The sequence below is a fragment of the Halobaculum roseum genome (assembly GCF_019880245.1).
Lineage (GTDB): Archaea > Halobacteriota > Halobacteria > Halobacteriales > Haloferacaceae > Halobaculum > Halobaculum roseum.
In genome coordinates this window covers 2,117,222-2,342,218 of record NZ_CP082286.1, presented here as the reverse complement: position 1 = coordinate 2,342,218, position 224,997 = coordinate 2,117,222, and the positions used below count along the sequence as shown (strand labels likewise).

The following is a 224,997-nucleotide window of genomic DNA, read 5'->3' as shown; positions in this document are numbered from 1 at the left end:
GCGTACGCGAGGACTGGGTCGAAAACGACTGGGGCTACGAGGAGATCGCGTACAACATCAACATGCCCACCTTCGAGGTCGTCCTCGGCAACACGGCGCCCGAGGACGCCGGCTACGACGGGTGGAACGACGAGTGGAGGAACTTCGAATGAGCCGCGCCGACGCGACGGCCGAGTCCACGACCGCCGCCGACCCCGCGGACAACGGGGCTGCCCGGCCGACTGACGACGACGTGATCTCCCTGTCGGACGTGACGTTCGGCTACACCGCGACGCCGGTCGTCGAGGACGTGAGCCTCGACATCGCCGCGGGCGAGTACGTCGCCGTCGTCGGCCCGAACGGCTCGGGCAAGTCGACGCTGATGAAGCTCATGCTCGGCCTGCTGCGTCCCGACGTGGGCGAGACGCGCCTGTTCGGCGAGCCGGCCCACCGCTTCGACGACGGCGAGCGCGTCGGCTACGTCTCCCAGCACGCCAGCGCGGCCAAGGAGATGCCGATCACCGTCCGCGAGGTGGTGAAGATGGGTCGGTTCCCGCACGTCGGCTTCGGCCTGCTGTCGGCCAAGGACTGGCGGATCGTCGACGAGGCGCTCGCGACCGTCGGGATGAGCGACTTCGCCGACCGCCGGATCACGAAGCTCTCCGGGGGACAGCGCCAGCGCGCCTTCATCGCCCGCGCGCTCGCGAGCGAGGCGGATCTGCTCGTGCTCGACGAGCCGACCGTCGGCGTCGACGCCGAGTCGGTCGAGGCGTTCTACGACCTCCTGGAGGCGCTCAACGACGACGGGATCACCGTGCTCCTCATCGAGCACGACCTCGGCGCCGTCGTCGACCACGCCGAGCGCGTGGTCTGCTTGAACCGCGAGGTGTACTTCGACGGCCCGACCGACGAGTTCGTCGAGAGCGACGCGCTCGCGCGGGCGTTCGGCACCGCCGTCGGCCTCGGCGGGGACGACCGATGACGGTGGTCGCCGGACTCTCGACCGGCGCCGTCTCCGCGCTCGCGGCGCCGATCCTCCAGTCCGAGGGGAGCCCGCTCGACCCGGTGCTCGCGCCCATCTACACCCTCCTCGACCTGTGGTCGCTCCTGTTGGGCGCGCTCGGCGACGCGACGGGGGTGGAGCTGCTCCAGTACGGATTCATGCACCGCGCGATCCTCGTCGGGCTGTGTATCGGCGTGATGGCGCCGCTCATCGGCACCTTCCTCGTCCACCGTCAGCTCGCGCTCATCGGCGACGCGCTCGCCCACACCGCCTTCGCGGGCGTCGCCGTCGGGCTGTTCCTCAACGGCGTGTTCAGCGTCGGCGTCTCCCCGTACCTCACCGCCGTGGTCGTCGCGGTGATCGCCGCGCTGCTGATCGAGGTGATCTCGGAGGTGACCGACGCGTACAACGACGTGTCGATGGCGATCATCCTCTCGACCGGGTTCGCGCTCGGGACGGTGCTGATCAGCCTCAACGCCGGCGGGCTGGCCGTCGGCATCAACCAGTACCTGTTCGGGAACCTCTCGACGGTCTCCGCGGAGAACGCCGCGATCCTGCTGGTGCTGTTCGGCATCATCGTCGCCACGGTCGCGCTCACGCGCAACCAACTGCTGTACGTCACCTTCGACGAGACGGCCGCCGAGGTGTCGGGCATCCCCGTCGCCTGGTACAACCGCGTGATGGTGATGCTCACCGCGCTGGTCGTCGTCGGCGCGATGCAGATCATGGGGGTCATCCTCGTCGCGGCGATGCTCGTCGTCCCCGTCGCGGGCGCCTCGCAGGTGTCGCGCAGCTTCACCGGGTCGCTGCTGATCTCCGTCGTGCTCGCCGAACTGGCGGTCCTGCTCGGTATCGGCCTCTCCTACTACGGCGAGGCGACCGCCGGCGGCGTCATCGTCCTCGTCGCCGTCGCGATCTACGCCGCGGCCGTCGTCGTCGGGAAGCTGCTGGAGGCCCGCGGCGACGACGACGCGCCCGAGGTCGGCGGCATCGAGGCCGACGGCCCCGAACCGGGCGGGGCCTCCGACTGACTGCCGGTCGGGGGTCGATTACGACCGACGGACCACGTACACGATTCAGGCGTTCTCAGCCACCCACCACAGTCGGGACCCGTCCACGATCGAGAGCCAATCGCGTTCGAGGATCGCCCACGATGGGGAACTCACGTCGGCATCCAAAGGGCGTACAGTATCGCTACCAACCCCGAAACCTGACTCAGTTGGGACGTGACAATGACCGCTGTGACGGGCAATCCCGGGAGGATCCCGTACAGAAGGAAGATGCAGAACGGCACGGCGAGAGCGAGCGTGAACCCGAGCGCGATATAGAACATCGGCCGACTGTCGTTGCGCCGGTAGCCGCGGTACGCCTGGTATGCGATGAGCACACCGATGACGACGCTCAGAACCTGCGTCGCTTGCTGGAACACGACGGCCCACCCCGGCGGCATCGCGGGTTCCCAGAGCTGGAGGATGGCGACCTCCATCTCAGATCCCCTCGATTAGCCGTGTGAACCGGTCGGCCGGGTCTTCCCGGCGTTCGACCTGCAGATCGAATTCCCCGTCACGCAGTTCGACACTGATCCGTTCGAGATTCGTCGTGTACATGGTTCGGTGATGTCCCCCCTCCGGATCCAGTTGCGTCCGCTCGACGAGTAAGTTACACTCTCGAAGGTCGTCCAGACGCCGGTAGATCGTCGGTTCGGAGACGTCGCAGTGATCGCTGAGTGTCGTCGCTGACATCGGCTCTCGGCTCGCTTCAGTGAGGATCGTACGTGCTGTTGCGTCCTCCAGCACGCCCGCGAGACGTTCGATGTCGTCGTCCTCACTTCCCATACCAGCTTTCGATGGTGTGGTCTCAAAGAGATTAGCGAAACTACAGAGTCTGAAGTCGTGCTGGACGGATTATACGGACCCGACCCGTCCGGGTCTCGTATGGTCGCACAAAACGCCTCCTCGCCGACACAACGGGCACGGTCGTCGACGCTCGGCGGGCTCGTGATCGTTCTTGCAAGCATCGCGCTGAGTATCGCCTCGTACGGACCGCTCGCGAACACAGTTCGGATCCGATGGATGGTCGGCACCTACTATCAGTACGGACCAGAGCACGCCTCGACGGTGTTCGTCCTCGTGGCGTTCCCCGTTGTCGTCGCAGGAGCGTCCATCGGAGCTCACTGGCTCGGGGATCACCTCGAACGTGCCGTCGGGAGCGAGGGATCCGATGGGTTCCGAACCCTCTACGACGTCTGCGTGCTGGTGACCCTCGGTATCGTTGTTGCCGTGCAAGCGCTCGTCATCGTGCTCAACCTCTGAAACCATGCCACGAGATCCCCGGTCCACGGACGCCGTCAACACGCGGAACGTGACGGAGTTCCTCGCCGTCCTCACAGCGTTGGTCCTCGGATTCGTAGCTGTCGCGCGTGCGATCGACGTGGAGATCGAGGCGTTCGGACCGCTGTACATGTTCACGCCGGCAGCCGCCGGGGTATTCGTGTGCGTACGCAACCGGATCGCACTCCGGGAGGTCGGCGTGCGCATCGGTCGCCGCCGGTGGCTCGCCTTGGCCGCGGTCCTCCCGCTCCCGGTTCTCGGAACGATAACGGCGCTTTCGATAGGTGTGCCGGGCGTGTCGTTCGACCCCTCGCTCGACGTGGCGGCCCGGATCGGCCTGCCGTCAGGGCCGTTCTGGACGCTCGTCGCACTGGGCGCCATGGTGGCGGTCGGAGCGACAGTGAACGCGGTCGCCGGGTTCGGTGAGGAGTTCGGATGGCGGGGATACCTCCTGTGGGAGCTCGCCCCCTTGGGGTTCTGGAGAGCGTCACTGGCGATCGGAACCGTTTGGGGAGTCTGGCACGCGCCCCTCGTCGTCGCCGGGTACAACTACCCGTCGTTCCCGGTCGTCGGCGTGTTCGCGCTCACGGTGGCATGCATCGCGATGACCCCACTGTTCGTCTACGTCGTCGTTCGATCGCGGTCCGTCGTTCCCGCGGCCGTCTTCCACGGCGTCTTCAACGCGGTCGGTATCGTCGGGTACGCGGCGACCGACGACGCCGTGCTCAGACAACTCGTCGCCAGCGAGGGCGGGCTCGTTGGCGTGACGGTGTTCGGGGTCGTCGCCGTCGGTATCGCCTCCACCGGGACGCCCCGCCTCTCCCGCGACGTGTTCTCCGATGAGAGCCCGAACACAGCAGGTTCGGATACTGCTGGAAACTGATCAACCGAGATCTGCGGCGTCCGTCCCCGTTCGGGCGGACCGCTTCCGGGATATCGAGCGCCGGTCGGGGCTGTCGGTTGCAGATTTCATATCGCGGTACGTGATTTATCGGTGAGGGTCGCTCGACTTCGTTGACTCCAACGCCGCTTCCCGGACGCTTATCCCGCGAGCGGCGAATTCGGCTGCCATGGCGACGAAACTCCCCGAATCGGAGTTCGACGCGCGGCTCGCGGAGGTGCGCGGGCGGCTCGCGGACACCGCTGCCGACGCGGCGACGTTCTTCGACGCGACGAGCATCGAGTACCTCTCGGGCTTTCATCACATCCAGACCGAGCGCCCGGTCGTCCTCGCGGTCACGCGGGACGGCATGGAGATCACCGTCCCACGGCTTGAGGTCGAGCGCGTGGAGCCGAACCCCCGGATCGACGCGGTCCACCACTACTTCGACTACCCGCAGGGGAAGCCGATCGAGACCGCGGCGGCGATGCTGGAGGGGATGGGCGCCGAGTCGGTCGTCTCCGACGCCGACGGCGCGCCCGGGGTGATGGGCTACGAGGGCCCCTCGCTCTCGGAGTTCGTCGAGGTCGAGAGCCAGTCGTGGGTCGACCGCATGCGCTGGGAGAAGACCGACGCCGAGGTGGATCTGGTGCGCGAGTCCGCGAAGTGGGCAAACCTCGCCCACCGCTATCTCGCCGACTACACCGAGGTCGGCGCCCACCCCGTGACGGTGAGCCAGAAGGCCACGACCGACGCCTCCCGGGCGATGCTCGACACCCTCGGGGATCGATACGCCATGCGCACGCGAGGGTCCGGACCCGTCCACGCCGGCTACATCTCCGGCAGCGAGACCGCCCTTCCGCACGGCCACACCCCCAACGAACGGCTCTCGGAAGGGGACGTGCTGATCACGGGCGCGTCCGCGAACGTCGACGGCTACCACTCCGAACTGGAGCGCACGATGTTCGTCGGGGAGCCCTCCGACGAGCAGGTCCACTACTTCGAGCTGATGCTCGAGGCTCAAACTATCGCCATCGACGCGCTCGGTCCCGGGCAGTCGATCGCCGGCGTCGACGAGGTCGTCCGCGACTACTTCCTCGAACAGGGGATCGAGGACACCGCCCAGCACCACGTCGGCCACAACATCGGCCTCGGGGGCCACGAGCCGCCGTACATCGACCGCGGCTGGGACGACTACGAGTACGTCGACGGGGCTGACGGGTCACACCCGTCAGCTAGCGGGACTTCGTCCCGCACAGGCGACGACGTGATGGCGCCCGGACAGATCTACACCATCGAACCCGGGATCTACACCGACGAGTACGGCTACCGACACTCCGACACCATCGCCATCACCGAGAACGGCACCGAATGGCTGACGTACTTCCCGCGGGACCTGGAGTCGAACGTCATCCGGTAACCCCGCGGATCGACCTTTTCCGGGGCGCTTTCAGCGTCGAAAGCGCGCCCCACGCTTTTCCGTCGGCCGGCACACAGCGCCGTCCGGACGTGCCACTGCCATCGACTGACGAGGCACGGTCGACCCTCGGGGATCGACTCCCGAGCGCCGTGACCGTGGTGGTCGAGGTCGTGATAGCTAGCACAGTACTCGCGTGGACCGCGGCGTGGCTCGCCATCGCGTCGGTGAACCTCCGGTACGGCGATTACGTCGCCGTCGCCGGGACGGTCGGACTGATGGTCGTGCCCGCGCTCGTGTACGAGTACCGGAGACTGGGATCGTCCCTCCCGCTGCCGGAACCGGACGCCCCCGACGTGTCCGTCTCGGATCTGGTGATGCCGAGTTCCGGGTGACGCGTCCGCGGGTCGAACGGTTCGACCCGGTTTTTTCGCCGTTCGTCGCTTGCGGCGCCAACAGCGCACACCATCCCTGCAGCCTCTGAGGCCCCTCGGAGCCCGCGCGTACCGATGGCCGCGATTCAGCCGTGTATCGTATATCGCGATATGAAACCCGCAGATCGCCGCGATCTGGACCCCCGACCGGAGCCGTGGAATCGGCGGACTCCGTCGGAGCGTTCTTGGCGGCTCGGGGTCGAGAGGAGGTCGTGACCGCCGTCTCGTTCGCGCTGTTCGACACGCTCGTCGAGGCCGACCTCCCGTCGGACCCGGCGGCGGCCGTCGGCGACGAATTGCGAGCCCGCGGCGTCGATGTCCCCGACGACTGGGCCGACGCCTACGGCGAGACCCACGTCGACGCCCCCGCGGGCGCGGAGGTTCCGCTCCCGGCGCACGTGAGCCGGGCGCTCGCGTCCCGCGGCGTCGACGCGCCCGGCAACGCCGCCCGACGGGCCGTCGTCGCCGCCTTCGACCCGGCGGTCCGAACCCGAACGGGGGCGGTCGACGCGGTCGAACGCGCACGCGAGGACGGACCGGTCGGGCTGCTCGCGAACTGCGCGGTGCCCGAGCTGGTCGGCCGCGTGCTCGTGCGGTCGGACCTCGCGCGCGACGACTTCGACGCCGTCGTGACGAGCGTCGCCTGCGGGTGGCGCAAGCCGGACCGGCGGGCGTTCGAGCGCGTCGCCGGCGCGCTGGGGGGCGAAGTCTCGGAGCTTACGCACGTCGGCTGCGACGGGGCGGTCGACGGCGCCGTCGCCGACATCGGCGGGCGCTATCGCGACGCCGCCGACTGGTTCCCGGCCGATCGTGACCCGTGATCGGGCCGGGTCGTAGCGGCTGTAGCCACGGGTCAGGGATCATTGGTTGTGATAATTCCGTGTCGTGATAATTTGATGCGGGATATTATCCGTTTTTGAGACGCCTCAGGGGTATGGCAACCACCGAGTCCGACGACGTGGGCGACATCGAGGTCGACATCGACGACGCGATCGACGCGGACGCCGAGGACATGAACGAGGACGCCGCCGACGCCCTGACCGGGCTGCAGGCCGCCTCCCAGCAGGTCGCGGTGTCGACGACGGAGATCGCCGGGCTGGCCGACGAGCAGTCCGAGGACATGCGAACCGTGAGCGACGAGATGACGAACCTCTCGGCGGCGATCGAGGAGGTCGCCTCCTCGGCCGAGCAGGTCGCCGCGGCGGCCGACGACGCGGAGGCGGCCGCCGAACGGGGCGAGGAGTCCGCCGAGGAGGCGATGAACGCGATCCGCGCGGTCGCCGACGCGGCCGAGTCGATGACCGAGGGCATCGAGCGGATCGGCAGGCGGATCGAGGACATCGACGAGTTCGTCGACGTGATCGACGACATCGCCGAGCAGACGAACCTGCTGGCGCTCAACGCCAACATCGAGGCCGCCCGCGCGGGCGCCGAGGGTGACGGCTTCGCGGTCGTCGCCAACGAGGTGAAGAACCTCGCCGAGGACTCTCAGGAGGAGGCCGAGGCCGTCGAGGAGACCGTCGACGAGATCAAAGCCGAGATGAACGAGGTCGTCGACGAGATCGAGGGGAGCAACGAGCGCATCGACGAGGGCGTGTCCCAGACCGCCGAGGCGATGGACCACCTCGGGGAGATCGCCGACACCGTCTCGGAGGCCTCCGCGGGGGTCAGCGAGGTCGCCCGCGCCACCGACGAGCAGGCGGCCTCCGCCGAGGAGGTGTCCGCGATGGTCGAGGACGCCGCCGGGGACGCCGACGAGATCGCCGCCGAGGCCGACGAGATCGCCGCCGCCGTCGAGGAACAGACCAACGAGATCGGCTCGGTCGTCGAGACGCTGCGCGACTGACGGGCGACACGATTCTGGCGTGGGAACAGTCGAGAGCGAGCGCCCTCCGGTTACGCGCCCGTCACGAAGAACAGCAGCACCGAGATCGCCAGCGACGCGAGGATGACCGCCGCCGCGAGCGCGCCGCCCATCGAGACGGCGGCGTTGGCGTGGCTCGCGAGCGACTCGGTTCGGTCGTTGCCGAACACCGTCACCTCGGCGTGTTCGGTCGCCATGCCGGACTCGACGGGTTCGGCGTCGGCGGCCGCCCGTTCGGCCACGTCGACGACCACGTCCGTGAGCGCGTCCCGATCGACGGCCGCGCCGACCTGGTTGTCCGCCTCTACGGTGTTGACGATGTGCGTGTCGGTCGTCATCACCTCCGCCTCGTCGGCGTCGACGGCGTCAGCGACGGCGTCGACGAGATGCCCGCGCAGCCCGGGTTCCATGTTGTTGCCGTCGACGAGCACGTACGCGGTCGTCTGTGGGCCGGCATTCGGATCATCGTCGCCCGTGGCGTCGTCGCCGGCGGCGGTCCCGGCGTCGGTATCGCCGTCGTCGTCAGCCCCGGCGGCGCCGTCGACTTCCGTCACCATCGCGCGGACGCCGAGCGGGCCGATCCCCTCCTCGGGGACCCAGTCCGTGCGCTCCCAGGCGACGCCCGCCGAGAGGTCGCCACGGGGCGCGACCGCGAGGCGCTCGCCGACGCGGCGGGCCGCCTGCATCATGTCGAACGACCGCGTCGACCCGGGAGTCACGTGGCCCAGATCCGGGCCGTCGAGGCCGTTGTTGGAGTTGTGGGCGTCGACGAGCAGCACGTCGTCCAGTCCCTCGGTGCGCGCCTCGGCGGCCGTCGATAGCCCGACCGCGTACTCCACGTCGTCGGCGAACCCTGGCGCGAACGTCGACACGAGCAGGGCGTCGTCGTCGAACCCCTGCCCCAGGATCGACGCCTCGCCGGCGGTCGTTCGGACGCTCTCGGTCGCCTCCGAGGAGTAGGTGAGCCGGTCGTACGCCCGGTCGGCCGCCTCGACGACGGTGTCGACCTCGCGTTCGGTGACGAGGTTGAAGTCGTGTCCGGCGGTCGCGTGCGGCGGGAACGCGACGCCGTCGGTCGCGGCGGCGATGCGGACCGGGAGGTTGCCGCCGCCGATCTCACCCATGGGACCGGGATGGATCATCGGGAGCACCCAACGAGCCTTCTCCTCGCCGTCGGGCGTCCGCAGCGAGAGGACCGTCACGGGAACGACCGCCTCCTCGCCCAGCTGCTCGAAGAAGTCCTCCAACTCGCGGGTCCCCTCGGCGACGTGGCCGATGAACCCCTGCAGGAAATCGAGCACCGAGACGCCGAGCGTGTTGCGCCACGGACGGTCGACGACGTAGAGGAACGTCCACACCGCGCCCGCATACAGCGCGCAGGTGAGCCCGAGCACGAGGAAGTGGTCCGGGCTGATCGCCGACAGTTCCGGCGGCGCCTCCTGGGGCCGCGAGAGATACGGCATGAGGAACGTGTCGAGCAGCGGCCCGCCGACCTCGAGGACGCGGAGCGTACCGCTGTAGACGAACAACAGGACCGCGGCGGTCAGCGTCTGGATGCTCGCGGGCACCGCCGCGACCGGGAGCGACGACCGCGAGACCGCCATGATCACGAGCAGGCGGATGGCGAACACCGACGCCAGCGCGACGACGAGCACGTCGAAGACGAACCGCTGGCCCAGCGGGGTCAGATACGCCAGCAGCCCGCCCACCGCGAGGAAGGCGACGATGACGACCTCACACACCAGCGCGAGCAGCGACGAGCGGTTCGGCGTGAGCTTCCCGCCGACCAGGCGGTCGACCCACGCGGTGCCGAGCCCGGCGACGACCGTCGGGATGCCGATGAAGAACACGCCCTCCCAGGCGTCGCGGCCGACGAACAGGACGCCGCGCCACGCGACCGAGGTTTCCGGGCGCTCGAAGGCGCCGACGCCGGCGACTGCCGCCAGCAGGAGGGCGAACGCGACCGACGTGTACCACGACGGCGCACGAAAGATGAACCGCGAGAGGCCGGCGAGGTTGCTCTGGGTCGCAGTCATACGCGTTGACGGTGGGGGACGCATGCGGGACGTAAAAATGAGGCGTACTCGTCGTGCGGATCGGTAGCGAGCGTCGAACGGAATGGCCGGACGCCGACGGGCACGTGTTCGACCTGAACTGCTCGGACAGGCTCACCCCGGTGACTTCTCGGAGGGGAATCGAGCCAGCTCAAAACCACAAGACGGAACCGCCGATCGGAGAACTCGAGGGCGACTACCGACAGATCTCGACGAAGTTCTCGAAGACCTCCTGCCCGCGCTCGGTGTGGCTCACCTCGGGGTGCCACTGGACGCCGTACAGGTCGCGGTCGGTGTCGGACATCGCCTCGACGCCGCAGACGTCGCTGTCGGCGGTGACGGCGAACCCGTCGGGCGCCTCGACGACCTCGTCGGCGTGGCTGGCCCACGTGCGCGTCTCGGGCGCGAGCGACCCGACCAGGGGATCCTCGTCGTCGCGGATCCGTACGTCGACATCGGCGTAGCCGCCGTAGTCGCCGGACTCGACGCGGCCGTCCAGTTCCTCGGCGATGAACTGCAGGCCCAGGCAGATGCCCAGCACGGGCACGCCCAGGTCGAGGTAGTCGGAACAGCGGCCGACGCGGTCCATGCTCGGGCCGCCCGAGAGGACGATCCCGTCGGCGTCGATGTCGTCGGGCTCGGTGTCGTTGTCGAGGATCTCCGAGTCGACGCCCACGTCGCGAAGCGCCCGGCCCTCGAGGTGTGTGAACTGTCCGTGGTTGTCGATGACCACGATGCGCGGCTCGCTCATGGAGTGAATTGCGCGGACGTGGTGAAAAGCAGCCCGCTTCTCACCGAGCGATGCACGGATATGCGTACATCACCCGTCGCCGTCGCGACCGGTCCGCTCGTCCCCGACTCGACCGGCCCGCTCGTCGCCGGCGCGTCCGCGTCACTCGTCGCCCCGGCGGTCGTCGCCGTACCGTTCGTTGGCGGAGGAGAACCCCAGTTCGCCGAGTTCCTCGCCGCGGCGGCTCTCGCGCTCGGCGACCGCCTCCGGATCGGGGCTCGCGTCGTCGTCGACGCGCGCGAACGACTTGTGCACCTTCGTGTGACACCACCGGCACAACCCCACCGTGATCTCGTGGGATGGGCTCCGATTCGACTCGCTGTCCGGCGATCTCTCCGGTTCACCTTGGCGTCCTCCCTCCGTCGACCCTTCCCCGTACGAGAGGTGGTGCTCCTCGACGAGTGGTCGGCGGTCGTCGTGGGCGATCCGGACCTCCTCCAGCCCACACCGCGCGCACGCCTTCGCGTCGGTCGTCGACCGGTAGTGGGGGCAATCGCGCCAGTCGGCGTCCTCGTCGGCGGCGACGCAGGCGTAGTCGGCACGGCGCCGCTCGGCCGCGAACTCGCGGTCGTCGCCGGCGCGTTCGAGCGCGAAGCGACAGCGACCGTCGCCCGTCAAATGGTCACAGCGGCCGGCGAACTCGTACGGGTCGTCGACGCCGACCGGCGTCCCGTCTGGCGTCCGCTCCATACGGGGACTCGCGTCGCGCTCGGGTAAAAACGCTCACTCCCTCGGGATCACTCCCGTGGGACGCTGATATCCTGTAGGTCGCCGCCGCACTCTGGACAGGCGCTCGGGCTGTGCTCCGCCTCGATGCGCGCCGAGCACGTCCGGCACTCGAAGACGCGCACCGTCCCGGTGTGGTATGGGTCCGGACGCATGTATCATGGTAACGATGCACACGATAATAAGCCCCGCGGTCGTTCGACATCTGTGTTCTCCGTTTCGCCTCTTCGTCATTCGATTTTGGCGAATATCTGTTGTTCATGGAAACCACCTTCATTCGGTCGATTGCAGAGGCAGAGTGAGCGAGAGTGTGACAGGGTGAGAGGATGAGAGAGTGAGTCGAGGAGAGTTCACACGAACGGCGTGCCGAGACGACGAGAGCGGCGTGCGGGTTGCCCGCGTCGCGAGCGCGGTCGCGCGAACGGATACGTTCATACCCCCTGCCCGTCCACCACGCCCCGTGCGAGTGATCCACCGGTCCGCGGCCATCGACCCGGAGGACGAGGAGCCGTCGGCGCCGCGCGAGCACGTCCTCGCGACGGACGTCGACGTGGCCGACTCGTTCCGGTCGCAGGCCCGCGGGCTGATGTTCCGTCGGTCGGTGCCCGACGACTACGCGCTCGTGTTCCCGTTCGAGGAGGCAGACTCGCGGAGCCTCCACATGTTGTTCGTCCCGTTCGCCATCGACGCGCTCTGGCTCGTCGACGGCGAGGTGACGAAGGCGAAGCGCCTCCGGCCGTGGGTCGGGCTCGGCTGGGGCACCGCGGACACGATCATCGAGCTGCCGGCCGGCGCCGCGGAGGACGTGGAGCCCGGGGACATCGTCGAGGTCGTCGAATAGCCGACACCCGTCGTCGACGCGGATACCGTATACCGTTATGACAGATCACGCCCAAGCGTCGGCCATGCGCCGAGCGACGCTGGCGGGTGCGCTGCTCGTCGGGAAGGGTCTGGACGCCGTCTCGACGGTGGTGGTGCTCCACCTTTCGGACTCCGTGCGCGAGTCGGTGCCGCTCTCGCGGGCGCTGATGGCGTGGCTCGGTCCCGTCGGGGGGATGGCGCTGCTCACCGTGATCACGATGGTGATCGTCGGCCTCCTCGCGGAGTCGGGCGTCCTTATCGACCGCCTGGTCGGCGGCGAGACCCCCGACTGGTACGTGCCCGGGCTCCGCGCGGCGGTGTATCTCGGCTGTGCGACGTGGTTCGGGCTGATCGGGCTGTGGAACTTCTCGCACCTGCTGTGACGCACGGGGGGCGTGAGCGACGGGACGTCGAAACCGCGGCCGCGACGCCGTCGGAACTCCGGACGTATTTATCGGATGCCGTACTATGCGGGGGCGTGAGCTACCTGGTCGAGGTGAAGCCGTCCGCGCGCAAGGCGAACGCGGCGGTCGGTCACGCGGTGCTGCGGGACGGCACCCGCCGGGAGTTCGGCGACCGCGGCGCCGCGGAGGCGTGGGCCGACGGGCTCTCGACGGGCGCCGACCGCCCGGTGTGGATCCACGCCGCCCACCCCGCCGACGACAGCGAGGTCGACGGGTACCTCGTCTCCCGACAGCGCCAACTGCTCGACCTCGACGGGGCCTACGACAAGCGACGGCGACGCCTCCGCGGCGGCGACGACGGCGACCCGGGAAGGCTCGACGCGTACGCCGACGGCGGGGAGTGACGTGCCCGTCGGCGTCGTGCGGTACACAACCGAGGAGGATTTACTATCCACGCGGTGATACGATCCGTCGTCATGGTGTCGCAAGGAGACGCCGCGCCGACGTTTACCGCGACGTACAAGGGCAGCGACCACGAGACGTTCGACCTCGACGACCACCTCGGCGAGGGGCCGGTCGTGCTCGCGTTCTTCCCCGGCGCGTTCACGCCGCCGTGCTCCAACGAGATGGTCGCCCTGCAGGAACACCACGCGGACTTCGCGGCCGCCGACGCGACGCTGTTCGGCGTGAGCGCCGACTCGGCGTTCTCACAGGGCGCGTTCGCCGACGAGTACGACCTCGAGTTCGGCCTCGTCAGCGACATGGCCGGCGACGCCATCGAGGCGTACGACCTCTCGATGGACATCCCCGACCTCGGACTGTACGGCGTCGCCAACCGCGCCGTGTTCGTTCTGGACGACGACGGACGGGTCGCGTACGACTGGGTCGCCGACGACCCCACGAACGAACCCGACTACGGGGAGCTGCTGGCGGCCGTCGAGGACGCCTGAATCGACGCGACCGGCTTCCCCCGTTTTCTCGCAGGATCCCGCCGCCCAGCGGTGCCGCCGGAACGCTTGGATTCGACAGGCGCCGGGGCGATGGTCAGGGCGACCGAGCCCGATTCTATATCGCGAATAACGGTATATAGTGTGAGTTTCGTCTTCCGGACCGGATCGGCATAGCTCGTCGAGATCACTACGCTCACTGTCCATATCATCTGATATCCGTCGATAGAGGGATTTGAACTTCGCCGAGACGGTCGGTCGCTCACTTCGTTCGCTCGGCGCTGCGACTCGGCGGTTCAAATCCCTCCGAAAGTCGTTTCGCGCTCACGGGTGCGAGAGACACGTAGGACTCTCGCAGTCTTGTTCGCGCGAAAAGCGCCGAGGGAGAGATTTGAACTCCCGAGTCCGAATGGACAGCAGATTTCGAATCTGCCGCCTTGGCCAGGCTAGGCTACCTCGGCTCACCTTCACGTCGGGCGGTCAGCCTGTAAACCGTTTCGGTTCGATCGACCGTGTGCCACGCCACACCGAACCCCGAGGCTTCTTGCCGGTCGAACACCCCAACCGAACATGGACGTTCCCGACGCGAGCGCGGCCTGCGAGGACGTGCTCGACACCCTCCGCGCCGCGATCGTCGCCGACGACGCCTTCTTCGAGGACATCCTCCTGGGCCTGCTCTCCCGCGGACACGTGCTCATCGAGGACGTGCCCGGTACGGGCAAGACGCTCACCGCGCGGTCGATGGCGACCGCGCTGGGGCTGTCCTTCTCGCGCGTACAGTTCACCCCGGATCTCCTCCCCTCGGACGTGACGGGCACCACCGTCTACGACGAGGGCACCGCGGAGTTCGAGTTCTCGGAGGGGCCGATCTTCGCGAACGTCGTCCTCGCCGACGAGATCAACCGCGCGCCGCCGAAGACGCAGGCGGCGCTGTTGGAGGCGATGGAGGAGGAGCAGGTGACCGTCGACGGCACGACCTACGAGCTGCCGGAGCCGTTCTTCCTCATCGCGACCCAGAACCCCGTCGAGCAGTCGGGGAACTTCCCGCTTCCGGAGGCCCAACTCGACCGCTTCACGGTGAAAACGTCGATGGGATACCCGGATCTCGACGGCGAGATCGAGCTCCTGCGCCGGCGCGCCGGCCGCGGCGAACAGGACCCCAGCGTCGACCCGGTGCTCGACGAGGGACGGGTGCTGGGCGCCCGCGAGGCCCCCGAGTCCGTCCGCGTCCACGACGACCTGCTGGAGTACATGGCGGCCGTGACGCGCGCCACCCGGGGGGACCGACGCGTCGAGGTCGGGGTGTCCCCTCGGGGCACCCAGCGGCTGTTCGAGACGGCTCGCGCGGCGGCGACGCTCGCGGGACGCGAGTACGTCACGCCCGACGACGTGAAGCGCGTCGCGACGCCGGTGCTCGCACACCGGCTGGTGCTCACGCCGGACGCGAAGGTCGACGACGTGGCGAAGGCCGACGTGCTCCGGGCCGTGCTCGACCGCGTCGAAGTGCCGACCGTTCGCGACGCCGAAACCGGGACGGAGCCCGCGGAGTAGTCGGGGACCGGTCGGTTCTCATCTGACGGCGCTCACCAACGCGATCGCCCCGACCAGCAGGAACACGAGCGCGACGACCGGCTGTCCGCCCGCGGCGGCGACGTAGACGCCGAACGACACCGCGGCGGCGACGGCGCCGACGGCGACCGAGCCGGCCGCGTGGGTCGCGACGTTTCTGGTCACGTCCGTCTCGCGACCCAGTTGTTCCCCGAGCCCGAGCGCGTGCTCGCCCAGATCCCACGACAGCGCCGCCGCGAGGCCGCCGACGAGCAGCGTTCCCGGCCCGGCCCCCGAGACACCGCCGGCCAGCAGGACGCACGTCGCGAGCGCCGCCGCGCCGGTACCCAGCACGCGCCGCGATCCGACGAGCGTGCCGACGGCGACGAGCGCGACGCCGGCCGCGCCGAGACCGCCCGCCGGGGGCGACGTGAGCCCGAGCGCCGCCGCGCCGAGGGCCGCCGCCAGCGCCGCGAGCGCGACGCCCAGCCGGGGCGGCTTGCGCGTGACCGTCATCGCGACCACCGCGCGGCCGCGCGCTCCAACTCGGTCGCCAGCGACTCCTCTCCCCAGTCGATCACGCGGATGCCGGCCGAGCGGAGCCGCGAGAGGCGATTCGCCCGCTCGATGCCGGCGAGGCGGTGGCCCGGCGTGTCGTCGGCCGTCGAGTCCGGGGAGATCACCGTGACCGCGTGGCCGTAGGCGTCGAGCCGACGGGCCACCGTCGCGGCGTAGTCGTCGGGCAGGGGCGTGCAGAACAACACCTGCGCGTCCGCGGGGAGCCACCGCCGGAAGCGACGTACCCACGTCGTCGGGAGGAAGCGCTCGTCGGTCGGCGTCGGCGCCAGCGCGGGGTGAGTCGCCAGCAGCTCTCGGGCCCGCGCGGCGTGGTCGTCGCCGACGCCGGGGTCGAGCCGGCAGTCGCCGGGGCCGAACGCGGCGACCCCGACGCGGTCGCCGCTGTCCAGCAGCGCGGGCACCGCCTGCGAGGCCGCCTCGACGCTCCGCTCGACGGCGTTGGGCGACTCCGCGTCCGGCGCGAGGTACGCCTCCTCGCGGGCGTCGATGCAGACGACGACCGTCGCCGCGCGCTCCTCGCGGAACTCCAGCGTCGAGAGCTCGCCGCTGCGGGCGTACCGGGCCCAGTTCACTCGCTTCGCGGGGTCGCCGTGGCGGTACTCCCGCGTGGAGTGAAACTCGATCCCGGACCCGCCCACGTCCGTGGGCACGCGCCCCGAGTAGACGGTCGTAAGCCCGCGGAGGGGCAGCGACGCCGACGCCTCCAGCTCCGGCGTACACCGGAGCGTCGTCGCGCCCCCGGCGTCCATCCGGGCGTCGCGCTCGCGCGAGCCGCTGGGATTTCGCGCGAGCACGTGGACCGGATCCCACTCGTGGACGCCCCGGATCGCCGTCACGCGGTAGCTGACCGTCGCCGTCCGCCCGGGTCGCAGCGCGGTGCCGAGCCGCGCGGGGGCGTCCGTCGCCAGCGCCGCCGGCACGCCGTCGACCAGCCGGAGGTCCGGGAGCACGCCGTCGCCCTCGTTGCGGACGCGCAGCGTGACGGTCACCTCCTCGCCCGGGTCGGGGGTCGGATCCGAGAGGTCGCGCTCGATCGTCACGTCGATGTCCGGCGCGGAGTCGCCACGGGCGTACGCGGCGAAGGCGACGCCGAGCGCGCCGACCAACAGGAGCGGCGGATGTCGCAACAGGACGCCGAGCCCGACGGGGAGGAGCGCCAGCGCGGCCATCCCCGTCCACCGCCCCGTCGGTACGACGCCGCGCGGGCGGATCCGGCCGAGCGGGTCGGCGTTGCGGCCGTTCGCGCCGGTCGACCCGTCGGCCGATCCCCGGCCCCGGGAGACGCTATCGCTCACCGATTCACCCCCGAGAGCGTATCGAGGGCGCCGCCCTCGGCGCCGGCGGCCGAGAGCGCGTCGACGGTGTGGACGACCCCGTAGCGGAACTCCGCGTCCGCGCCGAGCAGCCGCCGCAGGCGCGCCCCGGGCGGCGGCGAGACGTCCGTTCCGAGGAACCACCCGGCGACCGGATCGTCCGTCCAGGTGCCGTCGTCGACGGCGTCGGCGACCTCGCCGTCGGCGTAGTCGCCGCGGGCGCGAAGCGTCTCCTCGGCGACCTCACGGAGGTGGTGGTGGAACTCCCGGCGGCGCTTGATGCTGGCGCGGGAGAACCCCCCACGGGAGATCAGTTCGTCGTCGTCGTCGCCGGGAACGGGCACCTCGTAGCGGTCCTCGGGATCGCCAGTCTCGGTGGCGCGGTGCTCGACCGTGCGAGCCTCGTTCGCGTACCGGAGCCCCTGCACGAGCGCGAGCACGCCCGCGCCGGTGACGAACACGTACGTCAGGTCGAACAGCCCCGCGAGCCCGCGCTGGACGACGACCACGAAGCCGAACGCGACGGCGGCGACGCCGAGGGCGGCGACGGCTCTCACCGGCGGACACCCCCGCCACGCCGGGCGTCGGTCCCCGTGTCGCCGTCGTCCGGGAGGTCTCCGTCGGCGTACGCCTCCTCGATCCGGCGCAACGCGGCGACGGCCTCGCGCTCGCGCTCGGGGGTCGCCGGTTCGTCGCCGTAGCGAACGGCCTCGAACAGGTCCGTGAGCGCGGTCACGTCCTCGCGGACCATCCCGGCGTCGACGGCCGCGGCCGCGAACTCCGCGGGCGTCGTCGACCGGGGGTTCTCGACCGCCAGCGCGCCCGTCATCTCGCGCCACGCGCGGTACACCTCGTTCTCCAGGTCGGCGTCGGACTCCAGCCGGTCGGCCGCCTCGCCCGCGCGGGCGCCGACCTCGCGCCGGCGCTCGGGCCCCGGCGGCTCCGGGGGTTCGTCGGCGAGTTCGTCGTCGTCGTCGCCGGTGGAGACGAACAGGAGGAGGACGCTCCCGAGGATCGCGACGACCAGCAGCAGCCCGACGATGGCCGTCGGCGCCGAGAGCGCCTCGCCGGCGGCGTTCGCGCCCGCGGACCCGCCCCCCGAGGGGAGCAGCGAGGCGTTCTCGGCGGCCGACTGGGCCGCGCCGACGGCGATATCGGTCGGCTCCGACCCGCAGGAGATCAGCCCCAGGTACAGCACGCCCAGCGGGAACAGCGCCGCCGAGACGAACATGCCGCTGAGGAGCCACGAGCGGGTCGTCCGGTACATCGCCGCGAGGAACAGCCCGACGCCCGCGAGTAAGGCGATCTGTACGCCCGGCCTGGTGAGGAACTCGACGCAGATGCTCACACTGAGGCTCGCCTCCCCGGACGGCCCGTCGCCGCCGAGGTCGGCGGCGCCCTCGTCCTCGGCGCCGATGCCGGACTCGTCCGTTGCGGAGCCCGCCCCGAAGCCGTCGCTCGCGGTCGTCGTCGCCGAATCGAGCGTCGCGGCGGCGACGCCGAGCGCGAGCACCGCCAGGAGGGCCAACGCCGCGGTGACCAACGTCCGTCTGTCCACGATGTGGTCCGCTAACGCGCCCCCGGGCTAAGGGATTTCGACGCACCCGCGATCGTCGCCGCCGGTCGTCGGTCGTCGCAGGTCGCACGGCCGGCGACGAACCGAGGCGTCCACGTCGGCGACGAACCGAGGCGTCCACGTCGGCGACGAACCGAGTCGCCCGCGTCAGTACGTCAGGAGCACCTGCACCGCCTCCTCGGGTCGGCGGTCGAGGAGGTCGTACGCGTCGGGCGCCTCGGCGACCGGGATCCGGTGGGTGACGAGTCGGTCGGTCTCGATGTCGCGCAGCCGGCGCCACGCGGTCGCGAGGCGGCGCCCGACGGTCCACCGGCCGCGTCGCTCGGGCGCGAGCGTGCTCACCTGGCTGGCGCGGATGTCGATCCGGCTGCGGTGGAACCGGCCGTCCAGCGACAGCTCGGCGGGCTTGGTGCCGTACCACGACCCGACGACGACGCGACCGTCGTACCCGGTCGCGTCGACGGCGTCGTCGAGCGCCGCCGGGTTGCCCGACAGCTCGTACGTCAGGTCCGCCCGGTCCGGCGAACGCGACTCGTCGCGGTCGCCCGCCGGCGTCGACGGCGACGCCGACGCGGGAGCGGAGGCGGGGGCGGGAGTGGACCCGGGATCCGGGTCCTGATCCGCGGATCCGCCGACCGCCCGGCCGCCCCCCGGGCCGTCGGCGAACAGGGACTCGGGGTCGACGGCGTCCGGATCGACGCTCCGGTCGGCGCCCATCGCCTCCGAGCGGTCGCGTCGGCTGCCGAGCGTTTCGACGGTCACCAGCTCCGCCAGCGGGAACGACGACAGGATCGCCGTCGTGAGCAGCCCGATGACGCCCTGGCCGAACACGACCGCGCGTTCGCCGATCGCCGGCTCGCCGTCGAGCGCCAGGGTCACCGCCGTCTCGACGTTCGGGAGGAACACGGCCCGCTCGGGCGAGATCCCGTCTGGAACGCGGCTCACCGCCTCGACGTCGACGACGAACTCGCTGGCGTGCGGGTGGAACGCCAGCACCGTCTCGCCGTGCCACCCCGGGTCGACCCCGGGCCCGACCCCGGTCACCGTCCCGACGGTCGAGTAGCCGTACGGGAACGGGTACGAGAGCGACCCCGACAGCGACGGGAGCGTCTCGTCGACGGCGGTCTCCGGGTTCATCTCGCCGCGGTACAACAACAGCTCCGTTCCGGGGCTGATCGCCGACGCCGTGGCCTCGACGACGAGCTCGCCCGGCCCGGGATCCGGCACGTCCATCTCCCGCACCGTCACCTCCCGGGGGCCGGTGAAGTACACCGTCCGTCCCGCCACGGGTTACCACGCCCCCGGTGTGGCGAGCGGTGTAGCGAGAGCACTACGGGCGCGACCGCCGGACGCGCCCCGCGAGAGCGCGTCCCGTACTCCGTCGTGGGCTGTCATCTTCCGTACCAGGGGCTACGTCGGTATAATTGCTCGGGCGAGATCGCCGGACGGACCCGAGTCGTCGCTCGTCACCCCTCGTCCTCTCGGTGGCGGACCGTGAGCACCGGCACGTCCGAGAGGCGGACGACCTTCTCGGTGACGCTGCCGAGGAGATATCGGTCCAGCCCGGTGCGACCGTGCGTGCCCATGACGACGAGGTCGATCCCCTCGTCGTCGACGTAGTCGAGGATCTCGCGGTGGGGGACGCCGGTCCGCAACGCGGTGACCGCCGTCACGTCCGCCGCCGCCGCGCGCTCGGCGACCTCATCGGCCGACTCCCGGGCGCCGGCCTCGAGGGTGTCGTAGATCGACCCGAGTCCCTCGTTGACGGTGTAGATGGGCTCGACGACCGCAAGCGCGTGCAACGTCGCGTCGTACGTCTCGGCGAGGTCGATGGCCCGCTCGATGGCGCCCTCGACGGCCGTGCTCCCGTCGGTGGGAACCAGGATCCGGTCGTACATGTGAGGACCGACGCGAGCGAACGAGTTGGCTCCCGTGGACGGTTCCCGGATCGTGGCGACCGTCGCTCCGCGTCCTCGGCGCGTTCGGACGGGATCGCCGCAGCCGTGACCGGAAGGCGAGAGAAGGATTCGCGACAGGTTCGTCGGATCGGTGGAACTCTCCCCGCGGCTCACGCGACGTCGGAGAACGCCGCCTCCGCGCCGACCGCGTCGAGGTGGTCGTCGAGTTCCGACCGGACCGCCTCGATGTCGTCACACAGCGTCGCGTACGCGTCCGTCGAGGTCTCGCCGGCGATCTCCAGGGCCGCCTTCTTCGACGCGAGCGCGAAGAACTCCTGGCTGCGCTCGTCGTACGACGCCCGCTCGATCAACACGTCGACGAGCCCGATCAGCTCCGACTCGTCGACGGGCTTGACGCGGTAGTCGTCGAACGGCATGTCGACGATGTCGACCGTCGGCTCGACCGCCGTGAGCATCGCGACGCGACAGTCGATCTCCGCCGCGCGCAGCTCCCGGAGAACCTCCTCGCCGTTCATCCCGGGCATCCGTCGGTCGAGCAGCGCCACGTCCACCGAGTCGTCGGCGACGGACAACGCCTCCTCCCCGTCGGTCGCCGTCTCGACCTCGTACCGATCGCCGAGATACGCCTCGTACAACGAGACCAACGCGGCCTCGTCGTCGACGAGGAGGACGGTCGCGTTCGCGTCGTCGCTCACGGCCCCCCCAGTCGCCGTCGCGCCGGATCGTTCGTCCGTGAAGCCATACGGTAGCTGGCTCGGTGCCTCCACAAATAGCCATCCGTCGAAGTATTATCATTGAGAAACCGATTCGAGGCCGGTACGGACGCCGGCCGATCCAGTAAAGAGACTGCGTGAACCTCCCTGAGTATGCCGATCGTCGAGGTATCGGGGATCACCGTCGTGTTCCTTCTCATCGTCGCCGTGTTGACGGCGTTCCTCACCGAGGTCGTTCCCAACGATGTCACCGCGATCGGCGTCGTCGCCGCGCTCGTCGTCCTCGAGCCGTGGACCGGCGTCGGCACGCGGGAGGCGATCTCGGGGTTCGCGAACCCCGCGACGGTCACGGTCATCGCGATGTACATGCTCAGTGCGGGCGTTCAGAACACGGGCATCGTCGAACGACTCGGCGTCTATCTCGCGGAGTTCACCGCCGGACGGGAGTTCCGGGCGCTCGTCGCGACCGTCTGCACCACCGGCCCGATCGCGGGGTTCGTGAACAACACGCCCGTCGTCGCCGTCTTCGTGCCCATGGTCACCGGCCTCGCCGAGAAGTCGAGCATGAGCCCGTCGAAGCTGCTGCTCCCGCTGTCGTACGCCGCCATTCTCGGGGGCACACTCACGCTCGTCGGGACGTCGACGAACATCCTCGCCAGCGACTTCGCACGCATCCTCATCGACGGTCGCGACGGAATCGGGATGTTCGAGTTCACGGGGCTCGGGATCGTGCTGCTCGTCGTCGGCATCGCGTACCTGCTGACCGTCGGTTGGCGGCTCACGCCGGCCCGCGTTCCGGTCGATAGCGACTCGGTCTCGGAGTTCGATCTCGACGAGTACCTCACCGTCATGTACGTCCGCCCGGAGTCGCCCGGCGTCGGCGTGTCCGTTGCTGAGTTCGACAGCGCGTACCCGGAGGTCCGCGTCCTACAGGTTCGCCGGGACGACACCGCGTACGCCGGTCCCCACTCGGATCGGGTCGTCGAGGCGGGCGACGCGATCGTCGTCCACGGCTCGCTGCAGGCGGTCAACCGGTTCCGCGAGGAGGCCGATCTCGGACAGCGGGTCCGCGAGTCGGTGACCGAGGACACGTTCGAGTCGACGGCCACCGACGGCGTGCTCGCGAAGGCGGTCGTCCCGGAGCGCTCGTCGTTCGTCGGGGAGACCGTCGCCCAGGCCGGCCTCCACGAGTACCACGAGACGAGCGTGCTCGCGATCCGCCGCGGCGGCGACCTGTTCCGCACGGACCTCCGCGATCGGACGCTACAGGCGGGCGACCTGCTGCTTGTTCGGACCACCCCCGCGTCGATCCGGTACTTCACCGACACCGGCGACCTCGTGGTCGCCGACGAGCGTGCCCTCGACCGCCTGGCGACCGCGGACATCGACGATATCGCGCCGCTGTCCCCGAAGACGCCGACCGCCGTCGGCATTCTCGGCGGCGTCGTCGCGCTCGCCGCCCTCGACGTGCTCCCGATCGTGATCGCGGCGCTGGCCGGCGTCGTCGCGATGGTCGTCACCGGCTGCCTGACGAGCGCCGACGCCTACGACGCCGTCTCGTGGAACGTCATCTTTCTGCTGGCGGGCGTCATCCCGCTCGGCATCGCGCTGGAGTCGACGGGCGGTGCGGCCGTCGTCTCGGCGTTTCTCGTGGCGGCCGGCGAACACCTCCCGCTGATCGGCGTACTGTTCGTCCTGTACGCGATCGCCGGCGTGCTCGCCAGCGTCATCACTCCGGTGGCGACGGCGGTGCTGCTGATCCCGGTCGGCGTCACCACGGCCGCCCGGCTCGGCGCCAACGAGTTCGCGTTCCTCCTGGCGGTGATGTTCGCGTCCGCGACCTCGTTCATGACGCCCGTCGGCTACCAGACGAACCTCATGGTGTACGGCCCCGGCGGCTACGAGTTCACCGACTTCCTGCGGGTCGGCGGCCCCCTCCAGCTACTCCTCGCCGTCGTCGCGACCGTCGGTATCGCCGTCATTTGGGGCGTCTGAGGCCGTTGACGATCGGTTCTCGAACGGCGCGTTCGTCGCCGGCCCGCCGGCGGCGACGACGACACGGACGGCGACTGCGCTACCGAGGACGACGCCGTCGGTCACGCGGCGTGAAAGCCGAGAAGCGGCTTCGTCGCCGAGGCGTTCAAGGGTACGGATTCAGCGCCAGGGAGAACGAGGTGAGCTACCCATCAGCCGTGTCTCATCGGCGAGCCCGTGATATCAAATAACTATCTGCTCGTCTTTCCTATCTTTATGATTATGTTTAGAGACGGTCCGGGTTTCGGATTCTCGTTCCCCGGACCGTTGCCACGGCCGTGTTCCGCGTGCGTCGGAACCGCCGCTGTTTTCGGCGATTTCGGCTCACGTTCGGCGGATCGATGCTCTTCGGTCCCTGAGAGCGGTGAGCGATCGGTACTGTCCGGTGTCGAGATGGACCACAGCCTCTTCGGCCGTGATTTGGCCCGGATCGCTGCCAGTTTCGGCCGAATCTAGACACGTGGGACCGATCGTGGACGGTCGACCGATCTCGGCACCCACCACACATAACATATACTACACATAAATTTCTAAGATAGTATTTGAAATGGATAGTTCAGCGAAGACAGATCACATGCTGGGCGACAGCAGTGGCCCCGGCGTCGATTGTCGCTCCGGGAGGCGAGTCGCTGACGCCAGTGACCGACGGCGAGCAGCTGGGGGAAGCGGATTATCGGAGGGAGAAAGCGGGTGATCGACAGAAGGAAACGGGTGATCGGCGGGAGGATGTAGGCGATCGACGGGGAGGGGTATTCGTATATGGGCGCCGCCCGACGGTCGAGTGTGAGTACCAGCCACGAGTACCCCGGAACGTTTTCGATCGCCGTCCGAGATCCGGAGGCGAACGCGTTCGGCGCGGCCGTGACGACCGGGACGGTCGCCGTCGGCGCGACCTGCCCGTACGTGAGCGAACACGCGGCGGTCGTCACGCAGTCGTACACGAGAACCGAACACGGCCGCGACGGCGTGGCCCGAGCCGACGACGGCGAGCCGGTGGACGAGGCACTGGAGTCGCTTCTCGACGCGGACGAACACGCCGCCTACCGACAGGTCCACGGCGTCGGCGAGGACAGCGAGTTCGCCTTCACCGGGGACTCCTGTGTCCCGTGGTGCGGGAGCCGCGTCGGTTCCGAGTTCACCGTCGCGGGAAACATGCTCGCCGGGCCGGAGGTGCTGGAGGAGGCGGCGACCGCCTACGAGACCGGCGACGGCGACGTGGCCGACCGACTCGTCTCCGCGCTCGAGGCGGGCGAGGCGGCCGGCGGCGACGAGCGAGGGGAGCTGAGCGCGGCGCTGCTCGTCGCCGCGCCCGAGCCGGAGTTCTACCACAACCTCCGGGTGGACTACTCCGAGACTCCGGTGGCCGACCTCCGCGACCTGCTGACCGAGGCGCGCTCGGCGCGCGATAGGATCCGCGCCGGTACCGACGAGGCGTTCGACGGCGACTATCCCGAGGAGATACTGGAGTTCGGGATCAAGTACTGACGACGGCGAGTCGCACGGGGCCGGGTGGCCGAACCCCCGGTTATTTGTCGCCTCCGGAACCATTGAACGCCGATGTCAACGGCCCTCCACCTCGCTGTCAGGACGGTTCACCTGCTGTCGATGGTCGCGCTCGTCGGCGCGAGCGCGGTCGCCTGGTACGCGTTCCGAACGCCCGCCCGCCCCGCGCGAGCGACTCTGCTCAGAGTCGAGTGCACCTTCTGGGCCCTCCTGGGGCTGTTGCTCGCGACGGGCGTCGGGAACGTCGGTTCGCTCGGCGCGCCCGGCCCGGGGACGCGATGGGGCGGGCTGCTGGCGACGAAGCTGCTCGTCGTACTCGGCGTGGTCCTCGGGTCGTTCCTCCGGACGAGTCTGGTACTGCGAGCGCCCGGGGGGGAGGAGCTACGACGGGAGAGCGAGTTCGGACCGGTCCTCGAAGGGAGCTATCTTGCGACCACCGTCTCGCTCCTGGCCGTCGTCGTGCTCGCCGAGGTGCTCGCGCATGGGTGAGTCGACCGACGTCGACCGGCCGGACGCCGCCGCCGACGGCACCGAGGTCTGGCTCGTCGCCACGTTCAACCTCGTCGCGTTCGCGCTCCCGCTGGTGCTCCTCGGTCACCTGTCCGGGGCGCTCGCGGACGCCCTCCCGGGGCTGGGGACCGTCCCCGGCCTGGCCGGGTTCGGCTACCTCTGGGTGCTGAACTGGCTGTCGACTCGCTGGGTGTTCGCGAAGGGCGGTCTCGGACGCAGCGAGACCGGAGGGACCGGCCGGCTCATCCTCCGAGGGACCGCCGGCGGCGCGCTCGTCGGCATGGGGTTCGTGGTTGGCATCGCGCTCGCCGTCGCCGCCGTGAACGTGGTGGTCCACGGAATGGTCGACGTCACCGCGTCGGTCTTCCTGCTCGCGATCGGCGCGGCCGCGGGGGCCGTCGTCGGTCTGGTCGTTGGCCTGCTGTTCGGACTCGTCGACGTCGCGCTCTACCGGTCGAGCGCGGCGTTGGTCCCGAAGGAAGCGTCGTAGGAAGGCCGACGAGGAGCGCCGTCCGGAGGCCGGACGGTCAGTCCGAGTCCGCCCCGGGGGCTTCCGGGGTCGGCGTCCCGATGAACGAGTCGCGCTCGCTCATCTCCTCGACCGAGAGGTGACACGAGATGCGGTGTCCGTCACCCATGTCCTCCAGGTCCGGCACGTCCGTCTCGCAGACGTCGCCGATCTTCTTCGGGCATCGCGTCTGGAACGGACAGCCCGACGGCGGGTCGATCGGGGATGGGACGCTCCCCTCGAGCAGGATCCGGTCCGGCCTGCGCCGCGGGTCCGCCTCGGGGACCGCCGACAGGAGGCTCTCGGTGTAGGGGTGGAACGGCGCCGAGAACACCTGATCGACGGTTCCGAACTCGGCGATCTTGCCGAGGTACATGACCGCGACGCGGTCGCAGCTGTGGCGGACGACGCCGATGTTGTGCGAGATGAACAGGTACGCGAGCCCGCGTTCCTCCTGGATCTCGTTCAGGAGGTTGAGGATCTGCGCCTGGACGCTCACGTCGAGCGCCGACACCGGCTCGTCACAGACGATGAGCTTCGGCTCGACCGCCAGCGCGTGCGCGATGGCGACGCGCTGCTGTTGGCCCCCGGAGAACTCGTGGGGGTATTTGGAGGCGGCCTCCGCGGAGAGGCCGACCCGTTCGAGCAGTTCGCCGACGCGGCGGCGCTTCTCCTCGCCGGTGGCGATGTCGTGTTTCTCCATCGCCCGGCCGACGATCCGCCCGACGGTCTTTCGCGGGTTCAGCGAGCTCCCGGGGTCCTGGAAGATCATCTGCATCTCCCGGCGCAGGCTGCGGACCTCGGTGTCGCCGAGCTCGTGGAGCGGCTGCCCGTCGAAGTACACCTCGCCGGCCGTGGGCTCGAGGAGTCGAAGCGCGGTGCGCGCGACGGTCGACTTCCCGCAGCCGGACTCGCCGACGAGCCCGACGGTCTCGCCGGGGTAGACGTCGAAGTCGATCCCGTCGACCGCCTTCACGTAGCGTCGCTCGAACGTCGGGAACCCGCTCTCGCCGCGCGTCAGCGAGAGGCTCCCGAACGCGCCGTCGCCGGCGGCGAAGTGCTTCTTCAGTCCGCTGACCTCGAACAGCGGCTCCCCGCTCCGGTCGACCTCGTCGCGGCCGCCCTCGGTTTCGGGCGCCGCGCTCTCCGAGAGGTCCAAGTCGTCCGCGTGGATGCAGGCGGCCCGCGAGGACGACCCCGAAACGCGGTCGAGCGCCGGGTCGCCGCCCGCGCGACAGTCCTCCGTGGCGTGGGGACACCGCGGCGCGAAGTTACAGCCCGAGGGGAGGTCTGCGAGATCGGGCATCGACCCATCGAGCGTCGGCAGTTCGTCGTAGGAGGCGTCGACCTCCGGGATCGAGTCGATGAGCGCCCGGGTGTAGGGGTGGCGGGGGCGGTCGAACAGGTCCTCGAGCGGCGCCGTCTCGACGAGGTTCCCGGCGTACATCACGCCGACGTGGTCGCACGTCTGTGCGACGACGCCGAGGTTGTGCGTGATCATCAGCACCGCCGTCCCCTCGCGCTCCTGCATGTCGTTCAGGAGCTCGAGGATCTTCGCCTGCGTGGTCACGTCGAGCGCCGTCGTCGGCTCGTCGGCGATGATGAGGTCGGGTTCACAGGAGAAGCCGATCGCCACCAGCACGCGCTGGCGCATCCCGCCGGAGAACTCGTGTGGGTAGTCGTCGACGCGCTCCGCGGCGTCGGGGATCCCCACGTCGTCCATCGCCTCGATCGCCTGTCGGTGCGCCTCGTCCTTCGAGGCGCCCTGGTGGCGGCGGATGGTCTCGGCGATCTGTTCGCCGACGGTCATCACGGGGTTGAGCGAGGACATCGGGTCCTGCGGGATCATCGCGATCCGGTTGCCCCGAACGTCCCGCATCTCCGGCTCGGAGTACGAGAGGAGGTCCTCGCCGTCGAACAGCACTTCGCCGCCGGTGATCTCGCCGGGGGAATCGATGAGGCGCATGAGCGAGCGGGCGGTCACGGACTTGCCCGCGCCCGACTCGCCGACGAGCCCCATCGTCTCGCCGTGGTCGAGGGTGAACGACACCTCGTCGGTGGCGACGACCTCGCCGTCCTCGGTCCGGAAGATCGTCCGGAGGTCGCGGACGTCGAGCAGCGGCGCGTCGGCGTCGCGCTCGGCGGCCGTCGCGTCGCGTTCCCTCGTCGCGTCCGTCGTCTTCGTGTCCGTCGCCGTCGCGTCCGGTGTGTCGGCGCTCATTCTATCGCCTCCACCTTCGGGTCGAGCACGTCGCGCAGCCCGTCACCGAGCATGTTGAACCCGACGACGGCGATACCGATCGCCAGCGCCGGGAACAGCAGCATCCACGGCGCGGTCTCCATGAAGCCGCGACCCGTGTTGATCATGAGTCCCCACGAGGGTCGGGGCGGCTGTGCCCCGAGCCCGAGGAACGAGAGGCTCGCTTCCGCCAGGATGGCGAACGAGACGTTCAGCGACCCCTGCACCAGCATCGGGGCGGTACAGTTGGGGAACACCTCGCTGAAGACGATCCGCGAGTTGCTCTCGCCCCTCGCGACGGCCGCCTCCACGTACGACTCGCTGCGTTCGGCCAGCGCCGCGCTCCGGGAGACCCGGGCGATGTACGGCGTGTACACGAACGCCAGCGCGATGATGACGTTGCTCAGCTCCGGCCCCAACACGACGAGGAGCGTGAGCGCGAGCAGGACGGGCGGGAACGCCATGGCGGCGTCCATCAGTCGCATCACCAGTTCGTCGGTCAGTCCGCCGGCGTAGCCGGCGATGACGCCGAGGACCGCGCCGACGGCGAGCGCGACCGAGATGGCGCCGAAGCCGACGTACAGCGAGATCCGGCTCCCGACGACGACGCGGCTGAAGATGTCGCGGCCGAGGTCGTCGGTCCCGAACGGGTGCGCCAGGGACGGCGGCTGCGTGCGGGCGGGGATGTTCGTCTCCGCGACCGGGTACGGAGCCAGCGAGAACGGCTGGATCGTGACCCCCTGGACGGCGATCGGTCGCGCGAAGATCGCGACGACCACGAGCGACACGACGATCGTCAGCCCGAGCATCGCCTTCGTGTTGTTTCGGAACTTCCGGGCGAACCGGTGGATCCGCTCGCGCTGTGCGTCGTCGAGTTCGAACCGGCCGGTCGCTCGGTCGCTCTGTTCGGTCGCCATCACTCCTCACCCCCGTAGCGGATACGCGGGTCGAAGTAGGCGTACAGCAGGTCGGCCGCGAAGTTCGAGAACATGTATATCAGTGCGACGACGATGATGCACCCCTGGATCAGGGGGATGTCGCGACTCTGGATCGCGGTCAGCGTCAGCCGGCCGATGCCGGGCCAGAAGAACACCTCCTCGAGGACGACGACCCCGCCGAAGGCGTAGCTGAACTGGAACGCGATGACCGTGATCACCGGGATGACGGCGTTCTTGAGCGCGTGTCGCAACACGATGACGCGCTGGCTCATCCCCTTCGCCCGGGCGAGGTTGATGTACTCCTCGCCGAGCACCTCGATCATGGACGACCGAGTCATGCGCATGATGTAGGCGGTGAGCGCGAACCCCATCGCGCCGGCGGGCAACACGAGGTGTGAGAGCGTCGCGACCGGGTCCTCGCTCGGCGGGACGTACCCGCCGGTCGGGAAGTAGCCCATCCACACCGCGAAGACCAGGATGAACACCAGCCCCCACAGGAAGATGGGCATCGAGATGCCGACGAACGCGAACATCGACGCCGAGATGTCCGGCGCCTCGTTCTGGTTCACGGCGGCGTACACGCCCAGCGGGATCGACAGCAGGACCGCGACGAGCGTGGCCGACACGGCCAACAGCAGCGAGCGCGGCAGTCGCTCGGCGACGAGCGCGGCGACCGGCTCGCTGAACCGGAGCGACTGTCCCATGTCTCCCTGCAGCAGTCCGACGACCCAGTCGAGGTACCGGACGTACAGCGGTCGGTTGAGTCCCATCTGTGTCCGGAGCGCCTCCAGCGATTCCTCCGTCGCGTTCGGCCCGAGGATGAGCAGGGCCACGTCTCCCGGCAGGATGTTGGTCACGGCGAACGCGATGACCGTGACGAAAAACAGCGTCACCGCCATGAATCCCATCCGGCGCAGTACGTAGTTGTACATCGATGAGAAGAATGAGAGGGGTTACCGGTCGAGCCAGTTGTCCTGGAACTGGAGCGTGGACCCGTCCGGCGCGCCCATCGGCCCCTTGTACTCGGGCTGGGCGGCGTAGATGCTCGGCTGCCACCACAGCAACAGGTGTCCGGAGCGCTCCTCCTGAAGGATCTCGGTCGCGTCGTGGTAGAGGTCCGCCCGCTCGTCCTCGTCGTAGATCGTGCGGGCCTCCTCGACCAGGGAGTTGTACTCCTCGTTCTCCCAGCCGGTGAAGAAGAACGCCCCGTTCGGGTGGAGGAACTTGTAGAACGACACGTCCGGGTACCACAGCGCGAGGTACGAACTCGTCGTCGCCTGGAAGTCGCGGTTCGAGTAGACGTCCGAGAGCCACGTGCTCCACGTGATCTGCTGGATCTCCAGGTCGATGCCGGCCTCGGCGGCGTCGGCGGCGATCACCTCCGCGCCCTGCACCTGCGTCGGGTACGACTGCGGGATCTTGAACGTGGCCGAGTAGCCGTCGGACATGCCCGCGGCGTCGAGGTGCTCCTGGACCTTGTCGAGGTCACGTTCCCGCGGCCCGAGGTCCGGGTGAACGTAGGGGCTGCCGGGCGCCGCCGGCGACGCGGTCGTCTGCCCGGTGCCGTAGAGGGCCGCCTCGGCGACCTTCTCCTTGTCGATGGCGTAATCGAGCGCCAGCCGCGCGTCCTTGTTGTCGAAGGGCTCGCGGTCGCAGTTCAGCCCGAGGTACACGAGCGACTTCGGGAACTGTGTCTCGAAGCGGACGTTGGAGTTGTTGCGGACGCTCTCGGCGTCCCGCGGCGCGATGCCGTTGATGAAGTCGTACTCGCCCGCGTTGAACGACTGCAGGCGGACGCTGGGGTCGGGGATCTCGCTTTTGACGATCTCGTCGATGAAGGGGCCGTCCTCGTCGCTCGCGCCCCAGTAGTCCTCGTAGCGACTCATCGTGAACGAGGTCTCGACCTCCCGGCTCTCGAACCGGTAGGGACCGGTCCCGATCGGCTCCTCGACCTGGTCCTTCTCCGCGTTCTCGGCCGGCATGATCGCGAGTTCGGCCGTCGCCATCTTGGCGATGAACGGCGCGAACGGCCGGTTCAGCTTGATCTCGAAGGTGTAGTCGTCGGGCGCCCGGAGCTCCTCGACGTTCTCGAAGAAGCCGGTCGCGAGGAAGTCGCCGTTCTGGACGCGCTCGTAGGTCGCCAGCACGTCCTCGGAGGTCATCTCCGAGCCGTCGTGGAAGGTGACGCCCTCGCGCAGTTCCATCGACAGCAGCGTGTTGTCCTCTTCCTGCTCCAGGGTCTTCGCCAGGTGCGGCTCGAGCGAGTAGTCGTCCTGGAGCTTCACCAACTCCTCGTAGATGTTCTCGAGGACGCGCTTGGACGCCGCCGAGGTGTCGATGTGCGGATCGAGCCCCTGCACGGGGACGGCTCCGCCCCACTGAAGCGTGCCGCCGACCTGTGCGCCGCCGGGATCGGCCGTCGGCGTGCTCTCTCCGCCGCCGTCGGACCCGCCCCCGCCGCCGCCCCCGTCACTGTCGCTGTCGGTTGAACCCGAGTCGCTTCCGGCACAGCCGGCGAGCGCGGTCACGCCCGTCGCGCCGACCGCGCTGAGGAACGCACGACGCCTGGCGCTGCGGCTATTCGTGGGATCTGACCCCTTGCTACCGTCTTGCATACACCTGCTACGTTCGATTCACCCTACATAAGTATTCGGTTCACAGTGCGATCAGCCGTTCGACAGGTGTGCGGAGACACGACCGAATTCCGACTGTGCGCCGGCCGGTGTCCGCGGACGGCGACCGACCGTCCGGGAGTCCGCCGACTGACGAGAGGGGGTCGGTTCGTCGAGGCGCACGCGAGGACGGTAACGAAGCGGTGTCAGTCGTCCCGACGGGTACCGTAGAGTAATATAGCGGGCCCCAAGACTCAGAGAGTACCTCATGGAAGTCAATCGCAAGCGCCTGCGGAGCGACCTCGAGGCGACGGCCGAGTTCGGGGCTGTACCGTCCGAGGAGGGGCACGGGCGGACGGTGCTCACGGGGACGACGGCGGACCGTCGCGCTCGCGAGTTCCTGTGCGAGCGCCTACGGGACGCGGGCTTGACCGTCCGGATCGACGGAGTCGGGAACGTCGTCGGTCGCTGGTGCCCGGAGAGCGCCGACCCCGACGCCGACGCGATCGCGATGGGAAGCCACCTCGATTCGGTCCCCGAAGGTGGCATCTTCGACGGTCCCCTCGGCGTGTACGCCGCGCTCGAAGCGGTTCGGACGCTTCAGGAGGAGGGCGTCGAGCCGGCTCGCCCGATCGAGGTCGTCTCGTTCACCGAGGAGGAGGGGCAGCGGTTCGGCGGCGGGCTCATCGGGTCGGGGGTCGCCGTCGGCGAACTCACCGTCGAGGACGCGCTCGCGATCCGCGACGGGAACGAGGTCCCGCTCGGCGATGCGCTCGCGGACATCGGCTTTCGGGGCGAGGGGCGCGTCGACGCGACGGAGTGGGACGCGTGGATCGAGATCCACATCGAGCAGTCCGAACGGCTCGTCGACGCCGGCGTTCCCGTCGGGATCGTTTCGAGTATCGTCGGACTCACTCGGTGTCACGTCGAGATCGTCGGCGAGGCGAACCACGCGGGGTCGACCTCGATGGCGGAACGCTCGGACGCGTTGGCGGCGGCCAGCGAACTCGTGCTCGACGTCGAGGCGGCGACGGACGACCGTCCCGGCGTCCGTGACACGGCGGTCGCGACCGTCGGCAAGCTGGACGTCTCGCCCAACGCGCCGAACGTCATCCCCGGGTCGGTCGACCTGACGATCGACGTCCGCGACGTGAGCTACGACTCGATCGAGTCGATCACGACCGCGGCCCGCGAGAGCCTGTCCCGGTTGAAACGAGAACGGCCCGTCACGACGACCTTCGACCACGCGTGGGACCGCAGGCCCGTCGAGATGAGCCCCCGACTCAGACGAACGCTCCGGGAGGCCGGCGACGCCGCGAACGTCGAGACGATGGATCTCCACTCCGGGGCGGGCCACGACACGATGCACATCGGCACCGTCACCGACGCGGCGCTACTGTTCGCGCCGTCCGTCGACGGCGTCTCGCACAACCCGCGCGAGTGGACCGAGTGGGAGGACTGTGCGACGGTGACACGCGTCATGGCTCACGCGGTGGCATCCCTCTCGACCGAGTAGCCCGAACGTCGTTCCTCGCGACCACTGGCGTTCTCGCTGTACGAACCGACACGGAGAGCCGAGCGAGCGGGACGGAGGTCCGTGTGTACGGCGTACCGGACGAGCCGAGCGTCGACGAACGTCGAGCGAACATCGAGCGACTGGCGATCCACGGAGCGAAGCGACGGGGGCAGACAAGCGACGGAGACAGCACGCGACGGGAACGGACGAGCGACGGGGGGCGGATACTCCCGCGGTCCACTCGGGAGCCAGTGATTTGTGAAATACAAACGACTATGTGGTCCCGACCTGATCGGTACCCATGAGCAAGGACACGTCGTCCGGGTCGCCGCGGACCCTGGAGACGGTGTCGCGTGCGTTCGGGATCGTGCGGGCGCTGAAGGAACTGGACGGCGCCGGCGTCACCGAACTCGCGGACCACCTGGACATCTCCAAGAGCGTCGCCTACAACTACCTGTGTACGCTCCGGGAGGAGAAGTTCGTCGTGAAGGAGGACGACACGTACCGGCTGTCGCTGCAGTTCCTGCTCGTCGGGGAGTACGTGCGAAATCAGAACACGCTGTATCGGATCGGCAAGTCGCATCTGGACACCCTCGCCGAGGAGACCGGGGAGTTCGCCCACCTGGCGACCGAACAGCACGGGCTGAGCGTGAACCTCTACAAGGTGAGCGGCGAGAAGGCGGTGGGAACCAGCTACCAGGTGAACAAACTCCAGCGGGCCGACTACCTCCACTTCTCGGCCACGGGGAAGGCGATACTCGCCCATCTCCCGCGGGAACGCGTGGAGTGGATCGTCGACCGGTACGGGCTCCCGGCGAAGACCGACGAGACGATCACCGACCCCGAGGAGCTGTTCGAGGAGTTGGAGACCGTGCGCGAGCGAGGATACGCGCTCAACGACCAGGAGGAGATCAAGGGGTTGCAGGCGATCGGCGCCCCGATCCGCAACCGACACGGTCGCGTCCTCGGCTCGGTGAGCGTCTCTGGGCCCGTTCAGCGGATGCAGAACCCCGAGTACCACGACGAGATCGTCGAACAAGTGGTCAACACGGCCAACATCATCGAGGTCAACGTGAACATGGGCGAGACGGAGGACGACTTCCCGACGTTCAGTTGAGCGCTCCCGAGTGTTCGAAGCGAACCCGTTCATCCCGCTCCCGTCTTCTTGGAGCGTTCACGAACGGGAAGGTAACACAGACATACGCTCGTGTGAGAAACACGTATGTCGATCCCTCGGTTGCGGACACGTATGTCAACGCAAGTCGTTCCGGATCAGATCACCGTCGAGGTGACGGACGTCGGCGGGATCCGTGAGACGACCGTCGACCTGACGAACGGCGTGAACGCGCTGGTCGGCGAGAACGCGACGAACAGGAGTTCCTTCCTGCGGGCGCTCATCTCCGGGATGGGCTCGTCGGTGGGAACGGTCCGTCGAGGGGCAGCCGAGGGTCAGGTCACGATCGAAATGGACGGGGAGACGTACACGCGGACCGTCACCAGGGACGAGGAACGGGACGTTTGGAGCGGATCGGGAGTCCTCACCGACACGGAGCGCGTTCGATCCGCGGAACTGTTCGCGTTCCTCCTGGAGGACAACGAGATCCGGCGGACCGTCGAGCGGGGCGGCGACCTCTACGACCTCCTGTTGCAGCCGGTCGACCGTGACGCGCTCGCCGATCGTGAGGCCGAGCTCAGGGAGCGGCGCGACGCCCTCCGGGACGAGCTCGACACGATCCAGGAGGCCAAACGCACGCTCGTCGGGCTCGAGGAGGACCGCAATCGGCTGGAAACGGAGATCGAGGATCTGACCGCCGAACGCGATCGGCTCGCGGAGCGGGTCGACGAGCTCGAGAAGCGGGTTTCGGATCCCGGGGAGGAGTCCGACGTCGTGGCCGAGCTCGAGGAGGAGCTGACGGAGGCCGAGAGCACCCTTCGAAGTCGCAAGCGAACGCTCCGATCCATCGAGAACAGTCTGTCCGCCGCCCGGGCGTCCCTGGACGAGCTGGCCGTCCCCGACATCGACATCGATGAGACGCGAGCCGAACGGGACGACCTCGCCGGCGAACTCCGCGAGCTCCGGAACCGGCGGTCGCGGGTCAGGACGAACATCGACAAACTGGACGCCGTTATCGATGCCCACGACGAACTCCGCTCGGGAGACCTCGCCGGTGAGGCGATCGTCGGGTCGCTCGGACTCGACGCCGACGAGATCCCGGACGGCCCGCTCGCGAACGGTCCCTCCCCGGGGGAGGGGATCGATATCGAGTCGTCGTTGGCCGGCGACGAGACGGACGAACGCACGCAGTGCAGCGTCTGCGGGAGCACGGTCGGCCTCGACCGGTTGGAACGCCTCAGGGTCCAGCTCTCCTCGCTCAGAACCCAGCTCGAAGGGAAGCGGGACGAGCTGGACGAGGAGATCGAGCGCGTGGAGTCCCGACGCAGCGTCGTCGTCGACCAGATCGGCAGGTACGAGTCGAAGCGCGCACGGAGGGAGACGTTGGAGGCTGAGATCGAAACCGACCAGCGACGGCTCGAATCCAAGCGCGAGGAGGTCGAGGAGGCGAGGGGCACCGTCGAGGAGAAGAAGGAGGCGTTGGCGGAGATAGAGGAGGAGATGGCCGAACGCGGGGGTGACGAGGTCGAGGAGCTGACCGACGCCAAAGCCGACCTCCGGGAAACACGGTCCACGCTCGGTGACAAGCGGGAGGAACTCGACGCGGTTACCGACAGGATCGAGACGAACGCCGAGACGGTGGACGCGCAGGCGGAGGTCGAGGAAACCCTCGACGAGGTGACGACGGAGCTGGACGAGGTCAAGAACCAGATCGAGAACCTGGAGCGGGAGCTGGAGGCGAAGTTCAACGACCGAGTCGACGAGGTCCTCGCCCTCCTCGAATACGAGAACGTCGACGGGATCCGGCTCGAGCGGCTGGACGAGGAGTTCAGACTCCGGGTCAGCCGAGAGACGGATCGCGGGAAGACGGTGCGCGACACCGTCGACACCCTCTCGGAATCGGAGCGCGAGGTCGTCGGGATGGTCACGGCCCTCACCGGCTATCTCGTCCACGACATCGGCGACATCTCGCCGGTGATCGTCCTGGACTCCGTGGAGATGATCGACTCCGCCCGGATCGCCCGGCTCCTGGACTACGTCGAGGAGCGGACCGACTACCTCGTCGCGGCCCTCCTTCCGGCCCACTCGCGGCACCTCGACTCCGTCAAGGGAACGGTCAACACGGTCGAGTACCCGAGAACGTAGCGCGCTCCCGCCCGGACTGGGGAGTCAGAACCGTCCGACCGCGTGGGTCGCGGGCGAACCGTTACGAATCGGGATTCGAGTCTCCGGACGACGAGTCCCACGTTGAATCCGTACAGCTGGGACAGCCGCCGGCCTGGATCCACTCACGGTGAACACACGTGTGCTCGCACTCGGAGCACTTCACACGGAGCCGAACGGATACCTCCGCGTCCGGAACCTCCCCGTCCCGGTTCCGAGCGAGCTGGGAGAGCGTCGAGTCGCTCACCCGTTCGACGCGAGAGAGGAGCTTGTCGATCCGTTCTTGCCCGCGCTGGGGAGTCAGCGGCTCGCGCGTGTTCCCGCCCTCGACCTCCTTGTCCTCGGTGAGCCAGGCGTAGACGGACCGCCAGTGGGGGAGGTCCTCGGCGAGGTCGTCGACGGGAAAGCCACTGTCCCTGAGCGCCTCGAGCACGCGCTCCTGGTGTTCGTCCGGGTCGTCGGCGTCGATCGCGTCGTACACCGTCTCCGGGTCCGGCACCAACCCGTCGAAGCTGACGCCGTGTTCCTCCATCGCGCGCTCGACCACCCGCACGTTGAACCACCGAGCGAGCTCCCGGATCGTGAACTGCTCCTCGCCCGTACCGGTCCACCGATTGACGAGTTGGACCTCCAAGTGGTCCAGATCGTACGTTCGCATGACACGAACGATCTTCCGCTCCTTCTGATGGCCGCTCAGATCGGACTCAGTCATGCGGCCGTCCCTCCCGAACGGATCGGATTCGGTCGCTCCCGGTGGTGTCCAAAGCGGCACCGTCGGAGGGTACTGGCTTCCGATACGTTATGTCACTACTGCGCACGCGTTGCTGCAACGGAGTAGAGGCATATATGAGTTGACCTTCGCCCGACGCGACCCCCCGAGACGGAGGCCGATATCGTGCCAGCCACGTCCCGAGACAGCGGCACCTGCCCTCGTGGTCGAGCCCACCGCGAGCGAATCGAGGGACGGCTCCCGAGCCGCTCGATCCGAAGCGAGGGTCCTTCGCCGGCACTCGCTTCACACGGACACGGATCCTCAAACAGCCATAGGCTGTGTGACGAGTCGGAGTGCACTGGAGGCCACGAGCGGTCACACGGCACCGATCGGATCGACTCGGTGATGTGGAGGAGCTCGGAATGGGGCGAACCGGAGCCGTTCAGTAGCCGGCTCAACCCGAGGAACTATCATTTTTTGATAATACATTAGAACGTTATGAGTTTTCGCTGTCGTTCACCGAACATTGTTGGGTACTGGAGTAGACGACCGACCGACAGTCCGTTCGCAACGCGGTCCCGCTCTCGGTTTGCATGACTAACCCGCGATCCGGATCAGGCGACGACGGTCCTGACAGCGTGCCACTGTCGATCCGAAACGACCGATATCTTGAGTACGAAGCCTGCTACGAGCGGTACAGCAGAGACGCCACAGCGTCTACAGAGCTTCACGAGAAACACGATCGCCCGATACGCTGTGACCCGGATCGATCACGCATGATATTTTGCGACGGCATCCGGTCGATCAGGGCTCCGATCTCGGTCGGGGCGCCGTGATACTCGATCCGCCAGTAGTATGTCTGTATACGTATAATAGAACGAGATAACTAGATTTCTGATAGTTTTTCGCACGCCGATCACTGGCCGTCGAAACGTGATGCATACCCTCGGCGTCCCGTCGAACTCGCGGGCGAACCGCGACGCGATCAGCGAGCTTAGTGGCTCTCGGGAGCGCGTGACAGGTCCGGACTGGACAGCCCCCTTCGCGAGAGATCAGAGAGCCCGAGTCCCGAACGTACCCCAGTTAGAACGGCGCGTCCGGTCCGTCGGACACGTCGGCCGCGGCGCCGGCGTTGCCCGCGTCGGCGTCGCCCGCGGCCGCACCGTCGGCGTTGAGCGTCTCGGCGAGCTCGCCGCGCTCCTCCAACTCCGCGAGGATGTCGCTGCCGCCGACGAACTCGCCGTCGACGAACGTCTGCGGGATCGTCTCCCAGCCGCTCTCGGCCTCCAACGCCTCGCGGAAGGCGTCGAGGTTCTCGAGCGTGTTCACCGTCGCCACGTCGTCGCGGTACTGGCCGATCAGTCCGATCGCGCGCTTCGAGTAGCCGCACTGTGGCATTCGCGCGTCGCCCTTCATGAACAGCACCACCTCGTTGTCCGCTATCGCGTCGGTCACTCGCTCGTGCGCCTCCTCGGCGTCGATTCCCTGGTTCGTCGGATCGAACGTCATGGTACCGTCCGTACCGGGGCGACGGGGTTAGGGATTGCGCCGAGGGAACTCGTCGTCCTCGTCGTCGATGTCGCCGGAGCGATCCCCGTCGCCGTCGGGGTCGAGCGCCACGGGTCGTCGATGGAAGTGGCCGAACGGGCCCGAACGTTGTGCCCGATCAGTAGTCGCCGAGCACGCCGAGCCGCCGCGCTCGCCGGGTCGCGACCTGAAAGACGACGTAGCCGCCGGCGAGGTAGCCGACGGCGACGGCGACCAACAGCGCGAGGTCCGCGAGCGGGAACTCCCACAGGCGGACGCCGTCGACCATCGCCCGCTGGAGCATCGCGCTCCCGTGCGCCAGCGGCAGCGCCCGCAACCACGGCTGGTCGAACACCGGCGCGGAGACGAGCACGACGAAGCCGAACTGCAGGAGATTCAGCCAGTTGCCGACCCGCTTGTACAGGACGGTGACGCCGCCGGCGGCGAAGCCCAGCCCGAGCACCGAGACGATCGCCAGCCCCGCGACGACGAGGACCGTCAGCGGCGCGATCTGCAGGGACGTGCCCGTCATGACGAGCATCACGGCCAACACGACCCCGGAGGTGAGGAAGGTCCGAACCACCTTCGCGACGCCCTTGAGCAGGGCGACGGGGGCGAACCCGAACGGCGTGGTGACGTGCCGCTCCAGGGTCCCCCACTGGACCTCGCTGGCGATGTCGTTGGACACCGACGAGTACGCGCCCACCGCCAGCGTCCACAGGAAGTAGCCGACGACGATCCCCGACAACGAGTCGGCGAGCGCCCGCCCCGCCAGGAGCCGCCCGCCGAAGAACAACAGCCCGAAGAACACGAGCGAGATGACGATCCCGCCGATCGCGTTCGCCGGATAGCGGACGAAGATGAGGAACTCCCGGTGGAGGACCGCGCGGGCGAGATCGAGGTGCGTCGCCGGTCGCGGGTCGTCGCCGGCCGAGGCACCGTCCCGGGCGACGGCCGCGTCGACCGGACCCTCGCCGGCGGGCCCGTCGGCCGGGTCCGCGGCCGTCACTGCACACCCCCGTCGTCGCCGGCTGTGGCCGCTCGCGGTCGCCCGGCGCGTGCGGCTCCGTCGTCCGGTTCGGACGCCGACGAGGCGTCCGGCGCCGCGCCGGTCAGCCGGACGAACACGTCCTCCAAGCTGGGCTCGACGGTGTCGACGCGGTCGAGCGTCACGTCGGCCGCGTGCAACGCCTCGAACAGGTCGTACGCCGCGTCGCCGTCGGTGCTGACCGCCAGCGTCGGCGGGTCAGCGCTCGCGTCCGCGTCGGCGACGGCGAAGCGGTCGCGCAGGTCGGCGATCGTCGCCGGCGAGAGGTCGTCGCTCGCGATACGCACGCGGTAGTCGTCGACGGCGCCGAGCAGTCGCTCGACCGCGTCGTCGGCGACGATCGATCCCTCGGACATGACGACCACCCGATCGCAGACGTCCTCGACGACCTGCATGTCGTGGCTGCTCACGACGACCGTGACCTCCTCCTCCTCGGCGAGCCGGCGGATCTCCCGGCGCAGCGTCCGCGACCCCTCGACGTCGAGCCCGAGCGTCGGCTCGTCGAGGAACACCAGCTCCGCCCCGCCCGCGAGCACGCTCGCCAGCGACACCTTCTGTTTCATCCCCCGCGACAGCTCCCGGACCGGGGTGTCGGCCCTCTCGGTCAGTTCGAGCCGGTCGAGCAGGCGGTCGTGGCGGTCGGCGACCGAGTCGGGGGCGACGCCGCCGATGGTCGCGAAGTAGCGGAGGTTCTCCCGGACGGTCAGGCGCCAGTAGTCGTTGCGGGCACCCTCCAGCATCGCGTCCACGTTCGCGTACGCGCCCCGTCGTCCGTCGGCGGCGTCGCGGCCGAGCACGCGGACGGTGCCCTCGTCCGGGATGACGGTCCCGAGAATCGACTTGATCAGCGTCGTCTTCCCCGCGCCGTTGGGGCCGAGCAGCCCGACGATCGAGCCCCGCTCGACCGAGAGGGAGACGTCCTCGACCGCGTGGACCGCGTCCGCGCCGGAGCCGAAGCGCTTGGAGAGCCCCTCGACGGAGAACGCGGGCGTCGCGTCCGGGTCGGGATCTCGGCCGTCCCGCGTCGTCGATGCCATCGACCGGGATAGTCGCGCGTCGCGCATAAGGGGTGCGGCGACCGCGGCGGCGACGACGTAGGGTCCCACCGAAGGCTTATCCGGGTCCTGTTTGACGTGCGAGCGATGCCCCTCCACGACGACCTCGACGGCCGCAGAGCCCTCGGTGCCGCGCTCGGTTCGGGAGCGCTGGTCGCGTTCGCGTTCGTCGCGTTCGGGTGGCTCCGGCTGTCGATGGCCGGCAGAGCCCCGAGCGATCCAGTCGCGGTCCTCGGCGCCGTCGTGGTTCAATGGGTCGTGGCCACCGTGACGTTCGCCCCGTTCCTGTTGGCCGTCGTCGGCGTCGTCGCTCGCCCGACTCCCCGCGTCGTCGCCGGCGGGGTCGCCCTCGTCTACGGGGTCGACCTGCTGGCTACCCTCGGGGGGGCGCTGGCGACCGGGTTCCCGGGATCGGTCGGCCCCGCGGTCCTCGCCGTCCCGCTGTCGACGGTGGCGAGCCTCCTCGCGATCGCGGTCGCGGTGTGGCTCACCTACCACGGCGGCTACGACCGGCTCGCCGCGGCCGCCGAGGGCGCCGACCGGCACCCGCTGTTCGCCGCCCTCCCCGAGACGCGGCTCGGCCCGGAACTGCCCGTCAAGCGGGGGCTCGTCGCGGCCGGGCTGGGGGCGCTCGTCGGCGCCAGCGGTCTGGTGGCGGCCGACGGGATCGTGGAACTGCTCCGGACGGCGACGCGCGCGGGCGCCGGGTCCTCGATTTCGGTCACCGTCTCGGGGGCGTGGGTCTGGAACGTGGGGATCCCGGCGTCGCAGTTCCCGATCGAGTGGCTGTCGGAGGCGTCGTTCCTGCTCGCGGTGCTGTTCGTCACCGGGCGGCGCACCTCCGTCCGCGATCTCGGCAAGGGGATCGCCGTCATCCTCGGCGTGCGGTTCGCGACGGTGCTCGTGCCCGCACTCGTCGCCCCCGGCCGTCCGCTCGATCCGTGGGCGCCCTCGGGCCCGGCACTGGCGTCGCTGGGCGACGTGTTCCTGCTCGTCGGCGTCGCCGTCGCGGTGCGGTTGGCGCTCGGCGGCGACGGAGTCGACCGCGCTTCGGCCGACGGGACCGTCGACGGAACCGCCGGCGAATAGCCCACGAGACTGGGGCCGGGCTCGCCCCGTTTGGGCCGCCTCCGGGCGTCCGGCCCCGTGTCCGTGGCCGGATCGGCGGGTCGGTATCCGAGGCCCCCGATCGTCATCCGAGGTCCGAACCCGGTCGACGATACCGGAGCGATCACCGCCAACAGTTATCCATCCAGTGGCGCTAGCAGTGGGCAGTGAACAGGACCTCCGACCGAGAAGACATCACCGACCTGGGCGCCATCCGGCGAATGTACCGCATCACCGCCGACTACGAGCGGTCGTTCGACACGAAGGTGTCCGACCTGCTGGATCTCGGGCGGGCGTATCTGGGGGTTCGGGTCGGCTTTCTCACGGAGATCGCCGACGACGAACAGCTGATCGTCAACGCCAGCGGCGACCACCCGCTGTTACAGCCGGGCGAGTCGTGTCCCCTCGACAAGACGTACTGCCGACGGACGCTGTCGCACGACGACTCGCTCACCGTCCAGCACGCCGAGGTCGAGGGGTGGGAGGGGGACTCCGCCTACGAGCAGTTCGGGCTCGAGTCGTACATCGGGGCCAAGGTCGTCGTCGACGGCGACACCTACGGCACGTTCTGTTTCGCCGACACCGAGCCGCGGGAACAGCCGTTCAGCGAGCCGGAGTCGACGTTCGTGGAGCTGATGGCCGAGTGGGTGAGCTACGAGCTCTTCCAGAAGCAGGCGACCGAACGCATCCAACGCCAGCGCGACCAGTTGGAGGAGTTCGCCAAGGTCGTCTCACACGACCTCCGGAACCCGCTCAGCGTCGTCCAGGGATACCTGGACCTCGCGGAGGAGACCGGGGACCCCGAGCACTACGACCGGTGTCGGAACGCGCTCGACCGGATGGAGACGCTGATCGAGGACCTGCTGGTGTTGGCGCGGGAGGGGGAGTCGATCGCCGAGACGGAGACCGTCGACGTGGGCGAGGTGGCGCGCGACTGCTGGTCGTTCGTCGCGACCGAGGACGCGACGCTGAGCGTGGAGATCGACCGGCGGATCACCGCCGACGGCAGCCGGCTCCAGCAGCTGTTCGAGAACCTCTTTCGCAACGCGATCGAGCACGGCCGCGACGACGTCGCCATCCGCGTCGGCGAGTTGGCCGACGGGTCGGGCTTCTTCGTCGCGGACGACGGCCCGGGGATCGCGCCGGCCGACCGCGACCAGATCCTCGATCACGGTTACTCGACGGCGGAGGACGGGACCGGGTTCGGCCTCACGATCGTCACCCAGATCGCCGACGCCCACGGCTGGGAGGTGACGGTGACCGAGAGCGACGAGGGGGGCGCCAGATTCGAGATCTCACAGGTCACCTGAGACGCGTCAGGGCCCGACAGTCGCTCGATCTATCTCCGGATCCGGAACCGACAGGAACAACTATGGTATTTGTCACCAACGATCACGTGTCATGCGAGCAGCAGTCCTGCGCGAGCACGGGGAACCGCTCGACGTAACCGAGGTCGCCGATCCGGAGCCCGAGCCCAAGGGCGTGGTCGTCGAGGTCGAGGCGTGCGGGATCTGTCGGTCGGACTGGCACGGCTGGCAGGGCGACTGGGACTGGCTGGGCATCCAGCCCCAGCCGGGCCAGATCCTCGGCCACGAGCCGGCGGGCCGCGTCGCCGCCGTCGGCGAGGACGTGACGAACTTCGCCGAGGGCGACCACGTGGCCGTGCCGTTCAACCTCGGCGACGGCACGTGCATGCAGTGTCGGACCGGCCACGGGAACACCTGCGAGAACCCGATGCCGCTGGGGTTCGTCGAGCCGGTCCCCGGCGCCTTCGCCGAGTTCGTCCACGTGCCAGCGGCCGACCACAACCTCGTCCACCTCCCCGACGGCGTCGGCTCCGTCGACATGGCGGGGCTGGGCTGCCGGTTCATGACCGCCTTCCACGGGCTGGCCCACCGGGCGCCCGTCGAGGCGGGCGACTGGGTCGCCGTCCACGGCTGCGGCGGCGTCGGGCTCTCGGCGGTCCACGTCGCCGACGCCCTCGGCGCCAACGTCGTCGCCGTCGACCTCGACGACGACAAGCTCTCGACGGCCGAGGAGCTGGGCGCCGCCGAGACCCTCAACGCCGGCGACGCCGACAACGTCCCGGGGGCGGTGCAGGCGCTCGCGGGCGGCGGCTGTCACGTCTCCGTCGACGCGCTCGGCATCGCCGAGACGTGTCGCAACTCGGTGCTCAGCCTCGGGACGCGGGGGACGCACGTCCAGATCGGGCTCACTACTTCCGAGGAGGAGGGGATGGTCGGCCTCCCGACGGACGCGATGGTGATGAAGGAGATCGAGTTCGTCGGCTCGCTGGGGCTGCCGCCGACGCGCTACGACGAGATCTTCCGGATGGTCGCCCGCGACAAGCTCGATCCCAGCGCCGTCGTCAGCGAGACGGTCTCGCTAGACGACGTGAACGACAAGCTGTCCGCGATGACCGACTTCGGGACCGAGGGGATCCCGGTGATCGACGAGTTCTGACCGGCCGCCCCGGGGGTGTCGCAATCCGACGGCACCCACACGTACGGCCCGGGTCCGCGTCGCCGACGGTGGCCGCCAGCGTCACGGCGACGCGCCCGCCCCCGTCCTGATCGCGGGCGGGATCGGACAGTTCCTCGTCGCCGCCGGCCTCCGGGAGGGGTACCGCGCGATCCGGCTCAGGCGGGTGCGATCCGTCGCGGTCGCCGAACTCGGCGACGCGACGGGGACGGGCACGGTTCGGAGAGAGCCGAGCGTCCGGACGCGACGACGCGGGTGCCGCTGACCGGGAGCGATTGCCTCGGCTATCCCTGGCGCGTCACCGGCGTGGAGACCGTCAGAGGGGTCGACGGGAGCGTCGAGCGGTCGGTCCACCAGCTCGGGCGCGGCCGCGACGCCGTCCGGTTCCGGCTCGTCGACGACACCGGCGCCGTCGCGGTGTGACCGCGGGGCGTGCAGGGGAGACGGGATCGTCGACGGGATCCGGGGCGGTTTCCCGACCGGTCCCGGGGAGTGACCCCTGCAGGGCTCCGTCGGTGACCCGCGGGCGGTCGGTCGGGGTCACGTCCGCGAGGTACGGGACGGCGGTCACCCGCCGAACGCCGTCGGGTCCAACGGGTTCGCTTCCGCCCAGTACTCCGCGAACGTGTCCTCGGCCCACTCGTGGACCGCCGCGTCGTCGGTGTGGATGGAGGCCCGGAGGATCCCGCCGTCGTCCCGCACGAGCAGGTACACCGTCCCGTCCGCGATGGTGACCGCGACCGGCATCTCGTCGCGGGAGACCCTGATCGCCGCGTCCTCGTGGTCGACCAACGCCCGCAGCGTCGCCCAGAGGCGGTCGTCGGCCGCGAGCGCCTCGATCGCGCCCGGGGAGAGCACGGCCTCGAACGTCTGTTCGCCCGCGGTGACGCGGTCGTGCGTCGTCGCGAGGCTCTGTTCGTTGAGCGTGTGCGAGAACGCGCGCAGCGTCTCGGCACCCTCCATTCCCTCGAGCACGCGCTGGAGCGGTGCGCTCGGACGTGTGCGGCTCGGAACGGTCACCGTCGCGTCGTGGAGCCGACGCAGGTCGAAGCCGAGTTCCGCCGCCGGGAGATACGCCACCACGTCCCGGAGCTTCCCCTCCGTTTCGAGGACCCTCACCAGTTCGTCGATCCCGTCGGCGACCAGCGATCCGGTGGCGGTCGCGACGTACTCGCGTCCCGTCTGCTCGACCCACGAGCGCTCGGTGAAGTCCTCGAGGATCCGGCCGAGCGTCGCCTGGGACGCCCCCGTCGCCGTCGCGAGCGCTCGCCGCGTGTGCGGCTCCGTCGCCAACAACTGCAACACCTCGACGCGGTTGGTCGAGCGGGCGAGGAACTCGATCTCCTCGAGCGGGCGCTCCATACGCGATCCAGCGGCCACCGGAGTAAACCAGCTTCGCTCCGCGGCGACGTTTCACGCCGTGCAACGCTGTCGCGGGCTGCGGATCGTTTCCCGTCGTGGAACATTTTCTGAGTTTCGTTATATATCTCCGTCACGTACCGTGTATCGTGACAGAAGTGCCGCGAGTTAGTGCCCGTTTGTCCGCCTTCGCTATCGGGGTGAGCGGGTAGCGTGTTCACGCGACGGACCGGGGCGTGCTTCGTCGTCGCGGCGGGGCTCTTCGGCGGGACCTTCGTTGCGGCGAAAGCCGGACTGGCGCATCTCCCGCCGCTGTTGTTCGTGGCCCTCCGGTTCGACATCGGCGCGGTCGTCCTGGCGGCGTTCGCGGCGACGCATCGCTCCCGGGCGCAGTTGCGTCCGCGGACGACCGGCGACATCGTCGGCATCGTGGCGACCGGCGGGCTCGTCGTCGGGCTCACGAACGCGCTGTTGTTCCTCGGACAGCAGTACGTGAGCAGCGGCGTGGCGGCCGTCGTATTCAGCCTCAACCCGATCCTGACGCCGGTGTTCGCCACGCTCCTGCTCGGCAGCGAGCGGCTCTCCGGCCGGGGTGTCGCGGGAATGGGACTGGGACTCGTCGGCGTCGTCCTCGTCGCCGACCCCGATCCGTCGGCGCTGCTCGCGAACGGCCCCGGCGTGCCGCTGCTGTTCGGCGCCGCCGCGGTCAGCGCCTTCGGTGCCGTGGTGATCCGCCGCGCGGACACGACGCTGTCGAGTACGGCCCGCACGATCTGGGGTGTGCCGCTGGCGGCCGCGCTCTCACACGGGCTGAGTGTCGCCGCCGGCGAGTCCGCGACCGGGCTGACGGTGCCGCCCGCCGCGATGGCGGCCCTGCTGTACGTCGGAGTGTTCTCCGGTGCGGTCGCGTATCTCGCGTACTTCGCGCTGATCGACGAGACCGACGCGACGCGGGCGAACCTGCTGTTTTACTTCGTCCCGGTCGTCTCGGCGGTGGGCGGCTGGGCGCTGCTCGGGGAGACGCTCTCGGCGCTGTCGGTCGTCGGCTTCGGCGTCATCTTCGCCGGGTTCCTCCTCGTCAGCGGGCGCGGGGCGACTCCGTCACGGGTGCTCCGTCGTGTGGCCCCGAGGCGGGTCGCGGACGACGACCCGGCTTGAACGACGCGTGCTCGGAGCCACCCGATACGCCGGTCGATCTGGTGAACTCGGGGCCGCTCCCGACGGAGCTGGTCACGCTCCTTTGAATGCTGTACGAGCACCGCGGCGTCGTCCTGTTCTCCGGATCGATGGGCGTCGGGAAGACGACGCTGCTGAACTATGACAGTCACCATCTACTAATAGCTCTCATCGCTCGACAATCGAACTGGCGCGAGGTTTCTACCTCACGTCAGGAAGCCGCTTAGTCGCTGAACAACATCTTCATCAATATCGGATAAGAGGTATCCACGGCAACGAATATACGGTTCCTCAGTTGCGTCTCCGGTAGTCTTGTAGTGAGCAAGAATATCGAGATTTTCAGTCCGCTCGTTATACGATAATCCCGATTTTCCACGCACCACATCTAAGTCGTCAGTATCACCATCTTCAGGAATTACTGCCATCTCTGGGCCTGCGACATAACTTCTAACTGCCACTTCATCAATTTTCGATGGTTGAGTCTTCAGTAGTACCATCGTTAGGTCATCGGTTGCTTCCTTGGCCGGGTTCAACTGCTCCATCTTTTCGGTCACCGCTGAACGAACCGGGCTTGATTCAGGGTCCATATCAAGAGAGTAAATGTCCCCGATAGCCGCTGGTTCGGAGGGGTCCGGATGTTTTAGCTCAATCCAGATGTTCTCTCCCGCGATAGAAACACGGTAATCAGTGACTTTTGAGGACTCTGGTACCTCCGGTTCGAACTCAACATTATCAGGGCCGAATTCGCTGCGTAAAGCTCGCAGCACCTCAATCTCAGCGATTGCACTCTCGAAATTCGAGCGGTCTAATATACCGTGCCGAAGGTTCGAGGTAAGGTCACTATCTGATTCCATATCTAGCGCGGCGAAACACTCGTCATAATACCTGAGAAGGGCTATCTTGTCAAGACAGAATTTAGCATTTCGTTTGTCAGACTGCTCCGCATCATCAGAATTCACGATTTGCCTACACTCCTCCTCGGTGTGTTCGTAGGAAAGCCGGTACGCTAACGGATGCTGATTCTGCTCCAGTAAGGTATCAAGCCACGTCTCTTGGGCCGTTAAGAACTTTTTCAGATTCGGATATAATTCGAGGTTTTTCTGGATTCGCTCTTTGCTGATCCCGCGTCCCTCGTAATAGATGTCCTTGGTCAAATTATGGACCTTTGCAATTTCGGAGTTCCCAAGGCCACTGTCGTTCGGTTCTACACCATTCGATTTAGCGATTCTCTGGAGTGTCGATTTCAACAGCTGAATTTCATCAGCAAACTCTTCGTTCGGTTTCTCACTATCTCGGTTATACTGTTTGAGAATCAAATCAATAGCTTGCCAAAAGAAATACTCATGCGTCTCTTTCCATTCCTCAAGTTGTTCAACGAGTTCTGATTCATGCCCACGGTACAGATAGGGAACAATCCGTGAGAGATAATGCGACTCGGTTACTTCCTCTTCCTCGATTATCGACTGTATGAAATCATTGACGACTGCCATATCTGCGTTTGAGATCGCCATGAGGCCATGACGGAGGTCAGAATCAGGCCCCACATTTTCCTTTGCCAGAACATACACAGTTTCGAGGCAGTCTCTCTGATTGCTCTCAACACAGTCCCCAATTATTTCAGAGACGTAATAGAGGCCTGTGCGTGGGATAGAACTTGCATTCTGGCGAATTTTGGCGAGCCTCTCGCTGCACGACATGTCCTCGTCTTGCTGAAGCTCCAAAAGGTCGAACAGTTCACTCTGGTCAGTCATTGGCGTACTTAACGAAATTGGCGATAAATAGTTTGTTGAGATTACATACACCTATGGTTAGAACTCTGGAAGGCATCAACTACATAATAAACCGATTAAAAACACAGATACCGCGTCGGTAGATGTTGTTTCGGTAGAGGTCTTCGATGTCCTCGTAGTAGGTGTGAAGGTACGCGTGAATCGGCTCCTTCATCGAGCCCATCTCCACCGAATCTCCGTGTATGTACTTCACCAGTTCTCCGTTCACGTTCTGCTGGACTCGCCACCAAGTTGTGAAGCGGTGATCAGAGAGGCCCAGCGGCTGAGATTCAAATACGAACACCGGACCAACCGGCGGTGAGATGGATACCATCACCGAACACGGCGTCACACCGACTGAAAGCGGTCGGTCCGGCGGACTAGCCGCCGGAACGAACGTGCTCGGCGCCGACGGGAGTTGCCCGGTCGACCAACTCGTGCGTGGGGACCGTATCTACACGATGGAACCCCTGAGTCGGACGATGAAACTGAAGCGAGTCGTCGACGTGGACCGTATCGAACCTGCGGCGGCGGTCGACATCGACGCGCAACGAGCGCGGCTCCGGCTGGCACCCGGCCAGTACGTGCCGTTCGTGACCGACGACATCGACCTGGTTCGCTACCAGCGAGCGGATCGACTGGACGAGCGGCATCGCTATCGGTTCATCTCCGAGTGGACCCCTCTCGGGAGGTCCCGAACGGAGGTCGTCGACCTCACGGACCACGCGACGGAGTACGAGATCGTCGCGCAGTACGACGGGTCGCACGGGCATTCGTTCCGAGCGGCACTCCCAGCGGGGTGTGAACCGAAACGGCGACACAAACAGGTCGGCTACGCGTTCGATCCCGCGACCTTCGACACCTACCGGGAGGCCATCGACGCGGAGTCGACCGCGCTCGGGATCCGAACGGGAGCAAAGGAGCGCCCACGACCGTACCGGTTTGCGGGCGATGACTTCATTCAACTGCTCGGCTGGCTCGTGACGGAAGGGTCGATCTACACCGGATCGGACCGGAACAGTGCCTCGGTCAAGATCGCTCAGGAGACACCGCGGTACCGCGACACGATCAGACGCCTCCTCGATCGGCTCGGAATCGCCTATCGGGAGGACGATCGGTCGTTCAGAATCGGCTCGAACTGCTACGGCCGGATCTTCTCGCGGCTGTGTGGATCGGACAGTCGCTCGAAGCGGCTCCCGTCGCTCGTGTGGGACTGTTCACCCGCACAGAAGCGCCTGCTGCTGGAAACGTTGCTCGCCGGCGACGGGAACGAGAAGCGCACCTACTACACGGTCAGTGACCGGCTCGCGGGCCACGTGCTCCGACTGTGTGTTGAAACGGGCGTCACGCCGGCGTACCATCGCCGCGACGACTGGCGGGTGTACTGTCGCCACGTGCCGAGCGGGTTTGAGGAGCCGACGCACTGTTCGTGGGTCGATGCGACGCGTCCCTACTACCGGATCGTCGTCGAGGATTACCCGCTCGTGCTCGCCGGACGGAGCGGCACGTTCCAATGGCTCGCCGCGGCCGGCGTCGAATAGGGCACGCGCATCCACCCGAATTCGCCTCGGAGAATCCGACCCGGTGTGATGGTTCCGGGTCTCCCGCAAGCGGGTTACGGCCCTCGAACCGACTCCGTGAGTTCAACCGGTGTACAGCTGACGGCGACAGTCTCGACCAGTTCGACACCGACCGTCTGCCACGGCTGATCGGCTTCGTCCCGACGGAACTCGCTTCGGCTCCAACAGCCGCGCTCCGGGTTCGGCGCGAACACCACCTTCCGTTGATCACCCGATTCGTGTTCGAATTTGAGTTCGATCTCGTGGGCGGTCATCACAGATCTCCGAGCGGATACCGGCGCAGGATCGTCCCACACGCCTGACACTGCTCGATACGGGAATCGTGTGCCGGTTCGTCGCTACGGCGGATCGCCTCGCGAGGATGCTCGCAGGTTCTGACGCGGCCGACTCCGAGCGGATCCCAGTCCGGTTCGGTTCCTGCAGCGATACGCCTGAGTCGAGCGACCAGTGAATGTACGCGCACTGCACCCGTCGGGGTGCCCAAAAACCGACCGCGCGGTCATCACCGCCAGGGGAGATATCGCGAGAGTCGGGACGATTCCTGCTGTGCGAGTTCGCGTTCGAGTTCCTTTCGGCGCGTCCGCTCGACGGCGAGTTCCTCCCGGAGCCGTTCCGTCTCCTGCTCGAGCTTGGCCAGTTCGGCTCGAAGATCCGCGAGCGCGTCTCCGGTCGTGTCCGCGACCGACCCCTCGTCGCCGCTGCCGGCTGCTTGCTCCGATGCCCGATCCTCAGCGCTCGTGACCGCAAGAGGCGTCCAGCCTTCACTGGAACTCTCATCGTAGTACTCGTCCGTTCTCGCGATCGCGCGTTCGATCGTCCGCTCACCGTACGTCGCGCCGTCGCTGAAGTGGACCTCGTCCCACTTCTCGCGATACAACCCCGACTCCCGGAACAGGCGATCCATCTGGTCGGGGTCGCCGCCCGTCCAGAACGCCAGCAGCGAACACAGCGCCATGTCGGCCTCCGAGTGGCTCGGATAGCCCGCAGTGGACCCACGCCAGAGGCGCCGGAACTTCGGGCCGTTGGCGGCGTCGCTCGCACGGTCAATGAGGTCCGCGTCCGAGAGTCTGTTCCCCGGCCCCTGCTTCCCCGATCGGGAGGCCGACGAAGCGGCGGCGTCGGATCCCGACGTGCTCGCGGCGCTCGTGTCCGGTGCCACGTACGCCGAGTGGACGGCGGCGAGCGCTTCGGGTCGCTCGGCAACGTGATCGGGCGTGCCGTCGACGCGGTCGCCGGTGACGGTGAAGTATCGTGCCGAGTCGTACAGCTCCACGTCGCCACGTCGGTTCCGGCCCCGGGGCAGGTCGCCGGCGACGATGACGTGGATGCCGGTCCCCGAGGGACTCACCTCGGTATATGAGTTCAGCTGCTCGACGATATCGTCGGCCGATTCGGAAAGGGCACCCGTGTCCGGATCCCGGCAATCGTCGAGGTCGACACCGACGAGCGGATCGTCGTCGGTGAAGACGAAGCCGACCCCTGCGTCGCCCGTATCGACGGCGTGGTCTCTCGCCACGGACAACGACCGCCACGTGTCCGGATCCGTCGCGGAGGCGTACCCGCCGCCCGGCTCGATCGGGACTTTCGTCGACTTGTCGTCCCGCTGTTCGCTGCGCCAACACACCCACTGGTCGCGGTCTGTCAGCGTCTCCGGCAGGCGGTCGGCGGTCGGAACCGGCGGGTCAGTCATCGGCGGCCACCTCCCCGGGGTCGTCGGCGAGCGGGCCGTCCGCCTGCTGCGGGTCGTGGGTGATCACCTCGTGTTCCCGCGGCAAGGCCCGGACCTCCATCCCGCGCCACTCGCCGTCCACACCGAGCAACGCCTGCGAGTAGCCGGCCTCCTCGTCGCCGGGCGTCGCCGTCTGGACGAACCGCATCTGCGGGTGGTTCAAGCCGAACTCGTCGGCCCACTCACTGTCCATCCCGTCGAGCTTGTGGAACTGCTTGATCGCACACTGGTCGAGGATCATCTCCGCGGTGTCGTGCTCGAAGAACTCGTCGACGGTCTGGGTCACCAGTCGGATCGACAGGTCGTGGTGGCGGTGGTGCCGGAAGATCGTCTCCAGATACGACAGCGTCGCCGCGTCCTTCATGAGGTACCGCGCCTCGTCGATGACAAAGACGACCTCCTGGTCCGTCTCCTTGGCTCGCTCGTACACCAGCGAGATGAGCAGTTCCATCAGGAGACTCGTATGCCCGCCGACCTGCCCGCCCTGCTCGGCCAGATCGAGATACACCAGCGACTCGTCGCGGATGTCGAACTCGCTGTGGCGACCGAGCTGTTCGAACTGCCCGTCTTCGGCGAAGGGCCGCAGTTGGTCGAGCAGCCACACCGCGTCGTCGGCGATCTTCTTCGCCTCGTCGTCGGTCCGGATCACGTATTCGCCGGGAGCGTCGGCCATCTCCGCGAGAATATCGAGCATGTCGCGGACGGTCGGACTCTCCCGGTCGTGGGTGGAGACGTCCTCGGTGATGCCCTTCCGCTCGTACGCCGCCGTGAGCGCCGTCTCCAGCGTCGTGCGGCGGTCACCCAACTCGACGCCCCGCGTGGCGAACACGTTGGTGAAGAACGCCAGCGCCCGCTCTTGACGCTCCTTCAGCGGGCTCGCGTCGTCGCCGCGAGCCTCCAGCACGTGCTCGGGCGTCGGCTTGATCTCCAGGGGGTTGAGACCGAGCGTGCCGCCGACGGTGATCCGCCGGCCGCCGAGTGCCTCACAGACGCCGGCCCAGTTGGTGAGCGGTTCGAGGACGATCCCGATCCGGTCGTCGGACTGCGACAGACTCCGGATGAAGTTCTGTTTCGCGCTGTAGGACTTCCCCGAGCCGGGGTCGCCGACCGTAAACATCGCGTAGCCGTCCTCGCGGGCGAACGGGTCGACCACGAGCGGACTCCGCGTGTCCTTGTGCACGCCGAACTCGACGCCGCCCTCCTCGAGGATCGTCGGCGAGTGTGGCGACGCGAGGAGGGCGCCGACGGCGCCGCCGAGGGCGATGGAGCCGCGATCGAGCGGGTCGCCGCCGATGGGTGCGGCCGCCTGCAGCGCCCGGTCTTGGAGACACACCGCCGTCGCCGGCTCCAGCCGTGCCGGCGGGTCGCGCACCGCGGTGCGGACGGCGGCGACGGCGTCCGTGAGGTCCTCGCGGGAGTCCGCCCGGACGGTGATGAACAGCGACTGGGAGAACACACGCTGACCGTTCTCGACCGCCTTGTACGTGGCCGTCGCCGCCGCCGCGCGGTCCTGCAGGTACGACTCCCGCACGCTGCGCTCCAGATCCGCGTCGGCCTGCAGGTCGTCGGCGGCCGCTTGAAGGCGGTCGCGGGCCCGCTCCTGGGGCAGCGGGTCCACGTGGACCGTCAGATCGAACTCGATGTCGGTCAGCTCGAACAGGCCGCTGAGGTAGCCGTCGGTCGGATGGTCGGGGTACGCCGCGACGGTGAGCGTGGTCGTCCACTGGTCGCCGACCCGTGCCGCACGCGGCTCCCACTCGACGGCTTCGGGCGCGAGCGCCGTTCGGTGCCGGTCCGCCAGCGTGTCGAACGCAACTGCCTCCTCACGACCTGCGTCGACGGTCTCTTCCGCGAGAAGATCGCCGAACGTCTGTGTATCGCCCCGGCCGGCCAGCCACTGTCGGAGCCGGGCAAAGACGACGAGGAGGGTAACACCTCCGACGCCGTAGACGAACAGTCCCTCAGGTGAGAGCGGCCGTGGCAGCGTTTGTAGCGCCGCCACGAGGTCGGCGATCGCCGCCTGCATCAGTCGTCCTCCCGCCGGCGGGCGCGGCCCGGCGCCGGCGCCGTCGCGAGCAGCCGCTCGGCGTCGTCGTACTCGGGCCCGTTCCAGAACTCCGCCGCGAGGACGAACAACTCCAGCGTCGAGAGCCGGCGATGCTCCCAGTCGGCCATCGGCTCGACGAGGTCGTGCTCCAGCGTGTGCAGGCGGTCACAGAGGCGGTCGTACATCGCCTGCCGACGGGCGGCCGGTCCACCCCCAGTCGGCCGGGAGAGGAGGGCCGCGACGACCACCCCGACGACCGGGATGGCGGTGAGCCGGTCGCGGACGGAGGATTCGCCGTGGCGGCGACTCGCAACGTCCGACGGGGTGACGGTGACGCCGAGGTAGTAGCGGTGCCGGGTGGTGTCCGCCAACTCCGCCGGTCGCCGGTCGCGGTACTCCTTCAGGAGCGCGGCGAAGGCGTCGTTGCTCGCCACGTCGGGGTCCGCCTGCCGGTCGGCGAGGCGGTCGACGAGGCGGTCCGCCGGGAACGCGCGGGTCGTCGTATGGACCGTCAGCGGGAACTCGAGGTCGTTGTTCGCGAACCGCGCGCCGGTCGCCTGGAGCTGTTCCCAGTCGCCCGACATCGCGAAGTCCATGTTGCCCGGCCGAACGGTGATGAACGCTTCGAGCGCGCCGTCCTCCCGTTCGATGACGCCCGTCCCGGGCCACGCTCGTGCGACGTTCGTGAGGTCCTGCGTCCGCTCGTCGGGGATGAACGGGGTGTAGGGCACCGATTCGCCGTCCGTACCGGAGTGGTCGGCCCCGGCCGGCTGCGAGAGCGTGTACCGCGGGCGACACAGGAGATACCGACCCACGTCCCGGAGCCACCTCGAGGCGGTCAGGTGACGCGGAGCGGCGTACACCGCCGCGACACCGACCACGAGGCCGAGCAGAGCGAGCGGAACGACGAGCGGGTCGAACAGCACGCTCCCCGCCAGTAGTCCCGCGACGGGAAACCCGACGAGAACGCCGAAGTCACCCTCGCGAAGGTTCACCAGCGGGATCCGGTGTGCTTCCCCCAGTTGGGTCATGATACGACGGTCGGCTGCGGTGGAGTCGGAACTCATCGATTAGGTGCGCCCCGGGTCGTTCTCTGGACGACGGTAGGCCGGGATCCCCCCGTCGCCGGACCGGTCGGTCGCGACGTTGTCCTGGGTCGTCGTCGTCGATGCGCCGCGTTGTGACGACCCGCCGTCAGTGACGCGCTGTACGGCCGCGTAAGTCATGCCGGTACGCGGGCCGAAGCGGGCGGTCGTCGCCGCGGCCCCGCCCCCGACGGTCGCACCCACCCCGGCGACGAGCCCGAGCGTCGCGGCGGTCCGCCCGGTCCGTGCGAGCGCGCCCGTAACCAGCGGCGCGGCGTACCGGAACGTCTTCCACGTGACGTACAGCCCCACCACGGGCAACGAGATCGCGACGACGTAGCCGAACAGCGGTCGGGTCGGGGAGACGACGGGATCGCCGCCGAACAACAACCCGTAGCCACGGAACAGCACGGCAGCCGGGATCGGCAGGACCGCGAGTGGGATGAACTGTCTGCAAAAGCGGGCGGCGATCCGCGAGACCACGGGGAGGTTGCCGAACGCGAACGCGAGGCCGATCGGCATCCCGTACAGATAGACGTACAGGAGGACTTCCCGCAGGAAGAAGATCGCTTGGAGAGTCGAAAGTGCGACAGCACCAACGCTCGTGAGTCCGAACGTCATTACGGGGTTCACTGCGGACGTAGGGAGTAATTCCAGAACACCCGCGCCGATTTGTGTGACGTTCGGGATTATCCCGATGATCAATCCATTGACGAAGTACAGTGTGAGTACGGCGATCCAGTACCACGCAACGATAAGACAGCCACCAGTCCACGCATTACGGCGTGTTCGCCGGTCGCGTTGTGGAGATCCAAAATGGAATACCCGGACGAAATGGCGTCCCTGAACGGAGAGGAATAGAATGATGAGCGCTAGAATCATCACTTCCCCGCCGACGACGGTCTGATAGACATCGTACCACGGGGTAGTACCTGGCTCCGGAGAATCGAATACGACCTCCAACCCAGTCCCGTCGGGGAGCGGTGTTTCAAACAGCTCCGTAGTAAGTTTCTGATATCCCTCAACGAGCTGTTCTCTGAACCATGCAGTTATCTGACCGAGGATGTCTTTGAACCACTCAACACCGTAATCGGAGAGTGGAATCTGCACCATCAGTCACTCCTCCCGTCTGTTGATCGCGATGTCACAGTTGTCCGATGTAGGGCGGTAGCTCGCATCGAACGCTGCCTCAGTTATTTCAGACCGTACCGTGTCCTCCACTTGGACAATCACGGTACTCTCCTCCGGCATTGAGGAACAGGTTCGCTCCTGCCCTGCGAACGAGAACGGTATTGTACTCGAAAATAGCCGCACGGATTCCTCGACAGGAATTAGCACGTAGTCCCGTTCACCAACTCCTTCGTCCGCATCGAATATCCCACTCTTACGGGATGAATCGCGGACGTCTTCGGTGACATTCGGAACGTCGCCAGTGAAGATGAGATTCTGAACAGCAGTCGGTCCAGTCCCTTCGTTTCGTACTACGACCGTACCCGCATATGGCTCGAAATTGTCTAAGGAATCAGGCATCACGTCGGGATTGTTCGCGCCGACGCCCAGCTCCTCGATGACGAGGTCCGGCTCCAACGTGATCGACGCGGTCGCGCCGGCCTCGGTGGTCACCTCGTAGGTCCCGGGCACGTACCGGACGCCCAGGTCGACGGTGAGTCGCGTCTCCCCCGTGACGACCGACAGCGACCGTACGCGGGAGCCGTTCGGCGCGATTACGTTTACTTGCTCGACCTGACTGTCTTCCCGGAGTTCGATCACGAGATTCGTGCCGCGCATCGCGAGGCGTTCGAACGGGCCGTCCGGATCCGTCGACCCGCCCGGCGAATCCGACCCCGTCTCCGAGGGCGAGCCACCGTCACGCTGACTACATCCTGCGAGGCCGACAAGCGTGCTCCCGGCGACGGCGAGCAGGCGCCGGCGGGGCATTCGGTCGGTCATGGCTCCACCTCCCCGAACCGGACCAGCCGTCCGAGTCGGCGCCCCGCATACAGCGCGAGCGCGAACGGGAGCGCCCACTGGAGCGTCCGCCCGAGCAGGCGTAGCCACCCCGCCGGCGTCGCCAGCGGGTGCCAGCGGGCGGTCGCACTCGTCCCGACGTACGCCGGGTGGTGTGCCACCCACGAGCCGGGCACATACTCCACCGTGTACACGCCGGGCTCGGAGACGGTCACCATGGCGACGCCCGAGACGTTCGTCCGCACCCGCTCGCCCGCGACGGCGACATATCCCTCGCGGGTGGCGGTCGACGGGATCTCGAACGGCGCCTCGGGCCGGCGGAGGGCGATCGGCTCGCCGGTGACGGCATCGGTCAACACGATGCGCAGTGTCGCCCCGTCATCGTCCTGGTCGACGATCTCCACGGTCAGATCGCTGCGCCGGAGCTGTCGCGTCTGCCCGGTCTCGTCGATCGGCACGTCGACGCCGCGAACGATCCCGACCGCCTCGACACCCTCGGCGTGGGCTGGCGCGGTGCGGACGGCCAGCCCGTACGACGCCGTGTACTCGCGTTCGACCACGTCGACGGAGACGGTATCGGGAAGCGATGCCGCCGGCGACCGGCGATCGCGCCCCCAGACATCGGTGATCCGGGGGTCGCGGCCGGTCGGCTCGCTCCGGGGGCCGAGCCGGGAGGGATACGCGTGGACCGCGACCGGCAGGGCCGGGGACTCGATCTCCCGGGTGCCGGTCCGGCTCGACCGTTCGAGCGTGTCCCATCGAACGTCGCGGGCAGTGTAGAAGCGCCAGACACCCCGCACCTGTCGGTCGCCCTCGGCGCCGAACCGGAGGCCGAGCCACGGCGCCGAGTGGAACGCCGCGAGGAGGCGGTCCCCCTCGGGCGTTCGCCCGCGGGCGAGCGCGATCGTCGGCGTGTACGGCTCGATCGCCCGACGGTCCCGGACCGTCACCGTCTCCGACACGGTTCGCGGCGTCGTATTCGCGGCCGTCCCGTTCGGAAGCTGCGGTCGGTCGAGGCGAAGCTCGGCACGGATCGTGGCGACGAGGACGAGCGAGTCGACATCGTCAGTCAACGTGTAGTTGATCGCTGGCAGCGCGGTCCCGTTCGTTCGCGCGAGCGTGGTTCCGTCACCCGTCTCCAGGCGAACCGACTCGATCCGACTGCTCGCGAGCGTGTAGTCGGCCGTCGTGTTGTTGTCCGACTCCGCGCCGGGGACGGCGACCCGGTAGTCCACCAGCCCCCGAACCGTCCCGTTCGGGGCGACGTATTCGGTCGTCTCGGCCCGGGTCCGGTGGACAGTCGTGGACGGGGTGATCGCGAACAGCGTCGCATGGGCGTCCCGGATATACCGGCCGTCGGTGAGGGTCGCGTGGGGCGGATGTACTGAGACGTTCGCGTCGCCCGGCGTGGCATCGCGATGGTCCGCCCGCGTCCAGCGTGCCGCGGTGTCGGGCGGCCGCCGGAACGTGATATCGCTGGCGTTGGCGAGCTGTTCGCCGGCCGAGCGCAACTCGTTGTAGCGCCGTTCGTACTCACTGTTCGTGACGTAGCCTGAGTCGTTGTCCCGGCTCCACAGCGACGCCGCCTCCGCCTCGGTCAGCCCGTGGGTTTCCTGCTGGGGTGACGGCGGGCGCCCGGCGGCGACGGCGACCAGACTCCCGACGAGCATGACGATGAGGGCCGCAGCCGACAGCGAGGATCCTCGGCGCATCGGTCAGAAGGGGATGAGATCGACACACTCGGCGATCGGGAGGTCCATCGCGGTGCCGCCGACGGTGAACAGCGGTCCGAGCACGACCAGCGTGAGCGCCGACCGGCCGGCGCCGCGCTTGTGCTGTTTGATCTTTGCCTTCTGCTCGCGACCGAGCGTGAACATCTCCATGAGGGCGTCCGCCTGCCAGACCACGAGCAGGCCCATGATCCCCAGCCCGGTGGTGATCTGCACGAAGCCCTCGATCATGTTGGCGAGCGTGTCCGACTCGTCAGTACAGACGGGGTTCGTCGGCTCCTCGTCCTGCGCGGCGACCGTCCCGCTGGCGGCCACCACGAGGAGCACGAGACAGACGCTCACTCGCACCACCGCGGTCCGATCGGGGAGCACTGTCCGTCGATCCGAGCGTTCGCAGTCCGTCGAGGATCGCCCGTCCCCCGCCAGCGGGTGTCCGGTGGAGGGGTCGTCGTCGAGCGGGCGACCGTCACAGCCTGATGCCATCGGTCGAATTCTGCCACCGACGGCGAAGTACTCACGGCGTCCCACAGTGTGAGGATCTCTGAACGGTTCGGCAGAGGATATTTAACCAGCCTTGTGGTGTAATCAATTGAGCAATGAACGGACCCTGGGGGGTCGTTCGAGAGCTGTCCGTCTCCCACACGGATCCGGATCGAGTCGATTTACTGTCGGTCCTCGAGTGTATGGGTGGCGGCGCATCGCCGACCGAGGTGGCGACCGAGTGTGACGCGTGCCGGAAGACGATCTACCGTCGCCTCGACGAGTTCCAAGCGATCGGGTTCGTCGTCGACGACGCGGACACCGGGTACCGAACGACACGGGCCGGCGTGAAAGCCATTGCCGCGTATCGGCGCGTCGCGACACAGACGGACCCGACTGCGATCGCCTATCTCGCGAAATCCGACTCCAGACGCGCACTCCTGCGAGCGCTCGTGGGCGGGGCGGCCGACAAGGCGACGCTGGCCGCGGACGACCAGCTTCCCTCGCGAGCGACCGTCCACCGGGCAGTCGCCCGACTCGACGAGCTCGGCTGGGTGGAGCGAACGGCCGACGGCCGGTTCACCGCGACACAGCGCGGCGCCGTCGATCTGGAACGGATCGACTGGCTCGTCGATGCGATCGAACAGACGATCGCGAAGGCGCCGGCGCTCCGGACGATGAGCTACTGGGCCGACCCGCCGTTGCAGGCGCTCGACGGCGCCGACCTCGTCGTGGAGACGCCCGACGCCCCCCACGCGATGCTCGATGCTGCAGTGGAGGCCGCCGGGATCCGCGACGGCGAATTCCATCACGCACGGACGATCATCCCCGTGTGCATTCCGGTGCTGTTCGATCTGTTCGGCAGAACGACCGACGGGACCGCACGGCAGCAAGTCATCTTCGATCGACGGGCGTACCGCGACCTCACACACCCGGATCGGCTGCAGTACCTCGCGGACGCGGTGCTGTCCTCGAATGTCGACGTGCGGGTCCACCCGGAGCCACTGTACACCGGGCTCACGATCTTCAATCGGGAGACGGTGATGGTGGGCGGATCGACACGCCACGAGCGGAACGCGGCGGTCGTCGGGGAGCCCGACGCGCTCCGCCGCTGGGCGGAGACGACGTTCGATGACCTGTGGGCGGAGAGTCACCTGCCCAGCGGGCGGGTGCGCGAGTGGCTTGATCGGGCAGGCCCCTCCCCGCTGGGGTAGCGCGGCGGTACCAGACGTGTAGCTCGGTGGAGTGAGTGTCGCCAATGCGGTCGGCTGGGAGGTGACCTGAACTGGTAGTAGCGCATGCGGTGTTCGAATCGAGAGATCTAGGGTCTAGCGTTCGCTTGGTGTTGAATACAGCGGGTGAACTTAGCAATTGATGGCCTCTGGATTTGTTGGTATCCTATTGGTGAAGTTTTAAATCGTCAAAGGTGACAGGGAACTGTATGAAACGGCGAACACTTCTCGGTTCGACGATACCGCTCCTTCTGGCGGGTTGTAGTGAAGGTACAACAGGTGGGCGTGATTCTGGCACAACAGATACAGTAACCAGCACCAGTACACCTGCCCCCACGGAAACGCCAACTGCAACGGAGACTCCAACCCCAGAACGTCAACCCCCGAAGGTTAACGAGGTTAGTCTAATCACGGAATGGGAGAAGTTTGGAGACGTTCTAGATAAACAGATTGAGGGAGCGGCACCAGGTACCAATATCGTCGTTGGATACAGATATAATATTCAAATACACGACGGGGTCCACGATATAACAAAACAAGCACGAATCTACGACTCAAGCGATACTCGTATCACCCAGGCTTCCAGCGAGGACCGCCAATTAGTCGATTCATCCGGGTATCAGGAATGGGAGGGGACATTCTATTTCGACACTACGGATTGGGAAATAGGCAATTACGAGGCGGAAGTAATCGTCCGCGACAACGTTACCGGAGATGTTTCTAAAAGCAAATCGGGCGAGTTCAGCCTCAATTCTCCCCTAACTGGGAATGATGCCTCTCTTGTGAGCTATGATGGGCCTGACACTCTCCAATCTGGTGAAGAGTATAGTTACTCACTCGATCTCCAGAATAACTCCAACCGAGACAGTAGCATCATTTCACCATTATCTGTGAAACGCGGAGACAGCGACTGGTACACCTACCCCGACAGTATGTTTCGACTCACGATTCCGTCTAATGAACAGCGTACTTGGGAATCAGAAACAGCAACAGCGCCCAGCGATAAGGGAGTCTATACGTACAGAATAGACGATATTGGGGAAACTTGGACGTACGAGATTGTTTAATTGGCTATTCAATATGACAACTCTTAAGGCTTAGAAGAATACTCCTCGCCGATTCCGGTCACGATTTCCGCACTGTCGAGTAGCGTCGAGATAATGTTCTCCGCGGCTGAGTCAGAGGATAGATACGCAGAACGGTTTTCATTTCGTGTCCTGCTGGTGTTCCACCAAGTCGTTCTCGATTCGTTCGATCTGGCTCTTATCCAACTCTGCTGGTTCGTTGTGCAATTCCGATCGCTCCGCGTACTCTTGCCAGTCTACCTCATGGCAGGTCGAACATTCGAGATTCGCTCCTTTCTCAAGATTCCATACCGGATAACCGAACAGCGCGTAATCGGTTCTGTAGGTTATTTTCTTACCGTTGTAGCTACGTTGCCCGCAGTTTATGCAGTTCTGCTGTATCGGTTCTACAACGTCCTCTATTACGATATTGCGAGTTTTACCGAACGTGAAACGTGAGTAGACACGGTCGGAATTCGCAATGGCTGGAATCACGTGAGATAGAGCAAGAATGAGTAAGACAACAGCACTCGCTGCAACGCCTGCTTCAAATTCCCCAAGAGCAGCATTCATGATCGCAGCCTGGTCTGGCGGGAGCGTGGCCATAATTCTAACTCATGTGATATTGCCAATAACCTAAAACATCGTAGATAAACCTTGCGCGTGTCGACGTGTTCACTGCCAGTTGGGGGGTCTTTTGAATGTCTGAAGGCATATTCTTGAGCGCCGAATTTGTGAGTGTCGTCTCGACCCGAACGATGAGTCTGCAGTTACTTTCTATCAGGTAGTTCCCTTCTCACTGCCTGAAACAAACGCCATCGACGACTTCGGCGACACCGCTACGCGCCTACGTTGAAGACGCCCCCGCACGTACTCGACGGCATGTGTGGGCGCAACTCCCTCTTCCATCCACAAGCCGATCTCGAAGCCCGTTTCGACGCGGAGGTCGTCGCGGACGGCGGCTATACGCCGCGCTACAATATCGCGCCCGGCGACGACCTGCACATCATCACGAACAAGGCCCCCGACGAGATCGACGCCTCCCACTGGGGCCTCATCCCGTTCTGGGCGGACGAACCAGAGGAGGGCCTCATCAACGCCCGCTCGGAGACGGCTGCGGAAAAGCGCGTCTTCCAAGAGGCGTGGGAATCCCGTCCCTGTCTCGTCATCTCGTCGGGGTTCTACGAATGGCGAGCATCGACCGGTGGGGCGAAGCAGCCCTACCGGATCTACCGCGACGGCGAGTCGGCGTTCGCGATGGCCGGCCTCTGGGACGTCTGGGAAGGAGACGATGAGACGATCTCGTGCGTGACGATCCTGACGACGGAGCCGAACGACCTGATGGACCCTATCCACGACCGGATGCCGGTCGTCCTCCCGCAGGACGCCGAGTCCGAGTGGCTGACCGCAGGGCCGGACGCCCGCCAAGAACACTGCCGGCCGTATCCGGAGGATGACCTGGCCGCCTACGAGATCTCCACGCGCGTCAACAACCCCGGCAACGACGACCCCCAGGTCATCGAGCCGCTGGACCACGAGCAGTCGGGACTCGGGGAATTCGGCTCCGGATAGATCCCGTCGTAACTCCTCGAGGTCGGCCAGCCGGTCACGGAGCTCGTCGGTCTCTCGCTGCTGCTCGACGCGAATCGACACGAGGATCGGCATCGCGATGACCCGCTCGTTGTGCTGACGGGCGGCCGCCGCACAGTATTGGGCGTGTTCGCCGACTCGGTCGAACGCCTGCTGCTGCGGTCGCCGGAGCCACTCGCGAAACGGTCGCCAGTCGTCGATCCACTCCGAGAGCATCTGTCGGTAGGTCGGGCGTGTCGTCCCCATCCTCACCCCTCGAGCCGGCGCCGTTTGAGTAGCCACTGATTGCGCGGATGCACGAGGTCCCACGCCTCGAGGTCGGCGGCGTTGAGCGCCTCGCGCCGGCCGGCGTACTGCTCGATCTCCTCGTCGCCGAGGTCGCGGAGGTCATCGACGCCGTCGGCGTCGAAGCCTGTCTCGACGACGCGGCGGAAGACGTGATCCCAGAACAGTGCTGTTTCGCAGCCGTCGGTCAATCCGAGGAGCTCGAACCGCCCCTCGTCGGCGGCGTCCAGGTGCTCGACCATCGCGATCGCGTCGGTTGGGGATCGGTGCTCGGCGATCGTCCACGCCAGCTCGCCGCGGACGTGGGTGAACGTCCCGTCGCTCGTTTGTGCCATTGACTATGGAGGGACCGAGAGGGTAATAGGAGCGAGCCAAGGGCGCGGTGAAAGTGGCCGTTTCGGCGGAAGTGAAACGGCGGCTCCGACAGAAGCGCGGTGCGAACTGCTCACGGAGGCGTGTGAGTCGCCAATCAGATCATGATCCAACCAATGTTAGGCGAGAGAACAAGTGACAGGACAGCAGGAATGGATCTATGGATACGACCCACTATTGGGAAACGGTCGCTGAATACAGGGAGCCACCTTAACATGGCAACCGAACAAGACCTACATCATGGACGAGCGATTCTATGACGCATATCAGCGGATCTGGGAGCCACCCGGGACCGACGAAGTACGTGTCCAAATGGGTCAGGAATCTGCATTCAAAACAAACCTCTACAACGCCATCCGAGATCTCGGTCTCGACAGAGACCTCCACCGAATCACGAATAGAGGTCTATCCCGGAAATTTCACGAAGGGTTCATTGAGATAGCCGAAACGCAAGGGGTAGACCTCACCGAAGACGAGTTGAGCGTTCATTTTCAGACTAAGAAAGACGAGATTTTCTCGAATTGGTTAGGCGCACCACCGGATACGTACATGCTTGTCTTTCCGATAATGATACGGAGCAAGCATTTCCCAGATGAAGTCAAACTCTATGAGTCGAAAGCGGAGAAAATCGACAATAGCCAGTGGGCAAATCATCTCGCGGCGGTGAAAAATGACGATGATTCGAACTTCGATTCCGTTCTAGATGAACTCCCGAACGACTATTCCGACGATCCGTTGGAACGTCGTGAGTGGACCTATTTGAAGGTCGAAATAGAAGCCCGAGACGAATTCTATGCCCTACAAAGGGTTCCTGAACTCGTCGAAACACGCTTCGCTGAAATAAACTTCTTCGACAAACTCTGGGCAGCAGGTATGCCGCAACCAGGGAGCTCAGACCGAGCTCCTTACGAAAAATGGACCAGGCATCAAGAACCACCGTTCTACCTTATATTCCAAGACGGAGATTTTGTTACGTATCGCCCGATGGATTTTGACTATCGACGGTCGATAGGTCGGTTCCATTTCAACCACGCAGACGACATCAACGAAATCAGCGACATTCCGACGTTTGACTACGACGCTGACAAGGGAACCTATGAGGGATATATTGTCAGTGCCCTACTCGCGTACCAAGACGGGATAACCGAACGGTCTGTTCGGCAATCCTTCTTCAGTTTCTGGAGGGGCATCGAGATCCTCTCGAATACCAGCGACTTCGACAAAATGGTTGACCGTGGTGAATACGCGTTGACTTATCACCATGATGGAGATAGCTCTCTTCGTCCAGAGTTGGAACGCGCTATCGAAGAGATAGAGGAAAAACGCCACGAACTTGTTCATGAAGGACTGAAGACCGAGATTCATCAAGGTCACCGAAATGGGGCGAAATTACTGCTGGACGGGTTGTTACTACTATACACCGACAAATATGGACCGTGGGATATCGATGATATGGGCTCGTTCCTCAAACACGGCGTCGAATATCAAGAGAAGATACAGTTCGTCACAACATTGCTATCGGACCTGTCGTAGCGGTTCCAAGTTAATCGCACATTCTCGTCGTCAATGGAGGCTTCCGGCTCGTCGGGGAGTTCTCCGCCGTCTTCGTCAAGTTTCGAATCTCGGGGTCAGTTTTGCGCGCTCATTTTGCACCAGCCACCTAACGGCTGATTCAGCTTGTTCTCCGGTATAAAAAGACCTCACCAGAACAGCGAAACTGTCTACTCGAGTGCGTTCCGGTGCTTGCGAAGCGTCACCGGCGTCACGTCCGCGGCGGTCGCCAATTCCGCTTGGCTGAACCGATCGCGGACATTCAACTCCCGCGCGGCGACGAGGATCGCCCCGCCGGCAATTCCCTGAGGGTGCCCGGCAGTCCCGACCACCGACGGTGACGCATCGAGAACGTCCCGGGCTCGCCGTTCGACCGCGCGTGGAAGCTCCAGGGCCGACACGAGTTTCGGGAGGAACGTCGCCGGCTCACGCGGCGGCACGGGCAGGCCCAGCTCGCGATTCAGTGACGTGTAGGCGTTGTCCACCCGTGCCCTGCTCACCTGCGCGACACGGCTCACATCGCCCCGCGTCTCGGGGCGACCGGTACACCGACATGCCGCGTACACCGCCGCGGCGCTCATCGCCTCGATCGATCGGCCCACGAGAAGGCCGTCGTCCTGGGCGGTCTCGAACAGCCGACACGCCTGATCCCGCAGGGAGTCGCCGAGGCCGAGCGCACTCGCCATGCGTCGGATCTGCGTGAACCCGTGTCGGCGGTTGCGGTCGGCCTTCGATTCCGTCTTCGATCGGCGCTGCTCGCGCCGCAGCCGGGCGAATCGACGGCGCGTGTCGCCGTCGAGCGCGTTCCCCTTGCCGTCACGGGTCCGACCGATCCGCGTCGAGAGCCCGCGGTCGTGCCGAGCGGGCGTGCGTGGGGCGCCCGTCCGCTTGCGGGCGCCGTCTTCTCCCGCGAACCGCCACTCTGGGCCGAGATCTACTTCCTCGTCTGCGAGCACGAGTCCGCAGTCGTCGCAGACTGCCTCCGCGCCGGTCATCGTCACCCGCCCGCCGCAGTCCGGGCAGGTGTTCGCGTCCGTTTGCTGGGTCGATTCGTCGTACCGTCGTTCGTACACAGCAGTGCCGATCACAGGCGATCACGAGGCACGCCGTTCAGCGCCCCTCGCCCGTCGCGGGGCCCAGAAACACCCCGCGGTGCTCTCACTCCTCGGTAGGCAGTCGCTTGCGACCGCGACGAACGCACTCGAAACAGGGGAGCTCCCCGAGGGTAGCGCAGTCGCACCATTCGGGGTCGTCCGGCGACTCATCGGGGTCAGGCACCGAGTCGTTCGTTCTGTCGGCCTCCGACTCGGGAGGCTCCTGCACGCCGCCGTCGGCGACGGGCCGTGCCGCCGCTGCGTCACGGACCGGCGTGTGGATGGCGACCGCGAGCCGGTGTTTGCACGCGGGATCGTAGTGCTCGTCGGCGGGACACTCACACGCGACCGGGAGGGCGCCGTCCATCGTGACGACGTAGCTGTGGTCGCTCGGCTCCGCGTAGCCGCGGTTCGTCACGCGAACGCCGTCCCGCGTGAGCGAGAAGTCGAACGGTTCCGTTTCGGCGCGACGGCGAGCGCCGGTCGAGACGTCGAGTCGGTCGAGAACGTGGCTCGAATCCATGGCTGGCAGGCACGCGAGTGCGCGCCACCCGTGGCGGCGCCCAGAAACCTCGTGGGCTGTTACGTGCCCAGCGGTTCGATGATCGTCTCTGCCGTCCGGCTAATTCTGTCGAGCCGCTCCCGGATCACGCCGGCGTCGTCGCCCGCCCACGACGCGAGGTAGAACGCCGACCCGCTCGGGTCCAAGCCGACGTACCGTGTGACCACGTACGCGACCGCCTCGGCCTCCACCTCGCGTTTCGCCCGCTCGGTCTCGTCATCGACGCCGACGTGTAGCTGGGCGTGAGCGTACTCGTGGACGATCGTCCGGGCGAGGTCGGCACGGTTCTCGCGATCCCGAACCTCGATCACGGGCTTCTCGCCGGCCTGCCTCGGCTCCGAGCAGATCCCGTTCGCGTCGCCGTGCTCCCAGGCAGCCTCGGGCACGATCTCGACCGACGCGCCGAGCTGATGAGCGGCGTCGGTCAACCGTTCCACGAGATCGCCGGCGTCGCCCGTCGCTGCATACTCCAGTTCCGGCAACGGCTCGCCTTCGGTCTGGGAGACATCGAACACGGGGACCGGACGGAACCCGACCAGACCCTCGTCCCACTCCTCGGGCGGGGTCTCGTCGTACTCGCAATCACTGTCGGCGTGGTACGACGGCGCGTTCTCACACTCGGGACACCGCGTCGTGACGATCGGTGCCCAGATCCAGATCGCCGATTCACCCTCTTTCACGTGCCGGTCGAACTCCTCTTGCCACGTCCGGTACCCCGCGACCTTCCGTGCCTCGGGACACTGCTGTTGGATGAGCATCGTGTTCCGTGCCGAGTAGTCGTGGAAGCGACTCTGGACATCGAGCCATTCCTGGAACGCCTCGCTCGCTCGCGCCGACTCGGTCGCCTCCACGAGGTCGTCGAGCCACTGGTCGATCGCACTGTGCATCTCGTCGCGTCGGCCGTCGGTCCCGGAGAACGAGACCGCTGTATCGCTCCTAGCCATAATCGACTCCGAGGCACGCCGACCCGCTCGCCGGCCGCGCCTCGCCTGTCGTGGCGCCCAGAAACCACCCCGTAAGTATCGAACAGAGCAGACACACATGACTACACGATGTTTAAACAGCGATGCCCCTGTTGGACGGCCTCTCGGGGTTCGAGTTCGATGACCTGATGAAAGACGTGTTGCGACTAGTCGTTATACCGGCAGACACCGTAGATGCTGGCTGCGACGATTTCCTCGATGGATCTGCCACGAAGCAGATCTTCCTTTATGAGCGCTCCGGAAGAGCTGACAGGCTTGGTCACGGATCAACTCGGAGAGCTCGAGCGCACTCGCCAGCCGGCGCACCTTGCCCAACCCGTGTGCGAGATTCCGTTCCGCTTTGGACCGCCAGCGGCCACGGGTCTGCTCACGTTGCATCCGGGCCAGCCGTCGCCGTTTCTGGCCTGAGAGTTCGTTCCTGTGTGCATCGATTCCGTGGGCTATCTTCTTTGAGAAACCACAATTGTGGGGGCGCAGTCAGTGGTGCGCCTGTTCGCTCGCGCTCGTCTGCATCGTACGCCCGCCACTCCTGCCCGTGATCGATACAATGTTCATCGATGACGAGGCCACAGTTCTCGCAGACAGTTTCCTTTACCTTCGTGGTGACGTTGCCGTCGCACTCGGGGCACTGGTTTGCGCCCGACTCCGTTTGGACGTCTTCATCGAAGCAAGTTTCGTAGATGTCTCTGGTTGCCATCGTTCTCACCGTGTTTCGGGAACTCGCCAGTACAGCGAGCCCCTCACCCATTGAGGGGAAAATAAACTCAATACGGAGCTAAGACCAATACCTGGAGGGTAAATCCACCTTAGCCGATTTGGTATCTTACTAAACCAGTACTCTGGATTTGCCACCGATCAAATCGTGACGAAGAATATCGATGGCTTTCGAAAACTTCTACGAACCAAGACACTAAGAATATCGCCGATGCAATTCTCTGAAAATCCAGTTACTGATAAGAGACACACTAGGGTTATCGATGGGAATGCACAGAAAGCATTCTTTCATACGATAGTTCAGGCCGAGATAGCCGACCCCCTTAAGAAACACTAACTCAATCACTGAGTTCTCGGGAACGCATTAAATAGATTATATCTTTGTGAAGCGATTTTCCGGTAACTTCAACCTCAGGTGACGACAGGGGACTAGTACTGAAATCGACTTCGTCCTCATTAATGTAGAACCCGCCGACAGCCAAGTGCTGATCTCCACCTTGACTCTCTATCGAGAGGTACCCACGGATATCAGTATGACTGTTGAACACGTCCCCGTCAACTCCCTCTGTTAAAGACTTCTCTGCACCGTCCCATTCCGCGTTATAGGTGCGGTGAGCCATAGCTACTCCACTTTTTGAGTAGTCAATTTCGTTATCGTGAGCAACGAACGTCTTCCCCCACTTCTTTCCCGCTCTCATATCCTGCCATAGTCCACCTGAGTAACGAAGATCGTTACACCCGAAATTCAGCAGCAAACTCTTATACGAACTTACGATATGGCCGGTTGCGTGAGCCGGGACCAAACTTTCTGACTCACTACTACCTCCTTCCACTGTCTGGTTCTCTATTGTAGTGTTCTTCTTAGTATAGTCCGCGTCCACTCTAGGACTGAGAATAGGAACGTTGATTTTGAACAAACTCATATCGATGTTGTTCGTGTTGCTCAGCTCGTAATCCGTTTCACTCGATACCTTCCCCAGTGATGCATCGATCGTCCAGGAACCTTCCCAGTCACCGGTCAGTTCCTGTTCAAAGAAAACAGCTCCCGGTCGTTCCACCTCTCCTTCAGACTCCTCCCTGATATCCTCTGTAACCTCCTCTTTGTGGTAAACACGGGTAGTGTACTCACCTTCCTCGTCAGGGGAACTCCCCGAATCTTGCAACGACTCATACTCCGTGAACCCTCGGTCCTCCAGCTCCTCCTCGAAACTACTGACGGACTGCCCCAAACTACCGGACTGTGTTGAGGCAACCGCAGATCCAGCACCGGTAAGAGATAGAGTAGCCGCGCAGCCGAGACCTTTCAGGACAGATCTTCGGGTTGTCATCTATACTTACCAGTTCCATATCGAGACCTATTAGCCCTCCGTCACCAAAGTGAAAGTGAAATAACCAGACCTACGCGTCGCAGAACACTGGAGAGATAATTAAATGACCTCTATGAACTGGGTGTCTGCGTCCACCGTATCCGACGTATCCAGACTCGCTGCATAGATTGCCCGCAACCGTTCACTGTGCAGGATCTCGATACCCTTCTCCTCAAACTCACTTACCACATCGTCATTCAGCTCCTCCGGCTTCTGAGGAGTAGCCACACACGGAACCGTTTGCAGAGGTTGGATTAACCCAATATCCGTCGGGATATGATAATCGTCAATCACCGAACTGATTGCCTCTGTCCGGTCCAGAATCTGCTCCTTCTCAGAGATATCCTGGTTAGTACACTCTATAAAGAGGATCTGTGTATTCTCCGGGTGATACGCTATAACGTCGATCTCCTTGTACTGAGCTCTTGGAACATCTTCGGAGAAACTGGGGATAACGAACGAATCATCCCCGTACCACTGGACAAGCCAGCCGGCCGTACTCAAGGCGTTCACCACCGCTACCTCGAAGTAATCAGCGTTGTGTCCCTCCAGATATCCCTCTAAGTTGTTGTCTTGATCGAACGCCTGCATAATTTCGTAGCGAGGGTTCTCTGGGACTCTATCACCCGTGTTGTGTTCGACCATATTCACCATCTCATCCTCAAGATACAGGACCGCGTAGAGCTCATCGATATCCTCTAAGTCCAGCTCCTCGGTGTACCGTGACCGGCCATTCTCCATCGACTCCAACTGTTCCTCATCGAACTCAATCTGCCAACCCTTGTGTTCGTCGTACGGCTTCTGGGGAAGCACACTGGCGAATAAATCCTCGAACAGGCTTGTAGGGGAAACCACCTCAAGCGTATCGGAGTCGTCGATGCTGAACTCCATCCCTGAATCAGCGAATAATAGGAGGGCTGGGCTCTCACGATCCGACCGGAAGATGTAGTCGAAGTAGTAGCCTTCGCAGCGTCCAAGATCGTAGTACGGTTCTTCGGTACGCATCAACTGGTCGTCTAACACGTCGATTACCTCGGAGTATTCGTCCTCAATGTCCTCTGGGATGTCGATACTGACAGCGGCGTTGACCTCCATCCGGGGACGGGTTTCTCGGACACGGCCCTCCCGCACACCATCTTGGAAATAATTGCTGGGGTTATGTCGGCGGAGCTCGCTTTCAATCTCAGCTGTTCCCTCACCCGTGGGTATCTCCCCGTTGATTATCTGCTCCAGTAGATCGAAGGGAGAGTTGGAGTTAACCTTGTAGATCGAAAGAGCGCCCTCACGGTACAGGACTTCCGTACTCTCCTCGCCAGGTTCACGGGAAAACTCGAGTTCTCCATTCGGGATTTCCACTCCGTCGACTTCGACACTTGAGAACGTGAGAGTGGCTGACTGCCAGATATCACCGAAGTGTTCCCGGTACCACTGTAGGTCGTCGAGATCCTCGATGTACGGCATTGTTGAATCGTACTCACTCAGCCAGTGTCATAAACGCCCAGTAAACAGCGTTAGAACCGAAGGACTCCGACCATTTTCAGCCCAAAGGTTATGAAGGAATACGTGAAATGCCACGGGTAAGATAAGAAGGGATGTCGGGGAGTCTGCTTGGCGATCTCTGGCAAACAGGGAAGTTCGCCGTCGGATATTACCGAGGGGACAAAAGGACCCTCATCTCACGAGGTATCGACGAAATATCGCCACTCCTGTTACTTCTCGTAGCAGCTCTAACCGTCGGGCACTACTACGGATTCGTCCCAGCAGCTGATGTTCTCCGAGTACTCGGCATCACTGCCTTGATCGGAGCAGTCGACCTCGCCCTGATACTAGACTTCTCCATCCTCCTTGACCTCCTGATCGGGGATATTTTCGGCTTTGCCGGATTGAGAAACTTGCTGACCGGGCTTGCAGTCTTCGGACTTGGCGGCCCGGTTGTGAACTACTTCAAAGCCATCCGCAACCAGTAGTAGAAACCACTCCTCCTCCATTCCGGACTCAAAGCGGGTTCGCCCGGCTGGACACCAGTACGGCAAGAGAATGACTCCGTCTACATCAGGCACTGACAAAATCGTGGAGAAACTGGCTGACCCTGACTACGTGATGCGGGACGATATCCATTACAGCAGCCACGACATCGTCACAACCTAAGTACCGACTGACCGGCTGGAGGACGGTCCAAAACTTGGAAGAAATCGATGTCGAAGTGCTTGAGGAACACGACTACGAGTATCTGATCTCCACCAAACCCCGCCAGTAAAAATCAGGGCCTCACCGACACACCGGACAAACACCGTTACTCTCTATTTCTACCTGGAACGAGAACCCACACTCATCACAAACCTCCTCTTCTAACTCGATAGAGATCGTCGGCGGCTCAGTTTCAACCCGTCCAAAGTCGACATCACCCGCATTAACTTCGATCTCAACCTCACCGCTCGACGAACTCGAGGACCCATTAAACACGTCTTCAATCAAGTCCTCCATCGTCGACAACGCGAAGTTTCGAGAGACTGAGTAGAGGTAGTCTCGTTGTTCCCCGGTAGTGAAGTTGTCCAGTTCCGAGATGAACCTGCAGTCCGGGCATCGAATATTCATAAATCCACGTTCTTCGTACCTCTCCAGATCAATTTTGAACTGGGAACGACACCGAGGGCATCCCCGGCCCAGCATCCCATCCTCGTCAACCGGAATCTCAAGAGACCGTCTTCTGACCTGAGTCATTCTACAGTTTCGGCCTCCTCCCAAGCTTCATCGAAAACCTCGAGATCGTTCTCAAGATTCACTGGACGAAGCTGGCTAATCGTGTGATGTCGTCCACCTGCATCCGCAAACGTGTGGTCCCAGACCCATCCAGCTTCCCGATCACGGACAACTTCCCGTGAATGGAATGGATAGTCCTCCCAGTAATCCAAGTACCGAAGTTCCACATCCCCATCTTTCCCTTCCGCGAACTCTCGATAGAGTTCGATATTCTCCTCACCGATCTCCTTATGAGATCCCAGGATTTTCACGTCGACGACGGAGGGAACATGACTTTCCAACAAATCGTAGAGACGCCCCTTCGCATACATATCCACAACAATCACCTCTTCCCTCGCAACTTCCACAATATCCCGGAATACGTTCTCTGCCTTCTCACGGTTGCCCTGCTCTATGGTGTGCTGAGTATACCTTTGAAGCGGGTGAGTCCTTGGAATCGGGACCCCTTCGTCACGGTACTGCTCATACCGATCGCGGCCTTCGCCTTCTAATTGAAAATCGTTGGACATCCCCGACCGGTCAATCAATCCCTTTCCTGAGAGATACCAGAGATTCCGTTTGATCTCTTGTGCAGACGCACTCAACTCGTCAAACAGTGAGTCCCCATCAATATAGACGAATGTATTCCCCCGATCCTCCTCGTACGCTTTCCGAAGGATTTCATACCGGAGATCGGTATCCAGAAGGGTTTCATATCCCTCCCTGTCAAGCTTCTCGACACCTTCTACCGTTATCTGAACGTGGTTTTTCCCTCGGTACTCGACTTGGCGGTTGTCTTGAAGCCGTTCAATATAGTACCGGCGCTCTTCTGTAGGAGATTGTTGATGGCGCTTAGCTGTCGCCGTAGAATCGAAGAGAGCAAGGACACCGCGTCAGCGGTGTCCGTTAGGCATGATTCCGCTAGATGTGTTTGGGTCGGAATCGGTCGCAGCGGACCTGTTGCAGCAGGTTCGCTGGCGTAACGGTGTTACTTGCCCTCGCTGCCGTTCTGACCGAACGGTCAAGAACGGCAGCTATGGGCACTTTCAGCGCTATCTCTGTAAGAATTGCGACCGCACATTCAACGACAAGACCGGCACGATTTTCGCCCATTCGAAAGTCGCGCTCAGGAAGTGGCTGTTCTCGATTTACGCGTTTCTCCGGTTTAACACGAGTCTTCGCCAACTTCAGCTCGAAATCGACGTTCAGTACAAAACGATCTACCAGCGCGTCGAGCGCTTCACGAAGGCGCTCGACGCGCCTTCGCTCGACCTCGTCGGTCCCGTCGAAATCGACGAAGTCTACGTTTCTGCAGGGCTGAAAGGCCGCGAGCGCGACGGTCGGTCGCGCTCGCGTGGCCTGTCCACGCGTGGACGAGGATCGTACGAGCAGGACAAACCGCCGGTGTTCACGATCGTCGATCGCGGCACCGGCAATCGGTATGTGATCCCCGCGAAATCCGCCGATGAATCGACGGTTCGGCTCCTTCTCGCAAACCGCGAGAAGGAGCCACTGACCGTCTACACTGACGGATTTCGTACCTACGACCCACTCGACGAGGACGACGCATTCGACCGCGAATACGTCGTCCACGGCGACGGCGAATACGCGAATGAAGACGTCCACGTCAATACCTGCGAGAGCCACGGATCGTTGCTGCGACCGTGGCTCTCGCCTCATCGAGGCGTCTCAAAAGATAAGCTCACACAGTATCTCCGAGCGTTCCAGCTTCGACGAAAACTACTGCGGAAACCGGGAAGAGAAGCGCTCAAACACGCTATCAAAGCTACGCTGTGAGATCAACAAAGTGCTACACAAGAGCGTAGTACCGGAGTTCGTCCACATCCAGATCCTCGAACTCCTCAACCATTTCACGGAGATTGGCATCACGTCGTAGATCATCTTTCATCTTCTCATAGATGAAGCTCAGAATTTCTCGATGGATCTTCTGATCGCTAATACTCATTTCCCGAGTACTGGCTACCGAACCATCAAAACAGTTTCTCCGCCAACTCAGGGAGTACATCGTTACCGTGATGTTGTCGATGCCGCCACTCCTGTTCGTGTAGTCTACCAAGTTCCGGCCTGTATCGCTGTCCAGTCCGTAGCTAAATCTTCACTGGTACTCAGAGAACTGGTTGAATGAGTCAAAGGTATCCTTGTAGACTGCGTCGAAATCCACGTAGGCGACTTCCTCCTCGATTTGGCTGACCGGGAGAATCCCGTTGATGTTCTGCATCGTGTCGACTACTGAAGCGTCGTGGCTCGACATTTTACCTGTCCCCTCGAAGAGTGTGCTGTAGCCGGTCAACTAGAGGGTAGGACTAAATCAATCAATCGAGCCATACTCAATCTAAGTATGGGCGAGGACTTCACAGACGATATCGATCTCTCAGATGACCCACTTATTGACGCGATCCGAGACGTACTAAGCGAACAACTCGAGGACCTCGAAGAAGACGAACTAGACGATGTCAGCCCGGAAGACATCCAGAACGTCGTAGAAGAATCCGTGGAGGGATCCATTGAGGAGCTCGCTACGGACACCTACGAACGGATCCTCAACAATGACGAAGGTCTGGAACGGTACCACCAAACTATCGAAGGCTTCCAGGAGGGACTCGAGGAACGATGGGGTGAACCCCTAGAACTTCTCGAACGCCTCGTCATCTGGTCAATGGAGTGCGGTAGGGCAATCAACCAGGATCACGGATTCCAAGCCCGGCAGGAAGACAATTACCAGCTTGAAGCTCTTCTACACCTTCACTCCCGATCTGTCCAAGTCGCTTTAGAAATCCACCACTTGCTGAAAGGAGGGTTCGCCGACGGAGCATTCGCACGCTGGCGATCACTTTACGAACTCTCTACCACCACCTCATTCATCTCTAAGTACGGTGAAGACACTGCAGAACGCTTCCTCAAATACCGCAACGTCTGGGAATACTACTTCGCTGAGACTTACCAAGAACACCAAGATGCCCTCAACGTCGAGCCCCTTGAATCCGAAGTGCTTGAAGAGTTAGAAGAAATAAAAGACGAACTCGTTGACCAGCTCGGTGAATCTATCGACGATGGTGGGCGTGGATCTGGCTGGGCAGCTGAAGCGCACAGCGGCCAGAGTATGAGAAAAGAGGTTGATTTGGAGCATCTCTATCCGTACTATAGACTGGCCTGCGAATCCGTCCACGCAGGGTCAAAGGGAACGCTTGACCGATTAGGGATCATTCGCCACGAGGACATCGAACAGCCAGGTGTATTGCTTGCAGGTCCCTCGAACGCCGGACTGAATCTTCCAGGTCAACTCACGGCAATCTCTCTTGCACAGGTCACAACCGATCTGTTAATGATGAGTGTAAATTCCCGGTCTGTGGCCGATATGATGGGGATGCAGAAGCTTGTCGACGATATCGAGCAAGAGTTCGCTGATGCCTCAGAAGCGCTTGAACAGGACGACCGAGAAGCTTCCGAGGAATGGGCAAACCAGGACATTGTAGATATCGCGTTGAATTACCTTGACCGGTCGGACCTATTTTCAGAGGCTTTCTTCGAGGAATACACAGACTTCGACTCGCTAGAAGAGTTCGAGAACTCACTACCAACTAGCCTTGATAACGTGAAAGTCGGCGACACAGTTGATGCCGACGTTGACGAAGTTGTCAGAGAACACTCTGAGTTCGACTCTTTCCGAGACTTGATTGACACAGCGATGGAGATCTGGGTACACCGAAACGTCAATCTCTCAGAGTACGATATAGACGGGAAATGACGAAAAATCATCATCAAGAGAAAATCTAGTCTAGTACTGGTTACTGGAGATCTATGGTGACTTTCACTGTGTCACTCGTCGGTCTGCTTGCACCGACACCATTCGCAGTGCAACAAAAAAACCTATTCGAAGGGTCGTGGATGCGCGCGCAGCGACCGGAGGGAGCGAGCACGGAGCGGTGGGCGGGGCGGCGGGGGTTGGGCCGGTCGGGCACTCACCAGAAAAAGAGGGCATTTAGTCCCCTACGCTTCCCACCAGCGGCGGTCGCGCTCTGGGAAGACGATCATACTGTCGTAGGTCACGGCGAGTGAGCACCGTCCCTCGTACCAGTTCTTCTTGTCGGCCCGCATCCGCACGGTGTCACCTTCCTGGACGCAGGCTGGCTCCGATCTGCGCCGCGAGATGAACTTGATTTTTCCGGTGTCGTCTGCGATCAGGCCCACTTGGGCGATCTTCGAATTGCTGGCATCCCAGAGCGTGATCACCTCACCTTCGATGCTCACCTCGTCGGTCGGCACGTCCGGGACATCCTCGATGGGGCAGATGGGCCCGGGGGCCGCCTTCAATTCGTCCATCGTCGCGAACACCGCTTCGGTGATGTCCTGGCCCCGTGCGACCCGCCTCGCGAGCACCCGGGAGACGGCCGCTCGACTGTGGTCTGTCCGAAGCCGCTGTGCGATCCGGTCTGCTTCCTCGTTCTCCGTCGCCAGCTCCATCCGAGAGAGGCGCTCGCTCGGATCCGTCCCGTCCAGAGTGCGTTCCGCCCGTTTGCGCTGCCGACGTTCGGTGACGACCTCGGGGGTCCGCTTCGCCCGCCCGTCTTGAGTGCTGAGTTCCGTCTGGGCACTGATGTGCTCCAGCTCGGCGTCCCGGTCGCGAATCTTCTCTTCTGAGCGTGCGGTAGGTGTGAGAAGCCATAGACGATACCGTCCGGGTGGTTGGAATCCACCTTCGCCTGCGTTTCCTACCGTACTGTCGCCCTGAATTTCGGCCGGTCGTGGTAGACATCAAAACTCCACCCGTAGGCATCTGGTACGATCTGAACGCCAGTCCCCGGATTACGACTGGTAGCTATCGAGCGTCGCGGCGGTCGTTCCCGAGAGTCGCTCCCGGATCTCTCCCCGATCCATCCCCAACGGCGACAACACACTCTCGGCCGCACGGATCGCCTCCGCTCGATACCAGTCGCCATCGTACCCCGACAGCGACTCGTGTGCCAACCGCACTCGACCGAGCCCCGTCGCGTCGTCGTCGACGACCACGTACCGTACCTGCTGGCCGGGGGCGAGCGCACAGTCCTTCCACGTCGCCCGCTTCAGCGCGGCGACGGTCACCGTCTCGTGACGGTACTGTTCGACGTGCTTCGACACCCGCTGCTCGACGATCAGCGCCTCCGGGTCGACCGCCCCGTCAGCGACCCGGCCGAGCCACCGGCGAAGCGTCCCGACGACGGCCGCGGCGTCGTGCGTCTCGTCGAGCGTTCGGATCAGCGCCGCCTGCAGCCGTGCGATCCACGGCGGCGTGTCGTCCTGTCGCGCCTCGATCCCGCGAACTTTGACCGCGTCACCGAGCCCCGAGGCCGGATACGCGACATCGCGGCGGCGCCCGAAGTACCGCGTCAGCGCCCCGCCGTCGCCGTCGCGGCGCGGACAGAACGCGACCCAGTCGAAGGCGTCCTCGTACTCCAGTTCGATCCGGGCCGCCTCGGACACCGCCGCGGCGATGGCGTCGAGCGGCCGTCGCTCGGGTTCGGGTACGTCCGGTGCGGGCGTCACCCCGATCGAATCCACGATCCCGTGGAGCACACGCCACCCCCCGTCTTCGAGTGCGGCTTTCGCGTCCAGGAGGATCTCGCGGGCGAACGCGTTGATCGACTCGTGGCACTCGATCCGGCCGAACTTCGCGTTCGAGAACCCCTGGTAGCCGAAACACGACACGAGGATCCATTTGATCGCCGCCGACCGCGACTCAAGCGTCTCGATCTCGTCGGGGATATCACGCTCGCGAGCGATCCCGGCCAGCGTCGCCAGCCGCGGACGAGCAGGTCCTCGGCCGCCGACCGCACGATCTCGTCGGTTCGGTAGAGCAGTCCATCGCTGGGACCACGATGACGGCGGACTCGACCCGCTCGACCACACAGTTCGAGACGACCCGTGGGAGCCGGTCCAGCAGCGCGGCGTGTTGATACGGCGTGAACCCGCGGGCGACGGTGATACGGTCGAGATAACGCGGGTGGGGGGCCAGCGTCGCGAGCGTGTTCGTTCGGACGTGCCCGCCGGCGTCGAGGTCGATATCCGCCCGCGGACCACCCCAGGAAGTGATCGCGAAACAGCTTCTCGCGGACGTATTCGGCATTGAGGCAATAGGAATCGAGCCGGGATACAGGCCACAGGTTGTTCCAATCGAACCGCTCGAGTACACTGAGTCCCAGAGCAGTCTTTCACAATCCGATCTGGACGTAGCAGACCCAGACTCGCTAGATTAGACGTGGTCCGATTGTTGGAGAAATTGGGCTCGTTAAAGTGGATAATGTTCAGATACGCTGAGTTCAAGCGAAGCGGAACGTCTATACACTCGCCAACAGTTTTATTAATTGTATTCTTAGAACAATACGGAGAAAGATAATTCCTATATTACATCAGGAAAAATATATTTTCTTCCGTTCCGTTCACCAATTTTCTTGTGTCAATAACCGAAGCCGTGTCGAGATCACGCGTCTTGGGTGTGGTGCGGCTCAGTCGACGAGAAACACACGTTTTCGACGTCGTGTTTCTCAAGCAGTTAGTACATAATTCCTGAGCAAAAGCGTTGGGTCGGACGGTTTCAATCGTTGTATACGGCAAATTCTCTGCTGGTGGATCGACGACAGCGTACAACCCCTACCACACATCGTTGAGTCGGATCACGGTCTCCCCAATCGGAACGTACTCCGGATCTCGACCGTTCCTCGGCTGGAGATCACCATTGTGAACCCAGTTGTGGATCGGAGATAGAGCCAAATTTTGACGAACCTATCGAGAACAAATATAGTAATTGAAATTGGTATTTTAGGCAGGATCGAACGAGTATCAGTTTTACAACTGAACTTGTGTTTCTTATTGCTCCTCAAACGCTAACTCGATCTCGCTCCATCGATCGTTGAGACGAGCGATTTGTGGCATCGATCCGTAGAGAATCGCTCCGCTTCACTCTCTATCTACTTTTGAACACCGACGTGCAGTCAGCTAAAGGTCCGCCTGGTGCTTGCGTTGCTCGTCCAACACTATGATATTCAACGACCCGTAGACATTCGTGTTACGTGAAACCAATCCCCGATTTGAGACCTAAAAAGAGTGAGATAATTAAGCAGGATCTTCACTCCAAGCATAGGGGTCAAGCCCACAGAAAGCAATACGTCATCTTGGTTAAAGACAGTAAGACAGGGTCCCACAAGTACGGTAATGGCCAAGGTACGTTGCAAATGCCCGGCCTGAAGGCAAACCTCAATATAGCCGAGTCAAATATATCACCCCGTTGATAGGGATCTCCCTTCGACGGAACATTTGCGGCGGGAACGCTATTGGCGGGGTCGAAATAATATGGTATGCGAGATCGGCGCGTTGTGTCTTGCACGACGGTAGAACCGTGAGTGGACTCGTTTGTATCTTCAGTGGGACACTCGCACACCCAGCGGCTGATCTCAACTCTGCACATACTATCCTATCTTCTGACGATCCGTAGACTCAACGCAGTCGCGTCCGCTGGATGGACTGTCGCACCGAGGATGTCCTCGACCACGGGTGGCCGAAGCAGATCGCGCCACCCGACGTAGATCTCGAGGAAGGCGTCCTCCGAGTCTACCGGAGGAGCCAAGAGTGGCAGCGACCGCCGCTGCTGAACCGGGTATCGAGCGGTTACGAGCGCATCGTCGCCGACAGGGTCCACCGAGCGAGTACTGGCCGGTGTTCTCGTTCGCTCACCTCCCGTGGCTGTAAAACGTGGTCCGCGAGGCAAATGGCGTCGACGCCGAGCCCGTGAAGGATTCCGTGTGGGCGCTGCTCCGCGAGCACGAGAGAACCGGCTCAGTCAAAACTCGAGGAGCTGGCGTATCTGGCCGCCTCCCTCCAGGGCGTCCATCGCTTCGTTCACCTCGGTCATCGGTCGGGTATCGGTTATCAGCCCGTCCAGCGAGAGCGTGCCGTCGACGACGAGGTCGGCGAGTTTCGGGATGGCAAGCGGGAGGTTGTACGAACCGGATAGCGACCCGCGGATGACCTTCTCCCCGAACAGCATTCCGTACACGTCGAGGTCGACTTCCTCCTTCCCGAAGGGCGGGACGCCGACGACGATTACTTCGCCGCGCGACCCGACCGCGTCCAGGCCCTGCGTGATGACCGAACTGTGGCCCGTCATCTCGAACGCGTAATCGACGCCGTCCGGACAGATCTCGCGAATCGCATCCACGGGGTCCTCCTCGCTCGCGTTCACGGTGTGGGTGGCGCCCAGGTCGCGCGCCATCTCGAGCTTCTCCTCGACCATGTCCACTGCGATGACGTGACTGGCGTCACAGATGTCCGCGGCCTGCACGCCGTTGAGGCCGACGCCGCCGACGCCGAAGATCGCGGTCGACTCGCCGAGCTCGACCCCAGCCGTGCGCTCGACCGCGCCGAATCCAGTGAAGACGCCACACCCGAGGAGGCACGCGCGGTCCATCGGGAGTTCGTCGGGTACGGGGATGGCGACGTCCTCGGTGACGAGCGTGTACTCCGTGAAGGACGACACGCCAAGGCAGTGATGGACGGGTTCGCCGTCGCGCGAGAACGGGACTCGACCGTTGCGGAGCGTGCCGCGCTCGTTGGCGGGGACGCGCTCGGCGCAGAGGTTCGAGTGCCCGCCGCGACAGTGTTGACAGCGCCCGCACGCGATGCGCCCGAGCACGACGTGGTCTCCCTCCGCGAGTCCCTCGACACGGTCGCCAACCGCGCGCACGACGCCGGCGCCCTCGTGCCCGAGCACGATCGGATACGGGACGTCGAAGTGGCCCAGCGCGAACCCAACGTCAGTGTGACAGAGGCTCGTGGCCTCGATCTCGACGAGCACTTCCTCGCCTTCGGGGTCCGGGACCTCGACGGTCTGTATCGACACCGGCCGCTGTTCGCTGAATTCGTGGTCGTCGATCGGCTCTTCGAGTACCGCTGCCCGCGACTCTACTGGCATATGCTATCCTCTGCCAAGGAGAGTATAAATCATTCTCTCCGCCTCCCCGGCCCGGCCGCTGAAAGAAATCCATCGACGCTCTGATTTCCCATGTTTTGGTGTGACCCGAAGCTATATTGTGTGATACGAGTTAGCAAAGTCATGCAGCGACTGTCAGTCGACGCCGTCGAGACCGTCCCGCACCTCATGGGTGCGAACTCCAACCGCCGTCCCATCTCTCGGGCCGTCGAGGGAATGGATTTCGCGATGGTGTTCTTCGAACTCCAGCCTGGGGAGGCGTTCTCCGGCGCCCCGCACAAGCACCTGAATCAGGAGGAGCTGTTCTACGTATCCGAAGGCACCGCCACCTGGACGCTCAAAGAGGGTCCCGGAACTGAGGCGGAGACGGTTACTATCGGCCCGAACGAACTCATCCACTTCCACGAAGACGACATCTACCAGCAGGGCACGAACGACAGCGATGATGTGGTCCGCGCCATCTCAATCGGCTCGCCGGGTGCCCGCCACGAGTGGGAGCAAGCGCTTGGCCTCGTCGACTGCCCGGAGTGCGGCGCGGAGACCGTCCATACGTTCCGCCCCACTGACGACGCCGAGGACCGACGGATGCCAGCCCCCGAGCACATGCTGATCGAATGCCGGGACTGCGGCAACCAACTCTGACCGGCTCGATCCCGCCGCTACTACCAGGTCATCCGAAGATATCGCCGTGGATGAGACTATACACGTCCACCCGGTGCCGCAGGCCGGACCGGATTTTCACGGGACTTGATTGAACTCGTTCTTTACTCGAAGTGTGATTCGATGTCGGCTTCGATGTCGTCGCGGACGGCGCGGAGCATGTCGAGGGCGCTTGGGTCGCCTTCCTCGAAGTCGTACACGTCTTCATCGAGCGCGCACACCGTCCCGACGACATCGTCCCCGTAGCGGACGGGGACGCCGTAGTACGACCGGAGTCCGAAGGCGTCGAACTCGTCGGCCCCAACCCATTCTTCGTCGACCTCGGCGTCGGGGATGTACAGTTCCTCACCCGTATTGTGTACGCGCTCGCAATACGCCTCGTGCTCACCCTCGTTGACGCTCTTCGTACCCTTCGCGCCCTTCACATAGGTCTCGGCGTACGGGCCGGCGGTGCAGACGATGCGGGTGTGCGTCGGCGTCGACCGGATGAACAGCACGGAATCCAGTCCCGTCGCGTCGGCGATCTCGTCGAAACGTGGCTGAAACTTCTCCGCGAACCCGTCGTACACGAACTTCCCTAGCGGTGTGTCGTCTTCTCGGACCTCGAACTCTGCCATGCGTATTGGGGTATGTGAACCAACAGCAAATAGATTACGTCCTGAGAGTTCCGGAGTCGCTCCGACGCAACCGCTCAGTGCGTCTGATGCACGCGGTCGACGCAGGGTTCGTAGTCGAAAGCGTGCCGTGGGTGAGGCCGAGTGGTCGTGGTTACTCGACGTCGAGGGAGAACGGGTCGCCTACCTCGCCGGCGTGGTCGTACCAGACGCTCTTGGTCTGATAGTACTCCTCGAGACCCTCACGGCCGCATTCGCGCCCGAGCCCGCTGTCCTTGTAGCCGCCGAACGGCGAGTTCGGTGCGACGACGCGATACTCGTTCACCCAGACGGTGCCTGCGCGCACCGATTCGACGAACCGATTCGCGCGCCCCATGTTCTGCGTCCATATTGCGGCGGCGAGTCCGTAATCGACATCGTTCGCCAGCTCGATCGCCTCCTCCTCGGTGCTGAATGGGATGACGCTCGCGACCGGCCCGAATATCTCCTCTTGGGCGACGGTCATGCCGTTGTCGACGTCGACAAGCACCGTCGGCTGGATGAAGCACTCGCCGGGCGTGGAGTCCGGCATCTCGCCACCGAAACCGAGCTGTGCGCCCTCCTCGAGGCCCTTATCGACGTACTCCTTGACCTTCTCCCACTGGCCGCGGAACGCGACCGGCCCCATCTCCGTCTCGGGGTCGCGCGGATCACCCAGCTTGATCTCGCCGGCGCGCTCTGTGAGGCGGTCGACGAACTCGTCGTGGATGTCTTCGTGAACGAGGACGCGCGATCCAGCCATGCACGTCTGCCCGGTCGCCGCGAAGATACCCTTCATCACGCCGTTGACAGCGTTGTCGAGGTCGGCGTCCTCGAACAGCACGTTAGGGCTCTTCCCGCCGAGTTCGAGCGACACCTTCGTGAGGTTCTCTCCGGCGGTCTTCGCGACCTCGCGGCCGACGGCGGTGCTCCCGGTGAATGCAACCTTGTCGAGACCGTCGTGTTCGGCGAGTGCGGCGCCGGTCTGTCCTTCTCCGGGGACGACGTTGTAGACGCCGTCGGGGAGGTCGGTGTGTTCGTTCACAAGTTCGGCGAACCGGAGTGCGCTCACCGGCGTCTCCTCGCTGGGCTTGTGGACGAACGTGTTCCCGGCGGCGAGCGCGGGAGCAAGCTTCCACGTCGTCAGCAGGAGCGGCGAGTTCCACGGCGTGATGGCTCCGACGACGCCGTAAGGTTCCTTCCGGACGTAGTTGAACATCTGGCCGTCCTTGTTCTCGACGGGGATGGTGCGGCCTTCGCCCACGTCCTCGCAGAGGCGACCGTAGTAGCGAAACCAGTCGCCCATGACGTTCATCTGAGGTTCCATCTCCCGGAGGAGCTTCCCGTTCTGGAGGGTCTCGAGTTCGGCGAGTTCGGTGCTGTACTCGTCGATGACGTCCGCGATCTGGTTGAGCACGGTGCGCCGGCCACTCGGTTGTGTATTGCGCCAGTCGTCGTGATCGAACGCGTGGCGGGCCGCCTGGACGGCATCGTCGACGTCCGTGGCGGTCCCGTTCGGGACGCTCGCCCAGATGCTGCCATCGTATGGGAAGTCGACTTCGATGCGGTCGTCGCCGTTCGACTGTCGGAACTCGCCGTCGATGAAGAGGTCGTACTCCTGGACCTCTCCGGGAAGGTCTGCTGACATCCTAGTTCGTGAGTAATGGCAACACACCGCGAGTTAAGTCTTCGCCCTCGTGATGGAAAACTGATGAAAACGGTGCCGTTCGACGGGCCAGCTCTCCAGTTGGGTCAGTCCTGCGGGCCCGGCGGCTGCTCGGTCGAATCGCCGTACTCCGCCAGCACCTCGTCAGTGTGCTCGCCGACGCCCGGTGGGCTACGGTACTGCGATGGCCCGAATCGCTCCCCAATGACTGGTGCGAGCACGGTCTGGGTCTCGGTCGCGTCCTCGCCCGGTGGAGTGAACCGCGCCAGCAGGTTCGCCGCCTCCAATCCGGGGTCGTCGAGGAGGTCCGTCGCGTCGTTGACGGGCGCCGCAGGCACGTTCGCGTCATTCAGCGCGTCCAGAAGCGCGTCGCGGCTCCGCGATCTGAACTCCTGCTGGACGACCTCGTAGAGCGCGTCTTGGTTGTCACGTCGGTCTGCGGCGGTCGCGAACCGCGGGTCGTCCTCGAGATCCGTGAGTCCGGTTGCCTCGCAGAACGCTGGCCAGTGTCTGTCCGTGGTCACGCCGACAAAGAACCAACCGTCTGCGGTCTCGAAGACGTCGTATAGTCCCCAACTCGGGTGGGACGCACCGAGCGGTTCCGGGGCGTGCCCGGAAAGGTCGGCATACGTGATCCAGTAGCTCATCCAGTGCGCCGCGGACTCGAAGAGCGTGCCGTCGACGCGCTGGCCCTCTCCGGTGCGGTCTCGGTCGCGCAACGCTAGGAACACGCCCATAACGCCATAGAGGGCGGCGCCCATATCAGCGATGGACGTGCCGACGCGGACGGGTGGGCGGCCCGGTTCGCCGGTGACGCTCATCAGCCCGGACATCGCCTCCGCGACCACATCCATGCCCGCGCGGTCGCCGTACGGGCCCGTCTGGAAGCCCTTGATGGAGAGGTAGACGAGTTCGGAGTTGAGCTCTCGGAGGTCCTCGTAGCCGATGCCGAGGCGTTCTGGTGTGCCGCGGCCGAGGTTCTCGATGAACACGTCCGCTTTCTCAATCAGAGAGTAGAACGATTCGAGGCCATCCTCGCTTTTCAGGTCAAGGGCGACCGAACGCTTGTTCCGATTCAGTGCTGCGAAGATGGCCTGCCCCTCCTCGCCCGACGACCGGATGACGTCACCCGTTCCGGGGCGTTCGACTTTCACAACTTCTGCACCGAGGTCCGCGAGGATGGAGCTGGCGAAGGGGCCCGCGACGATGTTTCCGAGTTCGAGGACCCTAAGGTCGGATAGCGGAGGCGCACTGGTAGCACTCTCCGCTGATTGCTGGCTCGGCATACATGGTAACGAATAACAACCACGTTAAGTGTATCGGATACGGACGCCACTGCCCACACATTTTAACGCAAAACCACCGGACTGCACCCACTCCACAACCAAAGACGCTCCACGTTCCGACCATCCATACGACGGCCACGCGGCGACCACCCGGGGACTAGAGTTAAGACCATCATCGCTCGAATTTACGCATGGTCGAGTTCAAGGACCTCACCCTTAGGGAGGGGTCACAGGTTCCAGACCTTCGCATCTCCGACGAACAGGGCCGCCGCGTCATCGAGTCCCTCGCGCGCCTCGACGTATCTTGTGTCGAACTCTCCTTCCCACGTGCCCAAGAACGCGCCGGATGGTACCGCCACGCCGACGATCTCGGCCTCCGGACTGCCGCCCTGGCGCGCGCAACGCCCGGCGACGTTGACGCCGCGCTCGCCGTCGACCCCGACGAGGTCGAGATCATCATCACCAGTTCCGACGTACAACTCGAGCACGCCCTCGGGAAGTCCCGCGACGAGGCCAGAGCGCTCCTCGTGGAGAACGTCCGTCGCGTGACCGGAGCCGGGACGACCGCGGGCGCAACGCTGATGGACGCTATGCGCGCCGATGTCGACTTCCTCGTCGAGTGCGCCCGGGCCGCTGTCGACGCCGGCGCTGCCCACGTCACGCTCGCCGACACGACCGGCGCCGGGACGACCGACCGCGTCCACACCGTCGTCGCCGCCGTTGGGGACGCCATCGGTGACGACGCGGCCGTCGCCATCCACACCCACGACGACATGGGCGTAGCGACCGCGAACGCCACGACCGGCGTCACTGCCGGCGCCACCCGCGTCGACGCCACCATCGGTGGCATCGGCGAACGCGCCGGTAACGCCCCGCTTGAGGAGGTCGCCGTCTACCTCACCGAACGCGGCGACGATCTCCACCTCGACGTCGACGAACTCGTCCCCGCCGCACAAAGCGTCCACCAGACACTGGACGTCGACGTTTCGCCCGACAAACCGGTTATCGGCGACCGCGCGTACAAACACGAGAGCGGCCTCCACACGGCCGCGATGCTCCGAGAACCATGGACGTACATGCCGTTCGACCCGTCGACGTACGGCGCGTCGAATCAACTCCTCTTCGGCGAAGAGACCGGCCGCGGGGCCGTCCGCGCACTCCTCGAATCACTCGACGTTGACGCGACCGATGAATCAGTGGCCGTCGCGCTCGAAGAGATTCACGACCGCGCAGCACGCGCCGACGGCCCTCTGTCGCTCGAAGAGACCCGTGAACTACTCACCGACCGTTTCGGGACCGACGCCTAACGCCGAACTCGCCGGCTAGAATCATGACCGAACAGGACTGGAGCGTTGCGTGGCTCGAATCGAAATGGAGTTATTCCTCTCTTGGTCGCGTGGCTCGAGATGGGCACGCCAGGGCGTCCCGGCGGGCTGGCGTCGCTACTTGTTTTGAACAGTCGGCCCCGACCTAGAGGAAGTCGGGGTCGACCTGCAGGGGGCGTTTCTCGGTGTCGAGCGTCGTCTGGGAGTGCAACTGGACCGCACACCCTGGACAGTAGTACTCCAGCATCACCGCCTTGTCCTCCTCCTCGCGGCGCTTGACCCACATGTCGAAGTCGTCGACCATGCGGTCCGCGACCTCGGATTCGCGGACCGGCACGTGGTCGCGCCAGTCCTCGTAGTCGTCGTCCACCGCACAGATCTGTTCCTCGCACTCCCGGCACCGGAGGAACCGGTCGCCGTCGTCCTCGACCAGCTCGAGGTACATGCCGAATCGCCGCGTCGATTGCGTGTTAGTAGCCATTGGTCTCGTTAGTTACTGGGGTACTCTGCCTCTTCGAGGCGCTGTTCGCGGATGTCGTCCCGTCGGGCGTCCGTCGCGTCTTGGTCGACGTTCCCGTCGTCGTCGAGTATCACACCGTACGCGTTCTTCGCAGCTTTCACCGATACCAGACCGTCGCTCACGTCCTTCGCGACGCGACGCGGCTCGCGCGTCAACGGGTCGCCGAGCCCGCCACCGGACGCGATGACGTGCCGGACGACTTTCCCATCGGTCATGACGTGCGGGGCCTCCTTAGACTCCGTGAGGTGCTCGGACCCCGGCGTGAACTCGTCGGGCGCCGACGGCAACTCGCCGCGCTCCCAGCGCTCCTTGATGTCCGTATCCTCGTAGTCGATGAGCTTCGTCGCCGACCCGGCGACGCCGCCACCGTACCCGCGCGGGGGTAGGTTGAAGCGAGCCGCGAGGAACGCGCCGACGAGCTCGTCGCTCCCGGCGTCCCAGAGCGTCATCGCCTTATCCAGACCGCTCCCACCCCGGAACTTCCCGGGACCGCCGCCGTTCTCCTTGAGTCGACGCCACAGGTGGATTACGGGGTAAGACTGCTCCTTCCACTCGATGTCGGACACGCGATTCCCGACCTGCGTACTCAGACCACCCGCCTCCAGGCCGTCGACAACCGTCTGGGCGCCGTTGCCCATCCCGCCGCCGTCCATGTCCAGCCACGCGAACGGGTCGCCGTACTGGTTGACGCCCGCGTACGTCTCACACGACCAGTCGTCCGCATACGGCGCCTGCGCCCGGTCGTGGATGTCCTCGTGTTCGCTCATCTGGATCGCCTCCGAGAGCGACTCCGTGACGAGCCGGCAGAGCTCGTGGCCGGCGTCAAGGTGCCCGAACCCACTCGCGCCGTGCTCGTCGACGTGCGGGACCGTGCCCTCGCGTGTCTCCACGTTCACGGGCTCGGTCAACCCCGAGTTCAGCGTGAGGTCGTACCCGAGCTGGAGCATGATCGGCGTGAACGAACACCCGAGCGCCGCCCCCGGTCCGGTGTTGATTGGGCCGGGAGCCTGCGGGTCGCTGTTCGTGAGGTCGATCGTCATCTCGTCGCCCTCGACGATGACCTGGCACTCGATCCGGTACGTCTTGTTCCGGTCCCCGTCGTTCTCACACCAGCCGACGGACGTGTACGTGCCGTCGGGGAGCTTCTCGATGCGCTTTCGCATCGCGCGCTCCGTGAGGACGTTCGAGACCTCGCCGTACATCTTCTGCTGGACGAGCCCGTTCTCCTCTAGCGTCTCGTGGATGCGGTCGCGGGCGACGTTGTTCGCGCCGATGAAACACCGGATGTCGTTGAACGCCATCACCGGCACCCGACTCTGGGCCTGGATGACCTTCTTTAGCTCCTCGTCGACGACGCCTTCCTTGACGAGCTTCGTCGGCGGGAGCGTGATGCCCTCGCCGAATGTATCCGTCACCTGCGGCGAGAAGGAACCCGGCGACACGCCGCCGATGTCGGCGATGTGCGAGGCGCTCCACACCCAGTTGACGATCTCGTCCTCCCAGAACACCGGCATGACGATGCCGTTGTCCTGCTTGTGGGGCATCCCCAAGTTCGTGTGGTTGATGATGATGCCGTCACCGGGGTTCAGGTCCTCCTCGTCGTACTCCTCGAGGATCGCTTCCAGGCACTTCTTCGCCGCACCCCAGTGGAACACGAGGTACGCCCCGGTCGCGACGATGCCGCCGTCGGTGTCAAGGATGCACGTGCTGAAGTCCTGCGCTTCGGTAATGATCGGCGACCCGGACGTCTGCTTGAGGGTCTCACCCATCTCGTGCGTAATGTTCGTGTTGCGCATCTGGGTGACTTCCGCGGTCACCTGGTCGAAGTCGCCGCTGTCGACCCACGCTCTGGCTAGTCGTTTCCGCTCGTCGTTGTTCATGACGTCCTCGACGGACGGTTCATCTGTGGATTTGAGGCTCATGTGTTGGTATCAGTGTTCGATTTCAGTTCGCTCCGAGATGGACGTGCGTGTGTTCGTGCTCGTCGACCGAGAGAGACGCGCCCGGCGGCACGTACACGGTCGTGTACGGACGTTCGATGATCGCGGGCTCGTCGAGTTCGAAGCCCGCCGAGAGCGCTCGCCCGTCGTAGATCGGGAGCTCACGGTACCCGTCTTCCTCCAGGACGTAGACCTCGCGGTGGTGTTTGAGTGCGTCCGCCGGGTCGGCGCCGCCGTCGGCGCGAACGCCGTCGTCGCCAGAGGTCTCGAGTGTCGGGACCGGCGCCGTCGCTTCGACCCGGAGATTCTGGATCTCGACGTCGGATTCGATCCAGGCGGTCCCGGACCCGTACCGGCGTTCGTAATCCTCGATGAACCGCTCCTCGATGCGGCTCGCGTCCTCGGGTTCGAACCCGCGCTGTTCGACGTTCAGGGGGTACTCTTCGGCCTGTCCGGAGAACCGGAGGTCGAGCCGGCGGTTCATGATGAGATTCTCGGTCTCTACGCCCTCGTCCTCGAAGTCCTTACGCGCCTTGGCCTCCATGTCCTCGTAGATCCCCGAGATATCGACGACGGAGTCTTCGTCGAGAACGGTGTGGTGGGTGCGGAAGTAGCTCCGCTTATGATCCGCCGACAGCAGGCCACGTGCGGAGAAGCTCGCGGCTTCGTCGGGGATAATGATGTGGTCGATGTTCATGTCGCCACAGATCATCGGTGCGAACAGCGGGCTCGTTCCGCCGTACGCGAGCATGGCGAACTCGCGGGGATCGTACCCTCGCTCCACGGAGACAGCGCGTGCGGCGTTGCTCATCTTCGCGATGGCGAGGTTCATCATTGCCGACGCCGCTTCGGTGGTGTCGTACCCGAGGGGGTCTGCGAGGTGCGTTTCGATGGCTTCGAGGGCTGCGTCCTCGTCGAGCGAGTCGCGGCCGGCGAGGAAGTAGTCGGGATTCAGGTAGCCGAGCGTGAGCGCGGCGTCCGTGATCGTCGGTTCAGTACCACCCTTGCCATAGCAGGCCGGCCCAGGGTCGGCGCCGGCGGATTCGGGCCCGACCTGTGGTTGGCCACGATCGTCGATCCAGCCGATGGAGCCGCCACCGCTCCCAATGGCTTCGACGTCGACGATGTCCAGACCGGTGTCGAAGTCACCGATCTTCGCGCGATTCCGCATCTGGATCTCATTGTCGTAGATCATGGAGGTGTCGAAGCTTGTGCCCCCCATGTCGGCGGTGAGGATGTTCTTGACGCCGAGTTGCTTCCCGAGTTCGTTCGCGCCGGTCACGCCCGCGGCGGGCCCGGAGTTGACGAGCGTCACCGGGTTTTCCTTGGCTTCCTCAGGCGTACTGTAGCCGCCCTCAGAGTGCATGATGAGCGGTTTGGAGTCGAGCCCGTGGTTCTCGAGGCGCTCGCTGAGGTTCTCGACATACTTGACGACGCTCGGGCCCGCGTAGGAGTTGAACACGGTCGTGACCGTGCGTTCGTATTCGCGGATGACTGGGAAGATCTCATGGGAGAGCGAGTAGTGCATCTCGGGGTACTTCTCCTCGATGATCTCCCCGATGATCTTCTCGTGGGCGTCGTTCTCGAATGACCAGAGGAACGAGACGGCGATGGTGTCGACGTCCTTGTCTACGAGTCGGTCGACGGCTGCTTCTGCCTCGTCGCGGTCAAGCGAGACGACGACGTTCCCGTCGTAGTCCATTCGCTCCGCGAGGCCTTCGATGCATTCGCGGTCGACGACTTCCGGGACGCCGGTCTGCTTGTGCGGGTCATACTCGCGTATCTTGCGCGGCGACCGCGCGATGCGGAGCGTGTCCTCGAACCCCTTGGTCGTGATGAGCCCGGTCTTTGCGCCCTGGAGCTCGGCGATGGTGTTCGTGGCAACTGTGGACGCGTTGATGAACCGTTCCGTGTTGTCGACGAGTTCGTCCAGCGTGATGCCGATCTCGTCGGCTGCGACCTTGAGACTCTCAATGACGCCGACGCTGAAGTCGTCGGGCGTCGATGGCGCCTTGGCGAGGTAGCGCTCCCCGTCCGACGAGAGGACGACGGTGTCGGTGTGAGTCCCACCGATGTCTGTACCGATTTGGTAAGGCATACCATGCGCTCATCCTTACTAACACATCATAAAGTTTGTGTAGGATTCTTAGAACAGTCGTTCCACGGCTCGAAAGTCCAGAATCCAGTACGTCCGGCCACTCATGGCGTCAGAAGAGAAACAAACTATCGCACAGGATAAGAGGATATAATAATACGAGCTGATAGAAGTACTTCCAATCTTTGGTTGTTTGCTTGCTTCTGTGTGGTACTGGACCGAGTCGTCTGCAAGGATCGGCCGTTCATCAGGAGTGAACTATTAGTGCTAAGACTCCACACTCCCTGACATGGCAAACAACGGGTCGCAGCGAACGATCGGATCTGTCGAACGCTCGTATGAGGTCCTCCAAGAACTCCAAGACCAGGAGGCGTGTGGCGTCTCCGAACTCGCCACTGCCCTCGGGATTCCCAAAAGTACCGTCCATAAACACCTCCGGACGCTCGTCGATCTCGGCTACGTCCGTCAGTGCGACGGCCAGTACCGCGTCGGGTTCAAACTCCTCGAACACGGCGGCGTCGTCCGAGACCGCTGTCGTATCTACAAGTACGGCCGCCCCAAGATCGAGGAACTTGTCGCCGACGTCGGTGAGATGGCGCTGCTCTCCATCAGAGACGAGGACCGGGGGGTCTTCCTCTTCCGGTCGAACGACCGCTACAATCTCAAGGCCTCGCTTTCGATGGGTGCTCGGTTCAATCTGCATTCGAACGGCGCCGGAAAAGCGATGCTCGCCGCCTCAGACGACGAATTCGTTCAGAACTACGTCGAGATCACCGGCCTCCCCGCGGAGACACCCCACACCATCACCGAACCGGACGCCCTCCACGACGAGCTCGAAGCCATCCGCTCTAGGGGCTATGCTCGAAACCAAGGGGAGCGAGAGACGGGCATCCAAGCGGTGAGCGCTGCGATTCGTGACGACGTGACCGGCGACGTCGGCGCCATCAGCATCTCCGTTCCCACCGGCTCGCCGGCCGTCGACAACCTCGATGACGAGTACGCTCAGGCCGTCCAGCGCGCCGCGAGCGAACTCTCACTCCAGCTCACCCACAGTTGACCAACCTCGTTCACCGATGGTGTACGCGAAGGCGACCCAGCCGCCACACATTGCCTTCAAACCGTTGCACAGACCCGCCGAAACCATGCAGTCCAACTCCCTCGACCCCGAGACTGCGTCGACGTTCCGGCCACGTCATCGGAGGTATTCACTGAGCGTGAACGCCGCCACCGAGGCAGAACGACACCGAACCACCCTTGCGTTACGATTCTATAATTGTAACACAGATGTTGACGTGGAGGTATCCACGCGCTCGCTCCACCTCCGATGAACCCGGAACCGTCGATGTGCCTCGATGCCCGCCAGTGCACAGCTATAACTTTCGGCGGCGAGACTCTCACCTATGACCGGAGAGCGCACGACGCCTTCAAACAAGGTCGACCGCGTCGCCCAGGCGTACGGCCTCGATGACCTCGGAGCCGAACTCGAGGCGCGCTGGCTGGGCGTCGATGGCGAGCAATCGAGCACCCGCGACCTCGCGACCCTGTTCAACAAGCGCGTGCTGGAGGCGGCTGTCGACCGAAGTGACGCCTTCACGTTCACCGGCACCGTCGACCAACTATACCGCCGGCTCACCGACGACGACACGGGCGACGCTGCCCTCGTCCGATCGCGACTCGAACAACACGGCGTCGACGTCGACGCGGTCACCGACGACTTCGTCTCTCACCAGACCATCCACCGGTACCTCAAGAACCACCGCGAGCTCGAACGCCCCGAACAAACCCCCGAAGACCGGAAGGCCTCGGCCGTCGACACGGTCCAACGACTCCGCGGCCGTACCACGGCCGTCGCCGAACAGACAATCGAATCCCTCGCGAACAACGACATCCTCGACGTCGGCCAGTTCAGCATCCTCAACGACATCCAGGTGCTCTGTGAGAACTGCGGGCGCAGCTACGACGTGACCACGTTCATCGAGCGCGACGGCTGCCAGTGCGCGACCGAGAACTGACCACCGCCCCGGTCCCCCCACGGCCTGCCTCACCTCGGCGAACCCCCACTGGTCACTCGTTGAGCGACGCGGTTGAGACGCGTGCCGTCACTCGCACCCGCCGCAACAGTACGAACACTTTAGGCGTGAACGGGCGTTGCCCTGGAGTATGAACGATTCCACGACTCTAGACCAACCAGTCCGTCTATCCGTCGAGAACGTCGGCGGTATCGACGAGACGACGGTGACGTTCGAACCTGGCGTGAACGCCCTTTCGGGGCGAAACGCTACGAACCGGACGTCCCTTCTTCGCGCCATCATGGGCGCGCTCGGGAGCGACGATGTCTCCCTCAAGAGCGACGCCGATGAAGGCCATATCGAACTGGAGGTCGGCAGCGAGACGTACACCCGACGACTCACGCGGTCGAACGGCACCGTCAACATGTACGGCGACCCGTACCTCGACGACCCGGAGCTCGCGGACCTGTTCGCGTTCCTGCTCGCGACCAACGAGACCCGAACTGCCGTCCTGACCGAACAGGACCTCCGCGAGATAATCATGCGGCCCGTCGACACGGCCTCCATCCAGCGCGAGATCGAGTCCCTCGAGGACGAGAGGGCCCGGCTCGACGAGGAACTTGAGGAACTCTCGACGCTCGAACAGCAACTCCCCGAACTGCAGAGCAAACGCGCGGACCTCACCGAACAGATCGAAGAGACGGAGGCAGAACTGGCGGCGAAACGCGAGGAGCTGGCGGACGCGGAAGCGTCCGTGGACGAGACCCGTGAGGACAAGCGCGCAGTCGAGGAGAAGATGTCCGAGCTCGGCGACATCCGCTCGGAACTGGAGAGCGTCCGTCAGGAGATTCGGGCACAGCGCGAGAGCCTAGACTCCCTGAACGCCCGCCGTGATGACCTCGCCGACGACGAAGCGGACCTTCCCAATGCGCCAGCCGGCGAGATCGAGGAGATCGACGCCCAGATCGATGACCTACGGGCGGAGAAACAATCACTTCAATCCGAGCTGAACACGCTCCAGCGCATCATCCAGTTCAACGAGGATAACCTAGAGAGGGCCGGCGACCTCGACGCCGTCGGGGCGTCGGCGTCGAACGACGAGTCGGGGGACGTCACCGACAAGCTCGTCGAGGACTCGATGTCGGTTGTCTGCTGGACGTGCGGGCGGGAGGCCGACCGCGAGCACATCGAAGAGACACTCGAGCGGCTCCGGGACCGCCGGAAATCGAAGCTTCAGGCGAGCAACGACATCGAGGACCGAATCGACGACCTCGAAGCGGAGCGCAAGACGTTCGAGGAGCAGCAGCGCCAGCGCGAGCAGGTGAAGCGTCGACTTCGCGAGACAGAGTCCAAGATCGAGTCGCGCGAGGACCGTATCGATGAACTGGAGGACCGTCGGGCGACGCTCGAGGACCGCATCTCGGCGGTCGAGGATGAGATCGAGACGCTGCAGACACAGCACGACGAGACCGTGCTCGCATTGCACAAGGAGGCCAACCAGTTAGAAGTCGACCTGAACCGCCTGGAGCGTGAGCGCGAGGACCTCACGGAGGAGATCGAAGCGATAGAAGCAGAGCTGGACCGGCGTGCGGAGTTGCGGGAGCGACGCGAGGCGCTCGCGTCGGAGCTGACGGACATGCGAACGCGCATCGACCAGATCGAAGCGGAGGCGGTCGAAGCATTCAACGACCATATGGACACGGTACTGTCGGCGCTGGAGTACGACAATCTCGCGCGCATCTGGATCGAGCGTACCGAGACCGAGGTGAAAGAAGGCCGTCGAAAGGTATCCAAGGACGAATTCACCCTCCACATCGTCCGTGAATCCGAGGACGGCGCGGCCTACGAGGACCAGCTCGGCCATCTCAGCGAGAGTGAGCGCGAGGTAACCGGATTGGTATTCGCACTCGCGGGTTACCTCGTTCACGACGTACACGAGGAGGTGCCGTTCATGCTCTTGGACTCACTGGAAGCCATCGACTCCAACCGTATCGCCCGACTGATCTCGCACTTCGAGTCATACCCCGACTACCTCGTTGCCGCACTGCTGCCCGAGGACGCTGCGGCAGTCGAAGACACCTACCCAATCCTCACTGAGATCTGACCAAGGCGCCACCACGCCCGACCACCCCCGCACGAACCACTCCCCACCGACCTCGGTTTTGAACCCGTCGCGAGCACGACTCACTGCGACAACCATTGCGGCGTCTCTAGGGGTACCACCGACTTCGTGTCGTGCTTGAAACCGGTCCTATCGAAACCGTTCTCTAAATTTATTGAAGTCTGATATAATAGTGCTACCATAATAATCCAGATATAAATTTTTCTGGGTGTAGCACTCGAGCTGCGATTACATGGGTCACGGAACTTGTGATGAGGGTGTACCGATACCAAGCCACGCCACAATTATTGAAGGGTCTATTTTTGAATATTAACTATTTCTATGCACTTCGACGACGCTTTGGGACAGAAATCAAATTCTATAGTTCTGTAGCCGCTAAAAGCCTTTATTCTCGATTTGCACCCGGGGGACCTGTAGGAATGATTTTTGGCCACCGTACAACCGTCTAGAATGGTTCACGATATCCGAATTAACAAATTATAGTATATACTAGAAATTAGATATATCTCATTGCTTGTTTGATTCCTCAGCGCCCGCCTGATGTGAGTTACCAGCGCACCCTCCAGGTCTAACTGTAGACTCTGGAGGCCATTGATTCGGAGCACTCACACCACCGCGCAGCCACGTGGAGTACTGAACTCCCAGGAGAAAATCCAAGTACACATCAGCGAGACTGAGGACGGATTCAACTACCAGGATGACGGCCACGGTATTGATCCTGCGGACCGTGAAGACGTATTCAAACCGGGATTCTCACAAAAGACGAGACGGAAGGAAACGGGATGGGTATGGAAACTGTCCGCCAGGTTGTCGCTGCCCAGTGATGGCAGATCAGCATTTCAGACGCTCAGGTGCTCGACGGTGTCCGGTTTGAAATCGAGGCTAATTGACTGACGTCCAACTCATCTCATCACTCCGCCTCGAGGACAGCCTCCAGTTCATCGCGACGCGTGTACGTGTCATGATTGTCCCCGCCATCGTGGCGATCTCCTCGTGTATTGGTGATGAGGCGAGTTCGACCTGATCGTACGCGTACACGAGACACGCGGCGGCGATTCATGCCCGTGATCGGTTGATCGTCATGCCCGCATCGTCGAGTGCTTCGAGACAAGCGAACGCCTCCGTCGCCACAGCGTCGGGTGGATCTGCTTCGAAGCACAGTTGGATGAGCACCGTCTCAACATCCGTGAGCTCGAGCGGTACCTCGCCCGTCCCCTGCAGTTGTTTGACCGCCTCTCGGGCAGCGAGTTCATTGACATCGAGTGCGGCAGCGATCCGACACAACAGTCGTGCGAGTCCGGCCACGATGCTGTCGATCCGGAGTGCGGCGGCAGCGAAGGGTCGAAGCCCACGCCCACGGAATCGGTCGTGCTCGTGGGCAACGACGAGCTGGTCGCTCGCTGCGTCACCAACGCGATCTGCAAGCCCGAGCTCTCGCACTGCGGTCGCGATCGCGGCGCCGCTGTTGCCGCGATTCCAGGCTGCCTTCTTGTCTGCAGCGTCGTACTCTGAGAAAGTTAGATCCGTATCGAAAGCGCGATAATATTACAGTGGGGAATCCGCCATCTCCAAGCCTCTCCAAACCAGTGTTCGGGTGCATTCCTCCGCCGGCCAACGTTAAGTCACGTGACAATCAGGTTATTCGAGTGAACATCCGATGGGCCCCGATCAGACACTGAGCGAGGAACTCGACACGGTTCAGCACCGCTGGGAGCAGATGACCGCCGTTCCCGAATCCCCGCGGACCCTGATGAGCGTCATCGAATACTCGCTCGGAACGCAGCGAAAGGCCGAGGTGTATGTCAATCGGTTCCTCAAGTACCTCCTTGACCCGGAGGAGCCACATGGAATGGACTCAGACCTCCTCCGTACGTTTCTCAACGGCTTGCCTGCGGAGTGTGGGTTTCAGGAGGACACGTACGACCTCTCCGACATCGTCGTCGACGAACAGGCCAGGGTAACCCAAGAAGAAGAAGACGGCACCGTGGTGTCTTCAGGGATCGTTGATCTCCTCATCGAGGTTCCCAACGAGTGGTTCCTCATGGTCGAATTGAAATTCGGCGCCGAGGACACCCAGACGCAATTCTACTACCGCGATGTGACGCACCTCGGCGGTGATCCCCAGGAAACCTACGAGTCTGGAGCGTACTACGTCTATCTCCGTCCACGGGATCGACCCACCGCCAACGAGCCCGAGTTCTCCAACTGGACGTGGGAGGAGTTGTGTCGGGACGTGCTGAACCCGTTCATCCTCGACAACGGCTCGCGGCTATCACAGCGGACGGTCGCACAGCTGCACGAGTTCACCGACGACATCGCGAACATCACCGGCATGACCGAACACCAGGAGAACGAGCGAGAGAAGATCGCACTGTTTCTCGACCACTACGATGCTATCAGCGACGTTACCGACACCTTTGACGAGGCGTGGGACCGGTTTACTGGCGAGTGGGGCGCCAGGCTCGGGAACGCCCTTGCAGAAGACGGCCACGGCTCGGTGCCGAATCACGACGACGAACAGGTCACCCGGTTCATCCTCACTCGGACGGGGGGTGATGCCGAACCGTGGAACTTCCGTTCGAACAGCTCAGACTGGGGGATGATCTTCAAAGACGGGTGGTGGCGACACCTCGATGATCTCGGGGGGACGATTCAGAGCCGTCCCGACGACCGCAACGACGTCCGGATCGGCTTTCACCACCGACTGGGGCGAAACAGGGATCTCGCCATCGGCGAGCGGACGCTGAAGGTGTACTTCCGGAATATGGGGGCGAACGATCAGCGGTTCATCGACACGTTCTCCAGGACATTCGACGCCAACGAACCCCAGATCGCCGAGGCGCTCCCCGGGCGGGCGACGATCACTGGCAACAAGAAAGACAAGATCGTTGTCCCGTACGACATCGACGCCGAGGATCGGGACTTCTTCACCGCGTACATCGATGCGCTCGAGACGGCGTACGTCGATCTCATCGGCGACAACAACGACCTCGTCACCGAGATCGATTCGATCTTCTGCGAGTCACTGGAAGCGGAGTACGACTATTCAGACAATTAATGCTTCAACAATGTTGTAGAGAGGAGAAATCACGGGGAGGCTCGGTCCTTACCAAGGCGATTCACGAGTGGTCGTCTGAACGCTCCGACCCGAGCCGATTCGAGAGTTGGTCGAACCGATCTTGTGCCGACCCCGCTCGCGACTCGGTCTCCCGCTCGTTGTAGATGGCGTCCACCAGCTCCTGCGATTTCACCGTTACTTCGAGGACGGCATCCTGGTGTCGGCCATCCTCGGGCAGCTCCTGCTCGTCGACGACGAACTCTCGAAGCCCATCCGGTGTCGTCACCTCCAGCACGGCGAGGTCGCCCTCGAAGCGATCGACCACTGCCGTGTGCCTCCCGTCGGGAACGTCGGCGGTATCATCCGTCATTAGGTGTACTCCTCCTGCAGCACGATCGTCTCATCCTCCGTTCGGACCGTTACTGTATCCCCACCATTGTTCCAGACCGGTGCAGATGCGCCCCAGTAGAGGTCCGTGTCGGTGTCCGAGCCACTCCCCGTGTGGAGGGTGATCTGAGCGCCGGGTGCAAGCGTCGTCCCCTCGGGCACCGTGTACACGTGGTCGGCGCTGTCCGCGACCGTCCACCCGGAGAGATCCAGCGTACTGTCGCCGGTGTTCTCGAAGACGACGTACTCGTCGTTCAGGTTCTCTCGATCGTCGCCCTCCGCGTCCGCGTGGACCTCGGCGAGCACGAGCGCACCGGAGTCAGTTCCGCCGTCGGTAGCCGTCGCCATGGGTGTCGCGGTCGGGGTCGTACCCGGGGTGACCGTTTGGACGCCTCCGTCCGCAGCGGCAATCACAGCGCGGTCCTCGACGGGTGTCGTCGTCCCCGGTTCGATCGGGTCCCCTTCGCGGAGTTCGAGGGGGTTCGTCGGGGCACGGGCTTGGGTCTTGACTGTGACCGCCGAGCCGTTGCTTTCGAGGACGACGGTCCCGTGGGTTGCCGTCCAATACGCCGGAATCGAGCGTTCGGCGAACCGTTCGAGCACGACCTCATGCGGATGGCCGTACTGCGAGTCGTACGCACTCGAGATCACCGTGACCTTCGGCGAGACGAGATCCAGTAGCTCGCTACTGGAACTGCTATCGCTCCCGTGATGGCCCGCCTTGTACACGGTCGCGTTGAGCGAGGCGCCGTACTCGTCGACGAGGTACTCCTCCTGGCGCTCCTCGGCGTCACCCGTGTGGAGGAAACTCGTCTGCCCGAACGTGAGGTGGAGCACGATGCCGTTCTCGTTGCGGCCGTCGACATCCAGATAGGGATCGGGCGGCCCGAGCACGCGGGTCTCGACGCCCTCGAACGGGAGTTGGTCACCCTCACGCACTTCATACAGCGTGACATCGTACTCTTCGACGGCGTCGAGATACGCCTCGTACGTCTGCGTGCTCGCGGCGATCCCGGGGTCGTACACGGCGCCGACCCCCTCACCCTCGGTTTCGAGATACTCGATCACAGCGGCGTTCCCCCCGATGTGGTCGGCGTCGTTGTGGGTGACGACGAGATGGTCGACTCGCTCGATATCGTTCGCTTTGAGATACGCGAGGACGTGCTCGCCGTCGGTGCGGAAATCGCCCGTGTCGATGAGCATCGTCTCGCCCGTGGGCCCGATGATGAGCGTGCTCGCAGACTGCCCCACGTTGATGAAGTGGATCTCCATCGTTCCCTCGGGAGACGGGGCCTGTGACTGAGCCGTGGCGGATGCTGTAGGCGACGGCGACACTGGCGACTCGGTGTCGACAGTGGCACCCGGCGTTCCCCCGGTACAGCCCGCGAGGAGGATGACCACGGCGACGAGGGCGATGTGCCAGTGTCGATGCATTTGTTTCTCCTTCGGTGAGGCCCTACAAAACGTGTCCGGTGGGGCCCGTTGGAGGAGTATCGACCCTATGACCTTCAGTAGATCTCGCCGCCACAGGCAGCGGACTGTCGAGGACGTGGCGCTTCACACAGTCATCCCGCGGTGGTTGCCCGGCAGGGGATCCGCTGGATATCATACGTTGTCCGCTGATAATTTAAAACACGCCCGCTCATCTCCAATTCTTATTCGAACACTTGCTCACACATGGGCAAGGCGTTTTAGGTGTTAGATTTTGGCTCTAGGAAGATGAGCCGAGACAAGTTTAATCGGATGAACAAGGCGCTGGTTCGGTGGGATGAGATGACCGATGAGATCGAGCGACTCACACAAGAGTACGATGCGGAGGGCTGGGAGACACTCGTTCTCCACCCTGGCGATGTCGTTCCACAGCCGGCTGAGGACGATTCGAACCCAGCATTCAGACTTACGGTACCGGACTCGGAACTCGATGCACTGTCCGAGTTCGTGGGCGAGGACGACAGTGAGTTCGACGAGTACGAGACGCACCAGGCAGCGGCCGACGAGGTGAACCTGTTCCTCATTATTCTGAAATCGACGACGTTCGAGCGAGCGGTCTTCTATCCAGTGTACTACGACCCGGCTGTCGACATACAATTTGTCGACGATGTCCAGGACTCGGACGTACTGCATACGACTGTCACTGATCTAAATAAATCCCGGGAATTCGTGTTTTTCCACGACACACCGGAGCTATTTATCCAGTAGTCGTGCGATTCAAAGGGCGATGACAAAACAGTTGCTCGACAGCTTTTCTGCGCTGGGCTCGCGACCAGTCATGTTGTTGCCCCTACAGAATACCGTGGTCGAATCGGAGGCAGCGAGACGTGTTTCTACGATCATACTTGCATAATGGTTGTGATTCAAGTTTTAGTAATTGATTTACCACATCTCACGCCCGAATAAACTACATTCTGCGAAGCATTTATAACATATTGGTATGTGTCCGTTAGACATGGGGACTAGCAACACAGATCGTCGGCGGTTCCTCAAGTTAGTGGGCGCAGGTTCGACCGGCGTTGTGCTCGCTGGCTGTGCCGGAAGTGGTGACCAAACCAACCAAACGGGAGATACAACTGCAGACTCGGATGATTCCGGGAGCTCTCAACAACAGAACGATGGTGGTGACGGAACGAACGACTTCCACTTCATCGCCGGCCAGGTATTCGGGACCCTCGACCCGGCTGAACAGGTGGACTACACGCAGGGGTTAGCCGCTCAAAACCTCTACGACGAGTTCGTCACCGTCGACCCCGAATCGCTCGAACCCACCAATCATATCGCCGATAGTTGGGAGACCGAAGATGGCGGCTCGACGTGGGTGTTCACCATTCGGGACGATGTGACATTCACGGATGGATCGAACATGACGGCTGAGGACGTCGTCTACTCCATGCGCCGGATGCTCAACATGGAGGCGGGATACTCGTCCTTCTGGCTCGATTACATCGACCCCTCGGACGTAACCGCCAGAGACGAGCGGACGGTAGCGTTCGAATTCAGCCAAGCGTACGGTCCGGCGCTCGCGACGTTCGTCCAATTTTACATCGTCAACAGTGCCGTCGTCCAAGAGAACGAACAGGACGGCGACTACGGCAACGCCTACCTTCAAGACAACTCCGCCGGCTCGGGGGCATACGAACTCGAGAACTGGAGTCAGGGCACGTCCATCGAGACGACGGCCTACGAGGACTACTGGAAGGGCTGGGACGACAACAGCTTCGACACGTTCCGGTCGACGGTCATCACCGAGCAGTCGACCATCATCAACACGATGCGTGAGGGGAACGGTGACATGACGGACCAGTACATGGGGACGCAGGCCTACGAGGAGATGGACTCGATGTCCAACGTGCGGGTCCCGGAGGTGCCGCAGCTCCAGTTGTTCCACCTCCCGCTGAACACGCAGAAGGCGCCGACGGACGACGTCAACGTTCGGAAGGCTATCGCGTACGCCTTCGATTACGAAAGCGCGGTCAACGATATCATCGGCGGCGGCGCGGTCGCTGCGGGTCCGGTTCCTCGCGAGATGGCCGGACACAACGGCGATCTCTCGCCGATGTCGCAGGACCTCGAGCGGGCCCAAGAGTTCCTTGATCAGTCGGATTACACGGTAGAGGAGATCAACGAGATCGGCCTCGAACACGTGGTGGTCGCCGGGACGGAGCTGCAGCGTCAGATCGGTCTGCTCAACCAATCCGGTCTCAGTGAGCTGGGGATCGAGGTCGAGATCAACCCCCAGCAGTGGGCCACGATCACCGATCGCGCAACCGATCCGGAGGAGACCGCCCACATGACGAACATCTTCCACACCGCGAAGATGCCGTCGCCCGACAGCCACACGTATCTGATGTACCACCCGTCGTCGTTCGGGTCGTACATCTCTCAGTCGTTCTACACGACCGACGAGATAACCTCGGTACTGGAAGAGGCCCGGGGCACGACCGATCTTCAGGAGCGTCTCGACCGGTATCGGGAGGCCCAGGAGCTTGTCGTCGAGGGAATGCCCAGCGTCTACATCGCCAACCCGCCCTACCGCATCGGCATCAACGAAAACGTTGGTGGCTGGGAATACCAGGGCGTGATGTCCTTCGACTGGGACGTGCATTCGATGCATCGCGACGGCGACGGCCGGGCGAACTAGCTCGTGTCGCCTCCCAGTTGCGTGCAGTTGTGTACACCACTACGCACACACAATGTCATACGTTGACTACCTCGCTCGGCGAGCACTCCAGTCCGTTCCCGTTGTGTTCGGGCTCTCCGTGCTCATCTTCGTCATCTCCCGGGTCATTCCGGGGGATCCAGTCCGCCTCGCGCTCGGACCGGAGGCGAGCGATCAGCAGGTCCAGGCGTTGCGGGCCGAAATGGGCCTCGATCAGCCGTTGCCGGTCCAGTACGTCGATTGGCTGATAGGCGTCCTGCAGGGTGAGTGGGGGATGTCGCTACGGACGAACAACAACGTATTCAACGACATCATCGCACGCCTCCCCGCGACGTTCGAGCTCACGGTCGTGACACTGGTGTTCGCGGTCCTGCTCGCGATCCCGTTCGGCGTTATTGCGGGCACGAACAAGGACCGCTGGCAGGATCACGTCTCACGTATCACCGCCCTGTTCGGCGTGTCGATGCCTCGATTCTGGGTGGCTATCGTGTTGCAGATCATCTTCGTGGTGTCGCTCGGGTTGCTTCCACTGTCAGGTCGGCTCAGTGACGGCGTCGCGCCACCACCGGCGGTCACCCATCTGTACCTCGTCGACAGCCTGATCGCGGGTCAGTTCGGGACGTTCGTGGATGCGGCAACACATCTGGTATTGCCCTCGTTCGCGCTCGGACTGGCGACGCTGGCGCAGGTGATGCGACTCATTCGCTCGGACATGATCGACGAACAGCGCAAGGACTACGTACTGGCTGCGCGGGCGTACGGGCTTCCGAACAACCTCATCGAGTACAAGTACATGCTCCGCAACGCGTTCACGAGTTCGCTTACGGTTATCGGACTCGCGTTCGGGTTCCTGCTGGGCAACGCGTTCCTCGTGGAGATCGTGTTCGCGTGGCCGGGGATGGCTCGGTACGGAGTGGAGTCCATCCTCTATCAGGATTTCAACGCCATCGTCGGCGTCACTATCGTCGTCGGCGTGGCGTTCGTGAGCGCCAATTTCGTCGTGGACCTCCTGTACGGGTACCTCGACCCGCGTGTCAGATTGGGGGAAGAATAGATGGCTACTGAAACAGACAATCGACCGTTCGAATCCGACAATACCGCCCGACAACAGCGGATCGAGCAACTCAAACGTGGCGCACAAAGCTTCGCCCAGAACAAGCTCTCGATAGTCGGACTGGTGATGATCCTGACGCTCGTGTTCGCGGCGATCTTCGCGCCAGTGATTGCACCGTATCCAAGCGATTCGGGGCCCGGCGTTCACTTCGACCGCGCACACGAACCGCCGAGCCTCGAACATCCGATGGGAACCGACACGACCGGCCGTGACATCTTCAGTCGGGTGCTGTTCGGTGCGCGGCTCTCGCTGTTGATGGGGATCGTGGTGCTCTCGATCGCGATCAGCGTCGGTGTCACTCTCGGATTGGTCGCCGGCTACCTCGGAGGGGCGACCAACGCGGTTATCATGCGAGTGACCGACATCTTCCTCGCGATACCACCGACATTGCTAGCGATGGCGGTGGTGGCCGCGACCGGCGCGTCGCTGTTCAACGTCATGGTCGCTATCGCGTTCTCCTGGTGGTCGTGGTACGCCCGGCTCGTCCAAGGGGAAGTGCTCTCGATCAAAGAGGACGAATTCATCGAATCGAGCCGCGCGTTGGGCTCTGGCTGGCTCCGAACCACGTTCAAAGAGATACTCCCCAACGTCGTGAGCCCCATCACCGTCAAGGCCACGCTCGACATGGGGTTCGTCATTCTCGTCGGTGCGGGCCTCTCGTTCCTCGGGTTAGGCGCGCAGCCACCGACTCCAACGTGGGGGGCGATGATCGCACAGGGTCGCAACTACGTCACCAGTTACTGGTGGATCGCGGTGTTCCCGGGACTGGCGATCTCGTTCGCTGTCCTCGGGTTCAACTTCATCGGAGACGGGCTACGCGACGTCTTCGACGTGGATGTGAACTAACATGAGTGACCCAATACTCGAGGTTCGGAACCTCCACGTCAACTTCGACACGCACGAAGGCACAGCTGAAGTCATCAACGGCGTCGATTTCACCATCGAACAGGGTGAAACGGCGGCGCTGGTCGGTGAGACCGGCTGTGGAAAGAGTGTCACTGTAAAGTCCCTCATGGGGTTGCTGCCGTCGGCGACCATTCCCGAGGGGGAGATCATCTACAAGGGCCAGAACATGCTCGAACTCTCGGAAAGCGAGATCCACGCTCGCCGCGGCCGAGAGATGAGCATGATCATGCAGGACCCGATGACCAGTCTCAATCCCGTTCTCACGGTCGGCGAGCAGATGGTCGACGTCCTGAAGTGGCAGGGCCAACCACGAATGTCGCTCACCGAGTGGCTCCGAGACAAGCTCAAGAGCGGCTCTGAAGCGGAGTACCGCCAACGGGCCGTCGAGATGCTCAGTGAGGTCGAGATTTCCGCACCCGAGCGGGTGTTCGAGAGCTATCCGGTAGAGCTGTCGGGGGGGATGCGCCAGCGCGTACTCATCGCGATCGCGCTTCTGTCCGAACCGGATTTCCTCATCGCGGACGAGCCGGGGACCGCCCTCGACGTCACGACCGAGGAGAAGGTACTCGATTTACTCGATGAGCTCGTCGAGGAACGGGACACCAGCGTCCTGTACATCACCCACGATCTCGGCGTGGCCCGGGAGGTGAGCGACTACATCAACGTGATGTACGCCGGCGAGATCGTCGAACAGGCACCGACAGCCGATCTGTTCGCGGACCCGCACCACCCCTACACACGCGGTCTGCTCAGGAGTATCCCCACGTTGGCCACGGGGATCGGCGAAGGCATCGAGGGGCACCTCCCCGACTACACCGACCCGCCGAGGGCGTGCCGGTTCGCCGACCGCTGTCCACATGCCGAACCCGAGTGCCGAGAGACGTATCCGTACCCACGGGAGGTCGAGTCCGACCACAACGCTGCCTGTCATCTCTTCGATGGCCCGCCGGCACACGAACGCCATGTCGACCTCGGAGCCGAAACCGTCGACATCGGTCCGCCGCCGTGGGAGGCGACGGACGCGGGGTCAGAATCGGACGCTGTTGCCGATGGAGGGTCCCAGACATGAGCCTACTGAATAGAGACAGCGATGCGGCGACCCAGACCGATTCCGACGCTGACGAGCCGATGGTACGGGTCGAGAACCTCAAGAAACACTTCCCGATCCACGAGGGGGTTCTGCAACGACGGACCGGCGAGGTTCGGGCCGTCGACGGGGTCAGTTTCTCGATCGAGCAGGGCGAGACGTTCGGACTCGTAGGCGAGTCCGGGTCCGGCAAGACCACGACCGGTCGCTCGCTGCTCCGGCTTACCGAACCGACGGGCGGGACCATCGAGATCGACGGACAGAACGTTGTCGACCTCTCCGATGAGGAACTCAAGCGGTTCCGCAGAAACATGCAGATCGTCCATCAGGACCCGACGTCGAGCCTGAACCCCCGCCACAGAGTCAAGACCATCATCGAGGCTCCGCTCAAGATCCACGGATACGGGAGCGCCGACGAACGGCTCGACCGGATCGAGGAACTGCTAGAGATGGTCGATCTCCCGAGGGAGTTCCTCTACCGGTACCCGGGACAACTGTCGGGCGGACAGAAACAGCGGGTCGGGATCGCTCGGGCCGTCGCGCTTAACCCGAAGTTCGTCGTCCTCGACGAGCCGACGAGTGCACTCGACGTGAGTGTACAGGCCCGTATCGTGGATATTCTGGAGGATATCCAGGAGGAGTACAACATTACGTACCTGTTCATCACGCACGACCTCTCGCTGTTGCGGAACGTCGCCGACCGCATCGGAGTGATGTACCTCGGTCGGCTGGTCGAGACCGGAGACGTCGGGTCGGTGTTCGAGACACCCGAGCACCCATACAGCAGAGCGTTGCTCTCGGCGATCTCCACCGTCAGCGAGGCGGACGAGCAGCTCAAACCCGAGCAGCAACCGATCGAAGGCGAAATCCCCGATCCGAGGGAGAAACCCAGCGGGTGCGCGTTCCGTTCTCGGTGTCCGTACGCGTTCGACGCCTGTTCGGGCGACGAACCGCCGATGTATGAACTCGGGGACGATCACGACTCCCGGTGCTACCTGCACGACGACCAGTATCAGGAGGGACCGGGCTGGTGACGATGGTCGACGGTACATCTTCGGGCCGAGACGCGGAGACGTCCCGACTTGAGGCACTCAAACGCGCACGAAAGCGGCGGCCGTGGACAGACGAGCTCGTAATCGAGTGTGCGTCGAACCCGGTCGGATTCAAAGACCAGCTCCCCGCCTGCACCGCCTGCTCTGAGCCATGCGAGGCCGACGAAGTGTGTGCAACGGCGGTCGCGAAATCGGAGCGGCTCTTCGAGTCGATGAGCCGCCAGCAGGCCTACCATCTCGTCGAAAGCGCGATGAAGCGGCTTCGCACCCGAGGCGAAGCCGAATACCGGGACACCGATAGCGAGCGCCCGAACTCGTTCGTGGCACTGCGAGCGGAGGAACCGGTGGAGCGCGAGAGCGACGATGAGCCAGCTCGGGACGAGCGGAGTGGCGGCCGACCGGATCAGCAGTTCGAACACCAAGCGAGAGAGAATATCAATGAGTAATCACGGATACGACGACATCACTGCAGAGTGGGTTGAGCACGTCGCCGTCGGGGGCGCTGTCCTCGGCGGGGGCGGCGGCGGCTCGCTCGACGAAGGGATCGAATTCGGACACCTCGCGGTCGAGTACGGAGACCCGGAGATAGTCCCGATCTCCGAACTCGATCCGACGGAGGTCGTGTTGACGGTAAGCGGGGTCGGTGCGCCGGCCGCGACGGAGAGTCACGTTCGACCGGCAGACTACGTCCGCGCGGTGGAACTGGCTGTCGATCGGCTCGACGCTCGCGGGACAACCGTTGGCGCATTGATGACCAACGAGATGGGTGGGTTCGCGGCGGTCAACGGCCTGCTTCAGTCTGCGGTCACCGGCCTCCCGTTGGTCGATGCAACATGTAACGGCCGGGCGCATCCGACAGGGCCGATGGGATCGATCGGCCTCTCGGAGGACGAAGTGGTTCTGCAGGTCGGCGTCGGGGGCGAACCCGGCAGCGAGCGACATCACGAGTTACTCGTGGAGGCCCAGCTCGGATCTGCGGCCTCGACCATTCGCCAGACGGCCGAGGCCGCCGGCGGGCTCGTCGCGGTCGCACGCAATCCCGTGTCCGCCGACTATGCAGCGTCCAATGCCGCGGTGACCGTCTACGACCAGGCCGAGGCGGTCGGCCGAGCTGTCCGGACGGCCGCCGATGGCGCGACTGCGGTCGACGACGTCGCGAACGTGCTCGATGGCGAGGTCGCGGTTACGGGCACTGTCGAGTCGTGGGCGCTGGAGACAACCGGGGGGTTCGACGTGGGGACCGTGACCGTCGACGGACACGAATTGACGTTCTGGAACGAGTACATGACACTCGACCGGGACGGCGAGCGTCTCGCGACCTTCCCTGACCTGATCACTACGCTTGACGCCGAGACCGGCGAGCCGATCTCGACGGCGGAACTCTCGGAGGGGCAGTCGGTATCGGTCGTTGTCGCTCCGGCGTCCTCGTTGGCCCTCGGAGCGGGAATGCATCGACCCGAACTGTTCGAGCCTGTCGAGGAAGCAGTCGGTGAGCCGGTCATCGAATACGCGTTCGAGGAATAGCGAGCAAACGAATCCCAAACACATTACCTGATACTATGTTCGACAAAATTCAGCAAGCCTACGACGTTCTCGACCATCCGCAAGCCGACGGTCAATCAGTTCGCGACGAACTCGCCGATACTCCCGTCGATGTGGATGTGACTACCATTTCAAGCGATGACGGGACGACGGATTTCGTGAAGATCATCGTCCCAGGCACCGATCCGGACGCCGAGACGCTCGGTGTTGTCGGACGCCTCGGTGGGGTCGGCGCACGCCCTGCCGAGATCGGAATGGTCTCCGACGCCGACGGAGCCATCGTCGCGCTCGCCACGGCGTTCCAACTCGCGGAAATGGCCGACCGAGACGACGCGCTCGCCGGCGAGGTGCGCATCGCGACGCACGTCTGTCCGGACGCGCCGACGCAGCCGCACGACCCGGTTCCGTTCATGGGAAGCCCGGTCGACATGGAGACGATGAACGAACACGAGGTCGACGACGAGATGGATGCCGTGCTGTCCGTGGACGCGACCAAGGGAAACCGCGTCCACTGCGAGCGCGGGTTCGCGGTGTCTCCCACGGTCAAAGAGGGGTGGATTCTCCCGCCGAGCGAGACCCTCCTCGACGCGCAAGAGCGTGTGACTGGTGAACCACCGTCCACGCTCACCCTCACCACGCAGGACATCACACCGTACGGGAACGATCTCCATCACATCAACAGCATTCTCCAACCCGCGACAGCAACCGACTCACCGGTCGTCGGCGTCGCGACGACGAGCGTGAACCCGGTTCCCGGGTCCGGGACGGGTGCGAACTATCTCCCTGAACTCACGGAGGCGACCGGGTTCGTACTCGAGGTCGCGAAAGACTTCACCCGCGACCGCGCCGAGTTCTACGATGAAGGGGAATTCGAACGCCTCCGGTCGCTGTACGGCTCGATGGATCGGCTCCAGACGCCGGGGGAGGAAGCATGAAGACGATCGGACTCGTCACCATCGGGCAGTCGCCACGCACCGACATCACGCCGGACATCATCGACCAGTTCCCGGACGATGTCGAGTTCATCGAGGCGGGCGCACTCGACGAGTTCGACTCGGCGGACGAAGTGCGTGAGGCAGTCGGACCGCGGGAGGGGGAGCCCATCTTCGTTACTCGACTCAGGGACGGCAGCTCGGTCACGGTCGACCGAAACTCCGTGGTTGAGCTAATGCAGGCTCGTATCGACGAGCTCACCGACGACCACGGCGTCTCGACTATCGGAGTCCTTTGCACCGGCGACTTCCCGGCCTTTGAGTCCGATGTGCCGATTCTCGAGCCCAGTGATCTGTTGCACGCGTGGGCCTCAAGCATCGTCCAAGACGGCACGATCGGTGTACTGCTGCCCAAGCCGGAACAAATAGATCAGACCTTCGAGAAGTGGAACGGGTTCGATATCGTCCCTGCGGCGGGCTCACCGTACACCGAGGACGACGAGATCTCGCCGGCTGCCGAGGCGATCGGCACCGAAACCGACCTGGTCGTGATGGACTGCATGGGCTACTCGTTCGAGATGAAAAAGCGAGTCCAGGAGATGACGGACACGAGCGTGCTCCTCGGCCGGTCGGTACTCGCGAAAACTGCCACGGAGGTGGTGTGACATGGCGGACCTCGAGTCAGTGGCTAGCCGTGTCCTTGAAGAAAATATGGCTGTCGAGCCCGGCGAGAGCCTGCTGGTCGTGACTGACACCGACAAGCGTGCAATCGGCCACGCGCTCTTCGAGGCGGGTGACGACCTCGGCCTCGAGGCGGGGGTGATCGAAACTCGCCCGATGGAACGGAGCGGCATGGAGCCGCCGGCGTATGTCTCGGCTGCCATGGCCGCTGCTGACGTCGTCGTCTGTCCGACCAGCGCATCGTTGACCCACACTCGAGCACGCGAGGATGCGACGGACGCGGGTGCGCGAGTCGCGACCATGCCGGGTATCACCGAACACATGTTCAGTGAGGGGGCGATCACTGCTGACTACGCCGAGGTCGAACGGCTTACTGCCGCACTCACCGAACGGCTCACAGCAGCCGATGAGGCCCGGATCGAATCGACCACTGAGACGTTGACCGTGTCTCTGTCGGGCCGCGATGGGATCCCGAGCGACGGGCTGATCACGGAACCGGGTGAGTCGGGAAACCTCCCGTCAGGTGAAAGCTATATCGCGCCGGTCGAGGGGACGGCCGAGGGTGCCATCGCGTTCGATGGCGGGCTCGTGGGCGTCGGTGAACTCGACGACCCGCTGGTGGTCCGGATCGAGTCCGGCAGTATCGAATCGATCGAGGGGCCTTCAACCGAGGAGTTCCGTGACGCACTCGGAGACGACGAGTGTGCCCGCCGAGTGGCTGAGCTCGGTCTCGGCACCAACCCGGCCGCCGAGATCATCGGAACCGTACTCGAGGACGAGAAGGTGTACGGAACCTGCCACGTGGCCTTCGGCGACAATCACGGCTTCGGAGGGACCATCGAGTGCGACTCACACCTCGACGGGATCGTCCTCGAACCCGAGGTGTATCTCGATGACGAACTCGTCGTAAGTGGAGGCGACGTCGTGGTATGAGCGACATCGAGAGAGACCGCGAGCATCGGCCCGCGCTCGCAGGGGAGCCATCGCCGGTGGCAGATCTGACGGGATGGCTCGCCCGCCGAGCGACCGTTCGGGAGTTCGATACTGACGCGGAGATTCCGGACGCGGAGGTTCGCGAACTGGTCGATGCTGGACGGAAGGCCCCAACGAGCGGGACGGCCCAGATGTACAGCTTCGTGTGGATTCGTGATCCCGCGGACCGAGAACGGATTCACGATCTGTGCGATCGGGGTACTGAGCAGATAGAGGAGGCTAGTCACTTCCTGTTAGTCTGTATCGACCTGCAACGGATCAAGCAGTTGCTTGCCCATCGCGAGCGGGCGTTCCGCATCACTCCCGTGATGGGGCTCCTAGAGGGAGCAATCGACGCCTCGCTGGCCGCGATGGGTATCATGACAGCGGCCGAAAGCCGCGGCTACGGTGTGTGTCCCATCGGAAACATTCTCAACGGCCTCCCGGAGATCGCCGAGGTCGCTGATGTTCCGGCAGGCGTGCTGCCTGTCTTCGGGCTGTGTCTCGGGATCCCTCGCCACGGCGAGGCAACCGAGAACGCCCCACGCGTACCGCTCGAGGCCGTCCTTCACGAGGACGGGTACACCACCCTGAGCGAGGACATCCTTGAGCAGTGTTACGACGCGATGAACGGGATGTACGGTGAGAGCGTCTACGGGGATTCCAGCCGCGAATGGGACGAAACCCTCGAACGGTACTGGGGTCCGGACGGGTTCATGAATCGGCGAGAGGAGACGGTGCTGGCGGCGCTCCGTCAGCAAGGCTTCTTCGCGGCGCGTGGCGTTCACGAGGCCTCGGACACGAAGCGAGCTCAATCGACCGGAGACGGAGATAGTGCGTCCGGCAGTGCGGACGAATGCGAATGCGATCGGCAATCGGAGACAGAACAATGACGAGACCAGAACAAATCGAGATGGGCGTCCTCCGTGTACTGACACAGGACGATCCCGAGGCGGTATCGCTCCACGGACAGATAATCGAGTCACACTTCCCGAACATCGACACGATATCCCAGTGTATTCCGGACCATCCGGACGGGATCCCATCGGTCGATGCCGAGGCGGACGCATTGCCCTACGTGGAAGAGTTGGGTCGGGAGCTGGCGGCCGATGTCGACGTGGTCGGAATCAGTTGCGCACTCGATCCCGCGGTCGACTCATTGGATGCGGAACTGGACGTGCCTGTAATCGGGGCCGGTGCAAGCGTGGCGGCCGCTGCACGTGCTCGGGGTGAACGCGTCGGCACGCTCGGTCTCGAAAGCGGGACGGCACCGGTTGTTCGTGAGCTTCTCGGTGATAATTTACAGGCACGTGCGGTCGTCGAGGGAGCGGAGACGACGAATTACCTCACGACGAGCGAGGGCCACGACGCGATCCGCGCGTCGGTCCAACGACTCGCGGATGCCGGCTGTGACGTGGTCGCGCCGAGCTGTACCGGACTCACGACATCGGGAGTGCTTGCTGACCTCGGCGACTCACTCGAGATCCCGATCGTCGATCCCGTCCTCGCGATGGCGGCAATCGGAACTACCGCAGTGTATCCGGTCACGGCAGTTCCGGAGTGATTCAACGATGAGTAACACTATCGAAGTCGGCGACGTGAAGGCCGAACCGGGCGAGTTAGAAACGGGGTACATCGACGGCGTCGAGTTGACGACCGGAGACAGTATCGACATCCCGGCGCTCGTCCTCAACGGTGTCGAGGACGGACCGACCGCGCTGTTGTTCTCGACTCAACACGGCAAGGAACTCCAGGGCACGGAGGTGGTTCACGAGATCATGCATCGTGAACTCTCCCCCGAACGTGTCCGTGGTGCCGTCATCGCGATTCCGGTCGCGAATCCGCTGGCGTTCATGCATGCCACGTACCGGTCGTGGATCGACAACCGCGATGTCGGGTACGTCAATGTGGACAATCCGGAGGGGAACACGACCGAGCGACTCGCCAACGCGATCTGGAGTGAGGCGTGGAGTCAAGCCGACCTCGTGCTCAACTATCACTGTAACGACCATCCCGACTCGCTGTATTTCCAGATCATCGAACCAACCGACGAGACTGAGGCTGATCTGAAACGAGCGGCACAGGCGTTCGGCGTCACCACGATCCGTCGAGACGACCGCGTAGACCAAGGACCGAGCCCTGTCGGCTCGGACACCGTGCCGACGCTCAGTAACAAAGGGGCGGCCGAGGGGATCCCGGAACTCATGGTCGAGTTTATCGACGGTCGGTACCTCGATGAAACGAGTCTCCGAGTCGGTGTCGACGGTACTCTCAACGTGTTGAAAGAGTTCGACGTACTCGGCGGTGATCCAACCGAGGGTCCACAAGAGGGGATTACCGTCGTTCCCTGCAAGTACACCGGTGGAAGCGGAGTGAACCGAGCACACGGGATGCTCCGGAACGACCACGGCGGTATTCTGTATCCCCGTCAATCGACCGGCGAGTTCGTCGAGGCCGGTGAAGTCGTCGCGGACGTTGTCGATCTTCACGGCGAACTCGTCGAACACGTCGAAATGCCGGTCGACGGGTATCTCTGGGCCTACGCTGGTGCACAGCAGTTCGCTACTTCTGGCGCGATGCAGACGATCGAATCGGGCGGGAAGGTGGTCTACGCCTTCACCCACGAACCGGATCCAAACTAAAAACGAATTGGAACAGGTCGACCTACGAATCGGGTTCCGTTACCGCCGAACGGGCGCGATTCCCGGCCGTATAAGTAACAAAACGTAAAGGATTCAAATACCCCAATAATGTACGACTGTTATGAGCATTGAAACACCCGAGTCGAAGGAATGGATAGAGGATCCGAGAGTCGTTGAGCTGTTGGAAGACCGAATGGACCACAAGGACTATCTAATCTTTCGGGAACTCAACGAGGACGGCCGGCTGTCCGATACGGAACTGGCCGAGCGTGTCGATCTGTCGCGGACGGCGGCACGACGGCGCCGCAAGCAGCTCCAAGAAGACGGGATCCTCCAGATATTCGCGCTCCTCGTGTTCAAACAGGCTGATTACTCGTATGCGGAGGTTCAGATCACTTACGACACCTCAGCAAGCGCTGACCGTGTTGACGAGTTCATTCGGACGCTGCTCGACGATGGGCTCGTGTACGAGGTAGCCGAGTGTATGGGCGAACACGACCTGATGATACGGGTTTGGCAGTCCTCACTCGATAAAATTAACGCGCACGTTCGTCGCCATCTCCACGACAACGACGTAGTCGATTCCTACAGCGTCGTCCCGATTACGAACTCCTACAAAATGTTCCATCGGGACTTCACAGAGGACACTGCCGATAGCTAACTGCTGTTCCGTACGTATCACCCCACACCGACGCCCTCAGTCGGTGGAGAATTCGCTCGAACTGCGATTATTCTCGTGATCTCGGCGTCCTCGGCGAAGCGGTGTAGTGGGACGGATACCACCGACGCTCGTTCGTGTCCGCCCGCTGGACGTACGCCTCGTACCGACCCTGACGGTTCCCGAGGAGGCGCTCGACGAGGAACGTCGTCGCTTGGACCTCGCTGAACACGTCCCGGTCGATCAACTCCGCGGTCACCTCCTTTGCACCTGCAAACCTCCCCCGGAGGAACCCGTCGCCGACCGGGTCGCCGTCGTACCATCGAACCGTACAGATCACGCCGTGGCCGCGTGACGGGCTCTCCTCGACCGAGGTTGCCTCCGAATGGAACCCCAACCAGAACGTCCGGAACGCCGTCACCTGGAACTCCCTCGTCACGATGTAGAACGCCTCGTGCATCTGGAAGTCGAGGTGGTCGGCGAGCGCCGCTTCGACAGTGACTCCGACCGCGGTCGGTTCGAGCCGGACCTCGGTCTGCGTGTGTCGGTGCTCCTCGGGAACGTACGTCGAGGCGGCCGTCCCGAGCTCCTCGTAGATCGCTTGGCTCCCTTCGTACTCCTCGCCGAAGGGCGTCGCTTCGGTGATCCGATGCTTCAACCTGAGGTTGCAGCCGCCCCAGTGGGTGTAGTGCAGGTTGTACGTGCCGTCAGGTCGCTCGTATGCGACGAGTGCTCGATGTCCCATGTGTCTACGCGAGGCAAGCTGAATCGCCCCGCACCCGTCAGGGGCCGATAAAACGCCCACTGAGCAGTGATTCACGAAACCACTGGCTGCGAGGGGCTCATCGTGCTCATCCTCTCCTACACGAAGACGATACCAACCCGCAGTTCACACTCGGTGAACGCTCACGTGGTATGAGAGATGCAACTATCCCCGTCGAACGAACGACCGGATTATCTGAGGGATGTCGGCGGTAGTAATAATATCGTTGTGAACGGAGACAAATCCAATGGAGCATGAGGAATACCTCATCTGGGAGGTGGAAGAAGGAACCCTGTCCACGGACGAAGCGGGGGCGATCATCGAGTCCCTCGCCGACCAGGTCGCTTCGGAGACCGATTCGGAGATCGAGTACAGAGAAGTCCGCCCGCTGACGGGCCCCGAGACGGTCGTCGTCTCGTTCGTTGTCGGCGTCGCAAGCAAAGTCGCTGCACAGGCGATCTACGATGCACTCTCCGACACACCGGAAACGGAGTCCGTTCGTGTGAGCGAGGGTCTCTCCATCACCCACACCGGATCCGGCGATATCAATCTGTCAGTGTCTGATGCGGAAATCGAAGCCGCGGACGATCGGACGGACGAGGAACGCCGAGAGGAGTAACTGAACGGGGCTGGCTACCCGTCGAACAGCAATCGGATCCGGTAGTCGAAGTGGTCGATGAGCGTGTCACGGACGCGCTTGCTCGCGTTCGGCGCGATCCGATCCGCGGCTTCGCCTTCGATGACGAGTGAGGTGAACACCTCCGCGAACAACTCGGATTCGCTCATGCGGGAACTGGAGATCCCGTCGATGTCCGATTCAGGGATCGGTCCGTGGAGCCGCTCGCTGATCCGTTGTGCTTCGGTACGCTGTTGATCGGTCTCGAAGATCGGGTCGCTGTCCGCATGACCCGCATCCGGTGTGACAGCGTCGTAGAACACGTGTCCGACCTCGTGAGCGAGGACGGGACCGGTTCGGTAGCCGAGGAAGTCGAACGAGTCCTGCCCGATCTCGATGATCTCGATCCCCGGAAGGTACTGCCCATACAGCCCGTCGGTCCGGAAATCGATGCCGAATCGGGTTTCGGAGATCAGATCGATATCCCTGATGAACTGCTCGGCCTGCGTGGCACGGTCCTTGAGTTCCTCGTGGCGGATCGTATCGACGTGCGGGAAGTCGTACCCTCCTGGATCGTCTTTCCATTCGTCGAGATCGCGTGTTACGGGGTCGTTCCGGAGTTCGTCTCGCTCCTGAATGTTCGCGTCCCGTGTCTGGTGGAACTGTGCTGCCTCGATCCGCTTGTCACCGCCGCCCTGGAGGGTGAACGGCGTGTCCCGACCGCCGAGTCGAATGAATCCATCTGGAAGTTCCGTGATGTGTTCTTCGAGGTCGCGGTCGAGTGTGTACATGGGCGGTGGGATCCGTGCTTAGTTCATTTCGGAGACGATCTCATCGAGCGTATCGACGAACGACTCGGCGGAGTTCTTCCGGTCGCGGGCGCTGTACAGCTGTGAATCGACGGTACTCGGGCTGATGTTGAGGACGGTTGCCGCCTCCCCACGGCTGAACCCATAGATCTCACGCAGGGCATACACGTGGGCCTGTTTCTTCCCGAGGACGTCGTCCCCCGACAGCCGGGCGGCGTCGTTGAGGGCCTCGCCGATCGGTGAGAGGGTGACCTCCACTCCCGACTCGAGGAGCGCCTGGACGGTGTCGCTCATGATACTCGAATCCGACTCGACCGTCCGTTTCGGGATGAACCGCTCCTCGGATCGGTCGTACTCCCCGAGCGCGAGCTCGCCGCGTGCGTGGAGGTAGTACGCGACATCGCTCTCCAGTTGCTCGTTCTCGACGGTTCCGATCAGGACGGCCTCCTGTTTCGCGAGGTACTCCGGGAACCCACCGAGGGCGGTCCCGTCGATCATGCCCCCACCCTTGCCACCGTTGAATGGCAATCCATGTCGGTTCCGTATCTCTGACAGGGTATTAACCCTTTTGCCCAGATTGCTTCGCACTCGATTCGCCAACTCCCTCGGCGTGTCTCGGTTCGGTAATCTCGTTTTCATTGTTTGCTACCGTACAGTAGCAAACACTGTGTGGAGTTTTATAAAACTGCCGGCGGGTGAGATGGCGGTGTTCAGATAAGGATGAAGAGTGAGGCGGAACGATTTTTGAGTGATCAATGCTCGAAATCGCCCGCCTCGACGGAGGTAGCGATTGCTTCGAGTTAGATTTTGTGGAGCGAGAGGCGACACCCGAGCCGGCGATGAAGCTCGGTATCCGACTCCATTTGGCTGGACTATCACTTTCGGATACCGTTTCAATTCTCGATAGGTTGGGTGTCGACCGCTGTCGAACGACCGTTCACAACTGGGTTCAGAAGGCCGATCTACAGCCCCTCGATGGCGCCAATCCGGATCACGTCGCGGTTGACGAGACCGTGATCCAGCTCAACGACCAACGGTTCTGGCTGTACGCTGCCGTCGATCCCGACACGAATCGTTTGTTGCACGTGAAGCTCTCTCCGACGAGAAATCAAGCGATTACCGAGATGTTTCTTGCGGAACTCCGCGACAAACATCTCGTCGATGACGCGCTCTTTCTCGTCGATTCCGCACCGTGGCTGCAAGCGGCACTTCACCGACACGGCCTCGATTACAGATACGAAAAACATGGTAATCGGAATGCCGTTGAACGTGTCTTCAGAGAACTAAAACGACGAACTAACCAGTTCTCAAACTGTTTTAGCCACGCCGAAGCAGACACCGTCGAAAATTGGCTTCAAGCGTTCGCCTTCGCATGGAACCAGCTTATCTGAACACTACCGGTGAGATGGGTAGTGCCCGGACAAGCTGATTCTATGCGAAAGGATAAGTCGACAGCTCAGGGTCGTGGCTGCGCGCACAGCGACCGGAGGGAGCGAGCACGGAGCGGTGGGCGGGGCGGCGGGGCTTGGGTTGGTCCGGCCCACAATAAAAAGAGAGTCTCCCGATCAGCCTACTCCCACCAGCGACCGCGCTCGGGGAAGTGGATCGATGTCGACCGGGTCACGGCCAGCGAGACGCGCCCCTCGTACCAGTTCCGGGCCGCACCGCGGATCCGAACCCGTTCGCCCTCGTCCATCCGGGGGGCGTTCGATTTCTTCCACACCGTCACACGGGTCTTTCCCGTGTCGTCCGCGACGAGCCCGACCTGCGCGATGCTCGGATGGGAGGGATCCCACAGTTCCTCGACGCGACCCGCGATGCTCACCTCCGTGCGCGAAACCGCCTCCAACTCGTCGATGGGGACGACCGTCCCGGGCCGGCGCCGCTCGGCCTCGGTTACGGCCACGCTCGCGCTCAGGACGCTCTTCCCGCGGTGCACCTGCTCGGCCAGCCGCCGACTCACGGCCGCTCGCGTCCCGCTCTCGCGCACCTCGCTCGCGATCCGCTCGGCTTGCTCGTTTACCGCCGCCACCTGGTCACGCTCCAGTTCCTCCCGGGGGTCCGTCGTCGGGTCGAACGCCGGATCCACGCTCGCCGCCCGCTCGCGAAACGCGCGCTGGCTCTGTGTCGCCCGCCGGCCCGCGCTCACCCGACTGCCCTGCTCGCGCAGCGACGACTGCGTCCGCCGTCGCTCGCGCGTCCGCTCCTTCTCGGCCTCCCGGGCCTCCCACTTCTCCTCGGCTTCCAGCGTCATCCCGTACGGGTGATCCAGCTCGTCCGTGTCGGCGACCTTCTCGATCGCCTCCGAATCGACTTTCGCCTGCGTCCGCAACTCGACCGTCGCCTGCAGCTCCGGGCTCTCGTCCGCGATGTCCTGATTCCCGCTCGATACTGCCGAATCCTTTTCATCGAAGACACGATTACGTTCCACTGCTGTCTCCGAAGGCGCTCACGACGCGCCCGACACCCCGTGTTCCAGCACGGGGATTTCCTCACAAACCGACCAGTCACGACTGCGCGCTCTCGCTCGCGCCTTCGCGAGCGCCCTGTGGGCGCGAGCGAGAGCGCGCCCGCGACGGCGACCCCACCCAGCGCCGCGCGCCGACCCGCCCGGAGCGAGCGACCAGCGGAGAAAGCGTGGGGGGTGAGCAGCCACGCCGCGCAACCCCCCACGCTTTCCCGCTGGCGCCGAGGGCACATGCACTTCAGCCCGGAACGGGCGCGGGCAGTGCGGAGAGCGCCCGCATGCCCGGAATGGTCGGTCGCGAGCGAAGCGAGGCACGACCGTTGCGTGGTCGACCGACGGGAGACCACGTCAGCGAGCGGGGAGCACCGCGACCCGCGAGCAGGGAGCGCCTCGATGCGAACGGCGACCGCAGGGAGCCGTGAGCCAAGCGGAGGGCGGCAGCGGCGAGCGGGGCGGGCCGTATCAATCACACTAGCCAACCGATTGAGAGCGCTGGCCCCACAACAGTTCCGGGTGGGACTGAAAGGGGCCGGGCGTTCGACGTGCCCCCACGACGCAAGCACCGTAGGAACGAGGCGTGCAGCGGTTCGCGGCCGGCGAGCGTCCGGGAGCTTTCGAGGCGGTCCCAATTGACGCGAACAACTGTTTGTCCCTCCAGAAGACGTTTCTCCCAGCTCGAGCCACTGAGAATATGGCTCCGCTGACGCGTCGACAGCTCCTCCAACAGACGGTAGCCGGTGGAGGTGTCCTAGCCTTCGCCGGCTGTACCACCCCGAACGTTCCCGGAATCGCTGACGGAGAGTCAGTTCCGAAACCATTCACGAACGACGCGTACACTGGGAGCTACACGACGGCCGGCCGCTGGGTGCAGGACGGTCACGATGGCGGTCGAACCGGAAACGCCGCCACCACAGTCCCACAGGGCGACATCGACATTGCCTGGCTTCGCCGTCCAGGGACCGACCCCCATAGCTCAACGGCACCGATCGCCGGCTCGGGCCGAGTCTACATCGCCTATGTAGAATCACCGGATGATGCCGAGTACTCGACAACCCACCTTGCAGGGTTCGACGCCGAATCCGGCGAGCAGCAACTCGACGTGGATCTCGGAATCGGCCGTGCCGTCGGCCTTGCGCTCGTTGACGAGACACTTCTGGCCGTCACCCGCGGCCCGGACTACGAGCAGGCGACGCTAACAGCCCTTGCCCGCGACGACGGGTCGACCCAGTGGACGGACACGATTCCGGATGTAACTGGCTCGCCAGCAGTTGTGGACGAGACGTGCTACCTGGCGACGCGAGACGAAGATAACGCGGTGTACGCCTATACGCTGGATGGCACCCAACAGTGGCGTACAGCCATCGCTGGCGAGTGCTACACGGCACCCTGTGCCGACAGCGAGGGAGTCTACGTCGGATTAACTGACGGCCGCATTGCCGCACTCGATGCGACGACCGGGGATCGACGGTGGAGCAAACAGATCGCCACCCCAGACGAGTGTTGTCCGGACATTCAGGGCACCCCGACGGTCGCCGACGGCCGTCTGTACGTCCCGGGCATCGCCGAGGAACTCGTCGCCGCCGAGACCACCGATGGAACCGTGCTGTGGCGGACGACGGTGGTCGACGACGATTACGGCAACGCGATCCCGTCACCGGTCGTCACCGCCGAGACAGCGTACGTGAACACCCATCACGGTGGCGTCGTCGCGATCGACACTGCTGATGGCTCGATTCGGTGGCGCTCGGCCGAAAGCGGCGATAACCAACCGCCTGCCGCCGGCGACGGTGGTGTGATCGTTCCACGGAATGACTCCGTCGTTGCCTACGAGACGAGTGACAGCCGAGCGTGGACCATCGAGATCACCGTCCCCGATATCGGGATGGCTGGCTACGTCATGGACACACAGGTCGCACTGGCACACGGGATGTGTTACGTCGGAATCGCTGATGGGCGGATCTACGCAATCGGGAGCCGCGAGTAGCAGCGCAACGGTGGCTGGCAAGAAACTAGCTACACCCCGTGATCGTCGGGCTCCGCGTATCTGTTCAAAAAGCGAGCGACCAGCGGATCGATATCCACTCCGCGTTCACGGAGCGTCCGCTCGCTGGTGTGCTGTCCATCCGGCAGCTTCGCTTTGGCGTGGGCGATGCGTTCGGTCGCTTCACGGAACTGTCGGAACGGGTCCTGGCCACTGTCCCAGTACTGGTCGCCCGCGATCGTCGTACACCCCACGAGGGCGTTCGCGCCGATATCGAGGGCGAGGATGTCCATCCCCCTTTGCGTCACCTGTTCAGCCTCGGAGACCGCCATCGGTCATCGAGCTTCCATCTGACGGTTCACCTGTCGCTGGCAGTGGTATCACATCTCGAATCACCTGTGCTGTGCAGGCACGACCGAGTGCGCCTGCACTCTGTGAAGGCGCAAAAAAGCACCACCGAACCGCAGAGTCGGAATCGAATTTTGTATAGAAGTTGTCACATCCCGATCGAAGTGGGAAGGACAGATGAACGATGGAGAGAGTTAGGTCGCAACATCTCTGATTCTCGTCAGAATCCCGTGACCGAGACAGAGAGTGAACTGACCAACCCAAGCACTATAGAGAAGTCTCAAGTAGTATAGAATATGAGCCGGTTCGAGGAAATGGCGGTTCTCGATATGCAGTTTAGAATCCTCCTCGCCACTACCGGATTGGCGTTTTTCGGCGTTGGATACACCCTATACGTCGTGTTTGAATCCGCTGCCGGGTTCGTGATCGGTGGGATGGTTGCGATTGTCGTGGCGTACCTTACTGCTAAACGGCTTCCATAGCACGTTCAATACGCAGTCCCGGCGTACCAGTCGGGTTATTTGTGGCCATTCTGCAAGAGGAGCGGTCAGCGAGAGATCAAGGGCCCGTCACCTCGATCGTCCCCGTATTTCCCTCCCGGCGAATCGATAATAACAGGACATACGTGTCGGCTCGCCATCGGCCGAGGTGGAAATGGCTGGGCGTGTCGGAAACTGGAGTACTCGAGTGATCTCCGGTCCCATCCTGAAATACTATCTCTACAAATCCACGAAAGCCGTCGAGTTTTACCGGCCGGTTATGTATCTCTTCTTTCTCGCTCAGGGACTCTCGTTTACCCAGATCGCGGTTCTCGAAGCGATCTACAACTTGACAACGCTGCTCGGGGAGATCCCGACCGGCTACGTCGGCGACCGTGTGGGACGACGCAACAGCCTGCTCCTCGGAACCGCGTTGATCGCAGTGACGCTGTTCGGTATCGGGCTTTCAAACTCGTTTCTTCCGTTGGCGGGGCTCTACGTCTGCTGGTCGATGGGGTACAACTTCCGCTCCGGCAGCGAGGACGCGTGGCTCTACGACACCCTTACCGACGACCTCTCGGAGGACGAGTTTGCCCATGTCAGAGGCCGTGGCGAGTCGGCGGCGTTGGCTGTCGGAGCGGTGGCAGCGATTCTCGGCGGCTATCTCGGGAGTATCGACCTCTCGTACCCGTGGTTCGTCGCGGCGGGCGTCACGAGCATCGGCGTCGCGGTACTGCTGACGATCGACGAACCCGAGACGTACAAGCAGACTGCGACCGACACACTGAGTCTTCGCCGCACTGTTCAAATCGTGCGGGATGTTCTCGCTCGTCGTCAATTGCGTGCGTTCCTGCTGTATTACTACGTACTGTACGCTGCGGTGACGTACCTCGTGTTCGTCTTCCTCCAACCGATCTTCGAGACGGTCGTCCTCGACCTCGGGGTCCCAGCGCCGCAGGTCGAAGCGTTGTTGGGGTGGTTCTATGCAGCGTACAGTCTCGTCGGTGCAGGCCTCAGCTATTACACGGGGGCGATCAAGGAGACGGTCGGCGTTCAAACGTGGTTTCTGGTCATCCCGTTCGCTGTCGGCGGGGCGTTGGTCGGGATGTACTTCCTGCCCGTCCTCGCGCTCCCGACGTTCCTCCTCATTCGTGGGGTGTCCGACGTCACCCGTTCGTTCGCCGGCCAGTACATCAACGACCGCGTCGAAACGCTCGGGCGGGCGACCGTGTTGAGTGCGATGGCGATGGTCAGCGGCCTAGCTGTCATCCCCTTCCAACTCGGGAGTGGCGTCATCTCCGACGCCGTCTCACCGCTGTTTGCGCTCGGAGTCGGTGGAGTAGTTCTCGTCATCGGAGCAGCGGCGATTCTCCTGTGGGGAGGGCCCCTCATCGCAGAGTCGGGGTGACCATGCGGTCCGCGAACAGTGCCAGGCTCGCAGTCCCGACCAACCAGTCGTCCTATTCGGGGGCGTTCTGGAAGCAAGCACGGTCAGCGATATATACAGTGAATGTACCAGTCATCTCATTCACAGTGTGGGTTACAGCCACCCGTCGGGCAGTTCGTCCTCGTGGGCAGCGAGCATCTCCAGTAGCGGACGGATCTCCTCGAAGTTCGGACCCTTCGAAACCTTGTTCGTGTCCCGGTTCCACGTGATGAACCCGTACTCCTCCAGTTTCGGGAGGTGGACGTGCTTCATCCCGATGAGCCGTTCAACTTCTTCCTCGTTCGATTCGGACGAATCGATCTTTACTGATTCATCGTCCTGTGGGTTGTGAACGAGTAGTGCACGCAGCAACTTCCGACGCTGGATGTGCCCGAGAGCATCGAGACTGTCATCGAGTGTACGCTTGTCTTGGGCGCTATCCACACCGTCCGAATGCGCCCCAAGCGGAAGTAGTCCGTCAGCATTGCTTCAATTGTGAGTGCTGATTAAGTGGGTAACACTAGAACGAGTTTGGTGACCGGACGCGATGACCTCGACGTTGGATACGCAATCCCGGCCTATCAGTCGTTTTAGTTGGGGGCGTTCTGGAAAGAAGAGCGGTCAGCGATAGATACAGAGAAAGCACTTACCAATTAGATAGCTATCAGACATATGGTCCAATCTCGACGCTCGGCTCTCCGATTGGTTGGGGGAGCAGTGGTCTGTACACTTGCCGGGTGCGCTACTACGCCGACAGAGAACGGTACATCTGATGAATTGGCCGATACTCAAAGTCCGACTACTAGCGAACAGAAGACCGGTGAGACGGCTCAATCGCCTCACTCCAGAGTGACGGATTCAACTCGGAAGGAGGGCGGTTCTCGCGAGTGGGAAGTACCATTAGAGGTAAACTCAACAAAAGAACCCTTCGTCACGTTTCGCGTTGGAGATCGGGAGGACCTCCCAAGCGAGATTCGCCCGCACTACGTTGTGGTTGAGAATCAGCAAGATAGTGCCCGACAGATTGCACTCCGAATCCAAGACGAGAAGGCCTCACAGCCTGCTATCGACACTAAATTACAGTTCCCCTCTCAGGGGATCGCCCAAATCGGGATTATGGTACCTTCAGCGTATGATAACTCCATTACTGTCTCAAAGGAAACAACTGAACTCACCGTACCGCAATCAGCATTCGATTGTAACGATTCTGCAACCGGTGTGTATGTACAGCCCGATGGAGGAGTTGAACATTCGTTTGTTTCAACAGCGATGGGATGTAGTACCGAAACTGAATACTGAAAGGTCTCGCCACACTATCGCTGTGAGATACGCAGTCCCGACCTACCAGTCGTCCTATTCGGGGGCGTTCTGGAAGGAAGCACGGTCAGCGATAGTACAGACGATTTCTTTCACGCTGGTGGCTTCGCCGGATCCTGCTGTGTGCGTCGACGATACACGAACACGATGAGGCCGATTCCGATGAGAGCGGCAAGCAGTCCTGGAACCAAGTAGAAGAGATTCGGAGTACATGAACCTCCAGAACTGAGGTTCGGACACATTGGCCGTTGAAACGCCCACCAGATGGGTGGAATGCTGGCGATGAGACTGAGAGCGCCGAGACCTTGGAGCACTCGCGTCCGAACCATATCAATGACAATACACAGACGAGAGTAAAGCTATTTTGAGGATCACCGATTCACTTGACCGACTTACAGTTTAGATCTGCCAGTCGTTCTACTTGGGGCCGTTCTGGACGGAACAGCAGTCAGCAATAGAGACAGAAAACCCATATTTTCCGTTGGGGTCAGCATAGGTGTTGTATTTCGAGATGTGAGTTACGCGGCTTCGACAGTGAGGTATTCATTGTTGTAGACATCAATCAGAGAATTACTGAAAGCGAACGAAACGCGACTATTGCACTGCATTGTGAATATCCGATTCAATGCGTCAGGATCTACTGACTCGTAGAGTAGCGGAAGCTCAGTGATAGCGGTGTCCTCGAACTGACTAACACACCTAAGAACGGCTTGGCTGACCGACTCCCCTGCACCAATCTCGTATTCCACACTGAAGTATGGATTTCTCTAAGGTATAGAATCCAACGAATTTCATTCAAGTCCTCAACCATAATACAAACACGCAAGCTCGTTCTCACGGAGCATTCACAATCCAATCGAGTGATTTCAGTATTGCATTCAATACGGCGGTCTCGACAGGGATAGGGTACCAAGAGTGTTCAGGGATCGTTTGTGTCTCCAGAAAACGTATCCCGCCATCCGAACATGCTGACGCATGCGCCGCCGAACGCTCCTCGCGACGGTAGGTGGCGGTCTCGCGGGTGGGATCGCTGGCTGTCTCTCCTCTCCCCGTCGTGGGTCCGGCACCCCGAACGGGGAGGACCCCTCCACCGACGTCACGATCCCGGCAGGCACCTGGCCACAGATCGGCTATGATAGCCAGCACACCCGTCACACACCGGATGCACGTGGCCCGCGAGACGACGCGACGATCGCATGGCGGAGCCTCGGTGACCGCCCCGTCTACCCACCCGTCGTTGACGACGCCCTCTATCTAACCGAAGCGTGGACTGGTGGCACCGCGTTTACACTCTCCGCCGAAGACGGCCAACAGCAATGGTCCAACTCGGAGCTGCCGCCGATGCGGTGGGCGCCGGCCCTCCACGACGATCGGCTGCTCGTCATCACACGGGAAGCGGGGAACGTCGTCCGGCTGCATGCGTTGGATGTAGCCAGCGGCGACCAGGAGTGGGTTCGAGAACACGAGATTACCGCCTCCAGCGGCGAGCATCCGCCGATCAGTCCGACCGTCCGAGATGGCGCCCTCTATCTCGGCTCGAATCGTGGGGTGATCAGGTGTGACGCGGCGACCGGCGATATCGACTGGACGGCACCGCTCGGCCCGCACGTCGTCGAGACGGAGAATGGACCGACGTGGCGCACCGACTGGGCAAAGCCGGCAGTCACCGCCGATCGTGTGTTCACGTTCGATATGAACGAGAGTTATCGAGCGACGCGGGAGGTGTATGCGGTAGATCGCCGGACCGGCGATCGGGAATGGACCGCCAGGTTGGACGCCGGCGACGGGTGGTACCTCAAAGCACACGCCGTCGCCGGCGCCGACCACGTCTTCGTCTCGGCCCTGAGGCCGCACGTGTCCGCAGGATTGGATGACTCCCCATGGTCGGGGGCGGAACGACTGTTCGCCCTTGAGGCCGCCTCGGGTGAGGTCGCGTGGGACTGGACGCTCCCGAAGAAGACGCTAAGCCCGCCAGCATACGCGGACGGGACGCTGTACGTGAGTGAGTGGTACCCCGATGCCGACACTGGACGGTTACACGCTCTTGACGTCAGCGACGGGAGCAACATATGGACATACGAGACCGACAACGGGGCTGTCCTATCGCCGACTGTCGCGGGGGATACGGTGTACATCGGTCAGGGTGAGGAACTTGCAGCCGTCGCACGGGCGGACGGGACACGCCGCTGGCGACTGGAGATCGGCGAGCGGTCTGGCCCACCGGTTGTCGTCGGGGAGACGGCGTACATCCAGACGAACCCGGGCCACAATTACCAGAGCCGACTGCTAGCAGTTCGTGAGCCGTAATTTTGGTGATCGGGCGCGGGCGGTGCGGAGAGCGCCCGCACGCCCGGAATGGTCGTTCGCGAGCGGCGCGGAGGGCGGAAGCGGCGAGCGGCGCGAGCCGAAAACGTGTCACCGGTCCGAACCCGAACCGCTTTGCGTCGGCCGTCGGCAAACCACCGCATGTCGACGACACCATGGCAGCATATCGGCGTGGACTGGGACTCTGGAGCGTGGGTCGCAGTCGGCTATCCGACGGATGGAGAGCCCGCCGTCGAGATCTTCGAAACGATCGACGAGCTGTGGCAGGAACACGGCGATAGCGCCGACCGGATCGTCGTCGACATCCCGATCGGTCTGTGCGGGTCACTTGACGACCCAGGCGACTGCCTCAAACATGACGAAACGCTCTCCCGACGATGTGATCGCCTCGCTCGCAAGGTGATCGGTCCCCGCTCGTCGTCGGTGTTCCCGTCCCCCTGTCGCGCGGCCGTCGACGCGGCGAGCGATGACGCGACAACCTACAGCGAACTCAGTGAGACGAACCGGGACCACACGGGAAAGGGCCTCACGCAACAAGCCGCAAGCATTACCGAGGGAATCCAGCAGGTCGATGCGTTGCTGGAGAACACGGCCGCAGACGAGACGGTCGTCGAGGGGCATCCAGAAGTCTGCTTCAGAGCGTTTGCCGACGAAGACCTCCAGTTCAACAAGTCGACCGTCCAAGGAATGGTTACGCGATTGGATGTGATGGCGGCGAGTACCGAGTACGAACCGGGTACGTGGCGGGACTTAGCCCGCCAGCTCGACGGGAATCCGGGTATCGGGACCGACGACCTAATCGACGCTCTCGGACTGGCGCTAACAGCTCGGGCTGGTCCTGACGAGTTTCAGACTCTCCCGAACGCCGATCCGCTCCCAACCGACGCAAAAGGGCGACCGATGCGGATAGTCTATCGCCGGTCGGAGCCGTTCGCGGTCGAGCCGTCCACGAACTGAACAGCATGATCCTCGGGGTCGCGCGTCCAGTGTGTCGCCGGCCCGTCCGGGCTACACTCGCCACACAGTCGGATCACACCTTCGAGACGGCCGACCTCGACGCGGAACGACGTGAGCGCCGCCGCGGTATCGAAGCCGAGCCCGCAGCCGTCACAGGCGACCAGGTCTGCCCGTTGTGCCGTCCGCTCGCGAACCGCACAGTCGACACAGATCGGATGCGTCACGAGTTCGTCAACGCCCCACGTGTGCGCGGCCCCGACATCGACCCTGGGACCTGCGTCACAGAAGGCACAGCCGGTCACGGTGCGTCTCATTCGTCCACCCCGCCGCCGGTTCGTGCGGTCGCCCAGCCGCGGTGAAACGCCGCCAACTGGCGCCGCGACCGGAACGCGACGCCGGTCGGGTCGTGGACGAACACCTGCGGATCGGGACACGCCGTGACGATGTCGGCATCGATGAGATCGTCGACGAGCTCCCGAGCGAACGCCGCGGTCACGTCGGCCGTTTCGGCCCGGTCGGCATCCCGGTCCCGGGCGAGCTGTTCGCGTTCGAAGCGGTCGGCGTCTGTACTCATGTCCTCGAGTCGATCTGGTCCGGTCATGTGCGTACTCGGCACGCGCTCGGGCGCGCCGCATCCGTCGCGGCGCCGACAAACCGCCACGCGGGCGGGACCGCCCGGGGCCGACCGGTCGCTCCGGCCCGGCCGAGGCAAGCACCCACGGCGCGCAGCGAGGCCCGGCCGGGCGAGCGGGCGGGGGCGGGCACCCCGTTTCACCCCACCGAACACTGTGTCCCGCCGTGAGTACTTCGCCGGTCACCGAGAGCGACCCGTATGATGCAGATCGTTCGACCGACGGCTGCCCCGCACCGGACACTAACCACCTCGGAACCGGATGCCCTCGCACGCGACGACTGACCGATGGCCCCCCGCGTCTACCTCGAGATCACGCCGAGCCCGGACCCGCTGCCGGCCGAGCGGATCACCGACCAGTTCGAGCAGCTCCACCGCGCCCTCGACGACTACACGATCGAGATCCTCCTCACCACCGACGGCGACGATATCGACTACTACCTCGGGACTGAGGCGACGGGGTTCGACGCGCTCCGCCGCGTCGCGAGTCGGCTGCTCCCCGACAGCTACGCGCTCGCCGCCCACGACGCCGATCCCCTCGCCGACCTCCCGACGGATGCCGACGCGATCGCGGAAATCCACGGCGTCGGCGAGCGCCGCGACGACTGGCAAACGCGCCTCCGCCCGCCCGCGCTCTCGGATGCGCCGGAGCAACACGACACCGCCCGCGTCGAGGACGCCCCCACGCTCCCGCTCACCTCCGTCGTGGAAGGGCTGGCCGCCGCCGACTTTCCGACCGCCTACCAGGCGCTGCTCCGACCCAAGCCCGACTGGAGCGGCGAAGCCGAGGCTCGCGTCCGGCGCCTCGACCGCGAGCGCGACACCGTCGGCCAGCGCCTCGCCGGCGCCCTCCTCCCACTCACTGACGACCACGACCCCGAGGCGACGGACCGCCACGCTCCACGCCGGTCGGCCCACCGCCGCGGCGACACCGGCAGCGTCCCGGGCACCCGGATCGACGCGATCCTCGCGAAGTCCGCCCGCAACTGCTACGACCTCAACGCCCGAGTACTCGCGGCCGGCCCGAACGCCGCTCGCCGCGCCCGCGATCTGGCGGCGTCGTTCACCGCCGTCGGGGGCGACTTCTACGACCTGCGGCCGGTCACCCACGACGACCCGGGAGACGCGCTTCGCGAGGCCATCCGGGAGCGAACCCTCCGCGACCCGCCGGCGACGCGCCGGCTGGCTCGCCGTCTCCCATTGGCGAGCAACCGCTCGCCGCGGATCGTCGCCGACTCGACGACCGTCCCCCACGTCGCCCTCCTCGACGGCGCCGCGCTCACCGACACGGCCCGCCGCGCACTCGGCGCGCTCCCCGCCGAGCGAACGGGGCTCGCGCCGCCGCCGGCGGACGCGCTCGCCCGGTACGACCGCGGCCTCGCGATCGGGCGGCCACGAACCAGAGACGGCACCGCGACGGACACGACGGTCGCGCTCCCGCCGTCCCTGCAGCCGTTGCACGTCGCGTGGTTCGGGAAGACCGGCTCCGGGAAATCCACGGCCCTCGTCCGCGCAATCACCGAGAACCACACGGTGACCGACGGGGCGGACATCTGTGTCCTCCCGAAGGGCGACGAGATGGCGACGACCCTCCTCCGAACCCACTACGCCGCACACGGCGACCTCGACGACGTCTACTACTTCGACTGCAGCGAGACGCTGCCGGCGCTGTCGCTGTTCGACATCCGCGACGATCTGGCGGCGGGCGTCCCCCGAACGACCGCCGTGCAGGACGTCACCGACCACTACCTCGAACTGCTCCGGGCGATCACGGGCGCTGAGGCGTTCGACAGCGCCGTCCGCTCGCCGGACGTGATCCGATATCTCGTGAAGGCGCTGTTCGACCCCGAGTACGGCGCCGACGCGTTCGCCCACCGCGACCTGGAGCGGGCCGTCCACCGTTTCCGCAGGGAGGGGGAGCCGCCTCTGGTGAGCGACGACGACCTCCGGGCGATGCTGGCGGGCGTCGCCGAGAACGACCCCCAGGCGTTCGCCCGGATCATGCAGGGCGTCGCGAACCGCGTCGAGAAGGTCCCCCTCGATGATCGCCTCGCCCGCGTGTTCAACCACGTCGCCGGCGACGACCCGGACACGCCGACGTTCGAGCTCGGAAACGTGCTCGACGAGGACGCGCTCGTCGTCATCGACACGGGCGGGGTCCGAGCGAAGAGCCAACAGTCACTCGCGCTCGTCGTGCTGTCGAACCTCTGGAGTGCCCTTCGGCAGCGCCACCGCCGCCGGGACGAGGACGACCTCCCGCTGGTCAACCTCTATCTCGAGGAGGCGGCGGATCTCGCGGTGTCGGAGGTTCTGAGCGACCTGCTCGCGCAGTCGCGAGCGTTCGGGCTGAGCGTGACGCTCGCGATGCAGTTCCCGGGCCAGCTCCGGGAGACGGACCCGGAGGCGTACAGCGAGCTGATGAACAACGTCTCGACGCTCGTCACGGGCAACGTCGCCTTGGACACCCGCCTCCAGCAACGCCTCGCGACCGACGCGATGGGCGCCGAGGCGGTCGGCACCCGCCTCCGAGCGCTCTCCCGCGGCGAGTGGCTCACCACGTTGCCCGCGCCGTTCGACGCCCCCGAGCCACAGCCGTTCGTCGTCGAGTCGCTTCCGCTGCCGCCGGGGCACCCGGAGGCCGACGACGGGCTCTCCGACGCGCGGGCGGCCGCGTTTCGCGCCGAACACGAGACGTGCGTCGCCCGCACGCGGGATGACGCCGGACTCACCCTCGCGGACGCGGGAACGGCGGACACGGTGGGGGATCCCGACGGTCCTGCCCCGGGCACCGACCGGCCGGGGAGCGCGGTCGACTCGGCGCTGCCGACGACCGACCGGCTGCCCGAGGCGGTGACCTACACCGAAGAGGCCCACGCGATCGTGTGTGACACCTGCGGCGCTCGCTACGAGCCGAGCGTCGACGGGATCCGACGTGGCGTCGACTGCTGTGGGGACCGCGCCGACCTCGACCCAGAGCGTGTGCCGGTGTGTACGATCCCACTCACGCTGTCGGAAGGGGAGCGCAACGCGGCCGACTGGACGCACGCGCAACTGCTGTTCCTGCAGGCGGTGTATGCGGCTCAACAGCGCCGCCTTGACCCGCTCGCGTACGACCTGCGTCGCGACGGGATGGACACGCTCCGAGCGGATTGTGGGCTCGACAGCGACGCCGTCGACGAGCTGCTCGGCGCGGGTCTGCTTCGCCACGACGGCGACACGCCCCACACCCTGTACACGGTCACGCCGGAGGGTCGAGTGCTGTTGCGCGAGCCACACCGCGAGGGAGACGCCCATGGCCACGGCGTCGGCGACGTGGCTGAATCCAGCCTCCACACGCTGATGGTGGTGCTGGGGCAGGAGTACATCGAGCAGGCGTTCGTCGACGATGACTCGTCGGCGGCCGTCGAGGCACGTCGTTACTACGACCACCCGAACGGAGAGTATCGGTACGACGCGGTCGGGCTCGACGCGGACGGCGAGATCGTCGTGACGCTGGAGGCGGAACGCACGAACCACGATATCTACCGGGCGGCCCCCGCGGACTACGACAAACTCGCGGCGCCGGATCCGGAAGCGGCGATCTGGATCGCCACCGCGCGGAGCGAGGCCCACGAGGTGTTGACGGCGCTGAACCGACCGGCCGACGGGACGCCGCGGGTCGAGAAGGAGTACAGCGAGAACTCGCCGCCGAGTGCGTGGCGGATCGACGAATCCGGATTCACCGAACTCCACACGGTTTCGACGCTGCAGAATCGGCTCGAATAGCGGCCTAGTGCTCTCGAGCAACGGGTTCTGATAGGGATAGCGTGCCGAGTTGAGAGCATCTATGCAGCACACGGCTATTGTTCGTTCCACTCAAGAAGCGATGAAACTGCTGTCAGGACAAGCATACGACCTATTCATGAGTTCTTTCTATGATTGCATGTATGATCAACATGTGAGATGCGAGCTGTGTGGGGAGGACGCGCTCACTGAACAATATGACATAGATAACTTTACTAGCTATCTGTGCGATGATTGTCGAAAATATGGGAAAGATTACGAACAGAGTAATTTCGGGTTCTTCCACGGGAAACTGAGGGGGAATGGGGAAAGGGTGACACCGTGAGGACGGCTTATTCCCCATCCAAAATACATTAGCTCTACTATATTAAAATACATCCTGTTCGATATGACTCCAATACTTCCTTCAATTTGGGAGAGTTTAGTGGCTGTTGAGAATTTTAACAGAGCCGTAAGGTTCTAGCAGTCAGCGAGTCAGTCGATATATTCAACGACATCCGCGAATCCGACATTTTCTCTCACCGCATCCATCTCAATTCGGACTTTGTCGCCCTCAGAAGCGTCCGGTACGACCACAACGTAGCCGCGGTCCACCTTCGCAATACCATCTCCTTCCTCACCTGTCGACTCTATCTCCACCATACGTTCATCGCCGACTTCTACGGGCGGTCCATCGAACTCCGCTGGTCGAGGCTGACGCTGCCTGTCGTGTCTTTGAGGACGAACCGCTTGTTCAGAGCTGCCTCCGGCCTCCCCATCAGTGAGTACTGCAACACGGTACACCTCGCCGTCTTCAATCTCTCCAAGAGCTATCTCGTCTTTCGGAACCTCCAGTACGTACTGATCCTGTTGTTGCATCACTTCAGCGGTGTACAACGTAAGAAGTCGATCAGATATTTCCATAATCAATCTCGTCGAAGAGTTAGACTGTGTAGTGATTTATCTACCGAAAGAGCGGTGTGAAAAACCGTCAATGGTTGAATTACTGTATTTCTAATAACATCTTCGAGAGCTATCTTGAAGTATATTGGATAGTTATAACTTGGCGACATATGGAACTCCGGGAACTCATCGACAGGGACTGGAACAGCTACGAACGCGACCGATTCATCAAAGGTAGCACTAAAACTAAGACAGATGACTTTGATCCTGAATCCTTCAAGCACGATGGCTTCAGTGATCGGGACGCGTATCTCAACGAATACGTCCCTGCACTTGCCGCCCACGAGCGCCTCAAACAAGAACTCAATAACTTCACCCCTCCTCGGCTTAGCGCGATAAATAACTCACCGTACCAGGCACTCATCATTCGCTACGGGATACTCCGCCAGCTCATCCAGCAGCCCGAGTACAATATGGCGAAAAACGTTCTTTTAGATGCGGTCCAAGACTGGCAACGCACCCTTATCCAATCTAACGACGGCGACTCTTTCCCCGAGAACGACGAACTTCTCCACCTTGCGCAGGCCGCTGTCGACTATAAAAACCAAGTTGATGATTCTGAACTCCACATGGTGTACAGCTACTTTGAGCTCCACAACCGCTCTCATGAAAACAAACGGGACTACTACACGTGGTTGGATTTCTTCCAACGACTCTCAGCTATCGACCGTTTCCCGAAGGTTTCCCGATCAGACAATCCCGAACACGCCATCGATACTATCGAGAAGGGCCTCTGGTCGCTCCAAGAGCAAGCACTCGTGTACGAGGTCACTGACGACGATTACGACGAGCTCGTCGGAATTCCCGAAGACTACGTCGATATCGTCCAAGACTGGCTCTACTACGAGATGTCCGACGAGAACTTCCGACAGATGCTCGAAACACTCGATGTCTTCGACCGTCGATCAATCCTCCTTGAGGCACGAGACAAGTTCGATGTCACCGGGAAGAACTACGGGAAGAACGCGAACCGCCGAGAGAACATTGTCACCGCGGGCGTCTACCCCAGCGAACTGCTAAAAGAAGTCGTCCCGAAGGAGGACCTCAAAGATATCGTCGACGAATACGGACTTGACGCACACAAGCTGAAGACCGACGAAATGGTGTCAGCAATCATCGAGTACTTCGAGCAGTCTCAGAAATCCGTTGAGGAAGGAGAGCCCGCAGTTGACCTCTATTTGGATGCGTTCAAGGATATCGCAGATGGATCGGTAACGTCGGTTCCGCCCCAACTCCAGGACCAAGTCGACGCGGACAACCCCGAGGAAAAACTGGACGTGCTCTTTGAAGATGCAACTACAGAGATCTTCTCTGAGGTGTTCAAACTTGAAGGGACGAACCAGCTCGGCCAGCACTCGACGGGTGTGGTTGCAGACGGAGAAATTGAGCAAGATGGGAAATGGTTACTCTGGGATAACAAGCGTCGCCGCCAGAAATTCCGTCTCGGGAGTGATGCTCGGAGCAAGATCAAGAACTACATCGACACGAAAAATGACCAACACGACGTTGAATGGTTCCTAATTATCGCACCAGACTTCACCGAACAGGCGGAAGAGAACGCCTTGCAGCTGGAGATGCAGGTTGGGACGGACATTCGATTAGTGACGGCGAGTGCGTTCGTAGAATTAGCGGAGTTGTGGCGAGAGGAGTATGCAGACGACGACCGCAAACTACCATTGTCGGTTTTCCGAGGGTCAAAAATATTCGAGGTTGAGAACGCAGATGCACTCCTTCAAACACAATTTGCTTAGTTGTCCTCCTCAACGATACTGGCACCCTCGTAGGCCTCGGCGTCGTCGGGGCGTCCAGTTTCGGAACCCTCAAACCGAACTGGATAGCGGTAGTAAGCGTCAAGATCCTAGTCCGTCCCCATCGCGCCACAATAGAGCCGCCGGACATAGAGACGTGCCCAACTGTCTCCTGTGACCCCTGTCTGAAGCTGAACCGCGGAGGCGTGTTCTTCTGACGGAACATCTCGACGGCACTGCTGCCGACATTATCGTTCTTGTATCCGTCCTGTGTCTCGAAGATGATGATGTCTTGGCGGAGTTGCGACTTGGCGAAGTAACTGGATACCGCGTGGTTCACGGCCTCCCCCTCAGTGCCATATAGCTCCTCTGGAGCAATAATCGGTCGACTTTCCACTACCCTTCAGGCAGTATCTGGACGCTCGGTCCAAAGGACGCAAGTGCGTACCGACCACGACAGCTCAGCTTCCCGTCGAACTTTCGTTCCAATCGCTCGGAACGTACTGCTCGAATGCCGAGGCTTCAGACGGAGTTACCGACCGAAACGCCCGTTCGCCGCCGACCCGAAACTCGTCAATGCGGTCCTGGCCCGACCCCGTGAGATATCCGACGAACGCCATCGCCATCGGATAGGCGACATCGTGGCGGTCGGGATTGACCGGGATGACTGCGTATTCGTTCCGTAGCAATGGTGGAGGGTCCTCGATACCACCTTCGACGTACACGAGTAATTGGTCCTCGATCACGTTGAGAAACGTCCCGCGGTCACACAGGGTGTAGGCCCCCCGCTGAGCAGCCACCGTGAGTGTGTCTCCCATCCCCTGGCCAGTTTCCGAATACCACGAACCGCCAGGCTCGATGGATGTTTCGTCCCACAACAGACGTTCACGAAGATGTGTCCCCGAGCGATCGCCTCGTGACATAAACGGTGACCCGGTGGCTGCGATAGCCTCGAACGCTTCGATCGGCCCCGTTCCGGCGATATCGGCAGGATCGTCCGGCGGCCCGACCACGAGAAAATCGTTCACCATGACTGCCCGGCGATTGACTCCGTCTCCCTCGCGCAGAAAGGCGTCTTCTAACGGCCGAGCATGGACGAGAACAACATCACAGTCACCGTTCCGAGCAGTTTCGAGTGCCGCGCCAGTCCCGCGTGCGATCGCAGCCACCGCTACGCCGAACTCCTGTTCGAACCCCGCGGTCAATTCACCGAGCAATCCGCTGTCATGAACCGTCGTTGCTGTTGCGAGCGTCAGTGGATCGTCAGTCAACGTTGTCGTATCAGAGGCGGGCTTGGCACCACTACATCCCGCGAGAGAGCCGAGGCCACCAGCACCGAACAGTTGGATATACTGTCGCCGATCCACACAAGGCAATCATCCTCGATTATATTGAGTCCTCGGCGGAACAAGTTCGGTTTACATTCACCCCAAATCCATGCTGTGGTGCCGTACTGTCTGGGGTCAATCGAAAGAGCATTGACACAGGGTATGGTTGTTCACACCGATTACTTCGGTAGTATTACGACCGACTCTGCGATTTTACCCGCCCTCAACTGGCCCATTTTGAACGACAGCGCGAGTTCACCTACGCATCGAATCAGAGCCAACTCGACAGGAACGCGAGACACGACGGGAGAAGCATTCGCAGGGCGGCCCCACCGAACCCAAGCCCGATATAGCTCATCAAGAGAACAACGCTCTTCTGTAGGAGATTGTTGATGGCGCTTAGCTGTCGCCGTAGAATCGAAGAGAGCAAGGACACCGCGTCAGCGGTGTCCGTTAGGCATGATTCCGCTAGATGTGTTTGGGTCGGAATCGGTCGCAGCGGACCTGTTGCAGCAGGTTCGCTGGCGTAACGGTGTTACTTGCCCTCGCTGCCGTTCTGACCGAACGGTCAAGAACGGCAGCTATGGGCACTTTCAGCGCTATCTCTGTAAGAATTGCGACCGCACATTCAACGACAAGACCGGCACGATTTTCGCCCATTCGAAAGTCGCGCTCAGGAAGTGGCTGTTCTCGATTTACGCGTTTCTCCGGTTTAACACGAGTCTTCGCCAACTTCAGCTCGAAATCGACGTTCAGTACAAAACGATCTACCAGCGCGTCGAGCGCTTCACGAAGGCGCTCGACGCGCCTTCGCTCGACCTCGTCGGTCCCGTCGAAATCGACGAAGTCTACGTTTCTGCAGGGCTGAAAGGCCGCGAGCGCGACGGTCGGTCGCGCTCGCGTGGCCTGTCCACGCGTGGACGAGGATCGTACGAGCAGGACAAACCGCCGGTGTTCACGATCGTCGATCGCGGCACCGGCAATCGGTATGTGATCCCCGCGAAATCCGCCGATGAATCGACGGTTCGGCTCCTTCTCGCAAACCGCGAGAAGGAGCCACTGACCGTCTACACTGACGGATTTCGTACCTACGACCCACTCGACGAGGACGACGCATTCGACCGCGAATACGTCGTCCACGGCGACGGCGAATACGCGAATGAAGACGTCCACGTCAATACCTGCGAGAGCCACGGATCGTTGCTGCGACCGTGGCTCTCGCCTCATCGAGGCGTCTCAAAAGATAAGCTCACACAGTATCTCCGAGCGTTCCAGCTTCGACGAAAACTACTGCGGAAACCGGGAAGAGAAGCGCTCAAACACGCTATCAAAGCTACGCTGTGAGATCAACAAAGTGCTACACAAGAGCGAGAGAACAAACTGCGACCGTTCGTCTTCGAACCCAGTGAGAAAATAGTAGAGAACGAACGACGATGTCGTCTCAACGATGAACAGACAGACGAGCGTACCCGTCAGCACGAACCCGGGATCGGCCGTCATCGAGAGGAAATGTGCCGGTGCCAATCGACTTTCGACGAGAGTTAAAACACCGCCAATCACGATATATCCCAGGAACGGAACGGCGCTAATGAGCAGTCCCCGAATTCCCCAGATGACACACCAGTGGAACCACCGCTGAAGGAATCCTGCGAATCGCGCTCGCCTTGATCGCGGAGGCATCTCAGTTGTCATCCTGTATTGGATAGTTTTGGTCGAACGCCGCGATACAGCGTGTACCCGAGGAAGGCGGCGATATAGGCTATCGCAACTGCCTCGGTGACGAGCGACCGCCCGAGGACGACGATCAGTCCGATGACGAGGGGCCCGACGAGCAGGAGGAAGTCGAAAATCCGGTCGTCGGCCCCGGCCTCGAACACGGCGGACACGACGGGGATGTCACGCGATCTCATCGGTAGACCCCTCCGTGCTTGAAGATCGTTCGGAGCATCACGAGGACCGGGATGATCTCGAGGCGACCGATCCACATGTGGAAGAGGAACGCGATCTTCCCGATCGTGGGCAGCGAGTCAGGGCCGGTAATCCCCGACGAAAGGCCCACGTTCCCCTGGGCGCTCGCGACTTCGAAGAGGACGTTCGCGAGCGAGTACTCCCCCGACGGCAGTGTGAGCAACAGCAGGAACGTCCCCACGACGAGGAACGTACTCCAGAGGACGACGATGATCGCCGCCTCCATGAATTCGCGACTCGCCTCGTCCTCGTTCAGCCGCCGATTGTTGATTTCCAGTCGACGCACTGCACTCTCGGGGTAGAACACGTCCGCGATCTGGTGGCGAATCCCCTTCGCGAGCGTCAGGCCCCGAATGAGTTTGATGCCGCCTGCGGTCGATCCGGCTGCCCCGCCAACGAACATCCCGAACGTCACCGTGAGTTGGGCGTACGACGGCCACCGACCGAGCGCGACGTTTGTCGCGTCGACGGCCGTCTGGAAGCCCGTACAGGTCGCCGCCGAGACGAACTGGAACAGGCCGTATCGGAGGGCCGCAAACGGTGTCTCATAGGGGCCGGCGAAATAGAGGAACGCCCACAATACTGCCGACCCGATACCCATATAGCCGAACACCCAGCGCGTCTGGAGATCCGAGTAGAAGTTCCGGAGGTCGCCCTGGAGGATGAGGTAGTGGACCGGGAACGCGATGCTCCCCAGCAGCATGATCGGGATCAACACGAAGTCGATCGCGACGCTGTCGTAGGTTGCAATCGAGTTGTCCGTAATCGAGAACCCGCCGGTCGCGAGTCCGGTCATCCCGTGGTTGATCGCCCCCCAAATCGGCATCCCCGCCAACCACAGCGCGAGGATCGAGATGAAGGTGAACAGGATGAAGATCCACCAGATCGTCCGTACTGTCGAGACGATGCTCGGGTGGATCTTCTTCGAGCGAGCCTCACTCTCGTAGAGGGTCAGCGACCCACTGCCAGGCCGGGAGAGAATCGCCGTCGTCAAGACGATCACGCCGACGCCACCCACCCACTCGGTGAACGTTCGCCACCACTGCAGCGTCCGCGGCAGCACCTCCTCGTTGTCGGTCATCGTGAGGCCCGTTCCGGTGAAGCCGCTCATGCTCTCGAAGACGGCGTTCAACGGCTCAGTGAATGCTGCGAGCGTCGCCGTCTGCGCCGGCGTCGTAAACCCCGGCACGCCGAGCTGCACGCTCCACGCGATCAGCAGGAACGGGAGCGAACCGAAGATACCCACGGAAAACCACCCCGACGCGGCGACGATCATGCCGTGGAACCGACCGGGAGCTTCCGCGTCCTGGAATCGGCGATAGAGCACCCAGCCGATAGCTAGCGGAACGAGGGCAGAGACGACGAGCGCAGGGAGCGCGAAGTACTCGCCCCAAACGATCGGCACGACGAGCGAGATGAGGATCAACCCACCGAGCGCCTCCAGGATGCGCCCGAGGTCCCGTCCGACTGTCGCGACGGCCCCGTTCATGCGTCCCTTCTGGTGACTAGTAACTGACTCGGACGGTACTCAGAGAGAATCATGGGCGCCTCACTCCTCCCGGTCCTCATAGTGGCCAAAGATGTCCGTAATCTCCGGGTCAGCTCCGACGCCGGAGTAGACGGTCAACAGATCGCCCACCTGGATCGTCGTCTCACCGCGCGGAGTGATCGGATGATCGTTGCCTTCGCGTTCGATCGCCACGACAAGTATCTCGTCGGTGAGCAGGCCCGATTGAGCCGCTTCGTTGAGTGTCTCCCCCGCGATCGGTGCCTCTTCAGTGACCGTGATCTCGAACACTTCAGCGTCCTCTCCGATCCGCATGAAGTCGACAATTGCCGGACGCGCCACGGCGCGGTACAGATACTCGGCGATAAGTTGTTGGGGATTCTGCATCGTGTTCACACCGATCTGCTCGAACAGCCCCATGTGCTCGGGGTTGTGGACGACCGAGAGGATCGCAGGCACCTCGAACTCCTTCGCGAGCAGGCAGGTCATCACGTTCGTCGCGTCTTGGTCGGTCGTCGAGATGAGGGCGTCAGCTTGTGCTGCCCCCGCATCCGCTAACGTGTCCTTCGACGTCGCGTCGGCGTTCAGCACCAGACAGTCGAACTCGTCGGCCGCGCGGTTCGCTCTGGTCTCGTCGCGCTCGATGACGACGACCTCGTTCCCGGACTTGGTCGCAATATCGATGAGCGGCGTGCCGATGTCGCCGGCGCCGATGATGATGATATACATCGTGATTACACCTCCAATCTCCGCAGCAGCGCTTCACGGACAGACATCGCCGACTCCTCAGGACCGCGGGCCATCACGACTGTCTTGTCTACTTCTTCGCCGATCGTCTCCGGGAGCGACCCGAACACTGCCTGCGAGATCGCGCCGGAGCGAGTCGCCCCAACGCAGATCGTATCGTATTCGGTCGTCGCGTCGAGAATCATCTGTTCGGTATCCTCAGCAACTCTGATCTCGGTCTCGTACGACATGTATTGGATTCCAGCGCGTTCGGCTAACTCCTCGATCACCGCTTCACCACGTTCTGTGGGGGAACTCTCCTCGTCAGTATCCGTTTCCGGGGACTGTACGTTGAGCAGCGTCAGCGAGGCGTCGTCGGCCGCTGCGACGAATTCCGACGCTCGTCGGGCCGCAATCGGCGCGTGTGGACCTCGTCCGGCGAGCACCATGATGTCACCCTCGCCACGCCCACCGTCGGGACCGAGCTTCACGAGGGTCGCATCACACTGTGCACGGCTTACGACAGGGTCGATCGTGGACCCGAGGACGTGCTCACGCCGGCTCCGAGTCCCCTCCCAGCCGAGGAGGACGTGATCCGCGTTCTCCTCCTCGATGACGTCTAGAATGACCGAGCCGGCATTGCGACCGACGATCGCCCGTGTCTGCAGCCCGATATCGAGATCCGCCGCGATGTCGCGAGCGGAGTCCAGCAGTTCCTGTTGCCGTTCGACCCGTTCCTCCTCAAACTCGAGGTCCTGTGAGAGCGATGTCTGGCGGGGGACCTCGATGACGTTCACGGCGATGACCTCGGCGTTCTCGTCTTCGTGGGCGTGCGCGCTGGCCGCCGCCATCCGGAGCAGGTCCTGCTCGGTCTCCGGGTTGGCAACCGGAACCACCACACGGTAGCGGTCGTCACCGTTCGCGACCGCCGGTGGCTCGGGAGCGATCGCCTCGCCGACGAGACTCTCGCTCAGGGCGCGGTCTCGCGCATAGAAGTAGTACCAGCCGATGCCGAAGGCGACGAGCACAGTCCCGATCGCACCGACCGGCGTCGGCGTGACGGGCAGGGCGAGTTCGACCGGTCCGAGTGTGAAGACGGCCGGGACGAACTCGACCGACATCTGGAACAGGACGACCAAACACGCCAGCATCCCGACAACCGGGACGACCGGATACAGAACCGACGGAATCTGGAACGCCGGGTCGTACGCCTCCGGATTCGCCCGGCGCAACACGACGACAGTGACGTGAACGAGGGCGTACGTGACGAGATACATGAAGCTCGCCACCTCGGCGAGCGTCCCGATCCCGACGCCGATGGCGATCAGCATGAGCGTAATAATCCCCGTCGCCGAGATCGCCCGGTAGGGTGTCCGGAACCGTTCGTGGACCTCGTTAAGCCAGTTGACGAGAATCCGGTCACGGCCCATCGCGAAGTTGACCCGAGCGGCCGACAGGATGCTCGCGTTCGCGCTCGAGACGGTTGCCAGGACCGCACCGACGATCATCGCGAGCGCGCCGATCGACCCCATGAATTCGGTCGCAACGTCGGCCACCGGAACCTCGGAGGTCGCGAGCGCCTCGATCGACAGCGTGCCCGTCGAGACGAACATCACACCTACGTACATCAGCGTCGGCGTCACCACCGACGCTATCATCGCGAGCGGGAGGTTTCGACTCGGGTTCTTGATCTCCTCGGCGCTGGTCGCGATCACCTCGAATCCGATGAACGTCACGTATACCGTCCCGATCGTCGCCGCGACCGCCGGCCAGCCGTTCGGATTGAACTCCCCGATAGTCGGGCCACTGATGAACCCCAGCGCGAGGAAGGCCACGATGAGTCCCACGAGCGTCAGGACGATGACGTTCTGCAGCGAGCCTGTCTCCTTGACGCCGTAGTAGTTGACGGCCGTCAACAGTGCCGCCATCACGAGGGCAGCAACTGTAATCCCGAGTTGCCCCCACCCAGCGAGGAAGCCGACGTACTGGCCGAGTCCGGGAAGAAGATACTGACCGAAGCCGATCATATAGAACGCCGACGCGAAGGTGAGCCCGGCCCACATCCCCCAGCCCACGATACTCCCGAAGAACGGGCCGAGCGCACGGTTAACGTAGTAGTAGCTGCCACCGGCCTTCGGCATCCCCGTCGCCAGCTCCGAGAGAGAGAGTGCGGCTAACAGCGACACGATCCCGCCGGCGAAAAACGAGATCATACTGGCCGGACCAGCTTGCTGGGCAGCGATGCTCGGGAGGACGAAAATCCCCGCCCCGATCATCGTCCCCAAGCCGATCGTGTAGGCTTCGAGGAAACCGAGGTCGCGCGCGAGTTCCTGCTCGGTTTCACTCATCGGCACTCACCTCCGCCGTGGATGTCGCTCCGACCGTGAGAACACCAGTTGACTCAACCATTATTCGGTATTGTCCTCTTCTGGGAGTGCGATGACTGGCCGATCGGCGTCCGTGACCAGCTTCATCGCTTTGTCCCCGGACAGGAATCTGACGATCCGGCTCCCGCCACGGGGTCGAAAGGCGATAGCACTAGCGTCAACATCAGCTGCGACGTCGATGATGGCACCGACCACGTCCCGGCGATAGACGATTTCCGTTTCGATATCGGTGATGACCTCTCGAAACGCCTCAAACGCGTCTGCTGCCCGTTGCTCGGCCTGTTCGACGGGGATTTTGTCAGGGACTCCCTCCCCTTTCTCGATGACGTGAACGACAGTGACGCGGTCGTATTCGTACGCGTCGAGTGCTTGTGCCGTTTCTCGTGCATCCACTTCCTCCGCAACTGGGACGACGAGATGCGCTGTGAGTAACGCTGGCATCTCTTATTCCTCCGTGTCAGATCGGTCGACGTCGTCGCTGCCACAATGCGGGCAGCCATCGCCATCGTCGTCGAGCGTCCGTCCGCAGGTTTCACACCGGGTCTGCGCAGTGTTGTGAACGTCCCCAAGATACGCCCAGTGCAGTGAGTCCGTGCCGTCAGGCCGCTCCTCCCGACTCACATGATAGAGGGATGTAAATTCTGTATTCACACCGCCGCCATCCGGATCGGGTGGGTGCATTCGAACTACCGTGTAGGCACCGTGCCGTTCGACGTCAAGGACTTTCCCTGACGTATCCTCCTTGATCTCTTCCTCGGTCAGGGGCTGTAACTCGTCGATCCGCTGTTGGATGTACGAACAGAGCGATTTCAATTCGCGAAGCTCTAATTCGTCAATTCGCTGAAGTAGCGAATCGGAGAGATCCTCCGGGGGGGTCGGATCTGGATTTGAACTTCCCATCGTTTTACCCCCAACCCAATGAATCTGTGAGGTCTCCGAGTTCCCAGGCCCATCCAGTCGCGACCTGTAATGAATTCCGTTCGAACGAAGAGAGGAACGGACATGAAACCCGGTGAACCGTTCCACTACTCGATCGGGTCAGCGAATTCGAATCGATTGCTGACACAACACGGGGCAACTCTGCAGTCATGTACGAAGCCATATTGGGGAAAGATAAGTATGCACCGGTTCAGCAAACGATACAGTAATTGAATTGCGCTTCGCCTTCTGTTCGTTTGACTGCTAGAGTGTAGTCTATACTTCGAATTTATGGGGTTTCAGAGGAATATATGGGGAGTGGATGAAGTGACTTCACCGAAAAGCCAAACTAAAACCTAACAGAATTATATAAGTCACTGCGGATTCAATGATGTCGTATAAATATGGCCATTCAGATCGATTCGATCGACGAGCAGATTCTGTATTATCTGTCTCAGGAGGCTCGTCATACCTCCGCGCCTGATATCGCGGAGAAAGTCGATGTCTCGCCACCGACGGTGCGAAATCGGATCCGTCGTCTCGAAGAAGACGGTGTGATTCGAGGGTACCACGCCGATATTGATTATCAGAAAGTCAGTGGACGGTTGACTAATCACTACGTCTGTAGTACGGGAAATAGAGATCGGGAGGAGATGGCCCAGCGCGTACTCGACGTTCCGGGTGTGATCAACGTTCGAGAAATCATGTCCGGAAAAGGTGACCTCCGAATTACGGTCGTCGGAACCGACACTGATGACCTCACGCGAATTGCCCAGGGGATCACGTCACTCGGGATCGAGATCGACGACGAGGACCTGGTCCACAGGGAGTATTTCCATCCGTACGCCCCATTCGGACCCCGAGACGAAGAGGGAACCTCACCAGTGACGGGTGTCGCGGGGCTTGCGGGCGACGCCGACGTGATCGAAATCATCGTAAGAGAGCACGCCCCAATCGCCGGCAAAACGCTTCAAGAAGCGAACGAGGATGGGTTAATCCCCTCGGATGTGCTGGTCGTTCGAATCAACCGTGATCAAGGGACGATTACCCCAACGGGGCAAACACTGATCAAAGAGGACGACTTCGTCACGATCCATTCCCGGTCAGGGATCACCCAGGACACACTCGATGCCTTTACTGGAGCCTGATACACACCCAGAGATATCGAAACTGAACTCGATTGTCGGAACGCTGAGATGTAAGCGTCTCTGTCCACGTTAGATTTCGTAGCAAGCAACCTCATCGGACCCGCAAGTTGGACACTCGTCGGTGTTCTCAGAGAGGGTTTCTCCACAATGTCGGCACTCCCACACGAGCGTAGGCTTTTGTGCGACAGCGTGGCGGAGTGTACTCAAAATCCCCATCCAAGCCAACTGACGTTCGCTCGGCTCTTAACACTGACCTCTACCATCCGCCCCCACCTAAACGCCTTCTCCAGGACTTCGATCTTCGTATGGTCGGGAGAGATCGAATGTTCTCCATCATCGTGATCACTGTGAGACGGAGCCAGTGAATCCCTCTTCAGGATCGGACACTCACCCCCATGTATCCCGTGCCACAACGGGTCTCTCAAGGTGTGAACCTGGTTGCCGAGACGCGTCGGCTGTTCAGCACGGCCCCTGACATCTACCACCAGAGGGATAGTTCGGCAGCCCCGGTTGGTACACCCGACGGAGCGGACGGTTCGCTACCAAAATCGACGACCTCGACTGCTAGCGGACCCAGGTCACCCGGATACAGACGGCTCGTTCCCCGCTTTGAGGCGTGTGAGCGCGGATGTATCCGAGCGAGATGACTGACCGCCGTGGCGCCGAATAAGACCGAGAGAAATCGCCACACCGGCGGTCTCTTTATCATACACCTACCAACGAGAGTGACTCCGGCCTTCCTGTCGAATATCGTGAAATCCGGTGTGTATCGGGGTTGAGCGACTGGCTTTGTCGTCCTCGATCACGCTCGTGAAGGCTCCGATTTCGTTCGATCGTCAGGGTGAGCTTGCGACATCAGGCGGTAGACTGTCCAACGCCTGCGGATTCGCAGGATAGTCGTTCGCATTCTGGGGTCGTGTGCTATTGGATGAAATCGCTGTTGTACGGCTCGCTCGCTACGGTGTATCCAGATTCCGTGGGTATCTGGTACCGGTCGTCGTGGTCTGAGAGTCTACTGAACTGAGGAATCCCCTGGAGTGACAAGGTGTACCGCTGTTTTTTCGCACTCAGCTGGTCACGATGACGACGAGGGACTGGGTATCGGTGTGACCCTCAGAAGTCGTAAGGAGCGTACATGCGGTCACGCGGGGATACAAGCGGGTATTGGATGTTACGTACCGGTGTCGGGTCGAGATCCTTACAAACAGAAGTGGGAAATTCGACAGGGATAGCCGCTAATTCTCGGGTGTACGGATCACCAGCTGTGGATCCCAATTCGACCACGAACTATCCGCGAGGTCCGAACCTCACGATACCGTCCGTGTCGTTCCACACCCCACTCGATCCGCGCCCCGCTCAATCGGCGTCCAGCCGCGCCGCGAGCGCGGGCAACACGTCCGTCACGTCGGCACGCAAGCGGATGTCCGCCCGTCCGTCGGCCCGCGTCGACGCGAGGTTGACGATCGCCAGCGTCCCGCCCGCGGCAGCCTGCCTCGGGAGCGACGCCGCCGGCTCGACCTCCAGAGAGGACCCGATCGCGAGGAAGACGTCGCTGTCGGCCGCGAACGCCTGTGCCCGCTGAAACGTGCTGCGAGGGAGCGATTCGCCGAACAGCACCACGTCCGGCTTCACGAGGCCGCCGCAGTCGGGACACGTCGGCGGGAGGGCCTCCCCGTCCCCGGCCTCGATCGCCGTCCGGACCCGCTCGTGAACGGGCTCGGCGGGCCGCGTCGCCCCGCAGTCGACGCAGGCGACCCGCGCGGCGTTGCCGTGGAGTTCGAGGACCGTCTCCGACCCGGCGGCCGCGTGGAACCCGTCGGTGTTCTGCGTGACGACCGCTTCGAGCCTGCCGGCGGCCTCCAGCGACGCCAGCGCCTCGTGCGCCGAGTTGGGCTCGACACTGTCCGGGAACAGCCGGTCGTGGAGGTCGACGCGGTCCCGCCAGAACCCGGCGGGATCACGGCGGAGGCGACCGATACGGAAGTCTTCGGGGTCGAACTCGTTACCCCAGACACCGTCCTCGCCGCGGAAGGTGGGCACGCCCGAGGGCGCGGAGATCCCCGCGCCCGTCAGCGCGACCGCGGTCTCCGCGTCCGCCAGCGCCGACGCCAACTCCGCGAGCGTCGCCTCGTCCGCGTCGTCCATACGACGCCCTCGGGCCGCGAGGAGTAAATACGGCGTCCCCGGACCGCGGGAGGGAAAGCCGGACGGCGAACCGAGCGTCGCCCCGGGGCCGCCGAGGTCGACGTGCATGTCCATCGGAACCCGGCGGCAGGGATTTGTCCCCGTGGGGCGGATCGACAGGTCGTTCCATGGTCTCCGACGAGACGGTACGGGCGCTGTGGGGGTGGACCCTGGCGGAGCTGGCGGCCGTCGCGGCGCTGTTCGTGCTCGTGGCCGCCGGCCTGTTCGGCGACGGCTCGTTTCTCGCGTCGGCGTCGCGGCCGCTCAGGCTGGCGCTCCTTGCCTTCCTCGCGGTCGAGTTGGCGATCCCGCTCCTGATATATCTCGACATGCGCCGGCTCCCCGACCCGCCCGACGGGATCTGGGTCCACGCCGCGGCGATGCCGGTCGTGAACGTCCTCGGCGCCCTCGCGTATCTGGAGCGTCGCAAGCGGCGACGCGAGTGACCGGCCGACTCGGCGCGAACATCATCGGGCGAACGCCCACCGTTCTCCCGACCGAAGTCGGGGGTATGACACGCACGCGAGACGCCTCCGATCCGACCGAGGAGGACGCACACGGGGCGTCCGACGATGACACCCACGTCCTCGACGTCCGTGAGATCGACGAGCCGCCGTTCGACCCGATCGTGGACGCGCTGGCGGACCTGGGACGGGAGGAGACGCTGGTGATCGTCAACAGCTTCGAGCCCGAGCCGCTGTATGCGGAACTCGACCGTCGCGGGTTCACCCACCGGACCACGCACGCGAGCGAGGACGAGTGGCGCGTCGCCGTCGAGCACGCGTGACCGACCGCGGGGCGGGTTCGAAGACGTTCGGGGCGAAGGCTACCCCGATGGCGACCCGACGGTCGAACGCATGCCAGCCGAAACGATCGACGTCCGAGACATCCCGCCGGCGAAGCGCCATCCGACCATCCACGACGCGTTCGCGGACCTCGATGCCGGCGAGTCGCTGGAGCTGATCAACGACCACGACCCGCAGCCGTTGTTCTACGAGTTCGACGCCGAGGTCGACGACTTCGACGCCGACGGCTACGAGGTCGAACAGCGCGGCCCCGGCGAGTTCGTCGCGCGACTTCCGAAGGAATAGCGTCCTCGGTCGGCTCCTCTCATCCGTCCCGCTCGTTCGCTCCTTCCACCCGTCTCTCCCGCTCGTTCAGCGCTTCTCCCGGCGTCGAGGCGAACCACAGCACGTTTCCCGATCCGCGGTGACGGGCGTGTGTGCGATCGGCCCTCCCCGCCCCGCCCGCGCTTCGGTCCGGTCCCCTCGCGGTGCTCGCGTCGAACCTCGTCGCCCCGGTCGGCGTCCTCGCGCTCGGGTGGTCGACGACGGTCCTGCTGGGGGTGTTCGTCGTCGACGTGATCGCCGGCGTCTGGTGGGCGGTTCCGAAGGTCCCCTTCGCCGCGAAGCGCCCGAACAACGCGATCGACGACGACTCGCGGCTGTTCGGGCCGTTCCAGACGAAGCGCGGGGAGATCACCCTCCCCGGCCCGATCCCGCCGGTCTACCTCCGGAACCTCCCGACGCTGCTCGTGGTCGCGTGTTTCCTCGCTCCCCTGGAGACGGTGGTCGCGTTCACGGTGTTCGCGCTGCCGGACCCGACGGTCACCGACGCCGTGGCCGAGCAACTGCTGCTCGGCGGGCTGGCCGTGGTCGCCGGCCGCGGATACGAGACGTGGGCGGACTACTTCCGCGGCGGCGGCTACCGCGATCACTCCCCGCGTTCGGTGCTGTTGGTCCCGTTCATGCACCTGTTCGCCGTCGGGGGGCTCGTGTTCGTCGCCGGGGGACTGGCGGGGTCGGGCGTCGCCGGCGACGCCGTGCTCGGGCTCGTCGTCGCCGGAAAGCTCGCGTTCGATCTCCGGACGCTGCAGATCGAGCGCGACCCCGACCGGCGCGGGTGGTTCTATCGGTTCTACGGGAGCGCCGAGACCGAGATCGATCCGGAGCCGGTCGCGGTGCCCGACGGCGACCCGGTCGTCACGGTCCGGCCGCCCCGCCGCGTCGCCGTCGCCGACGCCGCGGTCCGGGGGCTGACGTACTCGCTGTCGAGCGCCGTGCTCGTGGTGTGGGGGATCGTGATCCTCTTCGCGGGTCTCGGGGCGTGGTCGCTGGCGGTCTGGCCCGCGCTCGCGCTGGTCGCGTTCGTGGGATTCCGAGCGGCCGGACGCTATCTCGCCTACGGGAGCGTCGAGTACCGCGCCTACGACGGCGTGCTCGTGGTGTACGACCGCCTGCTCGACGAGCCGCAGGCGCGCATCGAGGGGACCGCCGTGACCGACGCGAGCGTCGCCCGCGACGCGGTCGACCGCGTGTTCGACACCCGGACGCTCGATATCGGCGGCGCCGACGACGACGCCGGCCCCGACGTCGGGCTCACGGTGCCCGACCCCGAGGAAGTGAACGACGACGACGCGAACGCGAACCGGTCGCTGTCGGTCGCCCACGTGTCCGACCCCGCTCCGATCGTCGAGGCGCTCGGGGCCGCGTGGCACTTGGACCGGTGAACATGGACCGGTGAACGTGAGCGAGGGATCCCGCCGCCGTCGCCGAAACCTTTACCGAGCGGTAAGCAAAACGGGAGGCGACGAAGACGCGGCGGGATACCCCGCGGCACGGAACACCACAAATGTCCGACACCGACACCGATCCACCATCGACGCAGGGGAAGATGCTCGAGGGCGTGAAGGTCCTCGATCTCTCGACGTTCGTGACCGGCGGGTTCAGTTCGGCGATGCTGGCCAACCTCGGGGCGGAGGTGATCAAAGTCGAGCAGCCGGGGTACGGCGACGCGATCCGCCACTCGGGGCCGCCGTTCATCCAGGGGGAGTCGCCGTACTACTGGACCGTCAACTACGGCAAGCAGAGCCTCGAACTCGACCTGAAGAACGACCGCGCGAAGGAGGCGTTCTACGAGCTGGTCGAGCACGCGGACGTCGTCGTCCAGAACTACCGCCCGGGAACCGCCGAGCGTCTCGACATCGACTACGACACCCTCTCCGAGTACAACGACCAGCTCATCTACCTCGCGATCTCCGCGTTCGGGCAGACCGGGCCGTGGGCGAAGCGCTCGGGGTACGACCTGCTCATCCAGGGCATGAGCGGCCTGATGAGCGTCACCGGCGAGGAGGGTCGCCAGCCGGTGAAGGTCGGCGTCCCGATGACCGACCTCATCACGGGGATGTGGGCCGGCTTCGGCGCGATGGCGTCGCTGTACCGCCGCGAGCAGACCGGCGAGGGCGAGTACATCGATCTGGGAATGCTGGAGGCGACGCTGCCGTGGCTCACGAAGCAGGCCGGCATGGTCTTCGCCGACGAGGAGCCCAAGCGTATGGGGACGAAGGACCCCGTCCTCGCCCCGTACCAGACGTTCGAGACGAAGGACGGGTACATCAACGTCTGCATCCTCAACGAGAAGCTGTGGCACGAGCTATGCGAGGTGATCGACCGCCCCGACCTCCCGGCGGACGACCGGTTCGCGCAGAACGCCGACCGCGTCGAGCATCAGGACGCCCTCGAAGCCGAGATCGAGGCGACGCTCACGGAGCGGACGACCGACGAGTGGATCGAGATCATCGCCGAGGAGGGCGGCGTCCCCGCAGGTCCGGTGTACGAGGTAGAGGAGGCGCTGAACAACCCGCAGGTCGACGCCCGCGGCGCCGTCTCCGAGATCGAACACCCCGAGCTGGGCGAGATCCCGGTGATCGAGCACCCGCTGAAGTTCGCGAACGGCGAGAGCGGCTTCGACCGGGCGCCGCCGCTGTTGGGCGAGCACAACCGCGAGGTGTTCGCGGAGTTGGGCTACTCCGAGGCCGAACTCGACGAGTTGGCGGCCGCGGGGATCTTCGGCGACGCGGACGGCGACGACGGCAGCGACGACGACTGATGAGTCGGATCGCGTTGCCCGGCGTCGGCACGACCCGGTTCACGTCCGCCGACGACCGCCCGCTCGTCGATCTGGCGGCGACGGCGTGCCGGCGGGCCGTCGCCGACGCCGGGATCGAGTGGGGAGACGTGACCTCCCTGCACGCGGGGACGGCGCTGGCGGAGGCGCTCGGCCAGCAGTCGGGGCTCGCGAACGCCCTCGCGGGCGCGCTCGGGCTCGAGGGCGTCAGCGCCGACCGCGTCGAGAACACGAGCGCGACGGGGGCGACGGCGGTCCACCGCGGGATCGAGGCGGTCGCGAGCGGCGCCTCCGAGGTCGCGCTCGTCGTCGGCGCCGAACGGATGTCCGCGGCCGACACCTCGGCCGTGACCGACGCCATCAGCAGGCTCACGCACTCCCGGGAGTACGCGCAGGGGCTCACGCTCCCGTCGTTCGGCGGGCTCGCGGCCGGCGCGTACCTCGACCGGCACGACGCCCCCCGGGAGGCGCTGGCGGCCGTCGCCGCGAAGAACCACCGCAACGCCGTCGCCAACGAGGTCGCGCAGTTCCGCCGCGAGGTCACCGTCGACGACGCGCTCGACTCGCCGGTCGTCGCCGAGCCGCTCAGGCTGTACGACTGCTGCCCGATGACCGACGGCGCGGCGGCGGTCGTCGTGACCCGCGGCGACCGCGACGGCGCCGGCGGCACGGACGAGGGACGCGGTGGCGACCGCCCCGTCCGAGTGACGGCCCACGCGAGCGCGACCGGCACCCACCCGGTCGCCGAGCGACCGGACCCGCTGGCCATCGAGAGCGTCCGCGTCGCCGGCGAGCGCCTGTTCGACGCCGCGGGCGTCGCCCCCGACGACGTGGACGTGGCGTGCATCCACGACGCGTTCACCGTGCTGGAGCTGATCGAGCTGGAGGAACTGGGCTTCTACGACCCCGGAACCGCGTGGGAGGCGACGATGGACGGGGAGACGGCCCTGGACGGCGCGCTTCCGGTGAACCCCGGTGGCGGGTTGAAGGCCCGCGGCCACCCGCTGGGGGCGACCGGGATCTCACAGATCGTCGAACTCGTGTGGCAACTCCGGGGCGATCTCCCCGACGAACGGCGCGTCGACGGGGCCGCGCGGGGGCTCGCGATCAACGTCGCCGGGTTCGGGAACAACAGCGTCTGCACGATGCTCGAAGCATGAGCGGGGGCGACGGCGGATCGGAGACGGGAGCCGACGACCGCGGCCGCGACGGCGACCCGCCGGCCGACCGCGCGTTCGTCTGTCGCGAGTGCGGGCGCCGCTGGTACTACACCAAGCCACGGTGTCCCGACTGCGGCGGCGACCCGTCGGTCCACGGGACCGAGGAACTCGGCGCGGGGGAGGTGCGGGCCGTGACCCGCGTCGAGGTGACGCCCGGCGACGTTCGCTCGCCGAACCGGCTCGCGCTGGCCGACTTCGACGACGTCGGCCTGATCGCGCAGGTCGACGGCGACGCGGCCGTCGGCGACCGCGTCGCGTTCGCGGGGTCGTTCACCCTCCGGGAGGGCGACGGCGAGCGCCAGCCGCGACTCCGCGTGATCGAGGACGGGAAATGAGTGCGGGCGCGAGCGAGCCGCGGGGCCAGTCAGGCGTCGGAGCCGTCGAGGTCGGACCGCTCGGCGTCCGACCGCTCGGCGTCGGCGAGCAACGAGTCGACGACGAACTCGTCGATGGAGCGCCACGCCTGTTCGGGGGCGTCGTCGTGTCCCAGCGAGAGCTTGCGGCCGCGGGCGGCGTGGATGATGTCGGTGATGAGTTGCCCGGCCCGCTCGGGGTCGGTGTCGCGGAAGACGCCCCGCTCGATGCCGTCCTCGACGACCTCGGTGATGCTGCCGCGGATCCGGCCGTAGTGCTCGTTGAAGATGGCGCGGTGCTCCTCGTCGTTCTGGGCGTGGGTGAACAGTTCGTGGTACACCTTCATCCGGTCCCAGTGGGAGAACTCCTCGAACCCGGGGCCGAACAGGCACTGGTGCACGCGCGCCTCCAGTTCCTCCCGGGGCGGGGCGTCGCCGTCGACCTCGACGCTGCCCTCGTACTGGTCGATGATGTACTCGAGGAAGCTCGACATGAGGTCCTGCTTCCCGTCGTAGTGGTAGTGGATCACCTGCCGCGTCATCTCCATCTCCTCGCCGATGTCGCGCATGCGGAGGGCGGAGTAGCCGTGCTCGCTGAGGGCGCGGAACGTCGCCTCCATGATGTCCTCGCGGGTGTCCGGGGGAACGGACCCCTCGTCCGACTTGCTCATTGCCGGGAGATTGCGCCGAACCACATATAGCACTTTGTCTCGACCCGGCCGGATCCGCCGTTTACCAGATGGTAATACTTTCATACCCCCACACCCATGTTGCCGATGGACATGGGACAAACGATCATCAAGGATGGCACGATCGTCACGCTCGACCCGGACATCGGCGAGGTCGACGGCGGCGACGTGCTGATCGAGGACGGCGAGATCGTCGAGGTCGGCGAGGACCTCTCGGACGCGAACGCGGAGGTGATCGACGCGTCGGGGAAGATCGTCTTCCCGGGGCTCGTCGACTCGCACATTCACCTCGCACAGACGCAGGTCAGGGGTATCGCCGGCGACTGGTCGCTCATGGGCGAGTACTTCGAGCACATGCTCGGCAACATCACCGGGCTCTACGAGCCCGAGGACATGTACCTCGGCGGGCTCTTCGGGGCCTTCGAGAAGCTCTACACGGGGACGACCACGGCCTTGGACTGGTCGTACCCCAACACGCTCGAACACGGCGAGCGCGCCGTCGACGCGCTGCAGGACGCCGGACTGCGCGCGGTGTACACCTACGGCCCGCCGGGTGACGACGCGGCGAAGTGGTGGTACGACAGCGACGTCGGCCTCCCCGAGGACAACATCCGCGAGCTTCACGACGAGAAGATCGCCGACGACGACCTGCTCAGCCTGGCGCTCGGCCTCCGCGGGCCGGACTTCTGTACCGACGAGACCGCCGTCGCCGATCTGGAGCTGGCGCGGGAGTTGGACGCGCTCTCGACCATCCACATGGGCGCCGCACAGTGGACCTCCTCGGAGTACAACCCCGAGTACCAGGGCTTCGGCGCCTACGAGGACATGCTCGGCCCCGACGTGAACGTCGCCCACGGGAACCACTTCACCCAGGAGGACGTGACCCACGCCGTCGAGCAGGGCGTCTCCTTCTCGTCGACGCCGGAGGTGGAGATGCAGATGGGCCACGGCATCCCCGTCACCGGGAAGGTGCTCGAGGCGGGCGGTCGCCCGACGTGGGGCGTCGACGTCTCCTCGAACATCAGCGGCGACATGGGCAGCCAGATGCGGGTCGGGATGCAGGTCCAGCGGATGTTCCGCAACCAGGAGATCCTCGAGACCGGCGAGGAGGTCACCGAGCTCGGGCTCACCGCCCGCGACACCCTGGAGATGGCGACCATCGAGGGCGCCCGCGCGCTCGGGCTCGACGACGAGATCGGGACGCTCACGCCCGGCAAGCGCGCGGACGTCGTGGTTCTCGACGCGAGCGACTTCATGACCGCGCCGTCGCACTCGGCGGTGCAGACGATCGTCTTCCAGTCGGACGCCTCGCACATCGACACCGTGCTCGTCGACGGTGAGCCCGTCAAGCGGGACGGCGAGTTGACCAACGACCTCGTCGACGAGGAGTTCGACCGGTTCGTCGAGTCGGGCCACCGGCTCGTCGACGAGGCCGGGATCGACCTCTGAACGGCGACGACGACAGCACCCGCCCCGACGACCGCGTTCACGACACACACAGATGCGATTTGGACAATACAGCACACCCGAGGACGACGCCGCGTGGACCGGCGCCGTCCGCGACGACGACACGATCGTACGACTTCCCGAGGCCGGCGCGGCCGCGGGGGTAGCCATCCCCGAGGCGACCGTCGACCTGCTCGCGAACTGGCAGTGGCGACGGAAGGCCGAGCTGGCCGTCGAGTACGCCGAGGAGACCGGAACCGGCGTGTACGACGCCGCCGAGGTGGACAGACACGCGCCCGTGAGCGACCCCGAGAAGGTGGTCTGCGTCGGGCTGAACTACCGCGACCACGCCGAGGAGGGCGGCAACGAGATCCCCGAGACGCCGGTGCTGTTCTCGAAGTTCCCGACGACCGTCGCCGGGCCCGACGACACGATCGGCTGGGACCCCGAGTACACGGAGAAGGTCGACTACGAGGCGGAACTCGTCGTCGTGATCGGCGAGGAGGCCCGCCGCGTTGACGAGGACGACGCGATGGATCACGTCGCCGGCTACCTCGTCGGCAACGACGTGTCCGCCCGCGACCTCCAGCACGGCGACGGCCAGTGGGTCCGCGGGAAGAGCCTCGACGGGTTCGCGCCGGTCGGCCCGGAACTCGTGACGGCCGACGAGGTCGACGACCCGCACGACTTGGACATCTACGCCGAGGTCAACGGCGAGCGCCTGCAGGACTCCTCGACCGACCAGCTCATCTTCGGGATCGACGAGCTGGTGTCCTTCTGCAGTCGGGCGTTCACGCTGAAGCCGGGCGACCTGATATTCACCGGAACGCCACCGGGCGTCGGCGTCTACCGCGAGCCGCCGGTGTTGCTGGCGGAGGGCGACACCGTAACCGTCGGCGTCGAGGGGCTGGGCGAGCTGACCAACGACTGCGAGTATCGGTAGGCGCGAGCGGGAGCCCGGTCCCGCGGGGCTGTCGAACCCCAGTAGGTCGATATTCTTGTCGCTGCACCACCCGGTGGGTGTGTCCGTGAACCTCGCAACTCACACAGTGTACGAGGACCGACTCACGCAGTCCGTTCGGTTCACCGTGACTCCTCGTTCAGTTCTGGAGTTCGATATCGAGTGGGTCCTTGATCTCGCCCATCACCGCCTCCAGGGCGTCCGTCGCAGTGATCAGTCCCACGACGGTCCCTTCGGCTTCGGAATACACGAGTGCGAGTTCCTGGTGTTCCTCCTGAAACCGGTCGACGGCATCGCTGATGAGGGTATCCGCTTGTAGCGTCATCGCCGATGCAGCGATGTCCTCTAACGTGACCTCGACGCGTTGAAGCTCGTCGATCCGGTCGATAACCGCAGGGATATAAACGATGCCCCTGAAATCGGAGATATCATCCCCGATCAGGGGAAACCGAGTGTGAGGGCTCGTTCCGATCCGATCGAGGTTCTCTTGCACGGGGGCGTCTTTCGAGAGGAACACGATGTCTTCACGGTCGGTCATGATTTCGCTGACGGGCTCTTCGCCGACGGTGAAGGCGTTGATGACCTCCTCTTTGCGCTCCTCGGAGAGGTTCCCTCGGTCGAGCAAGGACCCGAGTCGGTGGCGGAGGTCCGCCCGCGATTGGACACGGTCGGCTTCGGTTTCGAGCCAGGCGCCGGTCATCTCGACGCCGAACAGTCCGAGCGTCCACTTGGCGACGACGTCGCCGATCACGATAACGGGATAGAGTACCTTGGCAAACCAGTAGAGCGGGGTCGCACCGTACCGAGCGACGAATTTCGTCCGTTCGACCCCGAGATACGTGGGCGTCTGTTCCCCGTGAGTCAGGTGGAGTAGGTTGATGATGACGAACGCGACGATGCCGCCCGCCCCGATCGACGCGAGCAGCGTGTTCTCGAAGACGGGTTCGATCAACGCGGCCAACGCCGGTTCCGCGACGATGCCGACGGCGATACTGGTCGCGGAGATGCCGACCTGACAGCTCGTGAGATAGATCTCGAGGTCCTGTGTCATCTCCCAGGCCCGTCGGAGGCCCGGAACGTCGAACTCGGATCGTGGGTACTGTCGAACGCGGGTCAGTGCGAACTCGATGGCGACGAAGAACCCGTTCGCGAGAATGAGAAGGAGACCGGCGATCAGGCGAAACGTGAGTTCCAAACCGTTCATACGGCGGTGTTTTCGGCCAGCATATCAAGAATGGGGTACTTCCTGCTCCGGCCTCAGCGGTCGTTCTCGACCCCGGTTGTCGGCGTGAGCCGACCGCTCGGGGATACGATCGCTCCCGAACTCGTCGGGTACCTCGATCGCGGCCGTGAACAGGACCCTGATCGAGCCGGCACAGAGAACCGGATCGCGGTCCGACCGCGACGGTGCGAACCGAGCCGAACTGGCGGCCGATGCGTCGACTACCCGTCGAACCCGAGCACGCGCTTCGGGTTCTCCCACACGACCGTGCGGATGTCGTCGGCGTCGATGCCGTAGCGGTACAGCTCGAACATCGCCCGCTTGATCGCGTACGGGTCCGTTCGAAGGACGTTCGCGCAGTCGGTGTCGATCATGATCCGCTCGGGGCCGTACTCGTCGATGGCGTCGGCGACGGTCGCGGCGTCGACGCCGACGAGCCACGAGTGGCCGATGGTGTAGCTGAGGTAGCAGTCGGTCTCCTCCATCAGGTACGCCGTGTTGTTCTCGTCGACGTGGGAGGCGATCACCCGCTCCTCGGGGAGCCCGGCGTCGCGGGCCGCCGCCACGTCGATCTTCACCGCCTCCAGCGCCGGGTTGTCGCCGTCGATCACCGGCTCGGTGCCGAGCCCGGGGTTCTTCTCGTAGCCCGGGGTGGCGAGTTCGGGGCGGTAGGAGCGCTTCGCCGGCGGCGACGTGTTCGGCGTGTGGAGGATCACGGGGAGGTCGTGGTCGGCGGCGATCCCCATCTGGGCCTCGACGACGGCGCGCTGTTCGTCGAGATCCCACGCCTCGATGTGCTGGCTCGGGGTGACGCCCGTCTCGCCGACGACCGCGATCTCCTCCAGCTCGCAGTACTCGTCCATCGCCTCCAGCACCGCGTCGGGGTCCTCGATCCGGACGCCGGTGTGGATACCGAGCCCGAGCTTCGCCTCGAAGAAGTGGTTGCGCTCGATGGCCGCGCGGCGGTTGATCGCGTCGTCCCAGAGGTAGCGGATATCGGACGCGCGGACGGGCTTGTACGGGGTCCAGTGGTAGCCCGACGAGACCATCACCATCCCCGCACACCCCGAGAGGGCGTACCGCTCGCGGTCCTCGTACGACAGCGTGTGGGCGTGGTTGTGGCCGTCGATCCACGGCGTGTTCAGCAGCTCCGTCGGAAGGTCGAGGTCCTCGTCCAGGTACGTCGCGTCCGTCGGGCGGGCGGTGGGGTAGTGGTCGGTCATGGGTGGGTCGTGTGTGTGGGCGGTCGTGGGCGGTCGTCCGCCGTCGGGTCGGCGGGATGTCGGTCCAGCGTGCGGCCGCCACCGTCGTTACAATGACCGTGATCGCGGCGGCACTTAGCGGTTTACAGTTTGGTAAATATTTATTATCTGGGATGCGTTGACACACGATATGTCACTGTTGATCGGGACCGACGAGGGGCTGTACCGCGTCGACGCCGTCCCGTTCGATCGAGGCGATCCGGAGCGAGTGCTGGAGTGTGGCGTCGTCACCGCGGTCCGCACGTTCGACCACACGGAGGGCGTGTTCGTCGCCTCCTCGGAGGGCGCGTTCCGCTCGACCGACGGCGGCGACACCTGGACCGATCTGGGCGTCCCGCTGGGCGACCGATTCTGGCACGCCGGGCAAAGCGAGGTGTGGTCGATCCTCGCGACCCGCGACGGCGCGTGGTACGCGGGCACCAACGACCCGTACGTGTTCCGCTCGGTCGACGAGGGCGAGACGTGGGCGGAGCTGAAGGGCTTTCGCGACCTGCCCTCCCGCGGTCACTGGGAGTCGCCGATCGACCCTCACTACGCCCGCCTACGGGCCCTCGAAGTCGTGCCGGGTCGTCCCGATCACCTCATCGCGGGCGTCGAGGCCGGCGGGATCCACCTGAGCGACGACGGCGGGCGGACGTGGCGCGACCGCCGCGACACCATCGTCGACGACATCCACCAGATCCTCCCCGTCTCCGAGGACGTGTGGCTCGCGACGACGGGATACCTCGACCACGACCTGGAGAACCTCGGCCTCGGTCACGCGGTCGGCGAGGGCGGGCTGTGGCGGACGACCGACGCCGGCGACTCGTGGAACCGGGTCGACCGCGGCAACGACTTCTCGTACATCCGCCGCGTGTTCGTCCACGACGGGACGGTGTTCTTCTGCGGCGGCGAGGAGGCGCCGCCGGCGTGGGTGAACGACGAGCACGAGACGGCGCTGTTCGAGTCGACCAACTTCGGGCGCGACTTCGAGCGCGTGCCGTACCCCGGCGAACCCCACGAGGTGATCGAGACGTGGACCGTCCACGACGGCGACGTGCTCTGTGGCTCCGGGCTGTTCGACGTGCCCGACGTCCGCGACGACGTGGAGGGACGGATCATCCGCCGCGGCGACGACGGGGAGTACCACACCGTCGGGCGCGTGGGGACGAACGTGAGCCGGATCGAGGCGATCTGACGATGGCCGGCGACGCACCATCCCGGCTCGGGCGGCTCATGTACGGCGGGATCCTCGCGTACATGGCGATCGACGGCTTCCGCAACAACGACAAGCGCGTGGGGATCGCCGAGGAGAAGGGCGTCCCGATGCCGGACGTCGCGGTCCCGTTCGCCACAGGGATGTTGTTCGTCGCGAACGTCGGCATCATCCTGTGGCGGTTCCCCCGCCTCGCCGCCGGCGCGCTCATCGTGTTCTTCGCGAGCACGACGCCGGTCATTCACGACTTCTGGAACCAGCAGGGCGGCGAACGCCAGGGCAACAAGATCAACTTCCTGAAGAACGTCGCGCTGATGGGCTGTGCGGTGATGCTCCTCGAGGCGGCCGAGGAGGACGCCGGCGGCGACGGGGACGCCTGAGTCGACCGCGATCCCCACGACGGCCGCGAGCGCTCAGGCGGGCCGCGCGGAGAACCGTTCGGCGATCTCCAGGGTTACGGTCGGGTCCGCCTCGAGCGCGTCGAGGCACGCCCGACAGGCCGGCCGGTTGCGGAACGACCGCGGCGGCGACGCGTCGCTCGCGCGTGCCACCGCCTCCTCGCCGGTGCAAGCCCGCCAGATCGCACATTCGACTCCCATGCCTAGAGCATTGACAACGTGTGACAATAAGGTTGCCTCCGCCGCCGCGATCGTCAGCCGACACCGCGGCGACGGTCGTTCGGTCCGGCGGACGCGAACGCCTTTATAAAAACATCGCCCGAGCGCGTCGGCGCCGCACGGCCACGGTCGAGTTTTCCGTCGGCTTGCGGTACGGTAGTTCGCCATGACGAAAGCAGCGATCATCATTCTGGCAGGAACGGACGGTCACGAGAACCTCGGTCGACTCGCGAACGGGCTGGAGGCGGCCAAGGAGTTCGCGGAGAACGAGGAGGACGAACTCGAGCTCGTCTTCGACGGCGCGGGGACGCAGTGGGTCCCGGAACTCGAGGACGAGGACAGCGACTACCACGAACTGTATCGGTCGGTTCGCGACGACACCTCCGTCTGTGACTACTGCTCGGGCGCCTTCGGCGTCGAGGACGCGGTCCAGGACGCCGGCCTCGTGACGCTGGACGAGCACGACGGCCACCCCAGCATCCGGAGCCTCGTCGACGACGACTACGAGATCATCACCTTCTAGCGCGGCGCCCCCGACCGCCGAGGGCCCGACCGGTCGGGCCGGTTGCGAACTCCTATTTCAATCCATCGCCGTAGAGCCGCGCGTGCGAACAGCCGGCGCGCCGCCTTGTCGCCGCCGAGCGAACCGTGAGCACGCATGTCGACACAGACTGAGTCCGCACACGGTACCGAATCGCCGCCGGGCAACTGGCGCGCGGGAACGCTCGCCGGGATCGCCGGCGGGATCGCGATGGGCGTGCTGGTGATCGCCATGAATCCCCCGACGATCGCGGTCGCGATCCCGTCGCTGTACGGGCTCGCGCCGCCGCCGAACCCGGGGGTCGGGATGGTGGTCCACGTCTCTCACGGCGCGGTACTCGGGGTCGCCTTCGCCGGCATCGCCGGCGCGGTCGGTCTCGACTCCGACGCGAAGGTGGTCGGCCTCGGCGTCGGCTGGGGCGTCGTCACCTGGGCGGTCCTCGCGGCGCTGGTGATGCCGGTGTGGCTGAGCGCCGTCGGGTCGCCGGCGAGTCCGCCGCTGCCCAACTTCGCGGCGCCGTCGCTGCTGTGGCACGTCGTCTACGGGCTGGTCCTCGGCGGCGTCTACGTCGCGATCGACGACGCGGTCTGAACGGCCCGCACCGGGGAGGGACACCCTCCCCGGGTCGGGCGTCCCGTTCCGATCTCCGCCGGGGCTACGACTCCCTGAACACGGTCCATTCGGTCGCCGACGCCGCCTCGGCGATCCCCTCGACCTTCTCGCGGCTCAGGTCGTCGATGCGGTCGACGCCGACGGCGGCCCACCGGAGGAACGTCTCGCGAAACCGCCGGCGAACGGTTTCGGGCGGTTCCGGGGTGTACACGTACACGTCGCCGCCGCGGTCGAGGATCTGCCGTCGCTTCTCGACGACCCCCAGATCCGCGAGGTGGTTGAGGTGGCGAGCGACGACGCTGCGGTCGTAGTCGACGCGGTCGGTCAGCTCTGCGACCGAGACCGTCCCGTGTTCCATGACACACAGACAGACGTCGAGCTCCGCCGGCGACATGCCGAACACGACCCGGAGGAGTTCGTCCAGGTCCGGCTCCGGGGGATCCCCGAAGTCGTCCGCGCGGTCGGGAGCGCCCGGCGACGGCGTGGCGTCTGTCGCGTCGTCGCCCGGCCGGCCGACGGGGGTCATCGCGGACCCGCAACACCCGACCTCGTCCCCGCCGACGGCGAGGGCGCCGCAGTCGGAACACTCGACCAGCCGGTAGGGGTCGTCGATCGTGCCCATGGTCGGCACCTCACGGAACGTGGAAAAGAATCGATCGCGGGTGGGCGACCGCGACGAGCAACCGTCCGCCGTCGCCGGTGCGCGCCAGCCGGTCGCGGTCGCCCGCGACTGGTCCGCGGTCCGGGGACGCTATTCGTCGCCGCCGTCGGCGACGATGCGGACGTCCTCGGCCGCCTCGAACTCGTCCTCGAACTCGGCTTCCCCGTCGCGTTCCTCAGGTTCCTTCGGGAACTCGTACTCGCCTTCGGCTCTGTAGCGTTCGAAGTGGCACATCGGGGATCACCCGTGTGATCTAATGACGTGGTCGGAGTTAACAGTTGTTTCTATCAGATCCGGCGGCAGTCTCGGGGCGGCGTGAGCAGCGGCGAACGACCGCGCCGGGCGCCTCACCACCCGGAGAACTTATCGCGTCGGTACAGGTCGAGTTCGCTCACGGTATCGGTACCCTCCTGGGAGAGACAAAAGCGGATGCCGTCCGCGATGGCTCCCGGGTCCGTCACGTCCTCGGAGTCGAACTGCTCCTCGAAGGACGCCCCCTGCTCGCTGGCGAACTCGGTGCGCACCTCGGTGGGGTTGACGACGCTGACGGCGACGCCGTCGGGACCGACGCTGCCCTCGAGACTGTGGGCGAAGCCGCGGACCCACCACTTGCTCGCGGCGTACACCGGGTTACCGGGGCGGGGGTACTCGCCCGCGAAGCTGGCGACGAACACGAGCGTCCCGTCGGACTCGCGGAGGTGCGGGAGCGCCGCCCGCGCCGTGTGAAAGGCGCCGTCGACGTTGACGCCCATCATCGTGCGGTAGTCGTCGATCGACATCGAGTCGAGGTCGCCGTCGAGGCCGACGCCGGCGTTGACGACCACGCCGTCGAGCCCGTCGAGCGCCTCCGCGGCGCCCTCGACGAACGCCTCGACCCGCTCGCGCTCGGTCACGTCGACGGCGGTCGCCTCGACGCGGACGCCGTGTTCGGTCTCCAGTTCGGCCGCGAGGTCGGCCAGCCGGTCCTCGCGTCTGGCGCCCAGCGCCAGGTCGACGCCCGCCGCCGCGAGCGTCCGCGCCGTCGCCGCGCCGATGCCCGAACTCGCGCCCGTGATCGCGACCGCGTCGCCGTCGATGTCACGCATGGACGGGCGGTCGGCCCCGGAGGGCAAAAGTCGGTCGGCGGCGCGGCGATCGTTCGTCCCGACGACCCCGTCAGTCGTCCGCGGGAACGCCGGCTCCCGTACCGGCGCCGGGGACCGCCGGGCGGCTCTCGGCGACGCGGAGCGAGACGACCGCGGCCGCCGCCAGCGCGAGCACCGACGCCGCCGCGAACGCCGTCGGGTAGCCCGCGACCGTGGCGACGGCGCCGACGCCCAGCGGGCCGACGACGCCCCCGACTGACCGCGCGGTCGAGGCCAGCCCCATCAGCTCGGACTCGCGGTTCTCCGGCGCCACGTCGCCGACGAACGCGACCGACCCGGTCCACATCGCGGAGAACGCGACCGCGAGCGTGACGTAGCCGAGCGCGACGACGCCGGCGGCCGCGAGCCCGCCGGGCGCGAACACCGCCGCCGCCGCGACGAGGCCGAAGACGGCCGAGCCGGCCATCCCGAGCGTGATCATCGGCTTGCGCCCCCGCTCGTCGACGACGCCGCCGAGGTAGTACATCAACGCGGTCTGTGAAACGGGGTTGAACGCCAGCACCGCGCCCATCCACGCCTCCGGGAGCCCCAAGGTCGCCACGATGTACACGGGCATGAGCGCGCCGACGCCCGAGACGGTCGCCTGCCGAGCCGACAGGCCGAGGTAGAGCCAGCCGAGCCCGTTCGTCGAGAGGTGACCGCGCTCGCCGGCGGCGGGCAGCAGCCGCGACCGGATCTCCCGCGGAAGCGACTCCGCGTCGGGGTCCGGCGTCGCGTCGCCGGGGTCGACGAGCGCGACGGCGACGGTCGCCGACAGCGAGACGGCCGCGACGACGACGTACACGTCGCCGGGGACGAGCGCGCCGAGGAGCAGCCCCGAGGTGAACTGGCCGGCGCCCGACCCCGCGGCGGTGAAGGCGTTGTAAGAGCCGACGGACTTCCCGCGACCGCCGGGACCGCCGCGCTCGGAGGCGACCGTCAACATCAGCGGTCCGAATCCGGCGATGAAGACCGCGTACAGCCCCCGCACGAGCACCTGAATCCACACTGGGTCGACAGTGACGGGGAGCACCGCCGAGGCGGCGGCCGCGACGGCGTCGACGGCGATCAGCGGCGTGAGCGCGAGCGTCGCGCCGAGGCCGGTAGCGACGAGGATCAGCTTCCGGCGACCGGTCACGTCCGCGAACGCGCCCCAGACGGGCGCGAACAGGATGATGCCGAGCGAGAACGCGGTCGCGAGCAGCGACACCTCGAGCGCCGACCCGGTTCGCCCGACGTGGACCGCCAGCGACGTGCCGAGGAGGGCCCCCGCGGTGACTCGCGTGACCGCGGCGAGTCCGACCAGCGCCGTCCCGCGATCGATGCGGGGGCGACGCGCGGCGGGGAGATTCATACGAATCGAAACACTCCGTCCGCCCAAAGCCCTCGCGTCGCGGCGGACATCGCCGCAAAGCGTGCGCTTCGACCGCACGAACCGTGCGGTTCGAACCCGGACGGCGGCGACCCGGGTAGTCCCACGATAACGCCCTGAGAGAAGCCGATGAATAGTCTAACCGTCTAAGAAACAGTCGTGAATCGACCGTCTCTCCCCTCGACCGCGGCGCGAACGGTCGTGAACGGCCCGTGAACCGAGCGAAGCGCCGCCAACGGTCTGGCGACTATACGTGGTCCCGGTTCCACGTACCGGGTACGCCCAACCTATGTCCACGACCGACCGAACACCCTCCGTCCGCTTCCCCGACGCCGACGACGTGTCGGCACCACAGCTCGCCCGCCGAACGGCCGCCTCCGCGAGCGCGGCGTTCGACGGGGCCGTCCGCGTCGGCGAGACGGTCGCCTTCTGGCTGGCCGCCCTCCTCCCGCTGGCGTACCTCCCGGCGCTCGTCTCGGGCGCCGCCTCGACGCGACCGCTCCTCCTCGCGGGCCTGATCCTCGCACACGCGGCCTCGCTGGCGCTGGGGCGCGGATACGCGACCGACGCGAGCGATCCGGCCGGGCGCTGACCGGACGACGCCCCCGGTTCGGTCCCCGCTCCCCGCGCGGTCCCGTTCTGTCTCCGGTCCCCGCTCTCCACCCTCCACTCGATCGCTTCCGACCGCAGTCACTCCCGGCTCGCGCGTTCGAGTCGCCGCCGCTCCTCTCGAAGGATCCGCTCCCACACGCCGAACAGCGCCGAGTTCAGCCGGTAGCTCGCGTCGACGTCCCTGACCCACGCGTCGTCGAGGAACAGCAGGCGCTGGAACCGCCGCACGTCGGGGGAGAGACTCGCACGGCGGCCGGTGTAGTACGCCGCGGACTCCCGAACCGTGCGCTCGATCAGGTCCTCGGGCACCGCGATCCCGGCGGCGTCGGCGACGTGCGCGAACCACTCCGTGTGCAACACGGCGTCCGCGAGCACGAACGACCGTTCGAACGCCTCGAAGCCGCCCGGATCGCGCACCGACGCGACCGCGTCGGCGCCGACCGAGAGCCCGGACGGGGCGGTGTACTCTGGTTCTCGTGCCCGTGTCCGCGACGCGGCGGCCCGCCGGTCGCCGTCACCGTCACGGTCGCCGTCAGCGACGGCGGTGGCGACGCCCTCCCGGAACGGCGCCGCCACCCGCCGGAGGCGACGCGCCGCCAGCGCGACCGGGCCGGCCAGCGCGAGGCGGTACCACCGCGGCGTGTACGCCAGGAACGGCCGGCCGAAGGCCGCGTCGCCGAGGTACGTCGCGGCGACCACCCTCGACGCCGCCGGCGACAGGTCCGTCCGCCCCCCGCGCAGCGCGGCGACCGTCTCAGACGGTTCGGCGACAGGGTCCGCGCCTGTCGCGTCCGCCCCGTCGCGGTCGAAGTCCATGCCGTCGGCGACGCGGTCGGTATACTCGGCGCCCGCGCGGTACCACTCGGCGAAGTCCGCAACGTCGCGGGCCGAAAGCAGTCGCAGGAGGGTCACGGGAGGGTCACTGCCGGAACCAGGAGTTCGGCCACCGTAGCTCGGTCGGTTGCTCTGTGGTCCGGTCGCTCCGTGGGCCGGGTGTTCCGCGGGCCGGGTGCGCCGCGGTTCGGTGCTCCGCGATCCGGCTACTCCGCGAGCTGGTCGCCCAGGTCCCACTCCTCCGCCCGGGCCCGTGCCTCCGCCCGCGCCTCCCGACGAACCGCCTCGACGCGCTCCTCGTCGGCGAGAAACGCCGCCAGCGCGTCGTGGTCGCCCGCCGCGTCGCGGCGCTCTGCCGGCGCGGCCTCGCGGGTTCGCTCGGCGAGCGCGTCGTCGCCCGCGAGCTCCCGGGCGGGCGCGCCGGGCGCGACGCGGAACGGGTCGCTCCCCTCGACCTCCGTGTCGTGCAGCGACGCCAGCGCCTCGGCGGGGAGCCGGTAGCGCTCCACCCGCACGGGCGTCGTCCCCGCGAGCGCCGCCAGCGCCGCCGGACCGTCGGCGTCGTCGGCGTCGGCGCCGGCGTTGCCGGCGTCGTACGCCAGGACGGGGACCCCGGATTCGACCGTGATCACGGCCTCGCTCCCGCCGACACCCAGCAGCGCGTCGCCGGGTTCCAGCCGGAGGTAGCCGGTCAGTCGGTCGTCGAGCGCCCTCGCCAGCGGGGCGGCGAAGTCGGCGGCGACGCGGGCGCCCACGAGGTCGCCGTCGGGGAGTCGCTCGCGTATCGGGGCGGCCGCGTGGGCATCGGGCTCGCCGGTCATGGCCGCTCGGGGACGACCGCGCTCCGGAACCGGTCGGCCACGTCGCCGGCGGCCTTCGGCTCGGGGTCGATCCCGGCGGCGGCCGCGCGGTAGGCCGCGGCGGCGTCGCTGTCGGGCGCGTGCGCGAGGAGGGGTTCGCCGGCGTCGCGGGCCGCCCGTGCGGCGTCGCTGTCGGGGACCGAGCCGAGCGTCGACCCCTCGAAGTAGCGCTCGGCCTGGTCGCCGACGGAGCCGAGGTCGCCGCGGACCTTGTTGAACAGGACGCCCGCGATCCCCGTGCCGTAGGAGGCGGCGTACTCCTGCACCTTCAGCGCGTCCGAGAGCGCGGGGATGGTGGGCTGGGTGACGACGACCACGCGGTCGGCGAGGACGATCGGGAGGACGGCCGACTTCGAGGCGAGCGTCGCCGGCGAGTCCAACAGGAGCACGTCGGTGTCGGCGGCGAGCTCGGCGACCACCTCCCGGAGCCGGGCGGGGTCCGAGCGCTCGAACGCCGCGAGGCTGGTGCCGCAGGGGACGACCCGCATACCGTGGCGCTCGTACGTCGCATCGGCCACGTCGACGGCGGCGCCGTCGGGACCGCTCGCGTCCGGCGCGAGCAGGTCCTGAAGCGTGACCGGCGCGTCCGCGAGCCCGGCGTGAAACAGGAGGTTCGCCATGCCGGTGTCGGCGTCGACGACGGTCACGTCGTACCGCCGTGCGAGCGCCATCCCGAGCGCGAGCGTGGTGGTGGTCTTGCCGGTGCCACCCTTCCCGCTCGCCACCGCGAACGCCTCGACCATACTCCCGCTGGCTCGGGTTCGTACAAATACGTTCGGGTCTCCGCACGTGAAAACTACCGGTCATCGGTAGCCGAGGACGCCGGGGCGGCGATTCAGCGGTAGCCGAGCGCGTCGAGGCGGCGTCCGATCTCGTCTGGCACCTCGTCCCCCTCGTCGCCGCGGTCGCCGTCGGCATCCGCGGCGTCGCCGGCGTCGGGGAGGAGCGCGAGCCGGTCGTCGGCCGCGCGTTCGATATCGCGCATCGTCTCGCGCGGGACCGCCGAGCGGTCGACGGGCTCACGCTCTCCGGGGTCGCGCTCGCGGTCGAACACCCGGACCCCGCCGTCCGGCTCGCGGATGTACGTCCACTCCCGGGTTCGGGCCGAGACCAGCGGCGTGCCGTCCCCGAGCCGGCGCGGGATGGGCTGGCTCGTCACCGACTCCCCACGCAGGGCGAGGGAGGTGACCGGCTCGCGTTCGGGCGGGACTGCGTCGGTGACCGTCGGCAGGAGGCTCTCGCCGGCGAACGCGGCCGGCGGCTCGACGCCGAGCGCGTCGCAGACGGTCGGGGGAACGTCGCGCAGGGGCACCGGCGACGATTCGCGGCGGGCGGGGGCGTCGGGATGGTCGACGACGAACGGAACGCGGACGAGCTCGTCGTACAGCTTCGGGTAGTGCGCGAGGTGGCCGTGGTCGAGGAACTCCTCGCCGTGGTCGCCGGCGAGGACCACCGTCGTCTCATCCCGCAGGCCGGCCGCCGAGAGCTCTTCGAGGACGCGCTCGACGGACTCGTCGACCTGCCGGGCCGCGGCGTCGTACAGCGCCCGCAGGGTTCGGAGGGTTCCCTCGTCGACCTCCTTGCCGAGCCCGGCACGGAGGTGTCCCAGCAGCGTCTGGAACGACCCGACCTCGCCGTCGGTGACCGCGCGGACGTGCCGCGGGGCGGGGACGTACGGGGTGTGGGTGTCCATGTAGTGGAGCCACAGGAAGAAGGGGCGGTCGTCGTCGGCCGCGGCGTCGTCGACGGCGTCGAACGCCCGGCGTTCGAGCGCGTGGAGGTGGGAGGTGTCGACCGCGTGGCGCCGCTCGTGTCCGCGCAGCTTCGCGGCGGCGTTGCCGAGGGGCCAGCCGAGGTACTGCACCCAGCCGTTGACCGTCGGATGGGTCGTGAGGAAGCGCCCGACCGGGGTACGGGCGCCGTCGAGGAACGACTCGAAGGCGTCGAAGCCGCGGTCGTAGCCGTAGTACTCCGTCAGAAAGCCGTTCCCCGCGTTGACGCCGGCGGTGCGCACGCCCGCGGCCGACAGCGACTCCGCGAGCGTCGGGTCGGTTGCCGGCCCCGGCGTCGACGCGTCGGCGAACACCGGGCGTGCCCCGAGGAGGTCCGGGAACGAGAAGGGGGTCCAGTTGCCGCCCGCGACGGCCGTCTCGAAGGCCGTCCCGCGGCGGGCGAGCTCGCGAAGCGTCGGCGTGTGGGGCCCGAGCGCGTCGGCGCGCAGCGAGTCGACCGTGATCAGGAGGACGCCGCGTGACGGCGAGTCGCCTGCGGGTGTCACGAGCGCCCTTGGACGGAACCGCGCGTAAGCGTTACTATCGCCGCGAACCGGCCCGGAACCGATCGATCGCCGGCTCGACGGGCGACCGATCGGTCGACCTCGATCCCGACGGCCACCCCCCGCCGCCGACCCCGACTACCTCGCGCCGTCGAACCGGAGCACGCGCGTGTCGATCGCCGCACAGCGCGGACAGCTGTGCCGGTAGACGAGCTGTTGCTCGCGGTATGCGGTCTGCCAGTCGCCGCCGTCGTCGGTGTAGCCGCACTCCGGACAGGTTGGCGCCTCGCGGAGGCGGTCGCGGTACACGTCGAGTGCGGTCGTGCCGGCGCTTCGTCTGGCTGCCATGTGGTAGCATACCACCCGATCGAGAATAAACGTTCGTATCAGATACACGTCAATACGGGCGAGCGGCGGTCGAACGAACGGATCGAGGGGCCTACGCGAGCCCGAACAGCTCGTCGACGGCGTCGCGGGCCGCGCGGGCGGCCTCGTCGGCCACCTCGTCGGCGTCCGCCTCGGCGTCGGCCGGCGGATTGACGTACACGTCCACGTCGAGGACGCCGTCCTCGAAGGAGACGGTCACGTCGAAGTCACGGAGATCAGACTGTCGATACCGCGCGAGCACGACCCCTTCGGCCGCCTCGGAGGCGGTCTCGACGACCTCCTCGTCGGTCGGCTCGGGGCGGTCGTCGCTCACGGCTTACGCGCCGCCGGCGCCGCCGGGACCCATGCCCGCCGGGCCGCCGCCCGCGCCGCCCTGCAGCATCTGCTGGAGCTCCTCCTGAAGCTCCTCGAACTGCTGCTGGACCTTCTCCTCCTGGGAGTCGAAGCGCTCGGCGCGCATCTCGAGGGTGTCGACCTTCTCCTCGAGGTCGTCGTAGGCGGTCTCGTAGTCGGTCTCGACGAGGATCTCGCCGACCTCGCGGTACATCGTCGAGTCCTCGTCGATGTCCTCCATCGCGTCCAGCGCGGACTGCGCCTCCGTCAGCGAGGTCTGCGTGGACTGTTTCTGTTCGGCGAGCTGCTGGGCCTGCTCCTGAAGGTCCTGCAGTTCCTCGATCTTCTCTTGAGCTTCCGGCGGCAGATTACCCTGCATACACGGGCAGTTGGGCTTCGGGGTGAAAAGCCCGGTCATTGGGAGCGAGGCGTGAAAGAGCGAGCGAAGCGAGCGACTGAACGCCTCGTGAACGGCGGCGAGGTCTCCGGGCCGAGCCGCCCACGGCCGTGAGCGGTGCGGTCAAGTGAGTGAGCCCTCGGCGCGAGCGGCGAACGGAATGGCCGTGCGCGTCGCGAACGGCGCCGGCGCGCCGTCAACGACCGGGAGCCTCCTCCGAGGGTCGCTTACCGCTCCGCCGTCGCCGCCACCGTCTCGGCCGTCTCGACGAGCCGGGTCCAGGTGTTGACGCCGGCCCGGAGCGCGACGAGGTCGCGCGCGCGCACGGTCACCTCGACGGTGTCGCCCGCGCGGTCGACGGCGGCCGTCGACCGGTCGTCGTCGATGTCGCCGACCTCGACGGCGATCGCCCCGTGGACGGTCCGGGCGCGCCGCTGGTCGGGGTACGGAAAGCGAAGGACCGCGCGGTGGTCGTACGCGTCGGGTGCGGGCACGGCGCCCGGGTCAGGAAACGTCGACTTCCTTCACGTCGGGCGCGCGCTCCTTGAGGAGCACGCGGTGTCCGCAGTACGGACAGCGCACGCCGCCGTACTCGTCGAGCTCGACGTCGCGCTTGCACCGGGAACACTTGTAGCTCATCTGTGTGAGAGGATCGGGGGGTTACTCGTCGTCGCTCTCGTCTTCGAGGGCGGCGCGGATGCTGCGCCGCACCGAGCGACCGCCCGGCGTCTGCGGCCGGTAGGCGCCGCCGGTGAACGTCTCGCCGGTCTCCTCGTTGACCCACACGCCGGTGCCGATGCGCTTGACCGAGTCGCCGTCGACGGTGGCGTTCTCCATCTCTGCCTCGATGTCCGACACGCGCTTTCGGGCGACGCGCCCGTATCGCGCGCCGAAGCGGCCGGCGCTGCCGACCTTCCGCGCCTTCTGCTGTTCAGCCATATGAACGCGACTTCGCCGTTGGGCGTCAAAAACCCCGCGAATTCCGCCCGTCGTCGTCGACGGTCGAGGCGGCCCGTCCCGGGAGCCCTCCTCGGGGACACCGTGGCACACCTTTATCTCCGTGGATGGTCGGTACTCTGATAGGAGACCGCCGGAATGCTCATCGCCGAATTCACGCTGTCGACGCCAGTCCTCCGCGACGCCCTCGCGGCCGCGCCCGAGGTGACGGCCGACCTCGAGCGGACGATCGAGGGGGACACCACGCGCATCGAGTTCTTCGCCCGCGGCGACGACCTGACACGCTTCGAGGACGCACTCGCCAACGACGAGTCCGTCGAGGACGTGCGCGTGCTCGGCGAGGGACCGGACTTCCGGTTCTACCGAGCGACGCTCGCGCCCGAGACGACCCAGCGGACCGCATCCCACGTGTTCGCCGACACCGGCGCCCGCCCGGTGTCCGCCAGCGGCGACCACACGGGATGGGACTTCCGCGTGCAGTTCCCCGACCGCGAGGCGCTGGCGGCCTACCGCGACAGCTGCCGCAAGCGGAACGTCTCGTTCACGCTCCACGCCCTGTACGAGCGCGCCGACCCGCGCGCGGAGGCCGACGAGTACGGGCTCGCCGGCGATCACGGGACGGTCTGACGCCGGGCGCTACCGCCCCCCGCCCTCCGCGAACCCCGACTCCTGGAGCACCTCGTTCAGGTCGTCGCGCACCCGCTCGCCCGTCTCGCGGTCGCCGGCGGTCGTGACGACGCGATTTTCCTGCACGCTGGAGCCGTCACGCAGGAGCAGCCGGACGTTCCCGTGCTCGTCGGCGCGGGTCACCTTCGCGCGCAGGCCCGTGCGCGACCCGGAGCCACCGGCGTCGATGGGGCCGGGGATCACCTTCTTGACGTGCGGGTGCTCGGCGGCCGCGAGGATCGCCTTCATCCCGGTTCGCTCGCCGATGAGCGTCGAGTGCGAGCCGCCGATCTTCGCCTCCGCCGGCGCGTCGACCACCTCTAGCGCCGGTTCGCCGCGGCGGGCGAGCACGGCGCCGACGGGGTCCTCGTCGGGGACGCGGTAGAACTCGTAGTGCAGCTGCGCGCGGGCCTCCCGCAGCGGCTCGCGCTCGCCGGCGGCGTACACCGTCTCGGGGCGCTTGCGCCGTACCTCGTCGGCGACGCGGCCGGCGAAGTTCCGGAGCTGCACCTTCGCGGTGCGCTCGCCGTCGTCGGGGACGGTCGTGACCGTCGTCTCCCCGAGCACCAGCGACGCGGGGTCGAAGTCGTCGGGCGGGTGTTCGGGCTCGAAGCCGAGCATCGTGAGCGTCGCGCGGTCGGCCCCGAACTCGATCACGACGCTCTCGCAGTTGGCGGTGTCGCAGGCGAGACAGTAGTCCCCGGGCTTGCGAAGGGACGAGCCGCACCGCCGGCAGTTCATTACCGTCGGAAGGGACGGCGCGAGGATAAGCCCGTTCGTTCGCCCCGTCGACGGCCGGTCAGGTCGTCGCGATCTCGACGAGGTTGCCGTCGGGGTCGCGGACGTACACCGACGTGATCGGCGCCACCGCGCCGGTTCGCTCGACCGGCCCCTCGACGATCTCGATCCCGCGCTCGCGGAGTTCGGCCTCGACGGTCTCGATCGGCGTCTCCGTCAGCAGACAGAAGTCGCCGGCGCCGACGGTCGGCTCGGCCGCGACGGGCGTCACGTCGCCGTCGGTCGGGTGGAGGTTGATCTTCTGGTCGCCGAAGCGGACCGCCTTCCGGTCGTCGCCGAAGGTCACGACCTCCGCCCCCAGCGACTCGTAGAAGTCACAGCTCGCGCTCACGTCCGAGACGGTGAGCACGAAGTGGTCGATCGCCGCCGCGTTCATCGTCGGTCCTCCGCCGCGTCGAGGTGGCGCGTCATGGGCGTCGTTCGACGGTCCGCGCGAAATAGGTCCGGGTCGGGGAGAACCGGGGCGTCCTCACCGCAGGGTAGTTCTAGAGCCGCTCCGGATCGCACACCGCCGCGGCTGTCCTAGAGCCGCTCCGGATCGCACTTCATGTACTCCCGAAGCACCGCCGTCGCGTACGACCCCGACGGCAGCGCGAACTCGAACACCGGGTCGCCATCCTCCGCCGAGACCGTCAGGTCGGTCGGGAGCAGGATCGCCCGACGGGTGCCCGTGGAGGCGAACTCCCCCGGCAGCTCGAAGTCGCCCGGATCCACGTCGAGGTCGCGGAGGATCTCGCGTTCGATCTCGCCGGGCTCGCCGTCCGCGAGGGCCGTCTCGGTGCCCACCAGCGGCGCGGTGACGAACGCCCGCCCGCGCTCGCAGTGGCGCGCGAGCGTGTCGACGCGCCCCTCGGTCGCCCGCTGGAGCCGGTCCATGTCGGGCTTCGGGAACGCGGTGTCCCGCTCGACGAACGCGACCACGTCGCCCGCGACCGGGCGATCGAACGGCAGCCCGCGGCGCAGGCGCTCGGAGAGGATCCGGTTGAACACGTACGACTGCGCGGCGTTGACGAACAGCCGCTGGAGGTTCGACGGGACCGCCTCCAGCGCCTCACGCCAGTCGGCGCCCTCGTCGAGCCGGTGGAGCATCGAGCGCTCGTAGCGCAGGCGACCGGGCATCGCCTCGAGCGCGGCGCTCCAGTCCGGGCTGTCGGCGTCCGCCTGGTCCTCGACGACCTCGCGGGCGCGCTGGGAGTCCTCCGGCTCGGTGTCGTACGGGTTGCCGCAGTAGGCGAGCACCGCGCCGCGCCAGTCGCCGCGGATCGCCGCGAGGCCGACCTCGTGGGTGATCGGCCGGCGGCTCCCGAAGCGCTGGTGGCCGAAGTAGTTCGGCACCGCGATCTCGACCGCCGTGTCGTCGGCGGCAACGTTGCTGTCGCCGGCGGCGGCGCTGTCGCCGGCGGCGAACGCCCGCAGGTCGCGGGTGATCGGATCGGGGTCACCCGCCGTCTCGCGGATCCGGATCGCGAACTCGTTGCCCGCGAGGTCGCCGAAGGTGAGGTCGCGCCCGACCCGCCCGAGCACCTCGATGTCGGCGCCGTCGAGGTCCGGGATCTCCTCGGGGTCGGCGTCGCGGACCGTGAACAGCTGCGTCGTGACGGCGTGTTTGTCCTTCGTGCCGGCCCACGAGACGCGCTCGCGGCTGGCGCCGATCGCGTTCGACAGCGCGCTCGCGAAGTCGTTGGTGTCCCAGCGGCGGAGGGTCGCCCGCAGGAGGAGGAAGGGGTACGATCCCTCGTGGGCGTCGAGCGGTTCCGGGTCCATCCGCTCGCGCTCGCGGACGCGGAAGTCCTCGGGGGCGACGCGGAGGCGGCCGCCGATCCCGTCGGCGTCGCTGACGTAGAAGTCGACGCCCGTGGCGCGCTCGCGGGGATGGGCCTCCCGCATCAGTACAGCGAGAGGTCGCCGGTCACCTTGTCGACGATCGACTCCTCGCCCGGGCCGACCGCCAGCGTGGTGACGGTTCCGGGGTCGAGCTGTGTGTGCCCGGCGTCGCGGATGACCGCGTGTGGGAGCCCCTCGCGCTCGGCGCGGTCGGCCAGCTCGAAGATCTGCGACTCGCCGGCGGCCTTGAGGACGACCTTCTTCTGTCCCTCGCCCTTCCACGCCTTGCGCGCCTTCGTCCCGGTGTCCTCGTAGGCCGACAGCGACGCGTGGGCGACCTGCGCGGCCAGCTTCCCCGTCCCCATCCCGAGGTCGGTGCGGACGACGATGGCCTGCTTCATGCTCATACCCCGCGTGCGGGGAGCGCGACCGAAAGGGTGTCGCACCGCGCCGCCGTGCCCCCAGCACCGCGCTGTCGGAGTCCCCGACGGGCGAACGGAACGCATTTGTCGCCCGCCCGAGAGGAGCCGACGATGTCGCGTCCCCGCACGCCCCTCCTCCGACCGAGTCGCTACTACGAGGCCCACGACGGCTCCCCGCCGTTCGCCCACGCGGCCGCCGCGGTCGCGGTCGTCACCCTCGCCACCGCCGGCGGGCTGGCCGTCTTCCTCGGCGAGTTCGCCGCCGCCCTCGACGTGCCGATCACCGTCGACAACCCGGCGTACCCCGGCGAGCCGTTCTGCGAGGACTCGATGTTCGACGACACGCCGACCGGCTGCGGGGAGCCGAAGGAGGTCGAGCGGAACCTGGGCGCGCTCGTCGCCGAGGAGCTGTCGTGGCTCCCGCCGGCGACCGTCGTGCTCGTCCCGGTGGTGTGGCTCGTGCAGGGCGGCGTCCTCCACGCCGCGAGCGCGCTCGCCGACGGCGAGGGCGCGTTCGCCGACACGCTCGCGGTCGCCGGCTGGGGGATGGTGCCGAGCCTGGCGCGCCTGCTCGCCGTCGGCGTACTGGTGATCTCCCGCCTTCGAACGGTCGCGCTCCCGGAGAACCCCGAGGGTGCGCTCGACGCCCTCCGGGCGGCGATCGGCGGCGTCGAACTGGTCGGCCTGCTCGCGGCCGTCGTCGTCGCGGTCTGGGCCGGCGTGATCCGGACGTACGGGCTGGCGGACGCGCGCGACCACTCGGTCGGGACCGCCGCGACGATCGTCGGCGTCCTCACCGCGATCGGGCTGGTGTTCGAGCTGTTTTGAGGCGGCAACCGGCCCGCAATGAGAGAAGCTTTAGGCCGCCGGCGGCCGCGCCTCCGGTAATGATACTCTCGGACACCGACATCCTCGCCCGGCTCGAGGAGGGCGACCTCGCGATCGATCCGCTCGACGACGTGGACACGCAGGTCCAGCCCGCGAGCGTCGACCTCCGGCTCGGCTCGGAGTTCCTGGAGTTCCGCCGGACGAACATCCCCTGCATCCACCCGACCGACGCCCGCGAGGTCGACGAGTACGTCGAGGAGACCCACGTCCCCGAGGGCGACGACTTCATCCTCCACCCGGGCGACTTCGTGCTCGGCACGACCAAGGAGACGGTCGCCATCCCCGACGACATCGTCGCGCACGTCGAGGGGCGCTCCTCGCTGGGCCGCCTGGCGATCGTCGTCCACGCGACCGCCGGACTCTGCGACCCGGGGTACCGCGGACAGATCACCCTCGAACTGTCGAACCTGGGCAACGCGCCCGTCGCGCTCTCGCCGGGCATGCGCATCTCACAGCTCACGTTCACGGAGCTGAAGACGCCCGCCGACCGGCCCTACGGCGAGGAGCGCGGCTCGAAGTACCAGGACCAGTCCGGCCCGCAGGCGTCGCGCATCGGCAACGACCCCGAGTTCGCGACCGGCGACGCCGACGAGTCCGGCGGGGACGGGGAGCCCGACCGATGAGGTTCATCGAGGAGGTCGTCGTCGACGAGTTCCTCCCGACCGTCCGCGCGCTGCTGGCGGAGTCGCTTCGCGAGCGCGACCTGACCCAGCGGGAGGTCGCCGACGCGCTCGGCATCAGCCAGTCGGCGGTGTCGAAGTACGCACACGGCGACGTGGCGACCAACGACCGCGTCGCCGACGACGAGCGCGTCCGCGAGGCCGTCGACCGTGTCGCCGAGGGGCTCGCGTCGGGCGACCTGAGTCGCGTCGGCGCGCTCGTGGAGCTCGAGGTGCTGATCCGGCGACTAGAGGCTGGCGACCTGCTCGCGGAGCTCCACGAGGCGGCGATGCCGGAGCTGGCGGGCGCCGACTACGACTTCGCGGTCCACGACCCCGACAGCGGTCTGCGCGACCGCGAGCGGACGCTCTCCTCGCTGCGCCGCGGCGTCCGGACGCTCACCGCGACCTCCGGGTTCGCGGGGCTCATCCCCCACGTCGGCTCGAACCTCGTGGAGTGCGTGCCCGACGCGGTCGACATCGACGACATCGCAGCCGTTCCGGGCCGGATCTTCGACGTGAAGGGGACCGCCCGCGTGCCGAGCGACCCCGAGTTCGGCGTCAGCGAACACGTCGCGGGCGTGTTGCTGTCGGCGCGGGCGGCGGGCGTCGACGCCCGCGCGGCGGTGAACGTCCGCTACGACCCCGACCTCGTGGAGGGCCTGGCCGACGCCGGCGTCGAGGCGATCGAGTTCGAGCCGAACGATCACGGCGAGACCGACGCCGGCTCCCCCGACGACCCCGTCCGCGCGGCCGTGGCGGGCCGTCTCGGCAACGGGGCGGGCGCCGGCAGCGAGGGCGGCGCCGCCGGCGACGCGACCGCCGACAGCGACGACCCCACCGACGCCCTCGGCGACGTCTTCGCGGTCTACCAGACCGGCGGCGTCGGCGTCGAGCCGGTGTTGTACGTCCTCGGTCCGGACGCGCCGACGGTCGCCCGGACGGTTCGCGACCTCCTGTAGCCGTGGCACCCTCGCGTGACCGACCGGACCCGTCGGCCCCGGATTTCTACACCCGCATCGCCCGCGCGTACGACGCGCTCGCCAGGAGCGGCCCCCTCGTGGCGACGCTCCGGCGGGCGTTGGCGGACGCGCTCGATCCTCCCGCGGACGCGACCGTCGTCGAGTTCGGCTGCGGAACCGGCGCGAACCGGCCGTACGTCGCGGACCGCCTCGACGCCGGCGGAACGTACGTCGGGGTCGACTTCGCGTCCGGCGTGCTCCGCGTCGCGCGCGAACGCGGACGGGAACGCGAGCGAGAACGCGACGGGGGCGACCGCGACGGGGGAAGCGGGACGGGCGCCGCGGGTCACTTCGTCCGCGGCGACGCGACCCGCCCGCCGCTTCGTCCCGACGCCGTCGACGCCTGCTGTGGCGCGTTCGTCGTGGGGATGCTCCCGGAGCCGGCGGCGGCGGTTCGCGAGTGGGCCGACCTCGTCGGGCCGGGCGGCCGGATCGCGCTGTTGGATCTGGCGCGGACGACGCGGTCGGGATGGCGGCTGCTGAACCCGGCGTTCGATCTGTTCGTCCGCGCGGGGTCGCCGCCGGGGACGGCGAGGTCGCTGGAGCGGTCGCCCGCGACCGTCCAGGACGAGCGCGTCGCCGCGGCCCACCGCGCGCTCCGGGATGCGTGTGCGGACGTGGAGTACCGAACGCTGCTCGGCGGGTTCGCGCGGGTGAGCGCGGGGACCGTCGAGTAGGGTACCGTCCTGGCGGTCGGGCCGCTATCCGCGGTTCGCGCGGGCCTCGCGGACGCTCGCGCCGTCGCGCACGAGGTCCTCGCAGTTCGGACACACCCGCGGTCCGGCCGTCGCGTCGGGCGCGAACACCCGAGCGTAGCGCTCCGTCACCGTTCCCCCGCAGTTCTGGCACGTCCGAACCATACCGGGCCGATCAGCGCGCATCGACATAATTTATTCCCTCGAATTCGGAATATATTCGTGTGGCCGGCCGGGCAGGCGGACGTGAACCGGCGGCTTCCGCCGCCACACGGCTTTAGCGTGTGGCCGCCCACGATGGATCACGACCAATGAGCGACGCGACCAACATGCTCGTCGACGGCGAGTGGCGCACCGGCGTCCGCCGCGACACGGGCGACTCCGGCGAGTTCGAGCGAACCGAGACCAGCTTCCGCGACTGGATCGACGGCTCGGTGCCGGAGCCCGGCGCCGACCCCGTCGACAACCCCGAGTTCCCCGCCGAACCCGACCGCTATCACGTGTATATCTGCCGGGCGTGCCCGTGGGCCCACCGCGTCGCGATGACGCGGGCGCTGAAGGGGCTGGACGACGTCATCTCGCTGTCGCTCACACAACCCGAGCGCTACGACGAGGGATGGGAGTTCTCCGAGGAACAGCCGGACCCGCTGTACGGCGCCGACTACCTCCGGGAGATCTACACGAGGGCGGACGACGAGTACACCGGGCGCGTGACGGTCCCCGTCCTCTGGGACAAGCAACGCGAGACCGTCGTCAACAACGAGAGCGAGGAGATCATGCGGATGCTCGACACAGCCTTCGACGACCTCGGCAACGGCGTCGACCTCTACCCCGAGGGATCTCGCGAGGCGGTGGACGACCTGATCGACGATATCTACCCGCGCATCAACAACGGCGTCTACCGCGCCGGCTTCGCGAGCACGCAGGAGGCGTACGACGAGGCCGTCGACGAGCTGTTCGCCGCCCTCGACGAGTACGACGACCTGCTCGGGGACCGGCGCTACCTCGCGGGCGACCGGCTCACCGAGGCGGACGTGGCGATGTTCGCGACGCTGGTCCGGTTCGACCACGTCTATCACACCCACTTCCGGTGTAACCGCCGCGGGATCCACGAGTACGACAACCTCTGGGAGTACACCAAGGAGATCTACCAGATCCCAGGCGTCGCCGAGACCGTCAACGTGGACCACATCACCCGCCACTACTACAAGTCCCACGAGAGCCTCAACCCCAAGCGGATCGTGCCCACCGGACCCGACATCGACTTCGCCGAGTCCCACGACCGCGACCGCCTCGACGGCGGTCCGCCCGCCGAGCTGGCGGCCGACGTGACCGCGGAGTGAGTCCACTTCCGCCCGCCCGCGGGCGACTACTCCAAGCAGTTCGGGCAGAAAGTCCCCGACGGTCGCTCGACTGACACGCCCCAACAGGCGGAGCACAGCGGCCCCGTCCCGCAGTCCGTACAGTGTGTCGCCGTCTCGACGGTTCCCATGTCCGTCCCGCAGTGAGTGCAGTTCGGCATACAACCACACGAATGACATCCGACAATAAATCCCCCGCCCGGTACGGGCACGGCGAAGCGGTCCGTCGGGCGACGCGTCCGCACCGCTCCGCACCGTCACTGACGGCCATGCGCCGGCCCACTACCCGCGAAGCTGGCGGCCGGCTCGACCGCCGGAGGGCACCCCGATATCACTACTGAGTTTTCGAGGGCGTAACTCAAGTACCAGTCCGCGGGAGGGTTCGATAGCTCCGATCAGGGAGCGGAGAACCACACGCAATGTTCGAATTCATCACGGACGAGGAAGAGCGCGGGCAGGTGGGTATCGGGACGCTCATCGTGTTCATCGCGATGGTGCTGGTGGCGGCGATCGCCGCCGGCGTCCTCATCAACACCGCGGGATTCCTCCAGAGCAAGTCGCAGGAAACGGGACAGCAGTCGAGCAAACAGGTCAGCGACCGGCTCCAGGAGGTTTCGACCGTCGGTAACGTGAACAGCGCCGGCGACGCCGTCGACATCGTGAACGTGACCGTCACGCAGGCGCCCGGCGCCGGCGAGATCGACATCCACAACGCCACGGTCACCTGGATCGGTCCCAGCGGAACGGATCAGTTGATCGCGAACACCACCGCCGAGTACGAGAGCCTCCCGGGAAGCCTCCAGAGCAACGAGTTCTCCTACCAGACGGTGAAGGACTCCGACGACTCGAACAACGTCCTCAACGACGCCGACGACCGCCTGAACCTCGTGTTCGATACGAGCGTCATCAACGGTGAACTCGGCGAGGGCAGCGAAGTGACGATCAAGGTCAACACGATGGCCGGCGCGACCACGAGCATCCGCTTCACCGTCCCCGAGTCGCTCGGGAACAAGGAAGCAGTCGAGCTGTAAGCCGGGTCGACCGGCCGCCGATCTCGTTTTTTCTCGCGACCGCGGCTCGTGCACGGACTGCAGCCACGCGTAGCTTCAACTCCCCCGAGGAGAACCACCGGGCATGCACGAACCGACCGCCCGCGTCCGCGCGTGCGACCGCTCGCGGATCCGCGTGATGTTCGACCTCGCCCAGGAGTTGGAGCGGGAGGGGCGCGACCTCGTCCGCCTCGAGGTCGGCGAGCCCGACTTCGACACGCCCGAGCACGCCGTCGACGCCGCGGTCGCGGCCGCCCGCGGCGGACACACCCACTACACCTCCAACGCCGGCCTCCCGGAGTTACGGGAGGCGATCTCCGACACCCTCGCGCGCGAGTACGACGTTCGGCACGCGGCCGACGAGGTCGTCGTCACCACCGGCGGAATGGAGGCGCTCCACCTCGCGGTGCTCTCGACCGTCGAGCCCGGCAGCGAGGTGCTCCTGCCGTCGCCGTCGTGGCCGAACTACTGGACGCAGGCGAGACTGGCCGACGCGACACCCGTCGAGGTGCCGATGCCCGCGCCCGACTACGATCTGGACGCGGACACCCTGATCGCCGAGATGGGCGAGGACACCTCGCTGGTGATCCTCTGTTCGCCCTCGAACCCCACCGGCCGAATCGCCGACCCCGACGAGGTGCGCGCGGTCGTCGACGCGGCCGCCGACCACGGCGCGTACGTCATCGCCGACGAGGTGTACGCGAAGCTCACGTACGACCGCGATCCCACGGGCGTCGCCGCCCTGACCGGACACCCCGAACACGTGCTCACGGTCGGCTCCTGCTCGAAGACGTACGCGATGACGGGCTGGCGCGTCGGCTGGCTCGCCGGCGACCCGACGGTCGTCGACGAGGCGACGAAGATCCGGGAGTCGACGACCGCCTGCACCGGGAGCGTCGCCCAACACGCCGCGATCGCCGCGCTCACCGGGCCGCAAGCGCCCGTCGAGGAGATGTACGACGCCTTCCGCGAGCGTCGCGACTACGTCGCCGACCGCCTCTCGGACATGTCGGGCGTGACCGCGCCGGATCCGGAGGGCGCCTTCTACGCCTTCCTGAACCCCGACACCGACGAGGCGAGCCTCCCGCTGGCGAGGCGACTGTGTGAGGACGCCGGCGTCGTGCTCGCGCCCGGCGACGGCTTCGGCGAGGCCGGCCGCGGGCAGCTTCGGCTCTCGTTCGCCAACTCGATGGAGCGACTGGAGGAGGGACTCGACCGGATCGAGGCGGCGCTGTAGCGGAGCAACGGCCCGGATCAGTCCTCAGTCCGGGCGGTACGGGTTCGTATCGGAGCACAACCGATACACGTCGTCGATCCCGTCGAAATCGTCGTCGAAGGCGTACAGATAGCCGAGCCCGGCCGTGCGCATGTGTGCGATGATCGCCGCGTCGACGAACGAGAGCCGCGGATGTCGTCGGAAGACCGACTTCGCCGAGGCGCGCACAGCGTCCGTGACCGACTCGATGTGGATGTTCGCGTTCTCCTCGATCCGGTCGAGGAAGTCGACCGCCGCGTCGTGTCCCGCGTGGGTCGTGAGACCGTTGAGCGTCTCGGCGAGGACGTACTCCGGTACGACTCCCTCCGGGAGGTCCCCCGAGTCGATACCCCGGAGAACGGTGATTCCATCCTCGTGTGCGGCGTCTCGACGGTAGGCCGCCGCGAACAGGACGGACGTATCGACGAGCGCGCGCGGCACTATTCGACACCCCACCCGTCGTGCTCGACTGCTGCGTCGGTGTCCGCCGTCCCCCCGTACCCGTCGAAGTCGGCGAACGTCCCCGCTCGCTGCTGGACGACTTCGACGCGGAGCGTCCCGTCGTCGCGGACCTCCCAGCGGAGGTGGTCCCCGTCGTCGATGTCGAGTTCCCGCCGGATCCGTGCCGGGATGTTCGCTTGGTTCCCGGACACGGTGCTCTCGGCCTCGGTGTCGCCCATGCGTAACGGTATGTCGGTTTCGGATTTAAAATTTTAGTGTACGATCACACTAGAGGGAGGGAACTCCCTCCGATTTCTCGGGCGCCGTCTACCGCATCAGCTCGCCGCCGTTCACGTGCAGCGTCTCGCCGGTGACGAACCGCGCGTCCCGGAGGTACGCGACCGCCTCGGCGATGTCCGCCGGCTGGCCGTAGTACCCCATCGGAATCTCCGCCAGTTCCTCCCGCTTCTCCTCGGGGCTCCGGTCGCTCGTCATGTCCGTCTCGACGTGGCCGGGCGCGACCGCGTTCACCCGGATGTCCGGGGCGAAGTCGCGGGCGTGGCTCTTCGTCACCGACAGCAGCGCCCCCTTCGAGCCGGCGTAGTGGACCTCGATCGGCGCGCCGGTGTACGCGAGGATCGAGGAGACGTTCGTCACCGAGGGCGTCGGGTCCGCGTCGCTGTCGCGGAGATGAGAGAGCGCCGCCTTGGTGACGGCGAACACCGAGTTGACGTTCACGTCCATTACGCGGTCGAAGTCCTCGGGGTCGAGGTCCTCGGTGTAGACGTGCTGGTCGATCCCGGCGTTGTTGACGACGTGGTCGAGCCCGCCGAGGTCTTCGACCGCGGCGTCGACGAGGCGCGCGGCGGCGTCGGGATCGGACACGTCCGCTCCCACGACGGTGGCCTCCTGCCCGTGTTCGCGGACGGCCTCGGCCGTCTCCTCGGCGGCGGCCTCCGAGGTGTGGTAGTTGACGACCACGTCGTGGCCGTCGGCGGCGAACCGCTTCGCGACGGCGGCGCCGATCCCGCGGGAGGAGCCGGTGACGAGTGCGACTGGCATGCGCGGGTCGACGGCCGAGCGGCCCTTGGGCGTTGCCGTCGCGGACGGCGACCGGGTGCGTCGCGGGCAACGTTCGGCCACGAACCTATGTCGGTCCGGCCCCTCCGATCGGGTATGAGCGGCCTTCGCGGCGCCGTCGCTCGCGCCCTCCGCCGCGTCCAGCCGCCGGCCCGCGTCGTCGACTGGGCCATCGCCGCCTGTGTCGCGTTCGAGGTCGCCTCGGGCCTGTACTCGTTCACCCGGGGCACCCCGAGCGGCGCGTGGGTGTTCTGGCTCCACTCGACGGTCGGTCTGACGCTCGCTGCGCTCGTCGGGTTCAAGCTGTGGCGGGTCCGCCGACGCGTCACGTCGACGGCCTCGTGGGACCGCTTCACGCCGCTGTCCGTCCTCCAGGCTGCAGTCACGCTCGCGGCGCTGGCGACGGGCGCCTTCTGGGTGCTCGGCGGCAACGTACCGATCCTGGCGTGGACGACCCTCAACCTCCACGTCGGCCTCGGCCTGCTGCTCGTTCCGCTGGTGCTGTACCACCTCCGCGGGCGCTATCACTCCCCGCGCGACGTGGACCCCGACCGTCGCGCGGCCCTCAAGGTCGGCGCGCTCCTGCTCGCCGGCACCGTCGCGTGGCGCGCGAGCGAGGCGGCCGACCGCGCCCTCGGCGGCGCGAGCCGACGGTTCACCGGCTCGAAGCCGACCGGGGATCTCTACGACACCGAGACCGAGGGCGGCGGCTTCCCGGTCACCTCGTGGGTCGCCGACGACCCCGACCCGATCGATCGGGATTCGTGGACCCTCGCGGTACGGGGGCTGGTCGGTGAGGAGTTGGACCTCGGCTACGACGACCTCGGGGGCGGCATGGACGGCGGGGGCGGCAGGGACGGCGGGGGCGCCCCGGTGGGACCGGACACGGAACTGGCGGCGACGCTCGACTGCACCTCCGGGTGGTACACGCACCAGCGGTGGGGCGGCGTCCGCGTCGGCGACCTGCTCGACGCCGCGGGCGTCGAGGACGGAGCGCGGTACGTCCGATTCACCTCGGTCACGGGCTACCGCTGGTCGCTCCCGATCGAGGAGGCCGAGGACGCGCTGCTGGCGACGCACGTCCGCGGCCGGCCGCTCTCGCACGGCCACGGCGCCCCCGCGCGCCTCGTCGCACCCGGGCGCCGGGGGTTCCAGTGGGTCAAGTGGGTGGAGTCCGTGGAGGTGCGCGAACGGGGCGACCCGATGCAGTGGCTCGTGACCCTGGTGTCCGGGTTCGATTAGTCGCGAACGTCGGCGTCGGCGACGTTCGCGGCGTCGGCCTCGTGCGGGCTGACGACGTGGACGTGTTCGTCGCTCGCGAGCGCGTCGGCGACGGCCGCGGCGTCGGCCTCGTGCGGGCTGACGACGTGGACGTGTTCGTCGCTCGCGAGCGCGTCGGCGACGCCGGCCGGGAAGAACGGGGCGTCCGCGGTCCGGAGGGCCGCCAGCGAGCGCCAGTACGCCTCGTACTCGATCCCGCCGTCGTCGTTCCCGTGGAACCGCTCGCGCTCGTACAGCGAACCGTCCCGGAACCGGGCCTCGCGGACGACCGCGAACTCGTGGTGGGAGGCGCCGTCGTACTCGAACAGGTTCTCGACGGTGCAGACGGCGGCCCCGGCGTCGACGGCGACGCCGAGCTCCTCGCGGAACTCGCGAACGAGGGCCGCGTCGCTCGGTTCGCCGGGCTCGATCCCGCCCCCGATGAAGCGGTGGAAGTGGTGACCGTCGCGCGTGCCGGGAAGCCGCTGGACGAGGTACTCGTCCGTGTCCGGGCGACGGATCGCGCCGAGGACGACGCCGCGGATGTCGGTCATTGATCGGGTTCGGTTTCGTGACTAGGAGGTAACTGTTCTGATTCGGCGGTGGCCTCCGTCGGTGACGATTTCACCGAGCGGGCGAAGACCGCGAAAGCCCCCGCGTTCTCGACTCGCGCGACCGCCCCTGCGCTCCTCGCGCTCACTGCGTTCGCGCTGCGGTGCTTGCGGGGTCGTGCAGCGTCGAGAACGCGGCCCCTTTCAGTCCCGCCCGAAGTCGGTCGAGGATCGTCGCCGCGGCGGTTCCGCAGATCGTTCTCTCCCGGACACCCGCCCGTACTGCGTTCGGGTGTCGGGATCGTCGTGCCGTTCGCTCAGTCCAGGTCGCCCTCGCGGATGGCACGCTCGGCTTCGACGAGGGCGGCCTCGGGGTCGAAGCGCTCGACGATCTCGCACAGGTCCTCGTCGCTCGCGTCTGCCAGCTCCTCGGCGTGGCGGGTGATGTTGGGGACGGCGCGGATGATGTTGTCGACGATCGGGACGGCCGCGACCTGCGCCGACCGGCTCATCGGGTTCAGGTCGATCACGATCTCGGTTTTCCCCATCGCGCCCAGCGCCTCCGCGCGGTCGCCGTCCTCCAGGGGGACGACGACCACGTCGGCGTCGCCGATTCCGTCCGAATCGACCTTCGCGCGCTCGTGGCTGAGGCCGGGGATACGGCCGTCCGCGGTGAGCCCCTTCACCTCGCCCGCGCCGTGTTCGCGGAGGTGGTCGGCGATGGCCTGCATGCGCTCTTCGGTGCGGTTGAAGAGGTTCACCTCGACGTCGGCGCCGGTCGCCCCGGCGAGGTCGACGATCTCGCCGGGCACCAGCGCCGCGACGTTGCCGTTCACCGAGAGCACGGGACGCTCGGCCAGCAGGAGATGCGCGGCGGCCGCGCGGGCGGCGGCGTCCGCGCTCGGGAGCGTCTCCTCGCCCAGCAGGTAGTCGAACGCCTCGCCGCGCCCCTCGGCGATGAGCCCCTGCTTCGAGGTGATCCCGATGTCCACGCCGTGTTCGATGCGGTGGCGGGTGAGCAGCGACTCGTACCGTGGGTGGTCCTCGGGGATCTCCGACTCGTGCTCGGGGTCCGCGGGGACCTCGGGATCGCCGCCGCGCTCGTCGTCCGCGTCCGTCTCGGCGTCGCCGTCGACGCCGGCGTCGTCGGTCATACCCCCGACTCGTCGGCGGGGGACGAAAAGCGCGTTTACTCGGGGCGGATCGGGGACTTCCCCTCGGCGGCGAGGCCGTGACTCCGTCTCGGAACGGGCCGGGGCTACTCCTCGGGGCGCAGCGTCGCGCCCGTCGGGTGGATCGAACACGCGGCGGCGTCGTAGCCGGCGTCGGTGAGCCCGGTCCCGAGCGCGTACACCGTGCGCCCGAGCATCGCCATCGACGCGAGGCCGCCCTCCGCCTCGACGGCCTCGACGGCCTCCGCGACCTCCGGAACCTGCAGGCCGGCCTCGACGGCGAACTCCCGGCCGGCCGCGAGCAGCTCAGCCTCGTCGGGGGCGCGCATCAGCCGCGTCAGCGCCGCCTCGCCCGCCTCGCGTACGGGGTCGAGGTCGCCGCCGAGCACCCGCTCGGTGGAGAGCTCGCCGAAGGAGACGTACTCGACGCGGGGGCGCGCGGGCACGCCGTCCATGCGGCCGTAGCCGGGGGCACCCGGCTCCAGCCGAACCGGGAGGCCGCCGCGGAACTGCCCGACCACGTCGCCGAGGCCGGTTCCGGCGGCCGCCTCCGCGGCGTGGGCGACGCGCACGAGGTCGTTCTCCGAGCGGTCCAGATCGAAGGCGGCGTTCGCCGCGAGGGCGGTCGAAAGCGCCGCGGCGCCGGAGACGCCGAAGCCCGCGCCGACCGGCACGTCGCTCGACACCGCGACCTCGGCGGCGACGTTCAACTCCGCGAGCACCCGCTCCACGGGCTCCATTTGGGCGGGCACGCCGTCGAGTTCGAGCGACGCGAGGCCGGCGTCGCCGGCGGGGTCCGACCCCTCCCCGGTCCCGTCGGCGGGTCGGACGGTCACCTCGACGCCGTCCGAGAGCGCGAGGCCTGCGCCGCGGGACCCGGCGCGGGCGGGGTCGCGGTCGGGGTACGGCGCGAAGAAGGCGGTGACGTGTCCCGGCGCGAACGCGGTCGCCTCGTCCATACGCGCCCGAGCGCCGGGGAGCGAGTATGGGTTTCGGTTCCGGGCGGGCCCGGGACCTCGCCCGGCCGACTACTCCGGGGAGAGCGACTCGGGCCGCGCGTCGTCGGTGAACTGCACCCGAGCGTGGGGGTGTTGGTCGGCGTCGACGCTGAAGACGCCCTCGCGCCGGAAGCCGTCCAGCGCCGCCGCCGTCTCCTCGGGGTCGACGCCGGCGATCACCGCGGCCGCCTCGACGAGGACGCTCCGCGGGACGCCGTGGCCGGCGCCGCCGACGTCGAACGCCTCGTTCGTGTCGTCCACGTCCGCGAGGATCGTCTCGGCGAATCCCCGTAGGTCGGCGTCCGGCCCGAGCCTGTCGTGCCACAGGTTCGGGAACGCGCTCACGCGGCCCTCGCCCACCTCGTACACCGCGTCCGGACCGACCCACGACTCCGCGCTTGTGCGGCGCTCCGAGAGGGCCCGACGCAGACGGTCGGCGTCAACGGGGCCGTCCTCGCCCACCGCCTCGACGTACCGTTCGACGAGGTTCGCAGCCACGCCGGCGCCGTCGCGGTGGGAGCGCTCGTCGATCGAGACCAGGTCGCGAACTCGCATCGTCGGCCCGCGGTTGCCGGCCTCCGCGAGCACCGCCTCGTGGAGTTCGGCGTCGCTGTCTTCCATAGGAGGAGACTTGACGCGCCAGGCGTGTAAGGTAGTTGCCAGTAGGCTTTTGTCGTTCGGAGGGCGCCGACCCGCGACCTTTTATCGCGACGCTCGTCCCCTGCGGTATGGACCACGTCGTCCTCGACGACCTCGACAACTCGCTGCAGCCGGCGGCGGTGATGCGCCACCTCACCGAGCCGCTCGGCTGCGAGGACCTCGCGATCAACTACTACGAGCTCGCGCCCGGCGACTCGTTCGCGTTCGCCTACCACACCCACGAGGTGCAAGAGGAGGGGTTCGTCGTGCTCTCGGGAACCGCGACGTGGGTCGTCGGCCCCGAGCCCGAGGCCCCGGACGACCCCGTCGGCTCGGCCGATCCCGGCGCGCCGGCCGAGCGCCGCGAGGTCGAGGTCGGGCCGATGGAGGCGATCCGGATCCCCCCGGGGAAGTTCCAGCGCGGGTGGAACGTCGGCGAGGATCGGGTGACGGCGCTCGCGCTGGGCGCGCCGCTGGCGTACGGCGAGCAGCTGAAGCGCGACGACTGTCCAGCCTGCGGCGACGAGGTCGCGGTGTCGATCGAACGCGCGCCCGACGACGAGGCGCAGCTCGTCACCGTCTGTGCGGACTGCGGCGCGGAGGTGGCGCGGTGGCGACGCGGCGACGACGGCGAGAACGAGCGCATCAGGTGAGGCGCGGCGGCGATGAGGGGATCAACGAGTCCGATCCCCGCCGGACGCGAGCGAGACGAGGACGGCGACGAGGAGCCCCGCAACGAAAAACAGCACCCCGGGTTCGACGACCTCGAAGACGAACCACGCGATCGTGGCAACGAGCGAGGACCCGCCATCGGCGTAGCTGGCCGTGCCGACCGCGCCGGGTACCGTGGACACCTGTGTCCACACCCGTTCGGCCGCCCACTGCACGACCACGCTCGCGAGCGCGAGCAGTCCGACTCCGGCACCGAGATCGGCGAGGGAGACGTCGTCCGAGCCCACGTGTCGATGGTCGCCGACGAGCACCAACGGGTCCGAGGCCGGGCCGTACACCGTCATCTCGTTCCCCTTCTCCGAGTAGACCGTGTCGATCGGCTCGACGAGGCCGACATCACGGAGCACCGAGACGTGATGGTGGACGTTCTGTACCGACGTGTCGACACGTTCGGCGAGTTCGCTCGTCGTCGCCGTCGAGTCGAACAGCGACAGGTACAGCTGCCGGCGTGTCCCGGTAGCCAGCGCGTCGAGGACGTCCTCCGACTCCTCCCCGGCCAGATCGATGACGCGCGACTCCGTGGCGGGGCGGGCGGTACGTCCGCGAAGACGTTCGATCGGACTCGCCATTGCTGTGTTCGATAGGTGCGATTCGAGGACCAAATACGCACGTATCGTTCAAACGGCGATTTGATCGGTGGGGCGTCACGTGGAGAGGTTGCGGGCGCGGCCGACGGCGGCGTTCGGCGCGACCACCCCGTAGCCGCTGACGGGGTCCCGCCCGGCGGGGCCGACATCGCCCGCCGTCGCCGCGAGCACCGCGTTGACCTGTCGAGGGGTCAAGTCCGGGTTCGCCGACCGAACGAGCGCGGCGACGCCCGCGACGTACGCCGACGCCGCGGACGTTCCGTCGAACTCCGCCGCGACGGGTGGGGCCTCCCGGGGCGACGGCGCGACGACATCGACACCGGTACGCCCGTCGGCGGTCGGTCCGGCGCCGCTGTACCGATGTACCCGTTCCCGTCGGGGGTCCCACGCGCCGACGGTGATCGCCCGCTGTGCGTCGCCCGGAGCCACGAGACTGCCGGCGCGGTCGCGGTACTGAAGCGTGTGCGTCGGCGAGAGCAGCCGAAGCGCGACCGGACCCGCATCACGGGGGCCGCGTATCGTGACGAAGTACGTCCCCGTGGGATCGACGCGACGGGACAGCCGCACCGTTCGGCCGTCCGAGGGGTGATACGGGACCGACCGACCGACGAGTCTGTTTCCTCGCTCGGTTTCGCGATACAATTCGACGCTGAACGGGGGAGACGGCGATTCGCCATCGCCCGTCTGCTCGGCTCGCGTCGGCGCCGCCGATCGGTTCCACGACAGCCACACGGACACCCGCGAGTCCTCGCCCCGGAGGTATGTTCGGGGACCGCCGGCGAACCGATGCGTTCCAGTCCGGTTCGGCGCGAACTCGCCCCGCCAGTGGCTCAGTCCGACGTTTCCGGCCGGGACGACGACGATCGAACCGGCGGCGACCGTCCGTTCGATGGCCCGGTTCACGTCGGCGTCACCGTCGGTCCGGGCGTACAACGAGACGGGGGCGACGATCACGTCGACGTTCGACCGCCGCATCCACCGCAGCGCCGCCGTGAAGTCCGTCGCGGCGTCGAACGACGCGAGGTAGAACTCGGCGTCGGGCGCGACGTCGGCGACCGTCGCGGCCGTCGCCGTCCCGTGACGGGCCGACTCCGAGGCGGGCACCACGCCCTCGGTTCCGAACGCGCGGGCCGCGACGACCCGGTCGTCGACGCCGGCCGCGGACGGGTCGACTCCCGTCGCGGAGACGACCCCGACCGTGACGTTCGACCCCGTGACTCCGCGTTCGTGTAGCTCGTCGACGGCGGTCGATTCCGACCGGCTAGCCTCGCTCGGTGCCGGACGATCAGCGCCGAGTCCCCACGCGCTCGTTCCGAGGAGGCCCCCGAGGACGAGTAACACCGCGAGGACCGCCGCAGCGATCAGTCGCAGCCGCTCCCGGTCCACACGGATCCGTCCTCGGATCCCGGCGAGGGTCGCCCGGGGACCGTCGCGACCGTCACGCCACATCGTTCGATGCTCCGTGTCCCTGCATGTTCGCACCCCTGTCGTGTCGTGCGGAAGCCTCCCTGTCGAGGTCGCCGTCTGGGCGGTCGCACGTCCCGATCACTGCCACGGTTCCTCGTGTCAGCGTTTAATCGCCCCGGTGACCAGCCCGATCCCCACGGTCGCGAAGAGCCCGGCCACCGCGAGTGCGCCGAACGGGACGATCGGAATCCCGCCGCGGGGGGACGCTCGATCGTCGCGTTGGGTCGGACTCTGCACGCCCTCGGCGACGACGAACCTCGTCGACTCGACGATCCGGCCCGTCTCGTCGGTGGCCGACTCCCAGTCGCGGTCCTCCGGAAGCCCGTCGGTACGCGAGAGGACGATCCGATACGTGTCCGCCGCGAGCGTTCCGTTCTCGTAGGTGACGACGACGGAGTCCTCGCTCGATGTGGCGACGAGCGGGTCGCCGTCGCTGACCCCGGCGGCGACACTCGTGTCGAACGCGAGGCCGACACGCTCGTCGCCGTCGCCGTCGCGGACGACGGCAGTGAGCGTGTACGCGCCGTTGTACGGCCCGATGCGGACGATCATCGCCTTCGCCTCGTCGGTCCGGACCGTCATCCGGGTCGGCTCCCCGATCGTCCCCCGGATCGGTTCGGGTTCTGCGTCCCGGTCGCTCGTGTTCTCGGTCTCGATGCCGGGCGATTCGACCACCGATTCGTTCCCGTCCCCGTCGATCGGCGTGTCCGTCACCGCCAGCCGGCCCCGTTCGACGAGGAACGTCGTCGCGTTGTCGTCGCGCTCCGTCGAGAGCCCCCCGACGGACTGGACGAGCGGATAGACGCCCTCGTCGAGTACCGATCGGTTGCCGTCCACCCGTTCGTCGATGACCGAAACCTCGTCGCGCTCGTCCGCGACGGAGACCGCCGCGTCACCCTGACCGATCGCGGCGGTTTCGAACAGCACGACGACGCGGTCGTCGTCGTTCCCGTCGATCACCGAGAGGTTGAGCGCGTAACTGAGGTTCGGCCCGCCGATCGTGAGCGTCGACGTGCGAGGTTCGAGCGTCAACTCGATCCGGGCGACCGACCCCTGGTCCACCGTGACGGTGGCGAGGTCGTCGTACAGCGTCTGGTTGCGCTGGTGCATCGTCGAGGAGTCCGATCCCGCCTCGGGCGGCTCCGGCGGCTCGCAGTCGTCCTCGCACGTCGTTACCTCGACCGACCGCGACGCGATGACCGTGCCGTTGTGTCGGACGGTGATCCGTCCGGGTGCCGGCGCCGGGATCCGCGTGAGGTCGAATCCGGCCCGGAACGCGCCCGTGTGGTCTACGACCGCCGAGCCCTGATGGAGGAACGAGGTCGACCCCGTCCCCTCCATCCGTACGGTAAGGGTGGTCCCCGGCGGGAGGTTCGCGGTCCCGTTGACGGTTCGACCCGGACCCGCCTCGATCGTCCCGTCCGGCGAGGGGCTGTTCACCGTCGCGTTCGGCGTCTCCGGGGTGACGGCCGCACAGGCCGACTCACACTGAAGTATCCGACCGGGCGCGCGTGCCAGCACCGTTCCGTTGTGGACGACGGACGCCTCGACGCTCGCCCCCGCTTCGACCGACGAGAGGTCGAACACCGCACGGAACGAGCCGTCCGGCGCGACGACCGCGTCGGCCGACCTGATGAACGCCGGCTGGGTGTCCCCGGTCGAGTGGATCCGGACGCTCACCTCCGTTCCCGCGGGGAGCGACGTGCGTCCGGACACGGCCTGTCCCGGTCCGGCCTGAAGCCGAAGTTCGTCCCCGTCGGTGTCGATCGTGCCGGTGGCCTCGTCCGTCTGTTCCGTCGAGTGGGTGGGCGCTCCCGTCGTCGCGACGGCGCCGACGGTCGACGGGACGGCCGAGACGACGAGCACGAGCACGAGCGCCGCCGCAAGGACCTTGGTGCCAACGAACCGCGTCACGGACACCACCCGTCGGACGGTGTTGCTGGGAGACCGCTACGCGTGGAGGGCTGCCGGCGACGAGGTCGCCGGCGGGAGGGTCGTAGTCGCATCACGGGTGGACCATGCGGGGGCGGCACTATTGAGGTACTGAATGCTCAAACCGCCGATTGAGTGGCGCCGGTCGTGTCGGAGGCCGGTGGTCCACTCGATCCCGCGATCGTCCGAGCTGGGGGCGGAACCCCTCGGTTGCGTCAGATCGGGATCAGCGGCTGACAGCCGTCCCGCCCGTCACGCCGGGGCCCGGAACGCGATCACGGGCTGAGACGCTGGCGGTCGCGCGGGAAGAGCACGGCCTCGCGGATGTTGTCCAGATCGAGCATCGTCATGAGGAGGCGCTCGGCGCCCATCCCCCAGCCGGCGTGGGGCGGCATGCCGTACTTGAACATCTTCGTGTAGTACTCGAACTCCTCGGGGTCGAGGCCCTGTTGCTCGAAGCCCGCGATGAGCTGCTCGTGGCGGTGCTCGCGCTGGCCGCCCGAGACGAGTTCCATGCGCGGGTGCATCATGTCGAAGCCGGTCGACTTCTCCTCGTCGTCGTCGTGGTCCTTGATGTAGAACGGCTTGACCTCCGAGGGCCAGTCGGTGATGAAGTAGTGCTCTCCCACTTCCCGGCCGAGCACGTGCTCGGCCTCCGTCGAGAGGTCGTCGCCCCACACGAGGTGCTCGTCGAGTTCGCCCGTCGCGTTGACGCGGTCGAGCGCCTCCTGGTAGCTCAGGCGCGGGAACTCGCCCGAGGGGACCGCGAACTCGTCGGCGAGCCCGAGCGTCTCCAGCTCGTCGGCGCAGTTCTCCTGCACCGCCTCGTAGGCGGCCTTCGTGACCGCCTCGGCCACGTCCATCGCCTCCGTGTGGTCACAGAAGGCGCCCTCGAAGTCGATGGAGTGGGCCTCGTTGAGGTGGCGGGGCGTGTTGTGCTCCTCGGCGCGGAAGATCGGGCCGATCTCGAAGACGCGCTCGAGGTTGGAGCCGGCCATGAGCTGCTTGAACAGCTGCGGGCTCTGGTTCATGAACGCCTCCTCGCCGAAGTAGGAGATGGGGAACAGCTCCGTGCCGCCCTCGGTGCCGGTGGCGACGATCTTCGGGGTGTTGATCTCGGTGGCGTCGTGGCTCCGGAAGGCGTCGCGGACGGCGCGCAGCAGCTCCGCGCGGATCTCGAAGACGGCCTGTACCTCGGGCTTGCGGAGGTCGAGCGTTCGGTTGTCCAGCCGGGTCGGGAGCTCGGCGTCGACCTTTCCGGAGGGGTCGAGCGGGAGCTCGGGGTCGGCGGGCGCGACGACCTCGATGTCGGTCGGGACGACCTCGACGCCGGTGGGCGCGCGGGGCTCCTCCTTCACGTCGCCCTCGACCTTCAGGACGGACTCGCGGTGGGCGTCGAGACCGGTGTCGACCATCGCCTCGTCCATCTCGTCCTTCTCGAGCTTGACCTGGATCTTCCCCGTCTTGTCGCGGAGGATCAGGAACGCGATGCCGCCGAGGTCGCGGGTCTCGTGGACCCAGCCGGCGACGGTGACCGCCTCGCCCGGGGTCGCGTCAGCCGTGTAGGTTCGACCGTGCATACAGTCCGGTTCCGGCGCGAGGCTTTAAACTCGGTCGATCCCCGTTGTCACGCCCCGTGAAGGCTTACCACGGGCGGTTCGGTCGGCCTGAGCGGCCCGGTTCCGCGCGGTGATACCCGGGAAGGTACGCTTATGCCTCCGGACCCGAATCGACGCGCAGTGACGGACGCGGGCCGACCCGGGGGGAACCGCAGCGACGCGAACAGCGTCGCGACCGACGGCGGGGGTACCGGCGTCGCCGACAGCGGGTCCGCCGCGGGCGACGCCGCCGCCGACACCGGCGGGCCGGCGTGGTTCTCCAGGGCGTTGGCCGCGAGCGGGGCGTTCACCGGCGCGCTCGTCGTCGGCACCGCCGCGCTGGCGTTCACCTCGGCCGGGCGGAGCCCGGGGTCGGTCGTGTTGGGGCTCGTCGGACCGCTGTGTGCGGTGTGGGCGTACGGTGTCGTCCTCGCGTGGGTCGCCCGGACCGACCTGCCGCGCGAGCACCACGCTCGCCTGGCCGGCTGGCTCGTCGTCGGCGTGATCCCGCTGGTCGTGGGCGCGGTGGTGATGCAGGCGTACAGCGCCGCCGTCGGGGCGCTCGACTCGTTCTCGCCTGCGGCGGCCGGCGGCTGGGCCTGCGGCGGCGTCGTCTTCGGCGCCGCCGTCGGCATCGGCGACGTGCGCGTCCGGATGCGCACCGCCGAGGCCGAGGAGGCGACCGCGCGCTACGAGCAGCTCGTCGAGGTGCTCACGGTGCTCAACCGGGTGCTGCGCCACGACGTGCGCAACGACCTCACGGTGATCGCGGGTTATCTCGACCGCGCCCGCCGCGAGGGCGACGCCGACATCGTCGAGTACCTCGACGGGATCGAGGCGCGCGCCGAGCGCATCGAGCGGCTGAGCGACCACGCCCGCCTCGCGGAGGACGCGGTGCTGGGCGACGAGCACGTCGATGAGACGACCGACCTCGCGCTCGTCGCCGAGCGCGTCGTCGCCGCGATCGGTCGCGACTACCCGGAGGCGACGGTGTCGTTCCGGACCGACGCCGATCCCGGGCGGGCGATCGTGCCGGGCCACGACCTGTTGGAGTCGGCGATCCACAACGTCGTCGAGAACGCCGTCGAGCACAACGACGCGTCGGACCCGACCGTCGAGGTCGTCGTGCGGATCCGCCCCGACGACACGCTCGCGGCCGAGCACGGCGATGGCGGGGGTGCCGGCGCCCACGGCAGTGCCGGTGGCGCGCACGCTGGCGACGAGGGCGGCGGAGTCGTCGAGGTGTCGGTCGCCGACGACGGCCCGGGGTTCCCCGAGCGCGAGCGGACCGTGCTCGAGGAGGGCGGCGAGGACGCCCTGGAGTCCAGCTCCGGCATGGGCCTGTGGGTGGTCCACTGGATCGTCGACGCCGTCGACGGCGCCACGTCCGTCGACGACCGCGAGGGTGGCGGGAGCGTCGTCACGCTGCGGTTCCCCCGGGTCGGCGGCGACGGCGACCACGAGGCGTGAAAACCGGCGTCGGAGGGGGATCCGGGGCGGGGAAACGGAGGGGAGGCGGGACGGGGCGGGCGAGACTCAGGCGTCGGCGAGCTCGGCGTGGGCGTCCGTGACGCCCTCGACGGTCTCGCGGACGGCGTCGGCGCCTTCGTCGTGGAGCAGGTCGCCGACGACGACGGTGTCGGCCACTTTGCCCATCGCGTGGGCGTCGTCGTAGTCGTGGATGCCGCCGCCGTAGAAGAGGGTCGAGTCATCGAGCGCGTCGTGGGCGGCCTTCACGGTCTCGCGGTCGCCCAGGGTGCCCGAGTACTCGACGTAGACGATGTCCTGGCCGAACATCTTCTCGGCGACGCGGGCGTACGCGCCGACCTCCTCGGGGGTGAGGTCGCAGTCGGCGCCGGTGAGCTCGGCGGCGGAGGCGTCGGGGTTGAGCACGATGTACGCCTCGGTGTGGGTGCGGTCCCAGTCGAGGTCGTCGGCGATGCGCACCCACTCCTTGTGGGCGCCGGTGATCCAGAACGGGTCGTCGGCGTTGAAGACGGTCGGGATGAGGTAGCCGTCGAGCGCCTCGTCGTCGACGACGACCGCCGGGTTCGACGGCTCCTGGTACAGCGGGACGTTGTGCTCCTTGCACGCCTCGATGACGCGGGTGGCCTTCTCGGAGGTCACGTCCAGCGTGCCGCCGATCTCGATGGCGTCCGTGCCGGTCTCGCAGGCGTCCGCGAACGTCTCGTCGCCGTACAGTTCCTTGTCCGGGTCGATCTTCAGGACGTGATCCCACTCCTCCCAGGGGGCGCTCATGTTGGTGGGGATGGTGTGCAGAGCGCTAAAAAGGGCGCGGATGCGAGCGGTGTGACACCCGTAGATTCTTGCCGACGCGGACTCCCTCGGTGGATAGCACATGAGTCAGGCGACGCTCGGGTCCGCGCCTTACCGTAATTCGAACCTCTTCTCCGGCTACTATCTCGACGAGCGCGTCGACGACCTCGACGCGTGGGACTGCGACGAGGCGGCCGGGGCCGCCTTCGAGGAACTCCAACACCTGTGGGAACTGGAGGGCGAGCTCGTCGCCTCCTACAAGGAGGACGAGCTGCTCGACTCGTGGATCGACGAGGTGCTGGACGTCCTCGGCTTCGGGTCACTCTCGGAGACGACCCTCCCGGACAGCGAGGGGTACAACGATCGCCTCCTGTTCGAGTCCGACGAGAAACGCCGCGACGCCAGCAGCCGCAAGCGCGACGGCGACCGCGACGCGATGTACTCGCTGGCCTCCGCAGTGCTCGAAGCCAAGCAGTGGGACGCCGACTTCACCCAACGGTTCGCCGAGACGCGATCGTATCGCGACGCCTCCCACCAGATCAAGTACTACCTCGAACACACGCCCGAGCGGCTGGAGTGGGGCATCCTCACGGACGGCAGGACGTGGCGCCTCTACGGCACCAAAGACTACGCCACCGAGACCTACTACGAGGTCAACCTGCCCGAACTCCTCGAATCCGGCGACCTCGAACAGTTCAAGTACTTCTACGCGTTCTTCCGGCCGGCCGCGTTCCGCGAGACGGCGGGCACGACGTTCCTCGAAACCGTCTGGAACGAATCGGAGACGGCCGCACAGGAACTCGGCGAGGACCTGCAGGACAACGTCTTCACCGCGCTGCGCATCCTCGGCGAGGGCTTCGTCGAGACCAACGACCTCGCGATAGATCCCGACGACGAGGAGGCTCGCGAGGAGCTGAAAGAGCAGTCGCTCGTCCTCCTGTACCGGCTGATGTTCGTCCTCTATGCCGAATCGCGGCACCTCATCAGCCCGGACGAGCCCGCTCGCGAAGCCGAGTTCAACGAGAACTTCAGCCTCGACGAGCTGCGCCAAGAGATCCACGAGGACATTGACGCGGGCGATTCCTTCGACGAATACAGCGAGTACTCGACGTCGATGTGGGGGCGCCTCCAGGACCTGTTCGGGCTCATCGACTCCGGCGAGGAGTCGCTGGGCATCCCGCCGTACAACGGCGGCCTCTTCGACGACGACGAGCACGCGTTCCTCGCGAACAACGAGGTCGCCGACCGCTACGTCGCCGAGGTCGTCTATCGGCTCGGGACGACGACGGCCGACGACGGCGACGGCTACGTGCTCGCCGACTACGCCGACCTGGACACGCGTCACCTCGGGACGATCTACGAGGGCCTGCTCGAACACGAGTTCCGTATCGCATCCGAGCAGTACGCCGCAGTCTCGGAGGACGGCGGGCAGGTGTGGAAGCCCGCGACGGAGGTGAGCGTCGCCGACGCCGTCGAGACGGTCGAGGCGGGGGAGTTGTACGTGGTGAACGACGACGGCGAGCGCAAGGCCACCGGCGCATACTACACGCCGGACTACGTCGTCGCCTACATCGTCGAGGAGACGATCGACCCGCTGGTCGAGGAGATCAAAGCGGACATCCGCGAAGAGGAAGGGTTGGAGCCTGGCGACAAGGGGTACATCGCGCCGTTCTTGGAGCAGATCCGCGAGTTGACCGTGCTCGATCCGGCGATGGGCTCGGGGCACTTCCTCACGAAGGCAACTGGGTATCTGACCGAGCAGGTGATGGAGGTCATCCGCCAGCAGGAGATTCAAAGCTACGACGAACAGGACATCCGGCGGATCATCGCCCGCGAGTGTATCTACGGCGTCGACATCAACGGGATGGCCGTCGAGCTCGCGAAGCTGTCGATGTGGCTAGAGACGCTTGCGACTGACCAACCGCTCGCGTTCCTCGACCACCACCTGAAGGATGGGAACTCGTTGGTGGGGTCGGACATCACCGAGGTGCTGTCAGATGATAGCGCCCAGGAAGGCGGACAGTTGACGCTCACGCAAGTGTTCGCGAAGGCTCGCCGCGACACGCTCGAGCACGTGATGGAGCTGATGTCGGAGCTGCTCGCCATCGACAACGAGACGCTCGCGGACATCAAGTCGATGGAGGAGACGTACGACGAGATTCGCTCGGATCCGTTGTACGGGCGCTTATTCGAGTTGGCGAACGTCCACACTGCTGAGCAGTTCGGGTTGGATGTGCCCGAGGGTGTGTACGAGGAGATGGCCGGAGCGATCGAGGACGCCGAGGAGTGGGCTGAGGTGCAGGGGGAGGATTGGTTTGCGTCGGCGCAGGCGATGGCCGACGACGAGGACTTCTTCCACTGGGAGCTGGAGTACCCCGAGGTGTTCTTCGGGACTGATGGGGAGAAGCGCGACGATGGGGGGTTCGATGCGGTTGTTGGGAACCCTCCGTATGTGCGGATCCAAGAACTCCGCACGTCCGTCCCAGAACAAGCAGAATACCTTTCTCAGTACAGATCCTCGACGAGAAACTTCGACTTATATGCGAACTTTACTGAGAAGGGGTATACACTGTTGTCTAGCCATGGATACCTCGGGTACATAGAACCACACAAGTTCTTCCAAAATGACTTCGGAGAGGGGTTGCGCGAATTCCTAGCTGAGAGAGAAGCTATTGAGCAGATTTTATCATTCGGACACAGACAAGTATTCAGAAACGCATCCGTGTACACTTGTGTTCTTGTTCTCAGCAAATCTGGACAACAAGGGCACAAATACGCTGAAATTGATCCACAAGAGTTAGCCACCGGTACAACGCCGAACTACCGGAGAATCGATCCAGAACTGGACGGAGACCCTTGGGTATTCAAATCCCCAGAGGTCCTCAGGGTGCTGAAGAAAATTGATGAGAAGGCACTCTCTCTCGCAGATGCTACTAAGAAGATATACCAAGGAGTCATCACGAGTGCTGATAATACGTACTTGGTTAATCAAATAGAGGACCGAGGAGAGACAACGCTGATCGAAAACGGCCATGGCGAGAAAGCAGTCGTAGAATCCTCACTTGTCTATCCGTTTCTCAAAGGTCAAGACGTGAAGCGATATGAACCACTTGACCCGCCGCAGTCAGTCATTCTACCGTATCACAGTGGAAGCACAGGGCTAGAATTCATTAGCGAGGATACGCTGGAATCGGATTATCCCAATACTCACGACTATCTCAAATCACACGAGTCTGATCTTCGATCACGAGATAGCGGGAGCATGGATACCGAAAGATGGTACGACTTTACCCGAGCACAGAATATGCCGGAATTTCTCAATCAGAAGTTGGTCACACCGGAAATCAGCTACGGTGGGAACTTCACCTATGACGATGTTGGAGTCTTCCACAAATCCAAAGTATACGGGATTGTAGCCGAGGAGGGTATTCATGAGAAGTTCCTACTCACGATTTTGAATAGCAAGTTGCTCTGGTTCTATCTTCGAAGCACTGGGTATGTGCTCAGAGGGGGGTACTTTACGTTCAAAACGGATTATCTGGAACCATTCTGCCTGCCGAATGTGAACCATGCCAAGAATACAGAGGTTCCCAAACAAGATCAACCTGAGACTGTGAACGCGGAGGCTCAAACAGAGTCTGATTCTGCGTTCAACCAGCTTTGCTCCCTTGCTAATTCGCAGTTAGAGTCACAAAGAGCCCTCAAATCGCTGAATCTGAAAATTCAAGATCACCTTGGGTCATATTCCGATGGCCCGAAGCTCGCGGATGTCGGCTTTACCCAACCTCCGGAGGATGCCGCCGAGTCAATCCTCCAAGAGACGACCGAGCAGAAACCGAATCTCCGCGTCGGCCACGCAGAAGTCATCCGTAGGGCCGACACGACGGTCGAGATCCAGCTCACCGCTCGCTACAAACCCGACGACGAGGACGCACACGAGACGGACCAGTGGGGTTACACGGAGACGGACCCACTCCCGGCGCTGCGAATCACGGACCTCACCGAAACGGAGGCAGATCTCATCGAGGCGTTCGTCCCGGTCGCCGTCGACGAGGCTGGCGGGTTCGCCGGCTTCCGCGAGACCGCGACGAAGACGAACTCGCTGGTGGACCGGCTCCGCGCGCTCACGCTGCCCGCCGTCGACGACGTTCGCGACGGGCTGGAGAGCTATCTAGAGACGAAGGCTCGTGCTGAAGAGTTGGAAGAGCAGATCGAGCGCACCGACGACCTGATCGACGAGATCGTCTACGAGCTGTACGGGCTGACCGACGAGGAGATCGAGATCGTCGAGGAAGCCGTTGGGGAGTAGGGTACTGTTCCGCGAGCGAACGAAGTGAGCGAGCGGCCCTTTTTGATCCACATTTTTCGAGGAGGGTCGCGCGGAGCGCGACCCGACGATGAAAAAGGTGGGACTTGAATTTATACCCCATACCGACGAACCACCGAGTGATGACCGAGATCGTCCGCGACGACGACCACAGCGCCGGCTCGCCGACCATCGAGGGAACCGGCATTCGCGTCGTCGACGTCGCGAGCGCCTACGAGCACAGCGGGTACGACCCCGACGAGATCACGCAGTTGTACCCGCCGCTGGACCTCGTTGACGTGCACACCGCGCTCGCGTACTACTACGAGCACATCGAGGAGCTTCGTCCCGCGACGGAGTCGTCGGCCTCCGCGTGAGCCCGGTGCTGTATCTCGACGAGAGTATCTGGGCTCCGGTGGCCGACGGACTCCGCCAGCGTGGTCGAACTGTCCACACCGCCCACGAGGAGGAGACTGCGGGCCACACGGACAGGGAGCAGCTCAGGTACGCTCGCGACCGAGACTGGACGCTCGTCACGTTCGACGACGACTTCCTCTCGTTGGTCGAGGGGGACGGCCTTCCGCACGAGGGGATCGTGTATATCGACCAGCGTGGGAAGCGCGTCGGTGACGTCGTCCGCGATCTCGACACTGCGCTGGAGTACCTCGACGACGAGTGGGAGGGCGTATACTACGCCTAAATCAACATGTGACCGTAGCCGTCGACGCTCGCGAACGCGGATCCACGGTTTGTGCAGCCCTTGAACAGCGAGCGAGGACACCCGAAGATGAACCCGGTAGGGCCGATCCGACCTCGGAGTCGTCTCGCCCGGGGTTCCAGGGGTGCACTTAATGTCCGGCCGGCGAGTAGAGCCGGGAAATGGCAGGCGTTTCGATCGAGGGCGACATACTCGTCGTAGAGCGCCCGCCGAACGAACTCGACGAGTTGGCGCTCGAGTTCTCGGCTGTCGCCGCACGGTGCGATGTCGATCATGCGTTCATCGCGGGCTACCTCGCCATTCTCACCGGTCGTGCGCGAGCGACTGACGACGTCGACGTCCTGATCGAGGAGCTGTCGGCTCCGGAGGTGGACGCTCTCGTCGACGAACTCGAGGAAGCCGGCTTCTGGGGGCCGGCGATGCCACTCGAAGAGATGTATGGCAACCTCTCGGCGGGGACGAATATCTGGGTCGCCCCAGAAGATCAAACTACCCCCCACCTGGAGGTGAAGTTCCCGACCGACGAGTTCGACCGCGCGTCGCTATCGAATTCCATCAGTGCTCGAGTCGGGGGGCGTGAACTGCCGATCGGACCGCTCGAGCTGCAGATCGCGTACAAGCTCTACTTGGCCGCCGAGAAGGACTTAGAGGACGCAGCTCACCTGTACTTGCTCTTCGAGGAAACACTTAGGATCGACCGGCTCGAAGAATGGGTCGGACGACTCGGAGTCGAGGACAGCTATGAGCGACTCAAATCGATCTGAGCGGCTTGCCGAGAAGCATGCACGGAATCAGCAAGCCCGTCTCGAGGGCATCAAGCGGTGGGTCGAGTACATCCGGACACATCCGCCCGAGGAATGGGGCCCCCAGCAGAACGCAGTCGTGAACGAGCAGCTCCGTAGTGCACGGGAGACCGGGCTGTCGGTCGAACACGAGAAGCGCGTTCGTGCGTTCGCAGAAGAGAACAGTCCCGAGTGAACACCCTCGGGAATACGGTTGTACCGTGGAAGACCCCACCGAGACGGGGTAATAACTTCGCCGACAACAATCGTTCTCGTGATGTGTACGTGACGCACAGATTTTTGACCGCTCACATCAAAACACGAGCATGGCCGTCGACACCCGCGAGAGCAAAGCCGAGTTCGCCCGACGGCTCGCGAGCGCCGGCTACGACGACTTCCTGATCCTCGACCGCGAGGCGGCGGCGACCGTCCTCACCGAGCGTCGCGAGGAACTGATCGACGCGATCCGGACCGAGACGCCCGAGTCGATCACGGCGCTCGCGGGCGCGGTCGACCGCGACGTTGCTGCGGTGCACCGCGATCTCGACGTGCTGTTCGAGTATGGTGTCGTCGAGTACGAGGAATCCGGCGGACGGAAGGCTCCGCGGCTGAAACACGAGCGGGTGTTCGTCGAGCCGGTCGCGTGAGCGGTATCGTGGAGGATCTGTCGCTGTCCGGGAGCGAACGGAGTGAGCGAGCGGCCCTTTTTTGATCCACATTTTTCGAGGAGTGGTCGCGCGAAGCGCGACCCGACGATGAAAAAGGTGGCGCGTGTTCGTCGAGCCCGTCGCCTGAATGGGCGAGTCGACGTTCGAGTACCGGCTCGGCCGGTACGCCGACCACGAGTACTTCCTGAGCGCCCGCGCCCGACCCGGGTTCGACGACCCGAGGAGTTCGCGGTCGTCGTCCACTACAACGATCCGACGACCGAGGAGGAAGTGCAGATCGCGCGGATCGACACCGCTCAGGGTACGTTCACATCGACCGGCTGTATCGGCGCGGACGACCCAAGGAGACGCTCGATCTCGACTTCTGGGACGCCGTGGAGTACGCCGAGGACTGATGGCGCACGTTCGCCGAGGGATACGAGCGTCGCAACGGCGACGGCCAAGTCAGTTCAGTAGGTTCGGCCGCGCCTACGCCGTCAGCTCCCGATAGTACGCAACCGACAGCGTCCCGAAGAAGCCGCCGAACAGCGTCCCGAGCACGACCGTCACCGCGGAGATCGCGACCGCCCCCAGCGACGGCATGGAGACGACGAACGGGTCGACTGGCGCGCCCGCGCCGAACTGCGGCGCCGCCAGCGCGGACCCGAGGCCGATGACCAGCCCGAACCCGCCAGCGAGCACGCCGACGAGGACGGAGTAGCCGAGCACGCTCACGACGTTGCGGCGGACGACGCCGGCGCTGTGTGTGATCGACTCGATCGCGTCGTAGCCGTCGATCACGATCGCCTGCCCGTAGAACTGGATCAGGAACGCGACGACGAGGTACGCGAGCATCACCGCGAGCACCACGACGGCGACGGCGGCCAACAGCGCGACGTTCACCCCACCGGGGTCGGGCGCGCCCGTGGGCAGCGAGCCGAGGAGACTCACCACGCCGACGATGCCGGCGACGAACGCGATCATCCCGAGCGCGACGTTCACCACCAGCAGGATCAGATACACCACGAACACGGAGACGAAGTGCTCCTTGCCGGCGGCGACGAACGTCGACAGCGACGTCCGCCCGTCGAGCGCCTCGTCGGCCATGCCGATGATCCCCGCCTGGAAGAACGGCACCGCGACGAGGTACAGCGCCGAGGCCGCGAGCGAGACGAGGCTCGCGATCAGCGGCGCGCTCGACTGCAGGAGCAACTGCGGTACCTGCACGAGAGTCAACGCGAGCACGGGAACGAACAGGACGGGATTGTCGACGAGCGTCGACGGCGTCCGCTGGAGGGCAGTCTGGAGGGCCACAGCTGAACACTCGTTCAGTTATAAATAAAGGTACTGACTGGTCGGGGTGACGCCAGGATGCGGGCGCGGGTGATCCCGTTGAGGCGAGGGGAGCGAAACGACCGACGACCAACCGACAGAAAACGGGCGCCTGCGGGGAGGTCGCGAGGGCACGGGCTACTCGTCTGCCAACGCGTCGTAGATCGCTCGGTTCCGCTCACGGTTCGTTCGAGCGACGTACCGAACGAGTTCCTCGCGGGCGTTCGCCGGAAGATCGTCGACGAACGTCGCGTCGTCGGGGTTGCGGTCAGTGTTCACCGCTCCGGCGTCGTCGCGGATCCGCATAGCGTCTTCGACGGGGGGCCGTGGAACGGATATCGAATTCAATCGGCTTTCGCCTGCCAGTCGCGCACGGTGTCCGGGCCGATCCCGTCGACCTGCTCGGCGAGCGCGTCCGGCTCCATCTCCTTGAGCGAGGACACGTCGTTCACGCCGGCGTCCTTCAGCTTCTCTGCGGTCTTCTCGCCGATCCCGTCGATCGTCTCCAGTTCCGAGCCCGCCTGCCGCGACTGGTACTCTCGGTAGTTGCAGATCGGGCAGCCCAGCTCCCAGGGCTCGTCGCCCGAGTGGACGACGAGGTGCGGGAGGTCGTGCTCCTCGCAGGTCTCGTCGGTCACCTCGATCTCCCCGCGGCGCGGCAGCGGCAGCGAGTAGTCGCAGTCGGGGTACCGGGTACAGCCGACCAGCCGCGAGCCCGAGCGAAGGCGCTTGATCGCGAGGTCGCCGCCGTGCTCCTCCCCGCAGTCGGGGCACTCGCCGATGACCTCGTCCTCCTCCTCGTCGGCCTCGTCGGCCTGACACTGCGGGCAGCCGTGGACGAACGTCTTGCGCCCGGCGAGCATCTTCACGTGGTTCAGCCCGTGGTCGTCGCACACCTCATCGAGGATGAGCGGCTTTCCCGTCGACGGCAGCGGCAGCGTGTACTCGCACTCGGGGTAGCCGTCGCAGCCGACGAAGTACGAGCCGGCGCGCGACTTGCGCACGAGCAGCGTGTCGCCGCACTCGGGACACGGCCCGAGCTGTTTGTCGGCCTTCAGCGACTTCTGGAGGTGGTCGCCGACCTCCTCGCGCGAGTCGACCAGCTCCTCGAACACCCGCGAGAGCATCTCCCGGGACTCGTCGGCGACCTCGTCGAACTCCTTCTCGCCCGAGGCGATGGCCTGCATGTCCGCCTCCAGTTGGGCGGTCATCTCGTCGCTCACGATCCGGTCGGCGAACTCCTCGCTGGCCTCGACGACCGCCTTCGCGAGCCCGGTCGGGCGCGGCGGGTCGCTCTCGATGTAGCCGCGGTCGTACAGCTTCTGGATCACGTCGTGGCGCGTCGCCTTCGTCCCGATCCCCATGTCCTCCATCGTCTCGATGAGCCGCGACTGGCCGTACCGCCGCGGCGGCTGGGTCTGCTTGGCCTCCAGCGCCGTCTCCACGATCCCCAGCGCCTCGCCCTCCGTCACGTCGGGGACGTAGCTCTCGTTGGTCGAGAAGTACGGGTACACCGCGTGGTACCCCTCCTCGGTGAGGCGCTTGCCGTTGGACTTGAGCCTGAGGAGGCCCTCGTCGATGCCCACGGCGTCGTCGCCCTCCTCGACCTCGGTGACGACGCGGAGGTGCTCCCACTCGGCGTCGGGGGCGCAGGTCGCGAGGAACCGGCGCACGACCAGCTCGTACACCTCCCACTCGTCGTCGGAGAGCTCCGAGGCCGCCGGCAGCTCGCCCGTCGGGTGGATCGGCGGGTGGTCGGTCGTCTCCTCGTCGCCCTCGGTCGGCTCGATGTCGTCCAACTCCAGCAGCGACTCGGCGTCGTCGCCGAACTCGCGGCCCATCGACAGCTCCTCCAGCAGCTCGCGCTCGTCGAGGTCCTCGGGGTAGACGGTGTTGTCCGTCCGCGGATAGGTGATGAACCCGGCCGTGTACAGGTCCTCGGCGATGCTCATCGCCCGCTGGGCGGAGTAGCCGATCGAGGAGGCCGCGCGGATGAACTGCGTCGTGTTGAACGGCGCGGGCGGCTCGTCGGTCCGCCGGCGGCGACGGACCGATGAGACGGTCGCCGCCTCGGCCTCGCGCAGTCGGCCGTACACCGCCTCGGCGGTCGCCTCGTCCCAGACGCGCTCGGCCTCGGTGCCGTCGTCGTCCTCGTAGAAGTACTGCGCGTCGAAGGCGTCCTTGTCGGGGTCCGATTCCGCGCCCTCGCGCTTCAGGAGGTCGGCGAACAGCTCCCAGTAGTCCTCGGGGTCGAACGCCTCGATCTCGCGCTCGCGGTCGACGATGAGCTTCAGCGTCGGTCCCTGCACCCGCCCGACGGAGATGAAGTCGTCGCCGAGTTGGCGGGCCGACAGCGAGAGGAACCGCGTCAGCGACGCCCCCCAGATCAGGTCGATGATCTGGCGCGCCTCCCCCGCGGCCGCGAGGTCGAAGTCGATCTCGTCGCGGTCCTCGAACGCACCGCGCACCTCGTTCTCCGTGATCGACGAGAAGCGCACGCGGTCGACGGGCACGTCCTCGTTCACCTCGCGGATCAGCTCGTAGGCCTCCTTGCCGATCAGCTCGCCCTCGCGGTCGTAGTCGGTCGCGATGACGACGCGGTCGGCGTCCCGCGAGAGCAGCCGCAGCGCGCGGACGATCCCCTCCTGGGTCGGGCGCTTTCGGACGGGCGCGTCGATGAGTTCGACCGGCTCCACGTCCCGCCAGTCGTCGTACTCCGGGGGGAAGTCCACCGCGACGACGTGGCCCGACAGCCCGATGCAGCGGGTGCCACCCCAGCGGTAGACGTTGACGCCGGCCCGCCGCTCCGTGTCGAAGTCCCCGTTCGAGAGGATCTCCGAGAGGCGCCGCGCGGCGTTGTCCTTCTCGGTGACGATCAGTTCCATCAGTTGCCGGAGAGTATGCCGAATCCCTTTGTAACCCTTTCGCGGGTGGCCGTCACACGGTCCGTCCCGGGTCGTCCGCCGCTCGCGCCGTGGGACGGAAACGCGGCTACAGCGACGCCTCGGGGTCGTCCGCGACCTTGTGGAGGTGCCAGCGGTCGTACAACAGGTCGATCCCCCGGTCGGCGCCCGGCGCTGCGTCGTCGCCGGTTCCGTCGCCGACGCGGAACTCCACGGGCACCCGCTCGCCCGCCTCGTTGGGCGTCGTGAACGCGTGCGGGTCGTCGCCGACGGCTTCGGTCAACGGCAGCGACTCGCCGCCGATCGGGCCGGCCAGTTCGAGCCGCAGGCCGCCGCCGTCGCGGGCGACGACCGCGCGCTTCACTCCCCGATAGGAGGCGTACTCGCCGGTCAACCGATCGAAGCGCCGGCGACGCTCGAAGAACGGGACCGCCTCGGCCGGTTCCTCCCCGAGCGCGCACGCGAACACGCCCTCCCCGAGTCTGACGAGGGGGTAGTCGGGCGCGGCGTTGGCGGCCACGGCGACGCCGATCCCCGCCTCGGGGCTGAAGCCGACGTACGCCGTCGAGACGGCGATGGACCCGGAGTGGCCGACGAGCTCCCGGCCGCACGCCTCGCGGGTCCGCCACCCGAAGCCGTACGGCCCGCCGGGCGTGTCGACGCGCCCCTCGGTGAGCGCCGCGACCGACTCGGGCGAGACGACCTCCCGGCCGTCGAGGCTCCCGTCGTTCAACAGCAGCCTGGCGTACCGCCCGAGCCCTTCGACCGAGGCGAACAGCCCGCCCGCCGGCCGCGATAGCTCCCGGACGGGAACCGACGCCGCCACGAGGTCGTCCCGACCCCCGGCGTCGCCCGCGGGCCCGCCGCGGGCGTGGGCGGCGGCGGGACCGGACCCGCGGTCCTCGCGCAGGTACATGGTGGCGTGATCGTCGTCCATCGCGAACGCCGTGTCGTCGAAGGTGGCGCGGTCGAGCCCCAGTGGGTCGAGGACGTGCTCGGCGACGTAGCGATCGTACGGGCGGCCGGTACACGCCTCGATCACGTCGCCCAGGAGGACGTACCCCTCGTTGCTGTAGGCGAACCGTTCGCCGGGGGCGCCGACGTGTTCGGTGCCCGCGGTCGTCGGGCCGCCGGCCGCGTCGACGCCGACTGAACCGCCGCCGACCGAACCCGCGCCGTCGGTGTCGTCGCCGCGGCTGTCGTCGCCGCGACCGTCGCCGCCGACGGCGCCCTCCACGTGCGCCCGGAAGTCGGCCTCCGTCGACAGCGGGAGGGTGTCGGTGTCGCGGCGGAGTCGCCGGCCGATGAGCGCCTCGCTCGTCGCCAGCGACGGGACCCCCGAGGCGTGCGACAGGAGGTGCCGCAGCCGGATCGGGTCGTCGGGGTCGTCCCCCAGGTCCACGTCGAGATGGTCCGAGACCGGGTCGTCGAAGTCGAGCATCCCCGCCTCGGCCAACTGCGCGATCGCCAGCGCCGTCACCGACTTGGTGACCGACCCGACGCCGTACAGCGTCTCCGGCGTCGCCGGGCGGTTCCCGGCCAGGTCGCGGGCGCCGAACCCCTCGGCGTAGCGGACGCCGTCGCGGTCGACGACGGCGACGCTGACGCCGGGGAGCCGGTCGCGGCGCATCGTCCGCCGGATCAGGTCGGCCGCCGCGGCGCGGTCCTCGTCGTTCATGGTCTCGGATCGGGGCGGCGCGACTTCAAGCCGCGTGGCCCGTCGGCTGTCGCCGAAGCCCTCGCGTGCCGTCACGGTCCTCGTGTGCCGACGGGGTCCGTGCGTGCCGACGCGGCCCTGGCGTGCCGCTTCCCGAAGGAGTATGCCCCGGGGCGACCGGCACGGAAGTATGCCCGAACCCGAGACCGAACACGATCTGGCGACGATGACCTGGGAGGACGCCGGCGACGCCTTCCTCGGCGCCGACGCGGTCGTCGTCCCCACCGGAAGCACCGAGCAGCACTCAGTTCACCTCCCTCTCTCCACCGACAGCCTCCGCGCCGGGTACCTCTCGGCGGAGCTCGTCGAGGCCGCGCCCGACCACGACCTCGACCTGCTTCGCGCGCCGACGCTCCCGTACGGGTACAGCGAACACCACATGCCGTTCCCGGGGACCGTGACGCTCTCGCAGGACACCTACAAGCAGGCGCTCATCGACATCGGCGCCTCCCTCGCGGAACACGGCGCCGAGCGCGTGCTCTTTCTCAACTGCCACGGCGGCAACAAGGAGGCGCTCGCGCTCGCCACCGACCGGCTGAACCGCGACCACGACATCGGCGCGCACTTCGTTCACTGGACGGACTTCGGGCGCGACGAGCTGGAGGACCACTTCGGCGAGGGGTGGGGCCACGCCGGCGACCACGAGACGAGCTTCGTGGAACTGGTGCGCGACGACCTCGTGAAGTCCGACCGGAAGGAACCACAGGAGGCCGACGACCTCCCGGAGACGCGCTCGTGGACGTACTTCTCGGACGTAACCGAGTTGGGCGGGCTCGGCGACCCGACGAACTCGGACCCGGAGTTCATGGAGCAGGTGGTGGCGAACACGACCGAGCGGATCCTGGAGGCGCTGAACGAGGACATCGAGAACGGGTGGTGAGCGTGCGGTGGTAGATACGTCGTCGCGGTGGCGTGCGGCGCTCGCGCCTCGTGCGCGAGCGAGGGCGCGCGAGGGGCGAGCGAGGCGAAGCCGAGCGAGTCGGTTGGGGAGGGGGAGGGGGAGGGGGAGGCCACTGTGCGGTGCTGTGGGTGGGACTGAAAGGGGCCGTCGCTGTCGAGCGGCGAGGCGAAGCAAGCACCGCAGGCAAGCGGAACGAAGTGGAGCGAGCCGAGGAGCACAGCGAGTCGCAGCCCTCGACAGCGACGGGGGCTTTCGAGGTCGGTCGAGAGTGATCCGAGCCGATCGATCGAGAAACCGCGACACTGTCAACCGAACCCGATTCACCGGATGACACACCGACTCCGGAGGTCTCATTCTCCGGCGACGTACCGAACGTGACCGACCCCGCGGCCGGCCGACCCCCGGAAACGCTCAGACGTGCTCGCCGAGGAAGTCCGCGATCGCCTCGAACTCCGCGATCAGGTTCTCCCGGCTCGTCGTGTGGTGGCCCTCGTCCTCGAAGATCAGCGTCTCGACGGGGACCCCCTGTTCGCGAACCGCGTCGGCGACCTGCTCGGCCTCGCCGACCGGTACCCGGGGGTCGTTCGCGCCGTGCTGGACGAACAGCGGACACCGGACCTCCTCGATGCTCGTCAGCGGCGAGATCGACTTCAGGAACTCGTAGTCGTCCTCCAGGCTGCCGTACTCGGCCTCGCGGTGGCCCCGGCGCCACTCGCCGGTGTTCTCGAGGAAGGTGGTGAAGTCGGCGATGCCGACGAAGTCGACGGCGGCGGCCCACAGGTCGGGGTACTCGGTGATGGCCGCGAGGACCATGAACCCGCCGTAGGAGCGGCCGTAGGCGACGATCCGGTCGTCGTCGACCGACGGCTGCTCGGCCAGCCACTCCACGCCCGCGGCGATGTCGGCAACCGAGTCCATGCGCTTCTCCACGTCGTCGAGGTGCGAGTACGCCTTCCCGTAGCCCGACGAGCCGCGGACGTTCGGCTCCAGCACCGCGTACCCCCTGTTCAGGAAGTACTGCTTCGTCGGGGAGAACCACGGCCGGCGCTGGTGCTCGGGCCCGCCGTGGATGTCGACGATCGCGGGCACCCGCTCGTCGGGGTCGTCGGCGTCGACGCCCGGCGGAAGCGTCCAGTACGCCGGGATCGCCCGTCCGTCGAACGTCTCGTAGCGGACCGTCTCCGGGGCGTGGAACGCCGAGTCGGGGAGGCCGTTGCGGCCGACTGGCGTCCAGTCGGTCGGGGCGCCCCCCTCAGCGCGCTCGACGGCGTCGCCGTCGCCGGCGACGGTCCCGCCGCCGTCAACGAACTCGATCGTCCGGACGCCGTACGGCGTCGTCGGCGACGTGTGGGTGTACGCGAGGCGCTCGGCGTCCGGACCGAAGACGAGATCGGCGGCGATCCCGTCCACATCCGGCGTCGGGGTCGGATCGAAGCGCGGGTCCTCGGGGTCGCCGGCGAGCGTCCCCGCGCGCAGCGACGAGTAGCCGCCCTCGTTGACGGTGTACGCGATCCGGCCGGTGTCGCGGTCGAACGCGAGGCCGTCCACGTCCCACTCGTCGGTTCCGGGCTCGCCGGTCGCGTCGGCCGTCACGTCGTGGCCCGCGACCGGCGTTACCGACCCGTCGGACAGCGAGAGCCGACCCACGTAGGCCGTGTCGCTGTCGCGGTTCGTCACGCAGAGCAACCCGCCGTCGCCGTCGAAGTGAACGTGCGAGTAGGTCGCCTCGGAGTCGTCGGAGAGGTTGGTCGTCTCCCCCGACTCCAGATCGAGCAGCGTGAGGTCCTCGTCGTAGCTGGAGTGCGCCTTCGTGAGCACGAGCCGACGGCCCTCGGGACCGAACGCGGCGACGTTCAGCCAGCCGCCAGGCCCCTCGTACACGCGCTCGGGGTCGCCGGCGGGGGTGACCGTGCCGTCGCCGTCGACGCCGCCCACCGCCTGCACGTACACGTCGAATCGGCCGTCGGCCTCGCGGTTGGCCGTGTAGGCGACCCGGTCGCCGTCGGGGCCCCACGCGCCCCACGCGTGCTTCGAGTCGGGGTCGTCCGTGAGCGGACGCTCGACGCCCGTCGCGAGGTCGTAGTGCAGGAGCTGATCGCGCTCGTCGCTCCCGCGGTCCATCGCGTACACGAACGACTCGTCGGCGGGCGAGGCCGAAAGCGCAGAGACGCGCTCCTCGTAGGGGGTGAGCCGCGTCGGCCACGCGCCCGGCTCGTCGACGGTCCACACCTGCGGCGTGCCGGAGGTGTCCGCGAGGAACAGGAGGCGGCCCGCCGGCGTGAACGCCGGGGAGTCGACGTGTTCGACGGCGAGGAATCGGGCGACGCCGTAGTCGGCGCCGGCTGTGTCGGGCATACGCTCACGGCGTGCGCCCCGCGGCTAAAGCGTTCGGCAGGCGGCGAGGGAGACGGCCCGACGGCAGGAGAGCTGGTGGGTGCCGACTACAGGTCCGCGTCGGCGACCCGCTCCAGGAACGCGGCGGTCGTCCGGATCCCGTTCTCGAAGCAGTCCAGATCCAGGTGCTCGTTGGGCGAGTGGTTCCCCTGGTCGGGGTTCGCGTACGGCACCACCAGCACCGGCACGTCCGCGAGCGCGTCGACGCGGCGGAAGAACGCCGCCGGCAGCGACCCGCCCAGCACCGGCAGCTCCACCGGCTCGGCGCCCCAGACGGCCGACAGCGCCTCCAGCACTGGCGACGCTGCGGGAGTGTCGACTGGCGTCTTCATCGGCGGAAAGCCGGTTCCCTTGCGCACCGACACGTCGGGGTGCACGTCGGCGACGTGCTCCTCGAGACGCTCGAGCACGGTGTCGGGGTCCTGTCCGGGCACCAGCCGCGAGTCGAGTTTCGCGGTCGCCTCGCCGGGGATGACGGTCTTGCTCCCCTCGCCCTGATACCCCGCGTCGAGGCCGTTGACCGTGATCGTCGGCTCCAGCAGCAGGCGCTCGTAGTAGTCCCGGTCGGTCGTGAGGTGGGTGAGGTCCAACTCCTCGCGCACCGCGTCGGCGTCGTCGGGGAGCGCCGCCACGAGGTCGCGGTCGGCGTCGGTCACCTCGATGCCGTCGTGGAAACCGTCGACGGCGACGCGGTCGCCGCCGCTGGGATAGCCGCGCTCGGGGGCAGTCTCCGGGTGCCGTTCGGTGAGGGAGGCGACGACCTCGGCGAGTTCGGTCGCCGCGTTCGGGACGGGGCCGCCGAAGTTGCCCGAGTGGAGGTCGGCGTTCGCGGTTTCGAGGTCCAGTTGGAACGTGACGATCCCGCGGTTGCCGTAGATAAGCGTCGGGCGGCCCGAGCGGTGCTGCGGGCCGTCGGCGACGTACACGAGGTCGGCGTCGCGGACGGCGGCCGCCGCGGGGGCGTCGGCGTCGACGCCGGGATCGCGGACCTCGCTTCGCTCGTCCTCGCGTTCCCCGTCGAGGTACGCCTTCAGCCCGAGGCTCCCGCTCTCCTCGCCGCCCTCGATCAGGAGCTTCACCGTCACCTCGGGCACCGCGTCGGCGCGGGCGAGCGCGTCGAGCGCGAACGCGTGGGCGGCGAACTGGCCCTTGTTGTCGCCGGCGCCGGGGCAGTAGACGCTCCCGTCGCGCACCGTCGGCTCGAACGGCGGCGACTCCCACTGCTCGGGGTGCTCGGCCGGCTGCACGTCGTAGTGGCCGTAGAAGACGACCGTCGGCGCGTCGGGGTCGTCGGCGACGCGTTCGCCGTAGACGAGGGGGTAGCGGTCCGTCTCGATGCGGCGGGCGTCGAACCCGTGGTCGGTCAGCAGGTCGCGGACGGCGTCGGCGCCCGCGTCCATCCCCTCGCCCGTCGCGCTGACGGTGCGCAGACGGAGGAGGTCGAACAGCGACTCCCGGTAGTCGTCGAGGCGGTCGGCGACGACCGGGTCGGCGGCGCTCGCGGGCGCGGCTGCGTCGGTCATGGGTACGTCGGAGGACCGCGAGGGCTTCGGTGTTCGGGCGGCGGCGTCGCGTGCCGGGATGTCTCTCGTGCCGAGTCGCGTTGTTAACTATCATCCCACTACAATGGCAAAGTTATTATTCTAGAGGGCTAGATTAACAACCAGAGATGGACATCACTCGCCGCCGCCTGATCGCGTCCGCGACCGGGACGGTCGGAGTCGGTTCGATCGCGGGATGCCTCGGCGGTCGAGCAGGCAGCGAACCGGCGGACGCGGGCCCGACGGCGCAGGGGTCGTTCTTCGTCTTCGGCGACATCGCGGCGCGGGTCGCCGGCGACGCGACCGCGACGGACCTGCTCGTGCCCGTCGGCCAGCACGGCCACGGCTGGGAGCCCGGCCCGCGCGTTCGCGAGGAGATCCGCGACGCCGACCTGCTCGTACACGGGATGCCGGGGTTCCAGCCGTGGGTCGACGACGTGCTCGGTGACCTCGACGCCGACGGGAGCGAGGTGGAAACCGTCGACGCCAGCGCCGACGTGGACCTCATCGCCGCCGGCGAACATCACGTCGACGACCACACCGAGGATGGCCACGACGACGAAGCGCATCACGATGACGACCACACCGAGGAGAGCCACGACGACCACACTGAGGAACACCACACCGAGGAGAGCCACGACGACCACACTGAGGACCACGACGGCGGGGAGGGCGGCCACGACCACGGCGGGATGGATCCCCACTTCTGGATGGACCCGCTCCGTGTCCGCGATGCCGCCGGGACGGTCCGGGGGGCGCTGTCGGCGGTCGACCCCGACGCGGCCGACGCCCACGCGGACAACGCCGCGGCGTTCCGCACGGAGCTGGAGACGCTCGACGAGCGGATCGAGTCGCTCGTCGCCGACGCGGCGAGGGACACGGTGCTCGTCGCGGGCCACGACTCGTTCGCGTACGCCGCCGAGCGCTACGGGCTGTCGTTCCGGACGCTGACCGGTCTCGCGCCCGACGATCAGCCCACCACGCGCGACATCGAGCGCGCCGGCGACGTGATCGACGAACACGACCTGCGGTACGTCTGTGCGGACCCGCTGGAATCGCAGCGGGCGGCCGAACAGTTGGTCGCGGAGACCGACGCCGAGGAAGTGCTCCCGCTGACGGCGATGCCGGGGCTTACCGACGAGTGGGCCGCCGAGGACTGGGGGTACGTCGAAGTGATGGAGGAGGTGAACCTCCCGACGCTCGAACGGGTGTTGACCGAATGAGCGCCGACGCCGGTCCGACGGACGACGGGAGTCCGGCGGGCTCCGACGCCGCCCCGACCGTCGAACTCCGGGACGTGACGTTCGCGTACGCCGACAGACCCGTCGTCGAGGACGTCTCGCTCGTCGTCGAGTCCGGGGCGTTCCTCGGACTGATCGGCCCCAACGGGTCGGGGAAGACGACTCTGCTCGAGCTGATGATCGGGCTCCGCCGGCCCGACAGGGGGTCGGTCTCGGTGTTCGGCGAGCCGGCCCACCGACTCGACGGCGGGCGGCGCGTCGGCTACGTCCCGCAGGACGTGGGCGAGGCCAGCGACGAGATGCCCGTCACCGTCCGGGAGGTCGTCCGGATGGGGCGGTACCCCGGACGGCTGTTCCACCGGTTCGACGACGACGACCGCCGGGCGGTCGAGGCGGCGCTGGACCGGGTCGGGATCGCCGACCTCGCCGACCGCCGCGTGGGCCGGCTGTCGGGCGGGCAGCGCCAGCGGGCGTTCATCGCCCGCGCGCTCGCGAGCGAGGCCGACCTGCTCGCGCTCGACGAGCCGACCGTCGGCGTCGACGCCGAGTCCCGGGAGGCGTTCTACGACCTCCTGGGCGACCTGAACGACGAGGGGATGACCGTCGTGCTCATCGAACACGACGTCGGGGTCGTCACCGAGCGCGCGACGGAGATCGCCTGCCTGAACCGGGAACTGTTCTTCCACGGCGACCCCGAGGCGTTCGCCGAGACGGACGCGCTCGCGGACGCCTACGGGAGCGCACAGCGCGTCCTCACCCACGACCACTCATGACCGGCGCGACCGACGCGATCCTTCCGACCGTTCCGACCGGCGCGACCGACGCCCTCGGCGCCGTCGTGCTCCTCGCGGGGGTCGGCGAGCGCGCGCTCTCCGCGGTCCTCGACGACCTCTGGGGCGGGCTGTTGGACCTGCTCGCGGGCGCGACGGGGATCGAGGTGCTCGCCTCGCCGTTCATGCAGCGGGCGTACCTCGCGGCCGTCTGCGTCGCCGTGGTCGGGCCGCTCGTCGGGAGCTTCCTCGTCCACCGGGAGATGGCGATGATCGGCGACACGCTCGCGCACGCCGCCTTCGCCGGCGTCGCCGCCGGCCTGTTCGCCAACGCCGTCCTCGCGGTCACGGTGCCGCCGCTGTTGACGGCGCTGGTCGTCGCCGCCCTCGCCGCGCTGGTCGTGCAGGCGCTCGTCGACTACGCGGGCGCCTACCGCGACACGTCGCTTGCGATCGTGCTCACCGGCTCCTTCGCCGTCGGGAGCGTCCTCATCACCGCCGCCGACGGCGGCATCGCCGTCGGGATCAACGCGTACCTGTTCGGGTCGCTCGCGACCGTCTCGCGCGCGAACGCCGGGATCCTGCTCGCGATGACCGCCGTCGTCGGGCTGGCGGTCGGGGCGGCGTACCGGCCGCTCGTGTACGTCACCTTCGACGAGGTGGGCGCCCGCGCGGCCGGCGTCGACGTGACGCGGTACAACCGCCTGCTGGCGGTGTTGACCGCGGTCGTCGTGGTCGGCGCGATGCAGATCATGGGCGTGATCCTCGTCGCCGCGATGCTCGTGATCCCCGTCGCGACGGCCGCGCCCGTGACCGGGTTCAGGCGGGCGATCGCCGCGAGCGTCGCCGCCGGCCTGGTCGCCACGGTTGCGGGCGTCTCGCTGTCCTACTGGTACGACGTGGCCGCCGGCGGCACGATCGTGCTCGTCGCCATCGCCGGCTACGTCGCCGTGACCGCCGCGACGCGCCTTCGCGCCCGAATCGCCGCCAATCGTCGGGAACGGAACGCGCGCGGCGACTCCGACGCGACCGACGCCGACGCCGATTCGGGTGCCGAGTCCGGGGCGGTCACGGCCGACGGCGGCGACCGCGCCGGGTGACCGTCGGGTCGACCGTCGCTTTCATGACTGCTCCAGGACTGGCCGCCCCATGGACGCCCGCTCGCGCGCCCGGCTCGCGCTGGCCCTCCTCCTCGTGACGGCGCCGCTGTGGGGGCCGCCGCTCGATCTGACCGGACCCGACTACGCCTACCGCACCGCCGACATCACCGTCGAGGACGGCGAGGTCTCGATGCCGGAACTGGAGTACCGGCGGGGACCGACCGACCGGATCGCGTGTTTCTCGACGCTGGACACCGTCTATCGCGACCGCGGCTGTTATCTCGAGTCGCGCCTGCGCGACGGGAACGTCAGCGTCGACTATCCCGGGACGGGGACCTACGGCGGCGATCCGCACGTCTTCGGTCCGGAGTACGTCGTCTTCGGGACCTCCGGCCCCGTCTACGAGCGGACGGTCTCCCACGACACGACGAACGGGTCGTTCGTGCTCGGAGTCGACCGGGTCGACCCCGAAGTCGCCCTCGACGACGTGGCAAGCGATCCGGAAGGCGCACCCCCCGTCGTCCGCGAGGCGCTTGCCGCGGGCGAGGCCCGCCGCGACGAACCGATCCGTGGACACGACCCCGGACGGATCTATCGCGAGGACGGCGGGTTCGTCGTCGTGTACGAGGAGGAGGTCCACACCGGGTACTCCGAGCAACCCGGCATCGAGCGCGGGTTCGAGGCGATCGCGGTTCTGTTCGGTGCGCTGACGGTGTACCAGGTCGGTCGCGACAGCGTACGGCAGTCGTAACGGCGAGTTCACGCCCGAAGAACGGGCGAACGTCCGGTCCCGGCCGCGCCGACCGCCTCCACAATCCTTAGGCCGCGACGCCACGCGCGGACGGTAGACCCCTCCATGGCGAACACCGACGCGCGCGTGGACATGACCGAGGGAACGGTGGCCCCGCGGCTGTTCAGCCTCGCGTGGCCGCTCGTCCTCGGCAACCTCCTCCAGACCCTCTACAACCTCGCGGACGTGTTCTGGGTCGGCCGCGTCAGCCCCGAGGCCGTCGCCGCGGTGTCGCTCATGTTCCCCCTCTCGTGGATGTTCGTCTCGACGGCGATGGGGCTCACGGCGGCGACGATCGCGCTCGTCTCCCAGCACGTCGGCGCCGGCGAGGACCGCCGCGCCGACGAGGTCGTCGGACAGACGACGCTGTTGGCGATCGGCGTCTCCGTCGTCCTCGCGGCCGCCGGGCTGCTCGCGCGCCGACCGCTCCTGAACTGGATCGGCGCCGAGGGCGTCGTGTTCACGGAGGCGCTGGCGTACATCGAGGTCATCTTCCTCACGCTGCCGCTCACGTTCCTCTTCTTCGCCTTTCGCGCCTCCCTGCAGGGCGCCGGCGACACCAAGACCGCGATGTGGCTCGTCGCCGCCTCCGCCGGCGTCAACATCGTCATCGACCCCGTGTTCATCCTCGGGTGGGGGCCGATCCCCGCGATGGGGACCCGCGGGGCCGCGGTCGCGACGTTCATCTCCCGCGCACTCGCCGCCGCCGCCGGGATCTACGTGCTCGTGAAGGGCGACTGGGGCATCCAGCTGCACGTCGGCGACCTCCGTCCGAACCCCGCGGTGCTCCACCAACTGGTCGACGTGGGCTACCCCGGCACGCTCGACGGCTGGGCGCGCTCGTTCGCCGCGGTCGCGATGGCCGCGCTGGTCGCGCGGTTCGGCCCCGCCGCCACGGCCGCCTACGGCGTCGGCGTCCGCCTGATGTCCGTCTCCTGGACCGTCGCCGGCGCGGTCGGGCAGGCGACGGCGACGGGCGTCGGGCAGAACCTCGGCGCCGACACCCCCGACCGGGCGAGCAGGGTCGCCTGGACCGGCACCGGCGGCACGATGGCGGTCCTCGCGCTCGCGGGCGCGGTCGTCTGGTTCTTCCCCGCGATGGCGATCCGGGTGTTCGTCAACGACGCCGCCGTCGTCGAGGAGGGCGTGTCGTTCCTCCGGATCACCGCGCCCGCGTGGGCCGCCTTCGGCGGGCTGATGGTGTTGCAGGGGGCGTTCCGCGGCGCCGGCGACACCCGCACAGCGATGGGGCTGTCGCTGCTCTCGCGGTGGGGGCTGCGCATCCCCGCGGCCGTCGTGCTGGCGTACTCGTTCACCGTCGTCGTCCCGGGGATCGGCCCCGTTTCGGGCCTGGGCCTCGGCCCCGACGGCCTCTGGTGGGCGTGGACGTTCGGCGCGGTCGGGTCGCTGGCGGTCGGTGCGCTGTGGTTCCTCCGCGGGACGTGGACCGAGGGCGTCGTCGAGCACGGGGCGGGGCCGGGTCCCGACCGTGACGCGGCGACCGACATCGACCGCGACGCGGCGACGGATCCCGACCGCGACGCGGAGGCGACGCCCGCGGCGCTCGGCGACGACGCCGACGGCGACCCCGCGACGGACGACTGACCCGGTACCGTCGTCGCCGCGGCCGGAGTATCCAAGCGGATGGCACCCGAATCCGTGACCATGAACGGGTCGACGACGCGGCTGTACGGCGCAGCGATCGCGATCGTCTCGGGCGTGTACTCGCTGGTGTCAGCGTCCGTCGGCGGCGCGATGACGGGAGCGGGTGGGATGATGGGATCCGGCGAAACGATGGGAACGACCGGCCTCGGGATCGCGGGGTGGCTGATGCTCGCGGTCGGCGTCGTCGTCGTGGTTCACGGCGTGGTGTTGCTGACGCCGGCGGCAGACCGGCTCGGGAGCGCGAGCGGACCGTTGATGATCGCCTACTCGCTCGTGATGCTGCTGCTGCAGACGCTCGGGGCGACCGGAATGACGGGCGGAACGGGGATGACCGGCGGCATGGGCGGCGGGATGGGCTCCACGGGCGGCATGGGCTCGACCGCGACGGCGGGGATGGGCTGGGACCTCGGCATGGTCGCGCTCGCGGCGCTGATGCTGTTCAGCGGGATCGTCATGACCACGCGGGGGAACGACGACGGCGGGATGTGAGCTGCAGAAGCGAGCGCCGCGAGGAACGGCTGCGGGATCGGTGAGCTACTCGTCCAGCCGCTCGCGCAGCAACGCGTTCACGTCGTCGGGCGCCGCGGAGCCGCCGGTCTTCTGCATCACCTGCCCGACGAGGAAGTTGATCGCGCCGCCCTCGCCCGAGTGGTAGTCGTCGACGGCGTCGGGGTTTTCCTCGATTGCCTCCGCGACCGCCGTCGCGACCTCGTCGTCGTCGGCGGTGCCGAGGCCCTCGCGCTCGATGACCTCGTCGGGGCCGAGCCCCTCGTCGAGCATCGTCCGAAGGACGACCTCCTCGGCGTTCTTCGTGGTGACCTCGTCGGTCGCCACGAGTTCGATCAGCCGGGTGAACTCGTCGAGACGGTCGGTCACGTCCTCGACGGCCATGTCGCGGTAGTTGAGCTCCCCCAGGAGGGTGTCGGCGACCCACGCGGCCGCCAGGTCGGGGTCGAACTCCTCGGCGACCTCCTCGTAGAAGTCCGCGACCGCCTTGCGTGAGGTGAGCTTCGAGGCGGCCTCCGCGTCGAGGCCGTACTCCTCGCGGAACCGCTCGCGGCGGGCGTCCGGGAGCTCCGGGATGGCGATGCGCTCCTTCCAGTCGGACACCTGCAGGGCGGGCAGGTCGGCCTCGCCGAAGTAGCGGTAGTCCTTCTCCTCCTCCTTCGAGCGCATCGAGACGGTGTTGCCGTGAGTCTCGTTGAAGTGGCGCGTCTCCTGGGCGACGGCCTTCCCGCGCTTGAGTTGGTTCTCCTGGCGGTTTCGCTCGTACGCGAGCGCCTGCTCGGCGCCCTTGTGGCTGGAGATGTTCTTGACCTCCGTGCGGTTCGCAGACTCCAGCACCTTGTCGTCGATGCCGCCGTCTTCGTCGACCTCGCTCGCCTCGACCATCGAGAGGTTCGCGTCGATGCGGAGGCTGCCGTCGCGACCGGCGTCGAACACGCCGAGGTACTCCAGCACCTCCTCCAGCTTCTCGAGGAACGCGCGGACCTCCTTCGGGTGCCGGAAGTCGGGCTCGGTGACGACCTCCATCAGGGGGGTGCCCGCGCGGTTGTAGTCGACCAGCGAGTAGTCCGCCCGGTCGACGGAGGTGGTGCGCACGTCGAGGTCCGCGGGGCCCTCGCGGACGTGGCGCAGGCTGCCGGGGTCCTCCTCCAGGTGGGCGCGGCGGACGTTCACAGTCCGTCGCTCGCCCTCGTGGGAGAACTCCAGCTCGCCGTCGGCACACAGCGGCGCGTCGTACTGGGTGATCTGGAAGTTCTTGGGCAGGTCGGGGTAGTAGTAGTTCTTCCGGTGGAACCGGGTCTCCTCGGGGATGTCGGCGTCGAGCGCCTTCCCGACCTTGACGGCGGCCTCGACGGCCGCCTCGTTGAGCACCGGGAGGGCTCCGGGGAGCCCGAGACAGGTGGGACAGACGCGCGTGTTGGGCTCCTCCTTCTCGGCGGGCTCGGTAGAACACCCGCAGAAGATCTTGGTGTCCGTCTCGAGCTGGACGTGGACCTCCAGCCCGATGACGGGCACCAACTCGGCCCGTTCGGCTGCTCGTGCCATCGTTGAACCGGGATTTGCGACGCCGCAGGTAAAGCCTGACGGGACGGACGCGGGGGAGGACTGGGACGGACGTGGGGGAGGCTGGAAGCGGACGGCCGTCGTTCGGCGCCGCCTACCGCGCGTACAGCTTCGCGCCGAGCAGCCCCGTCAGTCGCGAGCGATCCGTCGGCGACACGGCGACGTAGGGGCGCTCGACCGGCCCGAACACGTCGACGACGCGCCCGACCGTCGACAGCGACTCGTCGACGACCTCGCTGCCGACGCGTGCCGGCTCGGCGCCCTCGGGGACGCGCACGACCGCCAGCCCCTGGGCGGTTCGAACGACCTCGCCGACGCGCTTCATCGCACCACCACGGCGCCGCGTCAGTCCCCGCGGATGACGCCGAGGTAGGCGCCCACCGCCTGCACGAGGTCGTTCTTGGCGGTCTCGTCGGTGCCCGTGACGCTCACGCGTCCGCGGGGCTCGTACTCCCGGCTGTACGTCACGTCGCGTTCGATCTTGGCGTCGTAGCCGACCTGCTGGACGGCCTGTGCGATCTCGTCGACCGTCGGCTCCGACACCGCGAGGTCCTCGGGGACGCGGCGCCCCTCGGCGCGGGTCAGCGCCGCGTCGAAGTACGCGGGGTAGAGGACGTTCTCGACCATACCGGAGGGGCGGCGCCCGCGCGGAAAAAGGGTGCTATCGGCGGGCGAGATGCGGCGGGCGGGGGGGCGACGGGTGGGGGGCGACGGGCGGCCGACTACCGCTCGCGTTCGAGGTCGTGCTCGCGTCGCCTGCGGTCCTCCACGTCCTCCAGCGACTCCGTCTCCAGGAGTCGGTCGATCTTGCGCTCGAACTGTTCGTCCGTGAGCTCACCGCGCGCGTAGCGGTCGCGGAGGGTGTCGAGGGCGTCGCGCGTGTCCGAGTCGGAGGGCGGCTCATCGGGGCGGGCGTCGGTCTCCCCGGTCGACCCGTCGAGCCCCTCGACCCCCTTCACCTCCTCGTCCCACCACTCCTCGATGTCGTCCTCGTCGCCGAACAGCATCGCCGTGAGCGGGACGACGACGATATAGCCGAACAGCAGCGCCGCGAGCCACCAGTCCTGGCCGGTGAACATGGCCGCCAGCCAGATCCCGGTGACGAGCGTGCTGACGACGCCCGTCGCGTTCTCGCGGAGGCGCTCGGCGGGGCTCGCGCTCATGGGGAAGCGGTCCCGGCAGGGGAAGATAAAACTCGTGGCGCGGTTACCGTTCCCGGCGCGCGAACAGCGCGGAGCCCAGCACCGCGAGCACCGCGAGCGCGACGCCGAACCCGGGGCCGGAGGTCGCGGTCGCCCCGGCGCTGGTCGTGCGCGCCTCGGCCGTCGTCTCGGTCGCCGTGTCGGTGATCGGCTGACTCTCGGTGGCTGTCGCGGTCTCGGTCTCCATCGCGGCGACGGCCTCCTCGCGCGACTGGAAGTCGGCCTCGGCGGCCGCCTCGGGGTGGAATCCCTCTGTCAACGTCCGCACGCCCATGACGACCGAGCGCGGGGCGGGCTGGTTCATCCAGTTGCGGTCCACCGAGACCGTGTTGTTGTTCTCGACGGCGGGCGTGCTCGCGTACGGCTCCTGACCCAGGAGATACGAGGAGTAGCCCGTGACGACGAGGTAGTCGGGCGCGAGTTCGAGGACGACCTCGTCGTTGATCTGCGGGTAGCCGGTCAGGTCGCGTTCGGCGGCGACGTTCGCCCCGCCGGCGGTGTCGATCATCGCGGAGATGAACGTCTCGCTGCCGGCGATGTAGCCGCCCCCGAGCGGGTACAGCACGCGCACGTCCTCGGCGTCTGCGGTCGCCTCGGTCGCCGCCTCGACGTTCGCGTCCATCCACGCGTTCGCCTCTGCGGCGCCCTCACAGTTGCCGGTGAGGCGGCCGGTGAGCGTCGTCTTCTCGCGCACGTCGGCGATCGTCGTCGACTCCCCGAAGTGGAACACCGTCAGCCCCGCATCGCGCAGCGCCCGCACCGTCTCGGTCGAGCTCGCGTTCGGCGCGAGCACGAGGTCGGGGTTCGTGCCGACGACCTTCTCGACGCTCACGCCGAAGCCGGCGGCCGAGACGTTCGTTCGGGAGTCGGCGCCGTCGAGGTACAGCGCGAACTGGCTCACGCCGACGACCTGGTCCTCCCCGCCGATCTCCCACATCGTCTGTGCGGCGCTGGGGTTCAGCGTCGTGATCCGCTCGGGACGCTCCTCCAGCGTCACGTCGGTCCCCGTCGCGTCCGTCTCGGTGATCGGGAACTCGCAGTTCGCCCCCGTCTGTGCGATCGGCGCGTCGCCGGCGCCGGCGCCGAGGGCGGCCGGTTGGTGCCCGGCCGCGCCCGGCCCGTCGTTCGGTGCGGTTCCCGTGGCCGGTCCCGCCGCCGCGGCCCCGACCGCCGGGACCGCCGCGGCGACGACCAACAGCGTCGCGATCAACAGCGTCCGTGTCCGTCGTGTCACGTCTGCAGCCAGCGGACAAGACAATAAATATTTGCCTAATGAAAGCAGCCTTTAGATCGTGACACCCGTCCTGCGCCGCGCCGCCGGCTACTCGACCCTCCTGTTCGCGCTCCTCGTCGCGGTCGTGACGGTGAGCGCGGGCATCGGCCCGGTGTCGGTCCCCGCCAGGACGGTCGTGGCCGTCGTCGTCAACGCCGTCGCGGTGCCGGTGGGCGTCGAGTGGGCCACGACCGCCGCCGGGGGTGGCGGTCCGCTGACCGCCGGCCTCCCCCTCCGCGTCGAGTTCGCCCACCCGTTCGCGTTCCCGGTCTCGGAGACGCACGAGGCGATCGTGATGCGGGTTCGCCTCCCGCGGATCCTGCTGGCGGCGTTCGTCGGCGTCGGCCTCGCGTCCGCCGGCACGGTGATGCAGGGCTTC

General features: G+C 65.9%; 222 protein-coding genes, 1 tRNA gene and 3 pseudogenes (2 of these 226 only partly in view). 106 read left to right on the top strand and 120 right to left on the bottom strand.

Annotation, left to right across the window (positions count from 1 at the left end):
* The 3 genes in view from K6T36_RS11840 to K6T36_RS11830 are tightly spaced (each overlapping or abutting the next) and all read left to right on the top strand, a layout consistent with a single transcriptional unit that may run on beyond the window.
* Positions 1 to 152 carry the end of a metal ABC transporter substrate-binding protein gene (locus tag K6T36_RS11840; protein ID WP_222921468.1) on the top strand. Its footprint begins 955 nt before the window's first position, so 152 of the gene's 1,107 nt are visible here — the last part of the coding sequence; its start codon lies off the left edge, out of view; its stop codon occupies positions 150 to 152.
* Positions 149 to 961 (top strand): metal ABC transporter ATP-binding protein, encoded by an 813-nt coding sequence (locus K6T36_RS11835; protein ID WP_222921467.1) that lies wholly within the window; start codon positions 149 to 151, stop codon positions 959 to 961. Before K6T36_RS11840 ends, K6T36_RS11835 begins: the two co-directional genes overlap by 4 nt.
* Positions 958 to 2,013: a metal ABC transporter permease gene (locus K6T36_RS11830; RefSeq protein WP_222921466.1), complete on the top strand. Its 1,056-nt coding sequence runs from the start codon at positions 958 to 960 to the stop codon at positions 2,011 to 2,013. The genes K6T36_RS11835 and K6T36_RS11830 overlap by 4 nt, the downstream gene beginning before the upstream one ends.
* A gap of 131 nt (positions 2,014 to 2,144) precedes the next feature.
* Here the strand turns inward: K6T36_RS11830 and K6T36_RS11825 are convergent, their stop codons facing one another.
* Positions 2,145 to 2,468 carry a DUF7521 family protein gene (locus K6T36_RS11825; protein WP_222921465.1) on the bottom strand — a complete coding sequence of 108 codons (324 nt, stop codon included), beginning with the start codon at positions 2,466 to 2,468 and terminating at the stop codon, positions 2,145 to 2,147.
* 1 nt (position 2,469) lies between these two features.
* Positions 2,470 to 2,817: a winged helix-turn-helix domain-containing protein gene (locus tag K6T36_RS11820; protein WP_222921464.1), complete on the bottom strand. Its 348-nt coding sequence runs from the start codon at positions 2,815 to 2,817 to the stop codon at positions 2,470 to 2,472.
* 99 nt (positions 2,818 to 2,916) lie between these two features.
* On the opposite strand from K6T36_RS11820, the gene K6T36_RS11815 reads away from it, so the two are divergent.
* The 6 genes from K6T36_RS11815 (at position 2,917) to K6T36_RS11790 (ending at position 7,889) form a co-directional block, all read left to right on the top strand.
* Entirely contained in the window at positions 2,917 to 3,294 is a 378-nt protein-coding gene (locus K6T36_RS11815) for a hypothetical protein (protein WP_222921463.1), read from the top strand.
* A gap of 4 nt (positions 3,295 to 3,298) precedes the next feature.
* Positions 3,299 to 4,195: a CPBP family intramembrane glutamic endopeptidase gene (locus K6T36_RS11810; protein WP_222921462.1), complete on the top strand. Its 897-nt coding sequence runs from the start codon at positions 3,299 to 3,301 to the stop codon at positions 4,193 to 4,195.
* Between the two features lie 187 nt (positions 4,196 to 4,382).
* Positions 4,383 to 5,612 carry a M24 family metallopeptidase gene (locus K6T36_RS11805; RefSeq protein ID WP_222921461.1) on the top strand — a complete coding sequence of 410 codons (1,230 nt, stop codon included), beginning with the start codon at positions 4,383 to 4,385 and terminating at the stop codon, positions 5,610 to 5,612.
* Positions 5,613 to 5,701: 89 nt separating this feature from the next.
* Positions 5,702 to 6,004: a hypothetical protein gene (locus tag K6T36_RS11800; RefSeq protein ID WP_222921460.1), complete on the top strand. Its 303-nt coding sequence runs from the start codon at positions 5,702 to 5,704 to the stop codon at positions 6,002 to 6,004.
* 251 nt (positions 6,005 to 6,255) lie between these two features.
* Positions 6,256 to 6,864 (top strand): HAD family hydrolase, encoded by a 609-nt coding sequence (locus K6T36_RS11795; RefSeq protein WP_222921459.1) that lies wholly within the window; start codon positions 6,256 to 6,258, stop codon positions 6,862 to 6,864.
* A 113-nt stretch (positions 6,865 to 6,977) separates the two neighbouring features.
* On the top strand, positions 6,978 to 7,889 hold the full coding sequence (locus K6T36_RS11790; protein ID WP_222921458.1) for a methyl-accepting chemotaxis protein: 912 nt from the start codon (positions 6,978 to 6,980) through the stop codon (positions 7,887 to 7,889).
* A gap of 50 nt (positions 7,890 to 7,939) precedes the next feature.
* On the opposite strand, the gene K6T36_RS11785 is transcribed toward K6T36_RS11790, so the two are convergent.
* From K6T36_RS11785 to K6T36_RS11770, 4 genes are all read right to left on the bottom strand, one after another.
* Complete coding sequence (locus K6T36_RS11785; protein WP_222921457.1) at positions 7,940 to 9,943, bottom strand: DUF2070 family protein; 2,004 nt, start codon at positions 9,941 to 9,943, stop codon at positions 7,940 to 7,942.
* 214 nt (positions 9,944 to 10,157) lie between these two features.
* Entirely contained in the window at positions 10,158 to 10,712 is a 555-nt protein-coding gene (locus K6T36_RS11780; protein ID WP_222921456.1) for a GMP synthase subunit A, read from the bottom strand.
* A gap of 141 nt (positions 10,713 to 10,853) precedes the next feature.
* Complete coding sequence (locus tag K6T36_RS11775; protein ID WP_222921455.1) at positions 10,854 to 11,441, bottom strand: DUF7097 family protein; 588 nt, start codon at positions 11,439 to 11,441, stop codon at positions 10,854 to 10,856.
* Positions 11,442 to 11,488: 47 nt separating this feature from the next.
* Positions 11,489 to 11,632, bottom strand: coding sequence for a rubrerythrin-like domain-containing protein (locus K6T36_RS11770; protein WP_222606742.1), 144 nt, complete (start codon positions 11,630 to 11,632; stop codon positions 11,489 to 11,491).
* A 305-nt stretch (positions 11,633 to 11,937) separates the two neighbouring features.
* Here K6T36_RS11770 and K6T36_RS11765 point away from each other — a divergent pair, with 305 nt between their 5' ends.
* From K6T36_RS11765 to K6T36_RS11750, 4 genes are all read left to right on the top strand, one after another.
* Positions 11,938 to 12,318 (top strand): DUF192 domain-containing protein, encoded by a 381-nt coding sequence (locus K6T36_RS11765; RefSeq protein WP_222921454.1) that lies wholly within the window; start codon positions 11,938 to 11,940, stop codon positions 12,316 to 12,318.
* Between the two features lie 64 nt (positions 12,319 to 12,382).
* A complete protein-coding gene (locus tag K6T36_RS11760; RefSeq protein WP_222606740.1) occupies positions 12,383 to 12,721 on the top strand; it encodes a hypothetical protein in 339 nt (112 codons plus the stop codon).
* A 95-nt stretch (positions 12,722 to 12,816) separates the two neighbouring features.
* Complete coding sequence (locus tag K6T36_RS11755) at positions 12,817 to 13,146, top strand: DUF8081 domain-containing protein (protein WP_222921453.1); 330 nt, start codon at positions 12,817 to 12,819, stop codon at positions 13,144 to 13,146.
* 72 nt (positions 13,147 to 13,218) lie between these two features.
* Entirely contained in the window at positions 13,219 to 13,692 is a 474-nt protein-coding gene (locus K6T36_RS11750; RefSeq protein WP_222921452.1) for a redoxin domain-containing protein, read from the top strand.
* 373 nt (positions 13,693 to 14,065) lie between these two features.
* Here K6T36_RS11750 and K6T36_RS11745 read toward each other — a convergent pair.
* Positions 14,066 to 14,150: transfer RNA gene (locus tag K6T36_RS11745), tRNA-Ser, on the bottom strand.
* Between the two features lie 109 nt (positions 14,151 to 14,259).
* Between K6T36_RS11745 and K6T36_RS11740 the strand changes: the two genes are divergently transcribed.
* A complete protein-coding gene (locus K6T36_RS11740) occupies positions 14,260 to 15,240 on the top strand; it encodes an AAA family ATPase (protein WP_222921451.1) in 981 nt (326 codons plus the stop codon).
* Between the two features lie 18 nt (positions 15,241 to 15,258).
* Here K6T36_RS11740 and K6T36_RS11735 read toward each other — a convergent pair whose 3' ends face one another.
* The 7 genes from K6T36_RS11735 to K6T36_RS11705 all read right to left on the bottom strand — a co-directional run bounded on the left by K6T36_RS11735 (position 15,259) and on the right by K6T36_RS11705 (position 21,319).
* Positions 15,259 to 15,753, bottom strand: a complete 495-nt coding sequence (locus tag K6T36_RS11735) for a DUF7519 family protein (RefSeq protein ID WP_222921450.1) — start codon at positions 15,751 to 15,753, stop codon at positions 15,259 to 15,261.
* Entirely contained in the window at positions 15,750 to 17,111 is a 1,362-nt protein-coding gene (locus K6T36_RS11730; RefSeq protein ID WP_390182336.1) for a DUF58 domain-containing protein, read from the bottom strand. Before K6T36_RS11730 ends, K6T36_RS11735 begins: the two co-directional genes overlap by 4 nt.
* A complete protein-coding gene (locus K6T36_RS11725; protein ID WP_222921449.1) occupies positions 17,108 to 17,686 on the bottom strand; it encodes a DUF7269 family protein in 579 nt (192 codons plus the stop codon). The genes K6T36_RS11730 and K6T36_RS11725 overlap by 4 nt, the downstream gene beginning before the upstream one ends.
* The gene (locus tag K6T36_RS11720; protein ID WP_222921448.1) at positions 17,683 to 18,687 is read right to left on the bottom strand and encodes a DUF4129 domain-containing protein; all 1,005 of its coding nucleotides are present in this window, start codon (positions 18,685 to 18,687) and stop codon (positions 17,683 to 17,685) included. The genes K6T36_RS11725 and K6T36_RS11720 overlap by 4 nt, the downstream gene beginning before the upstream one ends.
* A 165-nt stretch (positions 18,688 to 18,852) precedes the next feature.
* A complete protein-coding gene (locus tag K6T36_RS11715) occupies positions 18,853 to 19,992 on the bottom strand; it encodes an MDR/zinc-dependent alcohol dehydrogenase-like family protein (protein ID WP_222921447.1) in 1,140 nt (379 codons plus the stop codon).
* 179 nt (positions 19,993 to 20,171) lie between these two features.
* A complete protein-coding gene (locus tag K6T36_RS11710) occupies positions 20,172 to 20,603 on the bottom strand; it encodes a universal stress protein (protein WP_222921446.1) in 432 nt (143 codons plus the stop codon).
* Positions 20,604 to 20,773: 170 nt separating this feature from the next.
* Positions 20,774 to 21,319 carry a response regulator gene (locus tag K6T36_RS11705; RefSeq protein WP_222921445.1) on the bottom strand — a complete coding sequence of 182 codons (546 nt, stop codon included), beginning with the start codon at positions 21,317 to 21,319 and terminating at the stop codon, positions 20,774 to 20,776.
* A gap of 171 nt (positions 21,320 to 21,490) precedes the next feature.
* On the opposite strand from K6T36_RS11705, the gene K6T36_RS11700 reads away from it, so the two are divergent.
* From K6T36_RS11700 to K6T36_RS11685, 4 genes are all read left to right on the top strand, one after another.
* Positions 21,491 to 23,332 carry an SLC13 family permease gene (locus K6T36_RS11700; protein WP_222921444.1) on the top strand — a complete coding sequence of 614 codons (1,842 nt, stop codon included), beginning with the start codon at positions 21,491 to 21,493 and terminating at the stop codon, positions 23,330 to 23,332.
* A gap of 798 nt (positions 23,333 to 24,130) precedes the next feature.
* Positions 24,131 to 24,856 carry a DUF1028 domain-containing protein gene (locus K6T36_RS11695; protein WP_222921443.1) on the top strand — a complete coding sequence of 242 codons (726 nt, stop codon included), beginning with the start codon at positions 24,131 to 24,133 and terminating at the stop codon, positions 24,854 to 24,856.
* Between the two features lie 72 nt (positions 24,857 to 24,928).
* Positions 24,929 to 25,363: a hypothetical protein gene (locus K6T36_RS11690; protein WP_222921442.1), complete on the top strand. Its 435-nt coding sequence runs from the start codon at positions 24,929 to 24,931 to the stop codon at positions 25,361 to 25,363.
* Positions 25,356 to 25,874 (top strand): DUF7965 family protein, encoded by a 519-nt coding sequence (locus K6T36_RS11685; protein WP_222921441.1) that lies wholly within the window; start codon positions 25,356 to 25,358, stop codon positions 25,872 to 25,874. The genes K6T36_RS11690 and K6T36_RS11685 overlap by 8 nt, the downstream gene beginning before the upstream one ends.
* Positions 25,875 to 25,911: 37 nt before the next feature.
* Here K6T36_RS11685 and K6T36_RS11680 read toward each other — a convergent pair whose 3' ends face one another.
* From K6T36_RS11680 to K6T36_RS11665, 4 genes are read right to left on the bottom strand one after another with little or no spacing between them, the layout of a single operon-like run.
* Positions 25,912 to 28,113 (bottom strand): dipeptide ABC transporter ATP-binding protein, encoded by a 2,202-nt coding sequence (locus K6T36_RS11680; RefSeq protein WP_222921440.1) that lies wholly within the window; start codon positions 28,111 to 28,113, stop codon positions 25,912 to 25,914.
* Positions 28,110 to 29,048, bottom strand: coding sequence for an ABC transporter permease (locus K6T36_RS11675; RefSeq protein ID WP_222921439.1), 939 nt, complete (start codon positions 29,046 to 29,048; stop codon positions 28,110 to 28,112). Before K6T36_RS11675 ends, K6T36_RS11680 begins: the two co-directional genes overlap by 4 nt.
* Complete coding sequence (locus tag K6T36_RS11670) at positions 29,048 to 30,001, bottom strand: ABC transporter permease (RefSeq protein ID WP_222921438.1); 954 nt, start codon at positions 29,999 to 30,001, stop codon at positions 29,048 to 29,050. Before K6T36_RS11670 ends, K6T36_RS11675 begins: the two co-directional genes overlap by 1 nt.
* A 21-nt stretch (positions 30,002 to 30,022) precedes the next feature.
* On the bottom strand, positions 30,023 to 31,684 hold the full coding sequence (locus tag K6T36_RS11665; RefSeq protein ID WP_222921437.1) for an ABC transporter substrate-binding protein: 1,662 nt from the start codon (positions 31,682 to 31,684) through the stop codon (positions 30,023 to 30,025).
* A gap of 265 nt (positions 31,685 to 31,949) precedes the next feature.
* On the opposite strand from K6T36_RS11665, the gene K6T36_RS11660 reads away from it, so the two are divergent.
* From K6T36_RS11660 to K6T36_RS11650, 3 genes are all read left to right on the top strand, one after another.
* Entirely contained in the window at positions 31,950 to 33,197 is a 1,248-nt protein-coding gene (locus K6T36_RS11660) for a Zn-dependent hydrolase (protein ID WP_222921436.1), read from the top strand.
* Positions 33,198 to 33,498: 301 nt separating this feature from the next.
* Positions 33,499 to 34,314 (top strand): IclR family transcriptional regulator, encoded by an 816-nt coding sequence (locus K6T36_RS11655; protein ID WP_222921435.1) that lies wholly within the window; start codon positions 33,499 to 33,501, stop codon positions 34,312 to 34,314.
* 132 nt (positions 34,315 to 34,446) lie between these two features.
* Entirely contained in the window at positions 34,447 to 36,456 is a 2,010-nt protein-coding gene (locus K6T36_RS11650; RefSeq protein ID WP_222921434.1) for an archaea-specific SMC-related protein, read from the top strand.
* 61 nt (positions 36,457 to 36,517) lie between these two features.
* Here the strand turns inward: K6T36_RS11650 and rdfA (K6T36_RS11645) are convergent, their stop codons facing one another.
* From rdfA (K6T36_RS11645) to K6T36_RS11630, 4 genes and pseudogenes are all read right to left on the bottom strand, one after another.
* Positions 36,518 to 37,186, bottom strand: a complete 669-nt coding sequence (gene rdfA, locus K6T36_RS11645; RefSeq protein ID WP_222921433.1) for a rod-determining factor RdfA — start codon at positions 37,184 to 37,186, stop codon at positions 36,518 to 36,520.
* 1,164 nt (positions 37,187 to 38,350) lie between these two features.
* Positions 38,351 to 38,695: pseudogene (locus K6T36_RS11640) on the bottom strand (glutaredoxin family protein); the annotation flags it as partial.
* A gap of 157 nt (positions 38,696 to 38,852) precedes the next feature.
* The gene (locus K6T36_RS11635; protein WP_222921431.1) at positions 38,853 to 39,722 is read right to left on the bottom strand and encodes an ABC transporter permease; all 870 of its coding nucleotides are present in this window, start codon (positions 39,720 to 39,722) and stop codon (positions 38,853 to 38,855) included.
* Complete coding sequence (locus tag K6T36_RS11630; protein ID WP_225935116.1) at positions 39,719 to 40,798, bottom strand: ABC transporter ATP-binding protein; 1,080 nt, start codon at positions 40,796 to 40,798, stop codon at positions 39,719 to 39,721. Before K6T36_RS11630 ends, K6T36_RS11635 begins: the two co-directional genes overlap by 4 nt.
* A 105-nt stretch (positions 40,799 to 40,903) precedes the next feature.
* Between K6T36_RS11630 and K6T36_RS11625 the strand changes: the two genes are divergently transcribed.
* From K6T36_RS11625 to K6T36_RS11610, 4 genes are all read left to right on the top strand, one after another.
* Positions 40,904 to 41,905 carry a hypothetical protein gene (locus tag K6T36_RS11625; protein ID WP_222921429.1) on the top strand — a complete coding sequence of 334 codons (1,002 nt, stop codon included), beginning with the start codon at positions 40,904 to 40,906 and terminating at the stop codon, positions 41,903 to 41,905.
* 185 nt (positions 41,906 to 42,090) lie between these two features.
* Positions 42,091 to 43,233: a GAF domain-containing sensor histidine kinase gene (locus K6T36_RS11620; protein ID WP_225935115.1), complete on the top strand. Its 1,143-nt coding sequence runs from the start codon at positions 42,091 to 42,093 to the stop codon at positions 43,231 to 43,233.
* 91 nt (positions 43,234 to 43,324) lie between these two features.
* Complete coding sequence (locus K6T36_RS11615) at positions 43,325 to 44,386, top strand: zinc-dependent alcohol dehydrogenase family protein (protein ID WP_222921428.1); 1,062 nt, start codon at positions 43,325 to 43,327, stop codon at positions 44,384 to 44,386.
* Between the two features lie 273 nt (positions 44,387 to 44,659).
* Positions 44,660 to 44,827 (top strand): hypothetical protein, encoded by a 168-nt coding sequence (locus tag K6T36_RS11610; protein ID WP_222921427.1) that lies wholly within the window; start codon positions 44,660 to 44,662, stop codon positions 44,825 to 44,827.
* Positions 44,828 to 44,971: 144 nt separating this feature from the next.
* On the opposite strand, the gene K6T36_RS11605 is transcribed toward K6T36_RS11610, so the two are convergent.
* Entirely contained in the window at positions 44,972 to 45,766 is a 795-nt protein-coding gene (locus K6T36_RS11605; protein WP_222921426.1) for a helix-turn-helix transcriptional regulator, read from the bottom strand.
* 210 nt (positions 45,767 to 45,976) lie between these two features.
* On the opposite strand from K6T36_RS11605, the gene K6T36_RS11600 reads away from it, so the two are divergent.
* Positions 45,977 to 46,921: a DMT family transporter gene (locus K6T36_RS11600; RefSeq protein ID WP_222921425.1), complete on the top strand. Its 945-nt coding sequence runs from the start codon at positions 45,977 to 45,979 to the stop codon at positions 46,919 to 46,921.
* Between the two features lie 224 nt (positions 46,922 to 47,145).
* Here K6T36_RS11600 and K6T36_RS11595 read toward each other — a convergent pair whose 3' ends face one another.
* Positions 47,146 to 48,690 (bottom strand): hypothetical protein, encoded by a 1,545-nt coding sequence (locus K6T36_RS11595; protein ID WP_222921424.1) that lies wholly within the window; start codon positions 48,688 to 48,690, stop codon positions 47,146 to 47,148.
* 79 nt (positions 48,691 to 48,769) lie between these two features.
* The gene (locus K6T36_RS11590) at positions 48,770 to 49,042 is read right to left on the bottom strand and encodes a hypothetical protein (RefSeq protein WP_222921423.1); all 273 of its coding nucleotides are present in this window, start codon (positions 49,040 to 49,042) and stop codon (positions 48,770 to 48,772) included.
* Between K6T36_RS11590 and K6T36_RS11585 the strand changes: the two genes are divergently transcribed.
* The gene (locus tag K6T36_RS11585) at positions 49,032 to 50,249 is read left to right on the top strand and encodes an LAGLIDADG family homing endonuclease (RefSeq protein ID WP_222921422.1); all 1,218 of its coding nucleotides are present in this window, start codon (positions 49,032 to 49,034) and stop codon (positions 50,247 to 50,249) included. The two genes, K6T36_RS11590 and K6T36_RS11585, sit on opposite strands and share 11 nt — an antisense overlap.
* Before the next feature lie 541 nt (positions 50,250 to 50,790).
* On the opposite strand, the gene K6T36_RS11580 is transcribed toward K6T36_RS11585, so the two are convergent.
* The 7 genes from K6T36_RS11580 to K6T36_RS11550 are packed head-to-tail and all read right to left on the bottom strand — an operon-like array spanning position 50,791 to position 59,330.
* Positions 50,791 to 51,978, bottom strand: a complete 1,188-nt coding sequence (locus K6T36_RS11580; protein WP_222921421.1) for a phage NrS-1 polymerase family protein — start codon at positions 51,976 to 51,978, stop codon at positions 50,791 to 50,793.
* A complete protein-coding gene (locus tag K6T36_RS11575) occupies positions 51,971 to 54,043 on the bottom strand; it encodes a VirB4 family type IV secretion system protein (RefSeq protein WP_222921420.1) in 2,073 nt (690 codons plus the stop codon). Before K6T36_RS11575 ends, K6T36_RS11580 begins: the two co-directional genes overlap by 8 nt.
* Entirely contained in the window at positions 54,043 to 55,131 is a 1,089-nt protein-coding gene (locus K6T36_RS11570; RefSeq protein WP_222921419.1) for a TraC-like domain-containing protein, read from the bottom strand. The genes K6T36_RS11575 and K6T36_RS11570 overlap by 1 nt, the downstream gene beginning before the upstream one ends.
* 3 nt (positions 55,132 to 55,134) lie before the next feature.
* Positions 55,135 to 56,262 carry a TrbL/VirB6 family protein gene (locus K6T36_RS11565; protein ID WP_222921418.1) on the bottom strand — a complete coding sequence of 376 codons (1,128 nt, stop codon included), beginning with the start codon at positions 56,260 to 56,262 and terminating at the stop codon, positions 55,135 to 55,137.
* Between the two features lie 3 nt (positions 56,263 to 56,265).
* A complete protein-coding gene (locus K6T36_RS11560) occupies positions 56,266 to 57,099 on the bottom strand; it encodes a hypothetical protein (protein WP_222921417.1) in 834 nt (277 codons plus the stop codon).
* Positions 57,096 to 58,829, bottom strand: a complete 1,734-nt coding sequence (locus K6T36_RS11555; protein ID WP_222921416.1) for a DUF8186 domain-containing protein — start codon at positions 58,827 to 58,829, stop codon at positions 57,096 to 57,098. The genes K6T36_RS11560 and K6T36_RS11555 overlap by 4 nt, the downstream gene beginning before the upstream one ends.
* A gap of 3 nt (positions 58,830 to 58,832) precedes the next feature.
* Positions 58,833 to 59,330 (bottom strand): DUF7985 family protein, encoded by a 498-nt coding sequence (locus tag K6T36_RS11550; protein ID WP_225935114.1) that lies wholly within the window; start codon positions 59,328 to 59,330, stop codon positions 58,833 to 58,835.
* 113 nt (positions 59,331 to 59,443) lie between these two features.
* On the opposite strand from K6T36_RS11550, the gene K6T36_RS11545 reads away from it, so the two are divergent.
* Positions 59,444 to 60,541, top strand: a complete 1,098-nt coding sequence (locus tag K6T36_RS11545; protein ID WP_222921415.1) for a transcriptional regulator FilR1 domain-containing protein — start codon at positions 59,444 to 59,446, stop codon at positions 60,539 to 60,541.
* A 227-nt stretch (positions 60,542 to 60,768) separates the two neighbouring features.
* Positions 60,769 to 61,626 carry a hypothetical protein gene (locus K6T36_RS11540; RefSeq protein WP_222921414.1) on the top strand — a complete coding sequence of 286 codons (858 nt, stop codon included), beginning with the start codon at positions 60,769 to 60,771 and terminating at the stop codon, positions 61,624 to 61,626.
* 138 nt (positions 61,627 to 61,764) lie between these two features.
* Here the strand turns inward: K6T36_RS11540 and K6T36_RS11535 are convergent, their stop codons facing one another.
* Positions 61,765 to 62,229 carry a DUF8108 domain-containing protein gene (locus K6T36_RS11535; protein WP_222921413.1) on the bottom strand — a complete coding sequence of 155 codons (465 nt, stop codon included), beginning with the start codon at positions 62,227 to 62,229 and terminating at the stop codon, positions 61,765 to 61,767.
* A gap of 276 nt (positions 62,230 to 62,505) precedes the next feature.
* Between K6T36_RS11535 and K6T36_RS11530 the strand changes: the two genes are divergently transcribed.
* A complete protein-coding gene (locus K6T36_RS11530; RefSeq protein WP_222921412.1) occupies positions 62,506 to 63,195 on the top strand; it encodes an SOS response-associated peptidase in 690 nt (229 codons plus the stop codon).
* A 54-nt stretch (positions 63,196 to 63,249) separates the two neighbouring features.
* On the opposite strand, the pseudogene K6T36_RS19250 reads toward K6T36_RS11530, so the two are convergent.
* Positions 63,250 to 63,429, bottom strand: a pseudogene (locus tag K6T36_RS19250) (DUF8156 family protein); the annotation flags it as partial.
* Between the two features lie 32 nt (positions 63,430 to 63,461).
* Complete coding sequence (locus K6T36_RS11525; protein ID WP_222921411.1) at positions 63,462 to 63,833, bottom strand: hypothetical protein; 372 nt, start codon at positions 63,831 to 63,833, stop codon at positions 63,462 to 63,464.
* A gap of 277 nt (positions 63,834 to 64,110) precedes the next feature.
* On the opposite strand from K6T36_RS11525, the gene K6T36_RS11520 reads away from it, so the two are divergent.
* The gene (locus K6T36_RS11520; RefSeq protein WP_222921410.1) at positions 64,111 to 65,403 is read left to right on the top strand and encodes a hypothetical protein; all 1,293 of its coding nucleotides are present in this window, start codon (positions 64,111 to 64,113) and stop codon (positions 65,401 to 65,403) included.
* A gap of 188 nt (positions 65,404 to 65,591) precedes the next feature.
* Here K6T36_RS11520 and K6T36_RS11515 read toward each other — a convergent pair whose 3' ends face one another.
* From K6T36_RS11515 to K6T36_RS11490, 6 genes and pseudogenes are all read right to left on the bottom strand, one after another.
* On the bottom strand, positions 65,592 to 66,509 hold the full coding sequence (locus tag K6T36_RS11515) for a transcription initiation factor IIB (RefSeq protein WP_225935113.1): 918 nt from the start codon (positions 66,507 to 66,509) through the stop codon (positions 65,592 to 65,594).
* A gap of 70 nt (positions 66,510 to 66,579) precedes the next feature.
* Positions 66,580 to 67,038 carry an SWIM zinc finger family protein gene (locus K6T36_RS11510; RefSeq protein WP_222921409.1) on the bottom strand — a complete coding sequence of 153 codons (459 nt, stop codon included), beginning with the start codon at positions 67,036 to 67,038 and terminating at the stop codon, positions 66,580 to 66,582.
* A 59-nt stretch (positions 67,039 to 67,097) separates the two neighbouring features.
* Positions 67,098 to 68,021 carry an ArdC-like ssDNA-binding domain-containing protein gene (locus K6T36_RS11505; RefSeq protein WP_345778296.1) on the bottom strand — a complete coding sequence of 308 codons (924 nt, stop codon included), beginning with the start codon at positions 68,019 to 68,021 and terminating at the stop codon, positions 67,098 to 67,100.
* Between the two features lie 191 nt (positions 68,022 to 68,212).
* A pseudogene (locus K6T36_RS11500) lies at positions 68,213 to 68,757 on the bottom strand (transcription initiation factor IIB); the annotation flags it as partial.
* Positions 68,758 to 69,112: 355 nt separating this feature from the next.
* Positions 69,113 to 70,102, bottom strand: coding sequence for a hypothetical protein (locus K6T36_RS11495; RefSeq protein WP_222921408.1), 990 nt, complete (start codon positions 70,100 to 70,102; stop codon positions 69,113 to 69,115).
* Between the two features lie 99 nt (positions 70,103 to 70,201).
* The gene (locus K6T36_RS11490) at positions 70,202 to 71,602 is read right to left on the bottom strand and encodes a hypothetical protein (RefSeq protein ID WP_222921407.1); all 1,401 of its coding nucleotides are present in this window, start codon (positions 71,600 to 71,602) and stop codon (positions 70,202 to 70,204) included.
* Between the two features lie 131 nt (positions 71,603 to 71,733).
* Here K6T36_RS11490 and K6T36_RS11485 point away from each other — a divergent pair, with 131 nt between their 5' ends.
* On the top strand, positions 71,734 to 72,108 hold the full coding sequence (locus tag K6T36_RS11485) for a hypothetical protein (RefSeq protein WP_222921406.1): 375 nt from the start codon (positions 71,734 to 71,736) through the stop codon (positions 72,106 to 72,108).
* A 301-nt stretch (positions 72,109 to 72,409) separates the two neighbouring features.
* Here the strand turns inward: K6T36_RS11485 and K6T36_RS11480 are convergent, their stop codons facing one another.
* Positions 72,410 to 72,862 carry a hypothetical protein gene (locus K6T36_RS11480; RefSeq protein ID WP_222921405.1) on the bottom strand — a complete coding sequence of 151 codons (453 nt, stop codon included), beginning with the start codon at positions 72,860 to 72,862 and terminating at the stop codon, positions 72,410 to 72,412.
* Positions 72,859 to 73,485 (bottom strand): hypothetical protein, encoded by a 627-nt coding sequence (locus tag K6T36_RS11475; protein ID WP_222921404.1) that lies wholly within the window; start codon positions 73,483 to 73,485, stop codon positions 72,859 to 72,861. The genes K6T36_RS11480 and K6T36_RS11475 overlap by 4 nt, the downstream gene beginning before the upstream one ends.
* A 307-nt stretch (positions 73,486 to 73,792) precedes the next feature.
* Here K6T36_RS11475 and K6T36_RS11470 point away from each other — a divergent pair, with 307 nt between their 5' ends.
* Complete coding sequence (locus K6T36_RS11470; protein WP_222921354.1) at positions 73,793 to 74,677, top strand: IS1595 family transposase; 885 nt, start codon at positions 73,793 to 73,795, stop codon at positions 74,675 to 74,677.
* Between the two features lie 13 nt (positions 74,678 to 74,690).
* Here the strand turns inward: K6T36_RS11470 and K6T36_RS11465 are convergent, their stop codons facing one another.
* Positions 74,691 to 74,957 carry a hypothetical protein gene (locus K6T36_RS11465; protein ID WP_222921403.1) on the bottom strand — a complete coding sequence of 89 codons (267 nt, stop codon included), beginning with the start codon at positions 74,955 to 74,957 and terminating at the stop codon, positions 74,691 to 74,693.
* Between the two features lie 39 nt (positions 74,958 to 74,996).
* Positions 74,997 to 75,191 (bottom strand): hypothetical protein, encoded by a 195-nt coding sequence (locus tag K6T36_RS11460; protein WP_222921402.1) that lies wholly within the window; start codon positions 75,189 to 75,191, stop codon positions 74,997 to 74,999.
* A 48-nt stretch (positions 75,192 to 75,239) separates the two neighbouring features.
* On the opposite strand from K6T36_RS11460, the gene K6T36_RS11455 reads away from it, so the two are divergent.
* Positions 75,240 to 76,646 carry a DUF5677 domain-containing protein gene (locus K6T36_RS11455; RefSeq protein WP_225935112.1) on the top strand — a complete coding sequence of 469 codons (1,407 nt, stop codon included), beginning with the start codon at positions 75,240 to 75,242 and terminating at the stop codon, positions 76,644 to 76,646.
* Between the two features lie 242 nt (positions 76,647 to 76,888).
* Here K6T36_RS11455 and K6T36_RS11450 read toward each other — a convergent pair whose 3' ends face one another.
* On the bottom strand, positions 76,889 to 77,362 hold the full coding sequence (locus tag K6T36_RS11450; RefSeq protein WP_222921401.1) for a hypothetical protein: 474 nt from the start codon (positions 77,360 to 77,362) through the stop codon (positions 76,889 to 76,891).
* Between the two features lie 342 nt (positions 77,363 to 77,704).
* Positions 77,705 to 78,583, bottom strand: coding sequence for a hypothetical protein (locus K6T36_RS11445; protein WP_222921400.1), 879 nt, complete (start codon positions 78,581 to 78,583; stop codon positions 77,705 to 77,707).
* A 380-nt stretch (positions 78,584 to 78,963) separates the two neighbouring features.
* Between K6T36_RS11445 and K6T36_RS11440 the strand changes: the two genes are divergently transcribed.
* On the top strand, positions 78,964 to 79,131 hold the full coding sequence (locus K6T36_RS11440; RefSeq protein ID WP_222921399.1) for a hypothetical protein: 168 nt from the start codon (positions 78,964 to 78,966) through the stop codon (positions 79,129 to 79,131).
* A gap of 1,580 nt (positions 79,132 to 80,711) precedes the next feature.
* Here the strand turns inward: K6T36_RS11440 and K6T36_RS11435 are convergent.
* A complete protein-coding gene (locus tag K6T36_RS11435) occupies positions 80,712 to 81,842 on the bottom strand; it encodes a zinc-binding dehydrogenase (RefSeq protein WP_222921398.1) in 1,131 nt (376 codons plus the stop codon).
* A 141-nt stretch (positions 81,843 to 81,983) separates the two neighbouring features.
* Here K6T36_RS11435 and K6T36_RS11430 point away from each other — a divergent pair, with 141 nt between their 5' ends.
* Entirely contained in the window at positions 81,984 to 82,502 is a 519-nt protein-coding gene (locus K6T36_RS11430) for a cupin domain-containing protein (RefSeq protein WP_222921397.1), read from the top strand.
* A 122-nt stretch (positions 82,503 to 82,624) separates the two neighbouring features.
* Here K6T36_RS11430 and K6T36_RS11425 read toward each other — a convergent pair whose 3' ends face one another.
* From K6T36_RS11425 to K6T36_RS11415, 3 genes are all read right to left on the bottom strand, one after another.
* A complete protein-coding gene (locus K6T36_RS11425) occupies positions 82,625 to 83,137 on the bottom strand; it encodes a GAF domain-containing protein (RefSeq protein ID WP_222921396.1) in 513 nt (170 codons plus the stop codon).
* A 151-nt stretch (positions 83,138 to 83,288) separates the two neighbouring features.
* Positions 83,289 to 84,800 (bottom strand): aldehyde dehydrogenase, encoded by a 1,512-nt coding sequence (locus tag K6T36_RS11420; RefSeq protein WP_222921395.1) that lies wholly within the window; start codon positions 84,798 to 84,800, stop codon positions 83,289 to 83,291.
* A gap of 104 nt (positions 84,801 to 84,904) precedes the next feature.
* On the bottom strand, positions 84,905 to 86,104 hold the full coding sequence (locus K6T36_RS11415) for a CaiB/BaiF CoA transferase family protein (RefSeq protein WP_222921394.1): 1,200 nt from the start codon (positions 86,102 to 86,104) through the stop codon (positions 84,905 to 84,907).
* 191 nt (positions 86,105 to 86,295) lie between these two features.
* Between K6T36_RS11415 and K6T36_RS11410 the strand changes: the two genes are divergently transcribed.
* Entirely contained in the window at positions 86,296 to 87,411 is a 1,116-nt protein-coding gene (locus K6T36_RS11410; protein WP_222921393.1) for a LeuA family protein, read from the top strand.
* A 163-nt stretch (positions 87,412 to 87,574) separates the two neighbouring features.
* On the opposite strand, the gene K6T36_RS11405 is transcribed toward K6T36_RS11410, so the two are convergent.
* Genes K6T36_RS11405 through K6T36_RS11395 form a run of 3 tightly spaced genes read right to left on the bottom strand, consistent with a single transcriptional unit; the run spans position 87,575 to position 91,987 of the window.
* Positions 87,575 to 87,874 (bottom strand): acetone carboxylase subunit gamma, encoded by a 300-nt coding sequence (locus tag K6T36_RS11405; RefSeq protein WP_222921392.1) that lies wholly within the window; start codon positions 87,872 to 87,874, stop codon positions 87,575 to 87,577.
* Between the two features lie 44 nt (positions 87,875 to 87,918).
* Positions 87,919 to 89,871, bottom strand: a complete 1,953-nt coding sequence (locus K6T36_RS11400; protein ID WP_222921391.1) for a hydantoinase B/oxoprolinase family protein — start codon at positions 89,869 to 89,871, stop codon at positions 87,919 to 87,921.
* A gap of 22 nt (positions 89,872 to 89,893) precedes the next feature.
* A complete protein-coding gene (locus K6T36_RS11395; RefSeq protein WP_222921390.1) occupies positions 89,894 to 91,987 on the bottom strand; it encodes a hydantoinase/oxoprolinase family protein in 2,094 nt (697 codons plus the stop codon).
* 286 nt (positions 91,988 to 92,273) lie between these two features.
* On the opposite strand from K6T36_RS11395, the gene K6T36_RS11390 reads away from it, so the two are divergent.
* The 3 genes from K6T36_RS11390 to K6T36_RS11380 all read left to right on the top strand — a co-directional run bounded on the left by K6T36_RS11390 (position 92,274) and on the right by K6T36_RS11380 (position 96,097).
* Positions 92,274 to 93,041, top strand: a complete 768-nt coding sequence (locus tag K6T36_RS11390; RefSeq protein ID WP_222921389.1) for an IclR family transcriptional regulator — start codon at positions 92,274 to 92,276, stop codon at positions 93,039 to 93,041.
* Between the two features lie 343 nt (positions 93,042 to 93,384).
* Positions 93,385 to 93,996 carry a rod-determining factor RdfA gene (gene rdfA, locus K6T36_RS11385; protein ID WP_222921388.1) on the top strand — a complete coding sequence of 204 codons (612 nt, stop codon included), beginning with the start codon at positions 93,385 to 93,387 and terminating at the stop codon, positions 93,994 to 93,996.
* Between the two features lie 148 nt (positions 93,997 to 94,144).
* A complete protein-coding gene (locus tag K6T36_RS11380; RefSeq protein WP_222921387.1) occupies positions 94,145 to 96,097 on the top strand; it encodes an archaea-specific SMC-related protein in 1,953 nt (650 codons plus the stop codon).
* 1,074 nt (positions 96,098 to 97,171) lie between these two features.
* Here the strand turns inward: K6T36_RS11380 and K6T36_RS11375 are convergent.
* Complete coding sequence (locus tag K6T36_RS11375) at positions 97,172 to 97,555, bottom strand: cyclin family protein (protein WP_222921386.1); 384 nt, start codon at positions 97,553 to 97,555, stop codon at positions 97,172 to 97,174.
* Positions 97,556 to 97,772: 217 nt separating this feature from the next.
* Here K6T36_RS11375 and K6T36_RS11370 point away from each other — a divergent pair, with 217 nt between their 5' ends.
* Positions 97,773 to 99,173: a PD-(D/E)XK nuclease family protein gene (locus K6T36_RS11370; RefSeq protein ID WP_222921385.1), complete on the top strand. Its 1,401-nt coding sequence runs from the start codon at positions 97,773 to 97,775 to the stop codon at positions 99,171 to 99,173.
* A gap of 61 nt (positions 99,174 to 99,234) precedes the next feature.
* On the opposite strand, the gene K6T36_RS11365 is transcribed toward K6T36_RS11370, so the two are convergent.
* Both K6T36_RS11365 and K6T36_RS11360 read right to left on the bottom strand, forming a co-directional pair.
* A complete protein-coding gene (locus tag K6T36_RS11365; protein ID WP_222921384.1) occupies positions 99,235 to 99,543 on the bottom strand; it encodes a DUF3006 domain-containing protein in 309 nt (102 codons plus the stop codon).
* Positions 99,543 to 100,994, bottom strand: coding sequence for a lamin tail domain-containing protein (locus K6T36_RS11360; RefSeq protein ID WP_222921383.1), 1,452 nt, complete (start codon positions 100,992 to 100,994; stop codon positions 99,543 to 99,545). The genes K6T36_RS11365 and K6T36_RS11360 overlap by 1 nt, the downstream gene beginning before the upstream one ends.
* Positions 100,995 to 101,279: 285 nt before the next feature.
* Between K6T36_RS11360 and K6T36_RS11355 the strand changes: the two genes are divergently transcribed.
* The 15 genes from K6T36_RS11355 (at position 101,280) to K6T36_RS11285 (ending at position 115,302) form a co-directional block, all read left to right on the top strand.
* Positions 101,280 to 101,759 (top strand): DUF7529 family protein, encoded by a 480-nt coding sequence (locus tag K6T36_RS11355; protein WP_222921382.1) that lies wholly within the window; start codon positions 101,280 to 101,282, stop codon positions 101,757 to 101,759.
* A 484-nt stretch (positions 101,760 to 102,243) separates the two neighbouring features.
* The gene (locus K6T36_RS11350) at positions 102,244 to 103,695 is read left to right on the top strand and encodes an ABC transporter substrate-binding protein (protein ID WP_225935111.1); all 1,452 of its coding nucleotides are present in this window, start codon (positions 102,244 to 102,246) and stop codon (positions 103,693 to 103,695) included.
* A 52-nt stretch (positions 103,696 to 103,747) separates the two neighbouring features.
* Entirely contained in the window at positions 103,748 to 104,767 is a 1,020-nt protein-coding gene (locus K6T36_RS11345) for an ABC transporter permease (protein ID WP_222921380.1), read from the top strand.
* A complete protein-coding gene (locus tag K6T36_RS11340) occupies positions 104,768 to 105,673 on the top strand; it encodes an ABC transporter permease (RefSeq protein WP_222921379.1) in 906 nt (301 codons plus the stop codon).
* Position 105,674: 1 nt separating this feature from the next.
* Positions 105,675 to 106,802 (top strand): ABC transporter ATP-binding protein, encoded by a 1,128-nt coding sequence (locus tag K6T36_RS11335; RefSeq protein WP_222921378.1) that lies wholly within the window; start codon positions 105,675 to 105,677, stop codon positions 106,800 to 106,802.
* Complete coding sequence (locus tag K6T36_RS11330) at positions 106,739 to 107,854, top strand: ABC transporter ATP-binding protein (RefSeq protein WP_225935110.1); 1,116 nt, start codon at positions 106,739 to 106,741, stop codon at positions 107,852 to 107,854. The genes K6T36_RS11335 and K6T36_RS11330 overlap by 64 nt, the downstream gene beginning before the upstream one ends.
* On the top strand, positions 107,851 to 108,318 hold the full coding sequence (locus tag K6T36_RS11325) for a hypothetical protein (protein ID WP_225935109.1): 468 nt from the start codon (positions 107,851 to 107,853) through the stop codon (positions 108,316 to 108,318). Before K6T36_RS11330 ends, K6T36_RS11325 begins: the two co-directional genes overlap by 4 nt.
* Positions 108,311 to 109,396 (top strand): S-methyl thiohydantoin desulfurase family protein, encoded by a 1,086-nt coding sequence (locus K6T36_RS11320; protein ID WP_225935108.1) that lies wholly within the window; start codon positions 108,311 to 108,313, stop codon positions 109,394 to 109,396. Before K6T36_RS11325 ends, K6T36_RS11320 begins: the two co-directional genes overlap by 8 nt.
* A 35-nt stretch (positions 109,397 to 109,431) precedes the next feature.
* Positions 109,432 to 110,349: a DUF1177 domain-containing protein gene (locus K6T36_RS11315; RefSeq protein WP_222921376.1), complete on the top strand. Its 918-nt coding sequence runs from the start codon at positions 109,432 to 109,434 to the stop codon at positions 110,347 to 110,349.
* Positions 110,346 to 111,011 carry an AroM family protein gene (locus tag K6T36_RS11310; RefSeq protein ID WP_222921375.1) on the top strand — a complete coding sequence of 222 codons (666 nt, stop codon included), beginning with the start codon at positions 110,346 to 110,348 and terminating at the stop codon, positions 111,009 to 111,011. Before K6T36_RS11315 ends, K6T36_RS11310 begins: the two co-directional genes overlap by 4 nt.
* Position 111,012: 1 nt before the next feature.
* Positions 111,013 to 111,960 carry an aminopeptidase gene (locus K6T36_RS11305; RefSeq protein ID WP_222921374.1) on the top strand — a complete coding sequence of 316 codons (948 nt, stop codon included), beginning with the start codon at positions 111,013 to 111,015 and terminating at the stop codon, positions 111,958 to 111,960.
* The gene (locus K6T36_RS11300) at positions 111,957 to 112,892 is read left to right on the top strand and encodes a nitroreductase family protein (protein ID WP_222921373.1); all 936 of its coding nucleotides are present in this window, start codon (positions 111,957 to 111,959) and stop codon (positions 112,890 to 112,892) included. Before K6T36_RS11305 ends, K6T36_RS11300 begins: the two co-directional genes overlap by 4 nt.
* Positions 112,893 to 112,912: 20 nt before the next feature.
* Positions 112,913 to 113,563 carry an aspartate/glutamate racemase family protein gene (locus tag K6T36_RS11295; protein ID WP_225935107.1) on the top strand — a complete coding sequence of 217 codons (651 nt, stop codon included), beginning with the start codon at positions 112,913 to 112,915 and terminating at the stop codon, positions 113,561 to 113,563.
* A 34-nt stretch (positions 113,564 to 113,597) separates the two neighbouring features.
* The gene (locus tag K6T36_RS11290; RefSeq protein WP_222921372.1) at positions 113,598 to 114,641 is read left to right on the top strand and encodes a succinylglutamate desuccinylase/aspartoacylase family protein; all 1,044 of its coding nucleotides are present in this window, start codon (positions 113,598 to 113,600) and stop codon (positions 114,639 to 114,641) included.
* A 121-nt stretch (positions 114,642 to 114,762) separates the two neighbouring features.
* On the top strand, positions 114,763 to 115,302 hold the full coding sequence (locus K6T36_RS11285) for an Lrp/AsnC family transcriptional regulator (protein WP_222921371.1): 540 nt from the start codon (positions 114,763 to 114,765) through the stop codon (positions 115,300 to 115,302).
* Between the two features lie 67 nt (positions 115,303 to 115,369).
* Here K6T36_RS11285 and K6T36_RS11280 read toward each other — a convergent pair whose 3' ends face one another.
* Positions 115,370 to 116,044, bottom strand: coding sequence for a DUF6735 family protein (locus K6T36_RS11280; RefSeq protein ID WP_222921370.1), 675 nt, complete (start codon positions 116,042 to 116,044; stop codon positions 115,370 to 115,372).
* A gap of 265 nt (positions 116,045 to 116,309) precedes the next feature.
* Between K6T36_RS11280 and K6T36_RS11275 the strand changes: the two genes are divergently transcribed.
* Positions 116,310 to 116,681 (top strand): hypothetical protein, encoded by a 372-nt coding sequence (locus K6T36_RS11275; protein ID WP_222921369.1) that lies wholly within the window; start codon positions 116,310 to 116,312, stop codon positions 116,679 to 116,681.
* 14 nt (positions 116,682 to 116,695) lie between these two features.
* On the opposite strand, the gene K6T36_RS11270 is transcribed toward K6T36_RS11275, so the two are convergent.
* On the bottom strand, positions 116,696 to 117,469 hold the full coding sequence (locus tag K6T36_RS11270; protein WP_222921368.1) for a hypothetical protein: 774 nt from the start codon (positions 117,467 to 117,469) through the stop codon (positions 116,696 to 116,698).
* An 18-nt stretch (positions 117,470 to 117,487) separates the two neighbouring features.
* Entirely contained in the window at positions 117,488 to 117,985 is a 498-nt protein-coding gene (locus K6T36_RS11265; RefSeq protein WP_222921367.1) for a sigma factor-like helix-turn-helix DNA-binding protein, read from the bottom strand.
* A gap of 257 nt (positions 117,986 to 118,242) precedes the next feature.
* Between K6T36_RS11265 and K6T36_RS11260 the strand changes: the two genes are divergently transcribed.
* Entirely contained in the window at positions 118,243 to 118,878 is a 636-nt protein-coding gene (locus tag K6T36_RS11260; RefSeq protein WP_222920972.1) for an IS6 family transposase, read from the top strand.
* A 179-nt stretch (positions 118,879 to 119,057) separates the two neighbouring features.
* Here the strand turns inward: K6T36_RS11260 and K6T36_RS11255 are convergent, their stop codons facing one another.
* Positions 119,058 to 119,918: an OB-fold nucleic acid binding domain-containing protein gene (locus K6T36_RS11255; RefSeq protein WP_222921366.1), complete on the bottom strand. Its 861-nt coding sequence runs from the start codon at positions 119,916 to 119,918 to the stop codon at positions 119,058 to 119,060.
* 727 nt (positions 119,919 to 120,645) lie between these two features.
* On the opposite strand from K6T36_RS11255, the gene K6T36_RS11250 reads away from it, so the two are divergent.
* A complete protein-coding gene (locus K6T36_RS11250) occupies positions 120,646 to 121,938 on the top strand; it encodes a PQQ-binding-like beta-propeller repeat protein (RefSeq protein ID WP_222921365.1) in 1,293 nt (430 codons plus the stop codon).
* 29 nt (positions 121,939 to 121,967) lie between these two features.
* Here K6T36_RS11250 and K6T36_RS11245 read toward each other — a convergent pair whose 3' ends face one another.
* Positions 121,968 to 122,267 (bottom strand): hypothetical protein, encoded by a 300-nt coding sequence (locus K6T36_RS11245; protein ID WP_225935106.1) that lies wholly within the window; start codon positions 122,265 to 122,267, stop codon positions 121,968 to 121,970.
* A 312-nt stretch (positions 122,268 to 122,579) separates the two neighbouring features.
* Here K6T36_RS11245 and K6T36_RS11240 point away from each other — a divergent pair, with 312 nt between their 5' ends.
* Complete coding sequence (locus tag K6T36_RS11240) at positions 122,580 to 122,765, top strand: hypothetical protein (protein ID WP_222921364.1); 186 nt, start codon at positions 122,580 to 122,582, stop codon at positions 122,763 to 122,765.
* A gap of 277 nt (positions 122,766 to 123,042) precedes the next feature.
* Complete coding sequence (locus K6T36_RS11235) at positions 123,043 to 124,170, top strand: MFS transporter (RefSeq protein ID WP_225935230.1); 1,128 nt, start codon at positions 123,043 to 123,045, stop codon at positions 124,168 to 124,170.
* 132 nt (positions 124,171 to 124,302) lie between these two features.
* On the opposite strand, the gene K6T36_RS11230 is transcribed toward K6T36_RS11235, so the two are convergent.
* Both K6T36_RS11230 and K6T36_RS19190 read right to left on the bottom strand, forming a co-directional pair.
* Positions 124,303 to 124,632, bottom strand: coding sequence for a hypothetical protein (locus K6T36_RS11230; protein ID WP_222921362.1), 330 nt, complete (start codon positions 124,630 to 124,632; stop codon positions 124,303 to 124,305).
* 1,391 nt (positions 124,633 to 126,023) lie between these two features.
* Positions 126,024 to 126,254, bottom strand: a complete 231-nt coding sequence (locus K6T36_RS19190) for a HalOD1 output domain-containing protein (RefSeq protein WP_222921361.1) — start codon at positions 126,252 to 126,254, stop codon at positions 126,024 to 126,026.
* Between the two features lie 226 nt (positions 126,255 to 126,480).
* Here K6T36_RS19190 and K6T36_RS11220 point away from each other — a divergent pair, with 226 nt between their 5' ends.
* Together K6T36_RS11220 and K6T36_RS11215 are read left to right on the top strand one after the other, a co-directional pair.
* Positions 126,481 to 127,812, top strand: a complete 1,332-nt coding sequence (locus tag K6T36_RS11220) for a PQQ-binding-like beta-propeller repeat protein (protein ID WP_225935105.1) — start codon at positions 126,481 to 126,483, stop codon at positions 127,810 to 127,812.
* Between the two features lie 159 nt (positions 127,813 to 127,971).
* Positions 127,972 to 128,787 carry a DUF429 domain-containing protein gene (locus K6T36_RS11215; RefSeq protein WP_222921360.1) on the top strand — a complete coding sequence of 272 codons (816 nt, stop codon included), beginning with the start codon at positions 127,972 to 127,974 and terminating at the stop codon, positions 128,785 to 128,787.
* On the opposite strand, the gene K6T36_RS11210 is transcribed toward K6T36_RS11215, so the two are convergent.
* Positions 128,742 to 129,101 carry a DUF7558 family protein gene (locus K6T36_RS11210; protein WP_222921359.1) on the bottom strand — a complete coding sequence of 120 codons (360 nt, stop codon included), beginning with the start codon at positions 129,099 to 129,101 and terminating at the stop codon, positions 128,742 to 128,744. The genes K6T36_RS11215 and K6T36_RS11210 overlap by 46 nt on opposite strands.
* Entirely contained in the window at positions 129,098 to 129,388 is a 291-nt protein-coding gene (locus K6T36_RS11205; RefSeq protein WP_222921358.1) for a DUF8069 family protein, read from the bottom strand. Before K6T36_RS11205 ends, K6T36_RS11210 begins: the two co-directional genes overlap by 4 nt.
* A 318-nt stretch (positions 129,389 to 129,706) precedes the next feature.
* Here K6T36_RS11205 and K6T36_RS11200 point away from each other — a divergent pair, with 318 nt between their 5' ends.
* Entirely contained in the window at positions 129,707 to 133,183 is a 3,477-nt protein-coding gene (locus K6T36_RS11200) for an ATP-binding protein (RefSeq protein ID WP_225935104.1), read from the top strand.
* A 492-nt stretch (positions 133,184 to 133,675) separates the two neighbouring features.
* On the opposite strand, the gene K6T36_RS11195 is transcribed toward K6T36_RS11200, so the two are convergent.
* Positions 133,676 to 134,104 carry a TRAM domain-containing protein gene (locus K6T36_RS11195; RefSeq protein ID WP_222921357.1) on the bottom strand — a complete coding sequence of 143 codons (429 nt, stop codon included), beginning with the start codon at positions 134,102 to 134,104 and terminating at the stop codon, positions 133,676 to 133,678.
* A gap of 149 nt (positions 134,105 to 134,253) precedes the next feature.
* On the opposite strand from K6T36_RS11195, the gene K6T36_RS11190 reads away from it, so the two are divergent.
* A complete protein-coding gene (locus K6T36_RS11190; RefSeq protein WP_222921356.1) occupies positions 134,254 to 135,894 on the top strand; it encodes a hypothetical protein in 1,641 nt (546 codons plus the stop codon).
* Between the two features lie 458 nt (positions 135,895 to 136,352).
* On the opposite strand, the gene K6T36_RS11185 is transcribed toward K6T36_RS11190, so the two are convergent.
* Positions 136,353 to 137,258, bottom strand: coding sequence for an ABC transporter substrate-binding protein (locus K6T36_RS11185; protein WP_222921355.1), 906 nt, complete (start codon positions 137,256 to 137,258; stop codon positions 136,353 to 136,355).
* A gap of 420 nt (positions 137,259 to 137,678) precedes the next feature.
* Between K6T36_RS11185 and K6T36_RS11180 the strand changes: the two genes are divergently transcribed.
* Positions 137,679 to 138,563, top strand: coding sequence for an IS1595 family transposase (locus K6T36_RS11180; RefSeq protein ID WP_222921354.1), 885 nt, complete (start codon positions 137,679 to 137,681; stop codon positions 138,561 to 138,563).
* 344 nt (positions 138,564 to 138,907) lie between these two features.
* Here K6T36_RS11180 and K6T36_RS11175 read toward each other — a convergent pair whose 3' ends face one another.
* The 5 genes from K6T36_RS11175 to K6T36_RS11155 are packed head-to-tail and all read right to left on the bottom strand — an operon-like array spanning position 138,908 to position 144,248.
* Positions 138,908 to 139,105: a hypothetical protein gene (locus K6T36_RS11175; RefSeq protein ID WP_225935103.1), complete on the bottom strand. Its 198-nt coding sequence runs from the start codon at positions 139,103 to 139,105 to the stop codon at positions 138,908 to 138,910.
* Positions 139,106 to 139,125: 20 nt separating this feature from the next.
* Positions 139,126 to 140,676, bottom strand: a complete 1,551-nt coding sequence (locus tag K6T36_RS11170) for a TrkH family potassium uptake protein (RefSeq protein WP_222921352.1) — start codon at positions 140,674 to 140,676, stop codon at positions 139,126 to 139,128.
* Positions 140,677 to 140,736: 60 nt separating this feature from the next.
* Entirely contained in the window at positions 140,737 to 141,423 is a 687-nt protein-coding gene (locus K6T36_RS11165) for a potassium channel family protein (RefSeq protein ID WP_222921351.1), read from the bottom strand.
* Positions 141,424 to 141,428: 5 nt separating this feature from the next.
* Positions 141,429 to 143,768, bottom strand: coding sequence for an amino acid permease (locus K6T36_RS11160; protein ID WP_222921350.1), 2,340 nt, complete (start codon positions 143,766 to 143,768; stop codon positions 141,429 to 141,431).
* A 60-nt stretch (positions 143,769 to 143,828) separates the two neighbouring features.
* Positions 143,829 to 144,248: a universal stress protein gene (locus K6T36_RS11155; protein ID WP_222921349.1), complete on the bottom strand. Its 420-nt coding sequence runs from the start codon at positions 144,246 to 144,248 to the stop codon at positions 143,829 to 143,831.
* Between the two features lie 881 nt (positions 144,249 to 145,129).
* On the opposite strand from K6T36_RS11155, the gene K6T36_RS11150 reads away from it, so the two are divergent.
* Positions 145,130 to 145,873 carry an Lrp/AsnC family transcriptional regulator gene (locus K6T36_RS11150; protein WP_222921348.1) on the top strand — a complete coding sequence of 248 codons (744 nt, stop codon included), beginning with the start codon at positions 145,130 to 145,132 and terminating at the stop codon, positions 145,871 to 145,873.
* Between the two features lie 1,356 nt (positions 145,874 to 147,229).
* Here K6T36_RS11150 and K6T36_RS11145 read toward each other — a convergent pair.
* Positions 147,230 to 148,018, bottom strand: a complete 789-nt coding sequence (locus K6T36_RS11145; RefSeq protein ID WP_222921347.1) for a Sir2 family NAD-dependent protein deacetylase — start codon at positions 148,016 to 148,018, stop codon at positions 147,230 to 147,232.
* A 167-nt stretch (positions 148,019 to 148,185) separates the two neighbouring features.
* Here K6T36_RS11145 and K6T36_RS11140 point away from each other — a divergent pair, with 167 nt between their 5' ends.
* From K6T36_RS11140 to K6T36_RS11110, 7 genes are all read left to right on the top strand, one after another.
* Entirely contained in the window at positions 148,186 to 148,503 is a 318-nt protein-coding gene (locus K6T36_RS11140; RefSeq protein ID WP_222921346.1) for a hypothetical protein, read from the top strand.
* Positions 148,504 to 148,568: 65 nt separating this feature from the next.
* Positions 148,569 to 148,844 carry a DUF2249 domain-containing protein gene (locus tag K6T36_RS11135; protein ID WP_222921345.1) on the top strand — a complete coding sequence of 92 codons (276 nt, stop codon included), beginning with the start codon at positions 148,569 to 148,571 and terminating at the stop codon, positions 148,842 to 148,844.
* A gap of 70 nt (positions 148,845 to 148,914) precedes the next feature.
* On the top strand, positions 148,915 to 149,148 hold the full coding sequence (locus K6T36_RS11130; protein ID WP_222921344.1) for a DUF2249 domain-containing protein: 234 nt from the start codon (positions 148,915 to 148,917) through the stop codon (positions 149,146 to 149,148).
* A gap of 131 nt (positions 149,149 to 149,279) precedes the next feature.
* Entirely contained in the window at positions 149,280 to 150,566 is a 1,287-nt protein-coding gene (locus K6T36_RS11125) for a DUF6498-containing protein (RefSeq protein WP_222921343.1), read from the top strand.
* Positions 150,567 to 150,688: 122 nt separating this feature from the next.
* Positions 150,689 to 151,945, top strand: coding sequence for a CaiB/BaiF CoA transferase family protein (locus K6T36_RS11120; protein ID WP_222921342.1), 1,257 nt, complete (start codon positions 150,689 to 150,691; stop codon positions 151,943 to 151,945).
* Positions 151,945 to 153,123 carry a thiolase family protein gene (locus K6T36_RS11115; RefSeq protein WP_390182329.1) on the top strand — a complete coding sequence of 393 codons (1,179 nt, stop codon included), beginning with the start codon at positions 151,945 to 151,947 and terminating at the stop codon, positions 153,121 to 153,123. Before K6T36_RS11120 ends, K6T36_RS11115 begins: the two co-directional genes overlap by 1 nt.
* The gene (locus K6T36_RS11110) at positions 153,120 to 153,518 is read left to right on the top strand and encodes a PhlB family protein (protein WP_222921341.1); all 399 of its coding nucleotides are present in this window, start codon (positions 153,120 to 153,122) and stop codon (positions 153,516 to 153,518) included. Before K6T36_RS11115 ends, K6T36_RS11110 begins: the two co-directional genes overlap by 4 nt.
* Before the next feature lie 29 nt (positions 153,519 to 153,547).
* Here the strand turns inward: K6T36_RS11110 and K6T36_RS11105 are convergent, their stop codons facing one another.
* Positions 153,548 to 154,207, bottom strand: coding sequence for a TetR/AcrR family transcriptional regulator (locus K6T36_RS11105; protein ID WP_225935102.1), 660 nt, complete (start codon positions 154,205 to 154,207; stop codon positions 153,548 to 153,550).
* 111 nt (positions 154,208 to 154,318) lie between these two features.
* Between K6T36_RS11105 and K6T36_RS11100 the strand changes: the two genes are divergently transcribed.
* Both K6T36_RS11100 and K6T36_RS11095 read left to right on the top strand, forming a co-directional pair.
* Complete coding sequence (locus K6T36_RS11100; RefSeq protein WP_222921340.1) at positions 154,319 to 155,674, top strand: amidohydrolase family protein; 1,356 nt, start codon at positions 154,319 to 154,321, stop codon at positions 155,672 to 155,674.
* 52 nt (positions 155,675 to 155,726) lie between these two features.
* Positions 155,727 to 156,614 carry a fumarylacetoacetate hydrolase family protein gene (locus tag K6T36_RS11095; RefSeq protein ID WP_222921339.1) on the top strand — a complete coding sequence of 296 codons (888 nt, stop codon included), beginning with the start codon at positions 155,727 to 155,729 and terminating at the stop codon, positions 156,612 to 156,614.
* 157 nt (positions 156,615 to 156,771) lie between these two features.
* Here the strand turns inward: K6T36_RS11095 and K6T36_RS11090 are convergent, their stop codons facing one another.
* Together K6T36_RS11090 and K6T36_RS11085 are read right to left on the bottom strand one after the other, a co-directional pair.
* Positions 156,772 to 157,836, bottom strand: coding sequence for a CNNM domain-containing protein (locus K6T36_RS11090; protein WP_222921338.1), 1,065 nt, complete (start codon positions 157,834 to 157,836; stop codon positions 156,772 to 156,774).
* A gap of 239 nt (positions 157,837 to 158,075) precedes the next feature.
* On the bottom strand, positions 158,076 to 159,077 hold the full coding sequence (locus K6T36_RS11085) for a TatD family hydrolase (protein WP_222921337.1): 1,002 nt from the start codon (positions 159,075 to 159,077) through the stop codon (positions 158,076 to 158,078).
* 169 nt (positions 159,078 to 159,246) lie between these two features.
* Between K6T36_RS11085 and K6T36_RS11080 the strand changes: the two genes are divergently transcribed.
* Together K6T36_RS11080 and K6T36_RS11075 are read left to right on the top strand one after the other, a co-directional pair.
* On the top strand, positions 159,247 to 160,293 hold the full coding sequence (locus K6T36_RS11080; protein WP_222921336.1) for a WD40/YVTN/BNR-like repeat-containing protein: 1,047 nt from the start codon (positions 159,247 to 159,249) through the stop codon (positions 160,291 to 160,293).
* A gap of 2 nt (positions 160,294 to 160,295) precedes the next feature.
* Complete coding sequence (locus K6T36_RS11075) at positions 160,296 to 160,691, top strand: DoxX family protein (RefSeq protein ID WP_222921335.1); 396 nt, start codon at positions 160,296 to 160,298, stop codon at positions 160,689 to 160,691.
* 33 nt (positions 160,692 to 160,724) lie between these two features.
* On the opposite strand, the gene K6T36_RS11070 is transcribed toward K6T36_RS11075, so the two are convergent.
* Entirely contained in the window at positions 160,725 to 160,910 is a 186-nt protein-coding gene (locus tag K6T36_RS11070; RefSeq protein WP_222921334.1) for a hypothetical protein, read from the bottom strand.
* A gap of 184 nt (positions 160,911 to 161,094) precedes the next feature.
* On the opposite strand from K6T36_RS11070, the gene K6T36_RS11065 reads away from it, so the two are divergent.
* Both K6T36_RS11065 and K6T36_RS11060 read left to right on the top strand, forming a co-directional pair.
* Entirely contained in the window at positions 161,095 to 161,451 is a 357-nt protein-coding gene (locus K6T36_RS11065; RefSeq protein WP_222921333.1) for a DsrE family protein, read from the top strand.
* A gap of 135 nt (positions 161,452 to 161,586) precedes the next feature.
* Positions 161,587 to 162,060, top strand: a complete 474-nt coding sequence (locus K6T36_RS11060) for a DUF6789 family protein (protein WP_222921332.1) — start codon at positions 161,587 to 161,589, stop codon at positions 162,058 to 162,060.
* Positions 162,061 to 162,124: 64 nt separating this feature from the next.
* Here K6T36_RS11060 and K6T36_RS11055 read toward each other — a convergent pair whose 3' ends face one another.
* The 4 genes from K6T36_RS11055 to K6T36_RS11040 all read right to left on the bottom strand — a co-directional run bounded on the left by K6T36_RS11055 (position 162,125) and on the right by K6T36_RS11040 (position 165,220).
* On the bottom strand, positions 162,125 to 162,703 hold the full coding sequence (locus K6T36_RS11055; protein WP_222921331.1) for a MarR family transcriptional regulator: 579 nt from the start codon (positions 162,701 to 162,703) through the stop codon (positions 162,125 to 162,127).
* Between the two features lie 129 nt (positions 162,704 to 162,832).
* On the bottom strand, positions 162,833 to 162,976 hold the full coding sequence (locus K6T36_RS11050; protein WP_222921330.1) for a hypothetical protein: 144 nt from the start codon (positions 162,974 to 162,976) through the stop codon (positions 162,833 to 162,835).
* 113 nt (positions 162,977 to 163,089) lie between these two features.
* Positions 163,090 to 163,827, bottom strand: a complete 738-nt coding sequence (locus K6T36_RS11045; protein ID WP_222921329.1) for an SDR family oxidoreductase — start codon at positions 163,825 to 163,827, stop codon at positions 163,090 to 163,092.
* Positions 163,828 to 163,897: 70 nt separating this feature from the next.
* Positions 163,898 to 165,220: an MFS transporter gene (locus tag K6T36_RS11040; RefSeq protein ID WP_222921328.1), complete on the bottom strand. Its 1,323-nt coding sequence runs from the start codon at positions 165,218 to 165,220 to the stop codon at positions 163,898 to 163,900.
* A gap of 307 nt (positions 165,221 to 165,527) precedes the next feature.
* Between K6T36_RS11040 and K6T36_RS11035 the strand changes: the two genes are divergently transcribed.
* The gene (locus K6T36_RS11035; protein WP_222921327.1) at positions 165,528 to 165,830 is read left to right on the top strand and encodes a DUF8028 family protein; all 303 of its coding nucleotides are present in this window, start codon (positions 165,528 to 165,530) and stop codon (positions 165,828 to 165,830) included.
* 98 nt (positions 165,831 to 165,928) lie between these two features.
* Here the strand turns inward: K6T36_RS11035 and K6T36_RS11030 are convergent, their stop codons facing one another.
* From K6T36_RS11030 to K6T36_RS10985, 10 genes are all read right to left on the bottom strand, one after another.
* On the bottom strand, positions 165,929 to 166,762 hold the full coding sequence (locus K6T36_RS11030) for a DUF8116 family protein (protein ID WP_222921326.1): 834 nt from the start codon (positions 166,760 to 166,762) through the stop codon (positions 165,929 to 165,931).
* A 128-nt stretch (positions 166,763 to 166,890) separates the two neighbouring features.
* Complete coding sequence (locus tag K6T36_RS11025) at positions 166,891 to 167,505, bottom strand: DUF8054 family protein (RefSeq protein WP_222921325.1); 615 nt, start codon at positions 167,503 to 167,505, stop codon at positions 166,891 to 166,893.
* The gene (locus tag K6T36_RS11020) at positions 167,502 to 168,287 is read right to left on the bottom strand and encodes a nucleotide-binding protein (protein ID WP_222921324.1); all 786 of its coding nucleotides are present in this window, start codon (positions 168,285 to 168,287) and stop codon (positions 167,502 to 167,504) included. Before K6T36_RS11020 ends, K6T36_RS11025 begins: the two co-directional genes overlap by 4 nt.
* A 92-nt stretch (positions 168,288 to 168,379) precedes the next feature.
* Complete coding sequence (locus tag K6T36_RS11015) at positions 168,380 to 169,822, bottom strand: sulfatase family protein (RefSeq protein WP_222921323.1); 1,443 nt, start codon at positions 169,820 to 169,822, stop codon at positions 168,380 to 168,382.
* A 135-nt stretch (positions 169,823 to 169,957) separates the two neighbouring features.
* The gene (locus K6T36_RS11010; protein WP_222921322.1) at positions 169,958 to 170,167 is read right to left on the bottom strand and encodes an HVO_0649 family zinc finger protein; all 210 of its coding nucleotides are present in this window, start codon (positions 170,165 to 170,167) and stop codon (positions 169,958 to 169,960) included.
* Positions 170,168 to 170,258: 91 nt separating this feature from the next.
* Positions 170,259 to 170,519, bottom strand: a complete 261-nt coding sequence (locus K6T36_RS11005) for a DUF3194 domain-containing protein (RefSeq protein WP_222921321.1) — start codon at positions 170,517 to 170,519, stop codon at positions 170,259 to 170,261.
* A 3-nt stretch (positions 170,520 to 170,522) separates the two neighbouring features.
* Positions 170,523 to 170,918 carry a prefoldin subunit beta gene (locus tag K6T36_RS11000; protein WP_222606677.1) on the bottom strand — a complete coding sequence of 132 codons (396 nt, stop codon included), beginning with the start codon at positions 170,916 to 170,918 and terminating at the stop codon, positions 170,523 to 170,525.
* Positions 170,919 to 171,163: 245 nt separating this feature from the next.
* Positions 171,164 to 171,430, bottom strand: coding sequence for a KEOPS complex subunit Pcc1 (locus tag K6T36_RS10995; RefSeq protein ID WP_222921320.1), 267 nt, complete (start codon positions 171,428 to 171,430; stop codon positions 171,164 to 171,166).
* Positions 171,431 to 171,440: 10 nt separating this feature from the next.
* A complete protein-coding gene (locus K6T36_RS10990; RefSeq protein WP_222606675.1) occupies positions 171,441 to 171,575 on the bottom strand; it encodes a DNA-directed RNA polymerase subunit P in 135 nt (44 codons plus the stop codon).
* Between the two features lie 21 nt (positions 171,576 to 171,596).
* A complete protein-coding gene (locus tag K6T36_RS10985; RefSeq protein ID WP_222606674.1) occupies positions 171,597 to 171,875 on the bottom strand; it encodes an eL43 family ribosomal protein in 279 nt (92 codons plus the stop codon).
* Between the two features lie 156 nt (positions 171,876 to 172,031).
* Here K6T36_RS10985 and K6T36_RS10980 point away from each other — a divergent pair, with 156 nt between their 5' ends.
* On the top strand, positions 172,032 to 172,520 hold the full coding sequence (locus K6T36_RS10980) for a bacterio-opsin activator domain-containing protein (protein WP_222921319.1): 489 nt from the start codon (positions 172,032 to 172,034) through the stop codon (positions 172,518 to 172,520).
* Between the two features lie 9 nt (positions 172,521 to 172,529).
* Here the strand turns inward: K6T36_RS10980 and K6T36_RS10975 are convergent, their stop codons facing one another.
* The 4 genes from K6T36_RS10975 to pth2 form a co-directional block, all read right to left on the bottom strand.
* Positions 172,530 to 173,300, bottom strand: a complete 771-nt coding sequence (locus tag K6T36_RS10975; RefSeq protein WP_222921318.1) for a DUF2103 domain-containing protein — start codon at positions 173,298 to 173,300, stop codon at positions 172,530 to 172,532.
* Positions 173,301 to 173,358: 58 nt separating this feature from the next.
* On the bottom strand, positions 173,359 to 173,733 hold the full coding sequence (locus K6T36_RS10970) for a VOC family protein (protein WP_222921317.1): 375 nt from the start codon (positions 173,731 to 173,733) through the stop codon (positions 173,359 to 173,361).
* A gap of 146 nt (positions 173,734 to 173,879) precedes the next feature.
* Entirely contained in the window at positions 173,880 to 175,244 is a 1,365-nt protein-coding gene (gene truD / locus K6T36_RS10965) for a tRNA pseudouridine(13) synthase TruD (protein WP_222921316.1), read from the bottom strand.
* Positions 175,244 to 175,582, bottom strand: coding sequence for a peptidyl-tRNA hydrolase Pth2 (pth2, locus tag K6T36_RS10960; protein ID WP_222923434.1), 339 nt, complete (start codon positions 175,580 to 175,582; stop codon positions 175,244 to 175,246). The genes truD and pth2 overlap by 1 nt, the downstream gene beginning before the upstream one ends.
* A 132-nt stretch (positions 175,583 to 175,714) precedes the next feature.
* Between pth2 and K6T36_RS10955 the strand changes: the two genes are divergently transcribed.
* The 4 genes from K6T36_RS10955 to K6T36_RS10940 are packed head-to-tail and all read left to right on the top strand — an operon-like array spanning position 175,715 to position 178,849.
* Complete coding sequence (locus K6T36_RS10955; protein WP_222921315.1) at positions 175,715 to 176,431, top strand: YIP1 family protein; 717 nt, start codon at positions 175,715 to 175,717, stop codon at positions 176,429 to 176,431.
* Between the two features lie 59 nt (positions 176,432 to 176,490).
* Positions 176,491 to 177,114: a dCTP deaminase gene (gene dcd, locus K6T36_RS10950; protein WP_222921314.1), complete on the top strand. Its 624-nt coding sequence runs from the start codon at positions 176,491 to 176,493 to the stop codon at positions 177,112 to 177,114.
* A complete protein-coding gene (locus K6T36_RS10945; RefSeq protein WP_222921313.1) occupies positions 177,111 to 178,112 on the top strand; it encodes a thiamine-phosphate synthase family protein in 1,002 nt (333 codons plus the stop codon). The genes dcd and K6T36_RS10945 overlap by 4 nt, the downstream gene beginning before the upstream one ends.
* A 2-nt stretch (positions 178,113 to 178,114) precedes the next feature.
* Positions 178,115 to 178,849, top strand: coding sequence for a class I SAM-dependent methyltransferase (locus tag K6T36_RS10940; protein WP_222921312.1), 735 nt, complete (start codon positions 178,115 to 178,117; stop codon positions 178,847 to 178,849).
* A 24-nt stretch (positions 178,850 to 178,873) separates the two neighbouring features.
* Here the strand turns inward: K6T36_RS10940 and K6T36_RS10935 are convergent, their stop codons facing one another.
* Positions 178,874 to 179,032, bottom strand: coding sequence for a DUF7563 family protein (locus K6T36_RS10935; protein ID WP_222921311.1), 159 nt, complete (start codon positions 179,030 to 179,032; stop codon positions 178,874 to 178,876).
* A gap of 146 nt (positions 179,033 to 179,178) precedes the next feature.
* Here K6T36_RS10935 and K6T36_RS10930 point away from each other — a divergent pair, with 146 nt between their 5' ends.
* The 3 genes from K6T36_RS10930 (at position 179,179) to K6T36_RS10920 (ending at position 182,514) form a co-directional block, all read left to right on the top strand.
* Complete coding sequence (locus K6T36_RS10930) at positions 179,179 to 180,210, top strand: glutathione S-transferase family protein (protein WP_303651368.1); 1,032 nt, start codon at positions 179,179 to 179,181, stop codon at positions 180,208 to 180,210.
* A 437-nt stretch (positions 180,211 to 180,647) separates the two neighbouring features.
* Positions 180,648 to 181,259: an archaellin/type IV pilin N-terminal domain-containing protein gene (locus K6T36_RS10925; RefSeq protein WP_222921310.1), complete on the top strand. Its 612-nt coding sequence runs from the start codon at positions 180,648 to 180,650 to the stop codon at positions 181,257 to 181,259.
* A 103-nt stretch (positions 181,260 to 181,362) separates the two neighbouring features.
* Entirely contained in the window at positions 181,363 to 182,514 is a 1,152-nt protein-coding gene (locus tag K6T36_RS10920) for a pyridoxal phosphate-dependent aminotransferase (protein ID WP_222921309.1), read from the top strand.
* 24 nt (positions 182,515 to 182,538) lie between these two features.
* On the opposite strand, the gene K6T36_RS10915 is transcribed toward K6T36_RS10920, so the two are convergent.
* From K6T36_RS10915 to K6T36_RS10905, 3 genes are all read right to left on the bottom strand, one after another.
* The gene (locus K6T36_RS10915; protein WP_222921308.1) at positions 182,539 to 182,973 is read right to left on the bottom strand and encodes a type II toxin-antitoxin system VapC family toxin; all 435 of its coding nucleotides are present in this window, start codon (positions 182,971 to 182,973) and stop codon (positions 182,539 to 182,541) included.
* The gene (locus K6T36_RS10910) at positions 182,973 to 183,212 is read right to left on the bottom strand and encodes an AbrB/MazE/SpoVT family DNA-binding domain-containing protein (protein ID WP_222606660.1); all 240 of its coding nucleotides are present in this window, start codon (positions 183,210 to 183,212) and stop codon (positions 182,973 to 182,975) included. The genes K6T36_RS10915 and K6T36_RS10910 overlap by 1 nt, the downstream gene beginning before the upstream one ends.
* A gap of 88 nt (positions 183,213 to 183,300) precedes the next feature.
* Positions 183,301 to 184,035, bottom strand: a complete 735-nt coding sequence (locus K6T36_RS10905) for a 3-oxoacyl-ACP reductase family protein (protein ID WP_222921307.1) — start codon at positions 184,033 to 184,035, stop codon at positions 183,301 to 183,303.
* Between the two features lie 114 nt (positions 184,036 to 184,149).
* Here K6T36_RS10905 and K6T36_RS10900 point away from each other — a divergent pair, with 114 nt between their 5' ends.
* Positions 184,150 to 185,295, top strand: a complete 1,146-nt coding sequence (locus tag K6T36_RS10900) for a molybdopterin-dependent oxidoreductase (protein ID WP_222921306.1) — start codon at positions 184,150 to 184,152, stop codon at positions 185,293 to 185,295.
* Here the strand turns inward: K6T36_RS10900 and K6T36_RS10895 are convergent.
* From K6T36_RS10895 to K6T36_RS10880, 4 genes are all read right to left on the bottom strand, one after another.
* Positions 185,292 to 185,867 carry an NUDIX domain-containing protein gene (locus tag K6T36_RS10895; protein WP_222921305.1) on the bottom strand — a complete coding sequence of 192 codons (576 nt, stop codon included), beginning with the start codon at positions 185,865 to 185,867 and terminating at the stop codon, positions 185,292 to 185,294. The genes K6T36_RS10900 and K6T36_RS10895 overlap by 4 nt on opposite strands.
* A gap of 314 nt (positions 185,868 to 186,181) precedes the next feature.
* Complete coding sequence (locus K6T36_RS10890) at positions 186,182 to 187,018, bottom strand: 4-phosphopantoate--beta-alanine ligase (RefSeq protein WP_222921304.1); 837 nt, start codon at positions 187,016 to 187,018, stop codon at positions 186,182 to 186,184.
* Between the two features lie 104 nt (positions 187,019 to 187,122).
* Entirely contained in the window at positions 187,123 to 187,995 is an 873-nt protein-coding gene (locus K6T36_RS10885) for a pantoate kinase (protein ID WP_222921303.1), read from the bottom strand.
* 69 nt (positions 187,996 to 188,064) lie between these two features.
* A complete protein-coding gene (locus K6T36_RS10880) occupies positions 188,065 to 188,655 on the bottom strand; it encodes a hypothetical protein (protein WP_222921302.1) in 591 nt (196 codons plus the stop codon).
* A gap of 107 nt (positions 188,656 to 188,762) precedes the next feature.
* On the opposite strand from K6T36_RS10880, the gene K6T36_RS10875 reads away from it, so the two are divergent.
* Positions 188,763 to 189,326: a cupin domain-containing protein gene (locus K6T36_RS10875; protein WP_222921301.1), complete on the top strand. Its 564-nt coding sequence runs from the start codon at positions 188,763 to 188,765 to the stop codon at positions 189,324 to 189,326.
* 21 nt (positions 189,327 to 189,347) lie between these two features.
* On the opposite strand, the gene K6T36_RS10870 is transcribed toward K6T36_RS10875, so the two are convergent.
* The 4 genes from K6T36_RS10870 to aspS all read right to left on the bottom strand — a co-directional run bounded on the left by K6T36_RS10870 (position 189,348) and on the right by aspS (position 194,971).
* A complete protein-coding gene (locus tag K6T36_RS10870) occupies positions 189,348 to 189,974 on the bottom strand; it encodes an ArsR/SmtB family transcription factor (RefSeq protein WP_222921300.1) in 627 nt (208 codons plus the stop codon).
* A 75-nt stretch (positions 189,975 to 190,049) separates the two neighbouring features.
* The gene (locus K6T36_RS10865; RefSeq protein ID WP_303651367.1) at positions 190,050 to 191,378 is read right to left on the bottom strand and encodes a S8 family serine peptidase; all 1,329 of its coding nucleotides are present in this window, start codon (positions 191,376 to 191,378) and stop codon (positions 190,050 to 190,052) included.
* Positions 191,379 to 191,558: 180 nt separating this feature from the next.
* A complete protein-coding gene (locus K6T36_RS10860; RefSeq protein WP_222921299.1) occupies positions 191,559 to 193,373 on the bottom strand; it encodes a BGTF surface domain-containing protein in 1,815 nt (604 codons plus the stop codon).
* A gap of 293 nt (positions 193,374 to 193,666) precedes the next feature.
* A complete protein-coding gene (aspS, locus tag K6T36_RS10855) occupies positions 193,667 to 194,971 on the bottom strand; it encodes an aspartate--tRNA(Asn) ligase (RefSeq protein ID WP_222921298.1) in 1,305 nt (434 codons plus the stop codon).
* Positions 194,972 to 195,130: 159 nt separating this feature from the next.
* On the opposite strand from aspS, the gene K6T36_RS10850 reads away from it, so the two are divergent.
* Entirely contained in the window at positions 195,131 to 196,459 is a 1,329-nt protein-coding gene (locus tag K6T36_RS10850) for a sensor histidine kinase (RefSeq protein WP_222921297.1), read from the top strand.
* Positions 196,460 to 196,525: 66 nt separating this feature from the next.
* On the opposite strand, the gene K6T36_RS10845 is transcribed toward K6T36_RS10850, so the two are convergent.
* The gene (locus K6T36_RS10845; RefSeq protein WP_222921296.1) at positions 196,526 to 197,248 is read right to left on the bottom strand and encodes a phosphoglycerol geranylgeranyltransferase; all 723 of its coding nucleotides are present in this window, start codon (positions 197,246 to 197,248) and stop codon (positions 196,526 to 196,528) included.
* A gap of 100 nt (positions 197,249 to 197,348) precedes the next feature.
* Between K6T36_RS10845 and K6T36_RS10840 the strand changes: the two genes are divergently transcribed.
* From K6T36_RS10840 to K6T36_RS10815, 6 genes are all read left to right on the top strand, one after another.
* Positions 197,349 to 201,575 carry an Eco57I restriction-modification methylase domain-containing protein gene (locus K6T36_RS10840; RefSeq protein WP_222921295.1) on the top strand — a complete coding sequence of 1,409 codons (4,227 nt, stop codon included), beginning with the start codon at positions 197,349 to 197,351 and terminating at the stop codon, positions 201,573 to 201,575.
* Positions 201,576 to 201,715: 140 nt separating this feature from the next.
* Positions 201,716 to 201,949: a DUF433 domain-containing protein gene (locus tag K6T36_RS10835; RefSeq protein ID WP_222921294.1), complete on the top strand. Its 234-nt coding sequence runs from the start codon at positions 201,716 to 201,718 to the stop codon at positions 201,947 to 201,949.
* On the top strand, positions 201,946 to 202,272 hold the full coding sequence (locus tag K6T36_RS10830) for a DUF5615 family PIN-like protein (RefSeq protein WP_222921293.1): 327 nt from the start codon (positions 201,946 to 201,948) through the stop codon (positions 202,270 to 202,272). Before K6T36_RS10835 ends, K6T36_RS10830 begins: the two co-directional genes overlap by 4 nt.
* Before the next feature lie 179 nt (positions 202,273 to 202,451).
* Positions 202,452 to 203,054, top strand: coding sequence for a hypothetical protein (locus tag K6T36_RS10825; protein WP_222921292.1), 603 nt, complete (start codon positions 202,452 to 202,454; stop codon positions 203,052 to 203,054).
* Positions 203,032 to 203,268, top strand: coding sequence for a DUF8150 family protein (locus K6T36_RS10820; RefSeq protein WP_222923485.1), 237 nt, complete (start codon positions 203,032 to 203,034; stop codon positions 203,266 to 203,268). Before K6T36_RS10825 ends, K6T36_RS10820 begins: the two co-directional genes overlap by 23 nt.
* Positions 203,269 to 203,398: 130 nt before the next feature.
* Positions 203,399 to 203,719 (top strand): HVO_A0114 family putative DNA-binding protein, encoded by a 321-nt coding sequence (locus K6T36_RS10815; RefSeq protein WP_222921291.1) that lies wholly within the window; start codon positions 203,399 to 203,401, stop codon positions 203,717 to 203,719.
* A 489-nt stretch (positions 203,720 to 204,208) separates the two neighbouring features.
* On the opposite strand, the gene K6T36_RS10810 is transcribed toward K6T36_RS10815, so the two are convergent.
* The 4 genes from K6T36_RS10810 to K6T36_RS10795 form a co-directional block, all read right to left on the bottom strand.
* The gene (locus K6T36_RS10810; RefSeq protein WP_222921290.1) at positions 204,209 to 205,033 is read right to left on the bottom strand and encodes a DUF7847 domain-containing protein; all 825 of its coding nucleotides are present in this window, start codon (positions 205,031 to 205,033) and stop codon (positions 204,209 to 204,211) included.
* Between the two features lie 156 nt (positions 205,034 to 205,189).
* On the bottom strand, positions 205,190 to 205,357 hold the full coding sequence (locus K6T36_RS10805) for a hypothetical protein (protein ID WP_222921289.1): 168 nt from the start codon (positions 205,355 to 205,357) through the stop codon (positions 205,190 to 205,192).
* A gap of 38 nt (positions 205,358 to 205,395) precedes the next feature.
* Positions 205,396 to 207,936, bottom strand: a complete 2,541-nt coding sequence (locus K6T36_RS10800) for a DNA topoisomerase I (protein ID WP_222921288.1) — start codon at positions 207,934 to 207,936, stop codon at positions 205,396 to 205,398.
* Between the two features lie 106 nt (positions 207,937 to 208,042).
* Positions 208,043 to 209,632 carry a serine hydrolase domain-containing protein gene (locus K6T36_RS10795; protein WP_222921287.1) on the bottom strand — a complete coding sequence of 530 codons (1,590 nt, stop codon included), beginning with the start codon at positions 209,630 to 209,632 and terminating at the stop codon, positions 208,043 to 208,045.
* Between the two features lie 169 nt (positions 209,633 to 209,801).
* On the opposite strand from K6T36_RS10795, the gene K6T36_RS10790 reads away from it, so the two are divergent.
* Positions 209,802 to 210,551 (top strand): creatininase family protein, encoded by a 750-nt coding sequence (locus K6T36_RS10790; protein ID WP_225935101.1) that lies wholly within the window; start codon positions 209,802 to 209,804, stop codon positions 210,549 to 210,551.
* A gap of 432 nt (positions 210,552 to 210,983) precedes the next feature.
* Here the strand turns inward: K6T36_RS10790 and K6T36_RS10785 are convergent, their stop codons facing one another.
* Positions 210,984 to 212,927 (bottom strand): alpha/beta hydrolase family protein, encoded by a 1,944-nt coding sequence (locus K6T36_RS10785; RefSeq protein ID WP_222921286.1) that lies wholly within the window; start codon positions 212,925 to 212,927, stop codon positions 210,984 to 210,986.
* A gap of 86 nt (positions 212,928 to 213,013) precedes the next feature.
* Positions 213,014 to 214,489 carry a M20/M25/M40 family metallo-hydrolase gene (locus K6T36_RS10780; RefSeq protein WP_222921285.1) on the bottom strand — a complete coding sequence of 492 codons (1,476 nt, stop codon included), beginning with the start codon at positions 214,487 to 214,489 and terminating at the stop codon, positions 213,014 to 213,016.
* Between the two features lie 146 nt (positions 214,490 to 214,635).
* Here K6T36_RS10780 and K6T36_RS10775 point away from each other — a divergent pair, with 146 nt between their 5' ends.
* The 6 genes from K6T36_RS10775 to K6T36_RS10750 all read left to right on the top strand — a co-directional run bounded on the left by K6T36_RS10775 (position 214,636) and on the right by K6T36_RS10750 (position 220,562).
* Positions 214,636 to 215,730 (top strand): metal ABC transporter substrate-binding protein, encoded by a 1,095-nt coding sequence (locus tag K6T36_RS10775; protein ID WP_222921284.1) that lies wholly within the window; start codon positions 214,636 to 214,638, stop codon positions 215,728 to 215,730.
* A complete protein-coding gene (locus tag K6T36_RS10770) occupies positions 215,727 to 216,521 on the top strand; it encodes a metal ABC transporter ATP-binding protein (protein WP_222921283.1) in 795 nt (264 codons plus the stop codon). Before K6T36_RS10775 ends, K6T36_RS10770 begins: the two co-directional genes overlap by 4 nt.
* The gene (locus tag K6T36_RS10765; RefSeq protein WP_222921282.1) at positions 216,518 to 217,618 is read left to right on the top strand and encodes a metal ABC transporter permease; all 1,101 of its coding nucleotides are present in this window, start codon (positions 216,518 to 216,520) and stop codon (positions 217,616 to 217,618) included. Before K6T36_RS10770 ends, K6T36_RS10765 begins: the two co-directional genes overlap by 4 nt.
* A 49-nt stretch (positions 217,619 to 217,667) precedes the next feature.
* Positions 217,668 to 218,369: a DUF8127 domain-containing protein gene (locus K6T36_RS10760; protein ID WP_222921281.1), complete on the top strand. Its 702-nt coding sequence runs from the start codon at positions 217,668 to 217,670 to the stop codon at positions 218,367 to 218,369.
* 105 nt (positions 218,370 to 218,474) lie between these two features.
* A complete protein-coding gene (locus K6T36_RS10755) occupies positions 218,475 to 220,013 on the top strand; it encodes an MATE family efflux transporter (RefSeq protein ID WP_303651365.1) in 1,539 nt (512 codons plus the stop codon).
* Positions 220,014 to 220,052: 39 nt separating this feature from the next.
* Positions 220,053 to 220,562 carry a hypothetical protein gene (locus K6T36_RS10750; protein ID WP_222921280.1) on the top strand — a complete coding sequence of 170 codons (510 nt, stop codon included), beginning with the start codon at positions 220,053 to 220,055 and terminating at the stop codon, positions 220,560 to 220,562.
* A gap of 45 nt (positions 220,563 to 220,607) precedes the next feature.
* On the opposite strand, the gene gatB is transcribed toward K6T36_RS10750, so the two are convergent.
* From gatB to K6T36_RS10725, 5 genes are all read right to left on the bottom strand, one after another.
* Positions 220,608 to 222,125: an Asp-tRNA(Asn)/Glu-tRNA(Gln) amidotransferase subunit GatB gene (gene gatB, locus K6T36_RS10745; RefSeq protein WP_222921279.1), complete on the bottom strand. Its 1,518-nt coding sequence runs from the start codon at positions 222,123 to 222,125 to the stop codon at positions 220,608 to 220,610.
* A gap of 112 nt (positions 222,126 to 222,237) precedes the next feature.
* Positions 222,238 to 222,468 carry an H/ACA ribonucleoprotein complex subunit GAR1 gene (locus K6T36_RS10740; protein WP_222606633.1) on the bottom strand — a complete coding sequence of 77 codons (231 nt, stop codon included), beginning with the start codon at positions 222,466 to 222,468 and terminating at the stop codon, positions 222,238 to 222,240.
* A gap of 20 nt (positions 222,469 to 222,488) precedes the next feature.
* Complete coding sequence (srp19, locus tag K6T36_RS10735) at positions 222,489 to 222,770, bottom strand: signal recognition particle subunit SRP19 (protein ID WP_222606632.1); 282 nt, start codon at positions 222,768 to 222,770, stop codon at positions 222,489 to 222,491.
* A 95-nt stretch (positions 222,771 to 222,865) separates the two neighbouring features.
* Positions 222,866 to 223,306, bottom strand: a complete 441-nt coding sequence (locus tag K6T36_RS10730) for an SHOCT domain-containing protein (protein ID WP_222921278.1) — start codon at positions 223,304 to 223,306, stop codon at positions 222,866 to 222,868.
* A 43-nt stretch (positions 223,307 to 223,349) separates the two neighbouring features.
* Positions 223,350 to 224,579: a PGF-CTERM-anchored ABC transporter substrate-binding protein gene (locus K6T36_RS10725; RefSeq protein WP_222921277.1), complete on the bottom strand. Its 1,230-nt coding sequence runs from the start codon at positions 224,577 to 224,579 to the stop codon at positions 223,350 to 223,352.
* A 58-nt stretch (positions 224,580 to 224,637) separates the two neighbouring features.
* On the opposite strand from K6T36_RS10725, the gene btuC reads away from it, so the two are divergent.
* Positions 224,638 to 224,997: the 5' end (the start) of a vitamin B12 ABC transporter permease BtuC gene (gene btuC / locus K6T36_RS10720; RefSeq protein WP_222921276.1), read on the top strand. It continues 783 nt past the right edge of the window; only the first 360 of its 1,143 coding nucleotides appear in the window; its start codon is at positions 224,638 to 224,640; its stop codon lies off the right edge, out of view.

Coding starts and splice junctions, on each gene's coding strand:
- K6T36_RS11835 (WP_222921467.1), top strand. CDS start 149: ATGAGCCGCGCCGACGCGACGGCCGAGTCCACGACCGCCGCCGACCCC.
- K6T36_RS11830 (WP_222921466.1), top strand. CDS start 958: ATGACGGTGGTCGCCGGACTCTCGACCGGCGCCGTCTCCGCGCTCGCG.
- K6T36_RS11825 (WP_222921465.1), bottom strand. CDS start 2,468: ATGGAGGTCGCCATCCTCCAGCTCTGGGAACCCGCGATGCCGCCGGGG.
- K6T36_RS11820 (WP_222921464.1), bottom strand. CDS start 2,817: ATGGGAAGTGAGGACGACGACATCGAACGTCTCGCGGGCGTGCTGGAG.
- K6T36_RS11815 (WP_222921463.1), top strand. CDS start 2,917: ATGGTCGCACAAAACGCCTCCTCGCCGACACAACGGGCACGGTCGTCG.
- K6T36_RS11810 (WP_222921462.1), top strand. CDS start 3,299: ATGCCACGAGATCCCCGGTCCACGGACGCCGTCAACACGCGGAACGTG.
- K6T36_RS11805 (WP_222921461.1), top strand. CDS start 4,383: ATGGCGACGAAACTCCCCGAATCGGAGTTCGACGCGCGGCTCGCGGAG.
- K6T36_RS11790 (WP_222921458.1), top strand. CDS start 6,978: ATGGCAACCACCGAGTCCGACGACGTGGGCGACATCGAGGTCGACATC.
- K6T36_RS11785 (WP_222921457.1), bottom strand. CDS start 9,943: ATGACTGCGACCCAGAGCAACCTCGCCGGCCTCTCGCGGTTCATCTTT.
- K6T36_RS11780 (WP_222921456.1), bottom strand. CDS start 10,712: ATGAGCGAGCCGCGCATCGTGGTCATCGACAACCACGGACAGTTCACA.
- K6T36_RS11775 (WP_222921455.1), bottom strand. CDS start 11,441: ATGGAGCGGACGCCAGACGGGACGCCGGTCGGCGTCGACGACCCGTAC.
- K6T36_RS11770 (WP_222606742.1), bottom strand. CDS start 11,632: ATGCGTCCGGACCCATACCACACCGGGACGGTGCGCGTCTTCGAGTGC.
- K6T36_RS11760 (WP_222606740.1), top strand. CDS start 12,383: ATGCGCCGAGCGACGCTGGCGGGTGCGCTGCTCGTCGGGAAGGGTCTG.
- K6T36_RS11750 (WP_222921452.1), top strand. CDS start 13,219: ATGGTGTCGCAAGGAGACGCCGCGCCGACGTTTACCGCGACGTACAAG.
- K6T36_RS11740 (WP_222921451.1), top strand. CDS start 14,260: ATGGACGTTCCCGACGCGAGCGCGGCCTGCGAGGACGTGCTCGACACC.
- K6T36_RS11735 (WP_222921450.1), bottom strand. CDS start 15,753: ATGACGGTCACGCGCAAGCCGCCCCGGCTGGGCGTCGCGCTCGCGGCG.
- K6T36_RS11710 (WP_222921446.1), bottom strand. CDS start 20,603: ATGTACGACCGGATCCTGGTTCCCACCGACGGGAGCACGGCCGTCGAG.
- K6T36_RS11700 (WP_222921444.1), top strand. CDS start 21,491: ATGCCGATCGTCGAGGTATCGGGGATCACCGTCGTGTTCCTTCTCATC.
- K6T36_RS11695 (WP_222921443.1), top strand. CDS start 24,131: ATGGGCGCCGCCCGACGGTCGAGTGTGAGTACCAGCCACGAGTACCCC.
- K6T36_RS11690 (WP_222921442.1), top strand. CDS start 24,929: ATGTCAACGGCCCTCCACCTCGCTGTCAGGACGGTTCACCTGCTGTCG.
- K6T36_RS11685 (WP_222921441.1), top strand. CDS start 25,356: ATGGGTGAGTCGACCGACGTCGACCGGCCGGACGCCGCCGCCGACGGC.
- K6T36_RS11680 (WP_222921440.1), bottom strand. CDS start 28,113: ATGAGCGCCGACACACCGGACGCGACGGCGACGGACACGAAGACGACG.
- K6T36_RS11675 (WP_222921439.1), bottom strand. CDS start 29,048: ATGGCGACCGAACAGAGCGACCGAGCGACCGGCCGGTTCGAACTCGAC.
- K6T36_RS11670 (WP_222921438.1), bottom strand. CDS start 30,001: ATGTACAACTACGTACTGCGCCGGATGGGATTCATGGCGGTGACGCTG.
- K6T36_RS11665 (WP_222921437.1), bottom strand. CDS start 31,684: ATGCAAGACGGTAGCAAGGGGTCAGATCCCACGAATAGCCGCAGCGCC.
- K6T36_RS11660 (WP_222921436.1), top strand. CDS start 31,950: ATGGAAGTCAATCGCAAGCGCCTGCGGAGCGACCTCGAGGCGACGGCC.
- K6T36_RS11655 (WP_222921435.1), top strand. CDS start 33,499: ATGAGCAAGGACACGTCGTCCGGGTCGCCGCGGACCCTGGAGACGGTG.
- K6T36_RS11650 (WP_222921434.1), top strand. CDS start 34,447: ATGTCAACGCAAGTCGTTCCGGATCAGATCACCGTCGAGGTGACGGAC.
- rdfA (WP_222921433.1), bottom strand. CDS start 37,186: ATGACTGAGTCCGATCTGAGCGGCCATCAGAAGGAGCGGAAGATCGTT.
- K6T36_RS11630 (WP_225935116.1), bottom strand. CDS start 40,798: ATGGCATCGACGACGCGGGACGGCCGAGATCCCGACCCGGACGCGACG.
- K6T36_RS11625 (WP_222921429.1), top strand. CDS start 40,904: ATGCCCCTCCACGACGACCTCGACGGCCGCAGAGCCCTCGGTGCCGCG.
- K6T36_RS11615 (WP_222921428.1), top strand. CDS start 43,325: ATGCGAGCAGCAGTCCTGCGCGAGCACGGGGAACCGCTCGACGTAACC.
- K6T36_RS11605 (WP_222921426.1), bottom strand. CDS start 45,766: ATGGAGCGCCCGCTCGAGGAGATCGAGTTCCTCGCCCGCTCGACCAAC.
- K6T36_RS11595 (WP_222921424.1), bottom strand. CDS start 48,690: ATGACTGACCAGAGTGAACTGTTCGACCTTTTGGAGCTTCAGCAAGAC.
- K6T36_RS11585 (WP_222921422.1), top strand. CDS start 49,032: ATGGATACCATCACCGAACACGGCGTCACACCGACTGAAAGCGGTCGG.
- K6T36_RS11590 (WP_222921423.1), bottom strand. CDS start 49,042: ATGGTATCCATCTCACCGCCGGTTGGTCCGGTGTTCGTATTTGAATCT.
- K6T36_RS11580 (WP_222921421.1), bottom strand. CDS start 51,978: ATGACTGACCCGCCGGTTCCGACCGCCGACCGCCTGCCGGAGACGCTG.
- K6T36_RS11575 (WP_222921420.1), bottom strand. CDS start 54,043: ATGCAGGCGGCGATCGCCGACCTCGTGGCGGCGCTACAAACGCTGCCA.
- K6T36_RS11570 (WP_222921419.1), bottom strand. CDS start 55,131: ATGAGTTCCGACTCCACCGCAGCCGACCGTCGTATCATGACCCAACTG.
- K6T36_RS11565 (WP_222921418.1), bottom strand. CDS start 56,262: ATGGTGCAGATTCCACTCTCCGATTACGGTGTTGAGTGGTTCAAAGAC.
- K6T36_RS11560 (WP_222921417.1), bottom strand. CDS start 57,099: ATGACCGACCGAATGCCCCGCCGGCGCCTGCTCGCCGTCGCCGGGAGC.
- K6T36_RS11555 (WP_222921416.1), bottom strand. CDS start 58,829: ATGCGCCGAGGATCCTCGCTGTCGGCTGCGGCCCTCATCGTCATGCTC.
- K6T36_RS11550 (WP_225935114.1), bottom strand. CDS start 59,330: ATGGCATCAGGCTGTGACGGTCGCCCGCTCGACGACGACCCCTCCACC.
- K6T36_RS11545 (WP_222921415.1), top strand. CDS start 59,444: ATGAACGGACCCTGGGGGGTCGTTCGAGAGCTGTCCGTCTCCCACACG.
- K6T36_RS11540 (WP_222921414.1), top strand. CDS start 60,769: ATGAAACGGCGAACACTTCTCGGTTCGACGATACCGCTCCTTCTGGCG.
- K6T36_RS11535 (WP_222921413.1), bottom strand. CDS start 62,229: ATGGCCACGCTCCCGCCAGACCAGGCTGCGATCATGAATGCTGCTCTT.
- K6T36_RS11530 (WP_222921412.1), top strand. CDS start 62,506: ATGTGTGGGCGCAACTCCCTCTTCCATCCACAAGCCGATCTCGAAGCC.
- K6T36_RS11525 (WP_222921411.1), bottom strand. CDS start 63,833: ATGGCACAAACGAGCGACGGGACGTTCACCCACGTCCGCGGCGAGCTG.
- K6T36_RS11520 (WP_222921410.1), top strand. CDS start 64,111: ATGGACGAGCGATTCTATGACGCATATCAGCGGATCTGGGAGCCACCC.
- K6T36_RS11510 (WP_222921409.1), bottom strand. CDS start 67,038: ATGGATTCGAGCCACGTTCTCGACCGACTCGACGTCTCGACCGGCGCT.
- K6T36_RS11505 (WP_345778296.1), bottom strand. CDS start 68,021: ATGGCTAGGAGCGATACAGCGGTCTCGTTCTCCGGGACCGACGGCCGA.
- K6T36_RS11495 (WP_222921408.1), bottom strand. CDS start 70,102: ATGACAACCCGAAGATCTGTCCTGAAAGGTCTCGGCTGCGCGGCTACT.
- K6T36_RS11490 (WP_222921407.1), bottom strand. CDS start 71,602: ATGCCGTACATCGAGGATCTCGACGACCTACAGTGGTACCGGGAACAC.
- K6T36_RS11485 (WP_222921406.1), top strand. CDS start 71,734: ATGTCGGGGAGTCTGCTTGGCGATCTCTGGCAAACAGGGAAGTTCGCC.
- K6T36_RS11480 (WP_222921405.1), bottom strand. CDS start 72,862: ATGACTCAGGTCAGAAGACGGTCTCTTGAGATTCCGGTTGACGAGGAT.
- K6T36_RS11470 (WP_222921354.1), top strand. CDS start 73,793: ATGATTCCGCTAGATGTGTTTGGGTCGGAATCGGTCGCAGCGGACCTG.
- K6T36_RS11455 (WP_225935112.1), top strand. CDS start 75,240: ATGGGCGAGGACTTCACAGACGATATCGATCTCTCAGATGACCCACTT.
- K6T36_RS11450 (WP_222921401.1), bottom strand. CDS start 77,362: ATGGAGCTGGCGACGGAGAACGAGGAAGCAGACCGGATCGCACAGCGG.
- K6T36_RS11435 (WP_222921398.1), bottom strand. CDS start 81,842: ATGCCAGTAGAGTCGCGGGCAGCGGTACTCGAAGAGCCGATCGACGAC.
- K6T36_RS11430 (WP_222921397.1), top strand. CDS start 81,984: ATGCAGCGACTGTCAGTCGACGCCGTCGAGACCGTCCCGCACCTCATG.
- K6T36_RS11425 (WP_222921396.1), bottom strand. CDS start 83,137: ATGGCAGAGTTCGAGGTCCGAGAAGACGACACACCGCTAGGGAAGTTC.
- K6T36_RS11420 (WP_222921395.1), bottom strand. CDS start 84,800: ATGTCAGCAGACCTTCCCGGAGAGGTCCAGGAGTACGACCTCTTCATC.
- K6T36_RS11415 (WP_222921394.1), bottom strand. CDS start 86,104: ATGCCGAGCCAGCAATCAGCGGAGAGTGCTACCAGTGCGCCTCCGCTA.
- K6T36_RS11410 (WP_222921393.1), top strand. CDS start 86,296: ATGGTCGAGTTCAAGGACCTCACCCTTAGGGAGGGGTCACAGGTTCCA.
- K6T36_RS11405 (WP_222921392.1), bottom strand. CDS start 87,874: ATGTACCTCGAGCTGGTCGAGGACGACGGCGACCGGTTCCTCCGGTGC.
- K6T36_RS11400 (WP_222921391.1), bottom strand. CDS start 89,871: ATGAGCCTCAAATCCACAGATGAACCGTCCGTCGAGGACGTCATGAAC.
- K6T36_RS11395 (WP_222921390.1), bottom strand. CDS start 91,987: ATGCCTTACCAAATCGGTACAGACATCGGTGGGACTCACACCGACACC.
- K6T36_RS11390 (WP_222921389.1), top strand. CDS start 92,274: ATGGCAAACAACGGGTCGCAGCGAACGATCGGATCTGTCGAACGCTCG.
- rdfA (WP_222921388.1), top strand. CDS start 93,385: ATGACCGGAGAGCGCACGACGCCTTCAAACAAGGTCGACCGCGTCGCC.
- K6T36_RS11380 (WP_222921387.1), top strand. CDS start 94,145: ATGAACGATTCCACGACTCTAGACCAACCAGTCCGTCTATCCGTCGAG.
- K6T36_RS11370 (WP_222921385.1), top strand. CDS start 97,773: ATGGGCCCCGATCAGACACTGAGCGAGGAACTCGACACGGTTCAGCAC.
- K6T36_RS11365 (WP_222921384.1), bottom strand. CDS start 99,543: ATGACGGATGATACCGCCGACGTTCCCGACGGGAGGCACACGGCAGTG.
- K6T36_RS11360 (WP_222921383.1), bottom strand. CDS start 100,994: ATGCATCGACACTGGCACATCGCCCTCGTCGCCGTGGTCATCCTCCTC.
- K6T36_RS11355 (WP_222921382.1), top strand. CDS start 101,280: ATGAGCCGAGACAAGTTTAATCGGATGAACAAGGCGCTGGTTCGGTGG.
- K6T36_RS11345 (WP_222921380.1), top strand. CDS start 103,748: ATGTCATACGTTGACTACCTCGCTCGGCGAGCACTCCAGTCCGTTCCC.
- K6T36_RS11340 (WP_222921379.1), top strand. CDS start 104,768: ATGGCTACTGAAACAGACAATCGACCGTTCGAATCCGACAATACCGCC.
- K6T36_RS11335 (WP_222921378.1), top strand. CDS start 105,675: ATGAGTGACCCAATACTCGAGGTTCGGAACCTCCACGTCAACTTCGAC.
- K6T36_RS11320 (WP_225935108.1), top strand. CDS start 108,311: ATGAGTAATCACGGATACGACGACATCACTGCAGAGTGGGTTGAGCAC.
- K6T36_RS11315 (WP_222921376.1), top strand. CDS start 109,432: ATGTTCGACAAAATTCAGCAAGCCTACGACGTTCTCGACCATCCGCAA.
- K6T36_RS11310 (WP_222921375.1), top strand. CDS start 110,346: ATGAAGACGATCGGACTCGTCACCATCGGGCAGTCGCCACGCACCGAC.
- K6T36_RS11305 (WP_222921374.1), top strand. CDS start 111,013: ATGGCGGACCTCGAGTCAGTGGCTAGCCGTGTCCTTGAAGAAAATATG.
- K6T36_RS11300 (WP_222921373.1), top strand. CDS start 111,957: ATGAGCGACATCGAGAGAGACCGCGAGCATCGGCCCGCGCTCGCAGGG.
- K6T36_RS11295 (WP_225935107.1), top strand. CDS start 112,913: ATGGGCGTCCTCCGTGTACTGACACAGGACGATCCCGAGGCGGTATCG.
- K6T36_RS11285 (WP_222921371.1), top strand. CDS start 114,763: ATGAGCATTGAAACACCCGAGTCGAAGGAATGGATAGAGGATCCGAGA.
- K6T36_RS11280 (WP_222921370.1), bottom strand. CDS start 116,044: ATGGGACATCGAGCACTCGTCGCATACGAGCGACCTGACGGCACGTAC.
- K6T36_RS11275 (WP_222921369.1), top strand. CDS start 116,310: ATGGAGCATGAGGAATACCTCATCTGGGAGGTGGAAGAAGGAACCCTG.
- K6T36_RS11270 (WP_222921368.1), bottom strand. CDS start 117,469: ATGTACACACTCGACCGCGACCTCGAAGAACACATCACGGAACTTCCA.
- K6T36_RS11265 (WP_222921367.1), bottom strand. CDS start 117,985: ATGATCGACGGGACCGCCCTCGGTGGGTTCCCGGAGTACCTCGCGAAA.
- K6T36_RS11260 (WP_222920972.1), top strand. CDS start 118,243: ATGCTCGAAATCGCCCGCCTCGACGGAGGTAGCGATTGCTTCGAGTTA.
- K6T36_RS11250 (WP_222921365.1), top strand. CDS start 120,646: ATGGCTCCGCTGACGCGTCGACAGCTCCTCCAACAGACGGTAGCCGGT.
- K6T36_RS11245 (WP_225935106.1), bottom strand. CDS start 122,267: ATGGCGGTCTCCGAGGCTGAACAGGTGACGCAAAGGGGGATGGACATC.
- K6T36_RS11240 (WP_222921364.1), top strand. CDS start 122,580: ATGAGCCGGTTCGAGGAAATGGCGGTTCTCGATATGCAGTTTAGAATC.
- K6T36_RS11235 (WP_225935230.1), top strand. CDS start 123,043: ATGTATCTCTTCTTTCTCGCTCAGGGACTCTCGTTTACCCAGATCGCG.
- K6T36_RS11220 (WP_225935105.1), top strand. CDS start 126,481: ATGCGCCGCCGAACGCTCCTCGCGACGGTAGGTGGCGGTCTCGCGGGT.
- K6T36_RS11215 (WP_222921360.1), top strand. CDS start 127,972: ATGTCGACGACACCATGGCAGCATATCGGCGTGGACTGGGACTCTGGA.
- K6T36_RS11210 (WP_222921359.1), bottom strand. CDS start 129,101: ATGAGACGCACCGTGACCGGCTGTGCCTTCTGTGACGCAGGTCCCAGG.
- K6T36_RS11205 (WP_222921358.1), bottom strand. CDS start 129,388: ATGACCGGACCAGATCGACTCGAGGACATGAGTACAGACGCCGACCGC.
- K6T36_RS11200 (WP_225935104.1), top strand. CDS start 129,707: ATGGCCCCCCGCGTCTACCTCGAGATCACGCCGAGCCCGGACCCGCTG.
- K6T36_RS11195 (WP_222921357.1), bottom strand. CDS start 134,104: ATGGAAATATCTGATCGACTTCTTACGTTGTACACCGCTGAAGTGATG.
- K6T36_RS11190 (WP_222921356.1), top strand. CDS start 134,254: ATGGAACTCCGGGAACTCATCGACAGGGACTGGAACAGCTACGAACGC.
- K6T36_RS11180 (WP_222921354.1), top strand. CDS start 137,679: ATGATTCCGCTAGATGTGTTTGGGTCGGAATCGGTCGCAGCGGACCTG.
- K6T36_RS11170 (WP_222921352.1), bottom strand. CDS start 140,676: ATGAACGGGGCCGTCGCGACAGTCGGACGGGACCTCGGGCGCATCCTG.
- K6T36_RS11165 (WP_222921351.1), bottom strand. CDS start 141,423: ATGTATATCATCATCATCGGCGCCGGCGACATCGGCACGCCGCTCATC.
- K6T36_RS11160 (WP_222921350.1), bottom strand. CDS start 143,768: ATGAGTGAAACCGAGCAGGAACTCGCGCGCGACCTCGGTTTCCTCGAA.
- K6T36_RS11155 (WP_222921349.1), bottom strand. CDS start 144,248: ATGCCAGCGTTACTCACAGCGCATCTCGTCGTCCCAGTTGCGGAGGAA.
- K6T36_RS11150 (WP_222921348.1), top strand. CDS start 145,130: ATGGCCATTCAGATCGATTCGATCGACGAGCAGATTCTGTATTATCTG.
- K6T36_RS11145 (WP_222921347.1), bottom strand. CDS start 148,018: ATGGACGACGCGGACGAGGCGACGCTCGCGGAGTTGGCGTCGGCGCTG.
- K6T36_RS11140 (WP_222921346.1), top strand. CDS start 148,186: ATGGTCTCCGACGAGACGGTACGGGCGCTGTGGGGGTGGACCCTGGCG.
- K6T36_RS11135 (WP_222921345.1), top strand. CDS start 148,569: ATGACACGCACGCGAGACGCCTCCGATCCGACCGAGGAGGACGCACAC.
- K6T36_RS11130 (WP_222921344.1), top strand. CDS start 148,915: ATGCCAGCCGAAACGATCGACGTCCGAGACATCCCGCCGGCGAAGCGC.
- K6T36_RS11120 (WP_222921342.1), top strand. CDS start 150,689: ATGTCCGACACCGACACCGATCCACCATCGACGCAGGGGAAGATGCTC.
- K6T36_RS11115 (WP_390182329.1), top strand. CDS start 151,945: ATGAGTCGGATCGCGTTGCCCGGCGTCGGCACGACCCGGTTCACGTCC.
- K6T36_RS11110 (WP_222921341.1), top strand. CDS start 153,120: ATGAGCGGGGGCGACGGCGGATCGGAGACGGGAGCCGACGACCGCGGC.
- K6T36_RS11105 (WP_225935102.1), bottom strand. CDS start 154,207: ATGAGCAAGTCGGACGAGGGGTCCGTTCCCCCGGACACCCGCGAGGAC.
- K6T36_RS11100 (WP_222921340.1), top strand. CDS start 154,319: ATGGGACAAACGATCATCAAGGATGGCACGATCGTCACGCTCGACCCG.
- K6T36_RS11095 (WP_222921339.1), top strand. CDS start 155,727: ATGCGATTTGGACAATACAGCACACCCGAGGACGACGCCGCGTGGACC.
- K6T36_RS11090 (WP_222921338.1), bottom strand. CDS start 157,836: ATGAACGGTTTGGAACTCACGTTTCGCCTGATCGCCGGTCTCCTTCTC.
- K6T36_RS11085 (WP_222921337.1), bottom strand. CDS start 159,077: ATGACCGACCACTACCCCACCGCCCGCCCGACGGACGCGACGTACCTG.
- K6T36_RS11080 (WP_222921336.1), top strand. CDS start 159,247: ATGTCACTGTTGATCGGGACCGACGAGGGGCTGTACCGCGTCGACGCC.
- K6T36_RS11075 (WP_222921335.1), top strand. CDS start 160,296: ATGGCCGGCGACGCACCATCCCGGCTCGGGCGGCTCATGTACGGCGGG.
- K6T36_RS11070 (WP_222921334.1), bottom strand. CDS start 160,910: ATGGGAGTCGAATGTGCGATCTGGCGGGCTTGCACCGGCGAGGAGGCG.
- K6T36_RS11065 (WP_222921333.1), top strand. CDS start 161,095: ATGACGAAAGCAGCGATCATCATTCTGGCAGGAACGGACGGTCACGAG.
- K6T36_RS11060 (WP_222921332.1), top strand. CDS start 161,587: ATGTCGACACAGACTGAGTCCGCACACGGTACCGAATCGCCGCCGGGC.
- K6T36_RS11055 (WP_222921331.1), bottom strand. CDS start 162,703: ATGGGCACGATCGACGACCCCTACCGGCTGGTCGAGTGTTCCGACTGC.
- K6T36_RS11050 (WP_222921330.1), bottom strand. CDS start 162,976: ATGTGCCACTTCGAACGCTACAGAGCCGAAGGCGAGTACGAGTTCCCG.
- K6T36_RS11045 (WP_222921329.1), bottom strand. CDS start 163,827: ATGCGTGACATCGACGGCGACGCGGTCGCGATCACGGGCGCGAGTTCG.
- K6T36_RS11040 (WP_222921328.1), bottom strand. CDS start 165,220: ATGAATCTCCCCGCCGCGCGTCGCCCCCGCATCGATCGCGGGACGGCG.
- K6T36_RS11035 (WP_222921327.1), top strand. CDS start 165,528: ATGTCCACGACCGACCGAACACCCTCCGTCCGCTTCCCCGACGCCGAC.
- K6T36_RS11025 (WP_222921325.1), bottom strand. CDS start 167,505: ATGACCGGCGAGCCCGATGCCCACGCGGCCGCCCCGATACGCGAGCGA.
- K6T36_RS11020 (WP_222921324.1), bottom strand. CDS start 168,287: ATGGTCGAGGCGTTCGCGGTGGCGAGCGGGAAGGGTGGCACCGGCAAG.
- K6T36_RS11010 (WP_222921322.1), bottom strand. CDS start 170,167: ATGGCAGCCAGACGAAGCGCCGGCACGACCGCACTCGACGTGTACCGC.
- K6T36_RS11000 (WP_222606677.1), bottom strand. CDS start 170,918: ATGCAGGGTAATCTGCCGCCGGAAGCTCAAGAGAAGATCGAGGAACTG.
- K6T36_RS10990 (WP_222606675.1), bottom strand. CDS start 171,575: ATGAGCTACAAGTGTTCCCGGTGCAAGCGCGACGTCGAGCTCGACGAG.
- K6T36_RS10985 (WP_222606674.1), bottom strand. CDS start 171,875: ATGGCTGAACAGCAGAAGGCGCGGAAGGTCGGCAGCGCCGGCCGCTTC.
- K6T36_RS10980 (WP_222921319.1), top strand. CDS start 172,032: ATGCTCATCGCCGAATTCACGCTGTCGACGCCAGTCCTCCGCGACGCC.
- K6T36_RS10975 (WP_222921318.1), bottom strand. CDS start 173,300: ATGAACTGCCGGCGGTGCGGCTCGTCCCTTCGCAAGCCCGGGGACTAC.
- K6T36_RS10970 (WP_222921317.1), bottom strand. CDS start 173,733: ATGAACGCGGCGGCGATCGACCACTTCGTGCTCACCGTCTCGGACGTG.
- truD (WP_222921316.1), bottom strand. CDS start 175,244: ATGCGGGAGGCCCATCCCCGCGAGCGCGCCACGGGCGTCGACTTCTAC.
- pth2 (WP_222923434.1), bottom strand. CDS start 175,582: ATGAAGCAGGCCATCGTCGTCCGCACCGACCTCGGGATGGGGACGGGG.
- K6T36_RS10955 (WP_222921315.1), top strand. CDS start 175,715: ATGTCGCGTCCCCGCACGCCCCTCCTCCGACCGAGTCGCTACTACGAG.
- dcd (WP_222921314.1), top strand. CDS start 176,491: ATGATACTCTCGGACACCGACATCCTCGCCCGGCTCGAGGAGGGCGAC.
- K6T36_RS10945 (WP_222921313.1), top strand. CDS start 177,111: ATGAGGTTCATCGAGGAGGTCGTCGTCGACGAGTTCCTCCCGACCGTC.
- K6T36_RS10935 (WP_222921311.1), bottom strand. CDS start 179,032: ATGGTTCGGACGTGCCAGAACTGCGGGGGAACGGTGACGGAGCGCTAC.
- K6T36_RS10930 (WP_303651368.1), top strand. CDS start 179,179: ATGAGCGACGCGACCAACATGCTCGTCGACGGCGAGTGGCGCACCGGC.
- K6T36_RS10925 (WP_222921310.1), top strand. CDS start 180,648: ATGTTCGAATTCATCACGGACGAGGAAGAGCGCGGGCAGGTGGGTATC.
- K6T36_RS10920 (WP_222921309.1), top strand. CDS start 181,363: ATGCACGAACCGACCGCCCGCGTCCGCGCGTGCGACCGCTCGCGGATC.
- K6T36_RS10910 (WP_222606660.1), bottom strand. CDS start 183,212: ATGGGCGACACCGAGGCCGAGAGCACCGTGTCCGGGAACCAAGCGAAC.
- K6T36_RS10905 (WP_222921307.1), bottom strand. CDS start 184,035: ATGCCAGTCGCACTCGTCACCGGCTCCTCCCGCGGGATCGGCGCCGCC.
- K6T36_RS10900 (WP_222921306.1), top strand. CDS start 184,150: ATGAGCGGCCTTCGCGGCGCCGTCGCTCGCGCCCTCCGCCGCGTCCAG.
- K6T36_RS10895 (WP_222921305.1), bottom strand. CDS start 185,867: ATGACCGACATCCGCGGCGTCGTCCTCGGCGCGATCCGTCGCCCGGAC.
- K6T36_RS10890 (WP_222921304.1), bottom strand. CDS start 187,018: ATGACCGACGACGCCGGCGTCGACGGCGACGCCGAGACGGACGCGGAC.
- K6T36_RS10885 (WP_222921303.1), bottom strand. CDS start 187,995: ATGGACGAGGCGACCGCGTTCGCGCCGGGACACGTCACCGCCTTCTTC.
- K6T36_RS10880 (WP_222921302.1), bottom strand. CDS start 188,655: ATGGAAGACAGCGACGCCGAACTCCACGAGGCGGTGCTCGCGGAGGCC.
- K6T36_RS10875 (WP_222921301.1), top strand. CDS start 188,763: ATGGACCACGTCGTCCTCGACGACCTCGACAACTCGCTGCAGCCGGCG.
- K6T36_RS10870 (WP_222921300.1), bottom strand. CDS start 189,974: ATGGCGAGTCCGATCGAACGTCTTCGCGGACGTACCGCCCGCCCCGCC.
- aspS (WP_222921298.1), bottom strand. CDS start 194,971: ATGCACGGTCGAACCTACACGGCTGACGCGACCCCGGGCGAGGCGGTC.
- K6T36_RS10845 (WP_222921296.1), bottom strand. CDS start 197,248: ATGAGCGCCCCCTGGGAGGAGTGGGATCACGTCCTGAAGATCGACCCG.
- K6T36_RS10840 (WP_222921295.1), top strand. CDS start 197,349: ATGAGTCAGGCGACGCTCGGGTCCGCGCCTTACCGTAATTCGAACCTC.
- K6T36_RS10835 (WP_222921294.1), top strand. CDS start 201,716: ATGACCGAGATCGTCCGCGACGACGACCACAGCGCCGGCTCGCCGACC.
- K6T36_RS10825 (WP_222921292.1), top strand. CDS start 202,452: ATGGCAGGCGTTTCGATCGAGGGCGACATACTCGTCGTAGAGCGCCCG.
- K6T36_RS10820 (WP_222923485.1), top strand. CDS start 203,032: ATGAGCGACTCAAATCGATCTGAGCGGCTTGCCGAGAAGCATGCACGG.
- K6T36_RS10815 (WP_222921291.1), top strand. CDS start 203,399: ATGGCCGTCGACACCCGCGAGAGCAAAGCCGAGTTCGCCCGACGGCTC.
- K6T36_RS10805 (WP_222921289.1), bottom strand. CDS start 205,357: ATGCGGATCCGCGACGACGCCGGAGCGGTGAACACTGACCGCAACCCC.
- K6T36_RS10800 (WP_222921288.1), bottom strand. CDS start 207,936: ATGGAACTGATCGTCACCGAGAAGGACAACGCCGCGCGGCGCCTCTCG.
- K6T36_RS10795 (WP_222921287.1), bottom strand. CDS start 209,632: ATGAACGACGAGGACCGCGCCGCGGCGGCCGACCTGATCCGGCGGACG.
- K6T36_RS10790 (WP_225935101.1), top strand. CDS start 209,802: ATGCCCGAACCCGAGACCGAACACGATCTGGCGACGATGACCTGGGAG.
- K6T36_RS10785 (WP_222921286.1), bottom strand. CDS start 212,927: ATGCCCGACACAGCCGGCGCCGACTACGGCGTCGCCCGATTCCTCGCC.
- K6T36_RS10780 (WP_222921285.1), bottom strand. CDS start 214,489: ATGACCGACGCAGCCGCGCCCGCGAGCGCCGCCGACCCGGTCGTCGCC.
- K6T36_RS10775 (WP_222921284.1), top strand. CDS start 214,636: ATGGACATCACTCGCCGCCGCCTGATCGCGTCCGCGACCGGGACGGTC.
- K6T36_RS10770 (WP_222921283.1), top strand. CDS start 215,727: ATGAGCGCCGACGCCGGTCCGACGGACGACGGGAGTCCGGCGGGCTCC.
- K6T36_RS10765 (WP_222921282.1), top strand. CDS start 216,518: ATGACCGGCGCGACCGACGCGATCCTTCCGACCGTTCCGACCGGCGCG.
- K6T36_RS10760 (WP_222921281.1), top strand. CDS start 217,668: ATGGACGCCCGCTCGCGCGCCCGGCTCGCGCTGGCCCTCCTCCTCGTG.
- K6T36_RS10755 (WP_303651365.1), top strand. CDS start 218,475: ATGGCGAACACCGACGCGCGCGTGGACATGACCGAGGGAACGGTGGCC.
- K6T36_RS10750 (WP_222921280.1), top strand. CDS start 220,053: ATGGCACCCGAATCCGTGACCATGAACGGGTCGACGACGCGGCTGTAC.
- gatB (WP_222921279.1), bottom strand. CDS start 222,125: ATGGCACGAGCAGCCGAACGGGCCGAGTTGGTGCCCGTCATCGGGCTG.
- K6T36_RS10740 (WP_222606633.1), bottom strand. CDS start 222,468: ATGAAGCGCGTCGGCGAGGTCGTTCGAACCGCCCAGGGGCTGGCGGTC.
- srp19 (WP_222606632.1), bottom strand. CDS start 222,770: ATGGTCGAGAACGTCCTCTACCCCGCGTACTTCGACGCGGCGCTGACC.
- K6T36_RS10730 (WP_222921278.1), bottom strand. CDS start 223,306: ATGAGCGCGAGCCCCGCCGAGCGCCTCCGCGAGAACGCGACGGGCGTC.